General features: G+C 48.6%; 190 protein-coding genes (1 of these 190 running past the window's edge). 78 read left to right on the top strand and 112 right to left on the bottom strand.

Annotated elements, in window-relative coordinates:
• From lepB to traL, 11 genes are all read right to left on the bottom strand, one after another.
• Positions 1-48, bottom strand: the 5' end (the start) of a protein-coding gene (gene lepB, locus GO003_RS08960; protein WP_231088904.1) for a signal peptidase I. 492 nt of this gene lie to the left of the window's left edge; the window shows 48 of its 540 coding nt (coding positions 1-48); it begins with the start codon at positions 46-48; its stop codon lies beyond the left edge, outside the window.
• 4 nt (positions 49-52) lie between these two features.
• Positions 53-370 carry a hypothetical protein gene (locus GO003_RS08955; protein WP_159659371.1) on the bottom strand — a complete coding sequence of 106 codons (318 nt, stop codon included), beginning with the start codon at positions 368-370 and terminating at the stop codon, positions 53-55.
• Positions 360-2,774, bottom strand: a complete 2,415-nt coding sequence (gene traC / locus GO003_RS08950; protein WP_159659370.1) for a type IV secretion system protein TraC — start codon at positions 2,772-2,774, stop codon at positions 360-362. Before traC ends, GO003_RS08955 begins: the two co-directional genes overlap by 11 nt.
• Positions 2,771-3,034, bottom strand: coding sequence for an RRXRR domain-containing protein (locus GO003_RS08945; RefSeq protein WP_159659369.1), 264 nt, complete (start codon positions 3,032-3,034; stop codon positions 2,771-2,773). The genes traC and GO003_RS08945 overlap by 4 nt, the downstream gene beginning before the upstream one ends.
• A gap of 7 nt (positions 3,035-3,041) precedes the next feature.
• Positions 3,042-3,341, bottom strand: coding sequence for a TraA family conjugative transfer protein (gene traA / locus GO003_RS08940; RefSeq protein WP_159659368.1), 300 nt, complete (start codon positions 3,339-3,341; stop codon positions 3,042-3,044).
• 156 nt (positions 3,342-3,497) lie between these two features.
• A complete protein-coding gene (locus GO003_RS08935) occupies positions 3,498-4,019 on the bottom strand; it encodes a TraV family lipoprotein (protein ID WP_159659367.1) in 522 nt (173 codons plus the stop codon).
• Positions 4,016-4,825, bottom strand: coding sequence for a DsbC family protein (locus GO003_RS08930; protein WP_231088902.1), 810 nt, complete (start codon positions 4,823-4,825; stop codon positions 4,016-4,018). Before GO003_RS08930 ends, GO003_RS08935 begins: the two co-directional genes overlap by 4 nt.
• Before the next feature lie 67 nt (positions 4,826-4,892).
• The gene (locus tag GO003_RS08925) at positions 4,893-6,218 is read right to left on the bottom strand and encodes a TraB/VirB10 family protein (RefSeq protein WP_159659366.1); all 1,326 of its coding nucleotides are present in this window, start codon (positions 6,216-6,218) and stop codon (positions 4,893-4,895) included.
• Positions 6,218-7,192, bottom strand: a complete 975-nt coding sequence (locus GO003_RS08920) for a TraK domain-containing protein (RefSeq protein WP_159659365.1) — start codon at positions 7,190-7,192, stop codon at positions 6,218-6,220. Before GO003_RS08920 ends, GO003_RS08925 begins: the two co-directional genes overlap by 1 nt.
• A gap of 2 nt (positions 7,193-7,194) precedes the next feature.
• Complete coding sequence (locus tag GO003_RS08915; protein WP_159659364.1) at positions 7,195-7,800, bottom strand: TraE/TraK family type IV conjugative transfer system protein; 606 nt, start codon at positions 7,798-7,800, stop codon at positions 7,195-7,197.
• Positions 7,797-8,078 (bottom strand): type IV conjugative transfer system protein TraL, encoded by a 282-nt coding sequence (gene traL, locus GO003_RS08910; protein ID WP_159659363.1) that lies wholly within the window; start codon positions 8,076-8,078, stop codon positions 7,797-7,799. The genes GO003_RS08915 and traL overlap by 4 nt, the downstream gene beginning before the upstream one ends.
• A gap of 925 nt (positions 8,079-9,003) precedes the next feature.
• On the opposite strand from traL, the gene GO003_RS08905 reads away from it, so the two are divergent.
• Positions 9,004-9,372, top strand: coding sequence for a hypothetical protein (locus tag GO003_RS08905; RefSeq protein ID WP_159659362.1), 369 nt, complete (start codon positions 9,004-9,006; stop codon positions 9,370-9,372).
• 402 nt (positions 9,373-9,774) lie between these two features.
• Positions 9,775-10,185 (top strand): hypothetical protein, encoded by a 411-nt coding sequence (locus GO003_RS08900; protein WP_159659361.1) that lies wholly within the window; start codon positions 9,775-9,777, stop codon positions 10,183-10,185.
• A 300-nt stretch (positions 10,186-10,485) separates the two neighbouring features.
• Here the strand turns inward: GO003_RS08900 and GO003_RS08895 are convergent, their stop codons facing one another.
• From GO003_RS08895 to GO003_RS08845, 11 genes are all read right to left on the bottom strand, one after another.
• Positions 10,486-10,947 (bottom strand): cytochrome c, encoded by a 462-nt coding sequence (locus tag GO003_RS08895; protein WP_159659360.1) that lies wholly within the window; start codon positions 10,945-10,947, stop codon positions 10,486-10,488.
• Between the two features lie 34 nt (positions 10,948-10,981).
• A complete protein-coding gene (locus GO003_RS08890) occupies positions 10,982-11,686 on the bottom strand; it encodes a cytochrome b/b6 domain-containing protein (RefSeq protein ID WP_206444825.1) in 705 nt (234 codons plus the stop codon).
• Between the two features lie 13 nt (positions 11,687-11,699).
• Positions 11,700-12,323 (bottom strand): redoxin domain-containing protein, encoded by a 624-nt coding sequence (locus GO003_RS08885; RefSeq protein WP_159659358.1) that lies wholly within the window; start codon positions 12,321-12,323, stop codon positions 11,700-11,702.
• Between the two features lie 139 nt (positions 12,324-12,462).
• Positions 12,463-12,873, bottom strand: a complete 411-nt coding sequence (locus GO003_RS08880) for a hypothetical protein (protein WP_159659357.1) — start codon at positions 12,871-12,873, stop codon at positions 12,463-12,465.
• Positions 12,874-13,189: 316 nt separating this feature from the next.
• A complete protein-coding gene (locus GO003_RS08875; protein WP_231088899.1) occupies positions 13,190-15,367 on the bottom strand; it encodes a protein-disulfide reductase DsbD family protein in 2,178 nt (725 codons plus the stop codon).
• 334 nt (positions 15,368-15,701) lie between these two features.
• Positions 15,702-16,589 (bottom strand): dienelactone hydrolase family protein, encoded by an 888-nt coding sequence (locus GO003_RS08870; protein ID WP_159659356.1) that lies wholly within the window; start codon positions 16,587-16,589, stop codon positions 15,702-15,704.
• Between the two features lie 75 nt (positions 16,590-16,664).
• Positions 16,665-17,633, bottom strand: a complete 969-nt coding sequence (locus GO003_RS08865; protein WP_159659355.1) for an SMP-30/gluconolactonase/LRE family protein — start codon at positions 17,631-17,633, stop codon at positions 16,665-16,667.
• Between the two features lie 110 nt (positions 17,634-17,743).
• A complete protein-coding gene (locus GO003_RS08860) occupies positions 17,744-20,665 on the bottom strand; it encodes a TonB-dependent receptor (protein WP_159659354.1) in 2,922 nt (973 codons plus the stop codon).
• A 120-nt stretch (positions 20,666-20,785) separates the two neighbouring features.
• Positions 20,786-21,196: an ExbD/TolR family protein gene (locus GO003_RS08855; RefSeq protein WP_159659353.1), complete on the bottom strand. Its 411-nt coding sequence runs from the start codon at positions 21,194-21,196 to the stop codon at positions 20,786-20,788.
• Positions 21,196-22,173: a MotA/TolQ/ExbB proton channel family protein gene (locus tag GO003_RS08850; protein ID WP_331001630.1), complete on the bottom strand. Its 978-nt coding sequence runs from the start codon at positions 22,171-22,173 to the stop codon at positions 21,196-21,198. Before GO003_RS08850 ends, GO003_RS08855 begins: the two co-directional genes overlap by 1 nt.
• 15 nt (positions 22,174-22,188) lie before the next feature.
• Positions 22,189-23,010, bottom strand: a complete 822-nt coding sequence (locus GO003_RS08845; protein ID WP_159659352.1) for an energy transducer TonB — start codon at positions 23,008-23,010, stop codon at positions 22,189-22,191.
• Between the two features lie 302 nt (positions 23,011-23,312).
• Between GO003_RS08845 and GO003_RS08840 the strand changes: the two genes are divergently transcribed.
• On the top strand, positions 23,313-23,462 hold the full coding sequence (locus GO003_RS08840) for a hypothetical protein (protein WP_159659351.1): 150 nt from the start codon (positions 23,313-23,315) through the stop codon (positions 23,460-23,462).
• Between the two features lie 189 nt (positions 23,463-23,651).
• Here GO003_RS08840 and GO003_RS08835 read toward each other — a convergent pair whose 3' ends face one another.
• Genes GO003_RS08835 through GO003_RS08825 form a run of 3 tightly spaced genes read right to left on the bottom strand, consistent with a single transcriptional unit; the run spans position 23,652 to position 29,400 of the window.
• A complete protein-coding gene (locus GO003_RS08835; protein ID WP_159659350.1) occupies positions 23,652-26,789 on the bottom strand; it encodes an efflux RND transporter permease subunit in 3,138 nt (1,045 codons plus the stop codon).
• A gap of 2 nt (positions 26,790-26,791) precedes the next feature.
• Entirely contained in the window at positions 26,792-28,009 is a 1,218-nt protein-coding gene (locus GO003_RS08830; protein ID WP_159659349.1) for an efflux RND transporter periplasmic adaptor subunit, read from the bottom strand.
• 11 nt (positions 28,010-28,020) lie between these two features.
• Positions 28,021-29,400, bottom strand: coding sequence for a TolC family protein (locus GO003_RS08825; RefSeq protein WP_231088893.1), 1,380 nt, complete (start codon positions 29,398-29,400; stop codon positions 28,021-28,023).
• Between the two features lie 947 nt (positions 29,401-30,347).
• Here GO003_RS08825 and GO003_RS08820 point away from each other — a divergent pair.
• Entirely contained in the window at positions 30,348-30,923 is a 576-nt protein-coding gene (locus GO003_RS08820) for a DVUA0089 family protein (RefSeq protein ID WP_159659348.1), read from the top strand.
• 65 nt (positions 30,924-30,988) lie between these two features.
• On the opposite strand, the gene GO003_RS08815 is transcribed toward GO003_RS08820, so the two are convergent.
• Positions 30,989-31,342, bottom strand: a complete 354-nt coding sequence (locus GO003_RS08815) for a hypothetical protein (protein WP_159659347.1) — start codon at positions 31,340-31,342, stop codon at positions 30,989-30,991.
• A 99-nt stretch (positions 31,343-31,441) separates the two neighbouring features.
• Entirely contained in the window at positions 31,442-32,551 is a 1,110-nt protein-coding gene (locus GO003_RS08810; RefSeq protein WP_305629223.1) for a sigma-54 interaction domain-containing protein, read from the bottom strand.
• A gap of 491 nt (positions 32,552-33,042) precedes the next feature.
• Here GO003_RS08810 and GO003_RS08805 point away from each other — a divergent pair, with 491 nt between their 5' ends.
• Complete coding sequence (locus GO003_RS08805; protein WP_159659346.1) at positions 33,043-33,258, top strand: hypothetical protein; 216 nt, start codon at positions 33,043-33,045, stop codon at positions 33,256-33,258.
• A gap of 316 nt (positions 33,259-33,574) precedes the next feature.
• On the opposite strand, the gene GO003_RS08800 is transcribed toward GO003_RS08805, so the two are convergent.
• On the bottom strand, positions 33,575-34,363 hold the full coding sequence (locus GO003_RS08800; protein WP_159659345.1) for a rhodanese-like domain-containing protein: 789 nt from the start codon (positions 34,361-34,363) through the stop codon (positions 33,575-33,577).
• Between the two features lie 458 nt (positions 34,364-34,821).
• Here GO003_RS08800 and GO003_RS08795 point away from each other — a divergent pair, with 458 nt between their 5' ends.
• Together GO003_RS08795 and GO003_RS08790 are read left to right on the top strand one after the other, a co-directional pair.
• Positions 34,822-35,112 carry a hypothetical protein gene (locus GO003_RS08795; RefSeq protein ID WP_231088892.1) on the top strand — a complete coding sequence of 97 codons (291 nt, stop codon included), beginning with the start codon at positions 34,822-34,824 and terminating at the stop codon, positions 35,110-35,112.
• Positions 35,113-35,276: 164 nt separating this feature from the next.
• Entirely contained in the window at positions 35,277-35,564 is a 288-nt protein-coding gene (locus GO003_RS08790) for a hypothetical protein (protein WP_159659344.1), read from the top strand.
• Between the two features lie 69 nt (positions 35,565-35,633).
• On the opposite strand, the gene GO003_RS08785 is transcribed toward GO003_RS08790, so the two are convergent.
• The 7 genes from GO003_RS08785 to GO003_RS08755 all read right to left on the bottom strand — a co-directional run bounded on the left by GO003_RS08785 (position 35,634) and on the right by GO003_RS08755 (position 44,815).
• Positions 35,634-36,617 (bottom strand): YkgJ family cysteine cluster protein, encoded by a 984-nt coding sequence (locus tag GO003_RS08785; protein ID WP_159659343.1) that lies wholly within the window; start codon positions 36,615-36,617, stop codon positions 35,634-35,636.
• The gene (locus GO003_RS08780) at positions 36,614-37,648 is read right to left on the bottom strand and encodes an SUMF1/EgtB/PvdO family nonheme iron enzyme (protein ID WP_159659342.1); all 1,035 of its coding nucleotides are present in this window, start codon (positions 37,646-37,648) and stop codon (positions 36,614-36,616) included. Before GO003_RS08780 ends, GO003_RS08785 begins: the two co-directional genes overlap by 4 nt.
• Positions 37,648-39,699, bottom strand: a complete 2,052-nt coding sequence (locus tag GO003_RS08775; protein WP_206444824.1) for an arylsulfatase — start codon at positions 39,697-39,699, stop codon at positions 37,648-37,650. The genes GO003_RS08780 and GO003_RS08775 overlap by 1 nt, the downstream gene beginning before the upstream one ends.
• Before the next feature lie 462 nt (positions 39,700-40,161).
• Positions 40,162-40,839: a class II glutamine amidotransferase gene (locus GO003_RS08770; protein WP_159659341.1), complete on the bottom strand. Its 678-nt coding sequence runs from the start codon at positions 40,837-40,839 to the stop codon at positions 40,162-40,164.
• A gap of 108 nt (positions 40,840-40,947) precedes the next feature.
• Complete coding sequence (locus GO003_RS08765) at positions 40,948-42,057, bottom strand: XdhC family protein (protein WP_159659340.1); 1,110 nt, start codon at positions 42,055-42,057, stop codon at positions 40,948-40,950.
• Positions 42,058-42,089: 32 nt separating this feature from the next.
• Positions 42,090-44,345, bottom strand: coding sequence for a xanthine dehydrogenase family protein molybdopterin-binding subunit (locus tag GO003_RS08760; protein ID WP_159659339.1), 2,256 nt, complete (start codon positions 44,343-44,345; stop codon positions 42,090-42,092).
• Positions 44,342-44,815: a (2Fe-2S)-binding protein gene (locus GO003_RS08755; protein WP_159659338.1), complete on the bottom strand. Its 474-nt coding sequence runs from the start codon at positions 44,813-44,815 to the stop codon at positions 44,342-44,344. The genes GO003_RS08760 and GO003_RS08755 overlap by 4 nt, the downstream gene beginning before the upstream one ends.
• A 571-nt stretch (positions 44,816-45,386) precedes the next feature.
• On the opposite strand from GO003_RS08755, the gene GO003_RS08750 reads away from it, so the two are divergent.
• The 7 genes from GO003_RS08750 to GO003_RS08720 all read left to right on the top strand — a co-directional run bounded on the left by GO003_RS08750 (position 45,387) and on the right by GO003_RS08720 (position 54,004).
• On the top strand, positions 45,387-45,860 hold the full coding sequence (locus GO003_RS08750) for a rhodanese-like domain-containing protein (protein WP_159659337.1): 474 nt from the start codon (positions 45,387-45,389) through the stop codon (positions 45,858-45,860).
• Positions 45,861-45,945: 85 nt separating this feature from the next.
• Positions 45,946-48,291 carry a DUF1549 and DUF1553 domain-containing protein gene (locus GO003_RS08745; protein ID WP_159659336.1) on the top strand — a complete coding sequence of 782 codons (2,346 nt, stop codon included), beginning with the start codon at positions 45,946-45,948 and terminating at the stop codon, positions 48,289-48,291.
• A gap of 33 nt (positions 48,292-48,324) precedes the next feature.
• Positions 48,325-49,791, top strand: a complete 1,467-nt coding sequence (locus tag GO003_RS08740; protein WP_159659335.1) for a DUF1501 domain-containing protein — start codon at positions 48,325-48,327, stop codon at positions 49,789-49,791.
• A 290-nt stretch (positions 49,792-50,081) separates the two neighbouring features.
• Positions 50,082-50,468 carry a hypothetical protein gene (locus GO003_RS08735; protein WP_159659334.1) on the top strand — a complete coding sequence of 129 codons (387 nt, stop codon included), beginning with the start codon at positions 50,082-50,084 and terminating at the stop codon, positions 50,466-50,468.
• A gap of 12 nt (positions 50,469-50,480) precedes the next feature.
• Entirely contained in the window at positions 50,481-51,059 is a 579-nt protein-coding gene (locus tag GO003_RS08730; protein WP_159659333.1) for a peroxiredoxin, read from the top strand.
• Between the two features lie 35 nt (positions 51,060-51,094).
• Positions 51,095-51,805 carry a c-type cytochrome gene (locus GO003_RS08725; protein ID WP_159659332.1) on the top strand — a complete coding sequence of 237 codons (711 nt, stop codon included), beginning with the start codon at positions 51,095-51,097 and terminating at the stop codon, positions 51,803-51,805.
• A 615-nt stretch (positions 51,806-52,420) separates the two neighbouring features.
• Positions 52,421-54,004, top strand: coding sequence for a PepSY domain-containing protein (locus GO003_RS08720; protein WP_159659331.1), 1,584 nt, complete (start codon positions 52,421-52,423; stop codon positions 54,002-54,004).
• Positions 54,005-54,174: 170 nt separating this feature from the next.
• Here GO003_RS08720 and GO003_RS08715 read toward each other — a convergent pair whose 3' ends face one another.
• The 3 genes from GO003_RS08715 to GO003_RS08705 all read right to left on the bottom strand — a co-directional run bounded on the left by GO003_RS08715 (position 54,175) and on the right by GO003_RS08705 (position 56,172).
• Complete coding sequence (locus GO003_RS08715) at positions 54,175-54,582, bottom strand: DUF6691 family protein (protein WP_159659330.1); 408 nt, start codon at positions 54,580-54,582, stop codon at positions 54,175-54,177.
• Positions 54,583-54,592: 10 nt separating this feature from the next.
• Entirely contained in the window at positions 54,593-55,009 is a 417-nt protein-coding gene (locus GO003_RS08710; RefSeq protein WP_159659329.1) for a YeeE/YedE family protein, read from the bottom strand.
• Positions 55,010-55,140: 131 nt separating this feature from the next.
• Positions 55,141-56,172 carry a sulfate ABC transporter substrate-binding protein gene (locus GO003_RS08705; protein ID WP_206444823.1) on the bottom strand — a complete coding sequence of 344 codons (1,032 nt, stop codon included), beginning with the start codon at positions 56,170-56,172 and terminating at the stop codon, positions 55,141-55,143.
• A gap of 784 nt (positions 56,173-56,956) precedes the next feature.
• Here GO003_RS08705 and GO003_RS08700 point away from each other — a divergent pair.
• Positions 56,957-57,415: a cupin domain-containing protein gene (locus GO003_RS08700; RefSeq protein ID WP_159659433.1), complete on the top strand. Its 459-nt coding sequence runs from the start codon at positions 56,957-56,959 to the stop codon at positions 57,413-57,415.
• A gap of 57 nt (positions 57,416-57,472) precedes the next feature.
• Here GO003_RS08700 and GO003_RS08695 read toward each other — a convergent pair whose 3' ends face one another.
• Positions 57,473-58,906, bottom strand: coding sequence for an FAD/NAD(P)-binding protein (locus GO003_RS08695; RefSeq protein ID WP_159659328.1), 1,434 nt, complete (start codon positions 58,904-58,906; stop codon positions 57,473-57,475).
• Positions 58,907-59,227: 321 nt separating this feature from the next.
• On the opposite strand from GO003_RS08695, the gene GO003_RS08690 reads away from it, so the two are divergent.
• The 7 genes from GO003_RS08690 to GO003_RS08660 all read left to right on the top strand — a co-directional run bounded on the left by GO003_RS08690 (position 59,228) and on the right by GO003_RS08660 (position 65,954).
• Positions 59,228-59,410, top strand: coding sequence for a YezD family protein (locus GO003_RS08690; protein WP_159659327.1), 183 nt, complete (start codon positions 59,228-59,230; stop codon positions 59,408-59,410).
• 72 nt (positions 59,411-59,482) lie between these two features.
• Positions 59,483-61,021 carry an alginate export family protein gene (locus GO003_RS08685; RefSeq protein WP_231088888.1) on the top strand — a complete coding sequence of 513 codons (1,539 nt, stop codon included), beginning with the start codon at positions 59,483-59,485 and terminating at the stop codon, positions 61,019-61,021.
• A gap of 71 nt (positions 61,022-61,092) precedes the next feature.
• Positions 61,093-62,097, top strand: a complete 1,005-nt coding sequence (locus GO003_RS08680) for a sulfate ABC transporter substrate-binding protein (protein WP_231088887.1) — start codon at positions 61,093-61,095, stop codon at positions 62,095-62,097.
• A gap of 77 nt (positions 62,098-62,174) precedes the next feature.
• Positions 62,175-63,002: a sulfate ABC transporter permease subunit CysT gene (gene cysT, locus GO003_RS08675; RefSeq protein WP_159657959.1), complete on the top strand. Its 828-nt coding sequence runs from the start codon at positions 62,175-62,177 to the stop codon at positions 63,000-63,002.
• Positions 63,003-63,013: 11 nt separating this feature from the next.
• On the top strand, positions 63,014-63,874 hold the full coding sequence (gene cysW / locus GO003_RS08670; protein WP_159657958.1) for a sulfate ABC transporter permease subunit CysW: 861 nt from the start codon (positions 63,014-63,016) through the stop codon (positions 63,872-63,874).
• Positions 63,875-63,972: 98 nt separating this feature from the next.
• On the top strand, positions 63,973-65,016 hold the full coding sequence (locus tag GO003_RS08665) for a sulfate/molybdate ABC transporter ATP-binding protein (protein WP_159657957.1): 1,044 nt from the start codon (positions 63,973-63,975) through the stop codon (positions 65,014-65,016).
• A gap of 11 nt (positions 65,017-65,027) precedes the next feature.
• On the top strand, positions 65,028-65,954 hold the full coding sequence (locus GO003_RS08660; protein ID WP_159657956.1) for a LysR substrate-binding domain-containing protein: 927 nt from the start codon (positions 65,028-65,030) through the stop codon (positions 65,952-65,954).
• A 91-nt stretch (positions 65,955-66,045) separates the two neighbouring features.
• Here GO003_RS08660 and GO003_RS08655 read toward each other — a convergent pair whose 3' ends face one another.
• The 15 genes from GO003_RS08655 to GO003_RS08585 form a co-directional block, all read right to left on the bottom strand.
• Complete coding sequence (locus tag GO003_RS08655) at positions 66,046-67,713, bottom strand: family 2A encapsulin nanocompartment cargo protein cysteine desulfurase (protein WP_159657955.1); 1,668 nt, start codon at positions 67,711-67,713, stop codon at positions 66,046-66,048.
• On the bottom strand, positions 67,700-68,617 hold the full coding sequence (locus GO003_RS08650; protein ID WP_159657954.1) for a family 2A encapsulin nanocompartment shell protein: 918 nt from the start codon (positions 68,615-68,617) through the stop codon (positions 67,700-67,702). Before GO003_RS08650 ends, GO003_RS08655 begins: the two co-directional genes overlap by 14 nt.
• Before the next feature lie 119 nt (positions 68,618-68,736).
• Positions 68,737-69,603: a serine O-acetyltransferase EpsC gene (gene epsC / locus GO003_RS08645; protein WP_231088886.1), complete on the bottom strand. Its 867-nt coding sequence runs from the start codon at positions 69,601-69,603 to the stop codon at positions 68,737-68,739.
• Positions 69,604-69,662: 59 nt separating this feature from the next.
• Complete coding sequence (cysK, locus tag GO003_RS08640; protein ID WP_159657952.1) at positions 69,663-70,640, bottom strand: cysteine synthase A; 978 nt, start codon at positions 70,638-70,640, stop codon at positions 69,663-69,665.
• A 215-nt stretch (positions 70,641-70,855) separates the two neighbouring features.
• Positions 70,856-71,728 (bottom strand): EAL domain-containing protein, encoded by an 873-nt coding sequence (locus GO003_RS08635; RefSeq protein WP_159657951.1) that lies wholly within the window; start codon positions 71,726-71,728, stop codon positions 70,856-70,858.
• A 321-nt stretch (positions 71,729-72,049) separates the two neighbouring features.
• The gene (locus tag GO003_RS08630) at positions 72,050-72,760 is read right to left on the bottom strand and encodes a hypothetical protein (RefSeq protein WP_159651916.1); all 711 of its coding nucleotides are present in this window, start codon (positions 72,758-72,760) and stop codon (positions 72,050-72,052) included.
• Complete coding sequence (locus GO003_RS08625; RefSeq protein WP_159651914.1) at positions 72,747-74,630, bottom strand: putative porin; 1,884 nt, start codon at positions 74,628-74,630, stop codon at positions 72,747-72,749. Before GO003_RS08625 ends, GO003_RS08630 begins: the two co-directional genes overlap by 14 nt.
• A gap of 11 nt (positions 74,631-74,641) precedes the next feature.
• On the bottom strand, positions 74,642-75,307 hold the full coding sequence (locus GO003_RS08620; protein WP_159651912.1) for an energy transducer TonB family protein: 666 nt from the start codon (positions 75,305-75,307) through the stop codon (positions 74,642-74,644).
• A 6-nt stretch (positions 75,308-75,313) separates the two neighbouring features.
• On the bottom strand, positions 75,314-75,718 hold the full coding sequence (locus GO003_RS08615; protein WP_159651910.1) for an ExbD/TolR family protein: 405 nt from the start codon (positions 75,716-75,718) through the stop codon (positions 75,314-75,316).
• Between the two features lie 3 nt (positions 75,719-75,721).
• Positions 75,722-77,533: a DUF2341 domain-containing protein gene (locus tag GO003_RS08610; RefSeq protein ID WP_159651908.1), complete on the bottom strand. Its 1,812-nt coding sequence runs from the start codon at positions 77,531-77,533 to the stop codon at positions 75,722-75,724.
• A gap of 188 nt (positions 77,534-77,721) precedes the next feature.
• Positions 77,722-88,215, bottom strand: coding sequence for a filamentous haemagglutinin family protein (locus tag GO003_RS08605; protein ID WP_159651906.1), 10,494 nt, complete (start codon positions 88,213-88,215; stop codon positions 77,722-77,724).
• Positions 88,216-88,249: 34 nt separating this feature from the next.
• Complete coding sequence (locus GO003_RS08600; protein ID WP_159651904.1) at positions 88,250-89,839, bottom strand: ShlB/FhaC/HecB family hemolysin secretion/activation protein; 1,590 nt, start codon at positions 89,837-89,839, stop codon at positions 88,250-88,252.
• 279 nt (positions 89,840-90,118) lie between these two features.
• Positions 90,119-91,825 (bottom strand): hypothetical protein, encoded by a 1,707-nt coding sequence (locus tag GO003_RS08595; RefSeq protein WP_159651902.1) that lies wholly within the window; start codon positions 91,823-91,825, stop codon positions 90,119-90,121.
• Between the two features lie 93 nt (positions 91,826-91,918).
• Positions 91,919-92,770, bottom strand: coding sequence for a hypothetical protein (locus GO003_RS08590; protein WP_231088885.1), 852 nt, complete (start codon positions 92,768-92,770; stop codon positions 91,919-91,921).
• 1,366 nt (positions 92,771-94,136) lie between these two features.
• Positions 94,137-95,498 carry a transposase gene (locus tag GO003_RS08585; RefSeq protein ID WP_159651900.1) on the bottom strand — a complete coding sequence of 454 codons (1,362 nt, stop codon included), beginning with the start codon at positions 95,496-95,498 and terminating at the stop codon, positions 94,137-94,139.
• Between the two features lie 710 nt (positions 95,499-96,208).
• Here GO003_RS08585 and GO003_RS08580 point away from each other — a divergent pair.
• Positions 96,209-97,864 carry a protein adenylyltransferase SelO gene (locus GO003_RS08580; protein WP_231088883.1) on the top strand — a complete coding sequence of 552 codons (1,656 nt, stop codon included), beginning with the start codon at positions 96,209-96,211 and terminating at the stop codon, positions 97,862-97,864.
• Positions 97,865-98,118: 254 nt separating this feature from the next.
• On the opposite strand, the gene GO003_RS08575 is transcribed toward GO003_RS08580, so the two are convergent.
• The 7 genes from GO003_RS08575 to mobH form a co-directional block, all read right to left on the bottom strand.
• Positions 98,119-98,388 (bottom strand): hypothetical protein, encoded by a 270-nt coding sequence (locus tag GO003_RS08575; RefSeq protein ID WP_159659263.1) that lies wholly within the window; start codon positions 98,386-98,388, stop codon positions 98,119-98,121.
• 448 nt (positions 98,389-98,836) lie between these two features.
• The gene (locus GO003_RS08570) at positions 98,837-99,613 is read right to left on the bottom strand and encodes a M90 family metallopeptidase (RefSeq protein ID WP_159659262.1); all 777 of its coding nucleotides are present in this window, start codon (positions 99,611-99,613) and stop codon (positions 98,837-98,839) included.
• 79 nt (positions 99,614-99,692) lie between these two features.
• Positions 99,693-99,902 (bottom strand): hypothetical protein, encoded by a 210-nt coding sequence (locus GO003_RS08565; protein ID WP_159659261.1) that lies wholly within the window; start codon positions 99,900-99,902, stop codon positions 99,693-99,695.
• The gene (locus GO003_RS08560) at positions 99,899-100,180 is read right to left on the bottom strand and encodes a DUF6794 domain-containing protein (protein ID WP_159659260.1); all 282 of its coding nucleotides are present in this window, start codon (positions 100,178-100,180) and stop codon (positions 99,899-99,901) included. The genes GO003_RS08565 and GO003_RS08560 overlap by 4 nt, the downstream gene beginning before the upstream one ends.
• Before the next feature lie 205 nt (positions 100,181-100,385).
• Entirely contained in the window at positions 100,386-101,018 is a 633-nt protein-coding gene (locus GO003_RS08555) for a DUF4400 domain-containing protein (protein ID WP_159659259.1), read from the bottom strand.
• A gap of 2 nt (positions 101,019-101,020) precedes the next feature.
• A complete protein-coding gene (traD, locus tag GO003_RS08550) occupies positions 101,021-102,847 on the bottom strand; it encodes a conjugative transfer system coupling protein TraD (protein ID WP_159659258.1) in 1,827 nt (608 codons plus the stop codon).
• A complete protein-coding gene (gene mobH, locus GO003_RS08545; protein ID WP_159659257.1) occupies positions 102,844-105,183 on the bottom strand; it encodes a MobH family relaxase in 2,340 nt (779 codons plus the stop codon). The genes traD and mobH overlap by 4 nt, the downstream gene beginning before the upstream one ends.
• 128 nt (positions 105,184-105,311) lie before the next feature.
• On the opposite strand from mobH, the gene GO003_RS08540 reads away from it, so the two are divergent.
• Complete coding sequence (locus tag GO003_RS08540) at positions 105,312-105,785, top strand: hypothetical protein (RefSeq protein WP_231088881.1); 474 nt, start codon at positions 105,312-105,314, stop codon at positions 105,783-105,785.
• A gap of 9 nt (positions 105,786-105,794) precedes the next feature.
• Positions 105,795-106,661, top strand: a complete 867-nt coding sequence (trfA, locus tag GO003_RS08535) for a plasmid replication initiator TrfA (RefSeq protein WP_159659256.1) — start codon at positions 105,795-105,797, stop codon at positions 106,659-106,661.
• A 371-nt stretch (positions 106,662-107,032) separates the two neighbouring features.
• On the opposite strand, the gene mobI is transcribed toward trfA, so the two are convergent.
• A complete protein-coding gene (mobI, locus tag GO003_RS08530; protein ID WP_159659255.1) occupies positions 107,033-107,503 on the bottom strand; it encodes a conjugative transfer protein MobI(A/C) in 471 nt (156 codons plus the stop codon).
• Positions 107,504-108,002: 499 nt separating this feature from the next.
• Here mobI and GO003_RS08525 point away from each other — a divergent pair, with 499 nt between their 5' ends.
• The 3 genes from GO003_RS08525 (at position 108,003) to GO003_RS08515 (ending at position 113,802) form a co-directional block, all read left to right on the top strand.
• Entirely contained in the window at positions 108,003-109,034 is a 1,032-nt protein-coding gene (locus tag GO003_RS08525) for a conjugal transfer protein TraF (RefSeq protein WP_159659254.1), read from the top strand.
• Entirely contained in the window at positions 109,031-110,488 is a 1,458-nt protein-coding gene (locus tag GO003_RS08520) for a conjugal transfer protein TraH (protein WP_159659253.1), read from the top strand. The genes GO003_RS08525 and GO003_RS08520 overlap by 4 nt, the downstream gene beginning before the upstream one ends.
• Before the next feature lie 116 nt (positions 110,489-110,604).
• Positions 110,605-113,802 (top strand): conjugal transfer protein TraG N-terminal domain-containing protein, encoded by a 3,198-nt coding sequence (locus tag GO003_RS08515; protein ID WP_159659252.1) that lies wholly within the window; start codon positions 110,605-110,607, stop codon positions 113,800-113,802.
• A 3-nt stretch (positions 113,803-113,805) separates the two neighbouring features.
• Here GO003_RS08515 and GO003_RS08510 read toward each other — a convergent pair whose 3' ends face one another.
• From GO003_RS08510 to GO003_RS08485, 6 genes are all read right to left on the bottom strand, one after another.
• Entirely contained in the window at positions 113,806-114,408 is a 603-nt protein-coding gene (locus tag GO003_RS08510) for a hypothetical protein (RefSeq protein ID WP_159659251.1), read from the bottom strand.
• A gap of 76 nt (positions 114,409-114,484) precedes the next feature.
• Positions 114,485-115,027, bottom strand: a complete 543-nt coding sequence (locus GO003_RS08505) for a FlhC family transcriptional regulator (RefSeq protein WP_159659250.1) — start codon at positions 115,025-115,027, stop codon at positions 114,485-114,487.
• Entirely contained in the window at positions 115,024-115,329 is a 306-nt protein-coding gene (locus GO003_RS08500; RefSeq protein WP_159659249.1) for a flagellar transcriptional regulator FlhD, read from the bottom strand. The genes GO003_RS08505 and GO003_RS08500 overlap by 4 nt, the downstream gene beginning before the upstream one ends.
• 11 nt (positions 115,330-115,340) lie before the next feature.
• The gene (locus tag GO003_RS08495; protein ID WP_159659248.1) at positions 115,341-115,979 is read right to left on the bottom strand and encodes a transglycosylase SLT domain-containing protein; all 639 of its coding nucleotides are present in this window, start codon (positions 115,977-115,979) and stop codon (positions 115,341-115,343) included.
• A 357-nt stretch (positions 115,980-116,336) separates the two neighbouring features.
• Complete coding sequence (locus GO003_RS08490; RefSeq protein ID WP_231088877.1) at positions 116,337-117,689, bottom strand: ISNCY family transposase; 1,353 nt, start codon at positions 117,687-117,689, stop codon at positions 116,337-116,339.
• A gap of 514 nt (positions 117,690-118,203) precedes the next feature.
• Complete coding sequence (locus GO003_RS08485; protein ID WP_231088875.1) at positions 118,204-118,752, bottom strand: MFS transporter; 549 nt, start codon at positions 118,750-118,752, stop codon at positions 118,204-118,206.
• Between GO003_RS08485 and GO003_RS08480 the strand changes: the two genes are divergently transcribed.
• Positions 118,672-119,073, top strand: a complete 402-nt coding sequence (locus GO003_RS08480; protein WP_231088874.1) for a transposase — start codon at positions 118,672-118,674, stop codon at positions 119,071-119,073. The two genes, GO003_RS08485 and GO003_RS08480, sit on opposite strands and share 81 nt — an antisense overlap.
• A gap of 65 nt (positions 119,074-119,138) precedes the next feature.
• A complete protein-coding gene (locus tag GO003_RS26545) occupies positions 119,139-119,402 on the top strand; it encodes a transposase (RefSeq protein ID WP_407942113.1) in 264 nt (87 codons plus the stop codon).
• A 787-nt stretch (positions 119,403-120,189) separates the two neighbouring features.
• Here the strand turns inward: GO003_RS26545 and GO003_RS08475 are convergent.
• Positions 120,190-121,062 carry a LysR family transcriptional regulator gene (locus tag GO003_RS08475; RefSeq protein WP_159658579.1) on the bottom strand — a complete coding sequence of 291 codons (873 nt, stop codon included), beginning with the start codon at positions 121,060-121,062 and terminating at the stop codon, positions 120,190-120,192.
• Between the two features lie 118 nt (positions 121,063-121,180).
• On the opposite strand from GO003_RS08475, the gene GO003_RS08470 reads away from it, so the two are divergent.
• The 4 genes from GO003_RS08470 (at position 121,181) to GO003_RS08455 (ending at position 123,639) form a co-directional block, all read left to right on the top strand.
• Complete coding sequence (locus GO003_RS08470) at positions 121,181-121,507, top strand: EthD family reductase (protein WP_159658578.1); 327 nt, start codon at positions 121,181-121,183, stop codon at positions 121,505-121,507.
• Between the two features lie 69 nt (positions 121,508-121,576).
• On the top strand, positions 121,577-122,101 hold the full coding sequence (locus GO003_RS08465; protein ID WP_159658577.1) for a carboxymuconolactone decarboxylase family protein: 525 nt from the start codon (positions 121,577-121,579) through the stop codon (positions 122,099-122,101).
• 58 nt (positions 122,102-122,159) lie between these two features.
• The gene (locus tag GO003_RS08460) at positions 122,160-122,762 is read left to right on the top strand and encodes a hypothetical protein (protein ID WP_159658576.1); all 603 of its coding nucleotides are present in this window, start codon (positions 122,160-122,162) and stop codon (positions 122,760-122,762) included.
• Entirely contained in the window at positions 122,755-123,639 is an 885-nt protein-coding gene (locus tag GO003_RS08455; RefSeq protein WP_159658575.1) for an alpha/beta hydrolase family esterase, read from the top strand. The genes GO003_RS08460 and GO003_RS08455 overlap by 8 nt, the downstream gene beginning before the upstream one ends.
• A 177-nt stretch (positions 123,640-123,816) precedes the next feature.
• Here GO003_RS08455 and GO003_RS08450 read toward each other — a convergent pair whose 3' ends face one another.
• Together GO003_RS08450 and GO003_RS08445 are read right to left on the bottom strand one after the other, a co-directional pair.
• Positions 123,817-124,101, bottom strand: a complete 285-nt coding sequence (locus tag GO003_RS08450; protein ID WP_159658574.1) for a hypothetical protein — start codon at positions 124,099-124,101, stop codon at positions 123,817-123,819.
• A gap of 599 nt (positions 124,102-124,700) precedes the next feature.
• On the bottom strand, positions 124,701-125,282 hold the full coding sequence (locus GO003_RS08445) for a hypothetical protein (RefSeq protein WP_206444682.1): 582 nt from the start codon (positions 125,280-125,282) through the stop codon (positions 124,701-124,703).
• A gap of 82 nt (positions 125,283-125,364) precedes the next feature.
• On the opposite strand from GO003_RS08445, the gene GO003_RS26775 reads away from it, so the two are divergent.
• The 4 genes from GO003_RS26775 to GO003_RS08425 all read left to right on the top strand — a co-directional run bounded on the left by GO003_RS26775 (position 125,365) and on the right by GO003_RS08425 (position 128,167).
• Complete coding sequence (locus GO003_RS26775; protein WP_456238216.1) at positions 125,365-125,712, top strand: hypothetical protein; 348 nt, start codon at positions 125,365-125,367, stop codon at positions 125,710-125,712.
• A gap of 461 nt (positions 125,713-126,173) precedes the next feature.
• Positions 126,174-126,452, top strand: a complete 279-nt coding sequence (locus GO003_RS08435) for a hypothetical protein (RefSeq protein ID WP_159656888.1) — start codon at positions 126,174-126,176, stop codon at positions 126,450-126,452.
• Positions 126,445-126,765 (top strand): hypothetical protein, encoded by a 321-nt coding sequence (locus GO003_RS08430; protein WP_159656890.1) that lies wholly within the window; start codon positions 126,445-126,447, stop codon positions 126,763-126,765. Before GO003_RS08435 ends, GO003_RS08430 begins: the two co-directional genes overlap by 8 nt.
• A 346-nt stretch (positions 126,766-127,111) precedes the next feature.
• On the top strand, positions 127,112-128,167 hold the full coding sequence (locus GO003_RS08425; protein ID WP_159656892.1) for a hypothetical protein: 1,056 nt from the start codon (positions 127,112-127,114) through the stop codon (positions 128,165-128,167).
• 642 nt (positions 128,168-128,809) lie between these two features.
• Here the strand turns inward: GO003_RS08425 and GO003_RS08420 are convergent.
• The 3 genes from GO003_RS08420 to GO003_RS08410 form a co-directional block, all read right to left on the bottom strand.
• Positions 128,810-129,355, bottom strand: a complete 546-nt coding sequence (locus GO003_RS08420) for a hypothetical protein (protein WP_159656894.1) — start codon at positions 129,353-129,355, stop codon at positions 128,810-128,812.
• A 79-nt stretch (positions 129,356-129,434) separates the two neighbouring features.
• On the bottom strand, positions 129,435-130,178 hold the full coding sequence (locus GO003_RS08415; RefSeq protein WP_159656936.1) for a UPF0149 family protein: 744 nt from the start codon (positions 130,176-130,178) through the stop codon (positions 129,435-129,437).
• 1,031 nt (positions 130,179-131,209) lie between these two features.
• On the bottom strand, positions 131,210-132,127 hold the full coding sequence (locus GO003_RS08410; RefSeq protein WP_159656896.1) for a WYL domain-containing protein: 918 nt from the start codon (positions 132,125-132,127) through the stop codon (positions 131,210-131,212).
• A 239-nt stretch (positions 132,128-132,366) separates the two neighbouring features.
• On the opposite strand from GO003_RS08410, the gene GO003_RS08405 reads away from it, so the two are divergent.
• The 4 genes from GO003_RS08405 to GO003_RS08390 are packed head-to-tail and all read left to right on the top strand — an operon-like array spanning position 132,367 to position 139,083.
• Positions 132,367-133,821 carry a DUF3375 domain-containing protein gene (locus tag GO003_RS08405; RefSeq protein ID WP_159656898.1) on the top strand — a complete coding sequence of 485 codons (1,455 nt, stop codon included), beginning with the start codon at positions 132,367-132,369 and terminating at the stop codon, positions 133,819-133,821.
• Positions 133,821-134,498, top strand: coding sequence for a DUF4194 domain-containing protein (locus tag GO003_RS08400; RefSeq protein WP_159656900.1), 678 nt, complete (start codon positions 133,821-133,823; stop codon positions 134,496-134,498). The genes GO003_RS08405 and GO003_RS08400 overlap by 1 nt, the downstream gene beginning before the upstream one ends.
• On the top strand, positions 134,495-137,872 hold the full coding sequence (locus GO003_RS08395) for an ATP-binding protein (RefSeq protein WP_159656902.1): 3,378 nt from the start codon (positions 134,495-134,497) through the stop codon (positions 137,870-137,872). The genes GO003_RS08400 and GO003_RS08395 overlap by 4 nt, the downstream gene beginning before the upstream one ends.
• A complete protein-coding gene (locus GO003_RS08390) occupies positions 137,869-139,083 on the top strand; it encodes a Wadjet anti-phage system protein JetD domain-containing protein (RefSeq protein ID WP_159656904.1) in 1,215 nt (404 codons plus the stop codon). Before GO003_RS08395 ends, GO003_RS08390 begins: the two co-directional genes overlap by 4 nt.
• Positions 139,084-139,202: 119 nt before the next feature.
• Here the strand turns inward: GO003_RS08390 and GO003_RS08385 are convergent, their stop codons facing one another.
• Positions 139,203-140,411, bottom strand: coding sequence for an HD-GYP domain-containing protein (locus tag GO003_RS08385; protein ID WP_159656906.1), 1,209 nt, complete (start codon positions 140,409-140,411; stop codon positions 139,203-139,205).
• A 340-nt stretch (positions 140,412-140,751) separates the two neighbouring features.
• On the opposite strand from GO003_RS08385, the gene argH reads away from it, so the two are divergent.
• From argH to GO003_RS08370, 3 genes are read left to right on the top strand one after another with little or no spacing between them, the layout of a single operon-like run.
• Positions 140,752-142,161 (top strand): argininosuccinate lyase, encoded by a 1,410-nt coding sequence (argH, locus tag GO003_RS08380; protein ID WP_159656908.1) that lies wholly within the window; start codon positions 140,752-140,754, stop codon positions 142,159-142,161.
• Complete coding sequence (locus GO003_RS08375) at positions 142,145-142,747, top strand: histidine phosphatase family protein (RefSeq protein WP_159656910.1); 603 nt, start codon at positions 142,145-142,147, stop codon at positions 142,745-142,747. The genes argH and GO003_RS08375 overlap by 17 nt, the downstream gene beginning before the upstream one ends.
• Positions 142,748-142,790: 43 nt before the next feature.
• Complete coding sequence (locus GO003_RS08370; RefSeq protein WP_159656912.1) at positions 142,791-145,631, top strand: class I adenylate cyclase; 2,841 nt, start codon at positions 142,791-142,793, stop codon at positions 145,629-145,631.
• Between the two features lie 398 nt (positions 145,632-146,029).
• On the opposite strand, the gene GO003_RS08365 is transcribed toward GO003_RS08370, so the two are convergent.
• A complete protein-coding gene (locus GO003_RS08365) occupies positions 146,030-146,656 on the bottom strand; it encodes a VPLPA-CTERM sorting domain-containing protein (protein WP_159656914.1) in 627 nt (208 codons plus the stop codon).
• 272 nt (positions 146,657-146,928) lie between these two features.
• Between GO003_RS08365 and GO003_RS08360 the strand changes: the two genes are divergently transcribed.
• The 5 genes from GO003_RS08360 to GO003_RS08340 are packed head-to-tail and all read left to right on the top strand — an operon-like array spanning position 146,929 to position 153,573.
• Positions 146,929-148,218, top strand: a complete 1,290-nt coding sequence (locus GO003_RS08360) for a TolC family protein (RefSeq protein ID WP_159656916.1) — start codon at positions 146,929-146,931, stop codon at positions 148,216-148,218.
• The gene (locus GO003_RS08355; protein WP_159656918.1) at positions 148,219-149,328 is read left to right on the top strand and encodes an HlyD family secretion protein; all 1,110 of its coding nucleotides are present in this window, start codon (positions 148,219-148,221) and stop codon (positions 149,326-149,328) included.
• Positions 149,307-151,271 (top strand): ATP-binding cassette domain-containing protein, encoded by a 1,965-nt coding sequence (locus tag GO003_RS08350; RefSeq protein ID WP_159656920.1) that lies wholly within the window; start codon positions 149,307-149,309, stop codon positions 151,269-151,271. The genes GO003_RS08355 and GO003_RS08350 overlap by 22 nt, the downstream gene beginning before the upstream one ends.
• The gene (locus GO003_RS08345; protein ID WP_159656922.1) at positions 151,268-152,422 is read left to right on the top strand and encodes an ABC transporter permease; all 1,155 of its coding nucleotides are present in this window, start codon (positions 151,268-151,270) and stop codon (positions 152,420-152,422) included. Before GO003_RS08350 ends, GO003_RS08345 begins: the two co-directional genes overlap by 4 nt.
• Positions 152,419-153,573, top strand: coding sequence for an ABC transporter permease (locus GO003_RS08340; protein WP_159656924.1), 1,155 nt, complete (start codon positions 152,419-152,421; stop codon positions 153,571-153,573). Before GO003_RS08345 ends, GO003_RS08340 begins: the two co-directional genes overlap by 4 nt.
• A 102-nt stretch (positions 153,574-153,675) precedes the next feature.
• On the opposite strand, the gene GO003_RS08335 is transcribed toward GO003_RS08340, so the two are convergent.
• The 8 genes from GO003_RS08335 to GO003_RS08300 all read right to left on the bottom strand — a co-directional run bounded on the left by GO003_RS08335 (position 153,676) and on the right by GO003_RS08300 (position 160,335).
• Positions 153,676-154,809 carry a DUF1207 domain-containing protein gene (locus tag GO003_RS08335; RefSeq protein ID WP_164505723.1) on the bottom strand — a complete coding sequence of 378 codons (1,134 nt, stop codon included), beginning with the start codon at positions 154,807-154,809 and terminating at the stop codon, positions 153,676-153,678.
• A complete protein-coding gene (locus GO003_RS08330) occupies positions 154,806-155,276 on the bottom strand; it encodes a BON domain-containing protein (protein WP_159656926.1) in 471 nt (156 codons plus the stop codon). The genes GO003_RS08335 and GO003_RS08330 overlap by 4 nt, the downstream gene beginning before the upstream one ends.
• 252 nt (positions 155,277-155,528) lie before the next feature.
• Positions 155,529-155,894, bottom strand: a complete 366-nt coding sequence (locus GO003_RS08325) for a Thivi_2564 family membrane protein (RefSeq protein ID WP_231088872.1) — start codon at positions 155,892-155,894, stop codon at positions 155,529-155,531.
• Positions 155,895-156,012: 118 nt separating this feature from the next.
• Positions 156,013-158,580 carry a glycogen/starch/alpha-glucan phosphorylase gene (locus GO003_RS08320; RefSeq protein WP_159656928.1) on the bottom strand — a complete coding sequence of 856 codons (2,568 nt, stop codon included), beginning with the start codon at positions 158,578-158,580 and terminating at the stop codon, positions 156,013-156,015.
• A gap of 173 nt (positions 158,581-158,753) precedes the next feature.
• On the bottom strand, positions 158,754-159,134 hold the full coding sequence (locus tag GO003_RS08315) for a hypothetical protein (protein ID WP_159656930.1): 381 nt from the start codon (positions 159,132-159,134) through the stop codon (positions 158,754-158,756).
• 304 nt (positions 159,135-159,438) lie between these two features.
• On the bottom strand, positions 159,439-159,597 hold the full coding sequence (locus tag GO003_RS08310) for a DUF3309 family protein (RefSeq protein WP_159653432.1): 159 nt from the start codon (positions 159,595-159,597) through the stop codon (positions 159,439-159,441).
• Positions 159,598-159,646: 49 nt separating this feature from the next.
• Positions 159,647-159,961 (bottom strand): BON domain-containing protein, encoded by a 315-nt coding sequence (locus tag GO003_RS08305; protein ID WP_159653434.1) that lies wholly within the window; start codon positions 159,959-159,961, stop codon positions 159,647-159,649.
• 173 nt (positions 159,962-160,134) lie between these two features.
• Positions 160,135-160,335, bottom strand: coding sequence for a CsbD family protein (locus tag GO003_RS08300; protein WP_159653436.1), 201 nt, complete (start codon positions 160,333-160,335; stop codon positions 160,135-160,137).
• 1,017 nt (positions 160,336-161,352) lie between these two features.
• Between GO003_RS08300 and GO003_RS08295 the strand changes: the two genes are divergently transcribed.
• Positions 161,353-170,082 carry a GH36-type glycosyl hydrolase domain-containing protein gene (locus tag GO003_RS08295; protein WP_159653438.1) on the top strand — a complete coding sequence of 2,910 codons (8,730 nt, stop codon included), beginning with the start codon at positions 161,353-161,355 and terminating at the stop codon, positions 170,080-170,082.
• A gap of 341 nt (positions 170,083-170,423) precedes the next feature.
• Positions 170,424-172,544: a GGDEF/EAL domain-containing response regulator gene (locus tag GO003_RS08290; protein ID WP_159653440.1), complete on the top strand. Its 2,121-nt coding sequence runs from the start codon at positions 170,424-170,426 to the stop codon at positions 172,542-172,544.
• A 253-nt stretch (positions 172,545-172,797) separates the two neighbouring features.
• On the opposite strand, the gene GO003_RS08285 is transcribed toward GO003_RS08290, so the two are convergent.
• Positions 172,798-173,520 carry a Crp/Fnr family transcriptional regulator gene (locus tag GO003_RS08285; protein ID WP_159653442.1) on the bottom strand — a complete coding sequence of 241 codons (723 nt, stop codon included), beginning with the start codon at positions 173,518-173,520 and terminating at the stop codon, positions 172,798-172,800.
• A gap of 134 nt (positions 173,521-173,654) precedes the next feature.
• Complete coding sequence (locus GO003_RS08280) at positions 173,655-174,383, bottom strand: Crp/Fnr family transcriptional regulator (RefSeq protein ID WP_159653444.1); 729 nt, start codon at positions 174,381-174,383, stop codon at positions 173,655-173,657.
• 697 nt (positions 174,384-175,080) lie between these two features.
• On the opposite strand from GO003_RS08280, the gene GO003_RS08275 reads away from it, so the two are divergent.
• Complete coding sequence (locus tag GO003_RS08275; RefSeq protein WP_159653446.1) at positions 175,081-175,428, top strand: PilZ domain-containing protein; 348 nt, start codon at positions 175,081-175,083, stop codon at positions 175,426-175,428.
• A gap of 99 nt (positions 175,429-175,527) precedes the next feature.
• Here the strand turns inward: GO003_RS08275 and GO003_RS08270 are convergent, their stop codons facing one another.
• Positions 175,528-176,331: a substrate-binding domain-containing protein gene (locus GO003_RS08270; RefSeq protein WP_159653448.1), complete on the bottom strand. Its 804-nt coding sequence runs from the start codon at positions 176,329-176,331 to the stop codon at positions 175,528-175,530.
• A gap of 186 nt (positions 176,332-176,517) precedes the next feature.
• Here GO003_RS08270 and GO003_RS08265 point away from each other — a divergent pair, with 186 nt between their 5' ends.
• The 11 genes from GO003_RS08265 to dinB all read left to right on the top strand — a co-directional run bounded on the left by GO003_RS08265 (position 176,518) and on the right by dinB (position 186,278).
• Entirely contained in the window at positions 176,518-177,507 is a 990-nt protein-coding gene (locus tag GO003_RS08265) for an ATP-binding cassette domain-containing protein (protein ID WP_159653450.1), read from the top strand.
• A gap of 344 nt (positions 177,508-177,851) precedes the next feature.
• Positions 177,852-178,391: a TRAP transporter small permease subunit gene (locus GO003_RS08260; RefSeq protein WP_159653452.1), complete on the top strand. Its 540-nt coding sequence runs from the start codon at positions 177,852-177,854 to the stop codon at positions 178,389-178,391.
• Entirely contained in the window at positions 178,392-179,777 is a 1,386-nt protein-coding gene (locus tag GO003_RS08255) for a TRAP transporter large permease (protein WP_159653454.1), read from the top strand.
• The gene (gene lptM, locus GO003_RS26540) at positions 179,774-179,896 is read left to right on the top strand and encodes an LPS translocon maturation chaperone LptM (protein ID WP_407942096.1); all 123 of its coding nucleotides are present in this window, start codon (positions 179,774-179,776) and stop codon (positions 179,894-179,896) included. Before GO003_RS08255 ends, lptM begins: the two co-directional genes overlap by 4 nt.
• A 2-nt stretch (positions 179,897-179,898) precedes the next feature.
• A complete protein-coding gene (lysA, locus tag GO003_RS08250) occupies positions 179,899-181,146 on the top strand; it encodes a diaminopimelate decarboxylase (RefSeq protein ID WP_159653456.1) in 1,248 nt (415 codons plus the stop codon).
• 152 nt (positions 181,147-181,298) lie between these two features.
• On the top strand, positions 181,299-182,126 hold the full coding sequence (gene dapF, locus GO003_RS08245; protein WP_159653458.1) for a diaminopimelate epimerase: 828 nt from the start codon (positions 181,299-181,301) through the stop codon (positions 182,124-182,126).
• Positions 182,123-182,809, top strand: coding sequence for a DUF484 family protein (locus GO003_RS08240; RefSeq protein WP_159653460.1), 687 nt, complete (start codon positions 182,123-182,125; stop codon positions 182,807-182,809). The genes dapF and GO003_RS08240 overlap by 4 nt, the downstream gene beginning before the upstream one ends.
• A 1-nt stretch (position 182,810) precedes the next feature.
• The gene (gene xerC / locus GO003_RS08235; RefSeq protein WP_331001629.1) at positions 182,811-183,719 is read left to right on the top strand and encodes a tyrosine recombinase XerC; all 909 of its coding nucleotides are present in this window, start codon (positions 182,811-182,813) and stop codon (positions 183,717-183,719) included.
• Between the two features lie 80 nt (positions 183,720-183,799).
• Positions 183,800-184,861 carry a DUF2333 family protein gene (locus GO003_RS08230; protein WP_159653462.1) on the top strand — a complete coding sequence of 354 codons (1,062 nt, stop codon included), beginning with the start codon at positions 183,800-183,802 and terminating at the stop codon, positions 184,859-184,861.
• 4 nt (positions 184,862-184,865) lie between these two features.
• Positions 184,866-185,180 carry a DUF4389 domain-containing protein gene (locus tag GO003_RS08225; protein WP_159653464.1) on the top strand — a complete coding sequence of 105 codons (315 nt, stop codon included), beginning with the start codon at positions 184,866-184,868 and terminating at the stop codon, positions 185,178-185,180.
• Between the two features lie 9 nt (positions 185,181-185,189).
• Entirely contained in the window at positions 185,190-186,278 is a 1,089-nt protein-coding gene (gene dinB / locus GO003_RS08220) for a DNA polymerase IV (protein WP_159653466.1), read from the top strand.
• A 19-nt stretch (positions 186,279-186,297) separates the two neighbouring features.
• Here the strand turns inward: dinB and GO003_RS26150 are convergent, their stop codons facing one another.
• Positions 186,298-186,420, bottom strand: coding sequence for a hypothetical protein (locus tag GO003_RS26150; protein WP_269144359.1), 123 nt, complete (start codon positions 186,418-186,420; stop codon positions 186,298-186,300).
• Between the two features lie 56 nt (positions 186,421-186,476).
• Between GO003_RS26150 and GO003_RS08215 the strand changes: the two genes are divergently transcribed.
• Positions 186,477-187,124 (top strand): hypothetical protein, encoded by a 648-nt coding sequence (locus GO003_RS08215; protein WP_159653468.1) that lies wholly within the window; start codon positions 186,477-186,479, stop codon positions 187,122-187,124.
• Between the two features lie 350 nt (positions 187,125-187,474).
• On the opposite strand, the gene GO003_RS08210 is transcribed toward GO003_RS08215, so the two are convergent.
• From GO003_RS08210 to def, 9 genes are all read right to left on the bottom strand, one after another.
• Positions 187,475-188,245 carry an ATP-binding protein gene (locus GO003_RS08210; protein ID WP_159653470.1) on the bottom strand — a complete coding sequence of 257 codons (771 nt, stop codon included), beginning with the start codon at positions 188,243-188,245 and terminating at the stop codon, positions 187,475-187,477.
• 212 nt (positions 188,246-188,457) lie between these two features.
• Complete coding sequence (gene rpsI / locus GO003_RS08205) at positions 188,458-188,850, bottom strand: 30S ribosomal protein S9 (protein WP_159653472.1); 393 nt, start codon at positions 188,848-188,850, stop codon at positions 188,458-188,460.
• Positions 188,851-188,861: 11 nt separating this feature from the next.
• Positions 188,862-189,290: a 50S ribosomal protein L13 gene (gene rplM, locus GO003_RS08200; protein WP_159653474.1), complete on the bottom strand. Its 429-nt coding sequence runs from the start codon at positions 189,288-189,290 to the stop codon at positions 188,862-188,864.
• 118 nt (positions 189,291-189,408) lie between these two features.
• Positions 189,409-190,767 carry a sigma-54-dependent transcriptional regulator gene (locus GO003_RS08195; protein ID WP_159653476.1) on the bottom strand — a complete coding sequence of 453 codons (1,359 nt, stop codon included), beginning with the start codon at positions 190,765-190,767 and terminating at the stop codon, positions 189,409-189,411.
• A gap of 21 nt (positions 190,768-190,788) precedes the next feature.
• On the bottom strand, positions 190,789-192,930 hold the full coding sequence (locus tag GO003_RS08190) for a sensor histidine kinase (protein ID WP_159653478.1): 2,142 nt from the start codon (positions 192,928-192,930) through the stop codon (positions 190,789-190,791).
• A complete protein-coding gene (locus tag GO003_RS08185) occupies positions 192,912-193,499 on the bottom strand; it encodes a DUF4390 domain-containing protein (protein ID WP_159653480.1) in 588 nt (195 codons plus the stop codon). Before GO003_RS08185 ends, GO003_RS08190 begins: the two co-directional genes overlap by 19 nt.
• Positions 193,477-194,766 (bottom strand): 16S rRNA (cytosine(967)-C(5))-methyltransferase RsmB, encoded by a 1,290-nt coding sequence (rsmB, locus tag GO003_RS08180; RefSeq protein WP_159653482.1) that lies wholly within the window; start codon positions 194,764-194,766, stop codon positions 193,477-193,479. The genes GO003_RS08185 and rsmB overlap by 23 nt, the downstream gene beginning before the upstream one ends.
• Positions 194,763-195,695 (bottom strand): methionyl-tRNA formyltransferase, encoded by a 933-nt coding sequence (fmt, locus tag GO003_RS08175; protein ID WP_159653484.1) that lies wholly within the window; start codon positions 195,693-195,695, stop codon positions 194,763-194,765. The genes rsmB and fmt overlap by 4 nt, the downstream gene beginning before the upstream one ends.
• A complete protein-coding gene (def, locus tag GO003_RS08170; protein WP_159653486.1) occupies positions 195,692-196,204 on the bottom strand; it encodes a peptide deformylase in 513 nt (170 codons plus the stop codon). Before def ends, fmt begins: the two co-directional genes overlap by 4 nt.
• A gap of 98 nt (positions 196,205-196,302) precedes the next feature.
• Here def and GO003_RS08165 point away from each other — a divergent pair, with 98 nt between their 5' ends.
• From GO003_RS08165 to GO003_RS08140, 6 genes are all read left to right on the top strand, one after another.
• Positions 196,303-197,364 (top strand): LysM peptidoglycan-binding domain-containing protein, encoded by a 1,062-nt coding sequence (locus GO003_RS08165; RefSeq protein ID WP_159653488.1) that lies wholly within the window; start codon positions 196,303-196,305, stop codon positions 197,362-197,364.
• Between the two features lie 8 nt (positions 197,365-197,372).
• On the top strand, positions 197,373-198,461 hold the full coding sequence (gene dprA, locus GO003_RS08160; protein ID WP_159653776.1) for a DNA-processing protein DprA: 1,089 nt from the start codon (positions 197,373-197,375) through the stop codon (positions 198,459-198,461).
• 12 nt (positions 198,462-198,473) lie between these two features.
• Positions 198,474-198,941 carry a DUF494 family protein gene (locus GO003_RS08155; protein WP_159653490.1) on the top strand — a complete coding sequence of 156 codons (468 nt, stop codon included), beginning with the start codon at positions 198,474-198,476 and terminating at the stop codon, positions 198,939-198,941.
• Between the two features lie 23 nt (positions 198,942-198,964).
• Complete coding sequence (gene topA, locus GO003_RS08150) at positions 198,965-201,298, top strand: type I DNA topoisomerase (protein WP_159653492.1); 2,334 nt, start codon at positions 198,965-198,967, stop codon at positions 201,296-201,298.
• A gap of 352 nt (positions 201,299-201,650) precedes the next feature.
• A complete protein-coding gene (argJ, locus tag GO003_RS08145) occupies positions 201,651-202,865 on the top strand; it encodes a bifunctional glutamate N-acetyltransferase/amino-acid acetyltransferase ArgJ (RefSeq protein WP_159653494.1) in 1,215 nt (404 codons plus the stop codon).
• Between the two features lie 43 nt (positions 202,866-202,908).
• Complete coding sequence (locus GO003_RS08140) at positions 202,909-203,841, top strand: Nudix family hydrolase (RefSeq protein WP_159653496.1); 933 nt, start codon at positions 202,909-202,911, stop codon at positions 203,839-203,841.
• A gap of 158 nt (positions 203,842-203,999) precedes the next feature.
• Here the strand turns inward: GO003_RS08140 and yacG are convergent, their stop codons facing one another.
• From yacG to GO003_RS08105, 7 genes are all read right to left on the bottom strand, one after another.
• Complete coding sequence (gene yacG, locus GO003_RS08135; protein WP_159653498.1) at positions 204,000-204,203, bottom strand: DNA gyrase inhibitor YacG; 204 nt, start codon at positions 204,201-204,203, stop codon at positions 204,000-204,002.
• Positions 204,204-204,974, bottom strand: coding sequence for a cell division protein ZapD (gene zapD, locus GO003_RS08130; RefSeq protein WP_159653500.1), 771 nt, complete (start codon positions 204,972-204,974; stop codon positions 204,204-204,206).
• A complete protein-coding gene (gene coaE, locus GO003_RS08125) occupies positions 204,952-205,584 on the bottom strand; it encodes a dephospho-CoA kinase (protein WP_159653502.1) in 633 nt (210 codons plus the stop codon). Before coaE ends, zapD begins: the two co-directional genes overlap by 23 nt.
• Before the next feature lie 4 nt (positions 205,585-205,588).
• Positions 205,589-206,467, bottom strand: a complete 879-nt coding sequence (locus GO003_RS08120; protein WP_331001628.1) for a prepilin peptidase — start codon at positions 206,465-206,467, stop codon at positions 205,589-205,591.
• 22 nt (positions 206,468-206,489) lie between these two features.
• The gene (locus GO003_RS08115; protein ID WP_159653504.1) at positions 206,490-207,716 is read right to left on the bottom strand and encodes a type II secretion system F family protein; all 1,227 of its coding nucleotides are present in this window, start codon (positions 207,714-207,716) and stop codon (positions 206,490-206,492) included.
• Between the two features lie 2 nt (positions 207,717-207,718).
• Positions 207,719-209,431 carry a type IV-A pilus assembly ATPase PilB gene (pilB, locus tag GO003_RS08110; RefSeq protein ID WP_159653506.1) on the bottom strand — a complete coding sequence of 571 codons (1,713 nt, stop codon included), beginning with the start codon at positions 209,429-209,431 and terminating at the stop codon, positions 207,719-207,721.
• A gap of 132 nt (positions 209,432-209,563) precedes the next feature.
• Entirely contained in the window at positions 209,564-212,374 is a 2,811-nt protein-coding gene (locus GO003_RS08105) for a valine--tRNA ligase (protein WP_159653508.1), read from the bottom strand.
• A 172-nt stretch (positions 212,375-212,546) separates the two neighbouring features.
• On the opposite strand from GO003_RS08105, the gene GO003_RS08100 reads away from it, so the two are divergent.
• Complete coding sequence (locus GO003_RS08100) at positions 212,547-212,918, top strand: hypothetical protein (RefSeq protein ID WP_159653510.1); 372 nt, start codon at positions 212,547-212,549, stop codon at positions 212,916-212,918.
• 81 nt (positions 212,919-212,999) lie between these two features.
• Here GO003_RS08100 and GO003_RS08095 read toward each other — a convergent pair whose 3' ends face one another.
• On the bottom strand, positions 213,000-213,269 hold the full coding sequence (locus tag GO003_RS08095) for a hypothetical protein (protein WP_159653512.1): 270 nt from the start codon (positions 213,267-213,269) through the stop codon (positions 213,000-213,002).
• Positions 213,270-213,712: 443 nt separating this feature from the next.
• Between GO003_RS08095 and GO003_RS08090 the strand changes: the two genes are divergently transcribed.
• Both GO003_RS08090 and GO003_RS08085 read left to right on the top strand, forming a co-directional pair.
• Positions 213,713-216,118: a DUF3772 domain-containing protein gene (locus GO003_RS08090; RefSeq protein ID WP_159653514.1), complete on the top strand. Its 2,406-nt coding sequence runs from the start codon at positions 213,713-213,715 to the stop codon at positions 216,116-216,118.
• A gap of 86 nt (positions 216,119-216,204) precedes the next feature.
• Entirely contained in the window at positions 216,205-216,606 is a 402-nt protein-coding gene (locus GO003_RS08085) for a hypothetical protein (RefSeq protein WP_159653516.1), read from the top strand.
• 574 nt (positions 216,607-217,180) lie between these two features.
• On the opposite strand, the gene GO003_RS08080 is transcribed toward GO003_RS08085, so the two are convergent.
• The 5 genes from GO003_RS08080 to GO003_RS08060 form a co-directional block, all read right to left on the bottom strand.
• On the bottom strand, positions 217,181-217,783 hold the full coding sequence (locus GO003_RS08080; protein ID WP_159653518.1) for a c-type cytochrome: 603 nt from the start codon (positions 217,781-217,783) through the stop codon (positions 217,181-217,183).
• 302 nt (positions 217,784-218,085) lie between these two features.
• A complete protein-coding gene (locus GO003_RS08075; protein WP_159653520.1) occupies positions 218,086-219,135 on the bottom strand; it encodes a fatty acid desaturase in 1,050 nt (349 codons plus the stop codon).
• A 13-nt stretch (positions 219,136-219,148) separates the two neighbouring features.
• Complete coding sequence (locus tag GO003_RS08070; RefSeq protein WP_159653522.1) at positions 219,149-221,338, bottom strand: iron-containing redox enzyme family protein; 2,190 nt, start codon at positions 221,336-221,338, stop codon at positions 219,149-219,151.
• A complete protein-coding gene (locus tag GO003_RS08065) occupies positions 221,322-223,073 on the bottom strand; it encodes a carbamoyltransferase family protein (protein WP_159653524.1) in 1,752 nt (583 codons plus the stop codon). Before GO003_RS08065 ends, GO003_RS08070 begins: the two co-directional genes overlap by 17 nt.
• Before the next feature lie 332 nt (positions 223,074-223,405).
• On the bottom strand, positions 223,406-223,807 hold the full coding sequence (locus GO003_RS08060) for a hypothetical protein (RefSeq protein WP_159653526.1): 402 nt from the start codon (positions 223,805-223,807) through the stop codon (positions 223,406-223,408).
• A 562-nt stretch (positions 223,808-224,369) separates the two neighbouring features.
• Here GO003_RS08060 and GO003_RS08055 point away from each other — a divergent pair.
• The 3 genes from GO003_RS08055 (at position 224,370) to GO003_RS08045 (ending at position 227,851) form a co-directional block, all read left to right on the top strand.
• Positions 224,370-225,929: a hypothetical protein gene (locus tag GO003_RS08055; RefSeq protein WP_159653528.1), complete on the top strand. Its 1,560-nt coding sequence runs from the start codon at positions 224,370-224,372 to the stop codon at positions 225,927-225,929.
• Positions 225,930-226,064: 135 nt separating this feature from the next.
• Positions 226,065-226,559, top strand: coding sequence for a hypothetical protein (locus GO003_RS08050; RefSeq protein WP_159653530.1), 495 nt, complete (start codon positions 226,065-226,067; stop codon positions 226,557-226,559).
• A 152-nt stretch (positions 226,560-226,711) separates the two neighbouring features.
• Positions 226,712-227,851 carry a DEAD/DEAH box helicase gene (locus GO003_RS08045; RefSeq protein ID WP_159653532.1) on the top strand — a complete coding sequence of 380 codons (1,140 nt, stop codon included), beginning with the start codon at positions 226,712-226,714 and terminating at the stop codon, positions 227,849-227,851.
• Between the two features lie 155 nt (positions 227,852-228,006).
• On the opposite strand, the gene GO003_RS08040 is transcribed toward GO003_RS08045, so the two are convergent.
• Both GO003_RS08040 and GO003_RS08035 read right to left on the bottom strand, forming a co-directional pair.
• Positions 228,007-228,441, bottom strand: coding sequence for a GlcG/HbpS family heme-binding protein (locus tag GO003_RS08040; RefSeq protein ID WP_159653534.1), 435 nt, complete (start codon positions 228,439-228,441; stop codon positions 228,007-228,009).
• A 74-nt stretch (positions 228,442-228,515) separates the two neighbouring features.
• Complete coding sequence (locus GO003_RS08035) at positions 228,516-228,959, bottom strand: ferritin-like domain-containing protein (RefSeq protein WP_159653536.1); 444 nt, start codon at positions 228,957-228,959, stop codon at positions 228,516-228,518.
• A gap of 416 nt (positions 228,960-229,375) precedes the next feature.
• Between GO003_RS08035 and GO003_RS08030 the strand changes: the two genes are divergently transcribed.
• Entirely contained in the window at positions 229,376-230,398 is a 1,023-nt protein-coding gene (locus GO003_RS08030; protein ID WP_159653538.1) for a class I fructose-bisphosphate aldolase, read from the top strand.
• Positions 230,399-230,686 lie beyond the last annotated feature (288 nt).

Here is a 230,686-nt window from a genome sequence, read left to right as displayed (position 1 = left end):
TTTAGCGGGTTTGGTAGACTGCTCTCGTTTGTTCATACGCCGGTCCATGCCATTACCTACCCACTTGCCGAACATACACATCTTCGGGGGCCGCAACGACTGCCGTGGCGTCGATGACGAGATACCCGGCATCGCTCAGCTTTTTGGCCTGACTTTGCCAATCGTCGACGATCCTGGCCATGTGTTCTTGACTGGCAATGGGCGGTATCGATTGAATCAGCTTGGCCCGATCCAGCACGAAGACCGGCGTCACCAAATTTAATCGAGCCAGTGGTTGTTGAAGTTGCTGATGCGCTGCCAGCCAGCCGCCGATGCCCCCCAAACAGGCGGCTATTAACACGTTACTGAGCACTAGCAATTTAGTAGCCACGGCTGATCTCCCGTGGCTTGGCTTTCCGGCTTTCGATAAGCTGTTGAATGGCGTCACCCAGACTTAGCCCTTGCCGCCGTAATTGCTTCAGTGCATTGACATCCTCAGGCTTGGTGGAAAAAAGAATGCGTTTAAACGGATCCACGATCAGGCGGCCAATACCGGAACCCATTTCGGTAATGAAGAAGATTTCCGAATACGCACCGGGTAGGGTGTGGACGGTCTTTAATAACTCATAGCCGCCGTCGGACAAGGGCAAACGTCGATCCTGCTTCATGCCTTCGATGACTTCGGCCTTCTGTCCCAACAGATACATGTTGGCCGAGTTCTCGACGATGGCGCGCCCTGCGGCGTTGCGGTATAAATCGTTCACCGACTGGGTAATCGTCACCGCCGCACCGCCGTATTTCCGAAAGCGCCGATAACCGTGCTCCATAAACTTAGCCACATCACCTTCAGTGAGTAAATCCCAGGCTTCGTCAATAATGACGATCTTGGGTCGGTTGCGTTCGCCCAGATACATTTCCTGCTGGATCTGGTAGATCAGTTGCAGTAAGACCACCTGCTGCAGATGCTTGCGACCCTTGAGTTCCTCCAATTCCAGTACGGTAAAGTCACTGGCGAATTTGGCGTTGTTTTTACCATTGAAGTAGCGGCCGTATTCGCCTTGGGTCGTAAACGGAAACAACTGTTCGCCGACATCCTTTAGACGCTGATCGGTTTCGGCGCAGAGCTGCCTCGCAATGTCATCGACCGACATCGCTTGGGCTTTTTCAGTCCACAGCTGTTTGAGGATGCGTTTGAGCCCTGCGGTTTGAAAGTCGGTTAATTTCTCGGTCGGTGCCGCCATTTGACTGACCAAACCGGCTAACATATCGGCTTCTTCCTCGAAGTTCTGCACGATCTCGAACGGGTTCATGCAGATGTTAGAGCCGTGGGTGAATTTGACGAAGTCGCCTTCCAAGACCTCGCAGAGGTTTTCATAGGAGCGGCCGACATCGATGGCCCAGATCTGCGCCCCTTCGGTCAAATAGCTGACAATGATTTCGTTAGTCAGGAAGGATTTGCCTTTACCCGATTCGGCGGCGATGCACAGGTTATAGTTGCCGGTAGTGTCGAATAAGGACACGGCCATGTGTTCGCCATTACGCGACACAAAATTCAGGGTCGGCGTGCCGGTACCGGCCCAGTCGCCGAACAGCGGCAATAACGGAATCGCATGCCGGGTGGCCAGGGTGCGGTAGCGTTTCAAATCGGCAATCGCGGAGCGCTCAGGCCCGAACGGCAAACAGTTCAGGAAAAACGGCAGGCAGAAATACTTATCCTCCAGCAACTGAAAACCAAGCTCCCGGAAATACACCCGGGCATTGGATACGGCGCCTGCTTCTTCGGCTTCGTCACAAAACAACAGCACGCCAAAATAACTGCGAATCGGTCGGTCACCGTCGCCATAGGCTTCGAACAACACATCGAAGTGCTGTTTGCGTTGTACCAACACCGGCAAAAAACGGGCAATCGGCGTGTTGACCTGGTTGGTGATGAACTGCCGCATGCCTTCCTGTTGGGTGCGGGTGGCTTCAGCATCGGGGTAATGCAGGGTCAGACTGAGTAAGGCATTTTGCCGAATGCCGCGGGTGCCGGACAGAATGTCACCCAAATAACTCTTGGCGCTGCCGAAATAAAAATGCTCGGGGGTGCGTTTGGCGGACAAGGTTTTAACCCGTTTGTTGCCCAGCCAAAGCCCTTTTTCATCGGTCTGCAAGGCATTGTCGTAATCTAACAGCTGATCGCGGATCAGTTGAGTAGGATCACATTCGGGGACGACCCGGTCTTTCCAGCCGGCATTGGGATACCAATTCAGGAGCGTATTGAGTACGCGCACATACTGATCGCTAGCCAATACCGCGGGACACAAGCCAATGGTAGACAAGGATTGTTGAGTCGCCAGCTGTAATTCGGTGGCGCGGCGAATCTCGGCTTCACTCGGGCGCGAGTTGGCCATCGGCAATTTCACCGTGACGATGACGTGGCCGCGTCTTAGCCGCGCACCCGAAATCGATTCCGGGGGTTGAGTGGTACCTTGCCGCAGAAAATCGATGCTGGCCTGGGTCATGGTTTTATAGGTCGGCTTTTGCTGCTTCAAACGCCGGGTTTGCATCACGGCCAGCGCTTCTTCGATATCGGGTGACGTCCACAACGAGACTTGTAATAACGTTTCAGTCGGCCAATCCTGATTCAATAACACATTGACCCGAGCTGAAACGCTAGGATCGGCACCGGTCAAGGGCTGACAGATAAAGCCAAAGCCGAGACTGTTGTCTGCCAGCAAAAAGAGATGATGCTCAGCGTCATAGGCCAGGGTAGAAAACAGGTTGTCGGCGCTAGGCAAACGGGAAGAACTCATGTGGCCTCCTGTACATATAAACGGTGCCTGCGATCGGCCTGATCCTGGGTCAATAAACGAATCGTGAAGGGGTAACGGCTCACCCGAACCGCACGATTTTTACGCAACAACTCGCGCGCCCTGGCCGGATGACAGGGATTGAGCGGTTTGCCAGCGGGACATTGCACCTGCACCGTGTGATGATTTAGGCGTCGAACCGGTAAGCGGCGGTTGCCCGCCGCCTTCTCGGTGTTGTCAGGTATGCCGGTACGGTTTGACATATCGCGCCTAAAGAGTGGCCGTGACGATATTGGTGATAATGGTCGGTGCGGCAAATAAGCCCACGCCGCTGGCAACACCGAGCACAAAGCCCATGATGCTGCCACGTACCACGCCGGCCACCAGACCGACAATCACGAATACAATGGCAATGATGCGGCCGAGCAAACCTTCAACCCAGCCGGTCAATAAGGTCCAGACATTGTTGAACTCGGTACCTCCGGTACCGGCCATGGCGTCAGGTGCCAACAGAACAAAAAACAGAGAAACCAAAGTCAGCAAGACTCCGGTTCGATACGATGCTTTCATGGCGAACGCCCTCACAGTTGCTTGAAAAAGACAGTGGCCTGTCCTGTCTCGGACCTAAGGTCCGGCTCAACTTGAAGCTGTCAAACAGCTTCTGAATCGGTTGCCCGCTGCTTGCTCGCCAAGCCCATCAAGGCACGACGGTGAAATTAACTAAGGTTAATGCTGGTCTGCGTTGTCCTTACCGAGAGGGAAGGGGCGTGCCTCGGTATCTAACGGATCACGTGCACTTGGCTTTTCCGGCAGGCGTTGTTCGATTTGCAACGGCAGTAAAGACGGACTCAAGGTCGGCGCGGCTTTGCCGATCAGCCAGCGCCGGGGCTCCAGTTCGGTGTAGACGTAGTTCGAGACCATCAAATCACCTTCGGCATCTTCCCAGGGCGCAATCCAGATGCGCATGACGTGCGAGGGCGTGCGAATCGGCGTGGGGTCGTCGATTTTAGGGACGGGTTGTTGCCGGGGCTGTAGTTCGAGTGCGTGGCTATCATCCTTTATGTTTTCGTCTTGTGCCGTTTCCACCAGAGCCTTATGGGTGACGGCATAGGCTTCAGTCGTCGACAAACAGTGCGGTTGGTCCGGCATGCCTTTGCAACCGTATTGGGTCGCACAACCCGAGCCAATGGCAATGGCCAAGAACAAGATCAGCAAGACGCCACGCGGTAACAATTTCAGCTGTTTCATGGTTTGACCTTCGCTTTTTGAGTATCCGGCGCCGACGAAACGCTGGCCTGTGTTTTGGGTTTATTGGTCAACCAATCGGCTAACAGGTCAGGTGCGCCACTGTGCGTGCGACCATCGGGGGCAATCAGAAACGGCACACCTTTCAAATCGAATAACTTGGCGGTGACGATGGCTTTTTGCAGTGGCTCTTTATTGCAGGAGGTGAGCTGTTCGGTGGCTAAGCCGGTGTAATCCTGCTTTAACAAACGATCACGCACAGCATCTTTGGCGTTGGCAGCACTTGAGCTCATCTGACAGGCTAATTGCACAACGATGTTTTGCGATTCAGGACCTAAGATGGGAATCATCACCAGCTTGAAGGTGTATTGGTCCTGCAAGGCGTCCAGGTCTTTGATCACCTTGCCACAATACGGACAACGGGGGTCGATGAACACCACGACCGATTCCTTGCCATGACCGATGGTGACCGGCCCCAAATCATCGACATTCAGCTTCATGCGCGACAAGTCGATGCGGTTGGCAATGCGGTCGATATCGGCCAGCTCTTTAATCTCTTGTTGGGTCCAGACATCCATCAATTTGCCACCATAAAAGGCAAAACGGCCGTTACTGGACATGAACACGGTTTGCTCACCGATCTTGACCATCTTCAAACCGTTAATCGGCAAATCCTGCATGCCGTCGATTTTGATCGACAACAAACTGGCGGCTATGTCGGAGGCATTGGGCTTAGCTGGAGTTGCAGCCATGACGCCTGAAGTAAACAGCAGTAATGGCAGTAAATACAAACGGTTTAGGTATCGCATCAGATCGCTTCCTGGTCGGTGTAAGAAAATAGGTAAGGCTTCATCACTATCAAGGCCGTAACGGTGTTTAGGTGGGTATTTTGAGTTTCAAAGCCGTGCCTTTCTGCACGATGAAATTGACCTGGCGGGTGGCATCGACTTCGATGACCGGGTAAATCTCTTCGGCCATGTCCATGTAAAAATGCGACAGCCGCTCCATGGCATAACCCGCGCCTTTCAAAGCGCCACCTTCCATCGACTGCGAGGAAAAGGCATTTTGGAAGGGGGTAGTGCCGGATAAACTGCCCAAGCCACCGGTCATCAATACCGGAATCTGGTTACGGCCGAAGGCGTCGGAAAAGCCACGTAAAAAACCCGCCATCATGGCTTGCGCTAATAACGCACCTTGTTTGGACACTACCCGGCCGCGCACGCCGTTTTTACCGTCTTCGCCGGTGGCATAGGCATTCATCGGTACTTCGATGACACCGCCATCTTGACGCACACAGGAAAAGGTCTCACCGCGAAAGTAAGCCCGTTCGGCACTCAAATCGCCAAAGCCCGCGGCCAGCAGAAAACATTCGCGCACATCGGCATGGAAACGGTTGGGCAGAATGGCTTCCTTCTTGATGCGAAACAGCACCGGCATCGGTTCCTTTCGGGCTTTCTTGCCGGTGGGTGCGTCCAGACCATTCAGTAATACCCCGGTTAAAATACTGCCAGCAGGAATAAAGACTTCGCTGTGCTTGGCACTAGCCGCGGCTGTTGTCTTGCCGTCAGGGGGTGCGGCGGCTTTATCAGCTTTGATCACCCTGATCTGCAATCCAGCAGGCGATGCGTTGTTGGGTGCTGAACGTCCGGCCGAGGCGTTTCCACTGCCATAGCTGGGGGGTGGTGTGGCGTGTTCGAAAACGCGGGTCAGATCCTGTTGGTCGAGTGTGGATCGTGGCGCTCTGAATCGGCGTCCATCATCGGTAGCCTTAAGCCCCTCATTACCTTGAGCTGGTAATGTCGGCTTATTTTTCAGCGATTCGACTTCACCGCTGACCGCTTTCAGTTTGGCTTCATAGGCTTCTCGTTCGGCAGTGGTCCATTGTTTGAAACGCAGTTCATCGGATTGCTGTTCGCGCTTTTGCTGTGCTTCGATGGCCGTTAAGCGGCGGGCTTGCTCGTCATTTTTTTGCAGCAAATCGCGCAGCTGTGCGGAAATGCCGTCAATCCCCAAGGAGCGTGGGTCGCTGTCGGTCAAGATATGCTGAATCACCGCCTGTTTGCTGCTGGGCTTGGCGACTTCGGGCGATACCCAGGCCAAGGCAATAATCGTCGCCAGTAACAGGCTGCCGATACTGCCGACCGCCAGATTACGTTTGGCGGTGGGGCTCAGGCCTGACCACCAGGCATTGACGTTGGTCATTAGTGCTGCTCTCCACTCAACAACGAAGGTCTGAGTTCGATCGATGCGTCCGCTGAACGCCGGATCGCGACATACAGTTCGGTGGCTTCGTTTTGGCCTAATACGACTTTGGGCCAAGCAGCGACGGCCAATACCTCGGTTTGCGTGGTGGCACAGGCGCGTTCGTCGAGTTCGATGGGCGCCAGGCCGTCATTACGAGCTAGACCGACCAGAATCAGCATGTCCTGGCCTTCTAGCACCTGGCCGGTGTTAATCTGTAGGGCGTCTTGCAGGCACCGAAGTTGCTCAGTCTGTAATGGATTACGTAGCGAAAAACCCGGCGGCGTGTGTTGCAAGCCGAGCTCGCGGAACAATTTTTTCAGCTGGGCAATGTAGGCTTGTTCTTGATCACCCACACTTTCTCTTGATGCGTGAGCTTGCTGTTGGACTTTCGTCAGCAGTTTATAACTGTCTTTATCCAGGCTCAGGTGAATTTCCCGCGCCGGAATCCGCTTGGGGATCAAGGTCAGCGATAAGGCAATGTCGTGGTTGTCGCCGGGCGTGATATATAACGTCACCGGTGTTTCGTCGGCTGTTGCCACATAAACAATCTTGCCTTGGGTGCTGGTCGTGGCCTGACTGGTGGTGGTCACCACCGGATGGTCGAAGGGCGTAATCAAACGATTCAAATGCCCGACAGCAATCGGCATCAGTTCGTTGATGCCGGGTTTGATTTGGATATGCTGTGGGGCCACCGAGTTGGTTGAAGTCGCTGTTGCCTTAAGCGGCCGTTGAGCCGCTTTCAAGACACTGGCAGCCACCGGGGGTAGCTCAATACCGAAATCCTGCGTGTCTTGTGTGACGGAATAAGGAGCTGCTGGCAATCGCTCGGACTCAGCACTCAGCGGTGGTAATACGGTGAGCGGTAATTCCTCGGCAGATAAGGCGCTGCTGATGGCCATCAGGACAGGAAGTAGACGAAGTACTTTGTTCATGGCTATTTTCCTGCTGGCTGCGCGGGCCGGGCTTTCAAACGTTCCAGGGTTCTGGGCGCCTCGGGATAGACATCGATAAACTCCAGCCTGGGCCGATAGTTCTTGATGGCGATAATGAATTCGTAGGTGCGCGGCTTGATGTCGGGTTTGGAACTGGGGCCTTGGCTTTTCAGTTCGCCGCTGACGAAGACCTTATTAGTCTCGGCTTCGTAATCGACGTGACGCGGGGTAAAACTGATCGCCACGCGATCCATTTTGATCGCCTTGATCTGATCGGTCATGGCATCCAGCACCGTGCGATAAATGTCCGGCGCCAATAAGGGTTCGATGGCGACTTTCAGGAAATCGGCATTGGCGGGCGTGGTATTGCCCAGCAGTTCCGCCAGAAACAAGCCCCAGGACTCTTTAAACTCAATGGAAGCCGCGCTGCGGGTGACTTCGACTTCCTGGTTCAAGGTAGGTGGCACTAAAATGATACTGCGCTCGGTGCGCCAGGCGGCCAATGAAGTAATCACACAAATCACCAGCAAACCGATGATAATCACCCGGCTGAAACGGTTCTCCGTTTCATGGCCATCCCAGGTCTGTAGAAAGTCGGCTAACCTCATGGCAGGAACCGGCAGATATAAGGGTTGGGAATGGTCTGCGCGCGACTGGGCAATAACCCTAACCAATACAACGCATGCAAGGTATAGCCATCGGGGCGGTTATCGCGAAACCGGCGATAAAACTTCACGGCGATAAACCCCATCGCCAGCGCTGGCAAGAAATGATCGATCAACATGCCGGTCAGCATGCAGACCATGAACGGCACAATCTCATCCGCACTCCACAGCAGAATGTGAATCGGATCGTCGATGGTTTGAGGGATGGCAACGGGTTCCATAATGACCTCCGGTTGGGATGGTCATTATTGTGGCGAGAATTTTGGCGAGGTAGCCTGCAATAAATGGCTAATTCGCAATTTATTGCAGGAGGGTTCGATTTTTTTACAAGGTCTTGCTTCAGCTGGGCGGCAGTCAGTCAAACCCATAGGCACTGAATGTTTTCCAATGCCCGCAAACGCTCTGAAATTTAAGGGCGACATTTAACAGCTTGGCAGTGTCGTGCCGACAACAAGGGCGTTTTTGAGTAAATCGCTTGCTGCGGGATATTGCCCAACCAAGTACAGCTGACTGAATACAGATCAACTATCATAAAGAAAGCAGACGTTCAGTTGTCGCGTAATTTAGGTAATATTATCGTACGCTAACGACCCAAAGCGGTCAGCCAATTTATTCTGTGAATCCGATCATGCGATCTCAATAATCGAAAAGCGGACATTCGTTGATAAGGATCGATAAATGCTTCGCTATGACATAGTACATATAGCCATGCCGCTACAACCGCAAATGCCTGCGCACTTCGCAAAATATCATCCAACCTACAAACAAAACGGTACAGATCAGAGATTTTGACCCGCGCTGGCAATGCCTTGATAGGTTTAAACTTATAACTTGAATCCAAGCTTGTTAATCTAGCCCAATTCATTGAAATTCAGCGGAAGTGAGGCAATTATGCAAGAGATCATGGCTCACCCAATCGGTGAAAGCTTTGATTCCGGTAGTCGATCCGGTTGCGGTTGAGACCTTCGGGGGACGTATTCATGACGAATGGAATCCGCAAGCGGCGGTGACACCGCTAGGTCAGTTGTAGTTTTTTAATGATTACATCCATGTCAGTGACTTGTTTGACGAATGGGTATACAACTGTCCGTTACAGTATACGAGCCCAAATGCGCCAACCAAAATTGATGTTTTGGTAAGGTGTTCTTGTCGGTGCTCTCCGGTCATCAGCGTTATGCACACAACAATGCCTTGCTCGGCGCTGGCGTCAATCCGGGATTGTTGGGAATGAGCAAGGTGGTTAGCGAAGACTCGGTACGACGCAGTTTCAGCAAACTACCAGAAGAAGCTAGTATTGCCTGGTTGCAAGAAAGTCTCGAACGAGTATATGCGCCGGTATTAAGCGATCCATGGATTTTTGATGCGGATGCCACGATTATGACGGCTTACGGCGAGCCGGAAGTTGCGGAAGTCGGTTACAACCCGCATAAGCCGAGCCGCCCATCGCACACCTACCATACCTATATGGTCGCCATATCTGCACTTGATTTTGGAAGTGGAAGTCCGGAGCGGTAAACGGGTGGCTTCCAAACACAGCGCACCGGCTTATGGGCATTACTGCCGCGCGAGCATTGGCCGGCGTTGATTCGCAGCGATCGTGACTGGAGAACTGAAACCAACATGCGTGAAGCAGAGTAGAGGGAAGTGCCCTATTTATACAAGCTTCGCTTGACTAAAGGGACACGGACCCTCTTCGATCGACTCATGCGTGGTTGTGACTGGTTGGCTGCCGGGCAAGGTTGGCAAGGCGCTGAATCTAACTTGCAGTTCAGAGGTTGGATCCGCGTCCGCCGCGCTGTCGTTTCAAGCGACGTATCAAAAAAGACTTGGCGGTGGTAAGCCGACCGCAAGACGCCCCCCAACAACTCAGCTTTGCCGAACTGAGCGATCAGGAAGACGTTTACGAGTACAGGGTACTTGATCACCTCGTTAGCTCACGAAATCTTGAGCGTCGGCCTGTTATACCGCGACCGCGCAGCTGCTGAAAACAACTTCGACGAGTTGAAAAACCACTGGGGCTGGGGCGGTTTCACAACCCACGACCAGAAGTGTTGCCGCTCTATGACTAGGATTACTGCGCTGATTTGTAACTGGTGGAGCTTATTCGTTCGACTGGTCAACCCGAATCAACATACCGAAGCGATCAACAGCCGCCCGTTGATGCTTTACGCGATCGGCAAACAGACACGTCATGCCGGTCAAAACCGCTTGACCATTATCAACAAGCACGCCGAGGCCGAAAAAGTCGAACAACACTATCGCAGGATCGCCGCGTTCTTCAAAGCGCTTCGGTTAACTGCGGGGCAGTTGACCTCGATCCAGCACTGATACCGAATCTTGAGTTTGGAACTGGTCAAGTACATCAAAGGACGCCAACTGTAACCACCGAATTGCCTGCCAGCGCCTGCATAGGAGATTCAACAGCTCTTTTTAGGATGATAAATAGTAAATTAACCCCGCATAGCCGGGGGTTACCTTTGATTAATTAAATTGGATTAGAATTTGATTCAAAATAACTTCCCGTATTACCACAGCACAACAATTTCATTGCATGCTTTGGCTTTGCGCTGCACGAACGGATTGCTGAGTGACATTGCGGTCTTGGGAAGTTATTTTTGGCGAAAATTCTTACTCTTTGACCCTTATCAAATCATGACAGCCTTTGCAGGACTCGCTAAGCTTGCCGAATTGATCCTTGATGATGTTGATATCGCCTGTTGCAGCGCCTTTGGCCAACTCGTTGGCGGCCAGATTAAACTTTTCGGCAACCACTTTGACCTCGTCTTGCTTTTCAAAAAACTCGGGCTTCAGGCGCGTTTGTTTCCAGCCAATACCTTGGTCGGTACCCGGCCCATAGAGCTCACCCAAACCGGAATTGGCAGCCGCCGCAATCGCATTAGCGGCGGCAATCACCCGGTCTTTATCGAAATTTTCAGGATTATCCACCACTTGCTTTTTGATTTTCGCAGCATTCCAGCCAATGAACGAATAGGCTGATTGTCTGAATCTGATCTGCTCCTCTGTAGGTCCCGCTGTTGCGGCCAAGGTGGTTGCCGTTAATACGGATGCCAGGATTAATTTTGTTTTCATACGTTAAATTCCTCGACGGATAATAGTTATAAATTTAAAAACTGGGTTTTATTTGTGCGGTTTGGTAGTGGTTTTCGGTATCGTCCAAATAATTTGAGCCGTACCATACGCCCCAGGTCAAAGAGCCCGAAAGCAATACTGAAACGATCAATCGCAGGATTCCCGCCTTGTACGCGAGCGTTTCTATCGATTTATGAACTTCTTTCTTTCCAGTCAACATGGGCCTTACCAGATTGGTTTTTTTGACCCAGCGATAAAAAACAATCGCAACAACGTGTAACACCAATAACGCCAAAAGCGCATTGAAAGATTGGCTGTGAAATCCGGTGAGTCTATCGCTCAGTGATTTATCCACCAGGGGGTATAACGGGCCTTCAAAGCCGATATCATCATTGGCAAACAATCCGGTCAGCACTTGTGCTGTCATGACGGCCAACAATGCAAAAACCGACAAGGCGCCCAATGGATTATGACCAATCCCTTGCCAGCGGCCCCTTAGATAAGCCGTCAGTCGTGTATAAGTCGGGAAAAAAGTTACAAAACGCGCATGGGTAGAACCGACAAAACCCCACACTATGCGAAATACCAACAAAGCCAGTATCAAGGCGCCAATGCGGCCATGCCAATCAATCCAGGAACCACCGATTTTTGCGGTAACATACGCTGCCGTTACCGCCACAACCAATGACCAATGAAACAATCTGAGGGGCAAATCCCATACATGAACAGTAACTTTCATTGTCATTCACCGATTAACTGGCGTACTTGACTGTACAGCCATAAGGTTTAGTGCTGGATTGGGACACTTTTTTACCCGCGGCCAATTCGTCAAATGCGGCGCTGATATAGTTTTGCGCTTTGGCGATGTCAGCCTGATCCGCAGAAGCGATACTGTCGATACCTCCCTTGTAAACCAAGATGCCTTCAGGATCGATGATAAACAACTGCGGTGTATTCGTTGCACCATAGAGCTTGCCGATTGTTCCATCATGATCGAACAGCGTATTGGCCGGTGTTGCTCCACGTTCGTCATTCAGTTTCTGGGCCGTTGGGCCATCGAGATGGCCTTGTTTACCCGGCGCCGATGAAATGACTTGTATCCAGACATAGCCTTTATCGGCGGCTATTTTTTGCAGTTTCGGGATATTACCGCTTTGATAATGTTTAACTACAAAAGGGCACTCGTGATTAGTCCATTCCAGGACTACGGTTTTACCGCGCAAATCGGCAAGATTAATCTTGCTGCCATTGGCAGACTCAGCACCTGAAAATAAAGGCGCGGGCTTATCTACAAGCGGTTCGGCATTAAGCGACGTGCAGACAAAAGCTAAAACGACACTCAAGAAAGCCAGAAGTGAAAATCGATTTGAATTCATGTTGAACTCCATCAAAAAATGAACAGTTTGGGTAGGGGGAGTTAACTTCGCCCTGGGTTAAATAACTTCAAGATAAGTGACAACTAAACCATGGTGAACTCCTCGTTTGGTATGCTTTGATTAACTAAGACAAAAATCATTAAAAAATCAGCATTGACACAAGTGAACTGCTGAATAAAAAGCCGCCAATCAACTGGGCTCGCTTGGTCAAAGGTAAAGATGACCAGGCTTCAACAGCATCTTTTTTCTTTGACTGCCACCAGTTCGGGAAGCTGATTTTGGCAACTCGGAGTATGACGGTCGTCCAACGCCATAGACGGTAAAAAATGCATGTAAACAACATCAACATCAGATAGAAGACGATGACCTGGGTCGTGTGATGACTCGTCTCGAAAAAATGATGAACCAGTTCATCCAACAAAAATTCAAGTAATTCATAAATATGAATCACTATCCACATTAATCCGTGGGTGACTTCCAGCGGTGCCAAAAGAATGAAGAAAATCCCCATGAAAGTAGCTAGTTTTTTTCTTTGAAGTTCTCTTGACATAAGTGTTTACCGTTTGAAAATTACCCGTCTATTTATTCCTTGAAGGTATCTGTTAACTTGTCTATACAAAAAAAGCAGGAACTTGATCCTTCCTAATTCCTGCTGAAGCTGATCCTTCAGATACGAGGTGGGAAACTGTCATGACAACTCTTACAGGTCTAGCCGATTCCCTCAAACTGGGACTTGATCACACCGACTCCCCCTCTCGTCGTTGCTTTATCCAGTTCGCTCGTTTCCTTCAAAAGGAAAATAAATCCGTTTGTATCCTCCTGAAACTAATATTACTTTTTGACACCTCTCGCTATCGGGTAACCCGTCAGTCAGTCAATGAAGAAAAATCAGACACAGCACGGATTACGATATCCGGCGTCAATATCTGAGGTAAAACGACCGGTTTCGTCGACGATCCTCCCGGATAAAAGATATAAAGCGGTACGCCACTGCGGCCGAATTCAGAGAGCATTTGGGTAATCCCGGGATCTCTGTTGGTCCAATCCCCTTTAAGGTAGGTGATGCCGATCCGCTTAAAGGTGTCGAGGACAGAGGTTTGACTGAGCGCTACTTTTTCATTAACCAAACAACTGATACACCAGGCGGCGGTGAAATTAATGAATACGGGTTTTTCCGAAGTCAATAATTGCGCCAGTCGTTCACTCGAATAGGGCTCCCAGTTCCTTTCATTTGTATCAGCCAATGAAGCTGAAGATGAGGGCACAGGTTTGTTTTTAATGCCAAGATAACTACCGGACACTGATATCAACAGAAATACAATGGCTATAGTTGTCCCGGTAAACCGTGTGCTCTTGCTGCCATATTTGGTGCTTTCATAGGCCCACGCAGCGATAGCCAGAGCAATCATGCCGCCCAATCCGATAATCACGGCATCAGGTCCAATCTGTTGAGTCAGCACCCATACCAACCAAACAGCAGCGCCGTACATCGGAAAAGCCAATCCCTGCTTTAAGCGGACCATCCAGGCACCGGGTTTAGGCAATAGCTTCTGTAAAGAAGGCCATACGCACAGCAGTAAATAGGGTAATGCGAGACCCAGACCCAAGCTGAGCAATACAAACATCAGTAATGCAGGCGGTTGGGAAATAGCAAAACCTAATGCCGCCCCCATAAAAGGAGCCGTGCAAGGGGTGGCAACCAACGTAGCAAGTACACCGGTAAAAAAACTGCCGGTATAACCGGGACGTTCACTCAACGAGTTACCAATCCCTGCAACCGAACCACCGATTGAAAACAGGCCTGATAAATTAAGACCGACAGCAAACATCAGGTAAGCCATTGCCAGAACAAATAAGGGTGATTGAAACTGGAATCCCCAGCCGATTTGAGAGCCGCTCAATTTTAATATGATCAGCACGCCGCCAAGCAGCGCAAAGCTGACCAGGATGCCCAGCGTATAGGCCAATCCATGCAAGCGCGTTGTCAATGGGTCCTCATTCGCCTGTTTGATCAGTGACAATGCCTTAATGGAAAGTACTGGAAAAACACAAGGCATCAGATTAAGTATTACGCCGCCTAAAAAGGCCAACAGCAAAGCGGTCGAAAGTACAATGTCAGGGGTATGTGCCACCGGTAGTTTTGCTTTTAAAGCACCCGGCAATAACGTAACGTCGATCGTATAGCCTCGAGTGACCAAGCCTTCAGAATTTTCTTCGGTGATCGTCAAAACGCCTTTCAGATGATCATTCTCACCCAGTTTTAGATCTCCGGGCTTAAGTCGTAATTCAATCGCATCGCCTGCAAAAGAAAAGGGTTGCTCAGCACCATGAGAGACACCTCCCCATTCAGCCGGATAAAACCAGATGTCTTTGATAGCTCCTGGTTGCAGGCCGCTACCATTGATTTGCAGGATAAGATGCTCATCTGACGGCAGGACACTGATCGGCCACGGATTTGGCACAGGCAAGCGAATCAGGGCTTGTTCAATCAACGGATGACGGGTGTTGATGTTTTGTTCCAGCATTACGACGGGTAAATCCAGCGATAACTCGGCTTGTTGAGGAATGCATATTTCCTCACAAACCAGCCACTTTACTTTGGCTTTGACAGGAAATACGCCCCCAATTACGGTGTCTTTGGGGACTTTGATAGCCGTCAGCAACGTGACTTCGTTCTCATACCCGTAATTGGTTACCGGCCCCAGACTGATACGACTTGGCGTGGGCCATTGAATTTCGCCGACTGTTGCGCCATCCGGTACTTCATAATCGATGGTGGTTGCCAGTCCTGAATCGCCTGGGTTTTTCCAGTACGTGTGCCAGTGCGGGATAATGCGCTGGTGAATCCCGAGCAAGATGACATCCCCCGGATGGACGGCATCGGCCGATGCGATCAGTTGAACCTTGACTTGCTCGGTTGTTGCTTCGAATGAACCCGCTTGAACATTAACAGAGATTAAAGCCGTCACTAGGGATGCAAACAGCAGCATGAATCGGCTTGGGAGTGCGATACCGTTCGTTCCCGATCCTTCAACATGGCTCATTGGCTGTGGTCTGCTCCTTATTCCTTCTTCTGGCGTTTTCATGATTTTGGGCAAATGAATGATCATTGGTATTTAGCCGTAAAAGTTCTGCCTGCTTCAGGCTTTGGGTCATCTTTAACGAGTGTGAGTCCGTTCACTAAAAGTGCAATTACAATCAGGATTAATCCGATCAGGGTTCTGTTCATAAGGCTGCCCCAGCTTTTGGGTGTATGTGGGCCACTTGGCTTCACCTTCTCTAATATGAGCCAGACCATTAAAATAAAAAGAACGTCCCTGTTCTGTTTTATCTCAGGCCACCGTGTCGTGGGTACACGACAGCCAAAGCTCTTTACAGTTAATTCAAATGGCTGGACAAAAATGCTAGGGTTCGTTCCCACGCCAGTTTGGCGGCAGCCTCGTCATAGCGCGGCGTGGTGTCGTTGTTGAAACCGTGTTGCACGCCTTCATAAACATAAGCCTGGTAGTTGACGCCTGCGGCTTTCAATGCTGCTTTATAAGCCGGCCAGCCAGCATTGATGCGCTCATCCTCGGAGGCGTAATGCAGTAACAGCGGGGCTTTGATTTTTGCGGTTTCTTCGGTCGTAGGCTGACTACCGTAAAATGGCACTGCGGCGGCCAGATCGGGTATTTTTGTGGCCAGAAAGTTGGCTATTCCTCCGCCGTAGCAAAAACCTATCGCACCCACTTTTCCGTTGCCTTCCGGCAGGTTTTTCAACACGGCCGCGGCAGCCAGAAAATCATTGCGCGTTTTGGTTTGGTCCAGCGTGGCGAATAGCTCTCTCGCCTTGTCTTCATCGCCGGGATAACCGCCCAACGGAAACAACGCGTCCGGCGCAAAGGCAATGAAATTATCCAGGGCTAATCGACGGGTAATGTCCTCTATATGCGGATTGAGGCCCCTGTTCTCATGGATCACCAGCACCGTGGGCAGCTTTCCCGAATAGTGGGCGGGTTTGACCAAATAGCCGCGAAGCTTGCCATAACCGTCAGGTGACGGAAATTCAAGATATTGCGCCGTTATTCGGGCATCGGTGGCTGGAATTTGCTGAGCTTCGGCAAACTTTGGGCTCAATGCCTCGAGCAGAATTTCCGCACTCAGTCCGGCCGCTGCAAATTTCGCGGCCGAGGTTAAAAACCTGCGACGGGATATTTGGCCATGCACATATCGGTCGAACAGTTTCAATACTTGCGGGTCGAAATCTTTTGCAGTTTTACGCGTCATCGTTTCACCATGAATGTATTGTTTGTGATCATCGGGTTAACGTCGGTATAACCCGATGATGGACTGAAAAATCATTTACTTGGCGCGTCCACGGTAACCCGCAGTCAACACCGGAATACGATAAGCAGCGCCTCGGCCCACGACATAAAGGGTTTTCTTGTCGGCTCCGGCAAAAGCCAGATTCTGCGGTTTTAGCGGGATGGGGATGACACCCAATGCGTCCCCCTTGGCACTGAATACTTCGATTCCGGCATTGGATGCGACATATAAACGGTCTTCATCATCGACAGCCAGGCCATCAGCACCGCTAGTCCAGCCGGTTTCGCCGTCTTTCCAGCCTGCCAGCTTGGCAAAGTTTCGTTTGTTAGTGATGGAACCATCGGCTGCAATGTCATACGCTAAAATATGCTCGCCTTGTGTGTTTGCCACATACAGAACCGTTTCGTCTTTATTGAGCTGGATGCCGTTGGGGCGGTCGATGTCGTTAGCCAGTCGTTTCAGTTCACCTGCAGGCGAAATATGGAAAACCCCGGGTTTTGATGTCGGCGGATTGGGATTCTCTGGCGTCACTCGGGTCCCGCTGTCGGTAAAATAGAGGCTTCCGCTTTTATGCAGCACTAAATCGTTCGGACGTTGAAATGTCTCACCGTCATACTTTTCAGCCAGCGTTTTTTCTTTGTTCTTGGGATACAGGATGCCTACCTTGGGCTTCAAAACCTGCACGGCAATCAAATCACCCTCGGCATTAAATGCCAGTCCGTTGGCGCCGTTCGATTTTTCCAGGAAGGTCGATACTTTGTTGTCTGGCGCGATTCGTACGATTCTTTCTGCATTGGTTTCGGTAAACAGCAGGCTGCCGTCCGGATGCGCTATCGGACCTTCGGTACCGTTAAACCCGTCTTTAATCAATTCGACGACAACGCCGCCCGGAACGACGCCGGGAATTGGCGGGGTCACCGGGTCTGCGGCTTGTCCGGCCGAGACGGCCGATATTGAAACGATTAGGGCCTGAACCCCTTTATAAAGCAATTTTTTATATAACATTTTGTTTCTCCAAATCTTTATCAATTCATTTAGTTACTTGGGGCTTCGCCAAAACAGCGCAACGTTATTCAGCTTGTCATGATGAAGGGGCTTTACCGCTCGTGTTTATGTTAAAAGCTACTGCTGACTCGTACACCAAACCACTGAGGCCAATTGGGCGACCAGGTGTTCCAGGTTCTGGCAATGGGTTCTTGATTGTCAAAAATATTTTTTCCAACCAAAGAGACATCAAACAGCTTATCGCTTCGGCCGACACCCACAGAAAAGTCCGTAGTGGTATTGGCTTTGATATTCCCGTAGACCGACAAGGCATTATCCGAGTTATAGGCGCTGGTATAGGCTGTCGTAAAGCTGGTATGAAATTCAGCCTTACCCCATCCCAATGCTGCCAGTGGATAACGCACCTCAGGGCTGATATTGAAGGTAAATTGCGCTGCACCCGGCAGATTCTCGCCGGTTGCATCGTATGACGTTGGCGCTCCGGGATAGCGCTGTTCAACCGGTCTGATGGCGTTTTTAAAATCGGTATAAACCGCGTCATTCCACGCCCCTGAAAAATTAATCGATGTATAAGGGATGCCTGTATAAGAGCCATCGATTTCCACACCCATGATGCGAACGCCTGCAGCATTTCCGCTGCCTGAGATGAATACAGGTGGGGCGGTGGGGTTGGTCGATCGATCGATGTTTGTCGTGAATTCGTCGTAGATCAAAGCCGGTTGTTGATAGTCATCTATCTCCGTCCAAAAGAAATCGGTATGCAAGGCCAGCGTGTCGCCAAAGAGATTTGATTTAAAACCTATCTCAAAAGAATTCGCGGTCTCTTCTTCGATAGTTTGTACAAAACCATTCGGCACATCCAGGAATCCCGGCTTTTGGCTGAATCGCCAAGACACATAGCTGGTCAAATTTTCGTTGAACTTATAACTCGGACTGACGATAAATGCGGGTTGAATATCTTCAATCACACCTTTTTGGTAGTCCCACAAATTACCAATCCGGCCATTGCGAATAGACTTTGCCGCACCTATCTGAGCCCTCTGAACATTAGTCAGCGCGGCATAAGTAGCCCGATTGAAGTATTGTTGCGCCGCCGCATTGGCCGCTGCAACCTGATTGGGATCAGCCAGCGCACTGGCAGTCAAGACACCGTTGTTGTTGGTATCAAAACCACCTAATTGGATGCCGTTGACGGCAGACCTGTTCAAGGCTGAACCCTTGCCGCTATCCGTCAGGATTTGATTGGTCGTGAGCTTGCGTTTTTCGTAATTGACCCGCGCGCCGGTGGTTATGTTGAAAGCATCGGTGACATGCCATTCGCCTTGTCCGAAAATGCCGGCGGTATCATTTTCAATATTCCGGTTACGCCATCTGATCAAACTATCGGCGGAATCCGCCATCAAACTCCTGCCATTGGCATCGGCGTCGAGTATCGCGTATTGAGCATTACTGCCATACCAGGCACCGGCATCTTTACCGAAAGAGGTCCAGTTGTTGTAGTCCATATCGCGTTTCAGGTAGAGTGCGCCGGCTTGATAGTCGACCAGATCTTCAAATTTTGAACTGACTCTAAACTCCTGGCTGAAATGCAAGAATCGGGGTACATGTCCACCGGTATACATGCCTCTGTCAACATCAAATGGTGTACCTTCGTCATTGCCGGCCTGGAATTCGAAATCTCTGACTGCAGTAATCGAAGCCAGTTTGACGTCGCCGATATTCCAGTTGAGGTCGACCAAGCCACCTTTACTGGCCGTTTCGATGGGTTGGCCGCTGTCTTGATCGAACGCGTCGGTGCGAAAGTAATTGTCGAGGGTATAGTTTGGCTTGGCATCACGGAACCAGCGCCGGTTTAGGCGCACTTCAGGAGAGTTGTTTCGTGCCGTGTTAGGCGTGCCGTTAGCAAATTTACTCGGTAGACGGTCAAAAAAAGTATTGCCATTGAAGGACTCATTTTGTTGGGCATTCATGTCAAAGCTGATCCGGGCGCTGAAATCTTCGGTAGGCGTAAACAATAGCTGGACGCGGCCCGCTGCGCGATCACGGTTGTACCAAGTTTGATGCGGATTCGACAAATTCTCGTAAGCGCCATCGGCTTTATTGACGTGAATAGCACCACGCCAGGCCAGTAAATTGTCAATGACGGTGCCGCCGCCTGCCGCATCGGCAATGTAGCTTTCATACTCACCATAGGTCAGCGAGAAATTGGCGTCCGGAGCAAAAGAAGGATGTCTGGGCGTAATCGAAATTCGACCCATGTTAAAGTTCTTGCCGAAATCAGTCCCGGTAGGGCCACGATCGACTTCCACTTGCGCCAGATCGTAATGATCAAAACTGGCGAGTGGATTGTAGAGATACGGCACACCATCCATAACGGTGCCGATACTGGGATCCATCGCATCGACCAAGCCCTGCTTACCAAGACCGCGTAGCGATAGACTGCTGGTGCGCGCATTGCCGGGATCGAATTTCGCATTTCCCGAGCGCTTGAGGATTTGCTCCAAGTCAAACGCGAGTTCCCGCGATAACTCTTCACCGGACCGAACGGAAGTCGAAGCGGGCACATCTTTCAGCTTTTTAAGCCGTGGTTGGGCGCGAACCACGACTTCGCCCAAGTCATCGGTTCTGTCTTCGTCAACAGCAACTTCCTCTGTCAGCGATTCTTCAGGGTTCTGGGGTTCGGCCAAGCCCTCTTCGATAACCGTATCTTTTTCGCCGGTGATCGCTTTTTTAAGCGATTGATTCTCCTGCTTGGATGCTTCCAATTCCTGTCTCAAGCGGGCTATCTCGGCCTCTAGATCGGACGGTATTTCCTGGGCAAAACCAACTCCAGACCCTAACAGACAGACTCCTGTTACCAGCATTGCTGCGCTGTTAGTATTGAGTCTGGCTTTTGCAGTGTTATACCGCTTTCCATAACTCAAAATTTTAGCCACATCGGCTGCCAGCGAGCGATTGACGAGGTTAAATTGAGCTGTCGAGAGAGACTCCTCAGTTCCATCGACCCCACTTAGGTTATTTTCGATAGTCATGTCATTTCCCATTTTTTCAGAGATTTAGTGATTAAAAATTACGCTATTCCGTTTCTTGAGGCCAAAGCGAACCTAGCCAGCCAAACCTCGGGCTGGTTTAGAAATGGTTAAAGGCGAGGGTTAATTCCCTGGAGCGGTAAGAACCGACAATTTGGTAATTCCGGCGCGTTCAATGGCGGCCATGACTTTTGCAACGATCCCGTATTGCACCGCATCGTCCGCGTTCAGATTTAGCGCCAATTCGGGGTCAGCGGTTTTTCGTGTCAATAGCTCACCTTCGAAGGCGGACAAGGCAATTTCAGCTTTATCGACATACACTTTCCCTGCCGCATCGATGCTGATATAAACCGCTTCCTTTTCCTCCGGTGGCGCAGTTTCTGCAGTTTTTGGCAAATTGACATGGATTGCATTGGTCAATAACGGGGCCGTAACGATAAACACGACCAGCAACACCAACATCACGTCTACCAGCGGCGTTACGTTGATTTCACTCATTACGTCATCGCCATCATCTTGAGTTTTAAAAGCCATTATGCAGGCGCTCCTTTCGCGTGTAATTCGTCATGTGTGGCGTTAATGACCGGTTTTTTTACTGGGACTGTTTCTGACGAAACCGCTTTGATATTGACTTCGCCATTGGGCCTTTTGATGATAAAGGAAGTCTTTAAAGCCAAATGGACAAAGTCGATGGCGAAATCATCCAGATACGCCCAGATGACTTTGTTTCTTCTGATGAAAAAGTTGTAGCCGATGACTGCGGGCACCGCGACGGCAATCCCCACAGCGGTAGCAATCAGCGCTTCGCCGATGGGACCAGCGACCACTTCCAAACTGGCTGATCCGCTTTTGCTGATACTGGTAAGAGCGCCCATGATGCCCCATACCGTGCCGAAGAGTCCGACGAAAGGTGAAATACTGCCAATGGTAGCCAATATCGCCAAACCGCTTTCCAAGGAGCCGCGCTCTTTCTGCATTTGCTGGCGCAAACGACGGTCGAGTAATTCTTGCCGATCACCGGTATGTTCCAGATCATGCGTGGTCGTTCCCCCGTCAGCTTCTACCAATGTAGTGAATCCGGTAACGGCCACTCTGGCTGCCGGGCCTTTATATCCGGTCAATGCGGCGGCTTGTTGAAAATCGTGAGCACGCCAAAATTGCTTACTGAAAGATCGGTTGTAATAAGCTATGCGCAAGTGTTGTATGCCTTTGATCAGAATCAATGCCCATGTCGCTACCGAGAAGGCGATGAGCACATCCAACGTGCCATCGACGATGACTGAGGAAGAAAAGTCCAAAGCCCCTTGCGTTGCATCAGCAACCGGCGTTGCAGCTGCCAAATCATTGACCGGGGCTGTCGAAACTGACTGAGCCACGGCATCGCTTGCCGGTGATGTATTCTGAGTCAGTGTCTGCGTGTTACCGGCGAGCGTTGATCCCTGCTGCGTTGATGGGAGTGGTGGGGTGGCCGCAGTCGTTGTCGATGCGGGAGTTGCTAAAGAGTCAGCCATAGTAAACCTCAATTTTTATAGTTTAAAAGTAATAGGAACCGTAACCCAACCGGCAATAGGCGTTGTTCCACGCATTGCCGGTACGAATGACCATTTTTTAACCGTCCGTGCGGCTTCGTCGTCCAGCACTTTCTTGCCACTGGATTTCTGTACCGAAACACTGTCGGGTTTACCGCTGGGCAGTACATGAACCTTCATCAGGACTTTACCCTGCCAGCCTCTGTCCATCGCTATCTCTGGATAAACAGGAGGCGGATTGTTCAGATAATTGGCACCGGCACGGGGTTGCGTGACTTTTTCAACGACGGGTGCTTGTGGTGCTGGTGTATTGGAAACAGGCGCTGATTCACTGACTATAGTGGGTTGGGGAATCGGCTCTTCGACTATTTGCTCGACCGGCTTGGGCTTGATTTTGGGTTTATCCGGCTTTTTTAAGGGCACCACCTTGGGTTTGGGTGGTTGCGCCTTGACTTGCGGCGGCGGTGGGAGCGTTATCGGTTTCGGTTGAGGTTTAATGATAGTGATCTCTACCTTGTTGGGCTTGGGAGGCTCGATCAATGCTGGCTGATCGAAGCCTGTATCGAATCTGTCGACAATGGCGGTGTGTATAAAAACCGATAAGGCACCCAGTATCAGGTAATCAACAAAATTTTTGTCGTTGTTATTCGTATCGCTTTTAAAGTTGCTAAGTACCGCATTGGTCACAGCACTTGCAACTGGATTGGTTTGCAGTAGATTAAAATCCGGCTTAAATGGCAATATAAGTCCGGTGATCCCCCTCTTATGAACTTGATTATCTAAATCAAATGGCTGCAGACTGATTGATGGATTACTCATGCTATTCCCCTAGAACATTAAATCGATGTTCATTGTTTTCATGACGACGACTTTGCATCGTTGCTTTTTCAAGCCGACGTTTACGCGGTTTAATATGTATAATGCACAAGCTATGCCATTTAATGGTAATTTATAAATTAATATTTTTTTATCTTATAAAACAGATAGATAGAGAATCTCTTTAGGCTTGATTGAGCCTCTGAACAAGCCTTGGTCACTACTTGACAGGGTGATGTCCATTTTGGAGTGTTTTCTCAGCAACAAAGTGTTTAGTGGCTGTATTCAGGGCAACAGAATCAGTCTTGAAAGTTCAAGATAATTGGGGGGAAGGTACTGCTGGAATGCCCTTGCACAAGCCAGCAGGTTTTCCTCAAATGGCAGAGAGCGTAAATCCTAAGGATCATGAAAAGTTTTCATTTACCTTCGAAGAGATGAAGGTCTGGTTGATGTAAAAGCGATGCCTTTGTCTCGACTGCTGGCGATAAGGCTCTCGGTAATATATCCTATAGAAAATCTCAGTATGAACAAATGTCGTCATACCCACAGGGAAGCGGGTATCTACGTGAATGGGTGGCAGGCTTTGAGCTATCCATGCAAGCATGGTTTCCGGCAAGTCCTGCCGGAAAGGCGACGTAAAAAACTTAATGATGCTTTTTTGTAAACATAGCCTTCAGATCGTCAACGACCAGATACAGAGAAGGGATCAATATGAGGGTAATCACGGTGGCAAACAGAATACCGAAGCCTATCGATATGGCCATAGGGATCAGCATTTTTGCTTGTCGGGAAGTTTCAAGAATCATCGGCATGATACCGAAAAAAGTAGTCAGCGAAGTCAGTACTATGGGCCTAAATCGTTGTACGGCGGCCATTCTTATCGTTTGCTGAGCCGTCTTGTTACTTTCGTGGCGCAGTTCTTTAGCATGATCTATCAATACCAGTGAGTCGTTGATAACAATACCCGATAAGGCAACAATTCCTAGTATGCTGATTAAACTCAGATCATAGCCCATCAGCAGATGGCCGAATATAGCGCCTATAGCGCCAAAGGGAATGGTGATGATGACAATCAAGGGTAAGGAATAGCTTTTAAACGGAATGGCGAGCAGGACGTAAATTGCGAACAAAGCGATAGAAAATCCAATTTTAAGGCTGTCCAGACTTTTTGCCATCTCCGCCTGTTTGCCCTGAAAACTGAATTGCAAACCTGGAAATTGTTTGACCAACCCAGGCAGTTCAGTCAATTTAAGATCGTTCATAATCTCTCCAGCGTGACCATTCGCTGCTAAATCGGCAGTTACCAGGTTGATCCGGCGGCCATCCCTGCGGGAAATCTGGGTAAAGGCTCGGCCTCGTTCGACATGCACTGCCTCGGTGAGCGGTATTTCCTTTTTATTCGCACTCCATATCAACATGGAATCGACGTTTTGTAAGGAAAGGCGTTCTGACTCGGGTAATCTGACCATGATTTTCATTTCATTCCGGCCGCGTTGCTGCCGCAAAACTTCGGCACCGAAAAAGGCGTTACGGACTTGGCGGGCTACGTTTTGAGGCGTCAGTCCCTGACTGAGTCCTTCCGAGCGCATTTGAAAGTCCAGTTGCTCCTTGCCGGCACTGATTTCGTTTTTGATATTGATCGCTGCCGGGTATGAGCGAAGTATTTCTGCTAACTGAGCGCTGGCGGCTTCCAATATTTTGACATTGCGATGATTCAATTCAACCGTGATGGCGGCACCGGAACCCGGTCCGCCGAAATCAGATTCGTAGACGACTGATTCGGCGCCCACGATTTCCCCGGCTTCTTCGCGCCAGCGCTGGGTAAATTGCTCGGTACTCATGATTTTTTCCCGGATTTCGGGGGGAGCAAGATAAGCGCGTACATTGGCAATATGACCCCCGGCCATGACGCCCGGCATGCTGGAACCTAATTCCGCAAATACGCCGATCAATAATTTATCGCCATCAGGAATAGATTCAGCCACCCGTTGCGCGGCTTCGGTTAAATGTTGCACGACGATTTCGGTTTGCTTGGCCGGTGTGCCAAAAGGCATCGAGACAGCAACTCTGGAGAAATCCGATTCGGTTTTGGGGAAAGCGGTGAAACCAATACGGCCGCTAAGCGCAAAAGAGAAAGTGGCAAACAGTAGCGCAAAACCAAACAATACAATCAAATAATGGTGCTGCAGGGACCAATCCAGGAAAGGGCCGTAACGGTGCAGAACCCAGTGCCTGAAAGCTTTGCTGAATTTTTGTTGATAGGTATGTATCCAGGCTTCAATGCCGTGAGCTTTTGGTTTTTTAAGACGGCTGAGGTGGTTCGGCAAAATGAACAAGCTTTCAAACAAGGACAGCAGAAAAACGGTAATGATCACCAACGGTACCATCACGTAGATTTTGCCGGTGACTCCCGGAATAAAGAGCAGCGGCATGAATGCGGCGACATTGGTCAATATACTGAAGGTTACGGGCATGGCCATCTCTCGCGCGCCTTTGACCGCTGCCTCGTAAGGTTGCATACCTTCTTGCAGATAATGGTAAATATTTTCTCCAATGATAATGGCGTCGTCGACAACAATACCCAAGGCAATGATAAAAGCGAACAGCGATATCATGTTGAGCGTAACGCCGAGAGCAGGCAAGATCAAAAACGAGCCTAAAAAGGCAATGGGGATGCCGGTCATTACCCAAAACGCAAGGCGTAATTCAAGAAACAGAGCCAGGGTAATGATGACCAGTGCCAAGCCCATGGCGGCATTGCGCATCAGCAGATCAATCCGTTGGTTATAGTCTAAAGAGGAATCACGCCTGACAAGCGCTTTGACTCCTTCGGGCATATCTAATTTGGCAGTCTCCATTATTCGCGTGACTGAGCTAGAAACGTCCAATGGTGATTGGTCGCCTACATTGTAGATTTGTATCATCACCGCCGGTTTACCGTCATAAATTGCATAGTAATCCGATATGTCGTAACCATCTTTAATTGCGGCGATATCCCCCAGCAACACTTGACTGCCGTCCAGCGTTGTGATGAGAGGCAGTTTTGCAAACTGTTGCCCGTAATCCTTTCGCTCTTTCATGCGCAGCAGGATTTCACCCGAGCCGGTTTTGATGCTGCCGGTAGGGAGATCAAGATTGGCATTGGCTATGCGTTGGGCAATATCACCCAAGGATAATTTATGACGACGTAAATTTTCCTGGCTGACCTCCACCGAAATTTCCATGGGTTTGATGCCGAACAAGTTGACCTGAGTAATGCCGGGGTCTTGCAGAAACCTATCCCTCAATTGTTCGCCCAATTCATGCAAGGTGCTCTCCGGTGCTTCGCCAAAGATAACCAGTTCCATCAGGGGGCGTAAGCCGGTAACCTGAGTGATTTGAGGTTGCTCGGCATCGAGTGGCAGCGTGGTGATGCGGTCAACTTCTTTCTGAACATCCTGAATGAAGCGCTGCATGTCAGTGCCGCGCAAGGTGGTGACAATAACCGTGGCTAATCCTTCTATTGCTGTGGAGTTAATGTCTTCGACCCCCTCCAGTCCGCTGACGGCCTGTTCTAACGATAAAATAATACCCTGCTCGATTTCTTCAGGACTTGCACCGGGATAACTGACACTGATGTTGACGGCATCCAGATCGGTGTTCGGAAAGACTTCCTGACGGATATTTTGCATAAACAGATATCCACCCACGACCAAAACCAGCATGGCCAGGTTGGCGGCAACCGGGTGCCCGGACATCCAGGATATAGGCCCATTTGAGATGGCGGGTTGTAGTGTTTGCATGGTCAGTCTAAGGGCGTCAGGATTGAGGTTTCGATATCACGAGAGCGAATGCGCATTCCTTTGACCGGGGCTGGCAGTGCGCTGGCGACGACTCGGGTTTTGGGAGGTAATTGATCAGTATCCAGAAAAAATCGGCCTTGTTCTGCCCAAATGGGTCGGATATCAGTTATATCCAACGTTTGGGTGTCATTGATAAGCCATAAATAGCGGCCGTCATGCAAAGCTGTTTCGGGGAGTTCATAAACATTTTTCAGGGGTTTACCCGAAATTTCCACCCGCACCAGCGTATCCAGCATCAAAGTGGGGGCATTTTTGTGGTTTGGCTTAAGGCTCAACGGGTCGTCAACCTCGACAATCAGCTTGGCCATGCGGCCTTCAGGATCAACAGCGGCTTTTAGTTGTTTGACAATACCTTCGCGGTATACACCGGGTCCCCAGGCATTATCCATGGTAATTTTGACGGTTGCGCCTTTGTTGCTGTTGATGCCGGGTATATCTATCCAGCGAAGCTTCTCTATGGGTAACGATACATCAATCCAAAAACTGTCAGTCGATGCCAGTTTTACCAGCGGTGTTCCGGTAGCCGAATTCGATACGCGCGAACCTATATTGGCATTGCGTTCTGTGATTACTGCATCGAAGGGAGCCAGGGTCCTTGTGCGCGCCAGTTCCAGTTCCGCTTGCTCGTAAGCGGCTTCTGCAGCATTAAGCGCTGATTCCGATGCTTCCAGATGGGGTTTTCGCTGAATGAGTTCCGCTGCCAGTTCATCTTCAAGATCCTTTCCGAGCATTTCGAACTCGCGTTTGGCTATAGCTTGCTGACCCAGTTCCAGTTTTAAATTAAAGCGGGCGCGGACCAATTCGTTTTTTGCACGCCTTAGTTTTAATTCGTAATCCTTAGGATCCAAGCGAACAATTTCTTCGTTTCTTTTTACCAAGCCACCTTCGATAAAGCGTTGATTAACCGAGATCACTGTTCCTTCGACCTGTGCGTTAAGATTCACACTTTGTGATGACATAACGTTACCAAAAGCAAATACGGTAGTTTGATGATCTTTGCTTTTAGGTGTTATAGCGTCCACTAAAGGCACTGTCTGCTCTAGCGGTTTTCGAGCAGCTCGCGGTTGATTGTTCAGCCAATAGGAGGACAGACCTCCCGCTATCACAATGATCAATAATGAACTGAGAAGAGTAAAAAATTTCTTTTTGGTAGTGGACATAAACGTTATTATCAGGACTGAGAGTGCGGAACTGACCAACCACCGGCCAATGAACGATACAAGTTGATTCTGTAATCGACTAATTCCTTCTTGGCACGCAGCATGGTTCTCTGCATGGATTGCAAGCTGTTCAACGTCGAAAGTATGCGTAAAAAATCGAAGGCGCCGTACGCAGATCGAATCGAGATATCTGCATTGGCGTCAGTGAGGTATTTCAATTGCTTTTCCAGGCTTTCCAGGCGTTGATGTTGTTGCGTTTCTTGTGCCAGTGCGTTCTCTACCTCTTTAATGGATTGCAAAATTCTTTGCCCATACAAATTAAAGGCCTCAGCGGTTAACGCTTTATTGCGGTCCACTTCGGCAACTCTTCGAGAGCCGTCAATAATAGGAATTACCAGATTACCGGCCAATGTCGACATCCAGTTGTTAAAAAAGGACTGCAAGTCGGGTGCGGTTGTGGTGATTCCCGCGGCCAGACTGATTTTGGGAAATCGGTCGGCAACTGCTGAAGCCACTCTCAAATCTGCTGCTTGCAAGCGGAAATAGGCTTTTTTGATATCCGGCCGACGTTGAATAAACTCAGATGTTAATCCGGTAGTCGGCAAGCCGTTGATATCCGGAAACTCCTCGGAAGCTTTTATTTTGAATTGGCCGGGTGCTTGTCCTGAAAGAACGGCCAACTGATTTTGCAGAACACTGATAAAAGCCATAACTGCAAATCTGTCGCCTATTACCCCTTCCAATAACTGCATCTGTTGATATACGTCGGCTGCTGTTGCCTGCCCGCCACGGAATCTGACGTTGACCAAATCGGCGTATTGTTCGTTGATTTTAATTTGCTCGCTAAGCAAGCTATAAAGTTTTTGTTGTTCCGTCAGCTGATACCAAATTCCTGCTATTTCAGCGGTTAAGGCTATTGCTGCCGTATGAATATCTTGCTCTGCGGATTGCACATCCAATTCTGCCGCTTTGAATCCGGCACGTATCCGTCCCCATAGATCGACCTCGTAACTGGCGGCAAGCGCCAAGGAGAAGTCGTTCATTGATGAAGTTAAGTCAGGGCCATTCCTATTTACATTGTTAATGCCGCTGAGTCCGCTTACAGATGGAATTAATTCCGCACCAGTTCTGGTTGCAATAGATTTCGCCTGTTCCAGTCGATCAAAGGTCGCCTTTAAATCCAGATTTTGGTCCAAGGCTTTCTCGACTAAATCATTAAGGGCAGGGTCGTTGAAGCTTTGCCACCACTTGTCAGGTGTCGCAGCACTTCCGGATATCGAGAATGTTTCCGGCAGGCTAACAGGTGGGGCGAAGTTTGGCTCGGTGACACTGCATGCCGTCATAAAATAGAAACCAAGAACCGGCAACTTCCTGAAAACAGGGGCAAACATCAAGCGCGTCCTTAATAGTTAACTTAAGTGAAAAACAATTCGGCATGGTCGGTATGACGGGTGGTTAAATGTTTGCATCCGGTCATTACATTAATCCACGCCTGACAAATGATTTAACGGCTATTCAGTTAAATCGACTTAATTAAGCATGAGAACAAATTGAGCCTTGGTTGTCGGTTAATGGCTACGAGTCTCATGTTCATATTGAATGGCCTTGTTTCAATTGACATTAAGTCGTGTAAGTGTCGGCATTTCCTTGGGAATAGTTCATAACCTTTTCTTTTAAACCCTGTTCGCCACTGGGAGGAGAGGAGAGCGAGAAGCGTTTAATCGTCCGGAATTTGAACAATCACCTTCCCTATGCCGTGTTAATAAATGCATTAACAACCTAATTACAAGTCAATAATCATGCCAGTTTAATATCCAGAAATAGCAAGGCTTCAGCTGGATTTGATAGCTGATATTGTTTGTTGAGCAACAACTTTTGGTTAAATACTGCGCAGATAACAACATTTAGGCTGAATTTTCTGACTCTACAAATTTCTTCAGTACGGTTAATTCCTGATTTTGAGTCGTTGACAGAAATACTTTTTGGAAGAGGGTAAAACTCCTGCTGCGTTGGATTTCGACGAGATTGAGTTATGCCTACGGCAAGCAGGTTAAGTTGATAGCGGCAGTGTGAAATTAATCCTTCTTGTACTGAGAAAACCGTTCGACTTAAAGGTACGGGCGTGTCTGTCGAGGATCGCTCTGAGTCCGTCTATGGGAGCTTGAAGGCAGCATCCATGCTGCTGACATCCTTGCAAACACATAGGCATCTTCTGGGAATCAAACGCTTTTTTTCGATCAGGCAGGAGAAAATAGTGTAATAGCCATGTAAGTTTGGCCCAAAAAGTGCGTTGAATCAGGCTGCTGAATATTCATTAACTTTAACGAGGGACATTACAATGAAAATAAGTTTCTTTTCAATTTTAGGGTTTGCATTATTTGCTTCAACAGCACAAGCGAATGTATTTGAAGATATAGCGGTGGATAATTCCAGTTATGACAAAGCTCAATTTGTTGGTGAGCTAAGCAGTTTGGGTGCTATTGAAGTTTTCGGCTTTCGGGGGTCGTTGTTCAACGGATTTTTGGTTGACAATGATGATGCAGACTTTTACAGCTTTCAAATCAATTCGCCCGGCCTATTAAAGCTGAGCTTACTTACCCCGGGAGCGGACCCCATTCTTGGTTTGTTTGATTCAAATGGCATCTTGCTGGCTGAAGATGATGATTCCGGGTCTCAATTGGATGCATTCCTGGAGTATTCCGTGTCTTTGCCGGGCACTTACATTGCTGCGATCAATGGTTGGACAGGAGATAACGTACTTGATTTCACGGTTCCCGGTGAATCCGATTTTCCTTACAGACTGCAAGCTGAATTCCAAAGTAATTTAACCGCAGTCCCTCTTCCTGCTGGAATATGGTTATTGCTCAGTGGTTTAGTCGGTTTAGTCAGATTAGGCCAACGCAAAACCATTTAGGAAGTAATAAGCTGTTTCGCATCAAACGGGCGCCTTTCCGGGCGCCCGTTTTTTTAAAGCGCGGTTTAACGGTTGAATAACTTGCCCAGCAATCCCTGTTCGTGATCTAAATCATCTAATTGCTTTCTTGCAGCAATGGCAAACGGTGAGTCAGGTTCCTTGTCAATAATCTGATCCAGTACCGCCTTGCTTTTTTTATCCAATAGTTCGATAGCTTTGAGTCTAACCGAAGGATAGTGGGCTCGTAAGGCAGCCAGTTCTCTGAGATAAGGTGTGGATTCCTTCAGTAGTTTCAGAATTACTTTTTCTGGATCATCGGTAAAAAGATCACGCACCAGATTACCGTAATGCTCTTGTTCGCGAATGACATCTCTTGGGTCAATCTTATGGGGTTCGGTGGGGTCGTCACAGCAACTCATGGCTTATCCTCGTGGTGTGGATGCTAACTCGATTTTGGCTGATTCAGGCTTATTTCTTGTTTGTCTCTTTCTGATTTTTGACAGGTATTTTTTAGCTTTCTAGGTCGTTAGAAATCCGAATCGCTTCAACCGGTGTCTTAAAATATTTCGGCTGATGCCCAATAGATTGGCGGTCTGAACTTGATTGTTTTCGCAATAGTCATAAGCCGTTCGTATGATGGTTTCTTCAAGGGTATCGAACAGATTGTCGAGTGGCTGTTCATACAAATCGGCCAGAATGTTTTCCAGCGATTTGAGCGAATTAGACGCAGAGCCATTGCCGGACTGATTTCTGGAAAAACTTATAACCGAAGCCGATAAATGTAAGTCGGCGGAGGTTACTCGGCCATTTTGACAAATTAACAAGGCATGGTGGATCACATTTTCCAGTTCACGAATATTCCCTGGCCAGGAATAATTGAGTAGTGCTCGTTCCGCGCTGGAGGCGATTTCAACATGAGTTAATTCCATGCGTTTTCCGTAACGGTCCAGAAAATGTTTGGCCAAGGGCAAAATGTCCCCTGGACGCTCTCTTAAGGGCAGTAAATCCAGAGCAGCGACATTCAATCGGTAATACAAGTCTTCACGAAAATGACCTGCATGCACTGCGGCAGCCAAATCGACATTGGTGGCAGCGACCAGTCTGACATCGATAGGGATAGGCTGGCGCGAACCGATTCTGACAACTTCTCTTTCCTGCAGAACACGTAATATTTTGACCTGTGCAGAAAGTGGTAAGTCCCCGATTTCATCCAAAAACAAGGTGCCGCCATTGGCAGATTCGAACCAGCCGCTCCGGCTAGCTACTGCGCCAGTGAAAGACCCTTTTTCGTGACCAAATAACTCACTTTCCAAGAGCGTCTCAGAGAAAGCGCCACAGTTTACAGCAACAAAAGGGCCATTGCTGCGGTGGCTCAATTTATGCACTTTGCGAGCAGCCAGTTCTTTACCTGTTCCTGTTTCGCCAATAATCAAAACTGTGGCGTCACTGGGGGCTACTCGTTCGATGTAATGTAGAAGTTTGCGGGATGCGGGATCATTAAAAACCAAAGCGGTCGCCCGAATAGATAAAGCATGAGAGTCCGGATCCGGCAAAGTAATCAGCGGTTCTTCCTGTTTATCCGCCATATCTCTGTTGAATTGATCTTTGATTCTGAAGTCATTTAACATAGTGGGTTTCGATATTGTGTTTATGATCTAAAAAAAAGATTGTTTAATCAATTCTTTGCTCTGTAGAGTCGATCAGAATTAACCCATCAATGCACCAATTGACAGGGGGTGGGTGCGAAAATCTAATCTTGCTATTGATCTATGTTGAAATACAGTGGTTATTTAAAAACCTATTTATTGCCATTATGACAGTGTAAGCAATTAATTTTAAATGACTATTTGGCATAAGCTTATCTAATAATTAGTTAAGCCTTACTGTTGGCAGAGTGTTTAATAAGAAGCACAACATCAACAGTTATTGCTGGGTCGTCAGCAGAAACAATGATGGAAAATTAGTTTGATGGGTGCTGGAGCCTATTAATATTAGAGTCTTTGCTATTATGGCGTAGATCATGCTTGTGTATTAGAAGTGAGCTCGTTGTAAGAATGACGAACTTAAAATCGATCAATGTGAAAATAGAGATTTCAAGTGCCGATATATAGGTTAAGCAATGATTCAAACAATCAGACATGAAGTAATGATCAATATTAACAAAGACTGGTTTCTGGGATTTTTGATTCTAATCGGGGCTTTGATTGTGTGTTTTTCTCATCAATCCGATTGGCTGTGGATGGGAATCGTCTTTATGTGTATTGGTTTGGAACTTTTGGCATTATCGCAATTGGCGGTAATGTTTGAACTGACCGATAATTTTGATGAGAGTTAGGATTTCGTTAAAAATAACTTACCGAAAATAGCCGAATTGAGGAGCGGTATGCTGATTTTCCTGTGCGGGAGTTGTTTATGTAACATAAACGCATAGGGATGATGAAATCTGTATTAAACTTTTTTCCGGTTTCGTGGTTTCCTGTCAAAAGTGCCCGGCGACAAAAAAAATGGCTGTTAAACACTAACAATTTAACAGCCGAGTTACCATCAACACGCTTCATTGCAAACAACATCCATGTAAAAGATCAAGTACTTTATTTTCCTGCTTTCCACTTTGAAAAGTGAGAAGTGCTGTATTACTTTCGCATATGGGTTTAAGGCGTTAATTTATCCAATTCATCCTGATAGAGATCCAGGAATCTTTGATCAACAAGTTTCTTTTTGAAAGCCGTTTCAACAGGTAGACCTTGATAAAAAGCCCAGCCATCGTTGTCGTTTACATCGATTTTTCCGTCATGGTTTAAATCTAGCTTGGTAAATTCGATTGCGCCAGTTTGCTCATTGATCTTGAATTCAGGTAATCCTGCTCTGGTTTGCGTAAATTTTGGCAGTCCATTCCATCCTTCCCATACATTGCGCACTTCTGAATATCCGGCCTTGGCTAAGGCATTGCCAGCTTGTACGCTCCTAAATCCGGTTGCGCAGACTAAATAGAGCGGCGTTTTTTTATCTGGAACAACTGATTCGACATAATCAGTAAATTCCTGGATGGGTATTACGCCATCATTGAAGTTTGGGGCGGTTTGAAAGCCTACATCGATCGGATCTTCTGATATATCGTATCCAATATAGCCTGATGAATTGTCATCAGCTTTGGTCGGAGATTTATGTACGTGCGGGAATGGGATGCTTAAAGCGCCTGGAGGATGCCCCTTGACGTATTCTTCAACTCGGCGGACATCCAGGATAAGCGGTTTAAGTTTCCCATTGGTAGACTTGTTGTTCTTGGTTAGCTCCCAAGCTTCTGCTGAACTGATCTCGGATTTATAAAGGACTGGATTGCCATATCGATTGCCCGAAATTTCAGCTTTCACAGTGACTGACTGAAAGAGCGCCAAAGCCCCCATTCCGATTAATAAACTGTTATAAAGGTGTTGTTTCATGTTTTACCTCTTGTAATGATGTGATGGGCAAAAAAATTAAGCACACAAAGATTTCTGATAAGCGCGCAATACAATTTGTTTGGTACAAATAAACAGTATTCAAGAACAAACCATTCTGTAAGAGAACTTAAGCAGGTCTCTTAATATTAATAAAGCAATAAGCTTGCCAGTGTAATAATCTAACCATAGACAGGCCTACAGGTATCGAATACACGGAGTAGGACATAAGAAAATAAAAATCTATTGGTTGTTCAGTCTTTTAAACGAATTAAATGTGGGGAGGTAATAAAACTTTTCCAACAATCAAAGTTTTATTTAGTGAAAGTAATCTCAGGGGGTGTTGCTAAAACCGCATCGGTTGTTCAATTAGTGTTGATAATGCAGCAATTTTCAATATAGTTCAAAGCGGACATCTGCATATTCTGACCTACCTTTATATTCTAATTTCCGAAGGGTAGGTGTTTCAGATCATATTGGCGCAGTGGGGGGGGACGCCCAATCAGCACGATATCATCACTGGCTCGAAGCCTGATGGCAGAGCCTATAGAGATGCTGCCGATCATACCTGTAAGAACTACACTTCTAGCGGCGAAGGTAGTGTACGAGTAGGCCATTCCGACCGGACCAATCGCGGCGCTACCGGAGGTAATGTTTCATGGAACTCCTCGCACGACAGCCGTGGTTGTAGTCAGGAAAATCTGATCAATACCGGCGGTAATGGCTATTTCTATTGCTTTGCCGCAGATTGAACCTGATACAGCCTGGAGCAGCATCCACTTTTCATGTCTATGAACTTAGTCTTGATCTTGCGAGGGCCGTAGGGCCGTAGGGCGGATTCGCGATAGCAATCCGCCACATTGAAAATCAAAACCTTAACGGATTACGGGGGGTTGGCTCAGCCAGGCAATCCGCCATGACTTTGAAAAATATGGGCGTTTTGCTATCGCAAAAAACGCCCTACCGTCGATCGATTTTTACATCAGGTGTATTTTTTGACTTGATTTCTTTACGTTGGAAGACCGCTATGTCGCCTTTACTCGTCTTTGAATACCAATCACTATTCATCTCTTTTGGGCCGTTTTACGCCTGCAATTATGACCCTGTCCGTACAACGGGTTTCACGATAGCGAACCGTCAACGCCCCGAAGTTATGATCGGGCCAAAGGATGCAACCTCGGTCTACCCTACCCTTCGCATTTAAATTGCCAGTTAGCGAATCCGCATTACCTCGTTAAATCAGGAATTTATATCAGACCCAGCGCTAAAGCCCTTAGAGTTCCAAATAATTTTCGGCACGATTTGCAAGGTCCCTCGTCTCCTCATTTGCAGGTAAATTGTAAAAGGATTGTTTTTCTTCGCCGAGTTGGCTTTTTAATTTCAAGTAGTGCGTTAAAAACGAACGGAATTCCCGGGTCGTTGGTTTGTCCTCCGTCGATTTTCTGATCAGTGCTTGAGCGATCATTTTTTCAAGTAAAGCGATTTGGCTATCAACGTAATTGATGCAACGGGCTTTGCATTTTTCCGAGAGCCCGGCGAGCACCATTAAAACCGGAACGATCGATAACGATAGCAAGCCTTCGTCGCCGGGTATTCGCACGCTTGTGATCGGATTGCCGAATAATTCCGGTTTAAGTAATTCAAATACGGTCTGTCCCCATATCTGTTTTTCAGTACTCAAGTCATCGCGTCTCTGTTCGAGCGCTTTACGGTACCGGTCGTTGACTATGGTCCGGTCTTTTATAACGATATCAAAACCCTCGCGTGTGCCGCCGACGATACAATCCGCATCGTATTGCCGGCTCAACAAAACTATATTTTGCAGGGAGTCGGGATAGGTCGAATCAAATGGAACCATGCTGCAAACAGTCGGCTTACGATTATCGTGAATACTGCATCTGTTGTCTTCAGTCAACGCGGGGCAGCGTTTCAGCGTTTCGTAATCGATTGCCTGAGTCATGATCGATAAATAGTAATTATCGGCAGAAGGTATTTTGAAAAACTGAGCTTCAGCCAGCGACTCCAATAGTTGAGCATCCTGTTCGGATAAGACGTGGACGGCTTCCGCCGCATACAGATTGTCACCGGCGTTATTACACTTTATTTTTCGCAGTGCCAGACTGCCGACGAACAGGTGCTGATGATGGAACAGTTCTTTTAAACTCAGTAACGGCGCACTGTTGCAACACTTTCCGCAAGCATTGCATTGAAACGAAACCGTTTCGCTGGAAATCTTTTGCAAAGCCAGGGACATCATTGTTTCAATACCGGTAACGCGGCTACCGAATCATTGCGCCTCGACACCGTCCGAAAACCGATGTGGGAAATAGGGAGATTGGCTTCATGCCCCTCGCGGGCTGAAGGACGGTAACGCACACAGAAATCGCGTCCGCAAAGATGAGACCCCCCTTTGATGACCATGAGCCGGTCAGGCTTGAGGTCATGCTCCGAACCATGGCTATTCGAATTCATCTGATGAGATTCACTGTAAATGTCCCGGGTTTGTTCCCAAGCATTTCCGATCATGTCATAAAGATTGAATTCGTTGGCTGAATAGCAGCCTACCGGCGCCAATCCGGCATAACCGTCTTCGGTAATGTTTTGGGTAGGGAACGTTCCTTGCCAGTAATTGGCACGCGGTTGTCCTGATGCGTCACGGGGCTCTTTTTCCAACTCAGCCCCCGAGTAACCGGCTTTGGCTGCATATTCCCATTCGGCTTCGGTGGGTAGATCGCGACCCAACCATTCGGCATAAGCTTTGGCATCCTCCAGGGTGATCAACGTAACCGGTTGATTTGGGGCGGCAGAACTACTTTGACCCGACGGTTGCCGCCAATTCGCTCCTTTAACGTAGCGCCACCACGAGTAAGGCCTTTGCCTCAATTCGGCTGCATCCGGCTGACTGAAAACCAATCCGCCACCTTCGCGTTCTCCTTCCGTGACGTAACCGGTCGCCTTGACAAAGGTGGCAAACTGGGCGACGGTGACTTCGGTCTGGTCGATCCAAAAGCCGCGGACGCTTGTTTTGACTTCCTGACGTTCTTCCTCATACCCCAAAGTGGTTCCCAGAATAAATTCACCGCCTTCGAGATACCTCATCCCTGCATGAGTATCGCTCAACCAATTGTCAGGGAGACCTGAATAGCTTACGCAGAGTTCCTTGGAACCTAAAGAGACTTTCCTGTCATTATGAGCACAACCCGAAACGACTGTTAAGGTTAAGACGGCCAACATTAAAACGACGCCGGCATGGCCGGCGTCATTCCAGGATTTTTGTCCTAAAAGCATTAGTAGTAACCGCGCGGTCTTTTTGGATTTACGCCGCCCGATGCATAGAGATAATCTTTCCATGCCTGGTAAAGCTCTGCCACGACGTCGGGATGCTCAGCCGATAAGTCGTTCGTTTCGGCTCTGTCTTTCTCGATATCGTAAAGCTGCCAGTGGCCGTCAATCGGTCCGTAGGGAGGCTCATTCCAGACAGCCTTCCATTTGCCGCTATATAAATAAGCTCTACCGTATTGCTCTTCGCCGACCGGTTCGGTATGCAGAGGCTCAATTTTACCTTTGGCATCACGCAAATAGCCCTGTCCATGTTGTTTTTTGCCATCTTTATCGGTTTTCAACGGCCCTAAATCGCTACCGGTTTCCAAATGACTGAGCAGCGACAAACCGGTGATCGGATAGACATTTCGCCCTTTGTAACTGACCAGCGGTTGGCCGTTGACGCCAGAAACGGCGGACGGAGTAGACGGCTGAGGGATACCGGCCAATTCCAGTAAGGTCGGTGCCGAATCCGAGATGTGGAATAATGTACGTAAGGTCGGATATTGCTGGGTTTGACCTGGCAACCGCACGATGGTAGGCACTGAATGGCCTCCCTCGGTCGTGAAGCCTTTACTCAACCTGAATGGCGTAGAGCCGACTTCAGCCCATCGTAAGCCATAATACACACTGGTTGCCGGTGTGCCGGCCGGTCTCAGTCGTTGATCTTTACCCAAACTATCAAAGTTTTGCTGATTTAGCCTTTCTTGCGCGGCCGAAAGAGGCCAACCATCAGCGCCGTTATCAGAATGAAATACAATGAAGGTGTTATCGTATTGGCCAATGTCTTTAAGATGTTGGATCAGCAGGCCGATGTTGTAGTCCAGATGCGATACCATTCCAGCATAGATTTCCATGTATCTGGCTTGCGTTTTCCTTTCCTCCGGCGTCAGGCTGTCCCAGTCGGGATTGACTCTGCCCGGACCGTAATCGACGTTTTCGGTAATGCCTTGCTGTACCGTATCGGCATTGATGTAACTCGCGCTCGCCGTATTATTGTTGGGCGTGGCGGCCGACGCGGTAAGTGTGTTGGGTAGCGGGTCACTGGGATGAATATAATCGTTAGGTACCAGACCGAGCTGTTTTTGACGCAACAACCGACGATTGCGAATTTCGTCATAGCCCACGTCATATTGACCGGCATACTGATTCAGCCAAGGCTCGGGTACCTGCAATGGCCAATGGGGTGAAGTGTAAGTAGCAAACGCCGCAAAAGGTTTGCCGTCCCCTATGTTTTCGTCGATATAGCTGATCAGCTTTTGCGTAAAGGCGTTCGTGTCATACCAAGGTTCGCCGTTAGCATCGGTAGCCGGTACCGTGATGAACTGTCCGTTTTCCGTAAAAGATCTGCTTTGGGCCGTGATACCACCGAAATGATTGCCCAGCGCTCCGCCCAGTAAAGTATAAGAGCGTTCGAATCCCCATTGGTCGGGGGTTTTGTTTTGGTTTGAATTGATCAGCGAGCCCAGATGCCATTTGCCTGCGATATAGGTATGGTATCCCCCGTCTTTAAGCAGTTCGGCAATACTTAATGCATTGTTATTGAGGTATCCCTCGTAACCCGGCAATCCACGGCGCTCGTCGTTAGGCGCTCCCATCGTCCCTAAACCGACCAAGTGGTGGTCGGTTCCGGAATAAAGCATTGCCCGGGTTACGGCACATACGGTGGATGTATGGTAATTGGTCAGAATGCGTCCGTTTTTTACCAAGGCATCGAGATTGGGGGTGCTTATTTCGCCGCCGAAAGCACTGATATCGGAATAACCCAGATCGTCGGCGACGATGTACAAAATATTGGGCTTTGAACCGGCTAATGAAGCAGATTTGGCATTGTCGTCCGCCGCCGAGACGCCTGATAACGCTGCAAGAGAAATGGCCATGCCGAGAGAAAGCATGGTTTTGCTGTACGGGGGAGTAACCGCTTTCTCACTAGAGATCAAGGAATCTGCGTCCGATATCTGTCGTCGCCGATTGGACCCGTACAACTGTTCGGAACTTCTAATGATTTTATTTTTCATAACTTTCACTCTGTCAAATGATTGAAACCCAAATTTGTTCCGATTGTTCTCGATCAGACCAATTCGAGCCTTGGCATAGTTATCTCTCATTTATCATGCCAAGTTTAATTATCCATAAAATGCAGGTTGGTGAGGGTTAGTTGCGCTATCGCTGCTATGAATTCAACATTGCCTGCTGGATCAGTGTTGACCAAACAACACAGGACGAGTCGAATTATTCAGAAAAATGGGAAATTAAGTTCGGCTTTGTCACATTCCGGCGCTGAGAACCTGGGAAACGGAGCGCGAATGGGCTGAAGATGTTTTGTCACCCATTGCCGTTGCGCAGGATGGATTTTCGGAGATTTCGAAGATAACGTACAAGACATCGCAAAACGACATCAAGTCATGCAAGAGCCAATGTTTCGCCCCCTTGCTGGTTCGAAACGTGACGACGCGGATAAATCGAGGTCGCCGAAGGCATTAATGGCCGCATATTATTTGCCGATTGAGTGACACATCGGTTTGGGGTTTCAAAAATGGCGGAGGGGTCAATGGAAGGGCCTGGACTCCAGGCATGATGCGCTCTTGTTGCGGGAGCCCGAAGCGATCGGCATCGAACCAGCGGGTGTTACTTAACCATAAGCCATTGAACTCAATACCCTTGTTGCGGTTGACGATAACGGTTTTGCCTTGATGCGCATCCATGAATACCAATCGGTTATCCGGACCTATCCAGTTTTCCAATTGCCCTAAAAATTCCTGATCATGAAGAATGCCAGGATCTTTTTGTAATATCGGAGCCATATAATCGTTCGCGGCATGCCAACTATCGGATCGACCCTCAATGCGACAAGGCACGTCCAATGTGCCGTTATGTGCCATATAAACTTTCGGCGCGACGCGAAATGGATGCAGATTCTTGACTGTGACATTTCCCCGGGTTTTAAGTCTTAAATGAATCACGCATTCATGCTCGGCTACGCTATGGTATATTCGATACAGCGATGCAAGGCAGGCCTTCCGATGACGTTTGACGGTAAGCGTTTGTCGACCGGAAAATGCCATGACGCCAAAGCCGTCGCGGTTGTAGTGTATTGCCGAGCGCAACAGTTCCAGCGGGACATCAACACCTTTCGGTTTATGGATAATCAAGCACATGGTGAATAACTCCTCTTGACGAGCAAGGGTCAAAAACAATAAACGGTCGGTAGGCAAGTACAATGAGATGAGACATGCCGTCGGCCAAAGCAATTACGGAAACACTTGTCAAAGGCAGCATTCATGGTTATCGGCAGTAGAAATCTTACGGCTTAGCTGAAGTCCGGTTCGGCCATTCAAATCCGCATGAATACCGGCCATTATAGACAAAGCAATTTCTTCCGGCGTTTGGGCGCCAATATCCAGGCCGACCGGGCCGAACACCCGACTTGCTATCCGCGAAGACCTGTCGCCAAGGCTTTGCAAGAGTTTGTCTCGGCGGTGGCCGGGTCCCAGCAGCCCGATAATGGGGATGACACTGTCCACAAGCGATTTAAGATAGCGCAGATCGTATTCGATATTGTGCGTCATCAATACCAGCGCATTGAATTGGTTCAAAGCCGTTTCGTTGTGAATGTCCTCGGGGTGGCAATGGAGCAAACGATCTGCCTCCGGAAAACGCGCGTGTTGTAAAAGGCCGGGCCTATGATCCGCCAAGGTGACTCGCCAGCCGAGGGCCTTGGCGCATTGCACCAAAGGTGCCGCATCAGGGCCTGCCCCCAAGATCAGCAGATGCCAAGGCGGCGTAAGCGGCTCGTAAAAGGCTTTGATGGTTTGACCGCTTATTACATGCGTCTCGATATGCGGTTTTTGCTGTAATACCGAGAGAGATGCCGTTGCCGAAAAAGGGTCATCCCCGACCGGTTCATCGGTTATCGACGCAGGCAGAAACTGGTTAAGCCCGACCGGAAAATTCGTGTGACTGGATTCGAAAACGCTGACCAGAATCCCGGAAGCCCCGGTTTCGGCAATATCGGCAATACAATTCAGCGGAAAGTAATCGTCTTCCGCCTTCAAATGCTGCAGTAAAATTTTCACGGCGCCATTACAACCCAAGCCCAACCCCCAAATGATATCGTCCGGGGCGCGCATGTCGTAAGAAGCTATTTTCGCCCGGCCGGTTTCAAACACCGACCGAGCTTGCTCGACCAGATCGCGCTCGAAACAGCCGCCACCCAGTAAGCCCTGCAACTCGCCGGTTTCGCTGATCAACATTCGAGCACCTGCTTTTTGATAGGTTGAACCAGAGGTTTCGATGATGGTTGCGAGCACAGAGTGATCGGCTTGTCGGCTGAGTTGCCGGTAGGCATTGATGAGATGCTGATTCCTATTGGACATGTTGGTTCCCAATGTCATTATTACACTACTACTCAACTCCAACGGAGGTCGGTTTTAATTAGCGGAAGTTGCCGTACGCGTATGCCGATAGCGGCAAAAATTGCGTTGCAAACCGCCGGCGCCAGGGGCGGCAAGGCCGGTTCGCCCAACCCGGTTACAGGGTTATCGGTTTTGAGAAAATGGACGCCGATTTTGGTCGGCGCACCTTCGATTCGGATCATCGGATAAGTGTCGAAATTGCTTTGCACGATACGGCCGTTTTCGATATTTAATTCCTGAAACATCAATGCACCCAGGCCATCGACAACAGATCCTTGCACCTGATTTTCAGCTCCACTTAAATTGACAATTTGAGCGCCTATATCGGTAGAGACCGTCACGCGATCCACTTTGAGTTTGCCTTGTTTGGAAACCGTGACCTCGGCGACCTGAGCGATATAGCCCCGATGACTGAAATGAAAGGCAATGCCCTGCCCCTTTCCGCGCGGGAATTCTTTCTTACCCCATTCAGCCTGTTCGGCAACATGCTGCAACACGTGCTTCATTCGGTTGACATCATAGGGAATACCCTGTTCTCCGGTTCCTGGTAAAAACCCTTTGTCACCCAGTATTTCCAAACGAAATTCCAGAGGATCGCGTCCTGCAGCATGCGCGAGTTCATCGATAAAACTGTGAAACACCCAGGCGAAGACATTGCTGCGAGGCGCGCGCCAAGGTCCCATAGGAATTCCGCATTCTAAAGGCGTTTGCTCTAAGCGGCAGTTTTCTATCCAGCGACCAGGAAACTCATCGCCGGACAGATTGGCGCCGCTGCCTAGTTCAAGTTTTGGCGCGCCATCCACGACAACCTGATTGGCAAAGGTTACAAAATGATTATGCCAGGCAATCAGTTTGCCTTTTTCGTCGATGCCTGCACGCAGAAAATGAAACCCGCCGGCACGAAACTGATCATGACGCAAATCATCTTCTCGGCTCCAGGTGAGTTTGACAGGTCCAACTACCCGCAGCGCAATCGCTGCCGCTTCGATAATGTAATCGGGAATCAGCCGCCGACCGAAGCCACCGCCGCTTCTAGTGATGTGTAACGTGATTTTGTCTTTGGGTATTCCTAGCGTTTCCGATACTATTTTCTGGCCCGCTTCGGGATTTTGCGTTGGAGCCCAAATTTCGATTGCACCGTCCTTATACCAGGCCGTGCAGTTCTGAGGCTCTATGCTGGCATGCGAAATGAAAGGATAGCTATAGGCTGCTTCAACCGTTTTAGCAGACTGCTTGAGCGCGAGTTCAACTTCACCGTCATTGCGCAGGATATCGGTACCGGGCTGTTTGGAGCGATCACGGGCTGTTGCGGTAAAACCGGCCCAACTTTGGGTCGCGACAGATCCTTCATCCCAGATGACTTCCAATTGTTTGCGGGCACTGAATGCTGCCCAGGTTGAATCAGCCACGACAGCAACACCCGACAGCAATCCCTTGAGATTGTTACCTCCCTCAATAATAAACACATCGCGGACGCCGGGTAATGACTTGACCTTATCCAGATTTGCACTGACAACCTTGCCACCGAAAGCAGGAGACTTCACGTAAACGGCATACAACAAACCAGGCAACTGCACATCAATACCGAATAAGGGTTTGCCGGTCACAATACCGGGATTATCGACACCGCCTATTCGCGTACCCAACAGTTTATAGGTTTTGGGGTCCTTTAACCGGATCGATTCAGCTAAGGGAACCTTCAAGGTAGCGGCATTGGTAGCCAATTGTCCATAGCTTAGATGTCTTCCACTGGCGGGATGATGAACAGCGCTATCTCTGGCGATGAGATCGTCAGCAGACACCTGCCACGTCTCAGCAGCGGCCTGGATGAGCATAGTTCGCGCAGTCGCTCCGAGTCTATGAAACTCATCATAATTAGTGGGCGTAGAACGCGAACCTCCGGCACTTTGGCTGCCGTATACCGGATCGAGATCACCCTGAATGATAACCACATCCTGCCAATTGACCTCCAACTCTTCTGCGATCACCATGGGCAATGACGTCTTGATACCTTGGCCGATTTCGGGTTGCTTGCTGATCAAGGTTACTGTGCCGTTTGGGGCAATGCGAATAAACGCATTGGGTATGAATTCTCCTGCATCTGAAACTGAAGAGGGTTTCGCGACTGTCTCAGCTGAACGGCCTGACCTATCGAGGTATAAACCGAGAATCAACCCCCCACCTGTCATAACGGTCTTACGTAAAAAATCACGACGACTTGCATTTTCTAATTCATTAGCACCACTCATATTGCCTCCTGAGCAGAAATTTCTGCAGCGCGGTGTATACCGGCACGAATTCTTAGATAAGTCCCGCAGCGGCACAGATTGCCTGCCAGCGCCTTATCAATTTCATCATCGGAAGGATTTGGGCTTTTCTTCAGCAGTGCCGCAGCAGTCATTATTTGTCCTGCCTGACAATAGCCGCATTGCGGGACATCAAGTTCTTGCCAGGCCTGTTGCAAAGGATGCGCGCCGTTGGCATCCAGTCCTTCTATGGTGGTGATACGGCTTTGTCCCACGCTGTCGACAGAGGTCAGGCAGGCACGAGCAGGCGCGCCATTGATATGGACCGTGCAGGCACCGCATTGGCCGATACCGCAACCGAATTTTGTCCCGACCAGCTTTAAGTGATCCCGCAACACCCATAACAAAGGGGTATCAGGGGCAACATCAGTGGTTTGCACGATGCCGTTTATGTTGAGTATAAATTCGCTCATGAGTTAAGTGGATGCTCCCAGTGTGTTTGATTGCGTCACTTTTCCTTAAGTTTAAAAGTCCCGTGGGACAACTAAGCCATTGATTCACACCAGACAGTCTGCGTGGTGTAGGTTTGCTGATTAAACCGCAAAGGTAGCCGCTGGAACCCTTTATAGAGAACAGTTCATGGCTTAAGGTAAGGGACAGAAATTCAATGAGCAAAATTTGTACCGTATTGGGAATTTCAGAGACTCATCTTTAATTCCTGAATAATCACTACCTCTCCTTCCAATAGCCAGGAGGCCGAAACTAATAGCCCACTGTATCTGCTGAATTAATGACACCTTTTGTTCACAGGCTGCTGTATTTTCAGCAAAGCAGGAGGTCAGGACCTGCGTCAATCCTGGCAGGCAGCATGAAGAGGCATGGATCACACCAGCTCCACAAGTAAGATGGCACGGTGTGTTGACGTTCAAATTATCTCATTAAGCTCCATTTTTTAATAATTGGCACGACTTTTGTAGTAAGTGAGGATAGTAAACCCCGATTACAGTCATCCGGAATGCTTAACCTACTAAATCAGAGAGAATCATGAACGCATTATCAAAACTATTACTACTGATGTTTGTCTTCACCCCCACCGCCTTTGGGGCCACACATGGAACTGCCGATCAAGCCGCCGCCGCACCTGCTGCCAGTGAACAATACAAACCCAAAGCACCGCAGATCAACCGAGCCAAGCTCGATGAATTGCTTGCCAAGCCTGATCAGTTGTTGATTATCGACCTAAGACGACCCGATGAGATTGCTTCAGTTGGAGGGTTTCAGGTGTATCTGAATATTCAAGCAACGGAATTGGAAAATCATCTGGCGTTTATACCCAAGGATAGATCTATCGTTACCGTTTCCAATCATGCCGGTCGCTCCGGAAAATCAGCAGATTTACTTGCCGGCAAAGGTTTCAAAGTCGCTGGCTGGCTGGGCGCTAAATACTATGAGGAAGAAGGTGGAAAATTAATAAAAATCGCACCTTCCACGCCTAACCCTCAAGCGTCAATTCAATGAATTCTTCCCGCCCACTGCATCTGATCGTTAGATGCTTAGGCCGGATTAAAGAAATTCACAAAGATTTTATTTTTGGAGTATGACAATGAAAAAGAAATTATATCTCGCCGTCGTATGCGCGCTTGCGGCCGGGATGACTTTAGATGTCCAGGCATTGGACGATCAAGACAGTAAGAGCGAAGTCAAAACACAAAAGTCCGGCAAATCAAAACTATGGTCTTATCAGCCTGTCAAACATCCGGCTATTCCCTCGGTCAATAATGACGAATGGGCTAAAACACCGATAGATACCTTTATCCTGGAACAGCTGGAAAAGAAAGGACTTGATCCGTCACCCGAAGCCGATCGGTCAACACTGGTACGCAGAATTTATCTGGATGTATTAGGTGTCATCCCTACTCCTGAAGAAGTTCAGGCATTTGTCGAAGACGATTCCGATGACGCCTATGAACAACTGGTAGATCGTTTGCTGGCTTCACCTAAATATGGCGAACGGCAAGGTAGAAAATGGCTGGATCTGGCAAGGTATGCCGATAGTTCAGGTTTCCAGAATGATAGTGACCGGTTGAACATGTGGCGTTATCGCGATTATGTCATTAATTCCTTCAATCAGGACAAACCCTATAGCCGCTTTATACAGGAACAGCTGGCTGGCGATGAATTGTGGCCTGGGGATGAACTGGCATTAATCGCAACAGGTTTTATGGCGCAGTTTCCCGATAACAGTAACTCGCGCGATTTGGTGCAGAGAAGATACCAGATTACTACCGATATCACCGACACGGTTGGTAAAGTCGTACTGGGGCAAACCGTGGAATGTGCCCGCTGCCATAACCACAAGTTCGATAAGATCAGCCAAAAGGATTATTTCTCGCTGCAGTCTTTCTTCGCAAACATCAGTGCAGTAGACAATATCCCGGCTACCAAAGGCGAAATTGAAAAAGACTGGGACCAACAACGGGCAAAATACGATGAAGCCACCAAAGATATACGCTCCAAAATAAAAGCGATCGTAGACACGCAAAGAGAAACGGCACTCAAATATCACAAAGAACGCTATCTTACCGACAGCCGGGAGGCCATCTTCAAACCCAAAGACCAATGGACACCTTTGGATCGCTGGGTCAATCATCGATTGACCAACGTCACAACCGATCGCGACTTGATGACCTACTTTCAATACAGAGGTGAGAGTACCGATCCAAAGTCTTATGACAAGAAAATTGCTGAACAATGGGAGGAATTGGAGAAACTCAGCAAAGAACTTAAAAAATGGGATGATCTCAAACCCGCTACCAGCTCCAGTTCTATTTCAGCCATTACCGAACTGGGATACAACGATGTGCCGCCGACTTTTGTATTAGCCGGAGGTGATCATGAAAATCCATTGGAAGAAGTTCAGCCAGCTTTCCCTGCCGCAATCACTGACGAAAAACCCGATATCAAACCGTTGAATTTTTCATCGGGCCGCCGTTCCGCTTTGGTTAAATGGCTGACCAGTGCATCCAACCCTTTAACGCCGCGTGTTTACGTCAATCGCGTATGGGATCAGTATTTCGGTCGCGGCATCGTAGAAACGGTCAGTGATTTCGGCAAGGCTGGACAAAAGCCGAGCAATCCTGAATTACTGGATTATCTGGCCAGCAAGTTCGTCAATGACGGTTGGAGCATCAAAAAACTGCACAAGGAAATTTTGTTGTCCAGTGTTTATCGTCAAAGTTCCGAATACCGTGAAGAGGTTAACCAAACTGACCCGGAAAACAAATTATTGGCGGTATTTCCTCGCCAGCGCCTGGAAGCCGAGCAAGTGCGCGATTCCTTGCTGGTTGCTGCAGGTAAGCTTGAAGACAAGATAGGCGGGCCCAGTGTCTATCCTCCGCTTCCGGGTGCAATCAATGTGAAATACGATGTCGGCAACGCCGTCAACAATGACCCTTTCTGGAAAACGTCGAAAGATTCAAAAGATCATAACCGCCGCAGCTTGTATATCTTTACCCGGCGAAGCATTCCTTATCCGATCCTGGAGTCTTTCAACATGGCATCGCCTCAGGAAGCACATAGTAAACGGGAAATTACCACTTCGCCGCTGCAAGCGTTGACATTATTCAATAGCGAAATCATTTTTGATTGGTCCAAAGCCTTGGCCGGAAGAATCATCAACGAAGCGGGTAGCGATGAGTCGGATCAGATCGACAGACTCTATCAAATTTTGCTGGCGCGTAACCCTGATGAAGGCGAAAAAGAGGCTTTGCAAGGGTTTCTGGAGGATCAGTCAAAGATCATTCAAGAAAAAACAACGTCCGGCAAGTTTGAGGTCAATGTCCCTACCGGCCTCAATGACAATCAGCTGACTAATCCCTTGAGGGCTGCTGCGTTTGTCGATCTGGTTCATGCCGTCGTCAATTCGAATGAAGTCATATACCGGTTCTAACACTAACCCATTCAAGTACAAGAGGTATCAATCATGAGCAACACTTCACGCAGAGAGTTTTTATTAAAATCCGGTTATGGCTTAGGGGGTTTAGGATTGGCCGCCAGCGGCTTATTACCCGGTGGCGGCATGATCTCCAGCGCATTTGCCGATGAACTGCTCAATGCAGCAACCGGCGACAATCCGCTGGCGCCCAAGGCACCGCATTTTGCGGCCAAAGCCAAAACCGTCATCTGGCTTCACATGGCTGGCGCCCCCAGTACACTAGATCTTTACGATTACAAGCCCGAATTGATCAAACTGGCGGGTAAAGGGGTGCCAGATTCATTTCTGAAGGGCATCAAAACCAGTACGCGAGGAGGTGCCACCAAATTGATCGCGACCAATCGAAAGTGGAAGCAGCACGGCGAAAGCGGCGCCTGGTTTTCTGATTTGCTGCCCAATCTAGCTCGGCATGCCGATGATCTGGCTTTTATCAAATCCAGCGTCACAGTCGGCGCGACGCATGACATTTCGATCATGAAATTGAATTCAGGTGGCTTAAATCCCGGCAGACCCACATTAGGTGCCTGGGTTCAATATGCACTGGGCACGGCTAATCCAAACTTGCCTGCTTATGTGGTTTTATACAACGATACACGAGAGCCTCGAGGCGGTGTAACCAATTGGAGTTCCGGCTTTCTGCCGGCCGTCTATCAAGGAACCCCTTTCCGCCCAGGCCCATCACCTATTTTGCATTTGGATAATCCGGAATATTTAGCTAAAACCGAAAAACGAAGCTCCCTGAATCTATTGAAACGCCTGAATCAAAAACATGCCGCCCGCTATCCGGTGGACACTGAACTTCAAGCCAGGACCGAATCCTATGAATTGGCCTACCGCATGCAAGAAACGGCACCGGAGGCAGTCGATTTCAGCAAGGAGTCCGAAGCCACCAAGGAATTGTATGGCCTGAATGATGAAGCAACCAAAAACTATGGGGAGTTGTTATTACGCGCAAGACGACTGACCGAGAGAGGCGTACGCTTTATTCAGGTAGTATCCGGTCCCACTGAAGTTAATGGTGACAGCCGTGACTGGGATGCCCACGCCAATATTGAGGAAAATCACAGCAAACACGCCCGCATCGTCGACAAGCCCATTGCCGGCCTGCTGGCCGATTTGAAAGCTCAGGGCTTGCTGGATACCACTTTAGTCGTATGGACATCGGAATTCGGCAGAACCTCATGGAGCGAATCCGGAGACGGACGCGACCACAACCCATGGGGATATACTCAATGGCTGGCGGGTGGTGGCGTTAAAGCGGGTTACACGCATGGCTCCACCGATGCAATCGGTCTGCAGGCGGAAAAAGGCAAAGAAGTCGATACCTTTGACTTACACGCAACCGTTTTGAATCAGTTGGGCCTGGATCACTTGAAAACGATATACAAGCATCAAGGCCGATCCGAACGGCCTACCGTGGTCTACGGAAAAGTGATCAAGGAACTGATCGCCTGAGGAATTGAACACAAACGCCGGGTTTGGGCAACGTCTTATCTGCCAGTGTTTAAAACCCGGCCTTCGTATTCAGCATGATCACTGCAAATGAACAATCTCATTTTAACCATAACCCATTCAAACTGATTCTTCTTTGTCAGCTAACCCGGAAGGAACGTTCGACATTGCCGCGGGGATTTCCAAATATCCAAGCAGGTATGAAGTCATGTAAAACGTCGTTCATTAATACTGACAAAGTGGAACTAAGAATATAAAGGGTTCTAAGACTGCGACGCTGGAAAGCAATTGCCATGCAAAAGTTGATTATAAATTTTGGAATTATTCTGGCTCTGACCAGTCCTGTGGTCTTTGCCGAAGCAGAATTTGATTTTGAAGAATTGATGGAGTCGATTGACGATAACACCCATGAGTTACAAGCCAATATTGTCAATCAGGAAGTCGATGCCGGGATTGCATTAGCCGGAGAACTGAAACAATCCTTATCAATGGTTCAAGGCTATTTCGAAAATCGAGGGGATGCACAAGATGCGGTTGATGATGCTAAACAGTACCAGGATATGGCGAACAACATTGCCAATTACTTACAAGCACGTGATTTTGAGTCTGCATCCAATGAAGCCATCAAGTTTTCTCAGGAATGCGACAAAGCGTGCCACGACACCTACAAACCACTTTAAAGGACCCTTGGAATGAAAACCGTAATATACGGCTGCCTGTTATCGGCGGCGATTACCCTGCCCTGCTTTGCAGCCCTAAAAGAAGGCGATAAAGCACCCGATTTCCAAGCCAAGGCATCGCTGGCCGGCAAGGATCATGTCTATTCATTGAAGGACGCGCTGAAGAAAGGCACAGTCGTGGTCTACTTTTATCCATCCGCCTACACCGGAGGCTGCAATATTCAAGCCCATACATTTGCCGTCAAACATGAACAATTCTCGGCTGCCGGTGCGAGTGTGGTTGGAGTATCCTTGGACAGCATAGAAAGGCTTAACGAGTTTTCAGCCGATCCCGACTTTTGCGCGGGTAAATTTCCGATTGTGTCTGATGCGGACGGCGCCATTGCCAAATCGTATGATCTGACGGTTAGAGAGGCGCAACCCGGAAAGACCGATTCGCGCGGCCAACCGATTGATCATGGCTTTGCGGAGCGAACAACTTTTGTGGTGACGCCAGACGGGCAAATCGTTTCGACAATAGGCGAATTAAAGCCTGTCGAAAACGTTGAAAAAGCACTGGAAATTGTTCTAAAGCATAGCACTGCAAAGTAAACATAACGCCATAGTAATGAGTCAACCCGTAATCTATGCCGGACAACATAAAACCGCTTACCTCAGTATTCATCGCCTTGTTAAAATCGAAAAGGGGTTGGGGATTTTTAACCATCAACCTAGCTCAGCTTGCTTTGTACGCGTTAATAAGCAGTTATTCAGCTCAGGCCAATGATCAACTAGCAGAAAAAGTGGGGCCTGGCCGAGCTGATTCGGGAAAAGAGCTTTCTGACTCGGAGCGTTGTCAGGAATGTCATGGATCGGACGGTATCAGCCATGACGTGAATGTACCCAACCATGCAGGACAGAATGCCGGTTATTTGATCAAACAGCTTAAGGATTTTCAGTCGGGTGATCGTATCCACGACACGATGAACAGAATGGCCGAGGACCTGAGTGAAACCGACAGAGTGGATATTGCTGCTTATTTTGCGGGACAACCCGTTATGCAAGGCACGGGCTCAACCAGCAAGTCTTATGTACGGAATCTATTTGAAAACGGCAACCCCGATAGACAATTGAAACCCTGCACTGAATGTCATGGCCCAAATGGAAAAGGCATGCTGCACGACGGCATGGAGGTACCGGTAATTGGCGGACAGAAAAGGGCTTACTTACGAAGACAACTGGCGAATTGGAAGTCCGGCGAACGTCAAAACAGTCCGGATGGTTTGATGAATAAAATCGCCCATCTACTAACTGATCAAGAAATCGAGGACTTGGCGGATTACATTTCCGGCCTTTAAAACCGGATGTCGTTAATTTATCGCAACTAACACGCCTATCTGATCGAATATACGTCTGGTTTCCATAAAGTGCGTGGTATTTGGCGAGGATGTCAGCAGGATGAATGCTGTCGTCAAGCCCCCAAGGACGGGTTCACGACGGTCCTCGACCTCTACAAAGCCGAACGATTTTCAGTATGAAAGGAATAGCCGCTTAGAATTCAGGCGTAGGATCTTGATTTCAAAAGACGCGTAAATACGTCCGTGGAACTCTCTGCAACATATTTGTTTCAGAAGCCTTTTTGAATCAACCTCCTAACCGCCGTACATAACAGTCCTGCATTCGCCTCGTCAAATGAAAGTAATAAGTGTCGAGGAGAAAGAGAGCGGTCACTCGCCCGACAGGACGCCGTGAATACGTCCATGTAGGCTTGACGGCGGCTCCCTGCCGCCGACACCTGTCGATCAAGCAACCGCTCTTTTTTCGGTTCGTGTACTTTCACGATAAACCAATAAAGAAGAGGGGCATGTAGTTACAATTTTTGAAGCGTTACAAACAATACATTTAACTCTCTATAAGGCGGAGTCCCGTGAGTCACACCACAAAACCAACCTCTTTTTGATACAGGAACCATCATGAAAGTCATATTACGTTTGCTCTACCAATTTCACCGATGGCTGGGAGTCGCTCTCGCTTTGTTCATGCTGTTATGGTTTCTATCCGGTCTCGTCATCATGTACTCTGATAGCCGAACGATCAGCCGCAGTGAGCAGCTTGCGAATGCGGAATCTTTGAATACACAGTACGGACTGTTGAGTTTGGACGAGTCCTGGATAAGAAGCGCCGGACAACGAACCCTGTTGGTATCCAGAACTGAACACGCTGATGCGACTGTTGTTGAAGGCCATTTGGTTAATTTGGCCGGTGCCCCGGTTTGGTTGGCTGAAGATGATAAAGGCTCTCGTTATCCATTGTCCGCTGAAGATGGGCACCTGTTGGAGATTAACGCGGAATTAGCCATTGATGTTGCTTCCCGTTGGTTAACAAAATCCGGACGAGTAAACCTCGACAAGATTCGCTATATCGATCAAGCCGAAAATGCTTTTGTACCTCGAAATTATCAAGCCCTGGCCCCATTTCACCGCATTGCCGTAAATGATCCGGCAGGAACCGAATTGTTAATTTCGTCAAAAACAGGAGAAGTCGTCAGCGAGAATACCCGGCTTGCTCGGGTCATGTATCTGACAGGAAACTGGATTCATTTATTGAAACCGTTGGATGATCTGGGGTTAGCCGATATACGAAAAAAGGTTCAACTGTGGCTGGGTTTGTCCGCCACCATAGCTTCGCTGACCGGACTGATTATTGGCTGGTTGCGCTGGCGACCCGGTTGGCGAGGCCGTCCGACTTATTCCTCCGGACGAAAGCATCCGTACAGGGATATCTGGAATACCTGGCACTTCTGGAGCGGCTTAATCGGTGGGACGCTGGCTCTGACTTGGTCCTTCAGCGGTTTTATCGATACCAATCCGGGACAAATTTTTACGCCTGCCGAATTGAGCCGTAAAGATCTCGCCAATTATGTGGGCACTGAAACAGTACCTGATAACGCTCAGTGGCAATATGGCCCAATTTGGCACCAAGACGACCAGCAAAACATCGTCGAGGTCACTTGGCGGCGTTTGGAAAATGAAGCTTTAATTGTGACTACGACGCGAGATGGGCGTCGCTCGACTTATGCTATTAATGGCGAAAAGGCAAACTTTACGGCGTCTAATTTACAAGCTGCGGTCAAACGTGTGGTACCAGGAGCCGAGATTTCAGAGCAAGTAATATTGAATGACTATGACAGCTATTATTACCCTCGCCATCACCAGAATACGGTCGATAAACCCTTGCCGGTTTTACGGGTGCAACTGAATGATACGGCAAAATCCTGGTTTTATCTCGATCCGCAAGACGGCAAATTACTGACAAAACTGGACAACAGTGCACGCCTGCTTCGCTGGTTTTATTCGGCATTGCATCACTGGGATTTCGGTTGGTTATATCAACGTCCGGCCTGGGATCTATGGGTATTACTCGGCGTAGGTTTCGGTTTGGTTTTGAGTCTTACATCAGTGATTTTGGGTTGGAAACGAATAGGCATGACGTTCCGGTTTAAGAAAACGAAGACCCGTTCCACCAAATCCGGTGACAATTCAAAACTGGCAACCTAAACACAATCAAATTCTCATCGCATTCCTTTTCGATTCCCCCTGAATGCGATGAGAGCCCTCACTACCCAAGATGACCAACTACACGCAAGATTCAAAGTGGACTTTTAATTGCAATTAATGTACTTACCTTAAGCAGATTTTTCATCGGCCTGGTTCCATAACATCCATATCTAAGGGTTGCAAATTTTGAACAACGTAAATCCAGAAAACATTGCCGTTACAAATACAAAAGAATGACTTAATCCATAAGTCAAACTTGCCAGTGCGGGACCAGGACAAAACCCAGACAACCCCCAACCCATACCGAAAATAGCTGCTCCCAGCAGTAATTGTCTATCTATCCCCGGCGAAGTATTTGGTTGAGATTGCGCTGGTAACTCAACTCGTTTTCTAATCCAAAGCCTGGACAGTCCTAGTGTCGACAAAGCACCCAGCATAACCAAAGCAAGACTGGGATCCCAGTCCCCGGCAACATCAAGAAAATTCAGCACTTTAGCGGGATTTAGCATTTGTGATACGGTCAACCCAAAACCGAAAATCAGACCGCTGAACCCTGCAGATAAATTTTTGGATAGCATGAATTACCTCCTACAAAAGATGGCGGACCATATAGACGGTAACCGCTGCCGTCAACATGAAAATGACTGTAGCCACCAGTGAACGTAAAGCCCCCCGAGCTAGTCCACATACCGCGTGACCACTGGTGCAACCACCCGACATGCGAGTGCCGTATCCGACTAAAAGACCGGCAAACAATAACTGTGCATGAGAAGTTCCCAATTCGACCTCACTGGCTCCCCCTGCGAACCTGTAAAGCAAAGGAGCCAATATCAACCCGGCAATGAAACAAACCCTCCATCCGTAATCATTTTTTGTAAAGCGTAAAAGACCGGCTGCAATTCCAGATATACCGGCTGTACGCTGATTCAAATAAAGCAACAGTGCCGCCGATAGTCCAATCAAAGCACCTCCGAACAAAGCCGGGTATGGCGTAAAGTGAGACATAGTTGAGATATGGAAATTTAATTACACAATGAAACCGAGCTTCAATAGAGCCCGGCACACTCTCGTTGTATCTTACTTTCGGGGATGACTGAGGATGCAGTATGACCGTTGCCAAGATACTGTTCTTCGATTTATCTGTTTTTATAAAGCTGATCAAACAAGCCACCGTCTGAAAAATGTATTTTTTGTGCCTCCGACCAACCACCGGGAACGATTTCGGTAATGGAGAGCAAAATGAGCTCCGGGAAGTTTTCTTTGTACCTACTCAAAATCTCTTGATTTCTGGGACGATACCTGTGTTTGGCAATGATCTCCTGGCCGATATCAGACCACAGATAATTTAAATACGCTTCCGCCAACTTCCGTGTTTCATTTTTGTCGACGACTTTGTCCACAATGGCAACCGGATGATCGGCTTCGATACTGATAGAAGGGATGACAATATCAAATTTATCACTGCCTATGTCTTGAGAAGTCAAATAAGCTTCGTTTTCAAAAGTCAGCAACACGTCTCCGGTATTATGTTGAATAAATGAGGTAGTAGCAGCGCGTCCACCGGTTGGTAAAATGGGCACATGCTGCTGAAACAACTCGGCGATAAATTCATTTGCTTTTTCATTATTTCCGAATTTTCTTAACGCATAACCATAGGCAGCAAGATAACTGTAACGTCCGTTACCCGAGGTTTTAGGGTTAGGTAAAACGACTTGAACACCTGGCTTGATCAAATCTTGCCAATCCTTGATATTTTTTGGATTGCCTTTGCGGACCAAAAAGACAGTAGTTGACGTATATGGCGAGCTTTGATTTGGAAACTGATCTCGCCAGCCGGAGTCAATCAGGCCTGCTGAAGCAATTTGATCGATGTCCAACTGCTGATTCATGGTTACAACATCCGCTTCAAGCCCGGCAATCACTGCGCCGGCCTGTTTTGTAGATCCGCCGTGTGATTGATGAACGGTAATCTTGCCACCGCTTTGAGCTTCGAAATGTGAAGAAAAAGCTTGATTAAAATCCTTATACAGCTCACGAGAAACATCATAGGATACGTTAAGAAAAACTTGGTCTGCGGCTTTAATGGATAGTGTTGAGAGAAAAAGTATTAGTGCAAATGAAACTTGAAAAAAAGGCGCTAGACGCACTGGCATAGAGTAGGTATTCATGAATCATCTTCAATAGAATAAAAAATGTTTAGACATCAATTACTATGCCAACTGAAATATCCGAATCTGAATGGGCTATTTATGATGAGGGCATTGTCAAAATGTTGATATATCAACACCTACTCAACAGTTTGTGTTGATATATCAACAGCCATGAAACATCGCCTGTGTACTTGTTTTTCGTTAAATTGAATAGATACCCAAAATATTAGGCGACGATTAAGTTCCTGACTTTCCAACAAAGCAGCAATTACCAATTTGATGATAGAGACGGACATAAGTAAGCTTTGCAGGGATATCGAAGAAGGACACTGCCGTCAAGCCCCATGAATCGATCAACGGCTTTATTAAAAAAGGCTTACGCCGACCATTGATGCCATATTACAAAGTTCAAGCGGGGAATTGCTGCAACACAGTACTTTTCAATTCACTCCCCTCTCCCAGGGTTTTTGGCTCAACCGCCGCTTGTTTAAACCAGTGGCTTAGGGGGCTTCAAGGCTTATCTGTTTAATCGATATGAATATCTAATATTGTCGTTTTAATTTGCAAAATATTTTCGTTATTCTATATTCCAAGCAACAAAAAGCAGCTGAAAAGTACTCTGGTTTTTTTCTGATAGGCATGATTCAAGCTTTTGATGTGTGATTTCGTTTTGTTGAGTTGTACATTCCATGTGGTGTCTCGGGCGGGTTTACCCGCCCTTTTTTTATACTGTGCACCACCCCCATAAACCTGTCACCTAGTGATACCTTAATCATCGGGGGATCTTTGTTACATGCAGCCAATGAATAGTCTTCAAAAAACTCTACGTTTCAGTTCGACAATCTGCCTGATCATTTATGCCTGCGCCATTTCGGCATCCGAACTTGATCCCAAAGCCATTTCGATCAAATTACCCGAACAGATCAATTGGGTTGCCAACCCAAGCGGTTCCGAAACAGCTGTACTCGTCGGCGATCCATCCAAACCCGGCTTATATGTGGTTCTGAACAAATGGAAAGCAAATCACAATAGCAAGCCCCATTCGCATCCTAACGACCGGTTCATTACGGTTATCTCAGGCACTTGGTGGGTAGGCACCGGCACTGATTATGATCCAGACAGTCTAAAACCGGTCCCAGAAGGCAGTTTTGTTACACATTACGGCAACGAGATCCACTATGACGGCGCCAAAGACGGCGATGTCATACTGCAAATCGTCGGCATAGGACCGGCGACATCGGCTCCTGCAACACCAAAATAAAAGATTTACGGTGTCTGCTGACGGAAATTCCGACCCTTTTCCCTCTTGCTTATAGACCTATAGACTGGGCGTCACCGCATCACTGGGCATCATCTTCAATAATTCTTTGGCCAAACGATAGGCCTGCCCTCGAATTTCCGGAACAGCCGTCGTTTCCCAAAAAGTACCTTTCTGGGGTGGTCCCAAAGTATAAATAACGGAGGATTTGAAAGCAGCTCTGTCTAACAAAGCTCCATTTGAATCTACCGACAGACCGAATCCAATCGCATCCGGATGAGCCAAGCCTTTAATAAACAGATCTTTAATGAGAGGATGCTGTAATTTTCGGTAATCACACTCGCCCCCGGTACAATTCAGCACACGATCAACTATCAGTGTTTTGTTAGCTTTTTGCCCGCCATGACGAATAACCACCTTTACCTTGCCGTTAGAAACTTCGAAGCTTTCAACTCGGCCTTTATAAAAGGTTAGCTGACCGTTATTTTCCAAATCACTGATAATGTCTGCGGTGATTGACGAAATTCTATGCCTATGATTATCCCAGAAGGATCTTACATGCCTCAAAAACCTTCGCTGCTCCGGTAAGGACAGTGCCTGCCAGATTTCTTTTGAAAATGGACGCAGCGCATCAATTAACCCGCGCCAGTTATTTTTGGTAGGACCCGGGGTAATCATCAAGGTACGAAACTGCTTCACTATTGATCGGATAGTGATCGGTTGATCTGAATAATTCAGCCAAAGCGGCACCGGAGTCACTTTGTCGTGCACTTTAGGGGATAAGCCTCGCCGAGAAATGACATGTATTTTTCCTCGATAATTATTGTCAACCAGACTCAAAACCCAATCCACCATAGTAAGACCGGCCCCCACAATCAGGCATGATTCGACATGATCCCAGCCCATTTTTGACTCTGTTGACCATGGATTGGAGACATAGTTGGGATTATTTAAATGTACATTTTCGGAAACAGGCGGATCGGCAGGCGGAAAATTACCAATTGCCAATATCACTTTTTGTGCTTGGATTTGTTCGCTTCCCAAAAGCGAAAGTGTTGCGCCTGTTTCCGTTTGAGTGATTTTAACCACCTCATCTTGAATGATATCCAGCTTGGCATTCGGGTTGCCGACTTTTAAAGATTCCTCAACCACCCATGAAATATACTGGCCATATCCTCGCCGCGAGATGAAACTGTTCGATAAAGTATCCATAACCCATGGAGGATCAATCAACGTTGCTTGATGAGTCTGTGCCCAACGCAAAAAATGGCCTGGATCATCCGGGAATGCGCTCATGTTACCCGCAGGCACGTTGAGCAGATGACTGCTCGAATGAGTACTGTAGGCAATGCCACGATGCAAAAAATGCGGATTTCGTTCAATCAGTTTGATAATGATTGGCTGACTTGATTGCCGCAGTAATTGAGCTGCGACCAATGACCCACTGAATCCTCCCCCAACGATTGCGATGATAGGAATAGAGCTTGCTGGCATAAAAGTTTTCTCCTTACAAAATTCCGGTTACTTATTTTTATTAGAATCTCCACCCAATAAAAATTCAGCGTTTACTCATACGAACAGGGCTTTATATATGCACATTTCAAACCATAATCAACAATGAAGCATTCGCACATTCGCACCCTATTTAAAATTGAAAAATGCATTTTGTCTGGATCACTCATTTCATATCTAAATTAAAGATATATAAATCTAATTTAATCGTTTCAATAATTTTCACTCGTTCGTTAGCATACACACACCAAACATGTTTGCTCTTTGCAACACACCAATACTTCAATCTTTACGGGAGTGACCATGACTCATACCATCGAAACTGACTTACCGGCTGAGTTAAATCAGGAGGTGGTCATCCGCGTTTTCAAGTTACTCCAAGGGGTTCGTTTTGGTTCACTTGAAATCGTTGTTCATGACGGACGGATCGTGCAAATCGACAAGCACGAAAAATTCAGACTCAAGGGGCATACCGACAACCGCTAAGCCCAGCGTCCTTTCAAGGCTCGCATTATTTCGCTAACTCTGACCGGATCTCCGGAAGCACCGTTAACCCTTATGAAACACCTTTCTCGCTTTGCCGAACCTAGCCAACGCTTTTCCCCATCCACCGCCTCCACGCTTTTTAGTTTCAGTTTACTGATCGTTGCCGCCCTCCCTGCTCAGGCCGAGGACTATTACGCCAAAACCCGGGGTTACCGGGTCGAACCGGATCCCGATCCACCGGCCTATGTGCGCAGCTTGAGCCGAACCCAGTTTGAACAATTTCGCGACGTTGACTGGCTGGATGTAGGTCTGGATTTTCGTACCCGTTATGAATACCGTGAAAATGACTACCGGCCCTGGGTGGATACCTCATCCGGTTCGCGCGTGTCCAAATACCGCGATGCTCCCGATAATTTATGGTTGCTCAGAACCCGCGCCTATCTGGGCATCAAGGACATTCTCGATCCGTTACGTTTTGCGGTCGAGATGGAAGACGCCCGCAGTTATAACGGTGAATACGAAAAGTCGGATGCCGATGTCAACGAATTCGAATTGATTCAAGGCTATGGCGAGCTGTATTTCAATCATGCCCTGGGCCATAACCGGCCGTTGAGCCTGCGGGCCGGCAGGATGCACATGGAACTGCTGGACCGGCGGTTGATCGGCAACAACCAGTTTCGCAACACCACCAATAATTTCGAGGGTTTCCGGGTTCATTTCGGTAAAAAACAAAACAACTGGGATCTGGACACCTTTGCGATGCAACCGGTCGAGCGCTTGAAATATGAATTTGACCAGCCCGATGAAGACACCTGGATTTATGGCGGCGTGCTGAGTATCCGTCAATGGTCACACTTCATCACGGTTCAGCCTTATTTCCTGGGCCGGAAACAAAATGGCGATCCCCGTAATTCAGTGACAGCCAATCGTAAACCTGACATGGATATCTATGCACCGGGTCTGCGGGTTTACGGTTTGATCGGCCAAAGTGGGTTTGATTATGACGCCGATATCAATAAACAGTTTGGACGCTTTGGCGTCTTATCTAGAAATGGGAACACACAAACCCTGCAGCAACATGATGCCTTGGCTTACTCACTGGAGTTGGGTTACACCTTCGACCATGAATGGAAACCGCGGGTCAGTGCCTATTACGGCTTCGGTACCGGTGACAAAAACCCCAGAGACGGCAGCAACGAACGTTTTGATGCGTTTTACGGCTTCAATCAACCTTGGTCGCGCAATGATTATTTTTCCTGGGACAACATCCACGCCCCCAAAGCGCGTCTGGAAATCACCCCGCATCCCGATGTGCGCGTTGATGCCGGTTATAACGCCTATTGGCTGGAAAGCGAAACCGGCGGCTGGAACCGGGCGCGGTTGACCGACCCTACCGGGCAAAGCGGCAATTTCCTGGGACAGGAGATTGATATTCGCATGCGCCACCATGTCAATCATTATGTGGATTGGAGTTTGAGTTATGCCCGCTTCAACCCCGGCGATTACACCGAGTCTTTCGCAAAATCCGGAACCGGGCCTTATACCTCTGAAGCCAGTAACTTCTTTTATTTCGAGCTGTCACTGAACGCCTTTGGCGATGGCAAGCTCTAGGCGTGCTGACCGGGCCGTGAGTGGCCACAAGCACGAAGAACAGATCACTTTAACATTTAAACGGAGTCAACATGACTGTATTAACACCCTTGAAATCCGCTCTGATCCTGGCTGCGGTGCTGTTCAGCGGCACCGCTTTGGCCGAACGCACCTTACTCAATGTCTCTTACGATCCAACCCGGGAACTCTATCAGGCATTCAATCAGTCATTTATTGCCTACTGGAAAGACAAGACCGGTGAAACGGTCAGTATCCAGCAATCGCACGGCGGCGCCGGCAAGCAGACCCGCGCGGTGATCGACGGTTTGGAAGCCGATGTCTTGACCTTGGCCTTGTCGTATGACATTGATCAAATCGCCAAGCAGGCGCGCTTGTTGCCGGACAACTGGCAATCGCGCTTACCCAACAACAGTCTGCCTTACACGTCGACGATTGTCTTTCTGGTGCGCAAAGGCAATCCCAAAGGCATTAAAAACTGGGATGACTTAATCAAGGAAGGTGTGTCGGTCATTACGCCCAACCCCAAAACCTCGGGCGGTGCGCGCTATAACTATTTGGCCGCCTGGGCTTTTGCCGAAAAACAATTGGGCAGCGCCGAGGCCGCCAAAGCGTTCGTCAAGCAACTCTATAAAAACGTGCCGGTACTCGATTCCGGGGCGCGCGGATCGACCACCACGTTTGTCCAACGCGGTCTCGGCGATGTGCTGCTAACCTGGGAAAATGAAGCGTTTCTGGCCTTAAAGGAATTTGGCGAAGGGCAATTTGAAATTATCGTGCCTCCGGCCAGCATCCTGGCGGAAACGCCGGTGGCTGTCGTCGACAAAATCGTTAAAAAGAACGAAACGCAGGATTTGGCGGAGGCCTATTTACAGTACCTCTTTTCACCGGCCGGGCAAAAATTGGCCGCCAAACATTTTTACCGCCCTTATCAACCGGAACATGCCGACCCTGAAGATTTAAAACGCTTTCCCAAACTGGAATTTTTTACCGTTGATAAAAACTTTGGCGGTTGGCACAAAGCGCAGAAAGACCATTTCGATGACGGCGGCAGTTTCGATCAGATCTATGTGCCGTAAAGGTATTTGCCGAGGGGATGGGGCCGCAGCCTGTCCCGACCACCGCATCCAACGCTAGTGACACTACATATAAAACCATGACGCAAAGTAATATCATGCCGGGATTTCGCCCGGCGCTGGGTTTCACGCTGTTCTATCTGGCCTTGATTGTGCTGATTCCGCTCAGTGCCATGTTGTTGAAAACGATGCAGTTAAGTCTCGACGAATACGGGGCGATTTTGACGAACAAGCGTGTGCTGGCTTCATTTTATGTCAGTTTTGTCTCGGCACTGATTGCAGCCGTCGTGGCCTGCCTGTTAGGGTTTGTCATTGCCTGGACGCTGGTGCGCTACCCGTTTCCGGGTAAACGGGTCTTCGATGCCTTGATCGATCTGCCTTTTGCCTTGCCTACGGCAGTGGCGGGCATTGTCCTAGCGACGATTTATCAACCCAATGGTTTTATCGGCCAGCTGTTGATGCAAACCTTCGGCGTCCAGGTCGCCTACAAGCCATTAGGGATTGTGGTGGCATTGATTTTTATCGGTCTGCCGTTTGTCGTGCGCACGATTGAGCCGGTCTTGCAGGAGTTTGATTCGGCGATGGAGGAAGCGGCCGCCAGTTTGGGGGCGACCCGATTGCAGGCGTTTATTAAAGTGATACTGCCGAATATTTTGCCGGCGACGATTACCGGTTTTGCTTTGGCTTTCGCGCGCGGTGTCGGCGAGTATGGGTCGGTGATCTTTATTGCCGGCAACATGCCTTATGTCTCTGAAGTGGTGCCGCTGTTGATTATTACCAAACTGGAACAATACGATTACGCCGGTGCCACGGCCATCGGTTTGACGATGCTGATCGTCTCGTTTGTATTGCTGTTAATCATTAACGGCCTGCAGTGGTGGGTTCGCCGCCGCAGCGGTCAACTGTAAAAGGGTTTATCATGTCTACCGCACTTGCCAGTCAGAAGGCCATCGCCGCCCCCACACCGAACCTGGCGGATCCGAACTGGGTCCGCTATACCTTGGTCGGCGCGACGCTGGCCATTATCGGACTGTTTCTCATTTTGCCGTTAGCGACGGTCCTGATTTCTGCCTTTGCCAAAGGCTGGACGGCCTACAGCAGCAGTTTGTCGCACCCGGATACGCTCGCGGCGATACGCCTGACCCTGTTGACGGCGTTGATTACGGTCCCGTTGACCACGGTGTTCGGGGTCTCGGCCGCCTGGGCTATTGCCCGTTTTCAGTTTCGTGGCAAAAGCCTGTTAGTGACCTTGATCGACCTGCCCTTTTCAGTATCACCGGTCATCGCCGGTTTGATTTATGTGCTGATCTTTGGTGCTCAAGGCTGGTTTGGCCCCTGGCTGTCCGACCATGGTATTAAAATCGTGTTTGCCGTACCCGGTATTATCCTGGCAACCTTGTTCGTCACGTTCCCGTTCGTGGCGCGCGAGCTGATCCCGTTGATGCAGGAAATCGGCCATGAAGAAGAGGAAGCGGCTTTATCGCTGGGTGCCAGCGGCCTGCAAACCTTTTTTCGGATCACTTTGCCGAATATCAAATGGGGCTTGCTCTATGGCGTCTTGTTGTGTAATGCCCGGGCTATGGGTGAGTTCGGCGCGGTGTCCGTGGTGTCGGGTCATATCCGCGGACTGACCAACACGCTGCCGTTGCATGTCGAGGTCAGTTACAACGAATACGACTTTGTCGGCTCGTTTGCCAGCGCTTCGCTCTTGGCCGCACTGGCCATAGTGACGCTGGTTCTCAAAGCCCTATTGGAATGGCAACAACCAGGCAAACATTAAATCAGGCTGGAGCCGGCCGATTATTTTCTAAACGTATTTCTTTGCCCATTACCGCAACCGTATCCATTATTTATCTCAAGTTTGAGTGAGCACAGCCCATGAGCATTACCTTACAGCACATCAGTAAACATTTTGGCGCGTTTAGCGCTTTGGACGACATCAATCTGGACATCCCCGAAGGTGAACTGGTCGCCTTGCTGGGCCCGTCCGGTTGCGGAAAAACGACGCTGTTACGGATCATAGCGGGCCTTGAGCACGCCGATCAGGGCCAGGTGTTTCTAAAAGGCGACGATGTGACGCGCAAGCCGGTTAAAAACCGGCAGATCGGCTTTGTGTTTCAACATTATGCCTTGTTCAGACACATGACCGTGTTTGATAATATCGCTTTTGGTTTACGGGTCAAACCCCGTAAAGAGCGGCCTTCAGAAACGCTGATCCGGGAAAAAGTCCATGCTTTGTTAAATCTGGTCCAGCTCGACTGGCTGCATGACCGATTTCCCGATCAGTTGTCCGGTGGACAACGCCAGCGTATCGCCCTGGCGCGAGCGTTGGCGGTAGAGCCGTCTGTATTATTGCTGGATGAACCGTTTGGCGCCCTTGATGCCAGCGTCCGCAAGGATTTACGCTTGTGGCTGCGGCATTTGCATCATGAATTGCACGTCACCAGTATTTTCGTCACCCATGATCAGGAAGAAGCGATGGAAGTAGCCAGCCAGATTGTCGTGCTCAATCACGGCAAGATTGAACAAAAAGGCACCCCCAGCGAGATCTACGATCATCCCGGCAGTGATTTTGTATCCCGCTTTATCGGTCAGACCAATGTTTTTCATCTCAAGCAGGAAGACAGTGCCTGGCTGCAAACCGCGGGTATTGCGCTGGATGATCCTCAAGGCATCATCGTCCACGTCCGCCCGCATCATATTGCGGTTGAAAAAGCCGCTGATCCTGCCAATGCGCCGGTCTATTTGAACGATTGGCAACATCTGGGCGGCACTATCCGGCTGGAACTGAACCGGCCGGGTATCAACGGTTCGGCAGCCACCCTCTATGCCGAAATGCCGAACGAGCAGTTCAAGGAACTGGCTTTGCAAAAAGGCGATCGGGTCGCACTAAAAATCAAGCACGCGCATTGGTTTAACTGACATAATCAGACATGAATATCAGCCAACTCGAAATTTTGCGGTTATTGCAGGAAACGAACTATAACGTCACCAAAACCGCGGAAAAAATGCATGTGGTCCAATCGGCCGTTAGCCGTCAGCTGATTTTGCTGGAAGAGGAATTAGGTGCACCCTTGTTCGAACGCCATGGCAAACGATTGCATGGCCCTACACCATTGGGTCTGCGGGTTCTGGAGGAAGTCAATCTGGTCAATCAGGCGATGAAAAATATCCGGGCCTTGGCCGATGATTTTATCGACAATCGCAACGGCTTTTTGCACATCGCCACCACCCATACCCAGGCAAAATATTTTTTGCCGGGGCCTATCGCCAAATTCAGAGAACACTATCCGGGCATTAAAATCTATATCGAACAATCGTCGCCGGATAATCTGATTAATTTACTGCATCAGCATAAAGCCGACATCGTGATCTGTACTGAAAAGCTGGGTGACGATGAAAAACTGATCATTCAGCCTTGCTATCATTGGCACCATACCGTCATTGTGCCGATCGGCCACCCTTTGGGCAACGAAACGCTCACGCTGGAACGCCTGGCCACGTATCCGATTTTGACTTACAGCAAGGGCTTTACCGGGCGCAGCAATATTGAAAAAGCGTTTGGAGATGCAGGCATAGCGCTGGATGTCACCTTGGCCGCAGCCGACTCCGATGTCATCAAAACTTATGTCCGCCTGGGTTTTGGCGTAGGGATTATCGCCGAAACTTCTTACGAACCGACCAAAGATCAGGATTTACTGGCCTTGGGTCTGGGGGAACTAATTCCCCTGTCGACGACAAAATTCGCCTACTTAAAACACAGCTATTTGCCCACTTATACCCGGTTTTTTATTGAGCAGTTGTCGATCACGGCGAGAGCCCAGCCCAATAAAATCAAAACTGGTGAAATTAACAGTTAACGGGCTATTTACAGCCAAGCCGATAACAAACGTCTCTTTATCGAATGCCCTACACACTTCCCGCTAAAAAAACGGGAAGTGTGAGTACCACTTAACCGCCAAAAATCCGTTTACTGCATTGCAAGCGCTTGAGCACGCTGACCAGTCGATCTATTTCCTCATAGGTATTATAAAACGCCAAAGACGGACGTATCGTACTTTCCAGGCCAAAACGACGCAGAATCGGTTGCGCACAATGGTGCCCCGAACGCACGGCGATTCCGGCTTTGTTCAGTTCAGCGCCGACTTCTTGCGTCGAGTGCCCGGCCAGCACAAAGGACAGCACACTGGTTTTATCCGGCGCCGTGCCGATCAGCTGCAGTCCGGGTAGGCTTTGTAAAGCGTGCATGGCATAGACCAGCAACTCATGCTCATAGCGCGCCACGTTGTCGATGCCGAGCTTACTGAGATAATCCAATGCCGAGCCCAAACCGACCGCATCGGCAATATTGCCGGTGCCTGCTTCAAATCGGGCCGGCGCGGCTTGATAAGTGGTTTTTTCGAAGGTCACATCGTCGATCATATTGCCGCCCCCTTGCCAAGGTTGCGTCGCATTTAGAAGCGCTTCCTTGCCATACAGAACGCCGATCCCGGTTGGCCCGAAGATTTTGTGCCCAGAAAACACCAGCCAGTCGCAATCGAGCTGTTGCACATCGACGCGCAGATGCGACACCGATTGAGCCGCATCCAGCAAGACTTTAGCACCGGCGCGATGCGCCATGTCTATCATTTCCTGTGCCGGGGTAATCGTTCCCAGTGCGTTGGAGACCTGCGTAAACGAAACGAGCCTGGTTTTGGCATTCAGCAGGCGCTGATAGTCACTGAGGATGACCTGACCGCTGTCGTCCACCGGTATCACCCGAAGGATGGCCCCGGTTTCCTGGCAGAGTTGCTGCCAAGGTACGATATTAGCATGATGCTCCAGCCAGCTGATCACGATCTCATCACCTTCGCCAATATGTTGTCGACCCCAGCTTTGCGCAACGAGATTGATGGCCTCGGTGGAACCTCGAACAAAGACAATTTCATTGGCGGAAGCGGCATTGAGAAAACGCGCAACACGCTCCCGTGCCCCTTCATAAGCGTCTGTCGCCCGCGCCGCAAGTTCATGCGCGGCGCGGTGAATGTTAGAATTTTCGGTTTGATAGAACGCGGCGATCCTGTCGATGACGACTTGCGGTTTTTGGGTGGTGGCGGCATTATCCAACCAGGCCAACGGGTAACCATTAACCCGTTGTTGCAGTATTGGAAAATCCCGGCGCACGGCATGCACGTCAAACGGCGGATGCGCCGAACCCAAGCCGGGCAGGTAAGGGTCCCGGGCTTGCTGAGCGATAGAGGTCAAAAAATAATAGGCTGACGCCTGCCCTTCTTCGGCACCCGACCTGCGATCAAGGCCTGGAACGGGCGCTCTCAGTAAGGCTTTCAACTCAGGCTCCAAGGGAACGCCATGACTGCGCTCTGCCAACTCTGTCAAAGCCGAGTCATCAATGCCGGAAAAATGCGCGAACGGGTCGGCTGAAGCCACAGGAACCGTTTGAGGAATGGCAAAACCAGACACGTTATCTATCGCCTCGGGAGTGCCAGGTACTGCGTTAAAGAACTGATTGGCCAACCGGTTCAACTCGGCAAGATCGGGTAATCCCGCAAGTTCGGTGTCAGTGCCACGCTGCGCTTGCGCCAGCCCTGCCGGCAAATCAAGGGTGTTACTTATAGTCATAGTATTGGCCTATTTCGACATTCTCCAATACGCCAATTGCGTCTTCGGTCAAGATGGCCAATGAGCAATATAACGAAACGAGGTAGGACGCAATGGCTTTGTGGTTAATACCCATAAAACGCACCGATAAGCCCATGCTCAATTCGTCGGTCAGATTAGGTTGATACAAACCGACAACCCCTTGACGGCTTTCGCCGGTGCGTAACAATAAGATATTGGTTTTGCCGTCTACAATCCTTAACTTGTCGGTGGGAATCAACGGCAAACCGCGCCACGTCAAAAATTGTGAACCGAACAAACTGATTGTGGGCGGTGGCGTGCCCCGACGGGTTGCTTCCCTGCCAAATGCCGCAATCGCACGCGGGTGGGCCAGAAAGAACGCCGGTTCCTTCCAAACCCGGGCAATCAGTTCGTCCAAATCATCCGGCGTGGGTGCGCCGTTGCGCGGTTGAACTTTTTGGGATTCGGCAACATTGTTCAACAGTCCGTATTCGCCATTGTTGATCAGCTCGCTTTCCTGACGTTCTTTGACTGTTTCTATGGTCAGGCGTAACTGTTCATGAATTTGATTGTGTGGACTGCTGTATAAATCCGCAACGCGCGTGTGCACGTCAAGGACGGTGTTGACGGCATTCAAACGGTATTCACGGCCCCATTCCTCATAATCGACATAGGTTTGCGGCAGTACTTTTTCATCCAGACTGGAACAGTCGACAGCAATGCTGGTTTCACTTTTAACTTTGTTGACCCGGTAAATACCGGCTTCAACCGGCACCCATTGGAGCAGATGAACCAGCCAGCGCGGGGTGATGGTGCCCATCATGGGCACGGTCTTGGTGGCGTTCGATAAGGTGCGGGCGGCTACGTCGCCCAATGCGGTATGGGCTTGATGAATATCTGACATGGTTGTTTCCTATTGTATTGATGGTAATGGAGTGTGGGTATGGGCCGCTGATGCGACGCATTTTTTAGTTATTTAGCTGCTAGCGCTTGGCGATAATCGCAAGCTTGAGAAGTTAACGGTTAAATGCCTCCCCCGCCTTCGAACAGCTCGCTGCGCACTTGTGCCTGACTGATGTGACTGCCGGGGGCGACGCTGTGCGTCAGCCAAACGTTACCGCCGATGGTCGAGCCGCGGCCGATGGTGATCCGGCCGAGTATCGTCGCACCGGCATAAATGACTACATCATCCTCGACAATCGGATGGCGGGCATGGCCTTTAACCAACAGGCCCTGTTCGTCTTTGTCAAAGCGCTTGGCACCTAAGGTTACGGCTTGATAGAGCCTGACATGGCGGCCGATCACGGCGGTTTCTCCGATGACGACGCCCGTCCCATGGTCGATAAAGAAGCTGTCGGCAATTTGAGCGCCGGGGTGAATATCGATACCCGTGGCCGAATGGGCAATTTCGGTAATGATGCGCGCGACCAGCGGGGCGCCGAGTTTATAAAGCAGGTGCGCGAGACGATGATGGAGGATGGCCAGAATGCCCGGATAGCACACCAGCACTTCATCCGAGCTTCGCGCGGCCGGATCACCTTCATAAGCAGCCTGAATATCGCTGTCTATCAGGGTTCTGACACGGGGTAAGCGGGTGGCAAATTCATGGGTGATGACCGCGGCTTGTTTGACCGTATCCCCCTGACTTTTTTGCTCTTCGGCGATAAATTGCAGTTCCAGCAGAATCTGCTGGTTGAGCTCGCGCAACAAGGTATCCAGCGTGTGGCCGACGAAGTAATCGATGCCTTCATCGGTTAGATCGGGCAGACCCAAGCGATTGGGAAACAGCACGGCCCCTAGGTTATCGACAATCTGACCCAAGCGCTTGCGAGACGGCAGCTTTGGCGGGTGATGGCGGCGGCGACGCGTTTCCAAAGAGTGCAGACGCAAGGCTCTGAGTTCGGTTACCAGGGCATCGATGTCCCACCGTTTCTCGTTATCCGGCAAGCTCATACGGCAGCGCCTTGACCATCGAAAACACCTTCAAACAGCGCTGAGCTCAAATACCGCTCACCGGAATCGGGCAGGATAACCACCAGGGTTTTGCCCTTGTGTTCCGGGCGTTTAGCGACGCGCACGGCGACCGCCACAGCGGCACCGCAGGAAATACCGGCTAATATGCCCTCCTCTTTCGCTAAGCGGCGGGCATAGGTGATGGCCTCTTCATTGCTGACCGATTCAATTTCATCAACCAGGGATAAATCCAGTACTTCCGGTACGAAGCCGGCACCGATGCCTTGAATTTTATGCGGTCCGGGTGCTAATGGCTCACCGTTACGGAACTGACTTAGGACGGGACTGTCGGATGGCTCGACGGCTACCGACAGTATCGCTTTATGTTGGGTACGCTTGATATACCGGGAAACGCCGGTGATCGTGCCGCCCGTGCCAACCCCTGAGATCAGGATATCGATGGCGCCTTCGGTGTCGGCCCAGATTTCAGGTCCCGTGGTCGCTTCGTGTATGGCGGGATTGGCAGGATTTTTGAACTGCTGCAGCAGGATATAGCGGTCAGGGTCTGACGCGGCAATTGCTTCGGCCTTGGCGATAGCCCCCTTCATGCCTTGGGCGCCTTCGGTCAAGACCAGTTTGGCGCCATAAGCAACCAGCAGTTTGCGGCGTTCAATACTCATCGTGTCCGGCATCGTCAAGGTGAGCGGGATGCCTCTTGCGGCGGCAACAAAGGCCAAGGCAATGCCGGTATTGCCGCTGGTCGGTTCGATCAATTCTTTGCCTGCACCTAAAAGACCCTGGCGTTCGGCGTCATTGATCATGGCTGCACCGATACGGCATTTAACGGAATAAGCCGGATTACGGCCTTCGATTTTAGCCAATAAGGTGACCGGGGCACCTTCGGTAATGCGATTAAGCCTAACCAGGGGTGTATTACCGATGGATTGTGAATTGTCAGGATACCAATGAGCCATGTTTGTCTCTCTGTGTATTTTCTACAAGCCAAAAAAAAGCCAGTGGCCCCATCAAGAGGCTCACTGGCTTCCGGTTGTCCGGTCAGCGTGTAGCAATATGGTGGTAAGTCTGTCCGATTAACCCAAACCTGTCAATACGGTTAATCGGCGTTAAATCGGTTTTTGCTGTCAATGACAGCGCGTGCTGTTCAAAAATTATCAAAATCTTCCAGGGATTAGCCGCCACTGGCCGCTAAACGAACCGGTTCTTTCACCTCTTGATGACCGTAGGACTCAAAATAAGCGCCTTGAACCAGATTAAAGCCAATTTTCCGGGCTAAGGCGGCGGTCTGTTTATCGCCAATTTCCAACAGGATGGTTTTGCCCAATTCTTTATGAGTCAATAGCTGTAAACGCGCCAGTTTTTCAAGTAATTGATTATCCTGGTGCGTACTCAGTTGCCGTCCGGAGAGACTGACAAAATCAGGGGCAAGCGCAGCAATCAAGTCATTTGTCGCCTTGCCCAGCGCTTGATAGTCAAAGCGAAGGGCGAGCCTGTAACCTCTTTCACGGTAGTTTTCCAGACCTTTGAGCAACGCCGGATAATAAGCTCTATACGTGCTGGTGACCCGTAACGTGATGACCACGTTATGCGCTTCCAATCCGCATTTACTGATCACTTCCTGGAAATAGGCGCCATGATCTTTCTTAACACCCAGGATATGGCGAGGATCAACGTCCAGTTGCAAAAATCCGCCGTCATGAGCCAGTGGCAAAAAATTGAGCATATGAACGGTTCGCGTCAAGCGGTCAAAGTTGACGATGGAATCGGAATTGATACCCTGCTGTGCGGGTAAAGACAACAACAAATCCAGTTCATGACTCAATAAATCCGGGATCTCGGCCGTCGTTACATTTAATTGGGCTGTGTACCCGGCAATCTGTTCAGGCTTTGCCAACTCGCGCAGAGGGGTTAATTCACTGCTGATCTGGACCGGTCCGAACAACCCGCGGGCGACGCCATTGTCAATGATGAAAGGCCGGAAATTAGTATGGTGTTCCCATTCCAGACGATCATTAAAATATTCTACTAATTGTTGTAAGGGCATGACGAATTCCTGATGTCAACGCGAGACGCGTATTTTTTACAAAGTTGATTGCGTTAAGGTTTGAAGTCATCCTAATTACCGAACGGAACCTCTGCTCCCAAGCCGTGTTGGACTCGCCGAAAAAGAGGCGGGGCAACCCCGCCTAAAAGTATCCCTATAGCAATGAGAGAGGTAAGACGACGTTAATGCTGGACCGATTCAATCAACGCTTGAGGGACATCTTAGCGGTCTAATTCGTTTAAATTAAACGATATAATTAGATTTATAATTCTAATTTTTAGATAACTCGTTTTCAGCAGTGACTGTGTGTTGAACAATTCTTCACTCATCAGCAACTGCTTCTTCTGTCCCCTCTTCTGAATTTTGAGTCTCTTGAAACTCGGTCACAGTCAAGTCTTCCAATTTGAACTGGTAACTTTCAACGGCATTTTCAGTGTCAACCGTGGCAATCCCGGTAAAGGGTTCCAATTCGCCCAGTTTTTGCCAAAATCCTTTGGCCTTGTACTTTTCCACCAATTCCAGATTAGCTTCAATCAATTGAGTGTTTTTAGTGCTGCATTCGGCTATCCAACGCTCACGTTCCTTGACTGCTGCGACCAATAGCTGGTTATCGCTTTGAATTTGCCGGGCCTGGGCAATGATTGTTTTTTGTTGCTGCAAAAGTTTTTGTTCTCTCTCTTTGGCGCTGACCAATTGCCCCTGCAAAGAGCTGCTAACCCTTTCCAAAGACTCCACACCGGCCCGATAACGTTCAATTTCGCCTTGCAAGGGCTCCAGTTGTCTGATGACATTTTCTAACTTGCCCACCTGTTCCAGAGCCGCCGTTTTTTCAGCCTCCAATGTGGCTTTCTCCTGTGTCAATTGGCGCAGCATCCCTTGCGCTTTTCTCAGTGCCTGATCGGCAGCACCGCTTTGCTTGACCGCTTGGGCATGCGCGATCGGGAGATTCAACATCAAGCTCATCGCACAACACAAGACCGGTTTACCCAAACGCATCACCATCGAACACCTTCCACCCTTAAAAACGGACATTCAGATCAACCGCACCGGTATCGATACTTAACGGTGGGCCATCGATTGCATCGCTGCTGCTCCAACGGAGATTGACCCACGTATTTTTGGCCAATCCGTAATTCGCGCCTAACCACCAGCCTTTCGCATCGGTGCCGCCTGCGTGGAACAACGACTCGGTAAATGCATCGAGTACGGCATCACGCTGGATATAGCGGTAAGCCCAGAAAAGGTTCCAATCATTGAATTTGACAACATCCTGATCGCCGACATCGAGCCGGACTTGGAACGCATTGGTTTTTCCTGCGAAACTTTTATCCGGATCGAGACGATCACCGAACTCTTTCCGAATTCTAGACTCGTCATAGCCGAGATTTTTGGCGTAATCCAGGGTCAGCATCACGTGCACCGGCTCGAAGCCGGAATAATCGTAGATCATCGTGGCATTGAAAATATTGAAATCAGAAGCCAGACCCCACAAGCAGGCATCACCAGGAAGCTTGGTCGTTGCATCCGTACACCGGCTATTTAACGGATTACCCGCCAGGTCGTTGCCCTCGTTGATATTGATCGGCACCATCGTATTGCCTTTCTGGATGAACTCTGGCGCGGTCCAGTCGTATTCAAAACTGTTACGCGTATTGGCTCGTGCCCGGGTATTGCGATAATGATAATAAGCGGCCCCAACTTTGAGTCTATTTTGGCCGTATACCAGCCAGTCCGCACCCAACTGCCCACCCAGCAACCATTTATCCTTTACCGATAGATTGATTTCCTCGATGGGGAAGATACCCAGCGTCGCGAAAACCGAATCCGGCGTCTGCGGCCCAAAATTGACTCCGGCCCGTCCGCCCAGGTCGTTGGTCATCGCCGCTCGATACGAGCGCACATTCACGCTGTTCTGATTGAAACGGTAACGAAAGGTTCCGGCAAAGCCCTGAAAACTCAAGTCGGGATCATACAACACATCGGTAGAGAGCCAGGGATTCGCAAAACGCCCGGCATAAAGACTGAACCAGTCTTTACCCTGCTCATCGATAAAATCATACTGGATGTAAGCCCTATCGACCGCAAACTCGAAGGATTCACCGGTATTACCCAATGTTTGTTCGTTCGACACCGGATTACGAATATTACTGGTCCCAACCCGCACTCCGGCTTTGACGCCTTCGGTGATATCCAGGTTCAAGCCGGCCCGAAAGCGCTGGCTCAGACGCAGATCATCCTTGGTGGTATTCAAAAATTCTTCATTACGATTAAATGCAGCCAGATTGCCGCCATCTTTATTGATCGACAAATAATCGAGATAAGGTGCGTTCTCACTATCGAAAAAATCGTTGGCGAAGCGAAAACGCGAATCGAACGTAAAGTGCATGCGGCTCACCCAATCAGGTAACGCAGCGGGGATACCCCAGAGTTCCTCCTTGGCATCCGCCTTGACTTCCTTAACCACTTCATCTTTCAGATCGGCGCGGACCTGTTGACGAATCTCTTCCTTGACAAACTCCGGAACATAACCCACATACACCGAGCCATTTTGTTTGGCAGGCAATGCCGGTGCAGCGTTTGCTGGCCTGGTCTCTTCGAGTTCTTCAGTCGTTTCCTGAGCAATCTGTTGTTTGGCCTCGATTGCCGCCTTATCTTCAGCTGCTTTGATCAGACTCTCGGTTTTCTTTTTATCGAGAACACCTTCCTGGACGAGTAAGTCCATTAAATTGACTGTGGTATTTTTGAGTTTCAAAAGCTCTTCTTTCTCAGCTGCCATTTTGCTTTTCAGTTTCAGAAGCTCATCTTTTTCATCCGCCATAACCGGGGTAAAAAGAGAACTTGCCAGCACTAAGAACGCTGACTTTTTTACAATCGTTATCGTATTTACCGGTACTCTATTCATAATTTTTTTGCTCATATTCTGGAGGTAACCCGAATCTTCAAAGGTTGCGGCATATTTTCCGGCGGTGGCTTATTCACAGAGAAGTTCAACTTCGGCAACACAGCCTCTATCGCGCTATCCACCTCTTTTTTGCCGCTAGTACCGGCCAATTCCGCCCGCTTGACTCGCCCATCGGGACCAACCCATATATTGAGTTGGACGGTGTAACGGCTTTTTCTGGCGCTGGTTCCGGCCAACAAGCTCTGCAAGTCCTCTTCCAGACCGCGTTTTACCTGACCGCCATACCAAAGAATTGCGCTACCACCGCCGCCGCCCAACAATCCGCGTCCGCCTTTTTTGCCAACCAGACCAAACCCATCCGCACCCGCGCCGCCTTCGGCATCCAGGCCTAACTCTTCCCCTGCCGGCTCTTCAGATTCTTCCGGTGAAGGCTCGGGCTCTTCTTCCGGCTCAGGTTCCTCAATTTTTTCAGGCTCCGGTTCCGGCGGTTTGACTTCTGGCGGCGGGGGTGGAGGTGGCGGTGGTTGAATCATCGTAATTTGCTGAATTTGCTTTTTCTGCTGCACAGGCTTTTCGAATTTGCCTTGAATGACATACAGCGCAATCGCCAACAGTAAAGTCAGGACAAAACCGACCCCCAGCGGCAGATACCGCAGTAATCGCTTACGCTTATCCATGGGAAATTATTTGACCAGTTTTTGAGTCACCAGTCCCAATTGACTGATTTCAAGGCGTGTAACCACATCCAGTACTTCAATGACTTTTTCGTATTGAATCGCTGCATCGGCTTTTAAAACGACCGGCAAATCTGGATTGGCCGCTTTGTATTGACCCAGCCGGGTTTCCAATTCCAGGATCGAAACTGGATAAGTATCCAGATAAATCGTGCCGTCCTGAGCTATTGAGATCGCTTTGGTTTTGGGTTTGCTCAATGCGGGGGTGCTGCTGGCCTTGGGCAGATTGACGGTTATCCCCTGAACGGTCGCAGTCGTCATGATGATGAAGATGATCACCAAAACATAAGCCACATCGAGCATGGGTGTAACGTTGATATCATCGTAAACTTTATCGTCTTCGCCAAATAACATGACTTATTCTCCTCTATTGCGGTCGGCGATACGTTCCGACACAACGGCCAGAAACTCATCGGTGAATATGCGCATATCGGCGGTCAGTGTCTTGACCTGGGATAACAAATAGTTGTAGGCAAAAAGCGTTGGAATCGCCACCAAAAGCCCGGCAACCGTTGTAGCCAGGGCCGCTGAAATACCCGGCGCAATGGTGTTGATATTGACATCGCCTGTTGCCGCAATCACCGCAAAGGTAATCATGACACCCATGACCGTCCCGAATAGACCTAAAAAGGGTCCTCCAGAAATAGCAATGGTCAGCAATACCATGTTTTTGTTCAGCTTTTGATATTCCTGAACGACGGCAGCATCCAGGCGTGCCCGCACGACATTCAGTGCTTCCACACTCAAAGTCGAGTTAGATTGCTTATCCCCCAAGCGTTTTTTCAACTCTTGAACGCCGGCATGATAGACATGGTAAATCGGCGAGCTTTGAAAGTGATCATGCTCACCCAGCAAGGTTTTCAGAAATTCGGATTCCTCAAGTTCCTGCTCTTCTTCGGTCTCGTCTCGGTCTAATGACTCCAAATCGCCCGTTTCGACTCTCCGGTATTGCTTTAAAAAAGCAATGTTATCCTGTTGGGCACGCCTAAGAGCAAAACCCTTGGTGAACATGACCAGCAAGCTCATCACCAACATCGCCCCACATAAGCCAATGACCACCCAACCGTCAGTAGTCAGACTTTGCAGAATGGTTAAGGCATAGTTTGGTCCTGAAGCTGCCCCGGCCGATTCATCCTGACCGAAATTAAGCACATTATGATCGGGGCTTTGGCTGCGAAATTGTAATTTGAGCCAATCGGGAGTCCGTGCCTGTTTGGCGACCTGCACTTCATCCAGCCAACCGGAAAATGCGTCACCGATCAGCAAGGCGGGGTTGGCACCGACCAGTTGAATGCTGATTTGCGCGACCGATTGACCGTCGACATACAACTGAAGAGCCTCTTTCTGAAGCACTAAAGCAATATGATGCCACTGACCTGGAGTTAGATTGACGCCAGCAGTTTGGGCCAATGGGCCCCCTGTCACTTGATAGTTCGCACTGATCGAAGCATCCTGAAGGACCAATCTAACCAGGATTTTATCATCCTGGGCCTTAAACAAAGTGGCATTGGCCTGATTTTGATCGAACTTGACCCAGCTATTGAAGGTAAAGCCATTATCAACGTTGAGCTCTAAGGCTGGATTCGCATTGACAGTAATCCCACCCTGACCGTCAAATTTCGCCGCTGCTCCAATCAACCCCGCATTATCGATAGATGCTTTCGACTCTGCCGCATTGACGCCATAGGCAGTGGCATCCAGAGGTAATACTTCGCCTTCGGCAAAATGGAACACCAACGATTGATTGACATCGTAAATACCTTTCGGATCGGAGCCATCCGCGGCATTGGCGTTTCCATAGTACATGGCAAAGCCGTCGGTGCCGACACCACCCCGAACGACAGGCAGCTTGACCCAAACCAAACCCAATTCGGTCAGTGCATCGATTTTTTCGACGTGATGTTTGAGCGCAGTCTTATCGTCCAGCATAAAACGCAGATCTTTGCCATTTTCTGCCAAATCGAAAAAGAATCCGAAATTGCCGGCATGTAAACGCACCAAGACCGGAAACTCATTGAGCGTCTCCTGAATATCGGCGCCGGTAGCAGAAGCATCCACTGTCAATTGTTTGCGCGACGGCCAGCTGTCATTCCACCAGGCGTGCGCCACTACCGGGATTAACAATAGAGCAAGGCCGAACTTGATCCGGCGCAATAAGTTTTTGGTCATCAATTTTTTATTCCCACGTTAAAAATTATATTTGAGCTTTAAACTACGTAAACGCCGTTGATTTGTGAGTTTCTATCCTAGTCACTGATCAAATTTAGGCACCTCCTTAAGGCAATAGAGGTTTTGACCTATATCACCTGTCACACTAATAACCGCAGCGCATTACAGCGACCGGTATTGCTTAAAACTTAACCGCCGCAACCGGCTTTACCTTCGCGAATATCCCCGACACTGCATTCACCGTAACCGACCACGTCGGCACTGAGCATACTGACTGCTGTCGTTGATCCGTCCGCATTATTAGCCTCCTGACTCGAACCATCACCGCTAGCCGATTGTGAAGCGGATTGCGCGGCGCTGGTTGCAGCACCATCGACCCCGGAGATCGCCACAGGAACAGAAACCGTCGTGGGTACTCCGACGGTACCGCCAGAAGCTTGAATATTTGAAGCCCCGATTACGGCAGTGGCAGCAATCACTATGCGCCCTCCGCTGATACCCGCCTCACCGGCATCAACAATCCCGAAGGGTGCGGCCAATGTCACTTGTCCATCACCTATCGCTTGTATACCGCTACCTGAGACAATCGGCGGAAAAATCGTTACGACGTTACCTTTCGCATCTATGACCGATATCGGAGGCGGGGCGGAAATAGCAGACTTGGCACCTTTTCCGGCATCTATGCTGCCTTCGGATGACCACACCAGAATATCGCCACCGCGCAAGGTAAAGACCCGCGACTGATTGACACTGAAATCACCTTTAACAAACGCACTCAGGTTTCCCAACTGCTGTACGACAATACCCAATTGATCGGCCGTTTTACGAATACCGGCTAATTGCCCCGCCAAGCCGACATCGATATCGCCGCCGGGCACCGCCAGATTGATATCGCCTCCGGCAAGGGTTTTAACCTGGCTGAATACAAGGCGAAGATCGCCCTGATACGATTCATCCGGAAACAAGGCTTTTACCGCATCGAAACCGCGCTGGTATAATGCGGCGCGTTGCGACTCGTCGACTGCAGCGGCAGCGCTGGCAGACTCTTTTAATTCATTGAAAAAGATCCTTAATAGCGTTTGCTGATTAACGCGCAGTTCCTGGTCGCTTAAACCTTCCAAACTGGAGAGCAACTCACTGTATTCGGGCACGGAGCGGTATTTGTCGACAAAACCCGCATAATCGAGCGTGCCGTCCAAACCGGTCAGGATATTGATTCCCGCCCCCGTCACACTCAATGACGAATTGAATAAATTGCCTATCGTCTGAATGCCTTCGGCGCTGCCGAGATTGATATTTCTACCGGCCAAAACCTGCAACTCGCCGGGTCCCCCAAGCTGAAACTTCCTGATGTTGGAAAGAATATTCCCATCGTCGTTCATGACCGTATCGAAGACGATATCGCGGCCAGCTTGAATCAGGGTGATATCGTTCGCCGCCAGATTCTGGCTGTTCACAGCAACATTGAGAATATCTCTACCCGCTTGAAGTGTCGCAGCCTTGGGTAAAAAGAAGGTGACTTCGGTATCGGACGAAAATCCGATATCACCTTGATTTGCGATAATCAGCGGTCTGAGCGGGTTATTTACGTGCAACGGAGTCGACGCATGCACGATATTCGGGAACGGATTGGCGGGATCGAGACGTTCCCGTGCTCTGAAAATGCCATCATTCAAGCTGCCTTCAAGCTGGACCGCCGGACGCAAAATGCCCGGCAGCAACGAAATATCGGTGTCGGACATATTGATACTGAACAATTTGGCGGAATTGAGATCTGCACCGAAATTATTTTGTGCAAGCAACTCCAATTGACCCTGTGTCGACGGAAACAAAGTCATGGCGTTATTGATCCTGATGTCACCGGCATAAGCGGAGGCTTTTAAGGTACCCGGATAAATAGCATATTCGAACCCCGACTCACTGTCGTTCAACAAGTTTTTAACCCGTTTGATTCCGGCAACATCGTTTTGGAGCACGATATTACCTGCCGTCGCAGCAAGATTAACTGCACTGGAACCACTGTATGAGAAGAAGCGCGAATCAGAGCCTCCACCGGGCGGTAGCTGGATCTGTCTAAGCGCTGTCGGATTGAGCACCGATGCCAGATTCAGATCACGACGTGCCTGCAGGTCATAGATACCATCACCCAAATTCAAAAGGACCCCGAGACCGGATGCAGCTTGGGCGATACTGCCGCCCGCTTGAAGCTTGCCACTTCCCAATCCAACATAGTATTCACCGCCGACGATATCGTTTCCGGCATTAACGTGCAGATTACCGCCGCCATTGATTACGGTACCGTTCTCGCTCCAGGTCGTCAGATTGGCACCGAACTTTCCGAACGGTTTACCTGTCGTGGGCATCATCACTGACAGGTCGCGAACATCGCCGCCGGCATCAACCGTGACATGGCCGCCACCCAAGGCACCCACGTTCTGATTGAAGAAATGCACGCTTTTTGGAAAAACCGAGATTCCGCCGCCGATGTTCACTGCGCCGGAACGTACACCGTTGATATTGATACCCCAGGCGGTAGGGCGTCCATTGATGTCAAAGGCTCCGCTCTTAACCAACCAGTCTGTTATCTTCTGACCGGTCATGATGCCTTCGATATCACCACCCGCACGTAAATCGATGGAGCCGCCTTCTGTAGGATATTCAGCCAACAGAAATTGCAGGCCTAATTGAGGAGAGTTGAAATAACCATACCGCATTAACTCATCCATAGCATCAGGAACCAAACGGTTCAGGTAATCGATATCTGTCTCTCCAGGATTTCGAGCAGGTGCCTCGGGTATGCCGGCTATCAACTGAGCTCGTGTGAATTTGGCCGGTGAGCCCATCGTGTAAACTGCCGCCGCCGCCTTCGCATCGTTTGCATCTTTCAAAAAACTGATATCACCGTTGGCATCTATGCGAATATCACCCGTGCCGGTTCTGACCATAACCTGGGTTTTCACTAAATTATTAGGGTTGGAACTCAGCGGATTGGGCCCCATGTAGGAACTTGATAACTTGACATCACCCCCTGCGATGAGCTGGTAACTCCAGGAAAGTCCGGGTTGCAACATGTCCTGAAATCTTTGATTTTGATTGCCGCCAGGAATCGGCGCAGTTGCGAACGCATCAGTCAGTGACGCAGCAATGTTCAAGTCGCCCGAAGACCTCAGGGTTAGAAAGCCAGGCAATGATTTATTGCCGGTCGCATCGGCATAACGCCAGTTGGAAACCCAACTTTGCGTCACCGTATTCCAACTGCCATCCATGAAATCCCATTTATCCTGTAACGTCAGATCACCGACGCTGCTGATTTCCAGTCCGGGCAAGAGCTGAATGTCGGCACCCGACAGATTGACAGGTGCGTGAGAGATGCTCATGAATGAAGCGGTATCGGCTTTCCAGTTACTGATATCCGAGGCCGTGATAATCCCGGCAGCCGGGATAAAAGTCCGCGTCGCTTCCAAGGCAGTGCGAAATGGCTCTGAACCAATGATGGCGCTATTGATAGCGGTTACAGCGACGCTACCATCAGCATCCCGTCCAGTCCGCAGGTGCACCGAACCACCGGAACCATTAGCGCCAGCAGAGACATTGATAGAACCGCCTTGAGCTGAAAGGTCCAATAATCCGGAACCGGCCGCATCCCGATGTACCGTATCGAGCTTGACTCGACCACCTTCTCCGCCCGGCGTCATTGCCCGTGCGTCGATAGCGCCATTGGCTCCCAAAACAATGCCGTTTCTACCGTAAATATCGACCACGCCGCCTTCGGCGCCGCTGACATCGATCCGACCGTCGATTGAAACCTGCCCCTGATCCAGAGTCAAATCGAAACGTTTGGCTTTGACTGAATCGCTGTCCGTAATCATGACGTCACCGTTTCGCTGCCGCAGCCGCAGTTCCTCAGCAAATCCTGCCTCAGCCAGTTTATCGTTGAGCAATGAAAAGCCCCCGACACCGAAAGTATCGACATCCAGGCTGAAACTACCTTGACGCAATTGAGGCTCGGCAAACCCGCCCGAACCCGCATCGATCAAACCAAGCCACTGGAACGATCCCTGCGCGGCACTGACTTTCAATGACCCGGCATTACTGGCCTGTTGCGCGTTGCTGCCCTGGGTGTCGCCGACCAAACCAGCACCTCTAAGATTTATGCTCGTGCCATCCGCCAAGTTAATGTTGCCTAAATTGGACGTCAGTTGCACCGTGCCCGCCGGTGAATACCGGTAATGATCAGCAAATTGAATGACTCTACCCGCAACATCGATATGTGTGCCGCTGTTCAGTGAAATATCACCGGTCAAGCTAGTGAGTTCCAGTATCCCGGACGGCAGATCGAAATGCCCTCCCGTACTGACAATGTCATTCGCCACGATGGTCCATTTGACACCCAAACCGATAGGGGGGCGTTCGGTATCAACTGTCCCTGGCGATGTGATGTCGACACGATAACCTGACGCATCAATCGTTGTCGTGGCTCCGTGGCCTCCGGATAAAGTTCCGGCGTTCAAGCCGAGATTTCCGGCCACTCGCAAATAGCCAGGAGCGGATATTGCGCTTCCAGTCGCATCGGTAAATTGACCTGCCCCTAAAATTCCGCCGGTTGCATTGAAGTCAACCTGACTGAAACCCTGGATCGCATAGCTACCGCTGCCAAGTTCGATATCACGTGCATTGAACGACAAGAGGCCTGTTCCAGTTCCAATCCGATCGGCCGTAGCACCGCCACCAAGCAGCGTAATATGCTCGGCGGTGATCGATGCATTGCCGCCTTGATTATTGAAACCATTGATATTCGCCGCGCCCAAAATCAATTGCCGCGTCGATACATCAACGCTACCGTAAATATCAAAATCGGTCGCACTGATCAGCCTTAATTCGTCAAGATTGAACTGCGTGGAAGACAATACCAAACCCGGCGTATTATCCGGCACGGCACCAATGCTGATCCGTCTCGACTTCAAGGCAAGCGAGCCACCCTGCATGTCGATATCGCCGTCGAACACGGTATTTTGGCTGGCATCGAGCAACATTGAGCCCTTTGCACTGAGTCTGGCGCCTGCCTCAACTGTCAGTATTCCGGTATTGCCGGTAACGGTCTTGTCTCGGATGACATCGATCTGGCCGGCAGCCGATACGCGCAATAATGCGCCGTCACTGTTTTCCGGTTCGTTACCCAGGGTCCGGTTCTCAATCAGCAAATCAATGCCATTGGCATTGTTAGAGCCAGTGCTTTCGATGGCTGATCCGGATTTGAGCGTCAGCGCATCCTTGGCAGCCAAAATAATTTCAGCACCGGACAATTGACTGTCGCCGTCGACAGTCAGGGTTTGCGTCGTAACCGTTATCCGTTGACCTTTTTTATCCTTGCTGCGCAAACCGCCGAGCAGCAGACTGGGTGCGTTCAGATTGTTCAGATCCTCAGCCCACAAGGTCACCGTGCCCGGAGCGCTCGATGTCAGATCTACTCGGCGGCCGACTACTGCCAGGCGATCCGCACTGATATCGACCTGACCGCCTTGACCGTTCGCGACTGGCGCAGCGGATAAATTCGCAGCCAAAGTCAAGCTAGCTTGTGCCGCAATTGCCAGAGTGCCGGCATCATCAGGCAATTGCGGCGCCAAGGTGCCATTGAGGCGGGCTTTATCGGCAAAGAAGGTATTTGCTGAATAATCCGCAAATTCTGAATAAGTTCGTGCAACCGAACCCGGCTCTACCGCAAAGCCTTGCCATCGTGCATCTTCTATTCCAGCGGCTGGCGCTCCATAGCGGCCGGCCACCACCGTGACGCCGGCAAAGTCGACAAATGACTGATTGGGGAGCATATCCTGGTTGCCGGCCCTGGGCGTAACCAGAAAAGCTCCCGGCAACAGGGCATATCGGGCAGGCAAGAGCTTATACCAGCCCGCGCTCAAACCAGCACTACCGGCCAGATAGACGCTATCGCCAACATGCAGATCGGAAGATGGAAATTCGAGCGGATCATAAGGCGTCAGCGCACTACCAAGCGCCGGCAGCACCGCGAATTTTTCAACGAAATCAGGCTGGCTGGCATCCAATAAGTCCCTGGATCCGCCGGGTCCTGGAATAAATTCATAGGCGTACAAATCACCACCGCCCGCTAAATCGATATTGGCGCCATCCTGCAGTAACACATCGCGGCCGGTCAGTGTTAAACGTTTTTCAGGCGGCTCATCAATGACCAGGTTCACCGAACCATCCGCTGTGATCGGATAAAGCCAGCTCATACCGCCTGAGCCACGTCCGAACAACACCGTCAAGCCATTCCCAGCGACCGACGTCAGACTGCCCGGGACCAATTCGAGCGTGTTTTGAGCATTAAAAGTTAACGTCCCGAAAGGCGCCTTGACCACACCTCTTTGAATGATATTCGGCGCTGCGAACGTCAGATTGCCGCCCGCTGAATACACGGGGCCCGGTGTACCGCCACTGTTAGAAATCGTTATCGTATTAGTGCCGTTGTTCTCAACGGAAAAGGTATAGCGGGTCAACGTCGAAGGATATAATTGAGCTGCACTAATAGTGAGATCACCGGCCAGTTTCAATTCGCCCAGAAAATCCTTGGTATCGTTTCTGATTCGAATACCGACGGCTCTTATATCCCCCACACTGTTCAAATTGGCTTGGTTAAAACCGTTAAAACTCAAGCCACCGACCAAATCTATGCCTTTTGCCTGGACCGAGAACACCCCTTCACCGCCTCTGGCCTCGGGCGCCAGGATCGTCGAAAATTCGCCCTGATTGATTTGGGTATCGAGACGGCTCATTGTCGAACCCAGCACTGCATAAGCCGTATTGAGGGTAACCTTGGATGAATCGGTTTGAATACTTGGTGTATCCAGGACTATTTTGCCGGCCGTCGTCAAAGTCACATCACCGTCAAAACGAATGCTGCCTTGATACTGCCCATCGGCTCCCAATACATCTGTTTTAAGAGTCAGCGCGCTAAAGCCTGAATTATTCAATTGGCTGCTTTTCAGCAGGGCCAGACCGTTATAGTCTGGCGTCGAAATAACGTCGCCAGGCCTTAGGGTGTCCGATATGACCCGATTCGATCCTGCCGAAATAACGATGCTGCGCGGACGATTTCGGTTCGCTATGATATCGTCGGGAAATAAGCCATCGCCAACCGGAAACTCCGGTTTGTCGCGTAAACCACGATTGATCTCTAAAGTCAGTGCCCCGCCTTTTGCACCTTCCCCCCCTTTAACGGCGATGAATGATCCGTCAGTCAAAATCCCCTCGCCGGCCTTCATGACTATACTGCCGGCACCTGACGGTATGGTTCTGGATAAGGCTCTAGAACCAGGCTGGAGAAAATCCAGGACCTGTGCTGTGCCGGAAACGTCGATAGTCGATCCGGCATAGCTGACGATATAGCCACGATTGGCAATCAGTTCGACAGTGCCCCCGTTCAACACATCACCCGTGGTCAGACCAAAAGCATTGAGACTTGGTTTAAAACCACCTCTAGCGCTTAAACGGCTATCTGGGCCTAACCAGATGCCCTGGGATGCGAAAAATCCGCTGTCTCCCGCCGCAGGAGGCTTGATCGTCGCAACAATATGCCCCGCGGGAGTATCGATGGTTCCGTCGATAAAAATAGACGTATCTGAATTCAGCGTTACGGTCCCTTCTAAACCGGTTTTGATTAGCGACCCTTGACCGATAGTCAGCGATTCCTGACGATTTTGCGCCAGCAACTGCGCCAGGGACAGCGTCAAATGAGTCGGTGAGCGAAACTGTTCGGGCAACGTGACTTTGGCTGCAAAGCTTTTCAAATCAGCGCCAGTGTGTTGTAAAAAGGCTTCCGAATCCAACTGTAAGTTCTTTTGAACAGGCTTTAATTGAACGTTGTCAGCTACTTTCAAGCCGTATAGATTTGCCGTCACGCTGTAATCGGAAAATCCTCCTTGCTGGAAGAATTCAGGCGACAGAATCAACGGTTGATATGCGGAAACAGGCCGAACCGGTGCATCAATTGCCGAACCAATCACAACCTCGTTGGCGCTCAAGCTGAGACTGCCGCCGTGATAGAGCGCCCAACCGGACAACTCGCCGTCCAAAATCAGATTCGCAGCGGCTCCGCCGGATAACGTGGTAGCGGCTACCAATTCGATGGCACCGCCATGGCCTGCCTCGACCTTTGCTTTATTTTTAAGCCAGGCCCCGCCGCTGACATCGATGCGACTCCCACTTGACAAGTGCAGATCGCCTTGTTCAGCAACTAAGGACACCGTGCCGCCAGCCACGGATACCACGCCCAATGCCCGGCCTTGACTGACGGCCAACAAATCGTTGACCCACTGGCCGCTGACATCGATGACGGCATTGGCACCCAATACAATTGAACTGGGTGAATTGATTTCATCAATGACAGTCGGATGCAGTCTGACCTCGCCGGACGGTGAGATGATCGAGCCTTGCAGGTCGAATCCTGAGGCGGCCAAATGTAGACTGCCATCTACCGGCAACTCAATCCGCGCACCCTCAACTATTCGAACTGAACCGTTAGTGGTGATATCAACGCGATGAATGCCTGCGTTTTTGAATAAATCAGCCGCAAGATTCAAAGTCGCCGACTCACCCGACCCATCGTTGTTTCGAGGAAAGGCATCGTCAGCATCCAATGAGTTGATCGCAGCAAGATGATTGAAAACAATGTTTTGCCTACCGAAGACATTACCATTACTGAGGTTGAGCGTAAACAAACTGCCCAACGCTCTCTGATCGGGGGTTCTCTGTAAAGGACCCATAATCGTTTGACCATTCAACGCACCGTCCAGCAAACTTTCATAGGCAGTGATTCGCAATTGACCAGCATCTTTACCTTCGACATAACCTTTTTCGAAGCGTTTGAGCGACAAGCCATTAATTGACCAACGCTCGGTTATGCCCCACTTCGGATAAATCTTGACGAACTGACCGAGTATGCTGTCGTATCGACGATTCGGATCGGCCTTTGAAATATCAAAAATGAGTCCGTCGGAAACCAGTTTGGTCGTTTCGACAAAGCCATCCCGGTAAGCAACCGACCCACCCGAAAAGTCCAGCAAGCTCCCTGGGCGAGTCACCACATCGCCGCTGGAAGTCAGATTGATGGTACCCCCATCTGTGCTTCTTTCGTCTATGTTGCGGGCAATCCTGTCGACTGCGCCTTTGATGTCAGCAACCGGTATCGTTGCACTGATCAACTCACCGCTATCAGGGTCATAAACCAGATTGGCGTCACGCAGATCGACCTTGACCTTTTCGGCAAACAACACGCCATCACGCTGTAGCGGTGCATCACGTAATTCGTTTTTGCGCAGTTCCACCTCGACAACATTGCTTTCCATTGCCTTGCTGACATTCTTGACGCCGGACACATCTATCTTGCTGCCTTTCTCCATGTAGATTCTGGCATCGCCGCGAATCGTCGGATCAGCCAAATTGTCCAGTGCCGCGATATCGACCGTTCCCGATTGTGCTTGTACCGTCGAGTCTTGCCGTAAAATTACCTTATGCCCGCTGATTTCTATTCTGGATTTGAGTTGGGGTTGTGCATCGATAGCGGTAGCCGATTTGTCGGCATCCAAATTGACACTGGTTAGGCTGTTCTCGGCAAGATTGACCGTTGCACTGGTTCCCAAACCATCACCCAAGTCGGTGTTGCGTTTGGTCGTATTACCCAACAGTCGACCGCCGGTAGCGATCGGATCTCGTATGCCTTCGCGAGCCAATAATCTGACTGTGCCGTTTAATCGGACCGAGGTCGTTGCAGATGCGATACCTTGTTGATTGACGGCAAAACCGATGAGGCTGACATTACCGCGTTCGGCAATGACCTTGCCGATATTATCGACTTTACCGCCTTTACCGACCTCGACCACCAAGCCGCGGACATCCGAATCGGCACCCGCTTCCTGCAAATAAACTTTATCCTGAGCGCCAACCAACAAGGTTTGTCCGTCGTGAGTTTCAACAGTGCCGGCATTCGTCACGACCGGCGCGGCAATGATGACCCGTCCACCGGGCGCGTTGGTTTTGATTTGCGCACCCGCTTCGATAAAAATCTGAATTTTGACCTTTTCCCCGTTCTGATCAAGCACAAACTGCCCCTGATCATTTCTTAAATAAAGTTCCCCGTTGTTGCGTTCCAAAGCTGCGGCATTATTGATATCGAAGACTTTAGTGATGCCCCGTTCAAAAGTTTCATCGGTGATACCCAATGTCGTGGCAACCAACGAATTAACATTGATTTGGGAATTTCTGCCGAAGACGAAACCGTTTTGATTGACCAGATAGATCTGTCCGTTGGCACTTAGAGATCCCATGATCCGGCTGGGGTCGGCCTGGTGAATATTGTTCAGTGCAATCGAAGATGCCGACGGTTGATCAAAATGCACACTATTTTGCGCGCCGATATTGAAACTTTGCCACTGCAGGGTTGCCCGGTCTGTGCTTTGTTTAATGGTCATAGTATTACCATTGACCTGCGCTGCCGCTTGTCCCTGCGAGGCTAGGGCCGAAACATTCAAAGGGATAGGCAGTTCTGCACGAACCTCATCCAAGCCAACTCCCAGCACCAGTCCACCGGCTATCAAGGCACGTACTGCTGAAGCCAGCGGCTTGGGACGGCTAACCGGTAAAAAAGGAATGAATAACAGGTTGTTTGTCATGGTGAACCTCTTGCAGAATCGAAATCCGCTAAAACTAGAACTCGTAAGCAAGCCGAAAATCGACACGTTGATTGCCTACATCGACCGTACTCTGTTGGTACCAGGGATATGCCCAATCAAATTCCCCTACGAAATGCTTGAACAACTGCATCCTGAAACCTGCGCCACTCCCGGCCAACTTGTAATGTGTAGGATTGAGAGGCAACGGGCTCTGAATCCATAAATAGGCATAATCAAAAAATATATGGGCCCTTAAATTTTGTACAAAGTCCCAGTCCTCTTGTTTCAGAATCGGCGTTTGAAACTCAATCGATAAATTAAAACCATCATCACCCAACTGCTGAGTTTGATAGTAACCTCTCACGCTTTGCTGCCCCCCCGCTGAAAATTGCTCGTTACTGATCAGAGGTGAATCGGCTTTTTGCCCTGCAAGGCGGCCTGCAAATCTGAAATCCTTGGGTAGTTCGTGCAAGTGTCTGACAGTAGTCGTCAAGTAAGTGTAATTGGACTGGGCCTTGAAACGCCGATTCTCAAACTCCTCTTGCTCGTTGCCCAGGCCTCGGATAGAAAAGTTGAGCGCCGTATTCAGCGTAGTCAGATAGGCGTCACCCCGCCAACTGCCGTCATACCCGACTTGAAACGGGGCATAAGTAATTGGCGTTGAATCCAGGTCTTGTCCCTGAGCCGTCACGCCTTGATCGAAGCTTTTGTGGTCGAACCCCAAAGTAACGCTGTGATGATAGGTGTCCATGGTTGCCAGCGGTTTGACCAGCCTTGCACCAAAGATCGTCCCGGTGCCGATTACCGACAGGCCGCCCAGAGAAGCACCCAACTCGGTATTGGAACTGATGCCGACGCCGTAGAAAGCCAAACGGGTATCAAACAAACCAGTGGGCATGACATAAGTTCCTGACCATACATCGACTTCGTCCGGATTTTCCGGTGAGACCTGATACTGCAGCGAGGCACTGTGAAATTTCTGCCATAAGTTGTCATACCGTATCGATCCGATCACCCGAGGCCGGGTCGTACTCTCCGGATTGTTGATGTTGAGCTCGACGCTGCCGTGTAACGGCAGTTCATCATCGATACGCAATTCAACCTCGGTTTTTCCAGGTGTTGATCCCGCCCGGAAGATCGGCGTTACTTTTCGGTCAGCCGATTCCTCACTCAATGCGCTAATCTGTTCTTGCACGGCTGGCATATACGGCACCTGCCCTTTGGTCAACGAGGGTACTTTTTCGCGAATACTGCCCAAGGAGTAATAACGCGAGCCGGTTATTTTCAAGCGCTCGATCGAACCTTCGACGACGTTGAGACGGACCAAGCCGTCTACGACATCCTGTTCCGGAATTTCAACCAGCGCAGTCGGATATCCCTGTTCGCGGTATTTTTCTTCCAGTGTCTGACGCGCTTTTTCGACATCGTCTATTGACTTACCGGGTCCAAGAAAGGGGTAAACGGTTTTTTCTATCACTTGTTGATCCAGTACTGTATTTCCGTCGACCTGCAGTACCATCAAGTCGAAAGCTTCCTCACTCGTCGGCGGGTTGGAGGCATCTTCTTGATTCGAATCAGGCTCCTGTGAAAATACGGGGGCGGTGCTCAAAACAAAGCTACTCATTATCAAAACTGCGGGCACGAATCGATTCATCGATTGTTTGTCATTCCAAAATAAAATTTGATAGTTCGTAAAATGCCGAAATCCCGGAGGGTTAAACCACCGGGATTTCAACTTTTTTTTGCCGGATAATTGCTTATACACAAACACCCGACACATCCATGATTAAAGTAATTTCCCTAGTTCATTGTTTACTCCGGTATCCTTTCATGTTCATCAGCATCGACTCGTCAAATGATTGCAATGTCACTCTGCGAGATGAAAGAGACCCTGGCATCTTGCTTATCTCAACTCGACATTGACAAAACCATCGTTCGCATTTTCATCAACGACCGGTACGATTTCCAAACTGGTTATGCCGGCGTTATTGTGTGTAAACGGCACGACAGGGTTGTTGTCATTGAAGGGGATGCTAGAAGTAAAGCCGCGCGGATCACGGGTTGTGGCAAAGATGCCGGAACGGCCGAAAGCCAGGTTCGCGTTGGCATTGGCGGCAGCAGCAATGGTTGGGCTACCCAAATCGTCGGCAAAGGCTTTCAATACCCGTGTTTTCAAACTCCATTGGGCATCAGACGGTTTGAAGTTGCGGTACAAGACCACGCCTTCCGCCCAATACGGATAAGAGCCTGAAGCCACGTTCGCCAACGTCGGCGCATATCCGTCGATCTTGATATAACGCCAAGGCTCGCCACCGGTTCCATTAGCCGTCACACCGGCGTTACGGTCGCCACTGTTGACTGCAAAGCCCCAGCGTTTGGCAAAGCCTGCACCGTCCGGAACGTTGTTAAAACCGGTATTATTGGTACCGTTTTGCCAGTCAGTCAGCAAGGCGATGGTGCCGTTGACGCCCCCGGGTGATTTAGCAATGGGCAATGTAAACTCTTCTTCATCCGCATCATTTTCGGTTGTTGGTGCCGGAATATTGGTGCTTTTTAGCGCGGGGTAGTGCAGTAGCTTGGCGTAGGCAACCGCACCAATCGCTGCACCACGATTGCGACGACCTATCGCAACAGGGGTCAATTCCTCACCGGTGCCTTGCTCCTTGTAAGGTGCATCGACGCCAGCAGCATCAAGGATGTCTGGATCGGTCAAGCTTTTGACCTGATTACCATCGGTTTTGTCGACAATCTTGACTTGGTCCCAAGCCTTGATCTTTCCGGCTAGCAAAGACCCCAGAAAATCTCTGTTCAGACTGGGAATGCTCCGGTCGTCGTATCGGCCAATGACCACGTCGGCAGGCAATTTACCGGCTTTTACCTGAGCTGCCTGTAAAACCTTATACAAGTCTTGAGTCACACCAATACCGTAAACGAGCCCCCCGGTCGCAACGACATTGAAGCCATTGGCACCAGATCTTGGAACGGTTCTTAGGTTTGTCGGCCAATTCGCTTCCGGCGAACCGGTTGTGAATTCATTGACCTGTTCGGGATAATTTTCAGTACCCGGTTTCAGCAAAATTTCAGGGTCTACACCTAAAAATCCGCCATCGGAAGTGGCTTTGGTCAAATAAGTAGTTGCATTACCGGCATTGATCGTGGCAACCCAGCGTTTAGACCCATCGGAGGTCCACGCTGATTGAGGCAAACCGACGATGTTCAAATGCTCCAAAGGGAGTCCATTGCCGTTATTGGCCAACAACGGCACAACCCCGTAACCTGCAGCACCGTAAGAACGTTTCTCCAGCGCGATTTTGGCGCCAGCCAGACCGGCACCCAACGTGCTTTTACCCCGGAAATAATAAGTACGCCAGCGCGAACCCCTTTGCCCGGTGGCTGAAGTCACGTCACTGAACCAATCTGAAGTTCCAGGTTCAACGAGTGCACTTTCTACAGCCAAGTCGATGGCTCTGTCTTGCGCTGCGCCACCCGAGGTATAGATAACGATATCCGGCGCACCGTCTGTCCAGGGCGTCAAGGCTTGCGCAGAATGGGCGCCCACCAGTAAAGCGACTGCCGTAGCAATCTTGTTAAAAGAAAAGCTGGTTTTCATAGTAAAACTCCGTTTGCGATTGTGTTACCGGAAGCGTTGCGCCCGGCTGAAATTCATAGAAGAAGGAGCGGACTTGACTCCGCTCCTGGAACATCAGGCGGCTGTTGCCAGTCCGGCTTTACGGCGACCCAAGCCCAATAAACCTGCCAGCGCCGTTCCGAAAAGCCAGACGGCGGCTGGCAAAGGCACTGCAGCAGGTGCGGGTGCGTAAGCCAATTGATAATCACTGGTCAGCTTAAACGACCACAATTCTTGAGCAATTTTAGGTAGCGCATTGGAAGTTCCGATATTTGGGTCGCTGATCCACCAGAACGGCGCAGTTTCATCAAGACTGAAGATTTGGTTTGCAAAAAGAGAAGCTGAACCTAGAGTAAAGTAAAGATCGAAGAAAGAATCCGTTCCTTCAGGTGCAAGGACACCGTTAGTGGTAATTCCCTTAGATAAGATGTCATTAATCCATGAATTAACTCGGCCGGTTGATCCGGTTTGCTGGCCGGCAGCTTCAATAAGATTGTTTTTTCCCAGATTAAAATCACCCGCTGACTGACTTAAAGTCACTACACCCCATTGGGTATCGGCAGGATCACCAAAAGTGGCGGCATCTCTATTCAAGTTTCGTGTAGCACCAGAAGCTTGTAACGAGTAAGCACCCACAATCGAATATTGAAGATTTGTACTGCCTATGAAACTGGCGAAGGCGGGTATTTTTGTTAAGTCCCAATTTTGCTCGGAAGTCACTTTGCCATTAACAAAGTCGGAATAGTTCAATCCGGTATCGGCAACAAACGTATAACCAAAATTCGCGCTGTTTTGATCCCGGTCGACTACACCTAACACCACCGATGATGGTTGCCCGGACGTCTTACCGTTGACCAGCGTCGCCGATGCCTGACCTGCGACCAACGTCAGCGAAGCTAATGCTGCTAACTGATATAGTTTTTTCATAAAATCACCCTTAATTTCTAAGTAAGCCAAAAAGTTTTGAGGACTGAAACCACAGGCCTTCTATCCTGACTTTTGCATTTTTAGTGCCAAACACTTAAGTTAGTGATTTATTTGAAGTAATTCACATTTTATTACTTCATAACTGTTGATTTTTCAGCATCTGCTGTTGATGTGGTGTTGATATTTCAACTTTGCGGCTCTTTGCGAAAGCATTTGGATAAAGTTTTTCACAAACTGGCGAAGCAGAAAGGATGCTAAGTAGCGGAAGGGAACCTGATGGTGGAACAGGTTCATATATTGCACCTGAGTAATCTGTATCCTAATCCATAATGTTTAAAGATCACTCGCCCCCACCATCAAAGCAATGTCGCCGGGCGAATTTATTGCGCTTACACAACTAATATACTTTCACGGTAACGTGATGGAGTTTACAAAAGGGAAAAGTGCAATTGCGATAGTGAGAAATTTCAGAGGGACCAAAAATTTCACAGATGATAATTTTTAGGCCAGAGGTTACTCTGTGATAACGGTAGGTTTGAATGAAATGGCTAGAAATTACATCAGGAAACAAGAAGCGGGAGAGATCACTAAACAACCCTCTGCTAAAGCAGGTGGGTTTGAATAACGGACTGAAAGCCGGATACGCGTCGACTGAACGACGCGTCGTTAGGCATCAAAATTATGGATAGATTCTGTTGCACATCAACTTTTGTTGATCAACTTTTGCTTAATCTGTAATCCACAAAAAGCCGTATTCATGCCAATGTAGCGCTTTCTAAACCAGCTTTTCACCTAAGCATCAGAAAGGTTTGTAGCTAAAGCTAACCAGCTGAAGCCGTTGGTTTAAACCTTATGATGGAAAATTAATGGCCATTTTTGGCTCAGTTTTATTGGCCATTAACAGCAACGTTGGTCTATCGGAAAACAAAAAATCTGCGAGTGGTGCAGTTATTACTCGACTATACGAAATTAGAAAGCATAGTTCGAAATTTGGGTATTGAGGTGGATGACCCACTGGAGCTTTCAGAGCAAACTGAGGTTTAGGCTTTGGATCATATGCGTGAGTGGCCGCTTTTGAGTAAGTTGCTCGTACATACCCAAAACAATAACTTATTCTCTCTGACCGCTTATGGCCTGTTCGAGCCAAAGACGACTCAAGGTTGCTTGCCGAAAAGCTGTCATTTGCTCAACTTTGGTATCGAAAATTTCGCCGGCATCCTCAACGGCCGGTTATGGCCGATTCTGTTGAAAAAGTCGGTTTTTTGAGAGTTAAGCGGAAGGGCGTTTTGATTGATTGCCGTGGTTTTTCAGCAGCTGGCAGGTGAGTTTTTTGCTTTTTGGTGCATGAATACGACTTCTATTGCCGTTATGCGGGTATTAATTGGTTTACTGGTTCATTTATTGCCAACCTCTTGGCCATTCGCCTTAGATTTTGGGCCGTCGCCGCCAATAGAAACTCATCTTTGGCATTACTGAAGCCTCGTAACCGTAGCTTGTCCATTTTTAAGATGCGCTTGAGATGGGCAAACAGCATTTCCACCTTCTTGCGCTCCTTGCGTGACTGCTGATAAGCATCGGTTTTGGTAATGGCACGAGCGACATCACGGGCCGATTCGTGGGGGCTTCGATCGATTTGACGATTAGCCATGTTAGGACAACACCGCGCTTTGAGCGGACAGGCTTGGCAATCCAATTGGCTGGCGCGATAGCGATAAGGGTTTTTCTGTTTGCTGCGCCAAGCGGGTTTCAGACACTTACCCGCTGGATAGATATACTGATTATTCTCCGCATCATAGGTAAAGTCAGAGCGGCCAAAAGTGCCATCGGTGCGTTCTGACTTATCAAATACGGGTACATGCGGTTCTATGTTTTTTTCATCGACCAACCATCCGAGCATGGCGGCTGAACCATAGTTGGTATCACCCACCAAACGTTCGGGTTTCAAACCAAACGTCTCTTCTACCCGATCAATCATGGTCCGAGTCGCCTCCACTTCGGCCGCTTTATTGACCGCTGAGGCTTCTACGTCGAGGATGATGCCGGCTTCCAAGTCGATCAAGTAATTGGTTGAATAGGCAAAGAATGCTGGACCACCGGGTGCGGCCGTCCAGGTAGCCGACGGATCAGTCAGTGAAAGAGTCCGAGTGGATTCTTTGGGATCATTCGTTTCTTCTAGTGCCGCGAGATATTCACGAACCGGCAGTGTGGCTTGGTCAGGATCACCCCAATCAATGTCATCACCACTTTCAACTCGACGTTGCCGTTGGGCATCGGCTTTGATGATGCTGGCGTCGGTGGCAAAACCCTCGCCACGCACCAGACCTTCTGCCATGCATCGTTTCAGGACCGTTTCAAACACTAGCCGAAAAGCCTGACTGTCCCGAAAACGGCCCAGGCGATTCTTGGAAAAGGTGGAATGATCCGGCACGGGATCGTCTAAATCCAGTTTGCAAAACCAACGATAAGCCAAGTTGACATGCACTTCTTCACACAGACGACGTTCGGAACGAATGCCAAAACAATAGCCGAGAATCAACATGCGGATCATCAGTTCGGGTGCAATCGATGGCCGACCGATAGGGCTGTAATGCTCCGCCAATTGCTGACGAAAATCACCTAGGTCGAGAAAATGATTAATGCCTCGAAGCAGATGATCTTTGGGAATGTGGTTTTCGAGACTGAAACAGAAAAACAACTGCTCCTGAATCCCGGATTGTTGTCCCATCATGGCGTCACCTCATGATTGAATGGCTGTTGGCGGTATTTTACTACGGTGGGAGCCGAATGTCAGGGGACTTTTTCAACAGAATCGGCCGTAACAATACGATCAATCTCTAATCAACCAAGCCAAAAGATATCCGAAAGTCAAATACCAACCAGTTGATCAAATTCAGCGATCAAGACTGTCGGCTATCAATCCAACCTCATTCTGCAAATAGCCGTAAAATGTTTATGGCGCTCCCTCAGATAAATATCCAGTTGGAATTTACCCACATCGATGCACGTTTTCTCATTTTTGTTTGTCATAGTGTTCCTTACTTGCTAAATTCGGGCTCGAAGCCCATCCGACTGTTCGAAACAAAAATCGGGTCGGAGAAGCGTCCAGGCTTGTTTACAGTATCAAAGTACCTGGCGCGCATCGGACTAATCCTCCGGTAACTAGTTACTGATGTCCACGTGCTTCACTTTAGCAAAGAATAAATTTTGAAAAACAGGGATATGAAACCATACAAGCCACTCAGGTAGACGCCTGAGCTGAATCGTTATAACTTGGTGAAAGTACAGATATCTAGACAAATAACGGGATCAGATACAAAGTATTGGAATTTATCTTAACGAGCCTTGGCATAAACAATTATGACAAACCGACTGCCCCAGAAAGCCTCCTCGACTATATCGATGCTCCAGGATCTTGCGAAGTTGGCAAACTATTCTCTCATGGACACGCTCAACTGTGACCCTGACGCGACAAAAAACGGTGACGACCACGCGCCGCGACAAGTCTTTACGGGACATTATGTCCCCGTCAAGCCGACTCCAATCATAGACCCTGAGTATGTAGCTCACAGCAAAAACTTTTTTTCCGAGCTTGGCTTTGCCGACAGCATGGCAGAGTCCTCCGATTTCGTCCGCATGTTCTCCGGCGACATCTCTCAGGTTCCAGAGCCGATGCGCAAGGTCGGTTGGGCGAGTGGGTACGCACTTTCCATTTACGGCACTGAATACATCCAGCAGTGTCCGTTCCAAACTGGCAACGGATATGGAGACGGTCGTGCAGTTTCTGTGCTTGAGGCCGTCATCAACGGTCGACGCTGGGAGATGCAGCTGAAAGGTGGCGGCCGCACGCCATATTGCCGCGGCGCAGACGGTCGCGCTGTCTTGCGGTCGAGTATCCGCGAGTTCTTGGCTCAGGAGCACATGCACGTACTGGGCGTGCCGACATCGCGGTCTTTGAGTTTGTACGTTTCAAAAACGGAGAAGGTAAAGCGACCGTGGTACTCGGAGGGTTCGCGCTCGGAGAATCCTGACATGCTTATATCTGAGGCTGTCGCCATATCGACACGAGTCGCGCCGTCGTTCATTCGCGTCGGCCAACTTGAACTTTTCGCTCGCCGTACCCGTAAAAACGAACATCCGAAAGCGCTGGAAGAACTGGAGAAGATTGTGCTGCACTTGATTGATCGTGAGTACGCTGACGTTGTCAATAAGCAATTCACAACTCCCGATAAATTGATGTTGCTGGCACGCGAGTTTCGTAGCCGCCTCACGTCATTGGTGGCGAACTGGATCCGCGTCGGCTTCTGCCAGGGTAACTTCAACAGCGACAACTGTGCAGTCGGTGGTTTTACACTTGATTATGGCCCCTTCGGCTTTTGCGATGTGTTTAACCCCCATTATCAGCCTTGGACGGGAGGCGGTCATCACTTCTCGTTCATGAATCAACCAAACGCAGCGCAAAGCAATTTCGATATGTTTTGTTCGTCGTTGCGGCCTTTGCTGGCATCGCATCAGGACTATTTGCTAAAGCTCGACGAGATTCAAAGTGGATTCTCGAAAGTTATGGAAACGCAAATGGAAAAGATGTGGGCCGCCAAGCTGGGTCTTAGTAATTTGAAAACAGCGTCTCATAAGGCACTTTGCAGCGCACTACTCAGCGAGCTAGGAACACTCATGGTGCAAACGCCTGTCGATTACACTATTTTCTTCCGCGAGCTCTCGTCGGTACCCGACGACATTGGCTCACTCAAGAAAAGCTTCTACAATAACGCGGCGCATGATACTCCCACCAAAGAGATAGATAAGCGTTGGGCAGCGTGGCTCGCGAAGTGGAAAACACTTCTCAGCAGTTCCAGTGAGGAAACTTCTAGGCAGATGAAGCTTGTAAACCCAAAGTACATTTTGCGAGAGTGGTTTGTTGTGCCGGCATATCAGCAAGCAGCTGTGGGAAATTATTCTCTAATTCGAGAACTTCAGGACGTGATGACGCAGCCATATGAAGAGCAGTCGAAGGACGTGGAAGATAAATACTATAGGTTGAAACCGCCGGAGTTCTTTGAGGTGGGTGGATTGTCCCACCTTAGTTGCTCGTCGTGATTCGTTGGAATTGAAAAAGTAGTGCCAGATACGAATGGCACTTACTTAAGCTTCTTCGGATGCCCATATTTTTTCACGTGTTCCCTCGCCTGACCTCTTGGCACAACAAGTAATGGATAGGGTTTCGGTCTTCGTTTTACAGCTCTTGGTTCGATACGACCGGAACGATTTCCAACCCGCTGTTGCGCCATTAATTCGCAAACCACCCACAGCATGTGGTTGTCTGAAGTGTTTGTTTGCCTGCTCCCTATCAGCTACAGTTGCAGACTGTGTTTGAAGCTGATTTCGCTCGGTAGAATACCGGCCAGGATGGCAGCTTGCATAATCAGCAAGCGGATCAGATTATAGGCCAGCAAATAACACCCAATCTCCTTGATAACCATCTCTGGAATACGCAACAGTGCCGACATCAACACCGTAACCAATCTCATCCTCAATAAGAAGATAAGTTGCAATACTAAACTGAAAAATTGTGAGCGCCATTTGAGTAAAAAATCTGGGAATTTATCGAAGCTGATTGACATCCGATGTCCTTGAACATTCGTCAACTAAACGTCCGTTTTTTTGTTTTCGACGTCAGCTTTGGAAAAATCGATCGACTGTTTAAGCCCGAGTCGAGCCAAAGAGAATGCAAAGTTGCTTGCCGAAAAGCTGTCATTCGCTCAACTTAGGTATCGAAAATTTCGCCAGCATCCTCAACGGCCGGTTATGGCCGGGTCAAGTCAAAGAGGACTCAAGGTAGCTCGCCGCAAAGCTGCCATTCGTTGAATTTAGCGACGAAAAATTACGCCGGCATCGCTAACAGCCGGTTTTGGCCGAGTTGACACGATCAGCCTAGACTAACCTCAAGTGAATTGTGCGTCAGCTTTGCGTCAATATCCAAAAAGCTAACTTTGTAGAGACACAAAAACGGAAGCTATACCGAACCATTTAAACTTTTTCCCGCGCCTCCCAAGACATAGCAACTGGATATTACATATCTGACTGGCGTCGGTTCAGGGGATCTTGTCGGTAGTAAAGTTGCAGTTGTTCGTAAACGTCTGAAAAATGCATGTATATTACTTGCGGTGCAGTGAAAAAGTATTCACTGAATACAGCAAAGAATTCGGCTGGACTGCTAGCTGCATAGGAATTCACTGTCGTTGGGCGCTCATTCATCAGACTTTGCTCCAGCTGTTGGTAGGCTGCGCTGAGTGTTTGAGTCCAATCCGGAATCGACATAGCAACATGTAAAGGTGGCATGCCATTACAACTGCCATTCAATATATCCAGCTTGTGGGCTATCTCATGAATAATCACGCTGTGACCGTGATGACCCTCTTTTATGTCCCATTCGATATCTTCCCAGGACAAAATCACCGGACCTCTCGACCAAGCCTCCCCACTCAAGATACGATCCTGATGATGGACGATGCCATCAGCATCCTTTTCGTCGCGAGCAACATGAAACGCTGAGGGGTAAATCAGTAGGTCGCTCCACCCAGATAATAGACTCAAGCCTAAATGCAGTACCGGCAGGCACGCGTGCACTGCTAGGGTAACGCGCATGTTGTCGGTGATGGATAGATTGACCCCGATAATGGTTTTTTCTTGGAGAAATAATGTACTTAATTCCCGCAAGTGGGCTTTTTCGACCGCGCTTAATCCTTGCAGTACATCTAAATTTTCTGTAACGGCATGCCAGACAGCTTGCTCAATAGGGTGACGGTGCAGAATGGTGCGGGTTTTGGCACGCTTAAAAAAATTCATGGTATTTAAGCGCTAAGCCGAGTGTTAACGCTTTGCCAATTTGATGATAATCGCCTTTTCTTCATCATTGACTCTGTATTCAATCCAGCACACGCCTAACTTGGGCGCCACAGGTATGGCATTTCCCATCCAACAGGATGTCTACGCCATTGGCTAATACCGCATAATCGATTATGGTGGTACTGCCGCGGCATTGACTACACCAAACCGATTGCAGAATCACCTTTCGGCGGGTATCCGGTATAGCCCGCCATAGCCTTTCACTGGCTAAGTTAATCGGTTGTGTCATAGTTTTTTCCATAGGGCATGAATAATAACAGCGGATTCATCTTCTGGATGGCGCTCGCCACAATCCTGTAATAGCCTATTGCCCAGGGCATACAGCCAAGCATTGCGAATCGCCGGCCCTAGATTCAGGTGATAATCGACAAGTTCGTGTTCCGGCTTCACGGCCAGGGGTGATTGATCAGCATCGCTTAGTATCAGTAACAACGGCTCAATCATAGCTGATACAGTGACGGGAAGCTGTAAGCCTTCCCGTTGAGGGGTTAAGCCCTGAGTTTTCATGCGTTAGGGTCCTTGGCTGCCTAATGGTGAAATTCAAATCGCTCGGTTTAATGGTCAAGCTTTGGTCAGTGTAACGCTTTTCTTGGTATAGCAAGAGGTTGGCGTCATTGGTCACCGACTTGTCACAAGGTTATCCACAGCTTTTGTGGATAACTGAGGCTCGGGGCGTCAACCACGTTATGGGTTCGTTCAGGTATCAGCCGCCTTACACCCGTTTTTGGGTATTGGCCAACAACACATGCACGGCATAAGCCACGATCAACACCCCGATCGGCAACGCTTGCGGCGGAATTGCAAACGGCAAGGTCAAGCTTATGAACAGCAGATAACATGCCGCCAAGAGGGCATACAGGCTATAGCGATGTGCCATGGGGCTGGGATAATCAAAATTGGTTTGGCTGATTTTGCGACGTATCAAGCCGTCGATGACAAAGGGTAGTAGCGCAACCAGCAGAAAGGGACACCAGATACAAGCCGTGATGAAGCGCTTGATCATCTGATACACGGTATCCCACAACACATCCAGTCGGCTTTGGATAAAGGGAAACAGGTCATAACGCCCCACGTCTTCAAAGCCTTTGGATAGCTGCCGCTCATGCTCGGTCGGAATGAAGTAGTGATACACGCTTGGACGGATGCCGGTTTGCACAAATAATCGGTCAAACCAGTATTGGCTGGTGGCTTGGATTTCACGTGCTTTTTGAGTGCCGAAATAATCCAGCAGCCTTTGGTCTTCCTCCAGCTGGAACTGTCGGGTCCAATCATCCGAGACAAAACCGGCCACCACCACGATTTCCAGCAGCCAGATCAGTAGACTGAACAGCAGGTTGCGTGGCATGGTTAAGCTTGACGCTTGTCCAAATGCGAACGCAGTATCGGCAAGCGGCCTTTGACAATGCGGCCGCCGGATAACTTGGCAATATAATGCAGGTCAGGCAGTTGACCCAACAGTTGGGGTGCAAACAAATCGCCTTCTTCTTCCATCAGACGTTCACCGACATTACCGGAAAACATGCTGGGATTGGTGGCGCTGGTGGCGACGCCCTGGGTACGCATGATGTATTTCAATCGGGTCTTCGGCAGATTGTCGGTAATGTACTGCTGGGTTTCACTGTCCATGATCCGCAGGGCAATCAGGTTGTTGACGTTGCCCAGTACCTGGCGGGCTTTGTCCTGGGAACCGGTGCGGGCGGCAAAGTCGGCAAAGGTTTGGGTGGCAATGAACAAGCGAATCTTGGCGCCGCGGCCTTTGTTCAGCACTTGAATGAACGGATCGTTGATGACTTCGGCAGCCTCGTCGACAAACACATTCACGGGCCGGTCCGAGACGCCGTAGTTGTAACGATCGCCGGCGACGGCGGCCAAGTCGGCCAACAGAATCGAACCAATCGCACTACCAACCATGCCATCCGATAACGAGTCCAGGCCGATATAAGCGACCTGGGCTTTTTGAATAATGTAGCCGGTATTCGTGATGGGTCTTAAGTCGTCGATATCCTGCGGATTGGGCGACAATAAAGGCCCCAACGAACCTGAAGTCAACATGTTCATGAGTGGAATTAGCGAGGCGACCATCTTACTGAAGTGGGCCCGGTCATGTTCGAACAGCGATAACAAGCCTTCCAGATCCAGGTTGGCTGCTTGGTACTGCACGACTTCTCGGTAAAAATGCACTAATCCCAACGCTTTTGAGTCGATGTCCTTGGCATTTTTCAGGTAAGGCCGCGCCTCTTGCCGCCAATGGCCCAAGCTATTATCGTAATAGCGTTCCAACGCCTGAATCACCAAGGTCGAAGGCCCCCCCTCCAGATAACGGCGCAATTTCACCAACGTTGGCCGCTCCTCGATCACCATCAAGCCTTGAATCACGTTATCCAGCGATTTTTGGCCAAAGGCTTTGAACGGATCGTTGCTGCTTTCGCTGGGCGAAATGGCGCTGATACGGCTGGCGATTTCAGAAGGCCGGTTGAAATTGTGCAAAGGATCCAGTCGCACACTGTCTTCCGGAAACGCCGGATGGAAATACACGAAGCGATCCGGCCGCTTGGCTAAGGCACAGGCGCGCTTGGCGCAGGCCATCAGATCCTTGTCGCCTTTGGGATCGATGATGATCACGGCTTCGCCGCGCAACACCGCTTGCGTGACCAGAATATCGAAAGCACGGGTTTTGCCGGCGCCGGTGGTGCCGACTAACAGGGTATGGCCAGCGGTATGCTGTAAAGGCTGCCGGATATCGCTTTCAGAAATTTCCAAGCCATGGATCCAGGCCGAGCCCATGCGTTGATGATCACTCGGAATCAACGTCGAGACATCGCGTTTCAAAATCTCATACGCCAACTGCGCATGTTTTTGCACCCAATCGAATCCCCAGCCGAACCACAACTCGTCAGGATGTCGCTTGACCCTTTGCCCAAGTTTCTTGGCGTCCAGGTATTGAAATCGAAATTGCCTTAAACGCCGTTTACAGTACCAAAGTACTAATGCCGACGGCAGCCGCCAACAGACCATCACCCCACACACGGTCATCAACCAGTTGAATGGCTCGCGCGGCAAGCCCGACCAATGACTGATCAGATAAGCTAATCCGGCACCACCCAGCCAGCCGCTGATGGCATATCTCTCAAATATCGGTCGCCAGGGAAACTGATAGTCGTAATCGGACTTCATGGTTTGATGCGCACTTTAATGCCTTGTCCGCGACCGATCACCTGGCAATCACTGTGTTGGCTGATATCACGTAAAAAATCATAACGCTGCAGTTCCGGATGCGCATCCAGGTAGCGGAATAACTCGTCATCAGAGACCGTTTGCCAGTGACTATCCGGTTGCGCGTGGTTCATTGCCGATTGGGCACTGCGTACTGACTGTAGCCACTCATTAACGGCCTTCGAGGAATCTTTGGCATGCTTGTCCGTGGAGTCAATGGCGGAGCACATTGCAGAAGTTGCCGGTTTAGCTGAGGGAGTAGACAGTACCTGCAAATTCATTTGTGAGGTGCCGTTGGCGGCCTTACGGGACTTGCTCGGCATGGCTTTTGTTTTGGGCTGTTCAGATTGTTTGCCATCCGTTGTTTGATCAGAACCTGCCGGCATCATCAAGATTTGCATCATCTCAGCCGGTTCTGTCGCCAATTGCACGACGCGCTTTTGATTGATGGTTTGTACTTTGCGCATGGGGGACAGTAGGTCGGTGACCAGCCAGCCTTTCTCGGCCAAGACTTGTATGAACAGATCGCTTTCGACCTTTAGCTTTTGTGGCGTTTCCGGAAAAGGCAACAGGCATTTACCCTGCTTAATCAACACGGCCTGAGCACTTTCCACCTCACCTTGATGGATAAGTGAGGTCATTTCAAGCAGCCACGCGCCGGCTTGACCTTGGCTTTTGAGCCATTGTCGGGCCATTGCATGAGGGTCTGCGGTCAATTCAGCTGTATTGTCGACAGGCAATGCTTGTTCCTGGCGGGTCGATTTTGTCGTCGTTTTATCGATTTCAGATATCGCTTGGGTTACAGCGACGTTTTTAGTTTCGCTGGTTGTCAACCCATCAGGTTTGGCTTGCAGGGGTTCTGCAGCGACTTCCCAATCTTGGCTCACCACATCTGTTATCAAATCAGGGTTGGCTTCAACGGCTTCAGCGAGCTGCTGGGGAGTGGGCTCTTGCGCAGGCGGTTTAAAATTGATTTTGGTGGCTTTATTTTCACTCGCTTTTGCCGACGTCATTGGCGAGGCTTTAACTGGACGGGTCTGCTCGGGTGAACCACTATCCGAGGGCGTTTTAGCCTCAGTCTCTGCACCGACTTCAATCCCCTCTATTGCCACTGGCGGCTCATTGCTGAAAATGGATTCGATCGAAGTAAGGCGCAGCAGGTAGAAAACCGCATCCAGTCCGACTGGCTGCATACGCCAATAGCGAAATTGCCGGCCATCGGGTAAAACCTTGGGTATCGCCAAGCCGCGCTCGATCAAAATATCCGCCAAGGTATCTTCGTCGCGCGGAATGCCGGGGACTTTGTCTTTGGCCAGCAGGCTGACAATATCTTGGGCCCCACTACGCCAGACGATATGTAGGCCTTCCTGGAATCGCCACAGCCGGGCGCCTTTTTCGTTGACGGCCCATTGGCCCGATTTGAGCAAGCGGCGCATGGCGTCGAACAGGTATTTCTCGACCGGCATACCCAAAGCGACATCCACCGACTGGACATGGGCTTTCAAATCCCGCTCGACACTTTTGCAATCCGCGGTCACGACCAGTTCATACAATTTACTGCCACGATCCAGCCCGTGAATGGTTTCCAGCATGGCTTGCATGATGTCAGGTCCGGGTTCCAACAGGTAAGCACGGGACTCCCGGGTCAACACCCGTTCGATGACCAAGGCCGAAAATTGTTCATGGCGTTTATGCCGGTTTTCCCGCCAACGTAAAAAATAGCGTTCGATGTGATGCTGCGCGGCCCACTCAGTCAAGTTTTCATCACAGGGATTCCAGGTATGCCGACCTTGGCTATCGACCACGGCCATGTCGGACACCGGTTTGCCGATGTCATGCAGCAAACCAGCAAAACACACGGCCAGTCGCCAGCGTAGCTCCAAGCCTTTGCGTACGCTGGGTGTAGCATCGGCTGCAAACAAGCAGCCTTGCGCTGCCAGGGTCGCCCAATGCGCCACTTCCAATCCATGCCGAAACAAACCACCGGCACCGCGATGATGATGCGATTCCGAGGCGGGCAATAGGTGGCTAAAGGCGGCATAGCGGGTCATCACCGGCAAGGCAATCGTTTGGTACAGTGCATCCGGTAATGCCAGAGCCTGCTCGATGGCCTGGATCAGTTCGGTTTGAGTGCTCAGGATGCGATCTACCGAGGCTGCTGGCAGGCCCTTCATGAACGGCGGATACCGGGGAATCTCTTCGCTGGGCGATGCCGGGATAACAGTAGGCAAAGCGGTCTTCTCGCCCCAGAGACGTTGGCCGATACGTTGGATGAAGGATGACGGGGTGTTTTCCATGGTGCCACATCGTGACAGAAAGTTTTTAACTCTTTTCTACAATAAATGGCGAATTCGACATTTATTGCAGCCTGATCCAAAAAAATTGTTATTACTGTGTTGCGCTTTCTGATTCATCTGGAGGCAGCATGAACACGCACACCCATCACCCCAAAATTCGATCATCTAGCCCGGTATACGGCTTGTTACCGCTGGTGTTCTGCACGGCCTGCACCACTTCGGTATCACCGGAGATTCGTGACCACGAAACCGTCATCGCATCGATGATGACCGATTCCAACCCGCCTTGGCGCCTGGATTGTGCTTGGCAAACCGGAGGGCTGGGCGGTTCAGCGTTACGGACCGCGTCGATAGAACATGTCGTCAGGCAAGTGGCTCAGCCATGGCGAGCAGTAACCGATGCCAAGCCTATCCCTGAAAACAGCCTTGCGGGTTCAATCGAATTAACGCAGATCGACGACCCGTCTCGACTGGAACGCGCCTGGCGAAAATATTGCCATCATCAGCTTGATCTGTCGATTGAGGAACGCGCACTGATCGACTCGACAGCCATGCCAACTGCCTTGCAGCACGCCTGCAATCCCAGCAGCCTGATGAAATAAGGGGGCGGCATGAATATCAGAAGTAACGACGCGTTAGGCAATCTCGACGACCGCTTTCAAAAACTGGTGGCCCGTAAAAAATCAAAACCAACAACAGTCGAACCCTTGGCGACTTTACCGCATTGGCCAGCCGGCATTCGTGGCACGCCGAATGCCTGTTTGCGCAGCGCCTTGTTTGCCGGGGTACAAGGTAACGAGCGAATCGCCTATAAAAAACGGACCTTGTTAGCCGCTGTGGACGGTATCGAAGTCCGCTATTTGGGCGTCCAACTGAATCAGTCGGATCTGGATGTGTGGATGCAAATCGTGCATTTGTCCCGGCAGCAATTACCGGGCTTTAGCGTCACGTTCAGCGCCTATGGCATGTTGACGGCTTTGGTGAGAGGCAATGGTAAAAGTCAGCATGAATGGCTGAAGGAGTCCATGGCCCGCTTGGGCGGTGCCTTTGTGGAAATCACCTTTCAGGGCCGCGATACCTTTGGCGAAAAGGGCTTTTTACGTTATCACCGTGATGAAGTGACCCAGCGCTACGTGGTGGAACTGACCGAATCCATGCTGCGATTGTTTGAAGAGGGTTACACCTACATCGAATTCGAGCAACGTCGGAAATTACGTAAACATCCCTTGGCACTCTGGTTACACGGCTTTATGTCGTCCCATGCAGAGCCTTATCCGTTGAAAATCAACACCATCCACCGTTTGAGCGGCAGCAGTGCCACGACCCTGCGTGACTTCAAATACCGTCTACGCAAAGCATTAGAAGCCTTGGTCGACTGCGGAAGCTTGGAAAGCTTTGAGATCGGCGAGGATACCGTCAAAGTCAAAAAACAACCCACAGCGAGTCAGCAACGTTATTTACAGGGCAACAGCTGTTGAAAAAAGCACGGCATTCGACCGACGCTATTTTGGCGCGGTCGATACGGCATTCGGCCGACGCACTAACGGCATTCGACCGACACGGACACGGCATTCGGCCGACGGTGGCACGGCATTCGACCGACAGACACGGCATTCGGCCGACAAAAAGCACGGCATTCGACTGACAAAAGGCACGGCATTCGACCGACGCTCAGTCGCTATTTTGAAATCGCTGCAGGCTACGGATGATATGGCCTGTAGCGATTTTTAAAACAGCTAAAAAACGACTGCTAATCTATTTATAATCTTTTTTTAATCTTTTAATAGGGAAATCCACTTCTGTGGATAACTTTTGGGTAGGGGATCCCTCACAGTCCTCCGAAAATGCCTCACGCGTTGCGCTCTTTTGTGGCTGTCTGGAAGTGGTGATAGGCATCGCGCAGTTTGCCCAGTAAGGCCATCTGCTTGCGGATATCGGCAAATTCGTTTTCCAAGGCTTCGACCAACTGCTGCGCCCAGTCGGGTTCACCTTGCAAAATCCGCTGCAAGGGATAGCGATAGCCAGGACCTTTTTTCAGGTATTGGCAGATCGGTTTACGCTGACCGTTTTGGCGCAGGGTGGCCATCCGGTACCACTCGATGCTGAACGACAGACGACTCTCGCGGCGACGAATCCGCAGTCCAATACGACCGCGTTCTTTGGCAGTCACCTGTTGATGGCGCTGATTCAATTGTCGCCAATAATCATCCACCAGCATTCGAGCGTGGGCATGTAATTGCTCGGCTTTGTTCTCTAGCCACAACTGGACGACTGCATCGGTGGGTAGAAGCCGTTCTTGCTCAACCGTTTCGTTTCGCATACAAATTCCTAATACTTAACTTCAGGGATTGAGGGGGGTCGTCCCTGAGGGCTTTTGAGGCGGGTTTTCCGGTTTGTCACAGGGCTGAGGCAAAAAAACCTGTACAGACAGCTAGACCCTGCGTCCCTGAATAGTCAGGGATTTGTTCAGCGAAAAAGTGCCGGGTTGGCTCTGCTGTTCCCTGACAACGGGTCTTACGGCTCGTCCCTGTTCAGACACAACACACCGCGAAAGACTGAAAAATCAGGGTGTATTTCCCTGATAGCTCAGGGAAGCGGGGGACAGTAATCCTGTACAGGGTTTTGACCTGAGTCTAATCAAACCTCGTGCTGGATTCTAGGCGTGGAAAAACCCTTGCCCTTGGCAATAAAGCTCGAAAGCGCCCTTTATTGCAGCCAGAATGAAAAAAGTGAAAAAAGTTTGCCCATGCGTGCATTTTTTTTCGAATTCGTCATTTATTGCAGGCTAGTGACCCATTATCTGGGTTGACAATACGGCCATGAACCCAAACCTCGCCCTATTGCTGATGATGTTGACGTTATTGCTGCAGGCATTGACTGCCTGGGGTGATGAGGCTATTGATACGCAGTCGATTTCCTATTTTGCCGACAAACAGCGCGGCTGGTTTTGGTACGAGGTGGTGCCGGAACCGGTCAAAAAAATCGAGCCCGAACTCAAATCCACGCCCGTTCTCCCCGTCACTCAAGAGCAGACACCGGCCAAACGAGAACCCGCGCCACTCACAGCAGGGGACCAATCAAACCCGACGTCACAACAATCTGCAGCACCACACCCTTTGTCGTCGGCCTGGCTAAAACAAAATTTGGAGCATTACCTGAATCAAGCCATTGACGATCCCAGCCCAGAAAACGTAGCCGCGTTTTATTACCTGCAACGGGTGATGATGGACAAAGCCGAGCGCTTTACCCATGCCGCCCGTTACGTGGTGATGTCGGATCCGCAACTCGATGAAACGGTGCGTCGACCGGTCGCTACCTATGCGGCCAATGAAGCCAATCATCAAGCCCGTGTGGTGGCCGAACAGGCCTTGAAAGCGATTGCCGCACAAGCCGGCATTTTGTTTTTCTTTCGCTCCGATTGTCCCTATTGCCATGTGCAAGCACCGATTCTGGCCATGCTGGAAAACGCTTACGGTTTTAAAATCTATCCGGTGTCGCTCGATGGTTTATCCATGCCGAACGGCTTTTTCAGTCAGTTCAAACGCGATCAAGGGCAAGCGGCACTATTGGGGGTTGAGCAAACCCCTGCACTGTTCTTGATGAAGCCACCTCGACAGATGGTGCCATTGGCACAAGGCGCGTTGTCGTTGGAAGAAATCACCGGTCGGATTCTACTGGCGGCCAAGGAAGCCGGTTGGCTTGATGCCTCGCAGTATGAAACTACCCAGGGCATTCGTAACACGCCGATGCTATTGCCGACGGCTGGCAGCATTAGCCCAGCAACGGCTCAAGATCCGTTGTCATTGATTCAAGCATTGCAACGGAGTGCGCAAAGGGGGAACACACCATGATTTCATTGTTGCTTTCGCTCCCACTTCGCTTTCGCCAGGTCCTGGTGTTGATCCTGTTGGTCGAGACCGCAGCACCGGTTCATGCCGACCTGCAACAGGAAATGGACAGCATGTTCGGCACCATGACCAATTTTACGGCACCGACCGCCCATCTGGGGCAACGCCGCGGGGTGATTACCGGCGGCAGCTTGGTGGCGCGCAACGGCATCACCAATACCAACCTGGTGTCATTCGTGCCACCGTCGTTCAGTGCCGGTTGTGGCGGAATCGATTTGTTTGCCGGCAGTTTTAGTTTTATCAACTTCAACCAGTTCGTGCAATTGATGCGCAACGTGGCCGGCAATGCCGCGGGGTATGCCTTTCAGTTGGCCATCGGCGCGATGTGCCCCTGGTGTGCCTCGGTGATGACCGACCTGCAAAAGAAAATTCAGGAAATGAATCAAATGTTCAGCAACTCCTGTCGTTTGGCGCAAGGCCTGGTGAACGATACCGTCAAAGCCTTCGATCTGCAGAGTAAGACCAATCTGTCCAATGCCTCGTTTACCGAAGGTATTTCTGATGTCTTTTCCAGTTGGACCAATACCAGCACCCTGGGCGATCCGGTGCAGCAGATCAAACAAAACGCACCGGCGGACATGACCCAAAAAATCCAGGGTAATTTAGTCTGGCGAGCCTTAGTCAATCAGAACGCCGGCGGCTGGTTCCGCTTCGGCGGCAACAGTTTGCTGGAAGCCGCGATGAGTATTTCCGGTACCGTGATCGTCGATGCCCCGGAAGCTGCACCGGATGGTCAAGGTGAAAACAATGCCATCAGTGCGCCCCCACCGATTCTGCGCATCAAGGATTTGATGTATGGCAACGATGCCGACAACAGTTATCAAACCGTTCGGATGTACACCTGTTCGGACGGCCATGATGCCGATCAGTGCCTGAAACCCGTCGTGCAGGCCGTCAATCTGGTCGGATTGAAACAACGGGTAATGGAAATCCTGTTGGGTTCGGTCAATAACGGTAATGGCCTGATCTATAAATTCTCCACCAACACCGGTCAAATTACCGACAGTGAAAAAGCTTTCATGCAAACCGTGCCGGATGCCATCGGCGGCATGATCCATAACCTGGCTCGGGAGGATGCCGGCATTGCCAAACTGTGGGCCGAGGAAGCGGCGCCAGTGATTGCGTTGGAATTGGCACAACTGATCGTCAACGATTTGCTGAATGCTGTGCAAACGGCCGCCCACATGAATGACCATGCCTACGCCAAATTGCTGATGGATGCCTTGAAGGATGCCCGCGAGCAGATTCAGGACGAATACGTCACCATCGCGGGTCGGTATGGCAATCCGCAAACCCTGATGGCGTTTTACCAGCAGTTGATGGCCACCGTGAAGCCCAAACATTACGGAACCGTGGCGCAGTTGCCGGCGTCTGGCACCGCCTGGCCGACGCCTTAACGGAGTCAACCGTATGAGGCTCTGTCCGAATAGCACTACAAGAGGTGCTTACCGATGTTTTCACTCAGTCGTAGGCGTTGCTTTGTTTGATTTTATTTCTTTAAAGACGATCAGTCATGTTTGAAATCTTTTCCGTCGGCGATTCCGCCTATCTACAAGCCGTCCTCAATGGCGTGGCGATGATTTCCGGTACCGGAGATTATAGGACTGCGGCGGCCGTCGGTGGTTTGCTGGGTGTCATCATCGTCATGCTTCGGGCTTTGTTGCAATGGGATGGCCGTGGCATTCGTTATCAGGATTTATTGCTGGCCTATGTGTTGTGGCTGATGCTCTATGCGCCGTCGGTGCGAGTGTCGATCGAAGATGCCTATACCGGCAGCGTGGTGGTGGTCGACAACGTGCCGCTGGGACCGGCGGTGGTCGGTAGCGTGATGTCGAACATGGGCTATCGCACCACGCGCTTGTTCGAACAAGGCTTTGGCACACCGTCGATGACCGGCAATGGCTTTGCCGACAGTTTGCAGACCTTAACGGCGGTGCGGAAGAATCTGTTGTCGCGAGTGAATTTGGGAGCGGCCAACGTGCCGAATGCCGGTAGCGACATGGAAACCTCGTTTGCCAATTATGTGCGTGAATGCACCTTGACCGGCGTGGACTTGAACCAGAAATCGGTGGATGCCATCTTGCGGGATGCCGATCCGCTGAATGCCATTCGCTTTGATTCCGACATCTACATGACTCAAATCTATGTCGGTGGCCAACCGCAAACCAAAACCTGTACCGACGCTTGGGCCGACTTAAGTGGGGTGGCCAACGGTAATTTCGCGACGGCGCTGGAGGGCTTGTTGCAACCGACGCTGGGTGTGCCGGCGGCAGCCGACACGGTGCCGAAAATACAGGATGCCTTCGATGCGCTGGCCGGTCCCGGCGTTATCGATGCGGCCGATTACATGCTGATGTCGGCGATTTTGCCGATGTTCGAGAAAGGCGTCATCGGCCGGCATGAAGACGGCTTACATTGGAATAAGGCGGCCATGGTCGAACAAGCGATTCAGCAGCGCAATACCCAATGGGCGGCAGAACAAACCCTGTTTGCCAAGATCGTGCGGCCGATGATGGCCTTCATCGAAGGGTTGAGTTATGCCATCGCACCGATCATGGCGTTTGTGGTGATGCTGGGTAGTGTCGGCATTCGGATGAATATCGGCTATTTTTCGATGTTGCTGTGGATTCAATTGTGGATGCCGATCCTGGCGGTGATCAATTTATTCATCCAGATGTCGGCGGTCGGCAAGATGGCGGCGCTGACCACGGCCACGTATAACTTGCCATCCATGATGGGCATTTACCAGCTGGATATGGAATTGCAGCAATGGTTGTCGATAGGCGGCATGTTGGCGGCGTCGACACCGGCGATCACGTTGATGCTGATTTATCGCGGTGCGGTCACCGCGACGCATTTTCTGGGACGCATGGACGGTGGCGATACCATCAACGAACGCATCGCCACGCCGGATGTGATCGGTCCAGCACCGGTGTTAAATGCGCAAGCGCAGCATCAATACAGCCCGTTATCAGCGGTCACCCAAACGGGTGTCGATAAGGTGTTGCCCACCTTTACCGCCGGCAAGGACATGAGTGCGGCCGTTTCGTCTGCCTATTCCGCGTCCGAGCAAGCCACCAGTAGTTTCATGCGCACTGTGTCGTCGACCGCATCGAAGTCCGCGAGTATTAGCAGTGATGCTTTCGATAGTCGTTCGCTGGGTAATCAGATCGCCAGCAGCTCCAGTTATACCGATGCCTATAATCGGCAGTTCGGTGAAGCCTTTGCCAAGAAGCATGCCGATACCGGCATCTCAGCGGATCACTTCTCGGCACTGGTGGCCGGCAGTGCCAATGCGGGTGCCAAGGTGTCAAACGACATAGTGAGTGGTGCCATTTCCGGACGACTGCAGAATGATTTTACAGTCGGTCAGGATAAGTCCGATGCCATTGCCGCCGATATCAGTCAAACCGTGAATGACAGTCAGGGCTATCAAGCCGGCTTGGCCAAAAGCCTGGCGATGGATGCGCAAACCGGTACCCGCACTGTGGCATCTATGGGTTTGCAAAACCAATCGTTGTCATCGTTGCAACACAGTGCCACCGATGTCCTATCAGCCAATGAATCCTATCAGCAAACCTTATCGGCACAACAACGTTTTGGTGCTCAAGCCAGCTTTGGCGCGGCGGAAACGGGTTATCAAATGGCTCAAGACTCAACCTTGATGGAGAAACTGGATCGAACCCTGGACCAGTACGGCTTGCGCGGTGATACACAACGACTGGCCTCGCAATGGAAAGCGGCGGGTTGGATCAATGATGCCGATCAAGCCTATGCCGCCGCCGGGATGTCGTTGTTGACCGGATTCTCGTCACCCAGTTACCGCAAGCTGGATGATCAACAATCGCACCAGGCGCAAATCTCGGGGTATCAACTACTGGGCGATACCTTTAATGCACCGCAAGCCGATAAGACATGGAATGCCAACCGAAACGAATCCCTGAAAGCCAACGCACCAGAATCCGGAATGATTCAATCCAGGGTCGAGCAAGCCCATCTTCACGATCCGCGCGACGAAGCCCAAACGCTGGAGCAACGTGCTCAAGCCCGAATCAGTTCAGCGTCTGGCAAAATTGCCAGTGGCGAGAAAAGCATCGAGGTTCAACATGATCGCAATCTGGCCGAACGTGAACAAAATTCAAAAGAAGGCTTCGGCCAATTAGCGAACATCAAAGCAGAGCATTTTAGGCAATCGATTGCCGCAGCGGCCAATGACACGCCTTCGGCAGCGGAGGCTTCCTATAATTATTTGGGTGGGAGCTTGTACAACTCGGCCAAAAACCTGGAAGCATTGGGAGCAGTCAGTAATCAGCATATCAAGGAATTTGCAGATTATGTTCAACAGGGCCAATCACAAGGTATGGAAATCTGGGATTCGATAAAATATGCCTCAAGCCAATCCTACTCCGGATTTAAGGATGCATCTCATGCATGGGCAACGCAAAGAGTAAACGAAGTTGCAGACAAATTAACACCAAGCCAACAAGCCTATTATTATGCGGCGATGTTTGAAGCGTTTGCTGGCATCGCCGTTGTCGGTGAGTACGGAGGTACTCTTGGTATATCAAAAAGCCAGTTAATTGAAGAGGAAGGAAGTGTCGAGGGAAATGATATCGCTAAATTACTTAGAAGCGCGGCTGGTCAAAACCGTATGGATTTAATTGATCAAATTGGAAACTACAATCGGGCGCGTGGCCGCATAAACTATTAGCGTTCAGTTAGAAGAGTTTTTGGCTGCAGCAAAACCAGCAATTAGCCATCGAATCGTCATTAATAAAGAAAAAAATACGATGTAGCCAGTTACACCCTCTTGCAAATACGAAATTAATATCGCGAGCAATGCTAAAGCCCACCAATAAGAACTGCTGTCATGCGATAGCTTTCCTGCAATCATTTCGATGGTTTGATAAAACAATTCTGCCAACCCGAAGGCGATGAAAATGATGCAACCGAATATACCCAGAGCTTCCAGTTCTGTAGGCAACACTCCCAGTCCTGCAAAAAACCAAATCAAGCCAAAACCACTAGCCGCCAACACTATTCTTATAAAAGCATCGAATGAAAGCGTTTTTTGGGAAAATCGCTGCAAAAACCTCTGCACTCCACTCGGAAACCGGGCAAACGTTGCCCCGCAAAACGGACAAATCGAACGTAGAGGTTGACCATAGTAGGTCACCACTCTGGGCACCATGGTGCGATGACATTCAAGGCAATTGACCGTGGCATGATGACCGGCAAATATAGACTTGACGGACTCAGTTTGGTTCGGTTTCGTTGGCAGTCTTAAGCGACGTGAGTGTGATGGAAACGAGGACATTGATGATCTCCGGTCTTTCGCGACAGGATTATCGTACTGCGAATTGGCTAGCGTGCCAAGTCCGTTTGCACCCAATTTATATGCCTCGTTTATTTTTGCTTTTTAGCGCACAGACTTGGCAAACTGGCTGATAGCGGGTGCAGTAGGTGACCAGGAAATTATGATGACAGCGAAAGCAATACTGCAGTTCTACCAAGCCAGTCTGCATGGCTTCAGCAATCACCCAAGCTTCATCGAAATTGGCTGGCCTAATCCTGCCGAAGGGTCGACGTTCACGGATATGGCCTGGAAAAGTCTCACAAAAGTAATCCCAGGCAAACATCACCGCCTCGATGTCCATATTGGCTTTAAAGTCACCTCGATGGGCACAGCGATAAATGGAGGCAAATACCGCCATGTATAAGAAGGATTCCCGGGTTTGGGTCATCATCTCCAGACTCGGGATTTGCCCAGGCTGCGGCTTTTCCCGGTGTAGGGTATAAAAAATGTGGCGTAAATCTTTAGCTCGCAGCCTGGTGATGACTTTCTGGACGATCGCCGTGCGCAATTTTCGCTTCAGTAACTCATACACCAACCGATGCTCATGCAAATTGACGTGGTAAGGATAGTCCGGCTTCATGACGGATTGTCATTGATCAGGAACATCAACAGTTCCTTGGCCCGCTGTTCGTGAGAATCGGCGCCCAATGCTTGTGCTTGCATAAATTCCTGCCAGTGACTGGGATTGAAACGGGGACTGAATTTTAGATAGTTACTTCGAGCCAACGCTTTCAGCTGTTTGGTCGTCATGTTGCGCAGTATGGCAATGGCTTCTGGCGGCAAGCCAAGATAAAACTGGGCTTTATGCGTATTGCCAGCCGCAATCATCTCTTTGGCAACCAGCAAGTAATCCAGGTTGAGGTTATACAGGTTGTCGTCCATTGATTACGCGCCTAAATGACCGTTCTGATCTGTTCGGCGATGGCAATGACTTTTTGACCATACTCAATGGCGGCCGGTACGTTTTTCCAGTTGTAGTAACGCCCCACACCCAAAGCCAGGTTATCCGGTGCCGATTGAATCGCTTCGGCGAGCAACATGGCGCCCACTTCAAGGTTGGTGAGTGGATCGAGCAAGTGTTCGGGTTTTTCAACCCGGTGTCCCTGCCAGCGCAAATTGACTTGCATCATGCCTATATCCACATTACGGTAACCTTCATCCAGCATCTGCTTAAGCAGGATGACAGCGTCTTGTTTGTTGCCTGGCATGATGGCTTTGCCGGCATGATTGAGTGCCCAGGGCCAGGGCGTCACTTGGTGTTTGGGATCCTGTTTTCGGGACTCAACCAACGCCACGGCATATAAAACATAGGGATCCAGTTGATGCCGTGCGGCGACTTGTCCCCAGACGGTGTTTTGCAGCGAGGTATTAGCAGGAAGGATGCTGGCCGATAGTCCAATTGGCTGGTTTTCACCTGCCAAGCAAGACAAGCTGGAAAAACAGGGTGCTAGGCCTAAAAATAGAGCGAAATAGCTAGGTACAAGCGGTAATGGTCTGCGTAAAGGTAAGACTTCAGGTCGACTCAATAACATGGCAGGCTCTCATTAAATAAACGTTAATGAAAGTGTAAAACCTGTTAGCGAAGAATACTGGTTTGAAAAATACCCCTTAGGGTCGATATTCGTGGATTATGGACAAAAAACCGAAAAATCATCAGCAATCGAAACTGCGTTGGCAACATTTTGGCGATAACATTGCTCATGAAACTTGTAGTAGGGGCTTTATACAAATCAGGAAATATGAAGCCTGCAGCCCGACATATAGATCCCTAAAATTCATAATAATAGAGGTTGGTTAAAGACCAATACGCACTGTTGAGGGTAGCTACCGAATTTAAATAGTTAAGGCAACCTAAAGCCCATTTGACCAGCAATTCTCATTTTAAAACCCTACCCGGAGTCAGGAATTGTGCCGTTAAGTCCTTTAAGCATAAACTGCATTAAATGATCCCAGTCATCGAATGGAAGATACTGCATTAAAGCACGAAGATGTTCAAAAAAAGTCCGCCGTGAGGGTAGCAAGCCGCGCACGGCACGGAAATAGGAATCGACCCAATCCAGCGTGGTATGAAGCAAATAGGCGAGTAGCACCAGGGTGGCTATCAAATTCGCTAAATGGTGTTGACCGTGACCGAAGTTATGGTCGAAATGATAACCGTGGTTTTTGAGTACGTTATTGTTTTCGTTTTCAATTTTCCAACGGCACCGGCCTGAAGCGGCGATGTCGATGACCGTCTCATCGTCGATGGCATGGGTCGTCACCCAGGCATTGCGGTAGAGCTGTTTGCCGATTTCGTCGGTTTCCGTCAATTCGCACCAATTGAGCATCAAGGTGTCGTCGCTGTTACGTAGCGGCAAGTGATGCATGTAACGATAATGCTCGGTGATGTGCCGTTTACCGTTCCAGCGTTTGCGTTCCACGACTTGCACCTGCCCGGTACGGTCAAAATCGGCGAGCCAGTCGTATAACGTGGAATGGGAATCCGGTTTGCAAACCAGCAGGAGATGAAAGCCCTGCTCGATGGCCCTTTGGCAAAAGTCGTGATGACAATACAGATCGTCGCCGAGTAAGGTGGCACGCCACGGTGCATACCGTGCGCCCCAGGCATCCAGCCACCGCTTGGCCGCGGCCAGTTCGCAGTCTTGCTTTTCCTGGCCGTCTTGCGGCTGGACAAACTCTGGCGGCAAGGGCACAACCTGGGTTTGCCCTGGCGCCACGATGACCGGCGTCACGGCGGTATGGCGATGCAAGGTTTTGCCGCTCTTCATCGTTTGCCGAGTGCACTGTGGGCAGGCGATTTTCTCCGAGGCAAAAAAGTCAGTGCCATCCAGTGCGATGAGCAGGGTGTTGCCGGTACGCCGGAAAGGATCTAAATAACCGTTTTGATGGAGCCCCTCGCTAATGTCCGCGAATACCGGATAGACCTGCTGCGGCGGGATTGGGTCGAGAATGGTCCGGACTTGATTCATACTGGGAATTGAGTGCACGCCAAACAGCGATTGCGCATTATTTTTCCCATAGGTTTTTTGCATGCGCACCTGATAATCTAAAAACGAGGGACTTTGAGTAAAAAATACGGAAAATGCGCTTAACGCGGCATCTTCAACGGCATATTTCAGGTTGTTGCTGGTGGCGGTTTTTCGGCTGTCCGGCAGCGTGCTAAATGCGGTGCGGGTTTTGTCAATCAATGAGCGCGCTGTAAAGGGTACCGGTTTCGTTGAGGGATGAAAGGGACTGGCCATAAGCTTCCGTGCAGGTTGCAAAAATTAAACATTATACAAGCTAAGGTTTTAAATTGAGAATTGCTGCCATTTGACTGTCTAGTTTTAGGCAAGCAAATTGAAATTATCACTGCGTCATAACGGCCAAAACCGGACCGTCGGGGTCGGTGTCCAATATCGATAGTTTAGGCAACCTGTGATCCATTTGACTGTCCGGTATTCGGCGAGCAAATTGACTTAATCACTGAGTCATTAGGGCCAAAATGAGATGTACATGGACTGGTTTTTTCAAAGACGAAAGTGAGACATAAAGCGGCCGTCTAAAATTAAAGAAATCAAGTCAAAAAAACAACTCGATGTAAAAATCGATAACCGGTAGGTCGTTTTTGGTGATAGCAAAACGACAATTTTCTTCAAAGCCATTCGGCCTGTTTTTCATTAACGAGATGCGAATAAAGAGCATTTTTATATCTCCTGTTTTAGTTTTGAAGCAGTTTAACTGCGAAAATAATACTAGCCGGCAATAAATTTAACTTCATTCCCGTATTTTCATAACAAGCCCGGTGGCCGCTAAGGCAAAAAGACCAGAGATCATAAAGGTCAAGGTGTAATTCCCGAACAAGCCATGCAAATAGCCAGCTCCGTAACTGGCTAAAGCCGCGCCGAGCTGATGGGCAAAACAGATCCAGCCGAAAACGATTCCGACATTTTGCTTGCCGAATAGATCCGCCGTGAGCGCAGAGGTTGCCGGAACCGTCGACAACCAATTCAGACCGTAAACCATGGAAAAAGCCATCAGTTGCCCGGTCGATTCAACATAAGGCAACAGGATTAATGAAACGCCCCGCAGTGCGTAATAAATCGCCATTGGCCATCGCTTACCAAAGCGATCACATAGCCAACCGGAAAAAATGGTGCCTGCAATATCGGTCGCGCCCATTATGCCTAATGACACGGCCATCGTCATTTCTGAAAAACCATGTTCGATGCCGTGAGAAATCAAATGTGTCTGAAACAGGCCAGAGGTGGTAAAACCGCAGATACCAAAGCTGAAAGCCAGCAACCAGAACTGAGGACTGATCATTGCCAAACGCATCGGGCTCAGGTCAGGCGAAAGCCGGGCGTCATAAACATCCTACTGCGGGCAGTATGGATAGCCAAAGCGTTAAAATCACTGCCTTGGCCGGTATCAAAGGGTACGGATGCGGCCAAATGCATCCAAGGTCGTAAACGCCATATTCTGGTGGATACCATGGGTCTGTTGCTGGTGGTCGTCGTGACCGCTGCGAATGTGCCGGAACGAGAAGGGGCGAAATTAATCCTGGCGTCACTGACGGGCAGCTGCAAAAAACTGCGGCGCTTTTGGGTCGATGGTGGCTACCGTGGCCAAGAATATAGCGCGTGAATACCGGAGCGATTTCGTATCGCCTGGGCCGTAGTTCTTCGATCCTATAAGGCAAAAGGCTTTGAATTGTTCCACGTCGCTGGGTCGTAGAGCGAACCTTTGCATGGCTTTATCGCTACCACCGGTTGAGTAAGGATTATGAAGTCAGTATTCAAACCAGTCGAGCCTTTGAGCATATTGCCATGATTAATTTGATGCTCAATTTACACGCACTTAGTCACTTTCGTGATTACAAAATACTGATTAAGCAATCCAATGGGACACCTAAGCCAATCTCAGCGAAAGAGTGGTGTATTAAATGGGTTGCAGATGTCTTTTTTCCAACTTAGAAAAACCCATGCTCCAATAAAATAAAAATAACAGCTCTGTTTCACCTCATCTAATAAATAGCCTTAGCCTATTGGTACATAGATAATCAGTATTTTACAAGCTGATATTCCCCCTATAATATTTCTGCAAAAGATACGCTATGTTCAATAAATGCTAAAAGGTATATTAAGTTTTCTACCGTTGTGTTTAACGATGGATCGTAATTATATACATAGTTTTGTCCTATATAACTATAGGTAAGCAGTATCTAAGTAGCCAGCATGTCTAGTTTTATGTTGATACATCCGTTTAATCGCCACAATGAGGCCCAGTTTGCTCAATCAACACAGTGGACAACTGCATCTTTGAATATTCAGTATCATTTTTTTGGCTAAATTTCGCGTTATTCGCATTAAAAGTCAAAATCCAGCCCAAATTCCTTTTGTCCCAACCAGAAAGAAGGTGATCAATTGAACCAATAAAAAAAGCAGTCCAAGCGCTAACAAGAGTTTTTTCACATCATTCATTATGTACCACCTCAGATACAGGCATCCTGTCTCGCCTTAAATTACTTTATTTAGACTAAGAAGTTGAGAAAAGGCAAGTCAGTCAATCAGATCAAAATATTTGGTATTTATACTGCTTACCATAGTTTTATCCTATATCTTATAGAGTGGCACATAGTTATTATTTGGCTGTAGGAAAATAAGCTAATGAGCATAAGCTTTATTATTCATGTGTCTGAATTAATATTACAAGAAATCAGGCGCGTTTGTAAAAGACTAATTACCTATGAAAACATAGTATTTACCTATGAATTAAAACTGTAAGTAAGTTATTAATTTCAGTATTTTTCTGATTCTTCGGATGATAAATCGCATATATTTGGCGACTGATTTCCGGATTGCTCAAATAACGGCAACGCACGTCATCGGCGTTTGCAGGCAGGCTGTACTCTGGCATCAAGGCAACCCCCATGCCAGCGCGCACCAAGCTGACGATCCAATCCTCGCTATTGCTACGGTATGCGGCGTAGAGGTTGACTTCCTGGTCCTGGCAGATTGCCCGCAGAGTATCCCTAAGTTCGCAGTTCAACCGATCCAAATAAGGCTCAGACTGGATTTCCTTGAGGTCGATTTTGCTCAAGTGATTAAAACGGTGCTTGTTGTTAAACGCAACTACGTACTTTTCGGTATACAGCAACGTGGATTGATAGGGCGAACCCAGCAATTGCAAAGGGGCGCTAATCACCAAATCAAGCAAATCCGATTCCAGTTGCTGCAATAATAAAGTTTCACAGTCGATAATCAATTCAAATTCAATATTGGGAAACTCATGCTTGTAATGGGCAAAAATCGGGCTTAAACGTTGTGCGCCTATCGTTGCCATCAGGCCTATCCGCAACGGGATATTGTTCAACTTGGTAAAACGAAGGGCATCGGCCTTAGTCGTGACTGTTTCCTTGTATATCTTACGAAAGTTAGGCTCCACCAAGCGGCCGAGCGAAGTCAGCAAACAGCCGGAACGGTCGCGAGTGAATAATTCCCCGCCCAATTCATCTTCCAGTTTTTTAATGGATTGCGTTAAAGATGGCTGGGAAATATAGCTGAATTGCGCGGCACGGGTAAAACTGCCATGATCGCAAACCGCTAAAAAATAACGGATTTGATGCATTTCCATAGTGTCTTCCTCGAACTTATATAGCCAAAACCTATTCTTCCATAGAAAGTTAGTATTTTACAAGACTTATAAGCAGAGAATATGATTACATCACCATAATCGAATCCTATGAAAAACCATGAAAACTGCAAAACTCATTGTTATGTACCCAACACCTGCCGATGTCGATACATTTGAACAACGCTATGCAGAGGAGCATGTGCCGATGGCGGTAGAAAAAATGGCCGGAAAAACCCGCTTTGTCGCGTCGCTGGTTAAATCCAGTGTTGGTCAGGAACAAACGCCTTTCCATCGCATTGCCGAAGTTTATTTTCCGTCAATGCAGGATTTGGAAGCCTGTTTAAATTCACCGGGCGGACAGGAAACCGCACAACATGCCGTTGATATTTCGACAGGCGGTGCGCCGTTGTTTTTAATTGCGGAAGTTGAAAGTTTCGATTTTTAATCCCCCTGGCAATTGGGCAAGATATATGAGCCGATTGCCGATTTTATACCAATATCATCAGGAGCTACGATGTTATACCTGACACGAAACCCAGACCTTAATTCCTTACCCGACATGCAGGAAAAATATCCGCATCGCCGGGTATTACTATTTAAGATCATGGAAGAAATCATGAGAAATCATTCACCTTTCAGCAAGGAAACGCGCCAATTACTGTTTGCTTATACGTCATATTTGAACCAATGCAGCCTGAGCTATGAATACCATAAAGCCGCTTCGTTACCCTCAGGTCCTAACGAATCGGTATTTGCAGCTTTAAAAACGCTTATTAACAGCGCAAAAATCGATGACAAGCTAATACCGATACTTTGCTTTCTTAAAAAACTCACCCTGTCGCCTAAGCAAATTACCCCTGCAGACGCTCAAAACATCTTCGATGCGGGTTGGGACGAGCATGCGTATTTTGATTCCGTTTGTATCTGCGCCCTCATGAATTGCATGAACCGTTTTGTTACCGCTATACGTATTCTCGCCAATTCATCCGGCATCAATAATACTCATAAGATGCTGTTTACTTTTAACTATATCGGTTGAATGAGTGAAGATGAATTGATAATTCTGCCTTCAACAAAATACAAAAGAGGTTTTGAAGATGAAAAAGAATTTTTCGTTACCAGCATTATTCAATACGATAGCTCATGCTTGCCGCGCTATAGCTCTATTCGGATTATTGACCATTACTTTACCATCAGTCGTTTATGCACATCGGGGGGCAAATGATGAAGTCGATGCCTGCAATATTCTGGTGGGTCATGAACGGGTACACTTTACTGCCTATACTCCAACATTTACCACCAAAGAGTATTGCCAGTCGATTCCTCAAATAGGAGCGACTAATCTTGTATTCGATTATGAAGGCAAAGGCCTGCGCAATTTAACTGTCGAGTTTGAAGTCACCAAAGAACCAGAAGGAACCCGGATTTTCTATAAGGAACCGACAAAAATAAAATCCGGTACGGTCAATGGCGTGGTCGATTTCAGTAAATTCGGTGCAGGTAATTATCTGGCCCACGTCGCGATTGTGCATAAAGACAAGAGCATTGATAGCCATATACCGTTTTCGGTAGGTCTCGAAGAGGAATCCTCAGGCAATTTACCGATAAATTTGCTATTCATCTTTGTCCTTATAGCAGCAGTTTTTTATTTAATGAAACGCGAAGCCAATAAACCTGTAGTGGGGCCATCCGATGTTTAAAACCTATTTTGATAAATTTAAAACCGTTTCGACTTTTCGCAACAGCGTGTTTATCTTGCTGTTTTTTCTGCCTATCTTGATCACGCTGTTAATCTTTTTTAGCGAAGATAATGACGAGTTTTCGCAGATGGGCAACACGTCTTATACCAGCGATAAAGTTCAGGCGCACTGCGAAGTTGGTAAACGCCCGGGTGATCCAGGTGCGGACAATGGCGAATCAACAAGTGAAGGCATTAAATATAATATACGCACGCCGTTAAATTATGATCCCACAATCGCTCATCCATTGCTGATGGTTTATTCACCGGCAAAATCAAATCGGGCTAAGACTGAGAAACTGACCGGACTTACGCTAAAAGCGACGACGGCCGGTTTCATAGTCGCTTATGCAGATCATCCCGAGTTATCGCCTACCTCAACCATCGAACTCGGTACTATTCCAGGCTTGATTGCCAAAAAATGGTGTATTGACGAACAGCGTATCTTTCTTACCGGGCATTCTGACGGTGGGACTGCCGCGATGGCGCTGGCGTTTATGGCAGGTACCAAACATATCCCCCATGCGATTGCACCCAGTGCCGCCGGTATCGATTATCAGGATTTACGTGATCGCAAGTGTCCGGAGCCTATCCCTGTCATGATTATGCACAGCACGAATGACCACTTGTTTCCAAAATATGGTGTGCAGTCTTCAGGTTGGTGGGCGGCATGTAATAAATGTGAGCCGATACCTGAACAAATTGAAAATGGTTGCATGGCTTATTCTGGCTGTTCTAATGGCGTAAAGACTTGGTATTGCGAAGGCGATAAACTCCATGCGCAATGGCCGGGTATTAATGATACGTTGTTAGATTTCTTTATTTCGATAGGTCGTTAAGCGATACGGTCTACCGTTGAGAATTGCAGACATGTTGTGCGCACTTTTTATACCCGACACCTAAATCTGCTCAGACTAAATTATCAATCCCCTCCTCACTATCGTCGCTTTGAATCAACCAGTGAGAAAAAACGTTTATACTTAACGTTAAGGCGCTTTAAATAGTTCTGCAATAACTCAGAATACCCGTTTTTGGCTGGTAATTCCATTTGGTTCATTAAAATTACTGACTGCTTTCGACTCAACTGCTGTCACTGACTCAGATAGCGTGGCGGCTCGCATTTGGCCGTTATGCAAAGCTTTGCATAACGGCCATAATGTGAAGTTTCCTTTTATGAGCAGCGGCTTTGGCACAACCATGATGTAAGCTGGCTTTAAAGCCTCTACCACGCACGCAATCTTTGCATAATTTCCATGATTTAAAACAAGCATTTCAAATGCACCCAAAAGGAGCAATATCAACGATTATTCCAGTCGATGTCATCAGACGTATCGAATTCTCACTTTTTATCGACATCATGGATAAATTCCGCGTGATTGTTTCCCTGTTGGAAGCAATATTTAAGTAGAAAAAGCTATCTGTAGTACTGAGGGTTAGTTTCTGAATCGAACTACAGAAAATCGACTCCTGCAGTTTGCAAAAATTATGACCAGCTTTTTATCTGGCTGCCTTGCTCAATCTGCTATATTCCTAACGTCAACTATTCGAAACCAAGATGTTGTTCATAAAAGAAACTTCACATAATGGCCGTAATGACTCAGTGATAATGTCAATTTGCTCGCCGAATACCGGACTGTCGGCTGGGCCATTGGTTTGCCTTATCTATTGAAATTGGATCGTTACTCCGGCCAGCGGGTTTTTCCCGATTCAGTGAAGTCGCCAATGACTGCTTTGTAGACCTCCAACTCGCAGGATCTGGATTTCTCTGAATGGCCGCTTTGGAGAAGCGCGAGTGGCAAAAATGGGTCGAGACCTGACTGTCACTGGCTCGGTCTAGCGGTTGTTTTCCTAACAGGTTCGGCAAACGATTTTTTAACACTCCATTTCGTTTTAATTAATCCTAAATAGCGGCCAAAGCTTCTTTTTCGCTCACGACGGGAAGTCGCTCACGCGGTACTGGAATAGCAGCTTTCCAATCGGTTTCACTAATTAATCGAAATTTAGTGATGGCTTGCTCAATCGCTGCACGGTCGATTACGTCTACATCAAGAATGATAAATAGCCCTATACCGTAGGCATAGCTTCGATCAAGCCGGAAAGACTCATGAATAGTTGGTGGCGTTTCACGGACTATCTCGGATTCCAGTTTTTCCCACTGCTCGTAAAAAGTCAGTCCACTGAATTTCTCGTACTGTATCTTCTTACGCCCAATAAGTTTGTAACTCAAGACTTTGCCGGTTCTGGAAAAATCTGCAGGCTCAAACTCTATATTGGACTCAGCAGCCTGTTCTTCTAGCGTCAACATTGCGGTCGTGCGCTGGTAAGCAAGCTCATGGGCCGCATCCCAAAATGACTTGCGTACAGTCACGATTTCCGCATTCCAGATTGTGAACCGATCTTGACCGGGGAAATAGAAGTCAAACCACTGATTGTATAAATCCGGTCTGCCAGGTTCATCGAGAACCAAGTGGCTTGTGAACATCCCACCATATTTGTCAGAGTCGCGCTTAATTCGTCCTTTGAGACGGATGACCTCATTGCTGCGTTTATGCAGAGGCAGTGTAATGAAAGATAGGCACTTTTTTTTAAATCGACGGGTCATGAATGTCCAGGCCGGTTATTTACATGGTAAAGTGCGCTTAGTATTCATCGAACAAATCCACATGTCTACCTGTACGCTCAAAGCGCACTACATCGCCAAGGATTTTGTATATCAGCAACCAATCCGGCTCAATGTGGGCATCTCTAAACCCTCTCCAGTCGCCTTTCAGTGGATGGTCAAGATAGTTTTACTGGCCCAGGACAAATCGGTACCGGCATACTGCCGGATGACCTCCCAAACAACAATCGGTATGGCAACCGTGATTTTATATGGTGAGGCCTCAAAAAAAGCCCGCTCCAGCTCAAGATAGACGGCATCCTGTTCAAACGTTTCGTGATAAAGAAGGAAATTTTGGCCCGTGGGCGATGTTGGATTTTGTGGACATGTATTTGACTATTAATGGAATTCTACAATTTAGAGCTTGAAAACACCAAGCTCGCTCTATAGTAACGTAAGTCCCGTGACTACTCACCCAATCAAGCGCCTATAGCTCAAACAAACAGGCAGCTATCGACTCAACTGCCATCACTGACACATATAACTCGGCGGAGCGCTTATGGCCGATCTTCCAAAATTGGTTGAAATGAGCCATAGTCCGGCATGGAGAATGGAAATAATATTGTCATAAGGCATTGAAATAGATTGTAAATAACCTACATCACCGATTATCTTCGCTGAAGTATTTATCAAAGATTTTTTACTGTTGTCTGAATCTATTATTTTTTCCATATTAGTGCTATAGTGCCTTCGTATATTATTAAGGAGACGTCTATGTCCACAGTAACTACACAACCTAGCGTCAAGGTTATTGGTGCTAATGGGCAAATCTCACTGGGGAAGCATTACGCTGGCCGACAAGTGCTCGTAGAGGAGCAAGAGCCGGGGGTCTGGCTAATACGCACCGCAACTATCATCCCAGACAACGAAAGCTGGCTGCATCAACCAAAAGCAGCTGCGGATTTACAAAAGGCCTTGTCTTGGGCGCAAGCCAATAAGCCTACTGAAAATAATCTGGATAGCATGATGGAGAAATTAAGTGGCGATGCATGACCCAGATAAACTGGTCAGGCTTGATCTTAACAATCCCGTTTTTCAAGAAAACCTCCTTTCTCTACAAAAGCCCGATAGACACGCCGCTCTAGACTCACTCAACAAAATACGGCAAATGACCTGGAACCAGATTTATCGAGACGGCGGCCTAAAGTGGGAAAAAATTATTAGCGTCAAGCCACCAACAGGGATCGATGCAATTTATTCGTTACGAATCACCCAAGCCCGACGAGCAACTGCCTATCGTGATGGTGATTTTATACGTCTTCTAACCATTGCGCCTGACCACGATAACACCTACGGTAAAAAGTGACTCGCCTTATATAGGTTTTTTTAATTGACCTTAAAAAATGGATCTCATGACAGACGCCAAGCATCTCAATATCAGCCAGTCAACCATGTCATTTTGGGTTCAAATCAAAATAGACTAATCCGCCCCAAAGCCGTCTCTTAATATAAATGTTTATTTGACGCTTGAGAGGTTCATTGCGGTGATTCTAAATGTGGATTCGGTATTATCCCGATCTGTTTATCATAAATGAAAAATAGGTTGTACCGGTTAGAAAATCTGGCGTTGAAGCTGCATTCTTGAAAATTGAACATGAACAGCCCTATTTTAGCCCGGTCGGGATTATAACTTGTTAAGCATAGGGGGAATCATGAATTATACGTATACCGTCATTTATAGATTTGAAGGCATAGCTGCCACAAATCTTGAAAAGGATATGCTTGTCTATGAAGATGATTCCCTGGGTGTTGCTGTCACTCTAACCAATGATGTTAACCGTCATTGCCTTATTCTAGATAGAGGGCTGGCTTGCGCCAGCCTCCTTTTACGCGGAATGTTTGGCGACGAGAAAGCCCAAGAGCTTCCAATTGCAGTTGAAGCTGAACTAACAAAAATACAAGAAGAACGAGTCTCAAAGAAGAGTTCTGCTGCTCATGCAGTAATTACCATCAAAGGTCAGGCGGAATTGGATATAAAAGATAATCTTCACAAAGAAACAGAAAAGTTCCGTATATGTTTTGATGCCATAGATAAAGATTCGCTTCGAAAGAAGCATGAAGAGACAATTCATTCAATAATATCTTCTTTGTCCATTTCAACAAGCCCAGAGTATCATGCGGAAAAAACAACCAGCGGAATACACTTTATTGATAGCAGTGATAAGCCGTTGTACAGCTTTACTATGCAAGCCCCTCGCGCTCGCATGATCCTCGCTAAACCAATAGATACTGGAAAGGAAAAAGAAATCTCTAAAGTCATTGGGTTGTCTTGTGGAAATGCGACGTTTAAAACGCCATTCCGTTTATTAACGCAGTCACTTGAAACCACCCAAGATGAATTGCATGCGTTTATTGCAGCCTGGACAGCATTAGAGATATTAACAAATAAAATATTTTCAAAATATGAAGAGAAGTTTATTTCTGGAATTGCAGATGACCATAACTCTCATGGAATAAATCAGTTTTTGGTTCGCATCAAAGATGTGATGAAAGACAAATATAGACTAACCGATAAATTTTCTTTAATAGCTTCGTTCTTAAGTGACGATATATCAGGAGATATAGAGCTTTTTAAAAGTATGAAAAAAATACGTGACAACATCTCACATGGGAATGAATTTGACGAAGAAACACTTCCAGTAGAAAGCGCGCGTAAAATGGTTGCTAAGTATTTAAAGAGTCATATGTTCTCGGAAGAAAATGCTTAACAAGCAGCTGCCCCGGACAAATTTCCGCTGTTACCTTTTTTGCTTGGAGCAAAAAAACTGCCATCAAAAATTTGCTCGGTGAGCCGGGCGTTGGACAAGCCAGGGCCGGTTGACTCAGAGTGGGTTGGATACTTTATATAAGAAAATAGCTTTTTGCTGTTTTGTAGATGTCGCTGATCGTGCTGAGCGAGCGGCGACACCTTATTAAGTTGAAACCATTGCTATTATCACCACAGGGACGCAAAGAGCCGGCTTTTGGGCTGAAAACGATGTCTTCGACAGACGAATGCCGATGGTGACCCATCCGGGCGCGCGGTTTGATTACATAACCGAAACTACCCGTGGGTTGTTAGCCAGTCGGCGTTATCAAGATGTTCAACAAAGTAAAGACGAGTCTCGCAGAAAAAATGCAGCAGTTGAACCGGAATATCAGTTCGTTTTTTGTCAATCTCCGCAAGACTCAGAATTCTATCCGAGACAACACACTTTGATTAGGAGGGTACCGCAAATTTATCGTCCGACATAGACTCCCTCTCTTTATTTTTCTTGGACTTGCAATTCTTGCCAAGGCTACTATTTGACCAAAATATGGCCTGGCTTTTAGCCGTGCTATGGGAATCGCATTACAAGGTTCATAGGCCGCTAGCCGTCTTGATCAATGAAGAGTAACTCCTGTACAGGCTGCGTTTCATGGGCGGCGCTATCGATGACGTAAAACAAATAGTTGTAGCCCACCAGCCAGGTCTGCTGATCGTTGAGTCTTAAGGTGGCTGTTTTGGGATTGAGCCGAATGACTTCTCCGAACCGTTCTTGGTTGTTGCGATCTTTGAAACCGACCTTGGCGCCGATGTGTAATGCAGTTTTGGGAATACCGCAGGCATTGGGTGCCGGCTGGATCGCCGTATCGACATCATCCAGGTTGATGTAGTAAAACGGGATGTTCCAGTTTTTCTGGTCTTTGACATTTCTGACCAGGCAGCGGGTTTTTTGAATTTTCAAAATCACCGCATCGATCAAGCCATTGGCTTGCGGATCAAAATAGCTGATGGCTTGCCCGATTTTCAACTGAGCCTTGACCTGCTCGACCCGGTCCGGATTGATCAATTCTTGATAAATGGCCGACTGTAAACGGTGTAAATCAAATAGTGAGGCTTTATTAAGTGCTTGCAGTATGGCCGTGTAATCCATTGTATTCCCCCGATTAAATAGCTTTGGTTTTTAAACTCAAATAGCCCGCAGCATACAGCCAATGGGTGATGGTTTCATCTTAATGCAACACCGTCGCCGAACCGCAGCACTTCGTGAACTTCTTACCACTACCACAGGGACAATCATCATTGCGGCCGACTTTATCTGGGTTACTTTGCGAGGAACTGGCTAAAACAAGTTCTGCATTCGCTGTACGATAGGGTTGCCAAAACCGATACATCCAGGCAATGTTATCTGGAATACAATTAGTGAATTCTTCACGTTGTTCTGGCGTTTCGATCAGCGCCACTTCTTCCGGCGAAAGACTATCATCACCTAGAAGATAGATCGGATAAATCACCGTGGCACCATCCTGGTCGTTCAGCAACGGCTTCCAATCATCCCAACTCAATTGCACGCCCATTAAGAAGCCATGACTCCACATTTCTGCGTTCATATAGGTTTCCGCGTTTTCGTTACCTTCATCTTCAATCAATTCAAACATCGGGTTGATGTCATCGGGATTCTGTTCCAGCGTAGCTATAATTCCGTTGAAGTGTCTAAAAACCAGATTCATGATGCGCTGTGCTTCGGCCTGCGATTTGAATTGAGGGGCATCTTCTTCATCGGGTCCCCATACTTCTGGAAGCCACCGGCTCATCGGTACATTCGTCGGACCGATGGCAATAGCTGTCAAATAACCATCCAAAGCATCAATCCACATCGTTTCATCGGATGTGGCATCCGACATCAAAAATTGATCGAGTTCTGCCAACTCTTCATCGGAAAGAGGCAGTGAAAGACTGGAATGGGCAGATGTCATGGTTATTCGGCTTACTATTCATAATGATAAGGCCATTTTACCGGGTAATTGTAATCAGGTCAGGCAATAGATGAGAATGTAAGTTTTTGCGAAATTTGATTGGAGTGGCAGTCAAACGATAGTTTACAGACCAAAGCTAATCCGTGCTTTATGCATCGCATCGTCAATTTTTGTTTTTGCCGCTTTCTGTAGCCAACACGCAGGTCGAGATGCACTGAGGTAAGCGCGTATGTGGCTTTCAAGGCCCCACGTTTTTGCATGATGAGGTGCGCGGTTATTTCTGAATCGGCTATAGTGCCCGGTAGTGGTTAACTAAAGATAGCGTCCCAGCTTTCCGAGTTTGTGGTTATGGCAGGCTGGATAACTGTTTTGCTAAAAGAATATCCAGTCCATACCCATCGACTAGGCATTTTCGGACCTGACTGCGCTCTATCTCTGTCATCTTAATATCGTGGCTTATGGTCAGCGTATCCGTAAAATCATTTAACAATGACCGTGACCAAAACGTGACTAAAACGTGACAAACCCTTGTCGGACGGCAAGTACCAGTGTCGTTTCCTGTCATAAGCACGCAAGGCGGCATGCTCTAACCAACTGTTAAATAAGGGTTTTTTATATGGCTACTCCCGCTCCTAAGGGGAAGGTCACACGTTCGAATCGTGTTCGGGGCACCAATAAAATCAGTCACTTAGTGATTTTTAAAAGATTGTATTTTTAAAAATGGCGCAATTTTGGCACACTCCCAAAAATCAGCCGCAACGATTGCCGAAAAACAGGCATCAATAAGCCAGTTCCCCCCCGACCTTTCCATATTGGCTTTTGAATCGCTCCTAAACCCAATCCGTTAATGACTACCCCTTTCCCTCAATAAACACCTTAATCTTATCTGCAACCCGTTCAATAACCGGCCTAAGTTGCAGTATCCTGCTCGCGGGTCAAACGGTTGGCGAAGGCATAATCATTGAGCCGCTTTCCAGTTGCTCGGGCGAGCAAATCTCGCGAATTCAAGTTCATGCCAGCTTATCTGAGCGTCATTTACGATCCAAAGATGTTGAGTTGCCGGTCATTGGAGCACGGTAACCAGGGGCAAGCTTTGCGTTTCCGACCCCGTACAAAGCCAAAGAATCACTAAGCCAAAGCCGGTACTCATGACTATGCAAGCTGTGGTCCGGCGAACAATCCACGTTCCATTTGCGCAGTGTGTAGCCGGCGGTGGCCGCCCGAAGTTTGACGTGCAGAATGCCATTCCTCATGGCGTAATCCATTTCGGTAATTTCAGGGTATGGCTGGTCGGGATGGGGAACCAAATCAAGTTCTACTATACGGGTCCACTGTATATCCTGGTCGCTTCGTTCGTGTGTTAGCACTTCAGCCCCTTTCATCACAACGGGTTGCTTGATGCGAGTGATGACAAAATCCCTAAACTCCTGACTTTTCCGATCAAACGCTCTTAGATGCCAGCGCAAGCCATTGTCGGTTAAGGCAAATGGAACGATTTCACGAACGCTTTTGCCGCTGGTAATGGAGAAATACTCTATTTTTAATGGGCACTGCAGATGAATGGCGCGGGTTACAGCTGCCAGAATCGCAAGATAAGGTTCCGTGAGCCTGGTAGGAATTTCACAGGAAACCCAGGGCTTTAACAACAGTGGCTCACCGTCACCGAACCCCTGTGACAACCAGGTCAAAACCCGTTCCGGCGGAAAATCGAATAGCGGAGAAAAATCAGTCCCGATGACGTAAGACTTGCCTTTGGCGTCATAGTCTATGTTGTTTGGTCCAATGTCTTTATAAAGCGCCAGGTCACGAGTAGCAGCGGCAGATTGAATGCCAAACCGTGACACTAAATCTTGACGACGAATTTCTCCGATAAAGCGTACACGCAATTCCACAAATGCAAGCCTATCTCGCTGCGGCTGGGTCAATGCTGAAAGTTTTTCGTTAGACATCTGAAACAATCGATTATTTTGATGATTCATTAGAATGGTTGCGCAAAGTATATTGACTGCCCTAAAATGTGTCTATAGCTATTTTATGAGTCGTAGTCATTTGCATAATGATCATCATAACGCACAAATACCCATCAGGAATGGTCACAGTGAAGGTAGATGCATCCAGAACTTTATTAAATCGGTTGAAGACTAACGAGATGCGTCAATTCACTTTGTTCTATGTCGGAGCAAGTTAAATGACCATTGACTTCATATCACTTGAGGCATTGCGGACTCACCACCCCGCTTGGCGCCTTTTACGTTCGGACCATGCGCCTCTCATAGCCAGCTTTCTTCATCGGGTATTTATTGTACCTAATGTTCGCGTGATGGCTGCAGCTGATCTGGCTGAGGCGCTGGAGGACGAACTTTACGCCTTGCGGGACAGATTAGGTGCCGAGGTATTTCCAAAAGCAGCATTGGATTACCTCAATGACTGGGCCAGTCCTGAAAAAGGCTGGTTGCGCAAATTCTATCGACAAGGTTCGGATGAGCCTCAGTTTGATTTAATGCCCTCAACTGAAAAGGCAATCGCCTGGCTTGGAACATTATCCGAACGTAGTTTTGTCGGAACAGAATCGCGTTTACTGACTTTGTTTGAGTTACTCAAGCAGATGAGCGAGGGCAGTGAAACCGATTCAATCAAACGCATTGCCGAGTTACACAAGCGGCGCGACGAAATTGATGCAGAGATAGCCAGAGTATTAGCGGGTGATGTACCCCTGTTAGACGATACCGCTTTGAAAGATCGATTCCAGCAATTTATGCAACTGGCGCGTGAACTACTTACGGATTTTCGCGAGGTGGAACATAATTTTCGGCTTCTGGACCAGCGGGTACGGGAGCGTATTGCCTTGTGGGATGGCGCCAAAGGTGAATTGCTGGAACAGATCATGGGTGAGCGTGATGCGATTGCCGACTCTGATCAAGGTAGAAGCTTTCGTGCTTTCTGGGATTTCTTGATGTCCAGTCGGCGCCAAGAAGAACTGTCCGAGTTACTCGCGCGAGTCCTCTCGCTATCACCCATTGAGGAACTCAAGCCCGATGCGCGTACTCGACGTGTCCATTATGACTGGCTGGAGGCCGGCGAGCACACTCAACGCACGGTAGCTCAACTTTCCCAACAGCTAAGACGCTTTCTCGATGATAAAGCGTGGTTGGAAAACCGGCGTATCATGGATATTTTGCATGGCATCGAAACCAAGGCACTGGCCTTACGCGATAACCCGCCTGTCGGTCAAATCACCCGTATTGCCGACACCGCTGCCGAAGCGGAATTACCTTTAGAGCGCCCGCTTTACAAACCGGCTGTGAAGCCTGTGATCGCCAATATCGATTTGGAAACAGGCGATGCCAAAGTAGATGTCGACGTGCTTTATTCGCAAGTGATTATCGATAAGTCAGAACTGGCCCACCATATTCGCCAAGCCTTGCAGCAACGCTCCCAAATCACCCTGCGCGATTTGATTGAAAAACACCCTTTACGACAAGGCCTGGCTGAATTGGTGGCCTATCTGCAATTGGGTAGCGAACTGTTCAAGACGGTCGTTGACGAGGATACCCTTGACCTGATCGTTTGGCGTAGCCCGGGTGTTGATGGCGTTTTATCCCATAAACGAGCGCATTTGCCCCGTTTCATTTTTGTGAGGTGATGATGGATCACGAAATCCCGGTCGATAAAAGCATCGATCTTTCCACACTGGTTATTACTTTGCTCAAGGGTGTTATCTACCGCGAGGGCGATGAACAATTGTGGTCAACCCTGCTCAATCTGCAGGCCCGCGTACGCGACTATACGGCGGTCATCGGATTGGATCTGGTATTGGATGAGGCCGAAGGCTACGCATTTATGCGCTCCAAATCGGACGACGATGAAATCGAAGCGGATAAAATCCCTCGCTTGATCGCACGGCGACCCTTGTCTTTCCCGGTTAGCTTATTACTCGTTCTGCTTCGCAAGAAACTGGCTGAATTTGATGCCAGTGGAGGTGATACGCGATTAATCTTGTCGCGTGACGAAATCGTCGATCTGATCAGGGTGTTTTTACCGGATAGCAGCAATGAAGCCAGACTGATCGATCAAATCGAAACGCACATCAACAAAATCATCGAACTTGGTTTTTTGCGCCGACTAAAAACAACGGCGGGACCTGTTGGTTTTGAAGTGAAGCGAATTCTGAAAGCATTTGTCGATGCGCAATGGCTGACTGATTTCGATGCTCGATTGGCAGCTTACCAAGCTCAATTGGGCGCAGACGCTCCGCGAGAGGCGAGAAATCGGACACTTGATAGAAATAATGATGATTCTACCCTTGGACAGACAACATGACTCAGCCCTATACCCTCGACTTGGACTTTGTAGCAGACGATGCGCTATCGGGTTTTCGCTTAAAGCGTTTGGAAGTGTTTAACTGGGGCACCTTTGACGGGCGCGTCTGGACATTACAGCTGGATGGCAAAAATGGTCTGCTGACCGGCGACATCGGCTCAGGCAAATCGACCTTGGTCGATGCCGTAACGACTTTACTGGTGCCGGCCAATCGTGTCGCTTATAACAAAGCGGCCGGCGCCGACAGCAAGGAACGTAGCTTGCGTTCTTATGTGCTGGGGCATTACAAATCGGAACGCAATGAGGTCACCGGCACGGCTAAGCCGGTGCCATTGCGAGACGCCAACACCTATTCCGTAATCTTGGGGGTATTTCACAATGCCGGTTACGATCAAACCGTCACCTTGGCTCAAGTGTTCTGGCTGAAGGACGCACAAGGCCAGCCCGCACGCTTTTTTGTCGGCGCCGAACGTGAATTGTCGATTGCCAACGACTTTTCCCGCTTTGGCACCGACATTTCGCAATTGCGCAAAAAGTTGCGCGGATTGGGCGCGGAAATTGAAGACAGTTTTCCGAAATATGGTGCGTGGTTCAGGCGCCGTTTCGGCATCGACAACGAACAGGCGTTGGAATTATTCCACCAAACCGTGTCGATGAAATCGGTAGGCAACCTGACTGATTTTGTACGCAGCCACATGTTGGAACCTTCCGATACAACATCCCGCATCAGCGCGTTGATAGCCCATTTCGACGATCTGAATCGCGCCCATGAAGCTGTCCTGAGGGCTAAACGCCAGGTCGAATTATTAACGCCGCTAACTGCCAATTGCCGACATCACAGCGAGTTGGTCGGAGAAATCGAACAGTCGCGACAGGCCCGCGATGCCTTGCGGACTTATTTTTCCGGCTTGAAGTTGGCCTTGCTGGATAAACGACTTAATTTGCTGAAGGAAGATTGGGGCAAACAAGATGCCCAGGTTAAACGTCTTGAGCATCAGCACGAGGAACAAAGCGGTCGAGTGGGCGAACTAAAAACCGCAATGGCCCAAAATGGTGGTGACCAGTTGGAACGCTTAAAAAACGACATCAAGAAAAACGAAAAAATTCGCCACTCACGTCAATTAAAGGCGGATCGTTACGCCGAATTGGTCAAGCAACTGGGTGAGCAGCCAGCGACTCATGAATCCGAATTTGTGAACCAAAGCAAGCAATGGGCTGAACGGGCGATCACACTGCAAGAAAACACTATTGATCTGGAAAATCGGGAACGCGACCATGATTTCGACTTACGAAACTGCCTGGAAAAACATAAGGCACTCCTCGATGAAATTGCCAGTTTAAAAATACGCAGAAGCAATATTGATGAACCGCAAATCAGGATACGCACGGCCCTATGCCAGGCATTGAATTTGTCCGAAGAGGATATGCCGTTTGCTGGCGAATTGTTGCAGGTCCGCGAAGACGAGCGCAATTGGGAAGGTGCTGCGGAACGACTGATGCGCGGTTTTGGCTTGTCGTTGTTGGTGCCGGACAGCCACTATGCGGCTGTGTCTGATTGGATCGATCGCAATCAACTTAAGGGCCGTCTGGTATATTTTCATGTTCGCCCGCTCAGACGCATTGATCTTCCTGATCTGCATCGCGATTCACTAGCACGAAAACTGACAATCAAACCCGATTCAGCGTTTTATGACTGGCTTGAGCGGGAAGTGGCTCATCGCTTCGATGTAGCTTGTTGTATGACGCAAGAGCAATTCCGCCGGGAAACCCGTGCGATCACCATGGCCGGCCAAATAAAAGATCCAACAGGGCGACATGAAAAGGATGATAGACACCGAATCGACGATCGGAGCCGCTATGTACTGGGCTGGAGCAATACGGCCAAGATTTCCGCGCTGGAAGGACAAGCCCGCAACGTGCAACTTAAGGCGGCTGAAATCAAGGGCCATGTCGACAAACTGAAAACCGAGCGAACATCACTGCAAATGCGATTGGGAACTTTAGCCCGACTGGAAGAGTTCAGCAATTTCGAGGACTTGGATTGGCCTTCGGTTGCCGGAGAGATTGCCAAATTAGAAGCGGAGCTACGCAGCCTGGAATCGGCATCGGATTTATTGCGGGAACTTACCGATCAGTTGAAACAGATCGAAGCAACATTAAAAATCATTGAAGAGGACTTGAAACAAGCCAGGGACAAACGCTCGAAGACCGAACAAAGAAAGCAAGATGCAGAGAGCCTGCGTGAGCAAACCCTGTCGCAAATGACCGCCGATATTTCGCATTTAATTGAGAAGTTGGAGACAATACGCCATGAGGCGTTGGGCGAACATCAGCTCAGCGTCGAATCGTGCGACAATCGCGAACAGGATACGCGTGCTTGGCTGCAAAAGTTTATCGATAACGAAGATCGCAAACTTAAATCTTTACGCGACAAAATCATCCAGACAATGATGATCTTCAAGGACGAATTCAAACTGGAAACAGCCGAATTTGATGCCAGCATCGAGGCCGCATTCGAATATCAAAACCTGCTCGACAAATTGGGCCGCGACGACCTGCCGCGTTTCGAGGCCCGCTTCAAAGAACTGTTGAACGTCAATACCATTAACGAAATCGCAAACTTCAACGCCCAGTTATCCCGCGAGCGCGAAACCATTCGAGAACGCATCGACCGCATCAACGACTCTCTGACTCAAATCGACTACAACCAGGGGCGCTACATCGTACTGGTCTCTCAACCCAGCCCGGATGCCGATATTCGCGATTTCCAAAGCGACCTTCGGGCGTGTACCGAAGGTTCATTGACGGGCTCAGATGATGCGCAGTATTCCGAAGCCAAATTTTTGCAAGTCAAAACCATTATCGACCGTTTCCGTGGACGTGAAGGGCTTTCGGACCAAGACAAACGCTGGACATCCAAAGTCACCGACGTGCGCAACTGGTTCACTTTTGCAGCCAGTGAACGTTGGCGCGCCGACGACAGCGAGCACGAGCATTATTCGGATTCCGGTGGCAAATCCGGCGGGCAAAAAGAAAAACTCGCCTACACCATCTTGGCGGCCAGTTTGGCCTATCAATTCGGTTTGGAATGGGGTGCACTGCGCTCGCGTTCGTTCCGTTTCGTCGTCATCGACGAAGCCTTTGGTCGAGGCTCTGACGAATCGGCCCAATACGGTTTACGCTTGTTCGAGAAGCTTAATTTGCAACTGCTGATTGTTACGCCGTTGCAAAAAATTCATATTATCGAGCCCTATGTTGCCCATGTAGGCTTTGTATACAACGAACAAGGCCGTGCCTCCCAATTACGCAATCTTTCAATCGAAGAATATCGTAAGGAAACCGCTCGCAGACAGCAGGTCAGTGAGAATGCATGAGTCGCAATAACTCACCCCGTAAAAAAAACAATTGGACCAGCCCCTCCGATTTGCGCGCTCAAGTGCAAAAGCTATGGGACAAAGGTGAACTGTTAACACCGTTGATCGAAAGTGAAAATTGTTTTCCCAAACGGCTGAACTTGAAAGGCCCGACGTCAAAGGAAATTTCCGAAAACTTCGAAGAGGTGCGGTTATGGGTAAAAGCGCTGACGAATGTTTCGCATTTTAGAATTGAAATAAAGACCTTCATTCATCAGCTTTTCGGCATCAATTCGATACCCGGCGAAGCCTGGATCGACAGTCTGGATGCTGCGTTGGCAATGTTGGGCAAACGCATCGAGGCTAATCGGTTTTCTGTTTTGCTGGACGAAACCCGGCAACGCCAACCCTTGTTATTGCGCTGGCTAGCCAAACGACCGTTGAAAGCACTGGAACTGGCCGATCGTTGGTCTTTACTGCTTGACACAGTGGATTGGATGCAAACTCATCCCCGGCCGGGTATTTACTTACGTCAAGTGGACATTCCCGGGGTAAACAGCAAATTTATCGAGGCTCATCGTGGGGTTTTGACAGAACTCTTTGATATAAGCTTACCTGAAGACGCTATCGCTTTGGAAGCAACCGGTGTGGGACAATTTTCGGTACGCTATGGTTTTCGAAACAAACCGGCCCGTATACGGTTTCGAGTGCTGGACCCGTCTAAATCGCCATTACCGGGCGGCGGGACACCGGACATCACATTAGATAGCGCCAGTTTTGCCAGACTTCCTGCGATTGCCAGCCGAGTTTTCATCACCGAGAACGAAACGAATTTTTTGGCTTTTCCTCCGATAGCGGACAGCCTGATTATTTTTGGTGCGGGTTACGGTTGGGATAACTTGTCGAATATTCACTGGCTTTCCGATTGCCTCATCTATTACTGGGGAGATATCGATACTCATGGCTTTGCCATATTGAATCAGCTACGCAGCCGTTTTAGCCACGTTGAATCATTCATGATGGACCGTGAAACTCTGTTCACTCATGAGTCTTTGTGGGGTAATGAAGAAAGCCAGGCTCTTCAGGACTTGCCGTTATTAACGACAGATGAGCAATCCTTGTTTGATGCTCTTCGGGATAATCGAATTCGCAAGAACTTGCGTCTCGAGCAAGAAATGATTGGATTCAACTGGTTTCAAACAGCATTAGCCAAGGTCGCCAAGGGTTTGTAATGAGTCCTGTCAGAACCCGCAATGCCCAGACTGTTGGGTTGGCTACCGCCAACCGCAACCACCATTGCTGGCGTTAATACTTTACGTTTGAAATTCAATAATCTCTTTTTTGGGTCGGGTTAATTCGCTGGAAGAAATTTTCCATCGTTAAAATAGTCTCTAAGATTCAAGCCGTATTGGTTTTGGTGCAGCACTTTGTAGATACGGTAGGCTTCGCCCTTTGAATCAACACAAGCAGGGTCAGCAAGATCAATGATCAGCGCTTCGCGTTCTGTTTTTTCAGCATTCAGCAACATCATTACTTTCGGCTTGGTTTTTTGCTTGCTATTACCGGCAATCACAACACCCACTTCCCCATTAGTCATCTCTACCGGATTACCCACAGGATAAATACCGATACAGTCGATAAACTTGATGACCAGATCCGCGTCAAAATGCGTCTTTCTGTTATGCGTCAACGTGTTGATCGCTTCAAGATGCAGGCGTCCTTTTTGGTAAACTCTGTCGCTGGTGATGGCATCATAAACATCCGCTATCGCCACAATCCGGACAAATTGCGAGATCCCCGTATCCATAATCCCTATGGGATATCCAGTGCCATCGAGCTTTTCATGATGCATATACGCAACATCAATTGCACCCGGATAAATTTCTCTGGCCGACATCAAAATATCCCGGCCATGCGTGGCGTGGGTTCTCATCACTTTAAATTCATCGGGGGTTAAATTGCCCTCTTTATTAAGAATCTCCAGCGGAATTTTCATTTTACCCATGTCGTGAAGCAACCCGCTTAAGCCCAGCTTGTTAAGGTCTTCAACCGAATAGTTTAAATGCCGACCCAGCAGAATGGACATGATGCTGACATTAAGACTGTGCTGCGATGTGTATTCGTCTTTATTTTTCAGTTGTGTCAATAACATCATGGCATCGGGATTTTCCAATACACGATCGACACAATCACTCACCAGTGACTTGACGGCATTGACATTAAGCTGATTACCAAAACGAATATCATCCATTACTGATTTGACCAGATTACTGGTGCTTTGATAGGTGTTTTTTGCCGCGCCGAAAGCACCTTCAAAAGACAGGCTGAACTTGACACTCAATTCATCTGAAACAGCCCCATGGGTATCTTTCTGTCTTGATGTATCGATGTACACGTAATCGCATACCTGCTGAACCGCACTGATGTCGGCAGGCGATTTGATATCAAAACCTTGAAGAAGAAAGGGAGACTTTTCCCAGGGTATATCAAGCTGGGCAACGAACATGCCTATTTTCAGTTCGTATACATGAATTTTCAGTAAGTGCTTTTCTCTATTCATTAAAACGCCAATCAACAATCCACTTCAATCCTTTCCCAAATTGGTCAATCCTTACCCCACAAATATAGACTGACTTTTGCGAATCGACACGATCGAGCCGGGTTACTTTGAACTACTCCTTTTATACTGAAAAATCGTTCGATTTTATTAAAGGTACGGGAATGTCCGTCGGGGTGCGCCGTCAAGCCCCAGCGGATGGATCTACGGCCTTCATCGCAAGGTATTCGCTTACCCTCAAAGCCACATTAAAAGTTCAAACTGGGAAGAACTCAGCTGTTTTGGTGAAGTTGGTGGGATTAGCGGTATAATTTGCGTTTTTAAGTTTCCTTGCCAAGAAGACATGACCAACGTTAATACCGAGAAATTATCCAGCGCCCGTTTTGCCGAAGCCACTGACGCATTTGTCGAAGTGTTTACCGCGTCCGTCGATTTCGATAAACGGATGGCGCAACAAGACATACAAGGTTCTATGGCTCACGCCAAGATGCTTTGCAAGATTGGCGTCTTGACCGATAAAGAACGTGACGACATCCTCTCCGGACTGGAAAAAATCAGCACCGAGATAGCCGAAGGTCAATTCAACTGGTCCGTCAAGCAGGAAGATGTGCACATGAACATCGAAGCCCGGCTGACAGACCTGATCGGTATTGCCGGAAAAAAACTGCATACCGGCCGTTCCCGCAATGATCAGGTCGCAACCGATATCCGCTTGTATCTTCGCAGCGAAGTTGAACACATTGCCAAGGAAATGACCCGGCTGCAGAGAGCGTTGTTAAACCTGGCAGAACAGGAAGCCGATACCATCATGCCCGGCTTTACTCATTTGCAAGTCGCCCAACCGATAACTTTCGGGCATCACCTGATGGCCTGGTTTGAAATGCTCTGCCGTGATCAGGAAAGACTTCAGGACTGTTACAAACGAATTAACGTAATGCCCCTGGGTGCTGCTGCACTGGCCGGTACCAGTTACCCTATCGACCGGCACATGACGGCCGAATTGCTGCATTTTTCAAGGCCCTCGGCCAACTCTCTGGATTCGGTCAGCGACAGAGATTTTGCGATTGAGTTTTGCGCTGCCGGCAGCCTGATCATGATGCATTTATCGCGTTTTTCAGAGGAACTGATCCTGTGGACCAGCGCGCAATTTGATTTTATTGACATGCCGGACGCCTTTTGCACAGGCTCGTCCATCATGCCGCAAAAGAAAAATCCCGATGTTCCTGAGCTGGTTCGCGGCAAATCCGGTCGCGTGACCGGTCATTTGATATCACTGCTCATGCTGATGAAAAGCCAGCCGCTGGCCTATAACAAAGATAATCAGGAAGATAAGGAGCCGCTGTTTGACACGGTAGACACACTGATCAATTGCCTGCGCGCATTCGCAGACATGGTGCCGCATATCAAACCCAAAAAAGCCAGCATGTACAAAGCCGCCAAACAAGGCTTTGCCACCGCCACCGACCTGGCCGATTATCTGGTTCGAAAAGGCATGGCTTTCCGCGATGCTCATGAAGTTGTCGGTCAGGCTGTTCGCCTGGGCATCACTACCCAGCGTGATTTGTCTGAACTTGATTTGGCCGAGCTGCAGAATTTCTCACCCGCCATTGGCGAAGATGTCTTTCAAGTGTTGTCGCTGGAAGGCTCCGTGGCATCCCGCAAGCACATCGGCGGAACGGCGCCCGACACGGTTAGACAAGCCATCCATACCGCAAGAAAAGCGCTGAAACACCTTGATGCCGACCCAGATTGATTTATTACGTCATGGCGAAGCCTCAGGAGGCCGCTACTACCGGGGCTCAACAGACGACCTGTTAACCCCGGCCGGCTGGCTGAACATGCGTAAAGCGGTGATGGGTCTGGAAACGTGGGATCTTATTATCAGTTCGCCGCTACGCCGGTGCTTTAATTTTGCGGAACGCATGGCAAACGATCTTGACATTCCGCTGCAGATTGAACCGGCTTTCAAAGAATATCACTTCGGTGAATGGGAAGGACAATTTGCCGATGACATTGAAGAACGCTGGCCGGGTGCCCTGGATCATTTTTACCGGGACCCCGATCAATTCCCGCCGCCAAAAGGGGAGATTTTTACTGATTTCAAGCATCGCGTCGTCACTGCCTGGCAGCAATTAACCGCTCAACATCAAGGCAAGCATCTGTTGATCATCACGCATGCGGGGGTCATCCGAGTATTATTTCAAGAACTGCTGGACCTGCCTTCAAGCAGCGCCTATCGAATTAAAATAGACCATGCCTGCCTGAGCCGATTCCAGATAAGTCACCTGGAAGACCAGCACTTTGTGCAACTGATTGCTCACGGTCAGCGTCAAAACTGAGCCTGTTCTATAATTGTCAGCATCCAGACTGGCAATCAGCGTCATGTTTACTCAACTTAACTTAAAGCCCATCAACCTCGGGTCACCCGGCGAAGATATCAGCAAAAAAGATTTGCTGACGGTTATTCAGCGCTTTAAAAATCTGCACCTCCACCAACAGAAGCGGATACAAAGTTTTCTGCAACCCCGGCAACGCTGTTTCCTTAACCTGCTGCCGCTTTTATTTCACCAGAATACGCCCTTGTTGCCCGGCTTTATAAGCAAGGAAACCCCGTCAGGCATTTCTGATTACTCCCCTTCCAGACAAACCCTTAAAGATGCCGCGCAGTTATCCAAAAACTTCAAGCTCAACAACAAATTGAGGAGTCGCTACGCCATCTGGAGTATTTTTCTGATGGGCAGCGTCAGCAGTATCGCCTTTTCCAAAACCAGTGACATGGACATCTGGCTGTGTCATGACCCGGATCTAAGCCGCGACGAATTGGAAGAACTTCAGCAAAAATGCCTGGCTATCGAGGAATGGGCTACTTCATTGGGGCTGGAAGTACACTTTTTTTTGATAGACAGCGTTAAATTCAAAGCCGGTCAGGACACACCGATTTCATCTGAAAGCAGCGGAACGACCCAACATTATCTGCTGCTGGAAGAGTTTTACCGGACAGCGCTCTATATAGCCGGAAGATCGCCTGCCTGGTGGCTGGTTCCACCCCATCAGGAGCATCAATCCGGCTATTACACTCAACATCTGATTGAAAACCGTTTCATTTCAGGACATGAACTGATCGATTTTGGTTCTCTGGAAGCCGTTCCTGCGGAAGAATTTATAACCGTGACGTTGTGGCATATCTATAAAGCCATCAATTCGCCGCACAAGTCCTTCCTGAAATTATTGCTGATGGAATGTTACGCCAGCGAATACCCGAACACACAATGGCTGTGTTCGGATATGAAAAAAATGATTTATCAGGGAAACTTCAGAATCGGAGATCTGGATCCTTACCTTTTGATTTATGAAAAACTTGAAGCCTATCTGAGCAAGGCACAAAGCGTTGAACGGCTGGAACTTGCCCGACAAAGTCTTTATATCAAAATCATGGGCTTGGGCGAGCGGGAACAGGACGCTCAAAAAAGACTGCATCGTGCTGAATTTATCAAGTCTATCGCGGCTCGCTGGCAGTGGCCTCCTAACTTAATCAATAGCCTGAGCCATCAACAGAGCTGGAATATTCAAAAAGCCGTGCGCGAACATGGGATGATCATTCGTCATTTGTCAGAATGCTACCGGATGACGGTAGGCTTTGCCGGGCACTATGTCCGGGCGGATTATCAGCATCATGACGACTTGAAACTGATAGGCCGGAAATTACACGCCTTTCTGGATAAAAAACCGGGAAAAATTGAATACCTGACAACCCGGTCTGCACTGCAGGTCAGAGAAAATGAACTCAGTCTGCTTGAAACTTCATTCGCAGATAATCAGAGCGGCTGGGCGCTTTTTGTCGAACGAATCTACAACGATACAAAACCCAAAAATCCGCCCATCAAAAACAGTTACAGCTTACTGGAAATGCTGGCATGGATTATCGTCAACAGGCTGTACGAAAAAAAAATCCAGCTGTACGTTCAGTCGCAGACGCTCATGCTGCATAATCGGGAACTGGAAACACTGACCGCTCAAATTCACAATTTTATTTCCAGCGTTCAAGCGCCTGGCCTGGACAACTACAGAGCACCCGGCAAAATCACAAAAACATTGCTGGTCGTTAATTTGGGCATAGACCCTGAACGGCTGAGAGACGACGGCAAATTAATTTTAAGCGAACACTCCGACCCCCTGTGTTACGGGACGGAAAAACTTTGTTTTGTTCACTCCATCGATCAGTTATCCATCTCAAGCTGGGGAGAAATGACCACCCAGCATGGGTATGGCGTGGAAGGCTTGCTGTTTTTCTTTTTGGATATTTTCAACAGCCATCAAATGCCGCTTAAAGAAAAGGATCTCACCGTCATTTGCTCAGGTTCCATAAGAGCCAAAAGCATTGTCCAACGGCTGCAGAATATCTTTACGCGCTTGCTGTCACTTCACCAAAAACACCATGCTGATTGCGCGCCGCGCCTGGTTCTTGCAGGCGGTGAACAGTTCTTTATTTTTCAATTCGACAATCAGCTGCTTAATTTTCGCACCGCCCTCTCCAGGCAAGCGTTACTCAGCGAATTTTCCGCCCCCCAACACTGCTACAGCCCTGTTGAAATAGATTGTGAAGCAATGGAAAACGCGGCTTTGCCATTAATTTTTGAACATAACAAACCCGGGTTTATCCAGATTTTTTTTGAATCGGAGAAAAATGGGGTTCAAATTTATGTGCTTGACGAAAGGGGCTCGCTTTTCATGCAGCATCACCCCCAGGCAAACATGGATGGGTTGTTACACAAATATCAAACATTTGTACAAACGGTAATTAGCCGTCATTTTTTTGAAGCGTCTATCCCGGTCGAATTTTTCGAAATCACGCCAAAGCCTTATCATATCAACCGTTACCTGCCGAAACCCTTTGATCTGTCGCTGTCTGACAAGGTGCTTAACATCAGGGTGTCCGGAGAGATGACCGGCCATAACGCCCGGTATACGATCTACTGCAATGACAGGGAGTTTTCCACGCTCAACTACGGCAAGCAGGTCATCAATGAAGCGGTCAACTATATTCTGGAATTCCGTAAATCAGGACAGAGTTATCCCATTCATATATCCGACATTGAGGTCCCACTTGCCACACTGGGCATCACCAACCCCGGCATGCTGCAAACTCTGCATTTTTTGAAATACAAGCAAAAGATAGAAGATAGGATTAATGGCGCCAACCTTTTACAAGCCAACTCTCAGTAACTGTTTACACGTTAAAGTCCGGCTTTAAATGACCCTTATCCTAGCGCTCTTCCTGTGAAAGAAGGTTAGGATAAGGGTTATCAACTAATTGACTGGAAGGATGAGCATTTCGTAATAGAAGGAGTTTGTCTCCGACACTTCGAAGCTCCGCTGTAGGTGCAAATCCATTCGCACCTACAGCAATACTTTTTTGAGCAACGTTGAAACTTATACCCAGCGTAGATCGAAATTCAGCACCGGGGTGCCCGTCAAAGGACGCCGTAAATACATCCATGTAGGCTCTATGCCAGCATCCATGCTGGCAAAGCCTTTGCCGAACAACCCGTTGCCTCCTTAGGCACTGCCGAAATTTGAAGTACGAAAGGTATAACCAACCATCAGTCAGTTTTTCTCACTATTTAAACTGCTTTTTTGCGACGACTTACGGCCATCAGACCTATTAAACCGGTACCCAAAAACCAGGCAGCCGCGGGTAATGGCACTGGTGCGCCCGCTTCTGAAGAGATGATATCAACAGCAAAAAGCGATTTAACGTTATTGATGGCCAGTGTTGGATCAATAAAGAATAATTGGTAAGACGTTCCGCCTAACGAATTAATCTCATTGTTTCCCGCTTCACCAATCCATCCTGCTCCGGAAAGGTAGCCTATTTGAAAGTTGCTCGATTCAGATAGCGTTCCTGTTCCAGTACCGGATGTGAGGTCCCAATTGTTACCATTTTGCGTAAAATCAAGTTTGGTTCCGCCATTAAACGATAAGATCGGCGCAGCAGTGGTCACATCGACATTGTCTTCGAATATTCCGAACTGAGCCGAAGTGGGAAGCCCCATCAAGGTCTCAAGGTTAAAGAAATTACTGTCAGCATTGGTTGGCGCCCAGACATTGGCAGAAGCCATGTTGGAAACCAGCAACATCAACGGCATAAGCGCTAGGTGTATATTTTTCATAATGACTCTCCAGAAGAAATCAGATCCTATTGAGCCATCCCTGGCTAAATTTCCTTTTAAACGCAGTAACAGGGCCATTGAACAAATAACCCTACGCCGAAGGGGATAATAGGCTGTTGATCAAATTTTCTCGGTACGTTTGCGCACACACGTATGAAAAGGAAGTACCGATTCATTCGATTCCCTTTCTGTTACTGAATAAAGTGAGTTCGATAGCGCACAGACCCCGTCTACCCTTCTCTATACAGTCTCTGAATGATGTGCAACGCGTAATTTTGCATCCTTTTCAGGTCTTACTCCGGACTCACGACCGGATGATCTTGTCATTTCATTACATTTTCAGGTGTCCTATGCTGAGGTCAAAACCCGGTCTGAGAATCAGTCTGCTAGGCGGGTTATTACTTATTCCTGCAGCGAGTACATCAGCAGAAACACTGGAAGAAGCCTGGGATATTGCAATCGAAAATAACCATCAAATTAAAGCGGCGCAAGCCGATACCACGGCAACGGAACAAAACCTGTTTTCGGCACAGGGGCAACGGCTTCCGGAACTCAACATAGGTACGGGATATACCCAACTCAACGAAACACCGGCCGCAAAAGCTAATTTTGCCGGTCAGTCAGCCGAATTCAATACGTCACAAGCGGGCAGTGTCAGTGCACAAGCGATTGCTTCAGTGCCGGTTTTCACCAGCGGCCGCATCAGTCATAACATCAAAGCTGCCGAGGCAACCTTTCAAGCCGCGCAACATAACGAAATCAGTTCCGTACTGACGATCAAAATGCAGGTATCGGCCGCTTATATTGCAGTGTTGCGCCTAGACGGCGCGGTGCAGGTCGCTCAAGAACATCTCAGTAGTCTGGTAGAGCATCATAAAGATGTTAAGAATCTGTTCGACCAGGACATGGTGGCGAAGAACGATTTATTAGCGGCGAATGTCGAGATGGCCAATGCTCGGCAACTGCTGCTACAGGCAAATAATCAGCTTGATATTGCCCGCGCTCAATATAACCAGTTACTCGACCGCAGTCTGGCCGAGCCCGTGGTTGTTAAGCCGCAGTTTCCGCAAATACCCGTGGGCAGCTTAAACGAACTCAGCACTAACGCCTTGTCACAACGTCCTGAACTGCTGGTACTCGACAAACAAATACGAGCCCTGGAGCAGCAAGCACAGAGTGTGGCGGCGGGGGCCTTGCCTCAAGTCGCAGTCAACGGCGGCTATCAATACCAGGAAAACCGTTATCAGTCTTACGAGGGGCTCTGGATGATCAATGTCGGCATGCAATGGAAATTGTTCGACGGCAGCACCCGGCATACCCGCGATGCTATTTTTCGTCAGGCGGTTTCTTTAAAAGAGCAGCGCGACGATTTAAGCAGCATGATTGGTTTGCAGGTTCGAAAAACCTGGCTGGCTATTCAGGAAGCGCAGCAACGAACCGAGGTCACCCGACTCGCCATTACAGAAGCGGATGAAAACTTGAAAGTGACAACTAACCGCTACAAAAATGGCCTGGCCACCAATACCGAAGTACTGAGAGCAGAGGAATTACGCGCCAGAACGTATGATAATTTCAATAATTCAAATTACGACACCGCCTTGTCAACCCTGCAATTGCGTTATGCAATGGGGGTTTTGTAAATGGAAAAACGAACCCGACTGCTCACAATCATCGGAATAATTACCGGCATTTTGCTTGTTTCTGTGGCCGTTTGGTGGTTTTGGTTACGCGAACCCCCTTTTCCGGAGGGGCTGGTGCAGGCGAATGGCCGTATCGAGGGCGATCATTACACTGTATCGGGCAAGTGGTCGGGCCGTATCGTTGAGTTGCTGGTGCGGGAAGGTGACGTTGTCGTAACAGGACAAGTGATGATCAAACTGGATGATGCCCAGACTCTTGAGAAACTTAATCAAGCCAAATCGGCTGTGGACGTCATTGCCGCCCAACTCAGGGCAGCTGAAACTTCGCTGAGCGTATTCAAGAAAAATGTGCCATTAAAAATAGCAACGGCCAAAGCCGGGCTTAATCATGCCGATGCCGAGCTGGTTTCAAGCCACGCCACTGAACAGCAAATGCTGAAGGATGCAGAGCGGTTTCAGGCATTGCTGTTAACAGAGACCGTAGAAAAGCGTCGCAGCGAGCTGGCGGATTTAAGCTGGAAAGTCGCCCAAGCCCAGCATCGCACTGCCCGTGCAGCCAGAACAAAGGCTGAAAAACTGCAGGCAGAAGCTGAACTGGGCTGGGATCAGATCGAAGCGAACACCAATGAAGTTGCCGCAATAGCCGCGCAACTGAAACAAGGACAAGCCGCGCTGGCGGAAGCCCAAAGCGTGATGAATGACTTGATCATTCGGGCTCCGGCCTCGGGAATGGTGACTACCCGTATCGCCGATAACGGCGAAATGGTAGCAGCCGGCAGTCCCTTGTTTGATATTGTCGATCTGGACAGCCTCTATTTGAAAGTCTATGTTCCGCAAAAAGAAATAGGCAAGGTTCGCCTGGGCTTGCCCGCACAAATTTTTACCGACGCCTTTCCGGATAAACCCTTTCCGGCGGTGATTCGCTATATCGCGTCCCAGGCAGAGTTCACGCCCAAAGAGGTGCAGACGCAGGATGAACGGGTCAAACTGGTCTACGCCGTCAAACTTTATCTGGCTGAAAATCCTCAGCATCAGCTGACGCCAGGGCTGCCCGCCGATGCGGTCATCCGCTGGCAAGAGGAAAGCCCATGGGCAAAACCGCGCTGGTGAACGAAAATCCGGTTATCGATATTCACGGACTCTGTAAAAGTTATAAAAAAAAGCTGGCTGTCGATGCGGTGGCCTTGACCGTCAAACGAGGTGAAATTTACGGATTGATCGGCCCTGACGGTGCCGGCAAAAGTAGTTTGATGAAAGCTATCGCCGGCGTCCTGTCGTTTGAACAAGGTTCATTAACCGTATTTGACGTCAATATCGATTCGGAAGTGGCGGCGGAAAAGGTCAAAGGCAGGCTGGGCTTTATGCCTCAAGGCCTGGGACTGAATCTTTACGGCGATTTATCGGTAGAAGAAAATATCGATTTTTTTGCGCAACTGCGGCAAGTGTCCCCCCAGCAACTGAGCGAACGTAAAGAAAAGCTGCTGACGATGACCCGGCTCGACAAGTTTCGTGACCGGCCAATGAAAAATCTCTCCGGCGGCATGAAACAAAAATTGGGCTTGGTTTGTACCCTGATCCATAACCCCGAACTGGTGATTCTTGATGAGCCAACCACCGGTGTAGATCCGGTTTCCAGGCGGGATTTTTGGGCCATACTCGCCGAGTTGCTGCGCGAACAAGGCACCACCGCACTGGTGTCCACGGCGTACATGGACGAAGCGGCACGTTTTCACCGTTTGTCTCTCATGTACAACGGCCAAGTACTGGCCGATGGCGAACCGGATGCCATTTGTCAGCAAGCGCACGGCTGCATGGTTGAGCTGACAGTCGAGTCACAGCCAGAAGCACTTGGCAAACTGAATCCCCCTTATCCGCAACTGGAAGCCATTGGTCCCAAAGTCAGGGTATTTGTCGATAATCTGGCATTGGATGAGGCGGTCAGCGCCGTTTCCGGGCATCTTGACGGCTTGCAGATCAACTCGATCAAGGCGTTTGATGCTGAATTGGAAGACGCATTTATCGCCTTGTTACGCCAGGGTCCGTTAGCCCCGAAAACCGGCAAAGACGACAGCATTCCGCGCTTTGACAAACCCCTGCCGGACGATAAAGCCATCGCCATAGAAGCCAAGCAATTATGCAAGGATTTTGATCAATTCCGGTCGGTCGATAAAATCAGTTTCAAGGTCAAACAAGGCGAAATATTTGGCTTGCTGGGCGCCAACGGCGCCGGCAAGACGACCGCGATCAAGATACTGACCGGTATTCTGCCGCCCAGTGACGGTGAAGGCCAGGTTGCAGGCGCCGACATGCGCGATGCCGCTCAGGCGATCAAGGAACGCATAGGCTATATGTCCCAGGCATTTTCGCTGTATCTGGATTTGACCGTCATCGAAAACATTCATCTCTACGCCAGCATCTACGGCGTTAGCCGGAGTATTCTCAAACAACGCCTGGACTGGGTAATACAAATTGCCGGATTGGCCGAGGTCACAGCACAATTGGCGGGTAGCCTGCCTATGGGCGTCAGGCAAAGGCTGGCTTTAGGCTGCGCACTGGTCCACCAGCCCGGCGTATTGTTTCTGGATGAACCCACGTCGGGTGTCGACCCTATCGGACGACGGCATTTCTGGGAAATCCTGATGCATTTGGCCAGCGTCGAGCAGGTGGCTATTTTAGTGACCACCCATTACATGAGCGAAGCCGAACACTGCGACCATCTGGCGTTAATGTATGCCGGACGGGTAATTGCCGACGATACCCCCGGCAATATGATTCAGGCGCTGCAAGATGAGGCCGGCCAACTTCTGAACATCACTACCGATCAGCCATTACAAGCGCTGGCCTTGCTTGAAAAAAGCGATTTCAAGGGTGTCGCTTTATTCGGCCAGCATATTCATTTGCTGGCACAGGATAGAGACAGCGCCGAAAAGAAGATTCGCGCGTTGCTGGATAAAGAGTCCATCAAACTGCTCAATTTATCCGCCGACGCACCGTCGCTGGAAGACGTATTTGTGTACAGGGTGTTGGCCTTGGAAAACCAGGAGCCCGGATGAATTTGACCCGGGTATGGGCAGTTACTTACAAGGAATGGCGCGAAATTTTGCGCGACCGGCTGTTTTTTGCGATGGCATTCCTGCTGCCGGTCGGTATCTTCATGGTGTTGGGCTATGGAATCTCTTTTGATGTGGAAAAAATCCCCTTTGCGGTACTGGATAGAGATCGCAGCGCTATGAGCCGTGACTTCCTGCACCGGTTTATGGATTCACGTTACTTCGATTACCAGGGCCATGTCACGAGTGAGCGCGAACTTGACCCTCTGCTGGCCAACAGCGATATACGCTTTGCCATTATCATTCCACCCCGTTTTCAGGAACAGCTTCTGGCCGGACAAGCCACGTCGGTGCAAAGTTTGATAGATGGCGTATTTCCTTATCGCGCCGAAGTGGCAAAAGGCTATGTTTCGGCGATTATCGCCAATTTCAATGCCCAATCACTGGTCAGTCATTTAGCCGGTACTCAGGGAAAGTCCCGCGAACAAGCGCTTGCTCAGGTGGCGCCACTGCGTCTGGAATCACGCTATTTGTATAACCAGGCCTTGCGCAGTCAATGGTCAATCTCTTCAGGATTAATGATGCTGGTGTTGATGGTGACACCGCCTTTTCTGACGGCGCTGGGCGTGGTTCGTGAAAAGGAAAACGGCTCTATTTATAATATCTATGCCTCAACCATCAGCCGCAGCGAATTTATTCTGGGCAAATTCCTACCCTACTTGTTGATATCCAGCTTGAATATTCTGATTTTGTGGTGGGTGGTAATGAACGTATTCGGCACGCCGTTTAAAGGCCATCCGTTTTTTTATTATGCCGCATCAGTGATCTATGTCATCTGTACCGCCGGGGTGGGATTGCTGATCTCGCTACTGGTACGAACCCAGGTTGCCGCCGTGATGCTGACCATGGTGGTCTCCTTTGTCCCCGCCATGTTGTATTCGGGTTTGCTGGTGCCTATCGAATCGATGGCCGCCGCCACTCAATTTGAGTCGCATTTATTTCCGACACTTTACTATCTGAGAATTACTTGGGGCAGCTTCCTTAAAGGCCTGGGTTGGGAAGAACTGTGGTTCGATGTCGTGGCGCTGATGCTTTACGCGGTTATCCTCTGGATAGCAGGCTATATGAACTTCCACAAAAGGCCTTCGACATGAACCAACACGGATTTATACTCTGGTGGGACAGGCTCGTCGCCATGACGATCAAAGAGCTGAAACAGTTGATACGCGATCCGGTGCTGCTGCTCATCATCAGCTATTTTTTTACCGTCGATGTGTATATGGCAGGTTCCGGTATCAATCTGAATCTGCGTAACGCTTCAGTGATGGTGATCGATCACGACCATAGCGCTGCATCACGTGAGTTGATCTACCGTTTCAGACAGCCTTATTTTGATTTCAAAGGAGAGATTTTTGACACCCATACCGCCGAATCCTTATTAGATCAGGGCCGGATTCTGGCAGTGCTGGACATTCCCGAAAATTTTCAGCGTCACTTATTGCAAGGGCAATCCGTCGCCGTTCAATTTCAGGTAGATAGCGCCAATACTGTTTTGGGTACCTTGGCAACCAGTTATGCCACGGAAATTACCGCCGGTTTTAGCCAGGATTTTGCGGCTAAAAGGCTGGGGCCGGATTCAGGACAAAGGGCCTCGTTGCCTGTCATTCAAAACCGCTACCGCGTGTTGTATAACCCCAATCAAATCGACGGCTGGTTTATGTCGATTTCTGAATTACTAACCGTGACGACCATGCTGGCCATGATGCTGCCGGCCGCTGCTGCAGTCCGTGAAAAAGAACGCGGCACTATCGAACAGCTGGCGGTTTCCCCGTTGAGCTCGCTGCAGATTTTACTGCCCAAGGTTATCTCGATGGGACTGGTTATTTTGTTAGGTGTCGCGGTCAGCTTGTTTCTGATCATTATTCCGGTCTTTGACTTACCGGTTAAAGGCAGTCTCGGCCTGTTTTTTACGGTAACCGGACTCTATGTATTCACGGCCTCCGGCATTGGCCTGTTCGTTGCCACCATAAGCCGCAGTCTGGCACAAGTCACCATGCTGGTGATTTTGCTGATGATGCCCATATTACTGCTCTCAGGCGCCTGGACACCACCGGAAGCGATGCCGCAAGTCATGCGTTGGGCGATGAAAATTTCGCCGCTGTATTATTTCAATGAAATGAGTTACGCCATTTTATTAAAAGGTGCAGGCGTCCGGATTTTATGGGATTCGCTGCTGGGACTGGCTCTCTTGGGAGCCGTGTTCTTCAATTTCGGCGTCTGGCGTTTTCGCAGGCAATTTGGTTGAAGAACGTGCTTTTAATTAAATGCACGTTCTTCATTATTTAGCGAAGGTGACTACTCGCCTACACTTTGAATTGACGGCAGGGTTAGTCAATAACCCATGTGTTTAGAAGTGAAAATGAGCACCCAGGCCGATGTATTCAATTTTTTCGTTATAGAACTGACCACTGGGGGAATAGCCATTGAAATATTCCGCAAGAATCTGAAACTTCCGACCCAGCACCTGCATGTTTTCGAACTCTACGCCGGCACGCGCTGATATGTCAGTTGACCAATTGTTCTCTTCGTAATTTTTGAAATCCGCTCCCGCGATTGGACGCATACCCCCAAAATCCATGCGCCATGGACTTCTAAACTCAATACCGTATTGAGCTGACCATGCTTTAAGTGATTCGGGCTCCTTATGGAACAAACCACGCCCTCCCCCATATAAGCGAAAACCGATAGGCAGATCGTAAGAGAGTTTTAAATCAATCCCTTCGAAACTCAAATTCACTCGATCTAATCGTGTCCGCAATAGAAACTCGTCACCTAAATGAGAACTTTGATGGAAAACACGGCTGAAAGCTGAGAAATCGCCAATACGCATACTCGAATACAAAGCCCCGACAAAATCAGTATTGACTAAATCCGATGAGGGCGCATCAAGATTAAAATCACTGACAACTCCACCCTGAATCCCCACCTCCCATTGCGAACCAAAGCGTTGCAATATCCCCATGTTTTGGCGATAAAACGGGATTGTTTCGCCAAAACTGACTGTTGCTATATTGGTACCATCAAAATCGCCGCTGGTATAATTGTGGTAAGCAACTGAAAAATGAGGCCAGCTCGGATCGGCGAATAAAGACTTGAACAAATGACCGTCAGGGAAGATTCCTGTCTTCAATCTTGCAGGTTCATTCAACTGCAGGCCTTCCTTATCCAGGGCGGCAGAATGCATCAACGGAGAGGATACACTTTTATAGTTATGCTCTCCGATTCCGACACCTGACACACCGGGAACCCTGGATAATGCCTCCATGACTTCTTTCTGGTCGGTATTTTTTAAAGTATCTTCCTCCAGCTTTATAACACCGTCCTTGACACTGATTGCGGGCCTTACGAGTTTGAAATCGCGTTCAAGTATGCTCGCAGCATATCCGGCAATGTAAGCATCCTCTTCCGGTGACGCATAGACTCCGACAGAATAAAGACAGACTAGACCCATTACGCTCAAATAACGTAAAGCTATTCTCATCTGAGGTCTCCAGTGCTGACAACCAGATGGTTCTCTACTGATTTAACACCCGGCGTAGCACGAACTATTTCCAGCACTCTGTCAATAATCTGTTGATTAGTAACAGCACCGTTCAATTTGACGACACCTTGAACGGTGGCTACGTCGATATTGAATGCGTTGACTAAAGGATCTGTCATCATGGCCGCCTTTGCTTTTGCCGTAATCGCAGCATCGTCAATGAGTTCTCCAACTGTTTCGGATTGCTTTTCCATCGCCTCTTCTTTAGTGTCAATAGACTGCTTTAATGCATCGACTTTCTCATCAATTATTTCGTTTGAATTCTCAATAGCTTGATCAAGTTTTTTACCGGTCTTTTCTGCCGGTCCTTCCTCCTTACAGCCGCTTGTGATAATGACAGCAGATAACAACAACGTTACCAAAATGCTGTTTGCACGGTTTATTCTTTGCTCGTTGATCTTTTTCATGGGTTATTCCTCAAAATTGGGATGTAAGTAGTAAATAAATAAAGGCAGAGTCAAAAATGATCGTCATGAACCGAACCGAAGATTGTCGGGTTTAGGCTCTGCTGGTTAAACGTTCCAGAGGCACCATGGCCCACTCAAGGCTTACCATCCCCAGAGTTGTGTATGCCATTTGCATAACAACGGTTCGTGGTAACGGGTACAGGTCGCCAATGAGTAAAACATGACTAAAACACTAGGTATCAAAATCAGTCTCTAAAAGTTACCCATATGAATTTTCGGTAATCCGCTTATGATTCCAAACACGCTAAGCAACCACAAAATAACAGCTATGATCACTATGACATTCAATATCTGCTTGATGCGTGAATCCATCGGTATGTAGGTGTTAACCAGACTCAACAGCAAGCCGACAACAATCAGGACGACCGTTACTGAAACCAGCCCCCTGGGTAGAACGCCCATAAGACCAAAGGCATTCAACAACCAAAGGACCACTGAAATAATCACCACGCCGTTTAGAATCTGCTTGATGCGCGGTTCCATAGGCAGGTACGCATTGATAAGTCCCAGTATCAGACCGACTACGATCAGGACTACTATCAGAGAAATTAAGTCCATCTTTCTTACTCCTTCAATTATTTTTTTAACCTAACTACTCGTCCACTTAGGTAAGAGTGTGTAGGTGATTGATTGAAATATCGAAGCGGTAACAAACCGGTTCTAAACGTCAACCGCTTTAACTATCGGACAAGTTGATGGGTATCAGCTTCCAGATGTCTTGGTTGTACTCGGTAATGGTCCTGTCGGTGGAAAATTTTCCGCTATGAGCCGTGTTCAGGATACTCATACGAATCCAGTGTTCGGTATCTTTAAAGGCTGCCTCTACACGTTTTTGGGTATCGACATAGCTTCGGAAATCAGCAATGGACATCCAGATGTCCTGTTTATTTTTGAGCGAGGCAATCAAGTCATCAAAAATTCCCGGTTCAAACCGGTTGAAATGTCCTCCTTCAAGAAGGTCGAATACTCTGGACAAATCCGGATCCTGATTGATCAGGGCAACGGGATCATAGTGCTGACGATAGGCTTCTATCTGATCTACGGTCATCCCAAAAAGAAAGAAATTTTCGGGACCTACTTCGTCACGTATCTCGATATTGGCGCCATCCAGGGTACCAATGGTCACCGCACCGTTCATCATGAATTTCATGTTACCGGTACCGGACGCTTCTTTACCGGCTGTTGAAATTTGCTCTGAAAGATCAGTCCCGGGACAAATGATTTCCATCGCAGAAACTTGGTAGTTGGATAGGAAAATCAGTTTGAGCCTGTCACCTACATCCGGATCGTTGTTAATCACATCGGCAACATTGTTGATTAATTTGATGGTTTTTTTTGCAATGATATAGCCCGGCGCCGCCTTACCGCCTATGAACACATTCCTGTTTGTCCAGTTTTCCGTATCGCCCCGCTTGATTCGGTCATAAAGATGAATCACATGCAGCACATTCAACAGTTGTCGCTTGTATTCATGGATACGCTTGACCTGCACGTCAAACAAGGCGTCAAGGCTAAGTTCAATGTCATGTTGCTGTTTTTGGTAATCGATCAAACATTGCTTTGCGTGGCGCTTGATCTGCCACCAGCGTTGACGAAAATCACTGTCGTCAGCGTAGGGGGCGAGATTTTTCAACCTATCCAAATGGGTCAACCAGCCATCACCAATCGTTGCTGTGATCAAATCAGCCAGGCCCGGGTTACACGAAGCTATCCAGCGTCTGGGCGTAACACCGTTGGTTTTGTTATTAAATTTTTCCGGCCACATTTCGTAAAAATCGCGGAACAAGCCTTTTTGTAATAACGCTGTATGTAATTTGGCGACACCGTTGACTGAATAACTTCCCACTATGGCCAGATAAGCCATTCTGACTTGTTGATCCGTGCCTTCTTTGATCAATGACATACGAGTGAGGCGCTCCGTATCACCAGGCCAGCGGCGGGAGACTTCAACCAGAAAGCGCGCATTGATTTCAAAAATGATTTCCAGCAGTCTGGGTAAAAGTTGCTTGAATAGATTGACAGACCAACATTCCAGAGCTTCCGGCAATAAGGTGTGGTTGGTATAGGCCACCGTGTTTTGGGTTATGTTCCAGGCGTCGTCCCAACTCAACCCATGGATGTCGATTAACAAGCGCATCAACTCGGCCACGGCTATGCTGGGGTGCGAATCATTGAGTTGAAAACAGTTTTTTGCAGTAAATTCGGAAAAGTCATTGCCATGCCGGCCGATCCAGGTCGCAATAACATCTTGTAAGGTTGCAGAAGCGAACAGGTATTGCTGCTTCAAACGAAGTTCTTTGCCATTCTCGCTTGCATCATTGGGGTACAACACCATGGTAATGTTTTCGGCCATGTTTTTTTCTACGACGATTTCGGCATAATCACGACCGTTGAATTCCTTAAAATCAAACTCTTCGTTTGCAACGGCTTTCCATAAGCGCAAAGTATTCACGACACCATTTCGAAAACCTGGAACAGGTGTGTCATAGGGGACCGCCAGTACGTCATGCGTGTCAATCCAGCTAATCCGGGTTACACCTTGGTCATCAGTGAAGTACTTCGTGCGACCGCCGAACTTAATGATTTGCCGATATTCGAAGCGTTCTGTTTCCCAGATGTTGCCGTCTCGTAGCCAGCGATCGGGCGCTTCAACCTGCTCACCATTGATGATCAGTTGCGAAAACATGCCGTACTCATAGCGCAAACCATAGCCTGTAACCGGTAAGCGCAGGGTAGCACAACTGTCGATAAAACAAGTGGCCAGCCGGCCCAAACCGCCGTTACCCAGCCCCGCATCATGCTCAGCCTCCAACAATTCCTCCAGATCCAATCCCAGTTTGTACATGGCTTTCAATACGACATCAGTGATACCCAGGTTAATCATGGTATTACTCAGTGTTCGTCCCATTAGAAACTCCATCGACAGGTAACTGACTCTTTTGCAATCCTGTTCTTTGTAGGCGTTGTAGGTTTTTTTCCAATGGTCGATGATACGGTCACTGATTGCCAACGACAGTGCCTCGTAAGCATAGTGCAGTGATTTACAGGACTGATCCCGGCCTAATCGGTATCCGTAATAGTTTTTAAAGTCGACCATCAAATGCTGCTCATCCGTCCTGATAGTGGGAAGCTCGCAAATTGTGGGTTTTGGATTGCTTTTTTCGAAAGATGTCGGTGGAAGCCAGTCTTGATTAGCTGGGCTCAATTCTAAGTTACCTAAAGCGACAACTGTAGGGTTCTTCATAAGTTCTCTCCTGGCATTTCAAGACTGGCAACTGGACCCTAACCTATTTTTTGGAAACTATTCGATTTGACAGGCTGGTCGAAGGTGGTAAAAACTGCACGGATAAGCAAGTTTTCATTCGGACATGGCGGATGTTCTCCTTGTGTATGGCCCTTCAGCTTGATGCCAATCAGCTATCCTGCGAATGGGCCCGGTAATCCAACAGATTGACTGGGTTGATAGCGTTCATAGGATTCTATTGACACATTTATACAGTCAGCTCGTTTTTTGTACCTGTCATTAACTGAAAAGCGCAACATAAATTGGCGGTAGACTTCATACATCCAGTCAAGAGTAGCTTGAGCTTCCTGCGGAGTCTTGAAAGGCCCGTAAAACTCGGCATGTTCATCAAAGCGCCTGATCCGGATATGGTCTGGCCAATTGACAACATAACTGCCGTTCGCCAGCGGCTTCCCATCACTCGTCGAATACCTTCGCAGGTAAGACTCAGCATCAACAAGCATGGAATCGTGTGTAACAACGACCACTTCGAAAATGTCATAATACATTTCCATAGCTAACCCACCCCCCCCGTGAGAAAACATCAGCAGCCGATGCATTTGTTGATGCAGCAAGGTCCGGCAACTGAAAAAAAGGATCCATCGGTGATTGAATCTGGAAAAATCAGTCGAGCATTCCAAATCCCGTTCGCCCTGAACTCAAGTCGAAGAATGACCGGAAGTTCGGATGCTCACCAATCCGGCTTGGTCGTGAAATCCGCTCTAGTTTCGGCGTATTCGGCACGAACGGGTTCAGTCCCTCCAGCTCATTGTTTCAGGCTGATACACCCTTCGTGCCGCATTGCAAGTTTATGACTCTTTAGATTTTGCCCAACAAGACCAAAACCAACAGGATGAGCAAAATAAGCCCAATTCCTCCGGTCGGTCCGTACCCCCATGACCGGCTATGAGGCCAGGCAGGAAAGACGCCTAACAAAATTAAAACCAATATGATGAGTAAAATTGTACCTGTTGACATGTTCGTACTCCTGATTTAAAGATAAAAGTTAGTGGTGCGTCGGGACGTTTCATTTCACGATCAAGCTGTTATCGACTCTTTCGACACCTTTTACCGATTTGGCCAGTGCGGCAGCCCTGTCGGCTGCTTGTTTTGAATTGACGAAACCGCTCAACTGAACGACTCCCTTGAAGGTTTTAACGCTGACCTGACCAATTTTCAGTTCAGGATCATCGTAGATCAAAGCCTTTACCGATGAAGTAACTACACTGTCATCTATGTACTCACCTGTGCTCGCTTGAGTCCGGGTGGAAGTACAGCCAGCCAAAGATGTGGCTAATAAAAGGGCTATTAAAAAACCTGATATGATTTTTGAGATTTTCATTATTATCTTGCTCCCAATTGAGAAAATTTTGTAAGTAGTCCTATTGTTCAGCGAAAAGACTAAAAAATGTGGATGAAACCCAAAGTTCATAGTGCTCGCCGAACGTTTACCGACCTACTCTAAACGTTGCGGTTTAATTTTATTGAAGTTCACACGAATAGGCCTGAGAGTTATCAGTCAAGAAGATTTTCCCATTCCTCGATTTGTTTTTCGGCTTCTTCCTGTGCAATTCCGTATTTTTCCTGAATTTTGCCAAGGAGAATGTCGCGGTTACCCGCAATTTGCTCTACCTCATCCTCGGTCAAATCACCCCATTTTTCCTTTACCGTGCCTTTAAGTTGCATCCAGTTACCCTTCAGCTGATTCTTATTCATGCCTTGTCTCCTCTTAATTTAAGAATGACATTACTTCTTGCGTAAAACCTAACCCGAAAGAGTCATATCACCCTTGCCTGCTGAATCCAGTGATAACTTACCAAAATGACGGTCCAGGGTCTGTACGGTAGCAAACAGAATCATTTTGGCCGGCTCCGTTTAAACTTCCGAAAGGCACTGTTTGCGTTAAAAGTTGGTGTCGCCCGGGCACGGATTGCCGGGGGCCAGAAGCCATGGATGGCGTTGGACTGTCATATCCTTGTGTCCTGGTTCCCGGCAATCCCTGCCGGAATGACGGCGTTGATGTACTTGAAATGACGGATGCGAACCTGGCTTCTTCCAAATGCTGAGTTTTGGATTTATATAAGTTAGAAACGTAAAACTTCAACGTAGGTTGGGTTGCCTGCTTTTTGCAACCCAACGATTAACGCCATGGCCTAAAAATGTTGGGTTGGCTATCGCCAACCGCAACCTACGAGAAAGAGTTCGCGATTGATGCGCCTCCTATCGTCGGCACATCCTATAAAGTGTCCTCCTCTTTGAAAAAGAGGGATTTGATGAAATAAAGACCGTTATGGCATTAAAAGTTGTTGTCGCCCGGGCAAGGATTGCCGTAATGACGGCGTTGATGTCCTTTCAACTCATAAAGCGAACATCGCTTTCCGAAACTGAATATTTTGAGCATGGCCAAGCATCAACCAATGTTTGTTAGCGTACAGACCCCAGCCAACCAACCCATTAGGCTGACGCTATAAGCATAAACTGCTGAGAGCCGTTGCTTGGATATTCCCGAGGTTATAAATTTCCTTCGTTTCGTAATGTTGGAACATCAGCCACTTATCTCAGATGAGTTTAATAGACCATCTCGTAGCGAGTAGCCGGGCTATTTGCAGGGACTCATAGAGTCACAAAATAGCTCTTATGTTTAAACAGCAGTGATACCGTTTAAACGTATTAAGTCTCCTCAGCCGCTTTGATTATCTATTTCGCCACGCCCCCATTCGGAGAATCACCGTCATGTCGAAAAAAAAAGAGCAAAGACGTAAAGTAAGGCTTGAAGCCCCGGGAGGAATGGAAAGTCCCATCCGCTCAGAACTTTTTACTAACGAGCAGTTTGAAGGGCATGCGGTAAGTCTGGCGAAAGCGCAGAAAGTCGACGGACTTCATCATCGGCAAAAGCTTCTGCCGCGTGTTCAAGAAAATGCACGGGTTTTGCTCGCAGTCCACGCTGCGATCACACAGGTAACGGTAGAGCAGCGCGCCATTACACCGGCAGCCGAGTGGCTGCTTGATAATTTTCATGTCATTGAAGAGCAGGTGCATGACATCGGCATCCACTTGCCGGAAAGCTATTATCAGGAACTGCCCAAACTGGCTGAAGGAGACCTCGCCGGCTATCCTCGTGTTTACGGTATAGCCTGGGCGATGATAGCGCATACGGACAGCCGGTTCGATCCTGCCCAGTTGACACTATTCGTCAAGGCTTACCAGCGCATCCAACCGCTCAACCTGGGTGAACTCTGGGCAATACCGATTACGTTGCGCGTGCTGATGCTGGAAAACCTGCGCAGGCTGGCTGTTCTCATCATGCGCGCACAAAACGGAAGGCGGCTTGCCGACGAGTTCGTCGATGAAATTGAGCGCTTCAATGACCAAAGTGACAAATCGACCCTGGTCCTTTCTCAAGGTGCCTTACCGCACGTTACCTTGCGGCAAGCTTTCGCTGTCCAGATTTTACAGCGTCTGCATGACCCTCATCCGGGAACCGCTCCTTCCCTGGACTTTTTAAATGAATGGGTATCCGAACAAGGCCTGACGCTTGACGAAGTCGTGCAGAGAGAGCATTCCGCACAGATTGGCGCCAATATGACCGTGCGTAACATTATGACCAGCATGCGCGCAATCTCCGCGTTCGATTGGCGTGAATTTGTAACGCGCGTGAGCCTTGTAGACGAGTGTCTGCAAGCGCATCACGGCTATTCCTTAATGGATTTTCTTACGCGTGACCGCTATCGGCACGCTATAGAAGATCTTGCCCGGCGTTCACCTCATTCGGAGCTGGAGATTGCAAAAAAGGTCATCAGTAAAATCAATACTAACTCTGTTGATCCTGACTTCGGCGATCTGCGAAATGATCCGGGTTATTATCTGATTGGTCAGGGCCGCAACGAATTCGAGCAAGAGGTCAAATTTCGCCCGCCGCTCAAGAACCGGATATTGCGGGGGTTCATCCATTATTCGGGTCAGGCTTATCTGGGCAGCATTGGCGTGCTGACGACCTTGTTATTACTCAGTTTACCCTTGAGTGCCGGTATAAATGCCGGGCTTGGCTGGTTTTCGCTCGCAATCATCACCCTGTTCGCAGTATTTCCCGCCTCCGACATTGCCACCAATCTTGTAAATCGCGGCATTTTGAGTCTTCTCTCACCCAGGCATTTGCCCAGACTGGAACTTAAGGCCGGCATACCCGAAACACTGCGCACCTTCGTGGTGGTTCCTACTCTTTTCGCGAATGAGATTGATGTCATTGAGCAAATCGAGCAAATGGAGGTTCGTTACCTGGCCAATCCGGATGGGGATGTTTATTTTGCCCTGTTGTCCGATTGGACGGATGCCGACAGTCAAACCCTACCCGATGATCAGCGACTGCTAAACCGCGCGCGCGCAGGCGTTGCCGATCTCAACGCCAAGTATGAAGGAAATCGCTTTTTCGTTTTCCATCGGGAGCGCATGTGGAACCCCGGAGAAGGCAAATGGATGGGATGGGAACGCAAACGGGGTAAATTACACGAATTTAACCGGCTCCTGCGCGGCGCCAAAGACACCTCCTTTTTACCTGTAGAGGGACAGATTGCCTCCGCGCCGGAAGGCGTTCGTTATGTCATTACACTCGATGCCGATACCCGCCTGCCCATCGGTGTGGTTAATAAATTGGTCGGCACCGCCGCGCATCCGCTCAACCGCCCCGTGTTTGATCCTGTCTCAGGCCGGGTCGTCGCCGGCTACGGCATCCTTCAACCACGCATCACACCTACCCTGCCCCTTAGGCAGGAGCATTCGATGTTTCACCGGATTTTCGCAGGCGCTTCCGGAATGGATTCCTATTCCAGCCTGGTATCAGAAGTCTACCAGGACCTTTTTGGATTGGGCACCTTCACCGGAAAAGGTCTTTATGATGTGGACATTTTCGAAGCGGCGTTGTCCGGACGCGTTCCTGAAAACACCCAGCTTAGCCATGATTTATTCGAGAGCGTGTTTGTCCGTTGCGGCCTGGTCAGTGATATCGAGTTTTTCGAAGAGTTTCCTTCCCATACGGATGTTGCCGACTCCCGTTCCCACCGCTGGACCCGGGGTGATTGGCAATTACTGCCATGGATCTTCGGCATCAGCAGCCGGGGCATACCTTTCATTGGACGTTGGAAAATGCTGGATAATCTTCGCCGATCCTTGTCTGCGCCTGCAGCCTTCTTCGCGTTGATTGCCGCGTGGACTCTACCGGATGCACCAGAAGCCGTGCTGGTCGCTTTCGTGCTGACTTCACTGGCAATGCCGGCGTTGATGGCCTTGGTGAACAGTCTTTTTGCCCCTTCCAGCGACATCCCGATACGCATCCGATTGCGCTCAGCCTGGGAAGATGTGCTATTGGGACTGGGCAACGGCCTGGTAGGCCTGACCTTGCTCGCTCATCAAGCCTGGCTTATGGTCGATGCTATTGTCAGCACCTTGCTCAGGGTGTTCGTAACCCGGCGCAAAATGCTCAAATGGGTCACCGCGCTGCAAGCCAAAACATTGTCCGGGCACGCACTGAAAACCGTCATCCTGCCACTGGGCGGCTCTACCGCAATCATTTTCATTGCCGGAACACTGATACTGATCTTCAATCCGGACAACATCAAAAGCGCCGTACCGTTCCTGCTGTTGTGGTGGTTCGCGCCTTTTATCTCCCGCGCGTTGAGCCTGCCTCCGCAGCTAGACCCTCTGGAAGCCCTGCGCCCCCAGGACGCCATGCAACTGCGCATGATTGGACGGCGCACCTGGCGTTTCTTTTCAACTTTTGTGACCCAGAAAGACAATTATTTACCGCCTGACAACTTCCAGGAAAGCCCGCATCCTGTTGTCGCACACCGAAGTTCGCCTACCAACTTCGGCCTTTACCTGTTGTCGGTTGTCGCAGCACGTGACTTCGGCTGGCTAGGCCTGATGGATGCCGTCGATCGCCTGGAAGCGACGCTTGAAACACTCTTAAAGCTGCCCCGTCTTAACGGCCATTTCTATAACTGGTACGACACGCGTGATCTACATGCGCTAGAACCTCATTACATATCAACGGTAGACAGCGGCAATCTGGCCGGACATTTACTGACCTTAGCGCAAAGCTGCAGGGAGGCGGCACAGCAGCCTCTGGAGTTCTCTTCAACCTGGCAAGGACTGGGCGACAGCCACAGACTTCTGACTGCAGCACTTGATGCCATCGCTAATGAAGGACGCACGCTGGTCGTGACATTGGAAGAATTGAAGCAAAAAGCGGTCACTCTCGGCACGCTGCTGGCTGAAGCGCCTCAGGAGGCCGCCGGCTGGAATCGCTTGGCCTTGTGTGCAGATACCCTGTTAGACTTGGTACGCGCCTTTGCTGCAGAACGTGGGGACGAAGTCGGTAATCCGGCACAGGAATGGGCCGGATTGTTATGCGACGACATCCGTTCCCACACCCGCGACAGAGATAACTTGATGCCCTGGCTGAATTGCATGCAGCGTCTTGAAGCCCATCTTAATGCTGCGGCAATACCCGGTGATGAACTGCTTGCGCTGTTACGGCCAGATATAGGCGTTGCCGAACTCGCAGACCGCTATGCGCTGGCCATTGAACATATCAAAACTTTGAGCGGAAACGCCGAAAAATCGGTAATTCCGGTTGAGTTAGAAACCGCACTCCTGCGAGGCGGGGAAAATGCTGCGGCGCTTACCCGGCGCCTGGATAAAATCGCAACGGAGGCGCTGCGCCTGTTCGAAGAAATGGATTTTAAATTTTTATATGACCCTGACAGGCAGTTATTCGCACTGGGCTATCAGGCCAGCGAAGGTGTTCTGGACGGTAGCTATTACGACTTGCTGGCTTCAGAAGCCCGGCTCACCAGTTTGATAGCCATCGCCAAACGAGATGTGACCAGCGTTCACTGGTTTCATCTGGGTCGGAGAGTCACTCACGCCGTAGACGGCCCCGTCCTGCTATCCTGGTCAGGCTCGATGTTCGAATACCTGATGCCATCCCTGGTCAGCTTTACGCCCCGCTATAGTCTGCTGGATCAAACGTGCCGCCGGGTAGTCAAAAGGCAGATCCAATACGGTCAAGAGCGCAAAGTGCCCTGGGGAATATCAGAATCAGCCATGAACCAGCGCGATCTGGAATTTACCTATCAATACTCTGCATTCGGCGTGCCCGGACTTGGCATGAAACGCGGTCTCGCAGAGAACCTGGTGATCGCCCCTTATGCCAGCGCCCTGGCGGCAATGTACCAGCCACAGGAAGCCACGGAGAATTTTGCAAGGCTTGAAAAAATAGGCGCTCTGGGCCGCTTCGGCTTTTTTGAAGCACTCGATTTCACCCCGGCGCGGCGCGCTGAAAACCAGGCAGTAGCCATTGTGCGCTGCTACATGGCCCACCATCAGGGCATGTCTCTGGTCGCTTTAGCCAACGTGATTTTCGATGGCGTGATGCGTCACCGCTTTCATGCCGTACCCATTATTCGAGCCACCGACCTTCTGCTGCAGGAACGCAGTCCGCGTGATCTGGATACCACCGGGCCCAAATTCACTCAGGTTCGGGCTGAATTAAGAGCATTTGCAGAACCGCCGGTGATTCGTAAACCATCGCCAACTTCTGCAATACCCTCTTCACAGCTGCTTTCCAACGGCCGTTACACAGTGATGATCACTGCCGCAGGATCGGGTTACAGCACTTGGGGAAACCTGGCGGTGACGCGCTGGCGTGAAGACTCGACCCGCGATGACCATGGCAGTTATATCTATCTTCGCGACTGCACCAGTGGCCGCGTCTGGTCAGCCGGCTATCAACCGACCACAGCCATTCCGGATAAATACGAGGCCGTTTTCCTCGAAGACAGGGTCCGTATCAGTCGCACTGACAGCACGGTATCCAGTACCCTGGAAATAGTCATCTCGCCGGATGACGATGCTGAAATTCGACGTCTTAGCCTGACCAATAACGGCACGCAGAGCATTGAAATTGACATTACCTCCTATGCGGAAATAGTACTTGCGCCTCAGCGCTCGGATATCGCCCATCCAGCATTTTCCAATTTATTCATACAGACCGAGTATGTGCCGCAAGCGCGTGGACTGATCGCCAAACGCCGTCCGCGTTCGTCTGACGACCCCAGCGTCTGGGCAGCACATCTGCTTTCAGGCCTCGAAATCAGCGGCACCTTGCAATATGAAACCGATCGCGCCCGCTTTATAGGCAGGGGACATACCATCAGAGAGCCCATTTCCGTAATGGACGATCGCCCCCTCAGCAATACGATTGGACCGGTACTCGATCCTGTGTTTAGCCTGCGGACACGCGTGCACATAGAACCTGGAGCAACCGCGCACGCAACGTTCACCACCATCGCCGCACCTTCCAGAGAAACGCTGGAAAAACTGGTTGACAAATACCGCCATGCCTCGACTTTTGAAGATGTTTCAGCCCTTGCCTGGACTCATGCGCAAGTCCAATTACATTATCTGGGAATACGTCCTGATGAAGCCCATTTGTTTCAGATCCTGGCCAACCATCTGACGTTTGCTGATCCTTCTCTGCGTCCGCCCGGTAAACTGTTGCAACTCAACCGTTTGAACGTAACCGGACTATGGCGGCACGGTATTTCAGGCGATCATCCCATCCTGCTGTTGCGCGTCAGTGAAGCGGAAGATCGCATGCTCGTCTGTCAACTATTGAGAGCCCATGAATATTGGGGCATGAAACATATCATGGTCGATTTGGTGATCGTTAACGACAAGACGACATCCTACGCCGATGAACTCCAAACCTCGCTGGAGAATCTGGTCCATGAATCACAGTGCTTCACCGGACGTCATAGAAACAACGAAAATGGCAGCATTTTTGTATTGCGGGCAGATCAATTGCCCGAAGAAGAGCTGTTGCTACTGACAACCGCAGCCAGAGCAGTGCTGGTATCCAGCCGGGGCATACTGACAGAACAATTGCTGAGACACCAGAGACCACCGGCGGAATTTATCTCACAACCCGCCGCCAGGGTACGCGAGGAACCGGGCGCAAATTTAATCAAGATACCTGAACTTGAATTTTTCAACGGCTTGGGAGGATTTGCCGATGATGGCCGTGAATATGTGATTGTGCTGGACAAGGGACAATTCACACCATCGCCCTGGATTAACGTCATCGCCAACGCCGACTTCGGTTTCATGGTTTCGGAATCGGGCAGCGGCTGCACCTGGTGCCTAAACAGCCATGAAAACCAGTTGACACCCTGGTCGAACGATCCGGTCAGTGATCCATCGGGTGAGGTATTCTATCTATGCGACGAGGAAAATGGAGACCTTTGGACGCCAACGGCGCTGCCTATTCGCATCGAAAACGCGAGTTACATCATCCGGCACGGCCAGGGTTATAGCCGTTTTGAACATCTCTCGCACGGCATTTACAGCGAACTTCTTCAATTCGTCAGCATCGCCGACCCTATCAAGATTTCCAGACTCAAAATCAAAAACATGACCGGCCGCGCCCGGACAATAAAAGTAGCCGCTTACGTGGAATGGGTGCTTGGTGCATCGCGCACCGATACTGCGCCTTATATTGTTACTGAAGTCGATGCCGAAACAGGCGCGCTGTTCGCATCCAACCCCTGGAGCCGAGATTTCGGCACGCGCATTGCTTTTGCCGATCTGTGCGGCCGGCAAACAGCCTGGACCGGAAACCGAAGTGATTTTATCGGACGTAATGGCAATCTTTCAGCGCCGGCGTATATGAATCCTGAGAACAAGCACAGAAACCGCACAGGCGCAGGACTGGATCCTTGTGCCGCGCTGGAAACCCGCGTGGAACTGGGTCCCTATGAACAAATCGAGCTGGTTTTTCTGCTGGGCCAGGGAGATGACCGGAAACATGCCCAACAACTGATCAGCCGTTATCGGGCTGCTGAAGTACACAATCTCTTTCATGAGGTTAAATACCAATGGGAAGAGCTCCTGACTAAAGTACAGGTAAAAACTCCGGACCGCGGCCTGGATCTGATGTTGAACCGCTGGCTGCCTTATCAAACGCTCAGTTGCCGGGTATGGGCAAGAGCAGCCTTTTACCAGGCCGGCGGCGCTTATGGTTTCCGTGATCAACTGCAAGACGTCATGGCTCTCACCGTACCCCGACCCGATATCGCCAGAACTCAAATCCTCCGCGCAGCGGCGCGCCAGTTCCCTGAGGGTGATGTCCAGCACTGGTGGCATCCGCCCACCGGCCGGGGCGTCCGGACACATTTTTCCGATGACCGTATCTGGCTTCCCTATGTTGTAAGCCATTACCTCAAAGTCAGCGGTGATACCGGCGTGCTTGATGAAACGAGTCCGTTCCTGGAAGGTCCTGTCATTGAACCGGGAAAGGAAGATGCTTATTTCGACCCGATCGTATCTGATCTGCAAGCGACCTTGTTCGAACACTGCGCGCGAGCACTTGATGTGAGCCTATCCCTGGGAATCCACGGCTTGCCATTAATTGGCAGCGGCGACTGGAACGACGGCATGAACCGGATTGGCCAGCATGGTAAAGGTGAAAGCGTTTGGCTGGCGTGGTTTTTGATTAAAACACTATCCGATTTTGCCCCGCTGGCCGAAGCAAGAGGCGAAACCGAGCGTTCATCGCGCTGGACTGCGCACGTTGCCGCATTGAAATTGGCGGTAGAAAAAGAAGGATGGGACGGCGCCTGGTACCGCCGCGCCTTTTATGACGACGGCACGCCTCTGGGTTCCGCTGCCGATGTTGAGTGCCGCATCGATTCGATTGCCCAAAGCTGGGCGGTGATCTCCGGTGCAGCCGAACCTGAACGGGCGCGCCGTGCCATGCATTCGGTGCATGACTATCTCATTCGTCATGGTGACGACCTGATATTGCTCTTTACGCCGCCGTTCGACCAAACACAGCGAGATCCCGGCTATATTAAAGGCTACCTGCCGGGCGTACGGGAAAATGGCGGTCAATATACCCATGCGGCGATCTGGACCGTAATTGCCTATGCCATGCTGGGCCAGGGTGACCAGGCCGCTGAACTGCTGCGTATTCTCAATCCTGTCAACCGCACCGCCAGTCCCACCGGCGCCTATGCTTATAAAGTCGAACCTTATGTGATGTCAGCAGATATCTACGCCGAGCCGCCCCATGCGCGCAGAGGCGGCTGGACTTGGTATACCGGTGCGGCGGGTTGGTTCTACCGCGCCGGTCTTGAGCAGGTATTAGGCCTCCAGGTCAACGCCGATCATCTGCATTTCAAGCCGTGCATTCCTGGTACCTGGCGCAGTTACAATCTAAGTTACCGGCACGGAAAAACCCTGTATGAGATCACAGTGGATAATCCTAACGGCGTCATGACCGGAATCGCCTTGATAGAACTGGACGGTGAGCAGCAACCACAAGGCAACACTGTAACCCTGCTGGATGATGGCAACCTTCACCACATACGAATTGAGATGGGCGCCCTCGAGATTCACGCCGGGTAAACACCTGTAGATGCCGGACCGGATCTGCGTGCCACTATAAAAGGCGATGTCACCGTCTTTGTGTGATAACGCACCGAGTATTTAAAAGCTTAAGGGTAGAGTAACCTGCAGACCCAATGTTGAACTTCCGACAACTACAACAGGGATACTCATCATGACGATTAGACCGATAGTGAAAATATCGATGGCGGAACAAACAATTAACAAGGCCAACTGTAGCTAGCACTACTCCTACTTAGCCTACGCAGCGGCGCTGAGTAGGCTTTTTTTTGTATCGTCAAACATCGCCCTAAAAATAACCTCACAGCCGCTTTGTTTAACCCATATGGAAGACGCATCATATGATGAATCACGTTCTGATTATCACCGGGGATGTCTCCGACACCAAAAATCTGGTATCCGCTCTTGCCAAAGACCGTACATTTTCCATGGAATCAGTCACTAATCTGACGGAAGGACTCAAACGTCTGAATAAAAGCGGTATTGACGCAATTTTGCTGGATCTGGCGCTATCTGACAGTCAGGGCATAGATACCTTCGATACCCTGTTCGCTGTGGCTCATCACACGCCAATCATGATACTCGACACCACCGATAACGAACCCCTGACATCACAAGCCTTACAACGCGGAGCCCAAGGCTATCTTTCCAAAAATAACTTTGACAGCAATCTGGTTCCGCAAACACTGCGTAATATTATCCAGCGTAAAATTGTTGAGGAATCCTTTTTTATTGAAAAAGCGCGCGCCGAAATCACGCTTAATTCGATCAGCGATGCCGTCATTGCTACCGATATATCGGGCCGCGTCCACTATTTGAACCTGGCCGCGGAACATATGACCGGATGGCTGCGAGACGAGGCGCAAGGACATCCCATCAGCGAAGTGATGCAAATTCTCAATGGCACGACCGGCGAACCCGAACCCAATCCGGTCGAATGGGTGCTTAAGCAAAATAAACCGATGGCATTAGCCGCAGGGACGATGTTAATTCAACGTAACGGTAACGAAATAGCCATCGAGGATTCCATAGCGCCCATTCATAATTGGGATGGCAAACTGGCCGGAGCGGTTATCGTCTTCCACGACATTACGGCCGCTAAAGCGATGGCCTTAAAAATGGCCTATTTGGCACACCATGATTTTTTAACCAATTTACCTAACCGCGTGCTTCTAAATGACCGTATCAATCAGTCGATCTCGCTGGCGAAGCGGCGCGGAACTGATCTTGCCCTGCTGTTTCTGGACCTGGACAATTTCAAGTACGTCAACGACTCGCTGGGCCACGGAATCGGTGACAAGTTATTGCAATCGGTAGCACTCATCCTGTCTTCCTGTGTACGCAATTCCGACACGGTTAGCCGCATCGGTGGGGACGAATTTGTGATTCTCGTGACGCAGAATCAGGAGTCACAAAATGCGACATTGACTGCAAACAAAATACTAAAAGCGTTAGCAGCGCCTCACACGATTGACGAGCAGGAGTTACATATATCAACCAGCATCGGTATCAGTGTTTATCCTTCCGATGGTCAGGATGCCGAAACACTGATCAAAAATGCGGATACCGCGATGTATCACGCCAAGGAAAAAGGCCGCAATAACTATCAATTCTTTAAAAACGAAATGAATGTTCGCGCAGTGGAGAGGCAAGTCATAGAAGCCCATTTAAGGCTCGCACTGGAAAGGCAGGAATTTGTGCTTCATTACCAGCCCAAGGTCAATCTGGTTACCGGCAAAATCTCCGGCTCGGAAGCTTTGCTGCGCTGGATTCATCCTGAATGGGGCGAAGTGCTGCCTGACCGCTTTATACCGATCGCCGAAGATTGCGGACTGATTGTGCCGATTGGCCTCTGGGTTCTGAGAGAAGCCTGTGCCCAGGTCAAAAAATGGGAAGATGCAGGATTTAATCCATTATCCGTTGCAGTCAACATTTCCTCCCTGGAATTCACCCAAAAGGATTTTGTTAATGACGTGCGAACCATCCTGAACGAAACCGGGTTGACACCCAGCCAACTGCAACTGGAAATTACCGAAAGCGTGTTGATGAGCAATGCCGAATCCAGCAAAAGCATACTTAAACAACTCAAGGCTATAGGCGTACAATTAGCCGTCGATGATTTCGGTACCGGCTATTCCAGCCTGAGTTATCTGTCCTTGTTTCCTATTGATATTCTCAAAATCGATAAATCATTCGTGCAAGACATTTCCTCAATTGAGGAAAATGGCTTTATTGTCAGCGCCGTGATCGCCATGGGTAACAGTCTCAAAAAAAGGGTGGTTGCTGAAGGCGTGGAACAGGCCAATCAATTGACCTTTCTGAAAGCGAGACAGTGTGAAGAGGGCCAGGGCTACTTATTCAGCCGTCCTCTCACTGCCGAAAACTATGCCCAGCTTATGTCAACGGGTATCCGGAAAAATCCGATACGCATTCCACATGCCGAAACCGGCGCTTTAACGTGAACTATACAACCACTCCGCAACATTTCAATCCTGTTTTTCCATTACAGGGATAGATCGGAGTAACTAACACATCAACTGCTAACCCACGATCTTACCTGATTAGCAAAATGTTTCAGCAACAACGTCTTTCCGGTAGAGCCTGCCCCGGTCAGGGAATGCCGGGCGCTTATGGGTTTAGCAGAAACATTTTGCTAATCAGGTAAGTTCAAACTGGGGATTGTTGGCCTAAACAGTCATCGCTGAACAGTCACAATCAACCCTTGCTATTCAATGCCAACAAGCTCGTGTAATCGTCTTCCAATGCGTTGTAACATTCACAAGACGCGGCCTCGAGCCCTTTGCGATCTATTATCGTGATCTCGCCGCGAATATAACTGATCAGTTTTCTTTGTTGCAAAGCCCCTGCTGCAATCGTCACACCGCTTCTGCGCACACCCAGCATATCGGCTAAAAGCTGTTGAGTCAGGTGAAAATGATTGTCATGCACTCGGTCATGTGTCATCAACAACCATCGTGCCAATCTGGGTTCGATTTCATGAAAATGGGTACATGCCGCGGTTTTGGATAATTGTGTCAGCAGCACATAAAGGTAAAGATTGAGCGAACGCTGAAGACAGGGGCTCTCGCTCAACTCGTGTTTGAATTGATTGACACTGATACGCAGGGCAGTACCTTCGCCTTGAACGATGGCCTGCATAGGGGCCAGATTAACGCCCAGCACCAGCGTCACACCCAGCATGCCTTCGTTACCGATCAACCCCATTTCCAGCGGCTTGTGTCCCTCCAGCGTCTTCACCAGCGAGATAAAGCCGGTGAGCGGAAAATAGACGTGCTCGAAGTGTTGGCCGGATTCACAAAGAATGGCACCTAAAATCAGTTCCACAGGTTCACTGCACGCCAGAATTCTGCTGTATTCATTTTCAGGCAAACCAGTTAGCAGTTCATTGACCCTTTGGATTGAAGCGACATCAGACATTTTCTTATCTCTATACACCATGAAAAATCAGGGATGATCCGAGAAAAAGGCTTTGCATTCCCGATGCTGCAGTCTGATCAAGACTTACACTGGCGTCTGTTCGCTTCAACACACAGTGAGGGGTAAAGAGGTAATTATTTAACAGGCTTGCCAGGAATAAAGGGAAACAGGCGATCCGTTTCCTGCTTGACCACGGCATAACATTCACAGCAAAGTTTTTCAAGCTTTGGGCGATCCAGCACTGTAATATGGCCGCGGTGGTATTCGATAACGCCCAACTCTTGCAGCTTTAACGCGGCAACGGTTACGCCTTCGCGTCGAACGCCCAGCATATTGGCTATCAGTTCATGTGTCATCACCAATTGGTTACACAGCAACCGGTCCAGGGATAGCAATAGCCAGCGGCAAAGTTGCTGGTCAATTGTGTGGTGACGGTTGCAGACCGCCGTCTGGGCCATTTGAGTGAGCAAAGACTGCGTATAGCGCAGCATCAAATTCATGAGTTGACCGTGCCGGTTAAGTTCTTTCTTAAAACCTTTTCCCGACAAGCGGTAGGCATAACCCGCACTTTGAACGATTGCCCGGTTTGTAGTGCTTTCGCCGCCCATAAACAAGGCAACGCCGATGACACCTTCGTTACCCACAACCGCGATTTCTGCCGAAGCACCGCTTTCCATCACATAAAGCAGTGATACGATGGCATCGACCGGAAAATAAACATAACGTAAGGTATCGCCCGATTCGTACAAGACTTTTCCTAAAGTAAACGGAACCAATTCGAGCAGGTGTATCAAACGGGCCTGATCTTCTGCCGGCAAGGCATTGATCAGATGGTTTTGTAGCGGAGTTTGAGTATCGGGCATATTTTAACTTAGCATAAAGGAAATTACCTCTCTGGGCATTATAACCCGCAACGCGCCAAACTCTCCGTACGCTAACAAACATTGGCACTTTTTTTTCTAATCATTTAAAAAATCGATAGCAATTGACAAGGTCATTCGAACCCTACTTATATCTAACGGTATTGCGCTGAACAGGGCAAGCCACCGATTCCCGGTTTGATGATTAAGAGAGAGGCGTAAGCTTTGCGGGGATGTTGGCAGCAGGGATGCTGCCGTCAAGCGCCCATGGATGGGCCTACGGCGTTCCCCGCAAGGCTTACGCCAACCCTCAAAGCCAAATAAATAGTTCAAACTGGGAATTGCTGAGGGTAGGCTATTCTGATATAGCTTAATTGATCTATACTCGGTTTGTAACTACTCGCACACTTGGAAGTGAGTGTATAGGTGAGTTGCCTGCTTTTCGCAATCCACCCATTAACACCTTTGTTTTATTGCTCCGCTGAATAGTTATACCTTTCGCACTTCAAATTTCGGCAGTGCCTAAGGAGGCAACGGGGTGTTCGGCAAAGGCTTTGCCAGCATGAATGCTGGCAAAGCCTACAGGGATAAATTTACGGCGTCCTTTGACGGGCACCCCTGTGCCGAATTCGATCTACGATGGATATACACTATTTTTTAAAAATTACGCTAAATAACTACATTTTTTAGGCGAATGACTATGCAACAAGAAAGGCGTAACCACCCTCGCTTCCCAGTCGACGGAATTAAAGCCCATCTCACCATTAAGCGTCCTGCCAACGATACTCTCGAATTTGAAGGCGAAGTGATCGACCTCAGCTATACCGGTATCAAAATTCATCTGGACAGTCCCCTGCCCGAAGAAAGCGAAGGCTGGGTATCCATTGTTTTAATTCTGCCCAACTCGCAGATTCCGGTTGCTATCCGCGGAGAGATAAAACACTTATGCCAAGGCACACACTACGGCGTGCAATGTGACGATACTTTGCCCAAAGACGCCTATGACGAACTCCTTTTTGAATGTGTAAAATCGGGTCAAAAAGTTTAACCGCCCGATAGTTCACGCTTAAATAGCGATTAATGCCGTTCATTTAAACAGGCATGAAAGCCTAGCGATTGTGTTCGATCCGTACCGATGAATTCTGCTTTAACGTTCCGCATCTGGATGAAATAATGCCTGCCCCTGTATTTTATAGCCTGCAATCAGCGCTTGCCCCTCCTCGCCTGTCAAAAATTCGATATAGCGCATCGCCGATTCATAATTCAGGTTTGGAAAACGCTGGGGATTAACCGCTATCACATGATAAGGATTCATCAGAGCCTCATCACCTTCATAAAGAACATTGAGTTGCAGTTTTGCCTGCATAGCGAGATAAGTGCCTCTATCCGATAAGGCATACGCCTGCTTTTCATCCGCCATCGTTAAAACCGCTCCCATACCCTGGCCGGCCGATATATACCATTCCCCCTGCGGCTTAAGACCTGTTTGTTGCCAGAGCGCCAGCTCTTTTTGATGTGTGCCCGAATCATCGCCCCTGGAGATAAACAAGGCCTTGGCTTTGCTTATTTTTTGCAAGGCTTCGTTAACCGTTTGCGCCGATTTGACTCCGGCATTGTCGTTATTCGGGCCCAATAAAACAAAATCATTAAACATCACCCGCTTGCGATTAACCCCATAGCCCGCGGCTACGAACGCCGCTTCAGCGTCAGGCGCATGCACCAAAAGCACATCCACGTCTCCGTTTTCGGCTAATTTCAACGCTTTGCCCGTACCAACCGCCAAAACTTCAATCCTGACGCCATAGCGTTTTTCAAAAGCCGGATTCAACACTTTTAGCAAGCCGCTGTTTTCTGTGCTGGTTGTCGTAGACATGCGCAATACAGTTTCTGCGTAGCCTTCAAAAGCAACCACAAAAATCAACACCCCTAATAAATACTTGATTTTTTTCATTATTTTGTCCTTTGTAATATCAATACCAAGACCGGATGAAGCAACCCGGATTTCGTAATACTGCATCCAGGCTACCAGTTACTGGCCGTTAACATTATGTATTGTTATTGAACCATAAGCCGGAAATAAAATACCGTTACAATAACATCCGGTTGCTGGTATTAACGATTTTGAGGATGAGCTCGTTTGAAGGGTATTTATGAACTGCATGACATTCGTTTTGCATACGGCGATAAGACTGTATTGTCTCTGCCTGAATTATGGATTCATGGCCAACACGTCACGGCTCTAATTGGCCCAAACGGATGCGGCAAAAGCACACTATTGAACCTATTGTCTCTTACGCTAACGCCTCAGCAAGGTGACATTGTGTTCATGGGGGAAAAAGTTTCCGGCAAAAATCGCCGTAACCTCATTCGGAAAATCGGTTATTTGCCACAAAATCCATTTATGTTTCGAGGCACGGTGCGGGATAACCTGTTGCTGGCGCTTAAATTTCACGGCGTAAAACCCTCACAAGGCCGTCAAAAAATTGATACTGCGCTGGCGCAATTCGGCATTGGTCATCTGACCAATCATCAGGCCAATAGCTTATCCGGTGGCGAACTCCAAAAAACAGCGCTGGCGAGAGCTTTGATTACCGAGCCTGACGTGCTGCTGATGGACGAACCGTTTAACTTTCTGGATAATTCCAGTAACCAACTGATGGAACAGTTTATCAGCGGCTTCCTGGACCAGGCACAACAAACCCTGATTTTCAGCACGCATAACCGTTTACAGGGTTTGGCATTGGCGGGGCCTGTCATCTCGCTGGTTCAGGGCACGCAGGTCGATTCCCCGCTGATCAATCTCTTCGGTGGCACTACCCAAGGTAATAGCTTCGACACCGGCAAGCTGTTGATCCGATTGCCGGGGGATGTCTGTGATTGCCGTCATATTTCGATTGATCCGCATGAAATTGTCCTGTCTCGCACACCGCTGATTTCCAGCATACGCAATCAATTTTCCGGCCGCATCACCTCTATTTCAGAAGAAGCCGGCAAAGTCTGCGTTGAAGTCAGAAGTGATGAAAAGTTCCTGGCTTTAATCACTCATGAAGCCTTACAGGATCTTAATTTGCGCTTGGGCGAGACCATCTGGGTGAATTTCAAATCAAACTCGATTGTTGCTTTTTAAGCGGTCTATTTTTACCCGCATTTGAACTGATTCATAATTTCCGAACCGTTTTTTTACTCAATCCGCCAAAATCTTCTAGAATTCAGAACACATCAACCAGGTTAACGCTTATGAAACAGTTCAAACTTCCAGGCCCCATGCGAATTCTATGGGGAAGTCTTGGCTGCTATTGGCTGAAGGACATTGTCAATCCTGGCTTTTTGGCGATTGCGTTTATGTTACTGTTGTTAATTCCTATCCTCATGATAGAAACCCCACCACTGTCTCGCCCAAAAAAAATACGGTCTAAAATTATTCTTTAGCCTTGAATTTCATTTAGAATATCGTTTTTTTGTGCGCCATTTATGTCAAGTCTTGTTTCAGCTCTGAAAGGCTATATTCAGATTATTGATGCGCTTAATGACCGGGTTGGAAAAGCCGTGTCCTGGCTTACGCTGGTCATGGTGCTGGGCACATTTCTTATTGTCGTTTTGCGTTATGCATTGAACTATGGTTCCGTCGCCTCTCAGGAATGCATTGCTTACCTGCATGCTTTAGTGTTTATGCTGGGCGTAGCTTATACATTGAAAGTTGACGGTCACGTCAGGGTCGATATTTTCTATCAGGGTTTTAGCAAAAGAACCAAAGCATGGATTGACTGTTCCGGTGTCATTTTATTACTGCTTCCTGTCACGGCTTTTATCGGCTGGAGCAGTTGGGATTATGTCCTGGAATCCTGGAAAATTCATGAAAGCTCGGGCAATTCGGGCGGCTTACCGGGTGTTTTTCTGATCAAATCCACGCTTGTCATTACAGCTTGCCTGCTCGCCCTGCAGGGCAGCGCGCTTTTTCTCGACAGCTTGTTAATTGCGCTTGATTTAAAGCCTTTAGAGGAATCGGATTAAATGGAACATACGATGGCGCTGTGGCTTTTTGCTGCCGTATTTATCGTCCTGCTGTCCGGCTTTCCGGTTGCCTTTGCATTGAGCGGAACGGCGCTTGCCTTTGCCGGTTTAGGTTTATGGCTGGAGGTATTCGACGTCGCCTTTTTAAATGCCTTGCCTAACCGGCTGTACGGCATTATGACCAATGAAACGCTGATTGCCGTTCCTTTGTTTGTTTTTATGGGGGTTATGCTGGAGCGCTCGAAAGTTGCCGAAAGTTTGCTTGAATCGATGACGGATCTGTTGGGTTCACTCAAAGGCGGACTGGGTATTGCGGTCACGCTGGTCGGCATGTTGATGGCGGCGAGCACCGGCATTGTAGGCGCAACGGTAGTGACTATGGGCTTACTTTCCTTGCCCACCATGCTGCGCCGCAATTACGACCCGGCTATCGCCTGCGGCACGATTTGCGCGTCCGGAACGCTGGGCCAAATCATCCCGCCATCCATAGTCCTGGTATTACTGGGCGATATTATTTCTACGGCCTATCAGCAGGCTCAATTAGATAACGGCATTTTCGCGCCTGAAACCGTTTCAGTTGGCGACTTGTTTGCCGGCGCCCTGATTCCCGGATTAAGCCTGATCGTTTTGTACCTTATCTACATTGCCGCACTTGCCTTGTTCAAACCCGGCTTGATGCCGTTGACCGTTCAGCCGGTGGAACGTGACTGGCGATTTTATGCCAAAGTATTAGGCAGTCTGACACCGCCGCTGGCGCTGATCGTATCGGTTTTGGGCTCTATCATCGGCGGTCTGGCCACGCCTACCGAGGCGGCGTCAGTCGGCGCGGTAGGCGCAATTATTCTGGCCGTGATCAAAGGCCAATTTAATCTGCAGCAAATCCGTTACGTCGTACAAAACACCACGCAAGTGACCAGCATGGTTTTCATGATTTTGATGGGCGCAGCCCTGTTTTCACTGGTTTTTAGAGGTTTTGGCGGAGACGAATTAATTGTCAGCCTGCTTTCCGACTTACCGGGCGGCAAGTTCGGCGCTGTTTTCTGCGTCATGCTGATCATGTTCCTGCTGGGTTTTATGCTTGATTTTATCGAAATCATCTTCGTGATCGTTCCGATTGTCGGCCCCGTCCTGCTGGCGATGGATATTAATCCGGTATGGCTGGGCGTCATGATGGCCTTAAATTTACAAACTTCATTTTTAACACCGCCTTTCGGATTTGCACTGTTTTATCTTCGAGGCGTCGCCCCACCTGAAATCACAACACTCCAGATCTATAAAGGCGTGATACCCTTTATCGCAATTCAGATCTTAATGCTGGGTTTACTCGCTTTCTGGCCACAATTAGCCACTTGGTTACCTGCTCTCATTTACGCTAAACCGATATGATAAAAAAATTCATCCCCGTTCTTTTGCTTTTTAGCATTTTACTGACCGCCTGCGGTCAAATCGGACCGCTATACTTGCCGGACCAACGCCCACCCATCACGGTAGAAAAAGAAAAATAAGCATGGACTATTTTAATTATCACAATCACCGGCTTTTCGCTGAAGACTGCCCGGTAACAGACCTCGCGGCTCAATACGGCACGCCCTGTTATATCTATTCAAGAGCCACGCTGGAAAAGCACTGGCACGCATTCAACGATGCCTTTGGCGATCATCCTCACCTGATTTGCTATGCCGTTAAAGCCAATTCCAATATCGCCATTCTCAATCTGCTGGCCCGATTAGGCTCGGGGTTCGATATTGTGTCCTTGGGAGAATTACAGCGGGTATTGAAAGCCGGCGGCGATCCTCAAAAAATCGTATTTTCGGGTGTCGGTAAGCGCGAAGATGAAATTACTTTCGCGTTAAAAACCGGTATACGCTGTTTCAATATTGAAGTCAGTGGTGAACTGGACAGGATCAATGATCTTGCCGGACAACTCGGCGTCGTTGCCCCGGTCTCGTTCAGAGTAAACCCGGATGTCGATGCAAAAACACACCCCTACATTTCAACCGGATTAAAAGAAAATAAATTCGGCTTGTCCATAGATCAAGCCTTTACGGAATATCTTCGCGCCGCGCAATTACCTCATATCAGGATTGCAGGCATTGACTGTCACATCGGTTCTCAATTGACCGAAATCCAGCCTTTCCTGGATGCTCTGGAACGCATTCTTGTATTGGTTGATAAATTGGCTGAGCAAGGGATTGCATTACACCATATTGATCTGGGCGGCGGCCTCGGCATCCGCTACCGGGATGAAAAACCTTATGAACCGTCTCATTATGTGGAAGCCGTGCTGAAACGTCTGGATTCAAGTGAATACGAAATCCTGATGGAACCGGGGCGTGCCATAGCCGGCAATGCCGGTATCTTGGTCACCCGCGTCGAATATCTCAAACAAACGGCGGACAAGCACTTTGCCATCGTCGATGCAGCAATGAATGATTTGATTCGACCTTCGCTTTATGGCGCCTGGCAAGCTATTATTCCAGTAGACGAAACCAGTACCGCTGAAGAACGTGAATGGGATATTGTCGGACCGGTCTGTGAAACCGGCGACTTTTTGGGGAAAGACCGTCAGTTGAAGCTCAATGCGGGGGACTTGCTGGCTATTCGGTCTTCAGGCGCTTACGGTTTCACCATGAGTTCAAACTATAATTCCAGACCCAGAGCGCCCGAGATTATGGTTGACGGCGCGTCTGCCTTTATTGTCCGGGAACGCGAAACCCTTGAACAATTATGGACCGGTGAAAAACTCTTGCCTTAGGAAAGCGGCCAAATCGCGGCTTTATCAAGCGCAGGCACACCATGTAAATTCGAAACCATTCTCTGTCTGGCGAGTAATTATGCATTTACGTTGAATAGTTTCGAAATACAATACGGACGTTTCTATATTTTTATGTGCAGAGAAAAAACAGCATGATCAACTTCACTAAAATGCACGGCTTAGGCAATGACTTTGTCGTTATTGATGCCATCCATCAAAACATTTCATTGTCTCCGGAACAGATTCGTTTTATTGCGCACCGACATTTTGGTATTGGTTGTGATCAGATTCTGCTGGTAGAACCCCCGGTAAGCGATACTGCCGATTTCAAGTACCGCATCTTTAATGCAGACGGCAGCGAAGTCTCTCAATGTGGCAATGGCGCTCGCTGTTTTGCCAAATTTGTCAGGGACAAGCGACTGACAGAAAAGGATAAAATTCTGGTAGATACTAATGGCGGTCAATTGTTGCTATCCTTTGATCAGGACGACATGATCACCGTCAATATGGGTATCCCCAAACACAATCCGGCGGAAATACCGCTTTTGGCATCTGTTGAATCGCGATTTTATACCGCCATTGTCAATAACACTGAAAAAGCTTTCGGAGCGGTATCCATGGGTAATCCTCATGCCGTTTTGCAGGTTCACGATGTCAAAACAGCGCCGGTCCATGAGATAGGACCGCTTTTGGAAAACCACCCAGACTTTCCGGAACGGGCCAATATCGGTTTTATGCAGATCATCGATAAAAATCATATCAAACTGCGTGTCTATGAACGCGGATCAGGTGAAACCATGGCCTGCGGAAGCGGCGCTTGTGCAGCAGTCGTCATTGGCATTGAACAGCACTTGCTGGATCATCACGTCACCGTGGAATTACCCGGAGGCAAATTAAAAATCGAGTGGGACGGGCGAGGTCAGCCTGTTTTGATGACAGGACCCGCCAGCATCGTTTTCGAGGGAAACATTGAACTATGAGTCACCCCAACATCACTTCTGAAATATCCGAAGAGCAAGTCGAACATTACTTACGTAAACACCCGGAGTTTTTTAACGATCATCTTAATCTGCTGGAAAAACTGACGATCCCCCATCCCAGCGGAGACGCTATTTCCCTGATATCCAAGCAACTGGAAATTTTCAGAGTCAAGCATCAGGAATTGGAAAACCAGCTCACGGCCTTGATAGAAATTGCCCGTGACAACGATACGTCTTTCAATCGCATGCATAAATTGACGCTGGCCTTATTGGATGCTTCGACCTTAGAAGAAGCGATCGTCAATCTGGAACATGTGTTTAACGAGTATTTTCTGACCGACTTCGTGTCTATCAAGATCATTTCCGAACAACACTCTTACCTGGACAACTTGTTTATTTCAGCAGACAGCCCCGATTTGCAGCATTTTTACCCTATTTTATCCAGCAATCAGGCAAAATGCGGGCGACCCAGTCTGGCACAAGCCAAGGTTCTCTTCGGCGGCAATGCGCTGCAAGTCAAATCCTGCGCCATTATTCCAATGGCCTTTACTCAACTGGAAGGCATCATCGCAATCGGCAGCCAGGAGGAAAACCGGTTTCATTACAGTATGGGCAATTTATTTCTGACCCAGATGAGTGAAATTATCGGCACCCGTTTGATTGCCCTGCTCGAGCATAACTGACGTGACGCCTGCAGCGACCCAATGGTTGGAGCGGTTTATTGAACAACTGCAGATCGAAAAAAGGTCGTCACCGCATACCGTCACAAGCTATCGCCACGATTTACTTAAGTTAACCGCCTACTGTGAAGAACACAACATCCAGGACTGGCAGGATATTCAGCCCGCCTTGATTCGCGGCTACATCGCCGCACGTCATCGTCAGGGCATGGGTAGCAAAAGCCTGCAACGTGAATTATCTTCAATTCGCGGGTTTTTCAAATTCCTGTTAAAACTCCAGGTTGCATCAATAAACCCAGCGCAAGCAATCAGAGCCCCCAAACAGGATAGGAAATTACCCAAACTGCTGGATGTCGATCAAGTCAGCGGCTTACTGGATGCGAACACAGTTTCCGCGCTGGAAATACGCGACCAGGCCATGTTCGAGCTGTTTTACTCCTGCGGCCTGCGCCTGAGTGAATTAACCGACTTAAATATCAACGACCTGGACCTGTCGGACCGCACGTTAATTGTACGCTCAGGTAAAGGCAATAAAACGAGGGTGCTGCCCATAGGAAGTAAAGCTGTTAAGTCAGTTAATAGCTGGCTGATGCTGCGGCCTCAGTATAATGCCGGTGACGAAACGGCCTTGTTTATCTCCAATCGCGGCAAACGCATCAGCACCCGTAATGTACATCAGCGCTTACAAAACTGGTGTCAGACTAAAGGCGTAGCCGAGCACGTCCATCCTCATATGCTGCGCCATTCATTTGCCAGCCATCTACTGGAATCCAGTCAGGATTTGAGAGCCGTCCAGGAATTACTGGGCCACGCTAACATCAGCACGACCCAAATCTACACGCATCTTAACTTTCAACATCTTGCTGACGTCTATGACCAAACCCACCCTCGGGCAAAAAAAAGGACAGAATAACGACGGCTCATATTACGTCATCACAACAAAAACTGTTATCATTGGGCGCATAAGAATGTTCTTTTTAAAGGATACTGGAAATGTCAGAAAACGATTCGCTGCAAAGTGAGCAATACAGAGGTATCCTATGGGTACTTGGCGTAATTAGCGCCGTCGTTTTAGTTGTAATGATTGTATTGGGCTTATGGTGGGGCGAACCGCCCAAGCCGTTTAATGTTTTTGATGAGGCGGTCATCCGTACCAAAGACACTAATACAACCAATAACATGCCGATTGGCTATGTTTATTCCAATACACTGGCTCATATCGCCGAAGTTTTGCTACACAAGCCCGGCGGCTATATCACTAATGACGTGGCCCCTCCCGGTTTACTGCTGGATAACATTGCCAGCTGGGAATTTGGCGCATTGGTCATCCTTCGCGATGCGACTTCTGCACTCAGAAATCACTTTGCCCGTGACCAGTCTCAATCCGCTGAAGACCCCGATTTAGCGATAGCCGAACCTTATTTTTACTATGAGCGCAATTCATGGGCCTTGCCATCAACAGAAGCGGAATACCAAAAAGGCATAGACGCATTACACAACTATATGACCCGCCTGCAAAATCCGGATGCAAGCAGAGGCAAAGGCAAAGGCAAAAAAGCCCATTTTTATCCCCGAGCCGATAATTTGTGGCAGTACGTCGAATTAGTCATTAAACGCTTAGGTGGAATATCCACTCGCCTGGCCGCCAGTGATGCCGGCAATTTCGTCAGGGAACTGACTGCACAAAAAACCTTGGCGTTGACGGCAACTGAACAAAACACCATGGACCAGAAAACTACGCCGCTGACCCAAACCCCATGGATGGAAATTGATAATATTTTCTATGAGGCGCGCGGTGCCTCCTGGGCGCTGTTGCATGTATTAAAAGCGATTGAACACGATTTCAGGGACATTTTGCTGGATAAACGCGCCATGAATACAGTTGATATCATGATTCACGCCCTTGAGAATTCACTGGCCCCAACATTAAGCCCGGTGGTACTGAACGGCAGTGGCTACGGTCTATTTGCCAACTACTCGCTGACCATGGCCAACTATATCTCCAGAGCCAATGCGGCAGCTCTGGACTTAAGAGACATCATGAACCGTGGTTAATCATATGCAAGAACAAATCAACGAACATTTAAAAAAGCCAAGCACCTGGAAAAGAATTGTATTTATTATGCTGTTTGCCGTTATTGTTGGCTTGGTCAGAGTCGTATTGTGGGGAATCATTTTGTTGCAAATCGCCTACACCTTACTGACTGGAAACAGTAATAAGAACATATTGGATCTGGGCAAAAAACTGGCGGCCTATTTGTACCACATCCTTTTGTTTTTGACCTTCAATACTGATGACATGCCGTTTCCTTTTTCGGATTGGAGCACAACCGAAACACTGGAAATCCCAAATAAATACAAAAGCGATAATTAATTTGCTGTGATGGCAGGCATTAAAAAAATCATCCATGTCGATATGGATGCTTTTTTTGCCGCCATTGAACAAAGAGACTTCCCAGAATACCGTGATAAGCCGCTGATCGTCGGCGGAAACCCTTACAGTCGAGGCGTAGTGGCAACCTGCAATTACGAGGCCCGACAGTACGGCATACATTCAGCCATGTCCTGCGCCAAAGCTTTACAATTATGCCCCCGCGCTTTATTCGTCAAACCCAGGTTTGAGGTCTATCGATCCGTTTCCAACACGATCAGAACAATTTTTGCTGAATTTACCGGACTATTCGAGCCTTTGTCGCTTGACGAAGCCTACCTGGATGTAACAGACTCAGCCGATTATCAAGGCTCCGCGACGCGTATTGCGTTAGCGATAAAGGCGCGCATCAAAGAAGAAACCGGACTGACCGCGTCAGCAGGTATTTCCTACAACAAATTTCTCGCCAAAATCGCATCCGATATCAACAAACCGGATGGAATGTTTGTGATAAGGCCCGAGCAGGGTCCTGCATTCGTCGAGCAATTGCCCATTGGCAAATTTCATGGCATAGGCAAAGCCACGGAAAAAAAGATGCATCAGTTAGGCGTTTATACCGGCAAGGACCTAAGAAAACTTTCTTTAACCACCCTGCAGCAGCACTTCGGAAAAACTGGCGCCTATTATTACGATATTGCGCGAGCTATCGATCATCGCTCAGTTAGATGTGACCGCATCACTAAATCGATAGGCGTCGAGATTACATTGTCAGAGGATATCGACGATGGCGATGAAATATTAACCCGGTTGACCGTTCTTTTAGAGAAAGCTCAGACTAAAGTCACTGATAAAAATCTGCAAGCCTGCACCTTGACGATAAAAGTAAAGTATTTCGACTTTAAACAAATCACCCGCAGCCGGACTTTCCAAGAAGCTATCTCAAAGAAGATGGACTCAACCGCCTTAATTAAAAACCTTCTTAAATCCACGGATGCCGGTACAAAAAAAGTACGTTTGCTGGGCGTCACGCTGTCTTCATTAAAAGACCTTGAATCCGAATCACTCGCTGAACAAATTGACTTGTTTAACTCTGACAATTAGTCAATAAATCCTTCTGAAATTAGCGGCCTTTTGCCATTTCAGTATGCCATGACACAACTGACAACATCACTGACAAACCTGTCACACCGGCATCAATTTCCAGCTTAAAAGCCAAGTAAAACCAGCAACCCGATGTTGGCATCAGCTTTGCTTTGAATAAATTAACAATATCTCTCAATAACCAAGCGGAAAAATACTATGAAAAAGAATTACAGCTACGTAGCAATGCTTACGGGTTTATTAATGGCCGCCTCAGGAACAACGAATGCGGCTTCGGTTTTATTCACTTCTTTTGAGCAATACGGAAGTGACCCTGTCGATTATGTCGTTTCAATTGATGATTTAACCGCCGGCTTTTTCAACGTCAAGGTAAAAATTGCCGAGAACAGCCCTAATCAAGGTGACATCCGTGGGATTGCTTTTGCTTTGAATTATGAAATTACCGCGGATGATATAAGCGGCAGCAATATTACCAAAATAGGATTGAACACTTTAAACAACCAAGGCGGAAACAATTTCAATGGACAAGGCAGTGGCTTGTTTACCGCGGAAAATAATTATTTTTTACTGTCAATTGGCAGCCCAGGTTCTAGCTCAGGTTTTATTTCCAGTACTAATTTCTCCATCGCAAGTCTGGGTAATTCTCTGGAAAATGCATTTTCCGTATTTGGCGTAAGAGCCCAGTCAGTCGGACCTAACGGTTCCGGGAGTTCAAAAGACATCTCAACTACATTCGCTTTTGACGGCGCGCCCGTCCCGGCTCCTTCTGCCGTGTGGTTTATGGGAAGCGGTCTGATCGGTTTAATGGGCTTTTCCCGTAAAGGTAAAGCCACTGTCAAAGCTTAAAAAAGCAGATACTGAAAAGCTTTTTATCCGGTAAAGGTTAATGCGATAAAACGAGCCCGCTCATCAAGAGCGGGTTTTTTTGTTTTGGGGGAGGGAGGTTGTTTACTATACCGACGAATCAGCCCGTTAACTCATCTATACCCTCGTAGATCGAAATTCGGCACCGGGGTGCCCGTCAAAGGACGCCGTAAAACCATCCATGTAGGCTCTATGCCAGCATCCATGCTGGCAAAGCCTTTGCCGAACAACCCGTTGCCTCCTTGGGCACTGCCGAAATTTGAAGTGCGATAGCTATAACAACGGTCGCCGACATGGGCTTACAACACCACTAATCTTCCTTTTAGACATCGTCAGGCTTTCAGAAACACAGTTGCCGTGGCATTGTAAAACTGCTTGGCCGTTCTGCCGCTTTTAGCTGCACGCAGGTGAGAGAATTCAAGCGCGGCCTGATGTAACAGATCAGGATCGCCCTGATAAGCCGAAAAATAGCTGTCCACTATAGTCAGATAAGTTTGTGTGTTAACCGGATAAAACGAAATCCATAATCCGAAACGATCGGACAATGAAATTTTCTCTTCTACGGCATCGGAATAATGGACTTCGCCATTCACAAGCCTTGTATCAAGATTATCCTTCATCAGTTCAGGTAATAAATGCCTGCGATTGGACGTTGCATAAAGCAAAACATTATCCGGGGGTAATTCTATGGACCCTTCCAAAACACTCTTTAGTGCTTTGTATTGATTTTCGCCAGTCTCGAAAGACAAATCATCGCAATAAATAATAAATCGCTGAGGCTGCTCACGAATCTCGTCGACAATCTCCGGTAAATAAACCAGATCTTCTTTATCGACTTCGATGACACGCAATCCCTCCGGATGATAGGCATTAAGCAAGGCTTTGATCAACGATGATTTTCCCGTGCCACGCGCACCCCATAACAAGACATTGTTAGCCGGTTGACGCGCAAGAAATTTCTCCGTATTGGCTATCAATTGCCGCTTTTGCTCGTCAATACCCAATAAGTCATGCAAACCTATCGGATCCAGTTGCCTGACCGCTCTCAGATATTCTTTTCTCTGCCGCCATATCGCGGCATAAGTGCTGTTCCAATCGATCATCACACCCCCTTTGCAAACGGTTTTGTTACTTGACCGGCAATTATTCAGGCCGATTGGGTCAGGCGATAGCCTTAACCTAATAGGTGGGCTTTCGGAAGTTGTTGCTTCGCTGAATAGTTACCTAGGTTGTAAATTGACAAATCAATGAGCAAAAAAAAGCCGCATTGAATGCGGCTTATTTAATACGCCTGATAATCAGGCGGTTAAAACAATTAGCGTTTTGAGTATTGTGGACGTTTTCTAGCTTTGTGCAAACCGACTTTTTTACGTTCAACAACACGCGCATCACGCGTAACATAACCGGCTTTTCTCAACGATGGGCGTAAAGCTTCGTCGTATGCCATAAGAGCCCTGGCCAAACCGTGACGGATTGCGCCTGCTTGACCGGAAGGTCCTCCGCCTTTGACAATCACGTTTATATCGAATTTGCTTTCCATATCAACGCACTCTAAAGGCTGACGAGAAATCATCTGGTCGGTTTTACGGCCAAAATATTCTTCTATGCTTAGTTTATTGATCGTGATTTTACCCGTGCCGGATGTAGCGTAAACTCGCGCTACTGCGCTTTTACGACGGCCTGTTCCGTAATACTGTGCTGCTGCCATGATCTACCCGCTTATAATTCTAAAACTTTTGGCTGTTGAGCCTGATGATCGTGATGAGGACCTGCATAAACTTTCAATTTCTTGAACATTGCACGACCTAGTGGATTTTTGGGTAACATTCCCTGCACGGCAGTAGTTATAATACGATCAGGAAAAGTTTGTCTCAGCTTACCCAAGCTGGTTGATTTCATATTACCCACATAACCGGTATGACGGTAATACATTTTGTCTTTTTCTTTATTGCCTGTAACGCCAATTTTTTCAGCGTTGACTACGATGATGTAATCCCCGGTATCGACATGTGGCGTAAATTCTGGTTTGTGTTTACCGCGAAGACGTCGTGCAATTTCAGTGGCAAGGCGGCCAAGCGTCTTCCCTTCTGCATCAACTACGTACCAATCGCGCTTAACTTCTGCTGGCTTTGCACTAAATGTTTTCATTGTCGCTGTTTGATCTGTTAAGGCTTAATAAAAGATCGAGAATATTACTCAAAAAACACATTTTATTCAAGTTTTATATTATTCAGAGCATTTATTTGTAGCCGCCCTGCCCTGATCATCACAATTTGATGTTAAGCGAGTGCAGCTTGCGATACAGATGCGTGCGCTCCATTCCGATAATCGATGCCAACTTGGCGACGCTGCCTCCGCTTTTCTCAAAATGATACTCCAGATAGGCTTTTTCAAAATGCTCTCTGGCTTCTTTGAGAGGCATGTTATAAAACTCAGGCACTGAAGAACTATTTATTATTCCCTCAGTCACCGAGCCTAATGCTGATTTGACTTCCTCAACATCCATATCATCACCGACACCAAGTATCATCAGCCTTTGGACCAGATTTCTCAATTCTCTGACATTGCCCGGCCAACTGTAATTTCGCAGATAATTTTGCGCCGCCATGGTAAATTTTCTAAATGGCAATTTCTCCTGAGTATTGAAATAATCGACATAAAAATTCAATAACCCGGGTATATCTTCGCTGTGTTCGCGTAGAGGTGCGATTTCCATCGTGACTTCGTTGAGCAAGTAATACAAATCCTGGCGAAAACGCCCCGCTTTGACTTCCTCTTCCAGCGGTGTCCGTGTCGATGCGACGACTCTTACATCGACACGCACCGGCTCGCCTCCGCCTACCCTTAGAAATGAACTGGATTCAAGAGCGCCCAACAACCGTTGCTGAGAATCTTTATCCATACCGCCGACTTCCGACAAAAACAAGGTTCCACCATTGGCCTGCTCCAGAAGTCCAGGATAAATTTTTCCGGCTTGTTCTTTGCCAAAAAACTCAATGGCTGAGTTTTCGGGCGAAATACTGCCAACCGCAACGGCAATAAAGGCTCCTTCACGCCGCGTGCTGTTGTTATGCATATAACGTGCATAAAGCTCCTTACCCACACCCGCAACACCCTGAAACAGAACGCGTGCATCATGCTGACCCAAGCGCTTTAACTGCTCTTTGGTTCGCGCTACGGCCGCGCTTTTTCCTACCGGCTCAATGTCCTGAATCAACGGCCTTAATGAAGCCCTATCGCTAAACTGTTTTCCGGATTCTAAAGCGCGCTCGACAATCAACAGCAATTTAGCCAGTGACAGCGGTTTTTCCAAAAAATCATACGCACCCAGACGGGTCGCTTCAACTGCCGATTCAACCGAACCATGTCCCGACATCATAACAACCGGACACAACACAGGATCTTCACTTACCCACTCCTTGAGCAAGGTAATTCCGTCCGTATCGGGCATCCAGATATCGAGCAATATAAGATCCGGGTTTTGATTGATTTTAAGCGTTCTCGCCTCCGCCGCATTTTCGGCGACACAGACGCGATAGCTCTCGTCTTCCAGTATCTCCCGGACTAACCGGCGAATATCTGGCTCATCATCCACTACCAGTATATGTGCTGCTTGTACATTCATAGGATACTCAAGAATAAAACGTTAAACGGCGGGCAACTGTACAACGAAACCCGCACCCTCTTTATAAACGGTATCGACCCAAATCGAACCACCATGTTCCTCAATGATTTTTTTAACTATCGCGAGTCCAAGACCGGTGCCCTTCGCTTTAGTCGTCACATAGGGTTCAAAGACTTTGTCCACCTGATCCTCATGGATACCTGGGCCATTGTCACGAAACAACATTTCGATAAAATGCGCATTATTTTTTCTCGCGCGGCTTAGTCCGATATGAATCTCTCCGGTCTTTCCGGCCGCTTCCAGCGCATTTTTGATTAAATTATGCAAAACCTGGCGGATTGCAACACGATCAGCGCTGATAACAAGAGGATTATCGTCAAAAGCGGTAATAAATTTAACTCCGGATTGCAAGGCATAAAGCGCCAATACTTCGGGAACCAATATAGCCAAATCAATATTTTCGGTTTGTTTTTTTGAAGACCTGGCATATTGAGAAAAATCGTCAACCATTTCTTTCATGGCTTCGACTTGCTGAACAATCGTTTGAGTAGAACGCAGCAGAATTTCCTGCGATTTTGGCTGTAACTCACCAGCCAGTTTAAGCTGCAGTCGCTCTGCGGACAACTGGATTGGCGTCAATGGATTCTTGATTTCATGTGCCAAACGCCGGGCAACCTCTCCCCAAGCCGCATTTTTTTGAGCCTGGATTAAATCAGTCACGTCATCAAACACCACAACAGCCCCAACCCGGCTTCCCTCAGGCGAAAACAAGGGCGTTCCCCGGCATAACAGCTCTTGCAAGCCATTGATGCCCAGAAAAGAGATACGCTGCTCCCAGATATCATCCGCCTGCTCCAGAAGTTCCTGAATTTGCCGCAACGGTTCGGCCAGCTCTTTATGTTCATCCGCCAGATCCAGCAAAGTTTGGTCAACAAACCGGCTGACCTGAATATGAAAAATACGATAGGCCGCTTGATTGGCAGTGCGGATTTTATAATGCCTATCGAAACTGATAACGCCTGCCGTCAAATTGGACAAAATAGTTTCAAGATAGGCGCGCTGATTTTCTACTTCTATCCCCGCCATGCGCGTTTCATCGCGGGCCCTGGCGATGCGTTGAGACATGTCATTGAAGGATTCGACCAGAAATCCCAAATCATCCTGAGCCATAACAGGCAGGCATTGCTCATAATGACCCTGCGCGACCGCCTGAGTTCCCTTGACCAGTTCTTTAACCGGCTGAACAATTTCCCGGATACTGATAAAAGCAACCCAAATGGCTGCCGATAAGCTCATTAACAAAACCAGAGAAAGCGCCAGCGAAAAGCTGAGTTTCAATGAATCCCTGAGAAAATTCATTTCCTGATAACGCACAAAAGCAAATTCGACAGAATCCGCTAGATCGGTGATTCTCAGAGGAACAGGATATAGCGCCTGCAAATATTGAATATCATCTGAATTAACCGTAACAATCACCTGTATGCGCAATTGCTCCTCAAGCGAGGGATCTAATGCGACATAATTGCTGTTCTGGCGAAGGCGCATCCAGATATGCTCATCGGGAATACTGGGCAAAATCTCACTGGGATTGATACTGCTGGAAGCAATAATCCGGCCTTGACGGGAAAAAAGCGTCATTTCCGAAGCCCCCGAAAAATCCCGCATATGCTCCATTTCCAGAGTCACCCCGGCTTCTGACTTATCGCTCAACCGGTCGATCAACTGCTCGGTTTGCTTGAGATACCAGCGCATTCGCTGATCTAGCGCCACCTGGCTTAATTCCAGGGAATCCTCCATGGCCCTGTCAATTTCCACATTGAACCAGCTGTCAATGCCTTGATGCAAAAACTGCATGGAAAAATAAAACACGATGGCGGCAGGGGCCAAAGCCAGCAACACAAATAACGAAACCATCCGGGTCGTCAGTCTTGAGCCCGCTTCGCGTTTTTTTAATTGCCGGACCAATGAAACGGTATTGACACTGATCAGTCCCAGTAAAATGATCGACCCCAAGGCATTGATGATCAACAGCCAGGAATACAGCTCATTTAACTCCGATGACTCCTGAGTCGCCGAACTCATCAATTGCAAAGACAGCAGAACAAAGCCGAAAAGGACAAAAATCAGCACACTGACCGGGAATCTCAGTTTTCTACCGGCCATAACATCCAATCACTCGATAAGTACCATTGAGAATTAACATAGGATTCCGGCCGCAGCGGCAAGGGCAGTGCTTCCCTGTCAAAATTGACTTTAATGCCTGCATAATAATTTTGATCCGGGTCCATTTCGCTTTGTTTTACCAGCATCAAATCCTTTATGAGCCCCATGTCTGTCAACGCGGCCTGCAAATTAGAATAGCTTTCGCTCTCGTTATTCTCGATTCGGGTGACACGGTAGGAGTTGAATAAAGCCTGGTACTGAATACGAAGCTGTGTTGAATAGCTAAAGATCGTTTTATCCCACATCCAGTTTCGACTTTGCGCCACTTTGACTGACACATCCCAATACAGAGGGATACCTTTTTGCAAAGCATTCCTGGCTTTGCTACTTAAGTTGTAAACAATATTGGCTGATAACTGATAAGCACCGTCGTGCCGTTTAATCAGTACATCCTTAATCTCAATTCGGGGAGTTTGAGCGTGAACAGGCGTGACAGAAACAGGAAAAATGCCCGCCAAAATCAGTAGGCAAAGCAAAGAAAGAGACTTACTGTTTGCGTAAGCGCGCATAATAAAAACCATCCATACCTGACTCTCCGGTCAAAATCTGCCTGCCAACACTGGCTTGAATACCCCATAAAGGTTCAATGGTAAATTCCAGGGCATCATCATGCTCTTTTAGGAATTTAGCCATTTGGAATTCATTTTCCTGTTTATGGATAGAACAGGTTGCGTAAACAAGAACACCACCCGGCATCAGCAAAGGCCATATCGCGTTGAGTATACTTGCCTGTAACTCGACCAATTTAGCCATGTCATCCGGCTTGCGTAATAACTTGATATCCGGATGCCGACGAATCACTCCCAAACCCGAACACGGTGCATCGACCAGAATACGGTCAAACGGTTTGCCGTCCCACCAGGAATCAGGCCGCGCCGCATCGCCAACCAGTAGAGTCGCTTTCAAACCCAGGCGCACCATATTTTCCTCGACTCGCTGCATTCTGGCCGCATCACAATCAAGCGCCACCAATTCAGCAAGCTCCGGTTGAGTTTCGAGTAGATGCGCCGTTTTCCCGCCCGGCGCCGCGCAGACATCCAGTACTCGATGCCCGGCATCGACGCCCAATAACCCGACGGCCAGTTGTGCAGCGGCATCCTGAACCGACACCAACCCTTCACCAAAGCCGGGTAATTGGTCAACCGGCACAGGGTGTTCCAAGACCAATGCAGCAGGAGCAACGGTAAACTCTGCCGCATTAATGGCGCAGTCAGTCAACTTCTGAAGGTATTGACCTCGAGTCAAGCGCGCCTGATTAACTCTGAGCACCATAGGCGCCTGGCGGTTATTTTCCAGGAAAATCTTGTCGGCCTGTTCCGGCCAATCCTGCTCAATTAATGCGATCAGCCATTTCGGGTGGCCGGCCGCCAGCATGGGTTCACTGTCCAGCCTAGCCTGCAACTGCTCCTGCTGTCTTTGGTAGTTTCTAAGCACTGCATTGATCAGGGCTTTTGCCCAGATTTTTTTTCTCGGCAACGCGGCCACCGTCTCTGATACGGCCGCATGTTCTTTAACTCGCATGTAAGCTAGCTGATAAATACCCATTAGCGCCAGCACTTTGACTTCATTATCTTTGATGGGTTTTGTTACCAATTGATTGAGCAAAAACTCCAGTGGATAAAACTGTCTGATAACGCCGTAGCAAATCGCCTGAACAAAGGCCTTGTCTTGAGGCGTCATGACTTCCGGCAACATTTGATCAAGAGCCGCCGTCAACGACTGCCCTTCTTTTAAGACTCGGCTGATAATTTTGGCGGACAGGAGTCTTGCGTTCACGCGTCACAACCCAGTCTTCTTGCGTGAAGATCATGGGCGTTGATAAAGTCTTGGGCTGAAACACGTTTTCCGCCGGGCAATTGAACTTCCAACAAACGCAATACACCTTTTCCGGTTTGTACGTCCAGTTGTTTATCGTTGATTAAAACCGTACCCGGCGCTTCGTTCGATTCAATACTCACCGGTTCAGCACACCATATTCTCAAGACATCGCCGTTAAAAGTGGTTTGAGCCACCGGCCAAGCATTCATGCCTCTGACTTTAAGCGCCAGCACCTCGGCAGATTGACTCCAGTCTATCAAAGCCTCGGATTTGTCGAGTTTCTCTGCGTAGGTCACTAAAGCTTCGTCCTGTTTTTCCGGATGCAACGCGTTCTTTACAAGCTGATCGATCACCTTGCTAAGCCCGACAGCGCCCAATTGTGCGAGTTTATTATGCAAATCGCTGGCCGTATCATGGGGCTCTATCCGATAAACTTCCTTATGCAACATATCACCCGCATCCAATTGCCGGACTATTTGCATGATCGTCACACCGGTCTCTTTGTCGCCCGCCATCAGCGCTCTTTGAATAGGTGCCGCGCCGCGCCACCGGGGCAACAAAGAGCCATGCACATTAATACAGCCGTATTTTGGCAAGTCCAATACGGATTGCGGCAAAATCATTCCATACGCGACAACAACCATCAGGTCGGGATTCAATTCAGACAGCTGCTTGAAATCATCCTCATTTTTGAGTGACACGGGTTGAACCACGGGAATTCCGGACTCAAGAGCCAAGGCTTTGACGGGGCTGGGAGACAACTTTCGCCCGCGGCCCGCCGGTTTATCCGGCTGTGTATAAACAGCGCAGACCTCATGCGGTGAAGCCAGCAGCATACGCAACGCAGGTACAGCAAATTCCGGCGTACCGGCAAATACGATTCTCATAAGATTTTTTGTTCCAACTTGTGAATTTTTTCTAGCTTTCGCTTGATGCGTTGCCGTTTTAACGGGGAAATGTAATCCACAAATAATTTGCCCTCTAAATGGTCCATTTCATGCTGCACACAGATCGCCAATAAATCATCCGCTTCCATTTCAAACGCTTTGCCTTGTCTGTCCAGCGCCCTCACTTTGATGCGTTCGGCCCGTTTAACTTTCTCAAAAAAGCCCGGCACTGATAAGCAGCCTTCTTCGCCTTCTTCGACACCATGTTTTTCGATGATTTCGGGATTGATCAAACATAAGGGCGACTTTTTGTCCTCGCTGACATCCATAACTATGATACGCTGATGAACATCGATCTGCGAAGCAGCCAAACCGACACCTTTTGCTTCATACATGGTTTCAAACATGTCATCGACCAGCTTCCTGATACCCTCATCAACCCGCGCAACCGGTAATGCTTTTTTTCGCAGACGCTCGTCAGGAAACTCTAAAATAGTCAAAATACTCAACAATCTCTCCTGCAGAATTTTCAATGCTGGAATTCTATATGATTTAATCTAAACTTTGAAATCACACCACATAAAAATGACCGATCAGGAACCTGTTTATGGCCTTGCGTAACCTTTTGGGATTATTGGCACTTCTAATATCCAACTTAGCCATCAGTGAGGAATTGATAGCAATAAACCCCAATCACCCTGACCATTACACGGTGGTCGAAGGGGATACATTGTGGCATATTGCCGGACGATTTTTACAACGCCCCGAACAATGGCCTTATTTATGGCAAACCAACCAGCAAATTGAAAACCCCCACTTGATCTATCCAGGCGATACCATCGTTTTTTCCGTGGTTGATGGCCAGCCGCGCTTAAACCTTGCAAACACGAATGTCTCATCCTACGAAACCTCAGAGAATGCGGACTACGTAAAACTGACGCCGCGTATCCGTGAAACCGATTTAAGACAGGCAATCAAACTGATCCCGTCTGAAACCATTGCCAAGTATCTGGTATCTCCTCGCATTGTCGGGCCTAATGAACTTGATAACGCGCCTTACATCATTGATTTTGCCGGCGATCGTCTACTGGCGGGCGCCGGAGATCGCGTCTATGTTCGCGCCATCGAGGCACCAGAAACGCTCTCTTATACGATATACCGGCAGGGCGACACATTGAAATGTCCAAATTCAGAGGAAATTCTGGGCTATGAAGCAAAATATATCGCCGAAGCGACACTCAATGAGAAAGGCGATCCCGCCACCCTGACCATTACGAAATCTACCAGCGAAATTCGGACCGGTGACCGGTTGATGACGCGTGAAGAAGGCGATTTCACGCTTAATTATTTTCCTCACGCCCCTGAGGAGACAATAGAGGGAAATATCATCAATGTATTGGATGGTGTCACGCAAATCGGCCGTTACAACGTAGTGTCCATAGACAAAGGTCAAGTTGATAATATTAGCGTTGGTCATGTATTCGATATCTACCGTAGCGGCAAGACAGTTCGCGATACCTTTAGCATACAGCGTAATGAAGAGATTCAAATGCCCGATGAAATAGCCGGCAAATTGATGGTATTCAGAGTCTTTGAACGGGTCAGCTATGCCCTCGTTATGGAAGCCACACAGGCTATTCATGTTCTTGACCGTGTAAGAACCCCCTGAACAGCCTCATCCCCGCCAATGATCTTAAATTCTGGCTGGCGTTATTACGCACGCCGGGCGTTGGCTGCAGAACTTTTCTAAGACTGCTGCAATCACACACACCGGAACGGTTATTTAAGGAATCCAGAACCGCTCTTGCCGCATTAGGCTTGAATGATAAAAGCATTGAGTTCATTCGAGCACCTGACTGGTCTCAAGTAGATAGCGATTTACTGTGGCTGGAATCGCCCCGTCAAGGCGTTATAACCATTAGTGATCCGGCTTACCCTGCTTTGCTCAAAGAAATTTCGGACCCGCCGCCATTACTGTTTTTCAGAGGTGAATCCTCTATTTTGGACTTACCGCAAATTGCCATGGTCGGCAGCCGAAATCCCTCTAACCTGGGCCGAGAGACTGCACTCAGTTTTGCCAAATCTCTGGCCAGCACCGGTTTTGTCATTACCAGCGGACTGGCATTGGGGATAGATGCCGCGAGTCATGAAGGCGCGCTGCTGGTTAGCGGGCTTACCATTGCCGTGGCTGGAACCGGGCTCGACCGGGTGTACCCTGCCTGTAACAAAGCCTTGGCGACCCGGATCTCGGAAACCGGCGCTTTAGTTTCGGAGTTTCCGCCCGGCACCACCGCGAAAGCGAACCATTTTCCCAGACGTAATCGTATCATCAGTGGCTTGAGTATGGGCTTACTGGTGGTGGAAGCCGCCAAACAAAGCGGCTCACTGATCACGGCCAGAATGGCACTGGAACAAAACCGGGAAGTATTTGCTATTCCCGGGTCCATCCATAACCCGCTCGCCCGAGGATGTAATGCGCTGATCAGAGAAGGCGCAAAACTTGTTGAAACGTCTCAGGATATTCTTGAAGAATTAGGTCAATACAATCAACAAGATGCCATATCAACGCCGTCTTTATCACAATCAATGCTTGACCTGGAGCAACAAACATTATTGAATCTGATCATGTTTAGCCCCACTTCTGTTGATAAACTGGTAGAAAGCACAGGCCAATCCGTTGAAGTCATTTCGTCAATGTTGCTGGTTATGGAACTTCAAGGCTACATTGAATCGATGCCCGGCGGGTGTTACACCCGCATTAAATAATTTAATACCACTATGAAAGAAAATATTTTTGATGTCTTGATGTATCTGTTTGAAAACTATATGGAGGATGAGATTGAAATCCTGCCCGATAGTGAGATGATCAAGAACGAACTTGAAGAAGCGGGATTTGATCAAACCGAAGTCAGCAAGGCTTTCGATTGGCTGGAATCCTTGAGTTTGCAAGGCAAAATCAATCCTTCGGCCTCGCATGCCTTCCGTATATTTTCGAGTCAGGAACTTGAAAGACTGGATCTTGAATGCCGCAATTTTTTGATGTTTATTGAACATAACGGCATTCTGTCGCCTGCCAACCGTGAACTCGTTATAGACCGTGCAGTCGCACTGGAAAACGAAGAGATTTCTCTGGAAAAACTGAAATGGATCGTCTTGATGGTATTGTTAAGTCAGCCCGATGAAGAAATTGCTTTTTCGCGAATGGAAGATATTGTTTACGATCAGATTCCTGCTTACTTGCATTAAACCGGCCTCGAATTAAAGACCTAATGAGTAACAACCTCGTCATTGTAGAATCCCCTGCAAAAGCTAAAACGATTGAAAAATATCTGGGCAAAGACTTTCATGTTTTGGCCTCCTATGGTCATGTCAGGGATCTGATCCCTAAAGAGGGAGCTGTAGATCCGGAACATGACTTTGCGATGAAATATGAAATCATTGATCGCAACCAGCGCCATGTGCAGGCCATTAGCAAAGCTATCAAAGAAGCTCAAACCCTCTATCTCGCGACTGACCCTGATAGAGAAGGCGAAGCGATTTCCTGGCATCTTTACGAATTGTTGAAAGATAAAAAACTGCTTAAAAACAAGCCGGTACACCGGGTTATTTTTCACGAAATCACGAAGAAAGCGGTGACTGAAGCCATCGCCAACCCGACCGAACTTTCGATCAATTTAATCAATGCCCAGCAGGCCCGACGAGCTCTGGATTATCTTGTGGGTTTTAAATTATCCCCTTTACTCTGGAAAAAGATTCGCCGCGGCCTGTCCGCCGGACGCGTTCAAAGTCCGGCCCTGCGAATGATTGTCGAACGGGAACTGGAAATAGAAGCGTTCAAAACGCGGGAATACTGGAGTATAGATGCGGAACTGACAGCGCAGGAGCAAACGTTTAAAGCCAAATTGACTCATTTCAATGGCGAAAAGCTCAACCAGTTCAGCTTTGAAACTGAAGAGCACGCCAGCCAGGTCAAACAAACCTTGCTGGATGCTGCAGACGGCAAGCTGCATGTTGTCAAAGTTGAGAAAAAACAACGAAGTCGCAATCCGGCACCCCCTTTTATCACGTCGACCTTGCAACAGGAAGCAGCGCGCAAACTGGGCTTTACCACCAAACGCACCATGATGGTAGCCCAACAACTGTACGAAGGGATTGACCTGGGGGGTGAAACCGCAGGATTGATTACCTATATGCGTACCGATTCGGTTAATTTGTCGGTTGACGCGGTGCTGGAAATCAGGGAATTGATTGCCGAAAAATACGGCGCAATCAACGTACCCAAAGAAGCCCGGTTATTCAAGACCAAGTCAAAAAATGCCCAGGAAGCACATGAAGCCATAAGACCGACTTCCATCAGGCACCAGCCCGCCGATGTGCAGAAATACCTGAGCGCTGAACAATTCAAACTGTATGATCTCATTTGGAAACGCACTATCGCCTGCCAGATGATTCACGCCACGATAGACATGGTGGCGATTGATTTTTGCTGCGGTGAAGAGCAGCAACATTTGTTCCGTGCGACCGGATCAACCATAGCCAAACCGGGTTTTATGGCCGTTTATCTCGAGGGCATTGACGATACCCAGGAAGGCGATGACAAAGAAAACTTTTTACCGGCTTTAGAACAAGGACGTCCCGTCCCGCTTAATGACATCCTGGCCGGGCAACATTTTACCGAGCCGCCGCCCCGCTACAGCGAGGCCAGCCTGGTAAAAACATTGGAAGAACACGGGATAGGTAGGCCTTCTACCTATGCATCGATCATTTCGACTTTGCAAAATCGTGAATATGTCACACTGGAAAGCAAGCGGTTTTATCCTACTGACGTGGGACGAATCGTCAATAAATTCCTGACCGAACACTTCACCAAATACGTCGATTACGATTTTACGGCCAACCTTGAAGATGAGTTAGATGCTGTTTCGCGCGGAGAAAAAGAGTGGATTCCGTTAATGCATGCATTTTGGAACCCCTTCAACACGCTCATCCATGAAAAAGATGAAAGTGTTCAACGCAAGGATGTGACGCATGAAGCGATTGATGAAAAATGTCCCGAATGCGGCAGTCAACTATCGATTCGATTGGGCCGCAACGGCCGTTTCATCGGCTGCAACAATTATCCGGAATGTTCTTACACCCGGAATTTAAATGAAGACGGCAGCAGCGCCGATGCGCCTGAAGTCGTAGAAGGAAGAACGTGCCCGAAATGCGACTCGCCTTTGGTCATCAAAGCCGGTAAATACGGTAAGTTCATCGGCTGCAGCGCTTATCCCAAATGTAAGCACATAGAGCCGCTGGAAAAACCGCTGGATACAGGCGTTACCTGCCCTCAATGCAAAGCGGGCACTATTCTCAAGCGTAAATCGCGGTTCGGCAAAATATTTTACTCCTGCTCCGAGTATCCCAAATGTAACTATGCGTTGTGGGATGCGCCTATCAAGGAAGAATGCCCGTCCTGCCAATGGCCTATTCTTACCGTAAAATCGACCAAACGGCGCGGCGTTGAAAAAGTGTGTCCGCAAAAAGACTGTAAATATGCGACCCCTTATGAAGGCGATCCGGAAGATGTCAATGGGCCGAAAGAGCTGGCTGCCACCCAATAGACCAATGCTTTTAAGATAAGGCCATCGCAATAAATCGATAGGCTGTATTGTAGGAGCCGGCCATGCCTGCGACCGAATGGGGTTCAATCGCGGGCATGGACCGCTCCTACAAAATAGGCTTAACTTAATGGCATTAGGTAAAAGTCAGTGGCCCTGAATTATTTGACCTCTGTGTTAGAGTTTATATCGGTTACACCGCATCTTTTGTCGTATTAAAAATCCGCTTCATTAACTCTCCTTGATAACAATTCTAGCTGTCTCAATCCTCAAACTGGGTTGCATAAACAAGCTTAAATCAATAAGCTAGCGGTTTTTCGCCAAAAATCATTCAAATACAATAAGAGGTCATCCTATGGCAGTTGGCGCTTTGCCGTTTCCACCCATGCATCCGGTAGCCGGTATTACCTTAGGTACAACGTGTGCCGGCATTAAACAAACCTTACGCGATGATTTATTGGTCGTCGAAATGGCTCCGGATTCAACTTGCGCGGCAGTATTTACACAAAATGCGTTTTGCGCGGCGCCGGTCCATGTCGCCAGAGCGCATTTGTCAAAAAGTCCTCGCTGGCTGCTGATCAATTCCGGCAATGCCAATGCCGGAACCGGTGCATCGGGCATGGAAAACGCTCTGTCAAGCTGCGCCGGATTGTCCGAATTAGTCAATGGCGATGCCGATCAAGTCCTGCCGTTTTCAACCGGCGTCATCGGCGAACCCTTACGTGTCGATAAAATTCAGGCCGCTTTACCAAACGCAGTCAGAGATCTGGCCATTGATCATTGGGAAAAAGCCGCTCGCGCCATCATGACCACCGACACCTTTGCCAAAGGAGCCTCGCAAATTATTGACATTGGAGGCAAAACCATCACGATAACGGGGATATCCAAAGGTGCGGGCATGATTCAGCCGAACATGGCAACAATGCTGGCATTTATCGCAACCGACGCCAAAATTGCCCAACCGTTATTGCAGGCATGCTTGACTGCGGCTGTTGAGCAATCATTTAACCGCATTACTGTCGATGGTGACACCTCCACCAACGACGCCTGTGTTCTGATGGCCAGCGGCGGCTCAGAGGTGCCAGCACTGCGAGCTGACACGCCAGCCTATGCAGTATTTTCGCAAGCCGTTTTGGCACTCTGCAAACAACTGGCGGAGGCTATTGTGCGAGATGGTGAAGGCGCAACCAAACTCATGCGCATCGTTGTGAATACTGCCGCCAGTGACGAGGAAGCCGCCAGAGTCGGCAAAACCATTGCGCATTCGCCACTGGTCAAAACCGCGTTTTTCGCCAGCGACCCGAACTGGGGGCGCATTCTTGCTGCGGTCGGCAGGTCAGGCATTGACAATATGGTACTGGAAGCTGTCGATATCTATCTGGGTGATGTTTGCATAGTCAAAGCCGGTGAACGCGCAGCTGGTTACACGGAAGCTGCCGGACAACACGTCATGAATCAGGAGGAAATAACGGTTACGGTCTCATTAGGGCGCGGCCAAGCTAGGCAAGAAATTCTGACCTGCGATTTTTCCTACGATTATGTAAAAATTAACGCTGAATACAGAACGTGATGTTAATAAGACTGGACTCAAAACCATGGCTTGGTAATCACACATGAAAGCTGCTTTGCATGTTGCCGTAGGCGTAATAAAGAATGCGCTTGGCGAAGTACTTATTTCTTTACGTCCGTCAACGGTTCATCAAGGCGATTTATGGGAGTTTCCGGGCGGAAAAGTTGAAGCGGGCGAAAGCGTTGAACAAGCCCTGGAACGCGAGCTATATGAAGAATTAGCCATTCAGGTAGAGAAAGCGTCACCGCTGATCAACATCCATCATGACTACACAGACTTAAGTGTCAATCTGGATGTCTGGTGGGTCGAAAAATTTAGTGGCATAGCGCATGGCCGCGAAGGCCAGCCGATCCAATGGGTTTTACCGGACAAATTGATTGACTTTGCTTTTCCTGAAGCCAATAAACCCATTATTTCAGCGGTCAGGTTACCGCCCTATTATGCGATTCTTGATGATGAAGATGAGCAGTCATTGCTCACTCGCCTTGATAACTTACTGGGACAAGGGGTTACTTTGATCCAAGCCCGGTTAAAATCGTTTACATTGCAACAAGCCGCCGAATTTTTCGTTCACGCGCAACCTTTGTGCCGTGCAAAAGGTGCCCGTTTACTCGTTAACTCCGGTGTCGAAGGCTTTGAAAAACTGGATGCGGACGGGGTGCATCTGACCAGTCGTCATTTAATGGCATTAACCCAAAAACCGCCCTTCAAAGGTTGGATTGCCGCATCCTGTCATAACCCTGTCGAGTTATTACAGGCACAAAAACTGGGGCTTGATTTCGCTGTCCTTGCCCCTGTGTTACCGACACCCACTCATCCCATGACGCCCTCGCTGGGCTGGCAGAAATTTCACGAATGGGTTAATCCGATTAATATACCGGTTTATGCGTTGGGTGGAGTATCCAGGGAATCGTTAGACGAAGCCAGGAAAATGGGCGGGCAAGGCATATCAGGCATCCGTACCTTTTTAAGCTGAAAAGTTAAAAAAACAGCAATTCCCAGTTTGAACGTTTATGTGGCTTTGAGGGGTAGATGCTTGATTGAAAAGGCTTCTGCAACAGGGATGATTTCATGCGTCCTTTGAAATCAAGCACCTACGCCTATAATTCAAAGCGGGCGAGTAGTTACCAAAAATCAATGGTAAAAAGTATCTTCGAGTTCGTTCTCATCATATACAGGCTCCCCGGGAATCCTTTTTTCCTCGGCGGCCCATTCACCTAAATCTATCAGCTTGCAGCGCTCGCTGCAGAAAGGCTTGAAGAGCTGTTCTTGAGTCCATGGCACGGGACGTTTGCACTGCGGACACTTGACCGTTAAAGGTTTATCCGTGTTATCCATTCAGAACTGGCAGCAGGTTAACAGAAAAGGGATGTTATCGGGCGTTTGAGTTGGCCTGGATCCATCAATAGACGGCACCATAAATCGAATCGTAAAGCGGTGTTTTCCGCCACTGATCTCCGCAAAACAAGGAATATCACGCGCTACATTGATACGCAATAATTGTAAGGGCAGACTCTTGTCCAACGGCAACTGAAAAAAGCCTGCGGAGGCCATTTTTGCCACAGGCCGTGTGCTCTGGCGAATAAAGCCCATTATTAAATCGATCGCCTTGCGGATATCGGCAAAGGGTTTTGTCCACTGATCCAGGGCCATGGACTGGACTTCTTCATCCTGCTCCAGCCAATAATGAAACGCGGGCAAATCAAAGGAGCAGGTACCGCCTGGTATCGAACTGCGCTGCGAAATACTTTGAAATAAATCGCTTTCCATCACTTTAATGCCAATCTTGCCGTTGTCGGCATAAAGACTTTTACTGATCTGATTTAATTCAGCCAGAATATCAATCAGTTTTTCAGTGTCTACACCCTCGGTGTTAGCCAGTTGGTTCAGCACTTTGCCGTGACGGTCTAATTCTTTAAGAATTTCCGACTTAAGGTCATTACGGCTAAAAATAGTAAGAATATCAAGCATTGAATCGATGGCTGCTCGTCTATCAAATTCGGTATTACCCTCAAGAAAGTGACTGAGCTGATTAAACAGTAATTCAAGCCGGATGAAAATTCGAATCCGTTCATTGAGAGGAAACTCATACACTATATCGGTATTCACTGACAACGTTATCCTGCTTCAGGCTTAGCGAAAGATATAAATTGTGCAGTTTTTTGACTTGTTCTGCAAGTTGAGAATTGTCGCAGGTATTATCAATGAGTTCATCTGCCCTGACATTGCGTGATTCACGGGAAAGCTGAGCGGCAATAATTGCAAGGATAACCGGCTCACTCAGTTGATTACGTTGTTTCACCCGCTCTATTTGCAAACTTACCGGACAATCTACCACCAGGACCCTATCGACCAAATCATTCATGCCCGATTCAAACAACAACGGCACACAAATAATACAATAAGGCCCTGTCAGCTCTTCTACCGTCGATACTATGCGGTCACGCACCAAAGGATGGAGAATGGCTTCCAGTTTTTTCTTTTGCTCATCATCTGCAAAGACAAGATTTCTCAAGGCTTCCCGGTCCAGACTCCCTTTAGCATCAATCATGGCTTCGCCAAAAGCTTGCGAAATCTTAGCCAATGCAGGCTGACCCGGCTCGACGAGCGCTTTGGCCAGTTCATCCGCATCAATGATGGGAATGCCTTGTTCTGCAAAGAGTGAGGCGACCGTCGTCTTGCCTGAACCAATTCCACCCGTTAAACCGATTCTCAGCATTCAGTTACAATCCGGTAGCGTTGAGGTAAAACAGATTGATCTTATCGCCCCAGAGTAAGGCTATCCAACCTGCGATCGCCAGATAAGGACCGAACGGAATGGGAATGTTCTTGTCGTGCCTGACAAAAATGATCATGGCCATTCCGATTAGCGCTCCGGTAACCGACGAGAGAAGAATGATCATGGTCAAATACTGCCAACCCAGCCAGGCACCGAATGCGGCCAGTAATTTAAAATCCCCGAAGCCCATACCCTCTTTGCCGGTTAGCAGCTTAAAGCCATGATAAACAAACCAGAGGCACAGGTAACCGGCAATCGCCCCAATGATACTGGACTGGCTATCGGCAAAGACATGAAACAGGCTTAAAAACAAACCGGACCATAACAAAGGTAACGTAATCGAGTCCGGCAACAGTTGATGATCCAGATCAATGGCACTGAGCGCGATCAAAGCCCAGGTCATGAATAAGGCGGCACCCATTTCCGGCGAATAACCGAAACGCCAGGCAATCAACGCTGAACATAAGCCGGTCAACGCTTCAACCAAGGGATAACGTAGAGAAATTGGCTCATGGCAATGCGCGCAGCGACCTTTCATTACCAGATAACTGATCACCGGAATATTCTGATAGGGCTTGATGGGCGTACTGCAGTGAGGACAGCGGGATAAAGGGAAAACAAGATTGAAATCAGCATTCTCTTCTGATCGTTCAGCGGGCAGGCTCAGAAATTCGGCACATTCATTTCGCCAATCCCTCTTCATCATAATGGGCAGGCGGTAGATGACCACGTTTAAAAAGCTGCCTACCAGCAAACCAACCAATGCCACTACTGCGATTAAATGCGTGGAATTGATTGCAATAGTATCGACAAACGGCATCATGATGTCATCCAGGGTAGAACGCTTAACCGACCGCGGCGCCCATTTTGAAAATAGGCAAATACATCGCCACTATTAAACCGCCCACTAAAACGCCTAATACCGACATGATAATTGGCTCCATCAAACTGCTTAAATTATCGACCAGGTTATCCACTTCCTCTTCAAAAAAATCCGCCACTTTTGTCAGCATCGTATCGATAGATCCGGACTCCTCTCCGATTGCCACCATTTGCACAACCATATGAGGAAACAGCGCGGTTTGCTGCATTGCATACTGAAGCCGTTGACCGGTCGATACTTCTTCACGCATTTTGAGTACGGCATCGGCATAGATGATGTTACCGCAAGAGCCCGCCACCGATTCCAGGGCCTCTACCAAGGGCACCCCTGCCGCCGACATGGTCGATAAGGTTCTGGCAAAACGAGCAACGGCTGATTTGTTCAGGATCAAACCGACCACTGGAATTTTCAGCAAAGTCCTATCCAAAGCGTGATTAAATTTCCGGGAACGCTTTTTAAAGTAGCCAAAGGTATAAACACAACCGAATACCGCAGCGACGATAACCCACCACCAAGCCTGCATCCATTCAGACAGATCGATAACCATTCTTGTGAAAGCCGGTAAATCAGCCCCGAATCCTTGAAATAGTTCTTCAAACACCGGAACAACAAAAATCAATAGAATAGCGGTTACAACAAACGCAACCACCAGCACCGCAATAGGGTAAGTCAGCGCTTTCTTGATTTTTTTCTTGAGCGATTCTGTTTTTTCTTTATAGGTGGCTATTTTATCCAGCAAGGTTTCCAGAACACCGGCATGTTCCCCCGCCTCAACAAGATTACAGAATAATTCATCAAAATAAACAGGATTTTTCTTTAACGCCTCTGCCAGCGTGCTGCCGCCCTCAATATCCGCTTTAATGCTCAATAACAAGTGCTGCATGCTGGCGTTTTCATGACCCTTGCCAATAATGTCAAATGACTGAACCAAAGGCACACCGGCCTCTAGCATGGTTGCCAACTGACGACTGAAAATGGCGATGTCACCGGGCGTGATCTTTTGGACTTTTACACCGAATAGAGGCTTGGGCTTTTTCTTGATACTAATGACACGGATACCCATTTGGCGCAGATCTGAACGAGCAACGGTTTCGGATTTGGCAGCAATTTCGCCTTTGGTCCGCATGCCATTTTTGTCTTTACCATCCCAAATAAAATCAACTTGTTCTGTCGCTTTAGCTTCTGCCATCGTTATTCCTTCGTCACTCGATCGACTTCTTCAAGACTGGTAACGCCTTGCTTGACTTTTTCCAAACCGGACCTGCGCAAATCGTTAAAGCCTTCCGCTTTAGCCTGAATCGCCAGTTCCAGCGTGTTGCCGCCTTCTAAAATTAATTTACGCATACCTTCACTGATTGGCATCACCTGATAGATACCCACCCGGCCTTTATAGCCTGCGGTGCAAAGCTCACAGCCGACAGGTCCATACAATTTGAGGTCTTTAACTTCATCTTCCAAAAAGCCGGCCGATAAAAGCGCCACTTCGGGAAGATTAACGCGGGCCTTGCAGTTTTCACACAAGCGCCGGGCCAAACGTTGCGCCATAATCAAGTTTACCGCCGAGACAATATTAAACGGGGGTATCCCCATTTGAACGAGGCGGTTCAGGGTTTGCGGCGCATCGTTCGTATGCAGTGTGGATAACACCAAATGCCCTGTTTGAGCGGCTTTAACAGCAATTTCCGCTGTTTCCAGGTCTCGAATTTCGCCCACCATAATGATATCGGGATCTTGCCGCAAAAAAGCTCTTAACGCTGTAGCAAAGGTTAATCCCGCTTTAGGATTAACATTCACCTGATTAATGCCCGGAACCGTGATTTCAACCGGATCCTCTGCTGTCGAAATATTCCGTTCGACACTGTTCAAAATATTCAAGCCGGTATAAAGCGTAACGGTTTTACCGCTTCCGGTAGGTCCTGTAACCAGCACCATTCCGTATGGTCTGTGAATGGCTTCCAAAAATCGTTGTTGTTGTATGGGCTCGAAACCCAATTTTTCTATACCGAGCTGGGCGCTGGTTGGATCCAGAATCCGCAATACCACCTTTTCACCAAACAACGTTGGGCAGGTATTGACCCGGAAATCAATGGCGCGCGTTTTGGATAACGCCATCTTAATACGACCATCCTGAGGAATACGCCGCTCGGCAATGTCCATTCTGGCCATTACCTTTAATCTGGAAATAATACGATTGGAAATATTTGAAGGGGGGCTGGCTACTTCATACAACATGCCATCGCCGCGGTACCGGATACGAAAAGATTTTTCATACGGTTCAAGATGGATATCCGAAACGCCTTTTTTAATCGCATCCAGCAGAATTTTATTCACAAAACGAACAATCGGACCATCATCCACTTCCGGTCCGGAATCATCCTTTAAATTATCCTGATCACCACCGGTTATCTCCAGATTATCCAAATCCGAATCCAGCAGATCCGTCATCATCGTTTCGGCAGCTTCCAATGCTGAATCTATCGCCTTGCCCAGCTTGTCTTCTTCAACCAGAATGGTGTCAATATTCAGCCGGGTATGGAATTTTATTTCATCTTGAGCCTGAAAATTGCTGGCGTCAGATATGGCCAGAAACAGCCGGTTTCCCCGCTTAAGCAAAGGCAGCGCATGATGCTTCCTGATCAGCTTTTCGGTAACCAAGGCTACCGGCAAACTTTTGACATCAATAGCGCTAAGATCGAATTGCGGCAAGCCGAATTCAACTGAAGCACGCTCTGAGATAGCTTTGCTGCTTACAACCTTATTGGAAACCAGGTAGTTAATTAACGAGATTTTTGCTTTTTTGGCTGCCTGTATATGAGCCAACATTTCCGCCTCAGAAACCAAGCCGGCCTGAATCAAACATCTCGAAAGACCACCCAGCTGTTGGTCAGGATTATTGGTCACCATAACTCGCTTTGTTCATTTAACATCAAGGCCAACGGCAGCCTTCGTTGAAGGTTCATGACAAAAAGGCATGGAGACGGTACGCTCACACACCAGTTTGTCACTAGATACTCCGGTTTTACCTGTAAGCCATCTTTAAAGGGCCTTTATTTTTAGCACCTGCTCTTCGAGACTTCTAAGTGTAGACTGTAAATCGGACAGCTTGTTTTTTTCTTTGACGATGACGTCAGCCGGAGCCTTATCCACAAAGCTGGGATTGTTCAACTTGCCTTCAATGCGGGGCAACTCTTTACTGATGCGCTGAATCTCCTTATCCAGCCGGGTCAGTTCCGCCTGTTTATCGATCAGGCCCGCCATCGGAATTAAAATCTTCATCTCGCCCACCAGTGCAATTGCCGATTCGGGAGCAATTTCATCTAAACCGAGCCAGGTGATAGCCTCAAGTCTGCCTAATTTTTTCAAATAAGCCTGACTGTTTTCCAGCATCGCCTGATCGGTAGCCGTGCCGTTTTGAATCAAAACCGGCAACGGCTTTCCTGGTGCGATATTCATTTCGCCGCGGATTCTGCGTACGCCGAGAATAAATGCCATCACCCATTCAATTTCAGCAATGGCTGCCGTATCAATAAGGGATGCATCGGTCTCAGGATAGGATTGACGCATGATGGTAGGACCATTAATCCCCGCTAACGGCGCAACGCGCTGCCATATTTCCTCAGTAATAAAAGGCATGATGGGATGAGCCAACCGTAAAACGGTCTCCAGAACCGACACCAAAGTCTGCCTTGTTCCGCGTTGAACGGCTTCATTTTCAGACTGCAGCGAGATCTTGGCCAATTCCAGATACCAGTCACAATATTCGTTCCAGGTAAAATCGTAAAGTGCCTGCGCGGCCAAATCGAAGCGGTAATTATCGATCGCCTGCCGTGTAACAGCAATTTGCTGCTGTAAACGGGACATTATCCAGCGATCGACTTGAGTGTATTCACAAGGAAGACCGGATAAGCCATTATCCTGTTCTTCCGTATTCATCAACACATAACGGGCGGCATTCCAGAGTTTGTTACAGAAATTGCGATATCCTTCGGTACGCGCCAAATCAAAGCGGATATCGCGCCCGGTTGAGGCCAGAGAAGCAAACGTGAAACGCAAGGCATCGGTCCCATAAGACGGAATACCGTCTGGAAATTGTTTACGGGTAACCGTTTCTATTTTCTTGGCCAAATGCGGCTGCATCATTCCGGAAATACGCTTTTCAACCAGCGCTTCCAGATCGATACCGTCGATCAGATCGATAGGGTCCAGCACATTGCCTTTGGATTTGGACATTTTCTGCCCTTCCGCATCCCGCACCAGGCCATGTATATACACTTCCCTGAAAGGCACCTGCCCCTGAAATTTAAGGCCCATCATAATCATCCGGGCCACCCAGAAAAAGATGATATCGAAACCGGTTACCAAAACGCTGGTCGGATAATGTTTGCCCAATTCCGGTGTTTGTTCCGGCCAGCCTAATGTTGAAAATGGCCACAATGCTGATGAGAACCAGGTATCCAGCACATCCTCGTCCTGCTTTAAAGAATAATCATCCGGCAGCTTATGTTGTTCGCGTATGGCTCGCTCTGAACGGCCCACATAAATATTGCCTTTATCATCGTACCAGGCGGGAATGCGGTGTCCCCACCAGATCTGCCTTGAAATACACCAATCCTGAATATTGCGCATCCAGTCAAAATAAGTGTTTTTCCAGTTATCCGGCACAAACTTGATATCGCCGTTTTCTACCGCTTCGATAGCCGGCTTGGCAAGAGGCGCCACTTTGACATACCACTGATCAGTTAAAAACGGTTCAATCACGGCACTGGTTCGATCGCCACGCGGAACCATTAATTTATGGTCAACAATTTTTTCCAGCAAACCCTGTGCTTCCAGATCGGAGACGATTTCCCTTCTCGCCTCAAAACGATCCATCCCCATGTATTTGTGAGGGATTAAAAAATCTTCATCGCCCTTGTTATTTCTGATACACGCATCGGCTGTAAAAATATTGATCAAGCCGCCATGCGGTAATGCCTGAATAGCCGAGGTGTTTCTATGCCGCGTCCAGACTTCATAATCATTAAAATCATGCGCAGGGGTAATTTTGACGCAACCGGTACCGAATTCAGGATCCACATACTCATCGGCAATCACCGGGATTTTACGACCTGTTAACGGCAATTCGACATATTCACCCAGCAGATGTTTATAGCGCTCATCATTAGGATGAATCGCCACCGCCGCATCACCCAGAAGAGTCTCCGGTCGCGTTGTCGCAACGATCAAATACCCCGTACCATTCGATAAAGGGTAACGCATATGCCACATGGAGCCGTTTTCCTCTTCGGACAGCACTTCCAGATCGGAAACCGCCGAATGTAAAACCGGGTCCCAATTGACCAGACGTTTACCCCGGTAAATCAGGCCTTCTTCGTAGAGCCTGATAAAAACTTCACCCACCGCCTCGGACATCCCATCATCCATGGTAAACCGTTCCCTGGACCAATCCAGAGAAGAGCCCATGCGCCGTAATTGCTGAGTGATGGTACCGCCGGACTGCGCTTTCCATTCCCAAATTTTTTCGACAAACTTTTCTCTTCCGTAATCATGCCGGGTTTTATTTTCCGTATTAATCAACCGTTCAACGACCATTTGCGTAGCAATACCGGCATGATCCGTTCCGGCTTGCCATAAGGTACTGAAGCCGCGCATCCGGTGATAGCGCGTCAATGCATCCATGATCGTATCCTGAAAAGCATGGCCCATGTGCAAACTACCGGTGACATTGGGCGGCGGAATCATGATGCAATAGGATTCACCTTCTTCGCTGGGCGCAAAATGATTTTGCTCTTCCCAAATAGCGTACCAATGTTGTTCGATTGAATGCGGATCGTATGTTTTTTCCATAACTATCTGTCGCTGAATAAAATGAAATTGAGCTATTTTAACCGGAAAACAAAAGAATTAAGCAGTGGTAAATAAATGAAGGTGTTTCTTGGATGATCCCTGTTCACTCTTGAACATATGAATTAGTATTAAACACCGATATTCACTCGCCCACGTTAAAAAGGAAGCCACTATGTTCAAAATATCCACCTTGCTTGTCCTGCTGCTGCCAGTAACCGTTTTTGCTCAAAATATCGACCCTGCAAAATTCGAACAAATGAAACAACAGCTCAAAGCCATGCAATCGTGTATTCAAAAAACGGATAAAGCGGAAATGAAAAAAATCGGCCAGCAAGCCAAGGCCCTGGACGTTGAAATAAAAGCGCTTTGTTCAGGGGGAGAACGCGATGCGGCTCAACAAAAAGCCATTACGTTCGGCAAAGAAATCGCGGTCAGTCCGGCCATGGAAGAAATGAAAAAATGCGGCGAACAAGTAACGGCCATGCTGCCCTCGCTGATCTCGGAAATGAGCGATGGAGAAGAAAATCATGTGTGTGATCGTTAACTGGCATAAGGTTGATCAGAGCATTTTCTGTGTTTAACCAGCTGAAAAAGCCTCGGGCATGGCTTGAAAACCTGTTTAAACTTATGAAACTGACTGCTCAGCCAATTCCTTCAAAAGATTTGCTGTTTCCTCATTATCGGTTTGAATTTGAATAGCTTGATTAATTAGCTGAGCAAACGCCTGAGAAACCACCCCCTGTTTTAGCAATGTCACTTTCTGAACGAGCTCCTGTATTTCAAACCAGTCATGGTCGTTCATTAGGGTCTTTTCCCTATCACCTCCCAACAAACACCAGCCATCCAGATCACCGTTATAACGCTTATAAATTTCAAGTTTGTATTGTGTAATCATGATTTTGTACCAGTAAGATGCGGCTTATACTTCTATCTGATCGAAAAAACGCCTGGTTTCCAGAAGGTGGGGGTTTTTGCCATCAAAAGTAAGCCCTAAAAAACGTTGGTGAACCTTTTCAGCGACAGTTCGTCGCAATAAATCACCTAACCTGTCCTGAAGATTTTAAACGCAAGTTCATTATGTTTTCGACTAAATCCAATTGTCTTTTTACAGCCGCATAAAAACGCTGAATTGCTGTATCCTTGGCAATCAAAAATAATATCTGTTCATCCCTCCCATTTTATTCGGTGTAGGTGCTTGATTTCAAAAGACGCATGAATACGTCCCGGTAGCAGAAGCCTTTTCAATCAAGCACCTACACCCTCAATTCCAAGCGGGTGAGTAGTTATCAAAAATAAATACATGTGTGCCCCTAATAGTTGACCGACCGGACCCATTGCATGCTTAAACACTGCTCTTCTTTTCTTTTCATTTTGATTGTTTTGATCAGTTCATCGACGCTGGCGCAAAATTCCCAGCCGCTTAATTTTTATGAATTGTCACAGCAGTGGAACAATGAACTGAATCAAGTGGAAAAAGAGCTGAGCGATGCAAAATTGAGCGATGACCGCTTATCTGCCCTGCGTACCCAGCTTTTGGACCTGCAAAAGAAGTTGCAAACCACCAAAACAGACTTGTCTGAACAACAAAAAGCCTACCAAACCCAGTTAACAGAATTGGGACCACCGCCTGCAGAAGGCATCCTGAAAGAATCCAAAGCCATCGCCAGAAAAAGACAGGTACTGAATGCCTCACTTTCAGAAACCACCGGTCAGGTTAAAGAAACGGAGCTGATTCAGATAAACGCTGACAATCTGATTGAACGCTTATCGGCCATCAGGCTTAACCGCTTTACCAAAGAGATATTTTCCAGAAGCTTATCTCCGCTATCCGGTCAAGCCTGGCTTAAAGCCGGTGCTGATGCATTAGAAAAATATGAACTTCAGATCAGCAAATATCAACAGTTTCTAGCCGATGAAACCTTTATTAGCCGGCTCAAATCAAGCTTGGCCTATCTGTTTATTTCGCTGATTCCTGTCCTGATATTAATGAGCGTCATAGGCAATTGGCTACGTAAACGATACGGCAGGGTTGCAGCTCTTCCAGACCCCTCTTACCACGAAAAATTAAGAGCCGGCTTGGTTCTGGCGATCGTACGGACCCTGTATCCGATGACCATCGCCATAGGTCTGTTTATCTTGGTACAATCGGCGTCATTGACCTCCTATTTTCCTGCACCTATGGTCAAAACCGTTTTATCAGTCCTGGTCATGATCTTTTTGGTTACCGGTATCAGCCGTTCGATGTTGGCACCCGACGACCAGCATTGGCGGTTAACCCCGATCAGTACCGATAATGCTGCGTATGTTCACAAGATCATCATCGGTCTGAGTATTTTGTTCGGAGCGGATTTGATTATCGATAATTACTTTTCGCTGGAAAAAACTTCACTTGAATTTAATGTCATTCGCAAATTTTTGGCCGGCGTACTTATCAGCGGTTTTCTGTTTGCATTGGTAATCCGTAAAAACATCTGGCAACCGGACACTCAGCATAATTTTAGAAACGAACCACCGCTAAAACTGTGGCAACGCTTGAGAGTCATTATGGCCTTGCTGGTATTAGCCATTCCGGTTACCGCCCTCGCCGGTTATGTTGCGATGTCCAGATTGTTAGCCGCTCAAATTGTTCTGACGGCAGGTCTTTATATTTTATTGAGCACATTAAAAACACTGGGAATGGAATTGATTGAGGAATTACTGGATCCGGACAGTCAAACCGGCTCCAACATTCAAACCAGCCTGGACCTGGACCTGGACGGTAAAGAAATATTGGAATTCTGGGTAAAAGTAGTCTTCAGCTTTATCATGTTCTTTATCGGCATCATCGGTGCGCTGATCATCTGGGGTGTCGATAGTCAGGACATGATGGAATGGGGTTACAAAGCCTTTCTGGGATTCAAAATAGGCGATGTCACCATTTCCATCTCCAATATTTTTCTGGCTATTTTTCTATTTGCCGGCACATTGCTCCTCACCCGCGTGACTCAACGTACCCTGGAAAATCGTATTTTGCCGCGCACGCGGATTGACAAGGGCATTCAACATTCAATTCGCGCGGCATTGGGCTATGTCGGTTTTATCATGGCGTTTATGGCAGCCATCTCTACACTGGGGCTCGATTTGAGTAACCTGGCGATGATTGCAGGCGCACTGTCGGTAGGTATTGGTTTCGGTCTTCAGAATGTCGTCAATAATTTCGTTTCCGGTTTGATTCTGCTTATAGAGCGCCCGGTCAAAGTGGGTGACTGGGTGGTCGTCGGAGACCAAAAAGGGCACATCAAAAAAATAAATGTACGCGCCACGGAAATTGAAACTTCGGACCGGGCCACACTGTTTATTCCTAATTCAGAGCTGATCTCGCGGCCGCTGATGAACTGGACACACGCCAATCAAACCGGACGACTGGTGCTTCCTGTTCAGATTGCCTATGGAACGGACACTCAAAAAGTGAAAGCGATTTTGCTAAAAACGGCATCCAAGCACCCTGAAATTCAGAAATACCCCGAACCGAATGTACTCTTTAGAGGTTATGGCGAAAGCGCGTTAAATTTGGAACTCCGGGCATTCTTGTTTGACGTGGAAAAAGTCAATTTTGTCATGAGTGACCTTTTTTTTGAAATAGATGATCTTTTCCGGCAAGAAGGCATTGAAATCCCATACCCTCAGCGCGATATTCAACTGAAAGATTCCGATAAATTTTTACAGGCATTGGCCGCTGCGATCAGCGATAACAAGCATCACTGATTACACCTGTTAAAATTAAGTGAAGCCGGAAATATATAGTAAAGATTTACCCAATCAACCACTCAAAAATGATCAGTAAACCCATCATGAAATATATTTTTCTTTCGTTGTGCTTGCTGCTTTCCATCCCGGCATTTCCCGTAATTGCCGAAGAAAGCATTGAAATGGAATTTGAAGAATTACCCGATACTGTCAAAAAAACGGTACTCGAACGCCTTTCTCCGGAAGATATCCGGAAAATTGAAGAAGTACTGGTAAACAACTATCTCAAATACAAAATAGAGAGTACTAAAACAGTAGGGCCTGATGAATATATCGATATCGATTTGACCGTGGATAGCCGAGGCAAAGTGATACATGAGGACATTTTCAAGACCAGCGGCGATTTATCGACCAGCTTTCCGGATTCGGATGAGCTTGACGAAGAATCTGAAAAACCGGATCCAGCTGTTGATTCTACGCCAGAGCAAGACCAAGACCAACCCTGACTGCAATCACTGGAATAGAAGCTTTAAGCAAAAAAAAGGCGCCCTGCCTAAGTAATCACTTAAACAGGACGCCAAGCCCCAAAGACATTCGCCTTAAATCAAATTGTTAACAAATTTAATATAGTCTAAGCAATGCTTATGCCAGAATCATCCTAAACCTGATAATCCCCTTCTCCTTTCTTTAACAGCCCGCCATTCGCCACGTATTGATATCTCAAAGGAAGAATGACAGCAAAGTATGGTCATGGATATAGGCCAAATCGCACCAAACCGGGGAAAAACAACCCCGATTCGCACCAGAACTAAACAACACACAGGGGCTTGGATCAAACAGTGTGATTTAAAAATGTCTCAAAGAGATAAAACAGGGGGAGATTCAAGAGTGACAAGCCGAAACCTGTCACTTCAGAGGTATGTAATTTTAAACTTTTCAGAGGAGCAACCAAACAAAGGTGATGCACCGTGTAGGTTGCGGTTGGCAATAACCAACCCAACATTTCAAGATCATGGCGTTAATTGTTGGGCTGCAAAAAGCATGCTGCCAAACCTACACTGAATAATTACAAATAAAATCTTATTCAGCCGTAACCAGGCCTTTCAAACTGGCAAAATAAGCCGATAAATCCGTTAAATCATTATCGGATAAATCTTTTACCATTGACTGCATCAACGCATTATTGCGTTTACCGCTTTGGTATTCCTTCATCGCCTTGACCAAATAGTTACCATATTGGCCCGCTAAGCGGGGAATTGCAGGACCGGCATCGGGTCCTTCAGCATGACAACCCAAACACGTTTGGGCCAGTTCCTTGCCTTTGACTGCGTCGCCATCAGCCGGACTGGCGCTAGGACTGGCTTTTGAGGCCTCAAGATAGGCTGCAATGTTTTCTATGGTTTTATCCGTCAGGCCATTAGCATTAGCTTTCATAGTACCGTGTGGACGCTTCTGTTCCTTATAGGCTTGTAAAGCAGAAGCAATATAAGCGGCGCGTTGACCGCCCACTTTAGGCACATAAAAGGTAGGATAAGCGTTGCTGTATCCCGGTGAACTGTGACAGCCACGGCAAGTATCAAACGCCACTTTTCCTTCTTCAAGGTTTACCGCTGCCTGTGCAGTCATTTGAATGCCTGAGAGCGCCAAAACGCCGAAAGCCAATCCGAATATTGATTTTTTCATTGTTAAGCTAATCCTGTATCAAAGAGAAATTTTTCGTTATCTTACTAAAAGACGCCGTTTATTGATAGCCGGCGTCACTTCTCATTCAGGGCAAATTCCTCCTGACAGCAACATAAATGAAGACGTCAAGTACCCAGGAAGGGTTCAATGCGGTTAGGGATAAGCACGTTGAGCAGTTTAAACAAAGTCGAACGATTTTTCAGTTTGAAAAGAGTAATTAAGGATTTTTTCAAAAACCCTGTGCCTGAAAATCCGATATGAACGTTGGCAAATGCAACAATAAAACCGACTTGATAAACTGACTAGTCCCCCCTGCGCGAATAACTTTCCAATTGCAGCGCTGCATTTTGTCTGAACGAGGCATTGCTCAGCCGCACCCAAAGATTGGTTACAAAGTAACCGTAAGGCATTTTTGGGCCTTGGTCGTAATACACCAGATCCTGAAATTGCACGGTCGCATTCTGATGATGGCAAATGTGACACGGCAAGCCTAACAACAGCAGATTAGAAAACCAGCTATCACTGACCCAGGCAATCGCATCATGTGATTCTTCTTCGGTTAATCCCCAATGCTGAAAGTAGTTGACGGCCTCCAGCATCCGAATTGCCGAGTAAGCCTGATACAAAAACATTGCTGCGCACAAAAGGCCAAACTCAGCATAGATGAATCCAACGACTGCCAATTCGATTAACAGGCCTTGCAATACCGTGTTTGAAACCGTATTACGTAAAAACCCCCGGCTATTTTTATCCAGCCTTCGCTTTTCGCAGCGCCAGGCGTAGAGAAAGTGCTCTTTGGCAACACGGCGCCAGTAAGTTTTGAAACTCTCATGACGTTGCGCCGTAGTGATATCGTGCGGCGTTCCGATATGACTGTGATGCCCGCGTTTGTGCGCAACCGCAAAATGATCATAACAAACACTCATCAGCAACAGGCGACCTAGCAAGCGCTGCACGGGGCGGCCCCGATGAATCAGCTCATGGGCAACAATAATGCCGGAGCAGCAAGAGGATGTTCCTACCAGAAAGCGGACGACCAACAGGTTGATGAGACTGCTCACGATGTCCTGGGGTGTAAGCCAGGCTAGCTCGCTGACAAATTTGATCATCACGGCAATGTTTATAAACTGAAGTAAAGCCAGTCCGTAAAGCAGGCCATTATAAAACCCTTGCGGACTGTTTTTTACAGACAGGGTTTTCATTGACGGACTTAACCAATCAACAGCCAATACCAACCAGAAAGGCAACGTCCACAGCAACGCGTCTGTAACAGCGTGCGGTCCTGAATTAAGAAAAAGCAGCGATGTGATGGGAAATATAAGGCTCAATAAACTGCTGAGTCGTGAAGTCATGATGTCAGGGAACCTAGCGAGACAAACTTGGGATTGAGAAAGGTTGCCGGGGCAGTTTCATACTCAGATATCGGATGACTAACGCCCATTTAAACCAGCGGGTTACGGTGTTTAAGGAAGCATATCCTGCCGAAATCCGCCGCCAATGCTTTTGCTGGGTTCGCTGATCAGATCCGGCACCGATGTCATCCAGATAAGCATGAATGGCTTCTTTAGCGATTGCCGCGTGACCGGTATCGGTGTTATCAATAGTGACATGCAACTTTATAATCGCCGGGTCAATTCCCCAAAATTGCAGCTCATCGGCCAAACGCAAATAGGTCTTGCCCAATCCGCTGAGTTCAATCGCCAAATTAAGGCCCAGCAACTCGGGCAAAAATTCAGCCGGAAAAAATCCAAGTGACATCATGAATACGGGTAAATCAAAGGCACTGTCAATAAAACCGGGGTGCTTACTGAACGCCTTGCTTTGCACCGGGGGCAGTTGAATATCCAGACTTTTCAACAACCGGTCATATATATAAGGATGGTTCTGATGCCTGATGCCCGCCCCTATCTCATCGTAAAAAATAAGCTGCAGCTTTTCGCCTATGGATTTGAACGGTAAAAAATCCAGTTGCCCGCTTTGCTGTAGCCAGCAACCGTCGGTCAAAATCGCCGGCGCAAATTGTTCAATACCAAAGACATAGGCCTCCCGGGATAATCGGGGTTTCTGGGTCAATGGCCGGTATGCGGACATCTCTTGCCGGTAAAAAGATTCAAACCACGAGTCGAATGCTGCTTGTGAATAGGCGTTAAGTATTGGCTTATGCCAGCGTCCCGCGCTGATCACTAGCTGCCGGGCCTTCTGTTTGGCGATAGGCAAGCTATCCGGGTATTGCTCGATATTGACTAACCGATAAAACAATTCACGGTTGGTAAGCGACCCGGAAACGTTAAGAGTTTGTTTACTAAACTTGCGGTTTTCAGCAGCGGGTAATTCTTGACTAACCGGCACAACGTCAAGCGGCTTATCCATCAGCCAGGCTTTTAATATGGCTGTTTCGTCAGCCGTCATGACGCCAAACATCGGACCTTCAAACGAAAACAGTTTCAGCAGTTCACTGCGACCTGGATCATCGGAGTTGTAATAGCGTGATGCTTTGACCGCATTTAAAAATCCGTCTGCGTCAAAAGGCGATTCAGCAAACCAGTGATCCAACGGCTTTCCACCCAATTGAATCCGGCCATGATGACCTTGTGCCGCGTTCGCTTTTCGGCTCAATAAAACCCTCAATGCGTCTTGTACGGAACCATTGGCAAGCCTTTGCAACTGACTGACCTTACTTAATTTTTCCGCTGAATCAATAGATAGGTAATAACCGCACTGGATTCTTCGCCAGACCTGCATCTGCTGTTCATCATGGCCGGTCAAAAGATCGAGGTAACCCGAGATGCAGTTGAGTAAAGGGGTAACCTGCATCTGGAGCCGATTTCGACGATACGAAAAATAATAGCTGCCCTGCTCGGCTGAAAACGCGGCCACTTGTTCTTCCATACCCGTAATTCGCTGGCAATAGGCCAGGCTGAAGCCCAGAATTTCCGGTAAAAAGGTGCGGGGAAAGTATGAAAAGGCCAACTGCAGGGATGCCAGCGAGAACGCTTCAACGGGAATTTCGGGGTTTTGAGAAAAACTGCGTGAATAGATCGCAGACAAGTTCACGGATTGATTCAGTAACAAGGACTGATAAAGCTTTTCGAAAGGCTGTTCAGCCGATCCCGTGCCTTGTAATGACAGATAAATGTGGGTCAAACCTGCCGCCAATTCGGTTTGACAGCTTGCTACCTGAGAGATTGACTTGAGCCAGCAAGGTTCAGTCAGCATGACCGGAGCAGCGTGCATAAGCGCCAGCTTAAAGCACGCCGTATCTAAAATGGGCGTCATTTGAGCAGACGCTATTCCGGGGGCTTGACCTGCGGTCCATTCCGTCAAATTATCAGCCCCCTTCCATGGCATCAGATAGGACTCATACTGCTTTTCAACCCTGCGTAATTGCGTGACCAAAAAGCATTTGCTATCCGGCAGCCAATCATAATGGCTACCGATAGTGATCAAGGCATGAAATAAATCTCTTGAATTGATGTCAGACTCACCCGCTTTATCCCGTTCAAGCCACGTGTCATTCGGCAAAGGATAAAAGGGATGCTCAGTGGTTACGGTCATGAGGTTTGGTGATTAAATAATCATCAATGACTAAAGCATCCAGCCCCGTCGTTAAAAATACCGAAACAGCATCCTCAAGACTGTGTATTAAGGGTTTGCCCATTACATTAAAACTGGTGTTAAGCAGCACAGGCACGCCGGTAAGCGCATGAAAATGACTGATTAAGCGGTAAAAACGCGGATTCCACTGTTCTTTAACAGTTTGCAGACGCCCGGTCCCATCAACATGAACAGTTGCCGCAATACATTCGCGCATGGCCGGTTTTATGGTCAGAGTTTTATCCATGTAAGGTGATTCTTGATAATTTTCAAAATACTCATGACCGTATTCATGCAGCACCGAGGGTGCAAAAGGGCGAAAATATTCACGGAATTTGATGTGCTGATTAATGGTGTCTTTCATGCCTGAGCCTCTGGGATCGGCCAGAATTGAACGATTGCCCAAGGATCTCGGCCCAAATTCGGCCCTGTCCTGAACCCAGCCTACGATGGCACCGGATGCCAGCAATTGAGCTGTTTCTTCACAAAGCGTATCAGGTAAGTGCCGAATATCAAGCGATCGGTTGTACTGAATTAGCCGGTTGATGGCTTCGTTGCTGATTCTCGAACCCAGATAAGGGGTCAACAACTGGGGCGGCTTTGCCGATTTTGCCGGTGTGCGGTGGTAAGCCAGCCAAGCCGCACCCAAGGCGGTGCCGTCATCGGCCGGGGCCGATGGAATATGCGCCTGCTTAAAACCGGTTCGTTCTGCAATCTGTCCGTTATAAGATGAATTGAGGGCACAGCCGCCGGCCAAAACCAGATTGTCTTCGCCGGTCACTGCCTTCAAATGTTTCAAAATTTGCGTCATCAGTTCAGCAAAAAAATACTGGCCGGTAAACGCCAGATCGGCCGCCTTCTTTAATACATCTTCCTCTTTTTGCTGATAGGCATTCAAGGCCTCCAGCAGGTCAAAAAAGTGTTGCGGCTGCACGGCAAAATCTAAACCATCAACCGCCAGCGTATCTTTCAACAAGTCATAGAGTTTTTGATCCAGTTTGCCGTAAGCGGCAAGACCCATGACTTTCCATTCCTCGCCTTTCAGCCAGTCAAATCCGCACAGCTCGGTGATTTTCATGTAAAAGAACCCCAGACTGCCGACACCCCGCGTTTCATGGATGCAATCCAATTTACCATGATGGTAACGGTAAAAAGCCATGGAACCGTTCTCACCATAAGAATCGATAACAGCACAAGCAGCGTTGCTGAAAGGACTGCTGTAAGAAGCCATCGCGGCATGCGTCAAATGATGATCGAAATCCAGAAAGGAAACCGGGCACTCGGGGTGAAATTCCTTCAAGCGTCTGACCAGATTCAGTCCTGTTTTAAGGTAGCTGCTGTGCTGACAAGCGATCATGTGATGCAGCTTGTAGTTTTCCAAAGGAGAACGGAGTTTTTTCAGGTCTTTTTTAAGCAGCCCTTTTGCCGTCAACAGCCCTAAACCACTGATCAGCCGCTCATAATGCGGTCTTTTTTTGCGCCAGTTGGTCGCAATTACAAATTCGCAGGGGTAACTGCAATAGCTGTCCAGCACATCGGTTATCCAGTTCAACTGATCCGGCTCACAATTGATCGCTCTTTTACTCTGAAGATAACGCTCGGTAGCCTCGGCAAACAAAACTTCGCCGTTGTCGTCAACAATTGCCAGACCAGGATCATGATAGGTCACGGAAAGACCAATGTAGTATTTTTTCATAGCGGAACGAATAGGAATTAAAGTGCACCAATTATGGGCGCCTTGGTTCCTCTCTGTAAACCTGATAGGTTAAAGATGGGTGCAAAATATCGCCCCGAATGAATCGTTAAGGCAATTTTTTGATGTTTAGAGGAAAAAGCCGGCCATTCCTGCACTTCCCAGTTTGATGATTCAGAGGGAGAGGAGAAAGCTTTGCGGGGATGCGATAACAGGGATGCTGTCTCAAGCCCCTCAGGGATGGTTTTACGGCACTCCTCGCAAGGCTTACGGCCAGAATATCGAAGCTTTGTTGGATGCAGTCCTGACACTGAAAAAGAATGAAACAATCTGAATCAATCGGCCGTTAAATGCTTTAATTGAGCTCCCACCTCTTTGGCTGCACGTTCACAGGCTACAGCGGAACGCTCTACACGTCTTCTCAGAAGATAACCTATCGAGGCCCCGTCCATCTCTTTAGTTGCATACTCATTGAGTGGATCACAGATGGCATGCATGTTTTGTTCGGCTTGCTGGAGAGCATCATATTCATCAGAGTCATCAACGCCGCCCAGCATCATGACTTCAGTCGTCAACTGATTCTGTAATCGGAAAACGTCCTCTACATAACGGGTAAATTCTTCTCGTGACTGACTGTATTCACCGTACTTACCGGTCAATACCCCCTGACAGCTGCACAACAAAAGCGGCATACAAAACAAAACACGAACAGCAAACATCGTTTTTCGTTCTTTCATCAAAATACCATCATTTAAAATCAGTAACTCGTTTATAACTGTTATAGATAGCGGCGGGTCATAATCTGCTGCTATGCAAATCAGGATAAAACCCCGTATGGAGCAGATAAAAAGGATTATTATCACTCCAGATTCTTAAAAAAGTATACTCACTCTTGTAAACTTTACATTTTTTAAATACAGATTTTTTAACCTTTATTACCCTGCCATTGAAATGAGTTAAATCAGTATCCGGCATCGGTATTTATGACAAAAGAGAGTTCATTCCAGGTGGATTTTGATGAATTGACTAAATGAGTTGTAAAATTGCCTTTACTTTTTATATTGCCAACCTTAATCAGAAAGCATTATAAAATGCGCCAGCCCAAAAAACTTTATTGGTAGATCATTTATCCCCGGTATTCCGTATCATGCTGCCGGTTAAGATGAGGAAATTTTCGACTATGCTGACTCAGATTCGTTCTGAGATTTTAATGATGCCTTAATCCTGGCCCAAAGTATGTAAAATCAGCCTCTTAAATACGATGCCTACGTCCCATTAATTAACTGTGAGTTCAGTCTGATGACAAAAAAAACACTTAGCAAACACTTGGCCGGGATTGAAAAACAATTTGCACAGGACAATCCTGCATTGCGTGAAGCGGTTAAGGTGCTTCAAGAACTGGATCAGATCGAGTATGACCTTGGCTTAATTGATGACGAAGACACCACTGCCACCAAGACAACCTGGTGGCCGATTATCAGTATCATTGGCGGAAACACCCAGGCGGCGTCCCGCTTCATCCAGGAATATATTGATATTCATCAAGCCAGGATGGGCGCTCAAACAACTCGCCACAAATTTGCAGTCATGCAATATTGCACCCCCAATAATGATGTCATTCTTCCCGGTACCGCACTGGATGCCGATCACCGCCTGCCTTTTCACTCGATAAGCAAAGAGATTGACCGCGCAAGTCCAGGCAGCAGCCAACAAATCAACGCCTTTATTGAATTAAAAACAATTAGCAATGACCGGCTCAAAGATAAATTATTTATTCAGCTGCCCCATTTGACTGAAAACACCGTTCCAAAACCGGTTTTCAACTTATTGGCGAAACACACCATCGACATCTCCGATCTGGTGCTGGTCTTTGCCGATTCGTTTAATGTCGAGCCTGAAGCGATTGAAGAAATAATCCGGACAATTGTTGAACAGCAAGATTCCAACAAGTTTGTCTACATTATCGACCAGCCGCCTTCTAACAAGCTGGACGTGAGCCCTTGGCAAAGAAAGCTTGATGATCTCGGAATAAAAACCACTGATTTTATAGGACTGTCGAGTCAAATCAGCCTGTTTGATCCCGTCAATGCTCCCTCTATCAGCATTTTAAATCAACGCATCAATAAGATAGGCCTCTACCGCAACTACCGGATCATGAACACTCTGGAAAAAAACATCCGCGATATCACGGAAGTATTCATACCGGAAATTGTAGAAGCTACAGTGCTATGGAAAGAGCGGTCCACATTTTCAAGTCTGCTCATCTTAGGTTTTATAGCCACCTTAATGCTTTTCGCCGAAATCCAGATTGGCTTTTTTGCCATGCTTTTTGATCCTATCATCGGACCTCTTTTTCTGGTCGCACTAACCGGCTTCATGATCCCCGTCCATATAGGCATAAGCAAGCTGCAAGCCAAGCTGATCATTGGTCGTCTTAATGACCGGCAAAAAGAGCTGAATATCATGGAAAATTTATCGGGCGTTTTTGAAAAAAGCCTGACCTCAATGCGTATGTTGTTACCTTCAACGACACCCGTCGGCTGGAATAAGGAAATGAAAGCCCGGCTTAACAAATTAACTGTTTTGAGCAGAGAATTGGTACTGTCGATGAACGATCGTGTCCAAGTTTATGGGAATGAAAGCCCGTCACCCGCCACACCAAGCGTAAACTCGTTCATACCCAGCGAAACGCCGGCAGCAGTCTCACCACCGCCACCTTCACCAGTAATTTCTCCTACACCTTCAGTTACACCTGCACCTGAGCCAGCGCCAGCAGCTTCTGTAACACCGACCACTTCACGATCACGCCTGTTTCCAATCCGCCCTCCGGAAAACAACACTGACAATACGCCCCGTTAAGGATAGGGACGAAATAACTTCCCGATTATTAAGTTTCTTGAAGAGGCAAATGTATTCGCCTCTTCAGATAAATTCGTGAACTTAGAGCGGGTCAAAATCAGAGTATTTAACTGTTCCAACCGGCTTGTGTAAATTATGGAAAATTTAAAACTTTACGCTCAACTCTGTCTATTCAGGAATAATCCTCTTGAATTACCTCGTTCGGTCAGTTTTTTCCAAAAAAATCTTTATTTCTACATATTAATAGAGCTTTTTATTCAAGCCAATGTGACAGACCCGTTTGAGGCAATGATCGGAGTCGCCATAGAAACTGTGCTGACTTTGCTTTTTGTTGCCGGCCTTCTTCGCTATAAAAAAGCAATGCCTGGATTTATTGCGGCGGCCAGCAGTTTTTTGCTTTGTGAAAACATAGTGGCATCATTTGGCTTGCCGGTTGTCGTATGGCTCACATCAACAGACGATTTATTGAGCTACTACCTGATGTTCGTACTGATCATTTGGGATATAGCCATTATTACTTATCTGATTAAACGGATTTTAATCGTCGATATTTTATTTTCGTTATTGCTGGCAAGCGGCTACTTTCTGGTGACTTATGTGGGCTCTTATCTATTAATGTTAATTATCTGACCGTCCGGATAAGCGATAATGTATTTATTTAGGGGGTCTAACAACGGCTTTTAGGTTTGAACTCAATGTTACACTCGCCTAACTTGATGAGTTCAAGCATCAAAAACATAACCATCGCACTGCTATAACCCCCATCCTCAACGAGATCCTTAATGCCATTTTCCAGCTTCGGCTTGTCAGAAGACTTATTACAAGCCATCAATGATGCAGGCTACACAACACCTACTCCGGTTCAGATTCAGGCCATCCCCGCCATTTTAAAAGGTCGCGATTTACTTGCCGCCGCGCAAACCGGCACGGGCAAAACTGCCGGGTTTATACTGCCCATTTTGCAGCGCATGGCGCAAACAACGTTTAGCCGTAATCGCCCTTTACGCGCGTTAATTTTAACGCCGACACGGGAACTAGCCGCACAAGTGGGCGAATCGGTCAAGAAATACGGTGCGCATCAAAATCCGCGTTTAAAATCTGAAGTGGTTTTTGGAGGAGTAAAAATCAATCCTCAAATGATGCGTTTACGCGGAGGCGTCGATCTATTGACCGCCACCCCTGGGCGATTATTGGATTTAGTCAATCAAAATGCGGTCAGGCTCAATAAAGTTGAAATTTTGGTATTGGATGAAGCCGATAAAATGCTGGATATGGGTTTTATCAAAGATATCGATAAACTATTAGCGTTCCTGCCTAAAAAACGTCAAAACCTGCTGTTTTCAGCCACTTTTTCCAGCGATATCAAAAAACTCACCCGTGATTTACTGGTTAACCCGGTAAAAATCAATGTCGACCCTGAAAACATAGCGGCCGAAACAATCGATCAACTTGTTTATACCGTGAATAAAACCTCAAAAACGGCCTTGTTGACACATTTGATTAAAACCAATAACTGGCAGCAAGTGCTGGTATTTACCAGCTCCAAGCATGGCGCAAACAGACTCACAGAAAAACTTAACGCCGCACGGATAAAAGCCGCTGCGATTCACGGCAACAAAAGTCAGGGTGCCCGAACCAGCGCGCTGGCCGGTTTTAAATCCGGAGAAATACGGGTATTGGTAGCAACCGATGTTGCCACCAGAGGCATAGATATAGCCCAGTTGCCCCATGTGGTCAATTTCGAATTACCCCGCTCGTCCAGTGATTATGTCCACCGAATTGGCAGAACAGGCCGGGCAGGACAAAACGGCCAAGCGGTTTCTCTGATTTCAGAGGACGAATATCCAGCGTTGCTGTTGGTTGAAAAGCTGATCGGCATCAAAATACCCCGCGAGCAAATAAGCGGCTTTGAAGCTAAGTAAAACCTTACCATTAAGACCATGAAAAGCACGAACAAATGGATTACGATTTCCTTGTTGCGGTTGATCAAAAGTCCATGGCACTGGATACCCGCACCCAGGCGGACATGAGCTCAGTTATCAGACCACGACACTCTGTGCCAAAAAGCCTTCCACACTCAGGTACGCCAGGGATGGGAAGGTAGATCCGCCATGCCAATTACATCCACACCGGCTTTTGCAACGCGATGATCGTTTTCTACCGAACTGCCGCTGACGCCAATGGCACCTATTAACACACCGTCTTTATCGACAATAGGCACGCCGCCGGGAAAGGTAATCAAGCCCTGATTGGAATGTTCAATGCCGTAAAGCGGTCCGCCCGGCTGCGATAGCTGGCCGATTTGTCCTGTGTTCATACCGAAGAAAACCGCCGTCTTGGCTTTTTTGATGGCAATATCGATACTGCCGACCCAGGCCCCGTTCATTCGGGTGAATGCTTTTAAATCAGCGCCGGAATCGACAACGGCTATACACATTTGTGTACCGATTTTTGTTGATTCGGCAATTGCGGCGGCAATTGCCATTTTAGCTTGTTCGTAAGTAACATGCATGATCTAACTTCCTTTTTGATGGTAATAAAATAAGGTAGTGTTGCGGCAGCGCCGGTCTTATAGTCAGGAGTGCATTATTCGCCAGGTTTAGTCAGCATCTTGCGCACATCGCCCAAATGCATTTCCTCTTGAGCAATCATACGTCGCGCATATTCCTCAAGCAGAACGTTATGACCATTAACCAGTTCCAGTAAATTATTATATTCAGCTAAAGCCAGCGCCTCATGCTCGAGTGATTCCGTCAGAATGGTGCCGATGTCATGGCGATGAGTTTCCAGCAGAGCACCGATACCCAGTGACGGGTGGCCGCCCAAATGAGTAATCAATTCGCCCGCTTCATTGGCATGGGTCAGCGATTCAGTAGCCTGGCTGCGCATCCATGAAACAATCGGGATGCGATTATAACCAACAATCATTAACGCATAGTGTGTGTAACGAACAACGCCTGCCAATTCTGCTTCCAGAATTTTGTTCAGTACTTTGATCACGGCATTATTATCGATTCCGGTGCTAGTCATTAAAGTTTCTCCTGAAGTATGAATAGATAGCCTTCGACTATAACCGGTTTATCTCCTCATGCCAATAAACCCTTTGTTTATTGGCATGAAAAGCTTTTCCCTGTCTATTTTATTCAACAAAACGATGCCTGATCCATTAATAATACTCATAAAAAAATCAATTTTTCCGTTGATTGTAAACAGTAAAAATAACGAGTATAACCAATCTCCATAAAGGCCAATTTGGGCTATTTCTATCTGATCGAAATATGTCTGGTTTTTTGAAGGTGCAGGGGGTGTTTGGCGTGGGCGTGGGCAGCATTGAAAGCCGTAAAGGCCTCATTTGCTTTAAAAACCTTTTCCTCAGTCAATCATCAGTTTAGGAAATAGCTTAAGTCTCTGGCTTAAGAAATCAAGTCCTGACAGGAGACTTTAAAATGTCTATAGAAACAGAATTACAAAACACAATTACCGAGTTGGCCGTTACGGGTAAAGGAATACTGGCGGCCGATGAAAGTGCCCCCACCATTATCAAACGCTTTAAAGCGATCAATGTGGAATCAACCGAAGCCAACCGTTGCGCTTATCGCTCTTTATTGCTGACCACCCCCGGTTTAGGTGAATTCATTAGCGGGGTGATCCTGTTTGAGGAAACCCTGGGACAAACGACCGATGACGGCAAAAGTTTGCCGGAAGTCGCCGCAGCACAGGGCATAGTCCCCGGCATAAAAGTTGATAAGGGCACCACGCCGCTGATCAATGCGCCGGGCGATCAAGTTACGCAAGGCTTGGACGGATTGGCCGACCGCCTGGCAGGTTATAAAACCCAAGGCGCTCGATTTGCCAAATGGCGTGAAGTCTATTCCATCAGCCCGGATAATCCGACCCAGGCAGGCATAGACACTAATGCAGAAGTCCTGGCTCGCTATGCGGCTATTTGCCAGTCATTGGGGATTGTACCTATCGTCGAACCGGAAGTGTTGCTGGATGGCAGTCACTCAATCGATCGCTGCATGGAAGTCATCGAAATTGTTCAACATGCAGTATTTCATGCTTTACATAGACACCATGTCGAACTGGAATATATTCTGCTCAAGCCCAGCATGGTTGTACCGGGCAAAGATTCAGGCTATCGGGCCAGCCCTGACGAAATTGCAGAAAAAACGCTGATTGAACTGCGCCGTTCAGTCCCTGCGGCTGTTCCGAGCATTAACTTTCTTTCCGGAGGCCAGACATCGGAAGAGGCCACAGCCAACCTAAACGCGATGAATGCAATCGCCGGGAATGCGCCCTGGCATTTAAGCTTTTCATACGGCAGGGCACTGCAGCAACCGGTACTTGAAGCCTGGCAAGGCAAACAGGAAAACGCAGAGGTAGCGCAAAAGGCACTTTATAAACGAGCAAAACTCAACGGCGCAGCCCGTTACGGCAAATATACAGCGGATATGGAACAGGACTAAGCGCTGGCCTCCACACCTTAGCTCCAGACTTAACGAGAAACTTCAAAATGCCCGGCTGTTTCAATAAGACTTTAATACCCGCTATCCAACCGAAAAACCCCCGCTGGTTGAAGGCGGTATATTCTCAAGTTTATTTGAAGACGCCACTTCGTTTGAAATTTCAGAAACACCGATCGAGTTGGACTGCGCTAGCGTATTAGTCTCATTTTCCTATGCGGACCCACGACCCGTCACTAGGACTGAAAATTGGTCCTACCAATATAAGCTCTTCAAGATGAAGAATGGATT

Origin of the sequence: Methylicorpusculum oleiharenae (assembly GCF_009828925.2) — a bacterium.
Taxonomy (GTDB): Bacteria; Pseudomonadota; Gammaproteobacteria; order Methylococcales; family Methylomonadaceae; genus Methylicorpusculum; species Methylicorpusculum oleiharenae.
Note: the sequence above shows the minus strand (reverse complement) of the source record. Positions and strands in the feature narration are given on the sequence as shown.

Coding starts and splice junctions, on each gene's coding strand:
- GO003_RS08350 (WP_159656920.1), top strand. CDS start 149,307: ATGGGCAAAACCGCGCTGGTGAACGAAAATCCGGTTATCGATATTCAC.
- GO003_RS08785 (WP_159659343.1), bottom strand. CDS start 36,617: ATGATGTCCCTGGCTTTGCAAAAGATTTCCAGCGAAACGGTTTCGTTT.
- traL (WP_159659363.1), bottom strand. CDS start 8,078: ATGGAACCCGTTGCCATCCCTCAAACCATCGACGATCCGATTCACATT.
- GO003_RS08620 (WP_159651912.1), bottom strand. CDS start 75,307: ATGGATAAGCGTAAGCGATTACTGCGGTATCTGCCGCTGGGGGTCGGT.
- GO003_RS08705 (WP_206444823.1), bottom strand. CDS start 56,172: ATGAATACCTACTCTATGCCAGTGCGTCTAGCGCCTTTTTTTCAAGTT.
- GO003_RS08510 (WP_159659251.1), bottom strand. CDS start 114,408: ATGTCCTCGTTTCCATCACACTCACGTCGCTTAAGACTGCCAACGAAA.
- traC (WP_159659370.1), bottom strand. CDS start 2,774: ATGAGTTCTTCCCGTTTGCCTAGCGCCGACAACCTGTTTTCTACCCTG.
- GO003_RS08330 (WP_159656926.1), bottom strand. CDS start 155,276: ATGAAAAAGATCAACGAGCAAAGAATAAACCGTGCAAACAGCATTTTG.
- GO003_RS08465 (WP_159658577.1), top strand. CDS start 121,577: ATGTTATACCTGACACGAAACCCAGACCTTAATTCCTTACCCGACATG.
- GO003_RS26775 (WP_456238216.1), top strand. CDS start 125,365: ATGAAAGATAGGCACTTTTTTTTAAATCGACGGGTCATGAATGTCCAG.
- GO003_RS08555 (WP_159659259.1), bottom strand. CDS start 101,018: ATGCCACGCAACCTGCTGTTCAGTCTACTGATCTGGCTGCTGGAAATC.
- GO003_RS08365 (WP_159656914.1), bottom strand. CDS start 146,656: ATGGCCCTGTTACTGCGTTTAAAAGGAAATTTAGCCAGGGATGGCTCA.
- GO003_RS08560 (WP_159659260.1), bottom strand. CDS start 100,180: ATGAAAACTCAGGGCTTAACCCCTCAACGGGAAGGCTTACAGCTTCCC.
- GO003_RS08395 (WP_159656902.1), top strand. CDS start 134,495: ATGACTCAGCCCTATACCCTCGACTTGGACTTTGTAGCAGACGATGCG.
- GO003_RS08635 (WP_159657951.1), bottom strand. CDS start 71,728: ATGCCCTTACAACAATTAGTAGAATATTTTAATGATCGTCTGGAATGG.
- GO003_RS08775 (WP_206444824.1), bottom strand. CDS start 39,699: ATGAAAAATAAAATCATTAGAAGTTCCGAACAGTTGTACGGGTCCAAT.
- lysA (WP_159653456.1), top strand. CDS start 179,899: ATGGACTATTTTAATTATCACAATCACCGGCTTTTCGCTGAAGACTGC.
- GO003_RS08720 (WP_159659331.1), top strand. CDS start 52,421: ATGAAAGTCATATTACGTTTGCTCTACCAATTTCACCGATGGCTGGGA.
- GO003_RS08735 (WP_159659334.1), top strand. CDS start 50,082: ATGCAAAAGTTGATTATAAATTTTGGAATTATTCTGGCTCTGACCAGT.
- fmt (WP_159653484.1), bottom strand. CDS start 195,695: ATGAGAATCGTATTTGCCGGTACGCCGGAATTTGCTGTACCTGCGTTG.
- GO003_RS08095 (WP_159653512.1), bottom strand. CDS start 213,269: ATGATTACACAATACAAACTTGAAATTTATAAGCGTTATAACGGTGAT.
- GO003_RS08305 (WP_159653434.1), bottom strand. CDS start 159,961: ATGAAAATCTCAAAAATCATATCAGGTTTTTTAATAGCCCTTTTATTA.
- GO003_RS08355 (WP_159656918.1), top strand. CDS start 148,219: ATGGAAAAACGAACCCGACTGCTCACAATCATCGGAATAATTACCGGC.
- GO003_RS08285 (WP_159653442.1), bottom strand. CDS start 173,520: ATGTCTGATGTCGCTTCAATCCAAAGGGTCAATGAACTGCTAACTGGT.
- GO003_RS08120 (WP_331001628.1), bottom strand. CDS start 206,467: ATGATGCCGTTTGTCGATACTATTGCAATCAATTCCACGCATTTAATC.
- GO003_RS08215 (WP_159653468.1), top strand. CDS start 186,477: ATGAAAAAGAATTACAGCTACGTAGCAATGCTTACGGGTTTATTAATG.
- dapF (WP_159653458.1), top strand. CDS start 181,299: ATGATCAACTTCACTAAAATGCACGGCTTAGGCAATGACTTTGTCGTT.
- GO003_RS08765 (WP_159659340.1), bottom strand. CDS start 42,057: ATGTCCAATAGGAATCAGCATCTCATCAATGCCTACCGGCAACTCAGC.
- GO003_RS08405 (WP_159656898.1), top strand. CDS start 132,367: ATGACCATTGACTTCATATCACTTGAGGCATTGCGGACTCACCACCCC.
- pilB (WP_159653506.1), bottom strand. CDS start 209,431: ATGGTGACCAATAATCCTGACCAACAGCTGGGTGGTCTTTCGAGATGT.
- cysT (WP_159657959.1), top strand. CDS start 62,175: ATGACGCAAAGTAATATCATGCCGGGATTTCGCCCGGCGCTGGGTTTC.
- GO003_RS08115 (WP_159653504.1), bottom strand. CDS start 207,716: ATGGCAGAAGCTAAAGCGACAGAACAAGTTGATTTTATTTGGGATGGT.
- GO003_RS26150 (WP_269144359.1), bottom strand. CDS start 186,420: ATGCCAACATCGGGTTGCTGGTTTTACTTGGCTTTTAAGCTGGAAATT.
- GO003_RS08320 (WP_159656928.1), bottom strand. CDS start 158,580: ATGAAGAACCCTACAGTTGTCGCTTTAGGTAACTTAGAATTGAGCCCA.
- GO003_RS08715 (WP_159659330.1), bottom strand. CDS start 54,582: ATGCTATCCAAAAATTTATCTGCAGGGTTCAGCGGTCTGATTTTCGGT.
- GO003_RS08835 (WP_159659350.1), bottom strand. CDS start 26,789: ATGCAAACACTACAACCCGCCATCTCAAATGGGCCTATATCCTGGATG.
- GO003_RS08790 (WP_159659344.1), top strand. CDS start 35,277: ATGACTTTGAAAAATATGGGCGTTTTGCTATCGCAAAAAACGCCCTAC.
- GO003_RS08190 (WP_159653478.1), bottom strand. CDS start 192,930: ATGGCCGGTAGAAAACTGAGATTCCCGGTCAGTGTGCTGATTTTTGTC.
- GO003_RS08800 (WP_159659345.1), bottom strand. CDS start 34,363: ATGAAACAACACCTTTATAACAGTTTATTAATCGGAATGGGGGCTTTG.
- argJ (WP_159653494.1), top strand. CDS start 201,651: ATGGCAGTTGGCGCTTTGCCGTTTCCACCCATGCATCCGGTAGCCGGT.
- GO003_RS08225 (WP_159653464.1), top strand. CDS start 184,866: ATGCAAGAACAAATCAACGAACATTTAAAAAAGCCAAGCACCTGGAAA.
- GO003_RS08820 (WP_159659348.1), top strand. CDS start 30,348: ATGAAAATAAGTTTCTTTTCAATTTTAGGGTTTGCATTATTTGCTTCA.
- GO003_RS08430 (WP_159656890.1), top strand. CDS start 126,445: ATGCATGACCCAGATAAACTGGTCAGGCTTGATCTTAACAATCCCGTT.
- GO003_RS08740 (WP_159659335.1), top strand. CDS start 48,325: ATGAGCAACACTTCACGCAGAGAGTTTTTATTAAAATCCGGTTATGGC.
- GO003_RS08815 (WP_159659347.1), bottom strand. CDS start 31,342: ATGAGTTGCTGTGACGACCCCACCGAACCCCATAAGATTGACCCAAGA.
- GO003_RS08505 (WP_159659250.1), bottom strand. CDS start 115,027: ATGAAGCCGGACTATCCTTACCACGTCAATTTGCATGAGCATCGGTTG.
- yacG (WP_159653498.1), bottom strand. CDS start 204,203: ATGGATAACACGGATAAACCTTTAACGGTCAAGTGTCCGCAGTGCAAA.
- GO003_RS08925 (WP_159659366.1), bottom strand. CDS start 6,218: ATGACCAACGTCAATGCCTGGTGGTCAGGCCTGAGCCCCACCGCCAAA.
- GO003_RS08410 (WP_159656896.1), bottom strand. CDS start 132,127: ATGTCTAACGAAAAACTTTCAGCATTGACCCAGCCGCAGCGAGATAGG.
- GO003_RS08460 (WP_159658576.1), top strand. CDS start 122,160: ATGAAAAAGAATTTTTCGTTACCAGCATTATTCAATACGATAGCTCAT.
- GO003_RS08650 (WP_159657954.1), bottom strand. CDS start 68,617: ATGTCAGATATTCATCAAGCCCATACCGCATTGGGCGACGTAGCCGCC.
- GO003_RS08485 (WP_231088875.1), bottom strand. CDS start 118,752: ATGATCAGTCCTCAGTTCTGGTTGCTGGCTTTCAGCTTTGGTATCTGC.
- GO003_RS08040 (WP_159653534.1), bottom strand. CDS start 228,441: ATGCATGTTACTTACGAACAAGCTAAAATGGCAATTGCCGCCGCAATT.
- GO003_RS08750 (WP_159659337.1), top strand. CDS start 45,387: ATGAACGCATTATCAAAACTATTACTACTGATGTTTGTCTTCACCCCC.
- GO003_RS08360 (WP_159656916.1), top strand. CDS start 146,929: ATGCTGAGGTCAAAACCCGGTCTGAGAATCAGTCTGCTAGGCGGGTTA.
- GO003_RS08880 (WP_159659357.1), bottom strand. CDS start 12,873: ATGTCAAGAGAACTTCAAAGAAAAAAACTAGCTACTTTCATGGGGATT.
- GO003_RS08895 (WP_159659360.1), bottom strand. CDS start 10,947: ATGAAAACAAAATTAATCCTGGCATCCGTATTAACGGCAACCACCTTG.
- GO003_RS08385 (WP_159656906.1), bottom strand. CDS start 140,411: ATGAATAGAGAAAAGCACTTACTGAAAATTCATGTATACGAACTGAAA.
- GO003_RS08415 (WP_159656936.1), bottom strand. CDS start 130,178: ATGACATCTGCCCATTCCAGTCTTTCACTGCCTCTTTCCGATGAAGAG.
- GO003_RS08255 (WP_159653454.1), top strand. CDS start 178,392: ATGGAACATACGATGGCGCTGTGGCTTTTTGCTGCCGTATTTATCGTC.
- GO003_RS08345 (WP_159656922.1), top strand. CDS start 151,268: ATGAATTTGACCCGGGTATGGGCAGTTACTTACAAGGAATGGCGCGAA.
- GO003_RS08565 (WP_159659261.1), bottom strand. CDS start 99,902: ATGACACAACCGATTAACTTAGCCAGTGAAAGGCTATGGCGGGCTATA.
- GO003_RS08300 (WP_159653436.1), bottom strand. CDS start 160,335: ATGAATAAGAATCAGCTGAAGGGTAACTGGATGCAACTTAAAGGCACG.
- topA (WP_159653492.1), top strand. CDS start 198,965: ATGAGTAACAACCTCGTCATTGTAGAATCCCCTGCAAAAGCTAAAACG.
- GO003_RS08080 (WP_159653518.1), bottom strand. CDS start 217,783: ATGAAAAAATCAATATTCGGATTGGCTTTCGGCGTTTTGGCGCTCTCA.
- GO003_RS08280 (WP_159653444.1), bottom strand. CDS start 174,383: ATGCCCGATACTCAAACTCCGCTACAAAACCATCTGATCAATGCCTTG.
- GO003_RS08825 (WP_231088893.1), bottom strand. CDS start 29,400: ATGTTTGCCCCTGTTTTCAGGAAGTTGCCGGTTCTTGGTTTCTATTTT.
- GO003_RS08050 (WP_159653530.1), top strand. CDS start 226,065: ATGGAAAATTTAAAACTTTACGCTCAACTCTGTCTATTCAGGAATAAT.
- GO003_RS08100 (WP_159653510.1), top strand. CDS start 212,547: ATGTTCAAAATATCCACCTTGCTTGTCCTGCTGCTGCCAGTAACCGTT.
- GO003_RS08375 (WP_159656910.1), top strand. CDS start 142,145: ATGCCGACCCAGATTGATTTATTACGTCATGGCGAAGCCTCAGGAGGC.
- GO003_RS08335 (WP_164505723.1), bottom strand. CDS start 154,809: ATGAGAATAGCTTTACGTTATTTGAGCGTAATGGGTCTAGTCTGTCTT.
- rplM (WP_159653474.1), bottom strand. CDS start 189,290: ATGAAAACATTTAGTGCAAAGCCAGCAGAAGTTAAGCGCGATTGGTAC.
- GO003_RS08240 (WP_159653460.1), top strand. CDS start 182,123: ATGAGTCACCCCAACATCACTTCTGAAATATCCGAAGAGCAAGTCGAA.
- GO003_RS08195 (WP_159653476.1), bottom strand. CDS start 190,767: ATGAATGTACAAGCAGCACATATACTGGTAGTGGATGATGAGCCAGAT.
- GO003_RS08425 (WP_159656892.1), top strand. CDS start 127,112: ATGAATTATACGTATACCGTCATTTATAGATTTGAAGGCATAGCTGCC.
- GO003_RS08140 (WP_159653496.1), top strand. CDS start 202,909: ATGAAAGCTGCTTTGCATGTTGCCGTAGGCGTAATAAAGAATGCGCTT.
- GO003_RS08730 (WP_159659333.1), top strand. CDS start 50,481: ATGAAAACCGTAATATACGGCTGCCTGTTATCGGCGGCGATTACCCTG.
- GO003_RS08090 (WP_159653514.1), top strand. CDS start 213,713: ATGCTTAAACACTGCTCTTCTTTTCTTTTCATTTTGATTGTTTTGATC.
- GO003_RS08920 (WP_159659365.1), bottom strand. CDS start 7,192: ATGAACAAAGTACTTCGTCTACTTCCTGTCCTGATGGCCATCAGCAGC.
- GO003_RS08865 (WP_159659355.1), bottom strand. CDS start 17,633: ATGTTATATAAAAAATTGCTTTATAAAGGGGTTCAGGCCCTAATCGTT.
- GO003_RS08445 (WP_206444682.1), bottom strand. CDS start 125,282: ATGTTCACAAGCCACTTGGTTCTCGATGAACCTGGCAGACCGGATTTA.
- GO003_RS08105 (WP_159653508.1), bottom strand. CDS start 212,374: ATGGAAAAAACATACGATCCGCATTCAATCGAACAACATTGGTACGCT.
- GO003_RS08210 (WP_159653470.1), bottom strand. CDS start 188,245: ATGATCGATTGGAACAGCACTTATGCCGCGATATGGCGGCAGAGAAAA.
- GO003_RS08085 (WP_159653516.1), top strand. CDS start 216,205: ATGAAATATATTTTTCTTTCGTTGTGCTTGCTGCTTTCCATCCCGGCA.
- coaE (WP_159653502.1), bottom strand. CDS start 205,584: ATGCTGAGAATCGGTTTAACGGGTGGAATTGGTTCAGGCAAGACGACG.
- GO003_RS08680 (WP_231088887.1), top strand. CDS start 61,093: ATGACTGTATTAACACCCTTGAAATCCGCTCTGATCCTGGCTGCGGTG.
- GO003_RS08070 (WP_159653522.1), bottom strand. CDS start 221,338: ATGACCGTAACCACTGAGCATCCCTTTTATCCTTTGCCGAATGACACG.
- GO003_RS08870 (WP_159659356.1), bottom strand. CDS start 16,589: ATGACGCGTAAAACTGCAAAAGATTTCGACCCGCAAGTATTGAAACTG.
- GO003_RS08540 (WP_231088881.1), top strand. CDS start 105,312: ATGAACACGCACACCCATCACCCCAAAATTCGATCATCTAGCCCGGTA.
- GO003_RS08935 (WP_159659367.1), bottom strand. CDS start 4,019: ATGAAACAGCTGAAATTGTTACCGCGTGGCGTCTTGCTGATCTTGTTC.
- GO003_RS08860 (WP_159659354.1), bottom strand. CDS start 20,665: ATGACTATCGAAAATAACCTAAGTGGGGTCGATGGAACTGAGGAGTCT.
- GO003_RS08695 (WP_159659328.1), bottom strand. CDS start 58,906: ATGCCAGCAAGCTCTATTCCTATCATCGCAATCGTTGGGGGAGGATTC.
- GO003_RS08685 (WP_231088888.1), top strand. CDS start 59,483: ATGAAACACCTTTCTCGCTTTGCCGAACCTAGCCAACGCTTTTCCCCA.
- GO003_RS08390 (WP_159656904.1), top strand. CDS start 137,869: ATGAGTCGCAATAACTCACCCCGTAAAAAAAACAATTGGACCAGCCCC.
- GO003_RS08075 (WP_159653520.1), bottom strand. CDS start 219,135: ATGACTTCACGACTCAGCAGTTTATTGAGCCTTATATTTCCCATCACA.
- GO003_RS08480 (WP_231088874.1), top strand. CDS start 118,672: ATGTGTCTGAAACAGGCCAGAGGTGGTAAAACCGCAGATACCAAAGCT.
- GO003_RS08760 (WP_159659339.1), bottom strand. CDS start 44,345: ATGAGTGGTGCTAATGAATTAGAAAATGCAAGTCGTCGTGATTTTTTA.
- GO003_RS08155 (WP_159653490.1), top strand. CDS start 198,474: ATGAAAGAAAATATTTTTGATGTCTTGATGTATCTGTTTGAAAACTAT.
- GO003_RS08595 (WP_159651902.1), bottom strand. CDS start 91,825: ATGAAAACCAGCTTTTCTTTTAACAAGATTGCTACGGCAGTCGCTTTA.
- GO003_RS08260 (WP_159653452.1), top strand. CDS start 177,852: ATGTCAAGTCTTGTTTCAGCTCTGAAAGGCTATATTCAGATTATTGAT.
- GO003_RS08830 (WP_159659349.1), bottom strand. CDS start 28,009: ATGTCCACTACCAAAAAGAAATTTTTTACTCTTCTCAGTTCATTATTG.
- GO003_RS08065 (WP_159653524.1), bottom strand. CDS start 223,073: ATGAAAAAATACTACATTGGTCTTTCCGTGACCTATCATGATCCTGGT.
- GO003_RS08310 (WP_159653432.1), bottom strand. CDS start 159,597: ATGTCAACAGGTACAATTTTACTCATCATATTGGTTTTAATTTTGTTA.
- GO003_RS08525 (WP_159659254.1), top strand. CDS start 108,003: ATGAACCCAAACCTCGCCCTATTGCTGATGATGTTGACGTTATTGCTG.
- GO003_RS08805 (WP_159659346.1), top strand. CDS start 33,043: ATGATTCAAACAATCAGACATGAAGTAATGATCAATATTAACAAAGAC.
- rpsI (WP_159653472.1), bottom strand. CDS start 188,850: ATGGCAGCAGCACAGTATTACGGAACAGGCCGTCGTAAAAGCGCAGTA.
- GO003_RS08475 (WP_159658579.1), bottom strand. CDS start 121,062: ATGGAAATGCATCAAATCCGTTATTTTTTAGCGGTTTGCGATCATGGC.
- GO003_RS08045 (WP_159653532.1), top strand. CDS start 226,712: ATGCCATTTTCCAGCTTCGGCTTGTCAGAAGACTTATTACAAGCCATC.
- GO003_RS08230 (WP_159653462.1), top strand. CDS start 183,800: ATGTCAGAAAACGATTCGCTGCAAAGTGAGCAATACAGAGGTATCCTA.
- traA (WP_159659368.1), bottom strand. CDS start 3,341: ATGAAAGCATCGTATCGAACCGGAGTCTTGCTGACTTTGGTTTCTCTG.
- GO003_RS08340 (WP_159656924.1), top strand. CDS start 152,419: ATGAACCAACACGGATTTATACTCTGGTGGGACAGGCTCGTCGCCATG.
- GO003_RS08295 (WP_159653438.1), top strand. CDS start 161,353: ATGTCGAAAAAAAAAGAGCAAAGACGTAAAGTAAGGCTTGAAGCCCCG.
- GO003_RS08850 (WP_331001630.1), bottom strand. CDS start 22,173: ATGGCTGACTCTTTAGCAACTCCCGCATCGACAACGACTGCGGCCACC.
- GO003_RS08915 (WP_159659364.1), bottom strand. CDS start 7,800: ATGAGGTTAGCCGACTTTCTACAGACCTGGGATGGCCATGAAACGGAG.
- GO003_RS08755 (WP_159659338.1), bottom strand. CDS start 44,815: ATGAGCGAATTTATACTCAACATAAACGGCATCGTGCAAACCACTGAT.
- dinB (WP_159653466.1), top strand. CDS start 185,190: ATGGCAGGCATTAAAAAAATCATCCATGTCGATATGGATGCTTTTTTT.
- GO003_RS08690 (WP_159659327.1), top strand. CDS start 59,228: ATGACTCATACCATCGAAACTGACTTACCGGCTGAGTTAAATCAGGAG.
- GO003_RS08575 (WP_159659263.1), bottom strand. CDS start 98,388: ATGTCAATCAGCTTCGATAAATTCCCAGATTTTTTACTCAAATGGCGC.
- GO003_RS08885 (WP_159659358.1), bottom strand. CDS start 12,323: ATGAATTCAAATCGATTTTCACTTCTGGCTTTCTTGAGTGTCGTTTTA.
- GO003_RS08625 (WP_159651914.1), bottom strand. CDS start 74,630: ATGAATAGAGTACCGGTAAATACGATAACGATTGTAAAAAAGTCAGCG.
- GO003_RS08470 (WP_159658578.1), top strand. CDS start 121,181: ATGAAAACTGCAAAACTCATTGTTATGTACCCAACACCTGCCGATGTC.
- GO003_RS08665 (WP_159657957.1), top strand. CDS start 63,973: ATGAGCATTACCTTACAGCACATCAGTAAACATTTTGGCGCGTTTAGC.
- GO003_RS08455 (WP_159658575.1), top strand. CDS start 122,755: ATGTTTAAAACCTATTTTGATAAATTTAAAACCGTTTCGACTTTTCGC.
- GO003_RS08600 (WP_159651904.1), bottom strand. CDS start 89,839: ATGAGTAGCTTTGTTTTGAGCACCGCCCCCGTATTTTCACAGGAGCCT.
- GO003_RS08580 (WP_231088883.1), top strand. CDS start 96,209: ATGGACACGCTCAACTGTGACCCTGACGCGACAAAAAACGGTGACGAC.
- GO003_RS08655 (WP_159657955.1), bottom strand. CDS start 67,713: ATGACTATAAGTAACACCCTTGATTTGCCGGCAGGGCTGGCGCAAGCG.
- GO003_RS08325 (WP_231088872.1), bottom strand. CDS start 155,894: ATGGACTTAATTTCTCTGATAGTAGTCCTGATCGTAGTCGGTCTGATA.
- GO003_RS08035 (WP_159653536.1), bottom strand. CDS start 228,959: ATGACTAGCACCGGAATCGATAATAATGCCGTGATCAAAGTACTGAAC.
- GO003_RS08060 (WP_159653526.1), bottom strand. CDS start 223,807: ATGAAAGAACGAAAAACGATGTTTGCTGTTCGTGTTTTGTTTTGTATG.
- GO003_RS08725 (WP_159659332.1), top strand. CDS start 51,095: ATGCCGGACAACATAAAACCGCTTACCTCAGTATTCATCGCCTTGTTA.
- GO003_RS08890 (WP_206444825.1), bottom strand. CDS start 11,686: ATGAAAGTTACTGTTCATGTATGGGATTTGCCCCTCAGATTGTTTCAT.
- GO003_RS08420 (WP_159656894.1), bottom strand. CDS start 129,355: ATGGATTACACGGCCATACTGCAAGCACTTAATAAAGCCTCACTATTT.
- trfA (WP_159659256.1), top strand. CDS start 105,795: ATGAATATCAGAAGTAACGACGCGTTAGGCAATCTCGACGACCGCTTT.
- GO003_RS08520 (WP_159659253.1), top strand. CDS start 109,031: ATGATTTCATTGTTGCTTTCGCTCCCACTTCGCTTTCGCCAGGTCCTG.
- GO003_RS08165 (WP_159653488.1), top strand. CDS start 196,303: ATGGCCTTGCGTAACCTTTTGGGATTATTGGCACTTCTAATATCCAAC.
- GO003_RS08315 (WP_159656930.1), bottom strand. CDS start 159,134: ATGGAAATGTATTATGACATTTTCGAAGTGGTCGTTGTTACACACGAT.
- GO003_RS08930 (WP_231088902.1), bottom strand. CDS start 4,825: ATGCGATACCTAAACCGTTTGTATTTACTGCCATTACTGCTGTTTACT.
- GO003_RS08495 (WP_159659248.1), bottom strand. CDS start 115,979: ATGTTATTGAGTCGACCTGAAGTCTTACCTTTACGCAGACCATTACCG.
- cysW (WP_159657958.1), top strand. CDS start 63,014: ATGTCTACCGCACTTGCCAGTCAGAAGGCCATCGCCGCCCCCACACCG.
- GO003_RS08590 (WP_231088885.1), bottom strand. CDS start 92,770: ATGAAAAAACTATATCAGTTAGCAGCATTAGCTTCGCTGACGTTGGTC.
- GO003_RS08780 (WP_159659342.1), bottom strand. CDS start 37,648: ATGCTTTTAGGACAAAAATCCTGGAATGACGCCGGCCATGCCGGCGTC.
- GO003_RS08030 (WP_159653538.1), top strand. CDS start 229,376: ATGTCTATAGAAACAGAATTACAAAACACAATTACCGAGTTGGCCGTT.
- GO003_RS08185 (WP_159653480.1), bottom strand. CDS start 193,499: ATGCGCGCTTACGCAAACAGTAAGTCTCTTTCTTTGCTTTGCCTACTG.
- GO003_RS08585 (WP_159651900.1), bottom strand. CDS start 95,498: ATGATGGGACAACAATCCGGGATTCAGGAGCAGTTGTTTTTCTGTTTC.
- GO003_RS08570 (WP_159659262.1), bottom strand. CDS start 99,613: ATGAATTTTTTTAAGCGTGCCAAAACCCGCACCATTCTGCACCGTCAC.
- GO003_RS08515 (WP_159659252.1), top strand. CDS start 110,605: ATGTTTGAAATCTTTTCCGTCGGCGATTCCGCCTATCTACAAGCCGTC.
- argH (WP_159656908.1), top strand. CDS start 140,752: ATGACCAACGTTAATACCGAGAAATTATCCAGCGCCCGTTTTGCCGAA.
- GO003_RS08710 (WP_159659329.1), bottom strand. CDS start 55,009: ATGTCTCACTTTACGCCATACCCGGCTTTGTTCGGAGGTGCTTTGATT.
- GO003_RS08500 (WP_159659249.1), bottom strand. CDS start 115,329: ATGGACGACAACCTGTATAACCTCAACCTGGATTACTTGCTGGTTGCC.
- GO003_RS08370 (WP_159656912.1), top strand. CDS start 142,791: ATGTTTACTCAACTTAACTTAAAGCCCATCAACCTCGGGTCACCCGGC.
- GO003_RS08435 (WP_159656888.1), top strand. CDS start 126,174: ATGTCCACAGTAACTACACAACCTAGCGTCAAGGTTATTGGTGCTAAT.
- GO003_RS08615 (WP_159651910.1), bottom strand. CDS start 75,718: ATGTTATTTGGCGAAGACGATAAAGTTTACGATGATATCAACGTTACA.
- GO003_RS08290 (WP_159653440.1), top strand. CDS start 170,424: ATGATGAATCACGTTCTGATTATCACCGGGGATGTCTCCGACACCAAA.
- mobI (WP_159659255.1), bottom strand. CDS start 107,503: ATGCGAAACGAAACGGTTGAGCAAGAACGGCTTCTACCCACCGATGCA.
- GO003_RS08810 (WP_305629223.1), bottom strand. CDS start 32,551: ATGTTAAATGACTTCAGAATCAAAGATCAATTCAACAGAGATATGGCG.
- GO003_RS08490 (WP_231088877.1), bottom strand. CDS start 117,689: ATGGCCAGTCCCTTTCATCCCTCAACGAAACCGGTACCCTTTACAGCG.
- mobH (WP_159659257.1), bottom strand. CDS start 105,183: ATGGAAAACACCCCGTCATCCTTCATCCAACGTATCGGCCAACGTCTC.
- GO003_RS08270 (WP_159653448.1), bottom strand. CDS start 176,331: ATGAAAAAAATCAAGTATTTATTAGGGGTGTTGATTTTTGTGGTTGCT.
- GO003_RS08875 (WP_231088899.1), bottom strand. CDS start 15,367: ATGAGCCATGTTGAAGGATCGGGAACGAACGGTATCGCACTCCCAAGC.
- GO003_RS08610 (WP_159651908.1), bottom strand. CDS start 77,533: ATGACCAAAAACTTATTGCGCCGGATCAAGTTCGGCCTTGCTCTATTG.
- GO003_RS08745 (WP_159659336.1), top strand. CDS start 45,946: ATGAAAAAGAAATTATATCTCGCCGTCGTATGCGCGCTTGCGGCCGGG.
- GO003_RS08945 (WP_159659369.1), bottom strand. CDS start 3,034: ATGTCAAACCGTACCGGCATACCTGACAACACCGAGAAGGCGGCGGGC.
- GO003_RS08400 (WP_159656900.1), top strand. CDS start 133,821: ATGATGGATCACGAAATCCCGGTCGATAAAAGCATCGATCTTTCCACA.
- traD (WP_159659258.1), bottom strand. CDS start 102,847: ATGAAGTCCGATTACGACTATCAGTTTCCCTGGCGACCGATATTTGAG.
- GO003_RS08275 (WP_159653446.1), top strand. CDS start 175,081: ATGCAACAAGAAAGGCGTAACCACCCTCGCTTCCCAGTCGACGGAATT.
- GO003_RS08660 (WP_159657956.1), top strand. CDS start 65,028: ATGAATATCAGCCAACTCGAAATTTTGCGGTTATTGCAGGAAACGAAC.
- GO003_RS08055 (WP_159653528.1), top strand. CDS start 224,370: ATGACAAAAAAAACACTTAGCAAACACTTGGCCGGGATTGAAAAACAA.
- GO003_RS08855 (WP_159659353.1), bottom strand. CDS start 21,196: ATGGCTTTTAAAACTCAAGATGATGGCGATGACGTAATGAGTGAAATC.
- GO003_RS08845 (WP_159659352.1), bottom strand. CDS start 23,010: ATGAGTAATCCATCAATCAGTCTGCAGCCATTTGATTTAGATAATCAA.
- GO003_RS08605 (WP_159651906.1), bottom strand. CDS start 88,215: ATGACAAACAACCTGTTATTCATTCCTTTTTTACCGGTTAGCCGTCCC.
- GO003_RS08770 (WP_159659341.1), bottom strand. CDS start 40,839: ATGTGCTTGATTATCCATAAACCGAAAGGTGTTGATGTCCCGCTGGAA.
- GO003_RS08700 (WP_159659433.1), top strand. CDS start 56,957: ATGAATAGTCTTCAAAAAACTCTACGTTTCAGTTCGACAATCTGCCTG.
- lptM (WP_407942096.1), top strand. CDS start 179,774: ATGATAAAAAAATTCATCCCCGTTCTTTTGCTTTTTAGCATTTTACTG.
- GO003_RS08630 (WP_159651916.1), bottom strand. CDS start 72,760: ATGTCCGTTTTTAAGGGTGGAAGGTGTTCGATGGTGATGCGTTTGGGT.
- cysK (WP_159657952.1), bottom strand. CDS start 70,640: ATGGCTCATTGGTATCCTGACAATTCACAATCCATCGGTAATACACCC.